Raw genomic sequence first — 225,365 nt, 5'->3', positions numbered from 1 at the left:
TGTCGCGCTCGGCTGGCGCACCGGCATCGTGGTCGCGCTGTCGGTGCCGCTGGTGCTCGGCATCGTCTTCATCGTGATGAACGCAATGTCGCTCGACCTGCACCGTATCACGCTCGGCGCGCTGATCATTGCGCTCGGCCTTTTGGTCGACGACGCCATTATCGCGGTCGAGATGATGGTCGTGAAGATGGAGCAGGGCTGGGACCGCATGAAGGCGGCGTCCTTTGCCTGGGAATCCACCGCGTTTCCGATGCTCACGGGAACGCTGGTCACGGCCGCTGGCTTCCTCCCCATCGGCTTTGCCAATTCTGCGGTCGGCGAATATGCCGGCGGCATCTTCTGGATCGTGGCGATCTCGCTGGTCGCCTCCTGGTTCGTCGCGGTGATCTTCACGCCCTATATCGGCGTCAAGCTGTTGCCCAACATCAAGGTGCACCAGAACCACGATCCGCACGCGATCTACGAGACGCGGATGTATCGCGGCCTGCGCAGCGTCGTGCAGTGGTGCGTCGATCACCGCATCAAGGTGGTGGCGGCGACCGTCGGCGTCTTCGTTGCCTCCATCGTTGCGTTCGGCCACGTCCAGCAGCAGTTCTTCCCGCTGTCGGAGCGGCCCGAGCTGTTCCTGCAGCTGCGTCTGCCCGAGGGCACCGCCTTCAACGTCACCGAGAAGGCGGTGAAGCAGGCCGAAGGGCTGCTGAAGGGCGATGACGACATCCAGACCTACACCGCCTATGTCGGCCAGGGCTCGCCGCGCTTCTGGCTCGGCCTCAACCCGCAGCTGCCGAACGAGGCCTTTGCCGAGATCGTGATCCTCGCCAAGAACGTCGAGGCGCGCGAGCGCGTCAAGGCCAAGATCGAGCAGGCTGCCGCCGACGGCGCTTTGAACGAGGCGCGGGTCCGGGTCGACCGCTTCAATTTCGGTCCGCCGGTCGGCTTCCCGGTCCAGTTCCGCGTGATCGGCCCCGATGCCAACAAGGTGCGCGACATCGCCTACCAGGTGCGCGACGTCATGCGCCAGAACAAGAACGTCAAGGACGTCCAGCTCGACTGGAACGAGCAATCGCCCTACCTGAAGCTCGCCGTCGACCAGGATCGGGCGCGCGCGCTCGGCCTGACCCCGCAGGACGTCTCGCAGGCGCTGGCTATGTTGATCTCGGGCGCGCCGGTCACCACGATCCGCGACGGCATCGAGAAAGTCGGCGTGGTCGCCCGCGCGGTGCCGTCCGAGCGGCTCGATCTCGGCCGCGTCGGCGATCTCACCATCACCACGCGCAACGGCGTCGCCGTCCCGCTGCAGCAGATTGCCAAGATCGAATATGCGCATGAGGAGCCGATCCTGTGGCGGCGCAACCGCGACATGGCGATCACCGTGCGCTCCGACGTCGTCGACGGCGTGCAGGCGCCCGACGTCACCAACCAGATCTCGCCGAAGCTGAAGGACGTCCAGGCCCATCTCGAGCCGGCCTACCGGATCGAGCCGGGCGGGGCGTTCGAGGAATCCGCCAAGGGCAATGCGTCGATCTTCATCCTCTTCCCCGTGATGGTGATGGTGATGCTGACGCTGCTGATGATCCAGCTGCAGAGCTTCTCGCGCCTGTTCCTGGTGTTCCTGACCGCGCCGCTCGGCATCGTCGGCGCCTCGCTGGGGCTCAACGTCGCCAACCAGCCGTTCGGCTTCGTGGCGCTGCTCGGCCTGATCGCGCTCGCCGGCATGATCATGCGCAACGCCGTGATCCTGGTCGACCAGATCGAGAGCGACGTGGCGTCCGGCCTGACCCGGCGCGAGGCGATCGTCGAAGCCACCGTCCGGCGCGCCCGGCCGGTGGTGCTGACGGCCCTGGCCGCCATCCTCGCCATGATCCCCCTGTCGCGCTCGGCGTTCTGGGGCCCGATGGCGATCACCATCATGGGCGGTTTGTTTGTTGCGACTTTCCTGACCTTGCTGTATCTGCCGGGCCTTTACGCCCTCTGGTTCCGCAAGACCCTCGAGGAAAGCGGCTCCGAGCAAACCGATACTGCGCCGCAGCATGCCGGCGATGCGCAACGCGCATTTTCGCTTGCTGAAGCGGCCGAATAATTGAAGATTGAGCAGGCCCAACATGACGCTGATCTCGGAACATAGCGAAACCGACACCCGCGAGCGGATTCTCGTGGTGGCGGAGCGCTTGTTCCGGCAGATCGGGTATCAGAAGACGACGGTCGCCGACATCGCCAAAGAGCTGCGGATGAGCCCCGCCAACGTGTACCGCTTCTTCGATTCGAAGAAGTCGATCCACGAGGGCGTGGCCCGCGGCCTGATGGGCGAGGTCGAGATCGAGGCCCGGCGCATCGCGCGCTCGGAAGGGCCGGCGGCGCCACGATTGCGCCAGATGATGACGACCATCAATCGCATGAACACCGAGCGCTATGTCGGCGATTCCAAGATGCACGAGATGGTCGAGATCGCGATGCAGGAGGACTGGGACGTCTGCGTCGCGCATATGGAGTGTATCGCCTCCATTATCGGCGAGGTGATCGCGCAAGGAGCCGCGTCGGGGGAGTTCGAGATCAAGGACCTGCAGCTCGCCTCGCTGTGCGCCTGCACCGCGATGATGCGGTTCTTCCACCCGCAGATGATCGCCCAATGTGCCACCAAGCCGGGCCCGACCATCGACCAGATGATCGATTTCGTGATCGCCGGCCTGTCGCCGCGCGGCCGCGCCAATTGAGCGCCAGCCCTTGAGCGCCAGCACTGACATTTTCGTCAGTTGACTCCTTTGTCATTCCGGGGCGATGCGTAAGCATCGAACCCCAATGCGCAATCGCGCATTGTGGAATCTCGAGATTCCGGGTCTGGTCCTTACGGACCATCCCGGAATGACGAGGACGCAATCGTGACCGCCAAAGACCTGCATTTCTACGAGCCGAAGAACGGCCACGGCCTGAAGCACGACCCGTTCAACGCCATCGTGGCGCCGCGGCCGATCGGCTGGATCTCCTCGCGCGACAAGGGCGGCAACGTCAACCTCGCGCCCTACAGCTTCTTCAACGCCTTTTGCTACGTGCCGCCGATCATCGGCTTCTCTTCCACCAACTGGAAGGATAGCGTCGCCAACATCCAGGACACCGGCGAGTTCGTCTGGAATCTGGCGACGATGGATCTCGCCAAGCACATGAACGCGACCGCGGCGCATGTCGCGCGTGATGTCGACGAGTTCAGGCTCGCGGGGCTCACGCAGGTCGCCGGCAAGCTTGTCAACGTGCCGCGGGTCGCCGAAAGCCCGGTGTCGTTCGAATGCAAGGTGAGCCAGATCGTCCAGCTCCAGGGCGCTGACGGCAAGAAGGCCGAGGCCTGGCTGACGCTCGGCGAGGTCGTGGCCGTCCACATCGACAAGGCCTTCATCAAGGACGGCGTCTACCAGACCGGCCTCGCGCACCCGATCGTCCGCGCCGGCCGCCGCGGCGACTACTTCGAGATCAAGCCGGAAAACATGTTCGAGATGATCCGGCCGGATTGAGTGCTGCTCTATCCTCCCTCTCCCCGTTCTTCACGGGGTCGAGACGAGCGAAGCTCGCTCTTAGAGGGTAGGGTGAGGGGCTGCTTCCACCAGTTGTGATGGTCGTGAGACCTGTACCCCCTCACCCGAAATTCAAGCTGCGCTTGAATTTCGACCTCTCCCCGCAAGCGGGGCGCGGTAAGAGACGTCGCTCCGCAACGACGGCCCGCACCACAACAATGTGAAATTTCCGCGCGCGGGGATGAAAAACCGTCACTCGCAACCTCTCCGAGAGCAGTCTAACCTCCACTCGCCAGGCCGGATCAACGGCCGGCCAACAGAGTGGGAGGATGCGATGACACGCCACGAGCGGAGCGATCCGAACGAAGAACAACGCGATCCGAATGTTTCACGGCGCACGCTGGTTCAGGGACTGGCGGTTTCCGCCGCCGCCGTCGCGGGCATCGGCAGCGCGCTGGCCCAGAACGCGCCCGCGCCGGTCGGGCCGCCGACGACGATCACCAGCCCGCCGCGCGACTTCAGTCCGCGCGGTGCGCCGACCACCTATTTCTGGGACCCCGACATCATCGCGGTCGATCCGTCCTTCAACGACCTTGCCCAGCCCAACACCTCGATCAAGCGCCTCTATACCGGCCTGTTGTGGGCGGAAGGCCCGGCCTGGAGTTCGCAGGGCCGCTATCTGCTGTGGAGCGACATCCCGAACAACCGGCAGATGCGCTGGTCGGAAGATGACGGCCATGTCAGCGTCTTCCGCACGCCGTCGAACTACTCGAACGGCAATTCGTTCGACTTCCAGGGCCGCCAGCTGTCCTGCGAACATCTCACCCGTCGCGTGACGCGCTACGAGAATGACGGCACCGCGACCGTGCTCGCGGATTCCTATCAAGGCAAGCGGCTGAACTCGCCGAACGACGTCGTCGCGCATCCCGACGGCAGCTACTGGTTCACCGATCCGCCCTATGGCGGCCAGCTCTATGAGGGCGAGCCTGATGCCGCGGGCGGTCCGAGCAATCCGGCCGGCAAGCTCAATCCCCGGATCGGCCAGCCGGCGGGCTTCGTCCCGGCCAAGCGCGAGCTGCCGACCAATTGCTACCGCATCGACCCGTCCGGCCGCGTCGATCTCGTGGTCAGCGAGGACCAGGTGCCGGACCCGAACGGCCTCTGCTTCTCGCCCGACTACAAGAAGCTCTACGTGGTCTCGACCGGCAAGGGACCGGGCGATAGCGGACCCGGCGGCAAGGGCGACGTTTTCGTGTTCGATGTCGGCGCCGACAACAAGCTTTCCAACGGCAAGCGGTTCAGCGATTTCACGATCGACGGCGTGAAGTGCGGACCGGACGGCATCCGCTGCGACGTCAACGGCAATGTCTGGTGCTCGAGCAATGCCGGTCGCGCGGTCGGTTACAGCGGCGTGACGGTGTGGTCGCCGGAAGGCAAGCTGCTCGGCCGCATCCGGCTGCCCGAGGTCTGCGGCAACATCACCTTCGGTGGTCCCAAGCGCAACCGTCTGTTCATGGCCGCAAGCCAGTCGCTCTACGCGGTCTATACCGCAACCCAGGGAGCGGGGCCCGCCTAGCTCGTCCTGCATGGGGATGGCGTCTGCGCCATCCCCGGCTACCTGATTGTCGCAGCTCAGCTTTCGGAACTGAACCCGTGGCCTGCCGTTAACAGAATGGCGCCTGGGCCGCGTCAATTTCGCTTTATCTGCGAAGCGAAGTGTTCACCGGTGAACGGCACTTTCCGATAAGATCACCCATCCGCGCCGCCGTTTCATGAGGGATCCGCCATGAGCTTCCGCCGCGACTATATGACAAAACCGATCTTCTCCTGGGCGCGTGGCGTGCTGCCGACGATGTCGGACACCGAGCGCGAGGCGCTGGAAGCCGGCGACGTCTGGTGGGACGCCGATCTATTCACCGGCAACCCCGACTGGTCGAAATTGCTGGCGTTCGCGCCGGCCAGATTGACCGAGGAAGAGCAAGCCTTCCTGCACGGTCCGGTCGACGAGCTCTGCAGGATGCTCGACGAGTGGAAGATCAACTGGGAATGGCGCGATCTGCCGCCCGAGGTCTGGGCTTTCATCAAGGCCAAAAAATTCTTCGGCATGATCATCCCGAAGGAATTCGGCGGCCTCGGCTTCTCGCCCTACGCGCATTCCGAGGTGGTGCGCAAGATCTCGTCGCGCTCGCTGACCGCGGCCGTCACCGTGATGGTGCCGAACTCGCTCGGGCCCGGAGAGCTCTTGATGCGCTTCGGCACCAAGGAGCAGCAGGACAAATGGCTGCCGCGCCTCGCCTCCGGACAGGACATTCCCTGCTTCGGCCTGACCAGCCCGGAGGCAGGCTCCGACGCCGCCTCGATGATCGACACCGGCATCATCTGCAAGGGCAATTTCGAAGGCCGTGAGGTGCTCGGCTTGAGGCTCAACTGGCACAAGCGCTACATCACGCTCGGCCCGGTCGCGACGCTGCTCGGCCTTGCCTTCAAGGCCTATGATCCCGATCACCTCGTCGGCAGCGAGGAAGAGCTCGGCATCACCGTCGCGCTGATCCCGACCCATCTGCCGGGCGTGTCGATCGGCCACCGCCATCTGCCGGCGATGCAGGTGTTCCAGAACGGCCCGAACTGGGGCAAGGACGTCTTCATCCCGCTCGACTACATCATCGGCGGCGAGGCACGGCTCGGTCAGGGCTGGAAGATGCTGATGACGGCGCTTGCCGCCGGCCGCGGCATCTCGCTGCCGTCGCTGTCGGCGGCCGGCGCTGCCTATGCCGCGCGTACCACCGGCGCCTATGCCCGCGTCCGCGAGCAGTTCGGCATCTCGATCTCGAAATTCGAAGGCATCGAGGAGCCGCTCGCGCGTATCGCCGGCACGGCCTATCTGCTCGACGCCGCACGGCGGCTGACCTGCGCCGCACTGAACGAGGGGCATCATCCCGCCGTCATCTCCGGGATCATGAAGTTGCACGCCACCGAGCGGATGCGGATCGCGATCGATGACGCCATGGACATCCATGGCGGCAAAGCCGTGATCGACGGGCCGCAGAATTATCTCGGCGGGCTCTACCGCTCGGTGCCGGTCGGCATCACGGTCGAGGGCGCCAACATCCTGACCCGCAATCTGATCGTGTTCGGGCAGGGCGCGATCCGCGCGCATCCCTATCTGTTGCTGGAGATGAACGCGCTCGGCGAGACCGACCGCGACAAGGGTCTGACCGCGTTCGACACCGCGTTCTGGAAGCATGTCGGCCACAGCTTTGCAACCATGTTCCGCGCCTGGGGCCGCAGCTGGAGTTTTGGGATGTTCGCACCGGCGCCGGATGCCGGCGATGCGACCGAGTTCTATCGCCAGCTGTCGCGCTATTCGTCGGCGTTCGCGCTGTGCGCCGACATGGCGCTGCTCACCCTCGGCGGCGCGCTGAAGCGCAAGGAGATGCTCTCGGCACGCTTCGGCGACATCCTGTCCGAGCTGTATTTGCTCTCCGCTGCTTTGAAACGCTGGCAGGACGAGGGCCGGCAGAAGGCGGATCTTCCCGCGCTCGAATGGTGCATGGCATCCGGCTTCAAGACCATCGAGAACCGCTTTGCGGAAATCTTCGCCAATCTGCCGAACCGCCCGATGGCTTGGCTGCTGAAATTCCTGATCCAGCCGTTCGGCGCCCGCGTCACGGGCCCGACGGACCGCGTCGTGCAGCAATGCGCGCAGCTCGTGCTATCGCCGTCGGCGGCGCGCGACCGCCTGACGCCGGACCTCGCCTTTGTCGAGGATGACGGCGGCATCGCAAGGCTGGAGAAAGCCTTCCGCCTCGTCACCGAGGCCGAGGATGCCGCTAAGCAGCTGCGCGCGGCGCGTCTGCATGACTGGAAGGAGGCGGTCAAGAAGGGCGTTATCACCGAGGCCGACGGCGAGAAGCTTGCCGCTGCCCACGAGGCCGTCGCCAAAGTCATCGAGGTCGATGATTTTGCGCCGGAGGCGCTGTCCCCGATTTACAAGAAATCCGCCGACGTGCATCAGTTCTTCCAGGAGCTTGGTGAGCAGAGGGCGGCGAGCTGATGGCGCGACCAGTCTTTATCGTCGACGGCAGCCGGACGCCGTTCCTGAAGGCGCGCTCCGGTCCCGGCCCGTTCACCCCGGTCGATCTTGCCGTGCAATGCGGTCGGCCGCTGCTGGCACGGCAGCCTTTCGCGCCCACCGCCTTCGACCAGGTCATCCTCGGCTGCGTCAACGTGATCGCCGACGAGATGAACCCGGCACGGGTTGCGGCGCTCAGGCTCGGCATGGGCGAACAGATGGTCGCCTTCACGGTGCAGATCAATTGCGGCTCCGGCATGCAGTCGATCGACACCGGCTATCGCTACATCCGCGAGGGCATCTCCGACCTGATCCTCGCCGGCGGTGCCGAAGCCTTGAGCCACGCGCCGCTGGTCTGGCCCAATTCCGGCGTGCGCTGGTTTGCCGGCTTCGCCGGCGCGAAGGGGCTCGGCGCCAAGATCGCCGCGGCGCTGAAGGTGAAGCCGAGCTACTTCAAGCCGATCATCGGCCTCGAGCGCGGGCTGACCGACCCGATCACCGAGCTCAACATGGGGCAGACCGCCGAGAAGGTCGGTCATCTCTTCGGCATCACCCGCGCCCAGTCCGATGCATATGCTGCCGAGAGCCATCAGCGGCTGGCCAACGCGCAGAAGCAGGGCTTTCTCAAGGGCGAGGTCGAGATCGCGTTCTCCCGCGACGGCAAGTTCTTCGACCATGACGACGGTGTCCGCCCGGACTCGACCCCCGAGACCCTGGCGAAGCTGAAGCCGGTGTTCGAGCGTCCGTGGGGCCAGGTCACCGCCGGCAATTCCTCGCAGATCACCGACGGCGCCTCCTGGGTGATCCTGGCGTCCGAGAAGGCGGTGGCCAAGCACGGGCTGACGCCGAAGGCCGTCATCCTCGACAGCCAATGGTCGGCGCTCGATCCCTCGATCATGGGCCTCGGCCCGGTGCTCTCGGCGAGCGCGCTGCTCAAGCGCAATAGCCTGACCTTGCAGGATGTCGAGACCTGGGAGCTGAACGAGGCCTTCGCCACCCAGGTGCTGGGCTGCCTCGCGGCATGGAACGACGAAAAATTCTGCCGCGAGATCCTTGGCCTCGATGGCGCGGCCGGCGAGATCGACCGCGCGAAGTTGAACGTCGACGGCGGCGCGATCAGCCTCGGCCATCCGGTCGGCACCAGCGGCAACCGCATCGTGCTGCATCTGGTCAATGCGATGAAGCGGCTCGGCACCAGGCGCGGCGTCGCCACCGAATGCATCGGTGGCGGGCAGGGCGGCGCGATGTTGATAGAGACGGTGTGATCATGGATTCACGGATCATGGACCTTCTCGCCGATCGCGAGCTCGGGCCGGAGCCTGCCGCCGACAGCCCCTACAAGAATTTCAAGCTGACGCGCGATGACGACGGTATCGCCTGGCTGCTGTTCGACCGCGCCGGCGCCAGCGCCAACACGCTGTCCGCCGATCTACTCGAGGAGCTCGATGCCATCGTCGCGGCGCTGGAGAACCAGCGGCCGACGGGTCTCGTGGTGCGCTCGGCCAAGCCAAGCGGCTTCATCGCCGGCGCTGACGTCAATGAGTTTCGCGGCGCCAGCGATTCCAGCGCGGTCGAGACCGCGATCGGCCGCGCCCATGCGGTGATCGACCGGCTCGAGGCGCTGCGCGTGCCCTCGGTCGCCGTCATCCACGGCTTCTGCCTCGGCGGCGGCCTCGAGGTCGCGCTGGCCTGCCAGATGCGGATCGCGATCGACGATGCCAGGTTCGGTTTCCCAGAGGTGATGCTCGGCCTGCATCCAGGTCTTGGCGGCACCGTGCGCTTCACCGAGCTGGTCAACCCGATGCAGGCGATGACCTTGATGCTGACCGGCAAGACCATCGACGCGCGCCGCGCCAAGGCGCTCGGCCTGGTCGACGCCGTCACCCAGGAGCGCCATGTCCGCAACGCGGTGAAGGATGCGGTGTTCGGCCGGCTGAAGCGCGCCAGGCCGGGCGCGCTCAACTCGATTCTCAATCTTGGTCCGGTCAGGGGCTTCCTCGCCTCCCGGATGCGCAGCGAGGCCGAGAAGGCCGCGCCGCGCAAGCATTACCCGGCGCCCTATGCGCTGATCGATCTGTGGGAGAAGCACGCCGGCAACCGCTCGGCGATGCTGAATGCGGAGAAGGCCTCGTTCGCCAATCTGATGGTGACGCCGACCGCGCAGAACCTGATCCGTGTGTTCTTCCTGCGAGAGCAGATGAAGAAGCTCGCCGGCAGCGGCAACAAGGTTGCGCACGTCCATGTCATCGGCGCCGGCGCGATGGGCGGCGATATCGCGACCTGGTGCGCCAACCAGGACATGCTCGTGACCTTGGTCGACATGAAGGCCGAGCCGATCGCGGGCGCCATGAAACGAGCGTCAGAGTTGTTCGGCAAGATTATGCGCAAGCGGATCGACCAGCGCGACGCGCTCGACCGGCTGATCCCCGACATGGACGGCGACGGCGTCCGCAATGCCGATCTGTTCATCGAGGCGGTGCCGGAAAAGCTCGAGCTGAAGCAGAAGGTCTATGCCTCTCTCGAGCCGAAGATGAAGCCCGGCGCGATCCTCGCCACCAACACGTCGAGCATCCCGCTGCAGGATCTGCGCACCACGCTGGCACGGCCGGAGCGGCTGCTCGGCCTGCACTTCTTCAATCCGGTGTCGCGGCTGCAACTCGTCGAGGTCGTCAGCCATGACGGCACCGATGCGGCGATGCTCAAGGAGGCGCTCGCGTTCGTCGGCGCCATCGACCGCCTGCCGCTGCCGGTGAAGAGCTCGCCGGGCTTCCTCGTCAACCGCGCGCTGACGCCCTACATGCTGGAAGCGATGATGATGCTGGACGAGAAGACCGACCAGCGCCTGATCGACGCGGCCGCCGTCGAGTTCGGCATGCCGATGGGGCCGATCGAACTCGCCGACCAGGTCGGCCTCGATATCTGCCTCGATGTCGGCGACATGCTGCGCTCGAAGTTCGGCGACACGCTGCCGCCGACGCCTGCATGGTTGCGTGAAAAAGTCGCCAAAGGCGAGCTCGGCCGCAAGACCGGCAAGGGCTTCTACACCTGGAAGGACGGCAAGGCGGAAAAGGCGCCGCTGCCGGAGACCGGTCCCCGGGTCACCGATGAGATGATCGACCGCCTGGTGCTGCCGATCTCGAATGTCTGCATCGCCGCCTTGCGCGAGGGCATCGTCGACAATCCCGATATGGTCGACGGCGCGATGATCTTCGGCACCGGCTATGCCCCGTTCCGCGGCGGCCCGCTCAACTATGCGCGCAGCCGCGGCGTCGACGATGTGGTGTCGGCCATGCAGGCCTTGATGCGCAAGTTCGGCGGACGATTTGCGCCGGATCCCGGCTGGGAGGCATTCAAGTGAGCGATTCGCAAGTGACCGGCTCGCAAGTGACCGACGCCCACGCTCACGCGCCGCTGAGCAACGACGCCGAGCCGAAGGGCGATCTCTGCATCCGCACGCTGGCGATGCCGGCCGACACCAATGCCAATGGCGACATCTTCGGCGGCTGGCTGCTCAGCCAGATGGATCTCGGTGGCGGCGTGTTCGCCTCCAAGGTGGCGAAGTCGCGCACCGTGACGGTCGCGATCGACGCGATGAACTTCCGCAAGGCGGTCAATGTCGGCGATCTCGTCTCCGTCCACGCCAATCTGGTGCGCATCGGCCGCACCTCGATCACGGTGCATCTCGAGGCCTGGGTGCTGCGCCGCCGCGAGCAGCAGTCGATCCTCGTCACCGACGGCAATTTCACCTATGTCTCGATCGACGAGCAGGGCCATCCGCAACCGATTCAGCGCGACGGCGCGACGATCGAAACCTGACATCCTCCGCGCGCCAGTGCCGCTGATTCGGTGGGAAAGGAAACGCGTCGAAACTGGGTCCGGAGCGTGGTTTGATTGCAAAAACCCGGAGTTTTTGGCGCTTCGCCGCGCAAAATAATCGAGGAACAAACAGCCAGCGACTCCGTTGTCGGGCCGAAGTCAAACCGAGGCTGACAATGTCCGACAGTTACGTGATCGAAGTGAGTTCGCAGACGGCGGGTATCGTGGTGCGCGATACGCGTGGTTATCAGTTCTTTGCTGCATCGCACCTTTTTGACCGCCTTGAAGGCCAGATCTTCCGCAATGCGCGCGAGGCCGAGCGCGCGGCGCGCCGGCTGCTCGCCGGTCAATCCATGCAGATGGCATCGTAGAACGCCTTCGCGTCATTGCGCATGGCCCGGGCGAAGCGTCCACCTTCGCCCAGGCCTTCCCTGACCCGGCACTGCACGTTGACCTCCGTGCCGAACGGTCGCACCATGGGCGACTCGCCGTTTCAAGGGGGCCGCCGTGGCCGGACTCTCCCATCGCCAGACTGAAATCCTCAACATCGCGCGCGCGTTCGGCCGGGTCATGGTCGAAGACCTCGCCAAGCGGTTCGAGGTGTCGGTGCAGACCATCCGCAAGGACCTCAACGATCTCTGCGACCAGCGCTCGCTGACCCGCATCCATGGCGGCGCGATCATCGCCTCGGGCGTCGAGAACCTCGCTTACGAGGCGCGCCGCTTCGTCGCCGCCGAGGAAAAGAAGGCGATCGGCGCGGCCGCGGCGGCACGGATTCCGAACGGCTGCTCGCTGTTCATCAATATCGGCACCACCACGGAAGAGGTCGCGAGCGCGCTGACCTCGCATGAGGACCTGCTGGTCATCACCAACAACCTCAACGTCGCGATGCTGCTCTACCGCCATCCGCGCATCGAGGTGGTGGTGGCCGGCGGCACGGTGCGCCGCGCCGACGGCGCCGTGGTCGGCTCCACCGCGACCCAGCTGATCGGCCAGTTCAAGGTCGACTACGCCATCATCGGCGCATCCGCCATCGACGAGGAGGGCGCGCTGCTCGACTTCGACTATCGCGAGGTGCAGGTCGCGCAGGCGATCATCGCCAATGCGCGCAACGTGATGCTGGTCTCGGACTCGACCAAGCTGCGCCGCAGCGCGCCGGTGCGGATCGCCCATATGAGCCAGATCCAGACCTTCGTGACCGATTCACCGCTTCCTGCGGGCCTCGCCAATATCTGCCACAGCCGCGGTATCGAGGTGGTCGTCGCGATGGACAAGCCGCAAGTCGATCTCGACGACAACGCCGCCGACGCGGCACCCGCGGCGCTGCGCAGCGCGCAAGGCGCTTGATCTCTCAAGTTTTAGCGAACCTGTTTCGGATGCCTTTCGGCCGCTGTTGTAGCCTGCCTGAGGTGGAGCGGTTCATTGGTCAGCACGCAATTCAAGATCGTCACGGCATTGGGCATGGCGGAGATGTTCGGCGTCGTCTCGTTTGTCCTTGGCTTTAACGTCGCATCCGCGTGCGCGACGGCGCTGGCCGGCGCTGTTTCTGCGCTTGTGGTCATGCGTGCGTTCGATGGTGAGACCCAGCCGCCATCGAAGAGCGTCCCTGCCGACATCTTTCGCCTCGGCAGCGAGAGCCGCCAGGCTTGGCTTTCGGAACTGGAACAGCAGAACGGCCGTGGCAGGAAACTGCTTTACGGACTGTCGCGGATCTTCCTTTCGGGATCGCCGTGTCAGCGCATCGCGAGCGGGGGCTTCCTCGCGCAGTCGGTAATCGGCCGGGTGGCGATCGTCCTGTTCTGGCTTGGCCAGGCGATGGGCTTTGACATGCGGCTGTTCGCAATCCCGCCGTTCGGGAGCCCGTTTGCGGATGGCATCCCGATGTCGGCTGAAGCAATCGCGGGGGTGAGGTTCGAGCACCTCTTCCTGCCGCTGGTCGCGCTCTACGCCGTCACGTTTTCCCTGTTCCTGATCGCATTGCTTGGCGATCTCGCGACCATCCTGCGCGACTGGCGAGAGCAGTGGAAGTATCTCACGATGCCGCTGTTCTGCTTTGCATTCTGGGCACTCCTGGCGCACCGAAAATCATCGGGATATAGCGCCCTGCAAGTCGCGCTCGGCGGCGGACACCTCTGGGCCTATGTCGCGATCTTCGTGTTCTTTCCGCTTTTCTTTCTCGTGCTGTCGGCGTCGCTGCCAGGCAATCGGGCGATCCGATGAACAGGGCTCGCTCGATCGGGCGAATCTATCTCCGCTTCGCGCTCAAAGGTATGCGATCCTTTTCGTCGCATCGTTGGTCTTCTACGTCCTGTTCGCCAGCGGTCACACATTCGTCGCGTCGACCGGTGTGCTCTTGCTCGCCGTCTACTTTGTGCGCGACAGCCGAGCTTGCGCCAAGCGGGTAGGCGGTGAAGTTCACCGTACCTACGATCCCGAAAAGGCTCTGCCGGAATTGCGCGTCGGACGATCGCCACAGCGTCCCTGACCGTCCGCCACCGCCTTGCCTGGCGTCACGCCAAGCGTCGCTCGTCCCATCCCTCCAAAAGCCCTGACCACGGGCACTCCGCCCAAAGAATCCCCAGCCCGAGTTCCCCATTTTCACTTTGCTTTCGTTTTTGGTTGTGATTTACTCCAATACGAAAGTAAAACCGTCAAAGCGAAGGCGGTTGCCGGGGGAAGCGTTCTTTGGACCAGATTTACGACCTCGCCATCATTGGAGGCGGCGTTAATGGTTGCGGCATCGCACGCGATGCGGCGGGCCGGGGTAACTCTGTTTTCCTCTGTGAAATGAATGACTTGGCTAGCGGGACGTCGTCCTGGTCGACCAAGCTCGTGCATGGCGGTCTGCGCTATCTCGAATATTACGAGTTTCGTTTGGTGCGCGAGGCGCTGATCGAACGCGAAATCCTCTGGCAGATCGCGCCCCACATCATTCGGCCGCTACGTTTCGTTTTGCCGCACCACGCCGGCCTGCGTCCGGCCTGGCTGCTGCGGCTCGGCCTCTTCCTCTACGACCATATCGGCGGCCGGCATTTGCTGCCGGCGACGCGCTCGGTCGATCTGACGCGCGACGCGGTCGGCAAGCCGCTGATCCCGGGCCGCTACACCAAGGGCTTCGAATATTCCGACTGCTTCGTCGACGATGCCCGGCTGGTTGCGCTGACCGCGCGCGATGCCGCCGATCGCGGCGCCGAGATCCGCACCCGCACCCGCGCGGTCGAGATCAGGCAAGTCGACGGCGTCTGGCACGTCACGGTCGAGGACAGCGTCACGGGTGTCCGCGACACGATCCAGTCACGCGTGCTGGTCAATGCCGGCGGTCCCTGGGTCGAACAGGTCCTGGCCTCGGGCGCCGGCGTCAACGCGCGCGCCAAGGTGCGCCTGGTGCAGGGCTCGCACATCGTGGTGCCGAAGCTCTACGACCACGACCGCGCCTACATCTTCCAGAACGCCGACGGCCGCATCATCTTCGTCATTCCCTATCAGGGCGACTTCTCGCTGATCGGTACCACCGATCGCGACTATGACGGCGATCCGGCCAAGGTGAAGGCGACGCAGGAGGAGATCGAATATCTCTGCGCGTCCGCCAGCGCGTATCTCGCCAAGCCGGTGAAGCCCGAGGACGTGGTCTGGAATTACTCCGGCGTGCGTCCGCTCTATGACGACGGCGCCAGCGAAGCCAAGGCCGCGACTCGCGACTATGTGTTCGAGCTCGATACGCCCGGCGGTGCGCCGCTACTGTCGATCTATGGCGGGAAGATCACGACCTATCGCCGCCTCTCCGAAGAGGCGCTGGAGCGGCTGTCGCCTTATCTCCGCGGCACAAAGGCGCAGGAGGGCTGGACCGGCAAGGCGCCGCTGCCCGGCGGCGACATGGATGTATCCGCGGTCGCGGCGCTGAGCGCCGAATTGATCCGCACCTATTCGTTTCTCGCGCAATCGCACGCCAATCGTCTCGCGCATGCCTATGGCACGCGCGCCAGCAAAGTCTTGGGCAATGCAACATCGACGGCCGATCTCGGCCGCTCCTTCGGCGCCACCTTGACGGAAAGCGAAGTCAGGTACCTGATGGCGAACGAATGGGCTCGGACTGCGGACGATGTCGTCTGGCGACGATCCAAGCTGGGCTTGCGGATGACGGCGGGTGAAATCGCCGCGCTCGACGAGTGGATGCTCGCCAACCGCGTGTCCGGTGAACGTCCCCTCCGCGAAGCGGGAGGACGGGCATGAGCGTCACATTGCAGAATGTCACGCGAACCGTGGATGGCATTCCGACCATCCGCGACGTGTCGCTGACGCTGGAGCGTGGCACGCTCAGCGTGCTGCTCGGGCCGACGCTGTCGGGCAAGACCTCGATCATGCGGCTGCTCGCCGGCCTCGACAAGCCGACCACCGGCCGCGTGTTGGTCGACGGCAAGGACGTCACCGGCGCCGACGTGCGGCAGCGTTCGGTCGCGATGGTCTATCAGCAGTTCATCAACTATCCCTCGCTGACGGTCTACGAGAACATCGCCTCGCCGCTGCGCGTGCAGGGCAAGCCGCGCGCCGAGATCGAGCGGCGGGTGGCGGAAGCGGCCGGCCTGTTGCGGCTCGAGCCGTTCCTGAAGCGCACGCCGCTGCAACTCTCTGGCGGCCAGCAGCAGCGCACCGCGATCGCGCGGGCGCTGGTCAAGGGCGCCGACCTCGTGCTGCTCGACGAGCCGCTCGCCAATCTCGACTACAAGCTGCGCGAGGAGCTGCGCGCCGAGCTGCCGCGCATCTTCGAGGCCTCCGGCGCGATCTTCGTCTATGCCACCACCGAACCGTCGGAAGCGCTGCTGCTCGGCGGCGACACGGTGTGCATGTGGCAAGGCCAGGCGCTGCAAACCGGCGCGACGCCGAAGGTCTACCGCCATCCCGACACGCTGCGCGTTGCCCAGGTGTTTTCCGATCCGCCGCTCAACATCATCGGCATCGAGAAGAAAGGCGCGCAAGTGATCTATGCCGGCGGCGAGCAGGCGCCCGCGGCCGGCCTCTATGCCAATCTGCCCGATGGCCGCTACCGGACCGGCTTCCGCGCGCACCAGCTCGAGGTCGGGAACGTCGCGGCCGGCCGCCACAAATTTTCCGCCGCGGTGACGGTGACCGAAATCACCGGGTCGGAGAGCTTTGTGCACGTCCATGTCCACGGCTCGAACTGGGTCGCGGTTCTCCACGGCGTGCACGAATATGAACCCGGGCAGGTGCTCGATGCCGCGCTCGATCCCGACAACATCTTCGTGTTCGACGCCGCCGACCGCCTCGTCGCATCGCCCGCGACCTCGTTTTCGGGCAACGTGCATCGCAGTGCGCGCGCTGCAAACGCGTCAGCCGGCAACGGCACGTGAGGGAGATGCTTCATGGCCCGCATTGACCTCGTCGATCTCGCGCACTCCTACGGCGGCAACGACGCGCCGCAGGAATCCTTTGCGCTGAAGCCGGTTACCATGACCTGGCGGCAGGGCGGCGCCTATGCGCTGCTCGGGCCGTCCGGCTGCGGCAAGACCACGCTGCTCAACCTGATCTCCGGCATCGTGACGCCGTCGCGCGGAAAGATCCTGTTCGACGGCCGTGACATCACGCCGCTGTCGACGCAGAAGCGCAACATCGCGCAGGTGTTCCAGTTCCCGGTGATCTACGACACCATGACGGTCGGCCAGAACCTGGCCTTCCCGCTGAAGAATCGCGGCGTCGCGAAGGCCGAGGTCGACGCGCGCGTCAGGCAGATCGCCGATCTGCTCGACCTCACGCCCTATCTCAAACGCAAGGCGACACGGCTCACCGCCGACGCCAAGCAGAAGATCTCGCTCGGCCGCGGTCTGGTGCGCTCCGACGTCGCGGCCGTCCTGTTCGACGAACCGCTAACGGTGATCGATCCCGAGCTGAAGTGGCAGCTGCGCTCCAAGCTGAAGGCGCTGCATCGCGAGCTCGACCTCACGATGATCTACGTCACCCACGACCAGACCGAGGCGCTGACCTTCGCCGACACCGTCGTCGTGATGCATGACGGCCGCGTGGTGCAGAGCGGCACGCCGGCCGAATTGTTCGACAAGCCGGCGCATACGTTCGTCGGCTACTTCATCGGCTCGCCCGGCATGAACATCGTGCCCGCCGAAGTCAGTGGTCACGAGGCGCGGGTCGACGGCCATGTCATCGGCCTGCATCGAAACTATGGTGTGCTGCCTGCGGGCAAGAAGATCGAGATCGGCGTGCGGCCGGAATTCGTCGATGTCGCGGCGCCGGCGTCAGGGCTGCTGTCGGCCAGCATCGAGCGGATCGACGATCTCGGCCGCATCCAGTTCGCCCGCGTGCGGGTCGGCGATACCAAATTCGCCGCGCGTGTGCCGCCGGGCTTCTCGGTCTCCGGCAACACCGCCGGGCTGATCTTCAATCCCGCGCACGTCCACGTCTATGCCGACAGCCATTTGGTGGAGGGGGTCGCCTGATGGACAAGACGATCAACCAAAAAGCCTGGTTCCTGGTGCTGCCGGTGTTCCTGGTGGTGGCGTTCTCGGCGGTGCTGCCGCTGATGACCGTCGTGAACTATTCGATGCAGGACACCTTCGGCAACAACCAGTTCTTCTGGAACGGGGTCGGCTGGTTCAAGGAGCTGCTCGATCCATCGACCGATCTCGGCGGGCGCTTCCTGGCCTCGCTCGGCCGCAACCTGTTCTTCTCTGCGGTGATCCTCGCGATCGAGGTGCCGCTCGGCATCATCGTCGCGCTGTCGATGCCGCGCGAAGGCTGGAGCGTCGCGGCCTGCCTCGTCATCCTCGCCTTGCCGCTGCTGATTCCGTGGAACGTGGTCGGCACCATCTGGCAGATCTTCGGCCGGCCCGATATCGGCCTGCTCGGCTATGTGCTGAACCACCTCGGCCTCAACTACAATTACGTGTCCAATGAGGTCGACGCCTGGGTCACGGTCATCGTGATGGACGTCTGGCACTGGACCAGCCTCGTCGCGCTGCTCTGCTACGCCGGGCTGAAGTCGATCCCCGACGCCTATTACCAGGCGGCGCAGATCGACGGCGCCTCGCGCTGGGCGGTGTTCAAGGCGATCCAGCTGCCGAAGATGAACCGCGTGCTGCTGATCGCGGTGCTGCTGCGCTTCATGGACAGTTTCATGATCTACACCGAGCCGTTCGTGGTCACCGGCGGCGGCCCCGGCAATTCGACGACCTTCGTCTCGATCGAGCTCGTCAAGATTGCGCTCGGCCAGTTCGACCTCGGCAAGGCCGCGGCGCTGTCGCTGGTCTACAATCTGATCATCCTGATCGTGTGCTGGGTATTCTACACCGTGATGGTCAATGCCGGCTCCGAGCGTCCGGCCAAGGAAGGAGCGGCGTGATGCATTCGATCCCCGGCCGCCGCCTGATCATGGCGCTGTTTTTGATCTTCCTGCTGTTGCCGATCTACTGGCTCGTCAACATGAGCTTCAAGACCAACGCCGAGATCGTCTCGACGATGACGCTGTGGCCGCACACGCCGACGCTGCAGCACTACAAGCGCATCTTCACCGACGAGAGCTGGTATTCGGGCTACATCAATTCGCTCGAATACGTGGTGCTCAACACAATCATCTCGATCGCGGTGGCGTTGCCGGCGGCCTATGCGTTCTCGCGCTACCGCTTCCTCGGCGACAAGCATCTGTTCTTCTGGCTGCTGTCAAACCGCATGGCGCCGGCGGCGGTCTACGCGCTGCCGTTCTTTAACCTGTATTCGGCGATCGGCCTGTTCGATACGCCGTGGGCGGTCGCGCTCGCGCACTGCATCTTCAACGTGCCGCTGGCGGTGTGGATCCTCGAAGGCTTCGTCTCCGGCGTGCCGCGCGAGATCGACGAGACCGCGTTCCTCGACGGCTATTCGTTCCCGCGCTTCTTCATCAAGATCCTGGTGCCGCTCATCGCAAGCGGCATCGGCGTCGCCGCCTTCTTCTGCTTCATGTTCTCCTGGGTCGAGCTGCTGCTCGCGCGGACGCTGACCTCGGTGCAGGCCAAACCGATCGCGGCGATCATGACGCGCACGGTCTCGGCGGCCGGCATGGACTGGGGCCTGCTCGCCGCCGCCGGCGTGCTCACCATCATTCCGGGCGCGCTGGTGATCTGGTTCGTCCGCAACTACATCGCGCGCGGCTTCGCGCTCGGCCGGGTCTAGGAGGCGATCATGGAATCCATCGCATGGATGGCCTGGACGCTGCCGACCGCGATCTTCTTCGTGCTGCTGGCCTCGACGCTCGGCGTGATGACCTGGCTCGCGGCGGTTTATCCCGAGGCCGAGCGGGTCGGCGTGCTGCGCATCCCGACCACGCGCGGCGATCGTTTGTTCATTTCGCTGGTGCTGGCGGCGGTGATCCACCTGTTGTGGATCGGCCTCGTCGGCACCGATCCGATCCTCACCCTGCCGATCGGCGAGGGCGTGGAAATTTCGAGCCTGTGGCTCGCAACGCTGATTTCGCTTCTTTCAGCCGTGGCGATCTTTCGCACCGTCTGACGAAAGCGAAGAAGAGCAGATCCGGGGTCAACCCGGGCCTGGGGTTTTGTTTGTCGCTGCAACCGGAGGAATCATAATGCGACATTTGAGAACGACAAAGGATAGTCTTTTGACTATGACCAGCGCCGCCGCGCTGATCGCGGCTTCGCTCGCGGTCGCCACGCCGGCCCGCGCCGCCGACGATGCCGTGATCCAGAAGTGGATCGCGGAATTCCAGCCCTCGACGCTGTCGAAGGAAGACCAGAAGAAGGAGCTCGAGTGGTTCGCCAAGGCCGCCGAACCCTTCAAGGGCATGGAGATCAACGTCGTCTCGGAAACGATCACGACGCACGAATATGAATCGCAGACGCTGGCCAAGGCGTTCTCCGAACTGACCGGCATCAAGCTCAAGCACGACATCATCCAGGAAGGTGACGTCGTCGAGAAGCTGCAAACCCAGATGCAGTCGGGCAAGAACGTCTATGACGGCTGGATCAACGATTCCGACCTGATCGGCACCCACTTCCGCTACGGCCAGACCATCATCCTGTCGGACTACATGAAGGGTGAGGGCAAGGAGGTCACCGACCCGATGCTCGACGTCGACGACTTCATCGGCAAGTCGTTCACCACGGCGCCGGACGGCAAGCTGTATCAGCTGCCCGACCAGCAGTTCGCGAACCTCTACTGGTTCCGCTACGACTGGTTCACCAACCCCGAGTACAAGGCCAAGTTCAAGGCCAAGTATGGCTACGAGCTCGGCGTGCCCGTGAACTGGTCGGCCTATGAAGACATCGCCGAGTTCTTCACCAACGACATCAAGGAGATCAACGGCGTCAAGGTCTACGGCCATATGGACTATGGCAAGAAGGATCCCTCGCTCGGCTGGCGGTTCACCGACGCCTGGCTGTCGATGGCCGGCAACGGCGACAAGGGTATCCCGAACGGCCTGCCGGTCGACGAGTGGGGTATCCGCATGGAAGGCTGCCGTCCGGTCGGCTCCTCGGTCGAGCGTGGTGGCGACACCAACGGCCCGGCCGCGGTCTACTCGATCACCAAATATCTCGACTGGCTGAAGAAGTATGCCCCGCCGCAGGCCCAGGGCATGACCTTCTCGGAAGCAGGTCCGGTGCCGGCGCAGGGCAACATCGCCCAGCAGATGTTCTGGTACACCGCCTTCACCGCCGACATGGTGAAGCCGGGCATCGCCGTGATGAACGCGGACGGTACGCCGAAGTGGCGTATGGCTCCGTCGCCGCACGGCGCTTACTGGAAGGAAGGCATGAAGCTCGGCTATCAGGACGCCGGCTCCGTGACGCTTCTGAAGTCGACCCCGCCGGATCGCCGCAAGGCAGCCTGGCTCTATCTGCAGTTCATCATCTCCAAGTCGGTGTCGCTGAAGAAGAGCCATGTCGGTCTCACCTTCATCCGTGAGTCCGATATCTGGGACAAGTCGTTCACCGAGCGTGCGCCGAAGCTCGGCGGCCTGATCGAGTTCTACCGCTCGCCCGCGCGCGTGCAGTGGACCCCGACCGGCAACAACGTGCCCGACTATCCGAAGCTCGCGCAGCTGTGGTGGCAGAACATCGGCGATGCGTCGTCCGGTACCAAGACGCCGCAGCAGGCGATGGACGCGCTGGCTGCGGCCCAGGATTCGGTGATGGAGCGTCTTGAGAAGTCCGGTGTGCAGGGCGCCTGCGGACCGAAGCTGAACAAGAAGGAATCCGCCGAGTTCTGGTACAAGAAGGCCGAGAAGGACGGCACCATCGCTCCGCAGCGCAAGCTCGCGAACGAGAAGCCGAAGGGCGAGACGATCGACTACGACACGCTGATCAAGTCGTGGCCGGCCAACCCGCCGAAGCGCGCCGAAGCGAAGTAAGGCGCAAGCAAAGGCGTACCAGCCCACGCCATCCGAAGACGACGAAAGGCCGGGAGCGATCCCGGCCTTTTTGCTGATTGCCAGGTCATTCCGGGATGGTGCGCAAGCACCAGACCTCAGGTGCGCAACTGCGCACCGGGGAATCTCGAGAATCCGGGTTCGATGCGTCGCATCGCCCCGGAATGACGATGTGGAGAGAGGAGCGCTCCCTACTCCGCCGCCTCGGTCGCCTTCAGCGTCGGATAATCCGTGTAGCCCTTGGCGCCGCCGCCGTAGAAGGTCGCCTTGTCCCACTCGTTGAGCGGCGCGCCGGTCTTGAGCCGCTCGACCAGGTCGGGGTTGGAGATGAATGGCTTGCCGAACGCGATCAGGTCGGCCGCGCCGGCCTCCAGCACTTTCTCCGCTAGCGCGAAATCGTAGCCGTTGTTGGCGACATAGGCCTGCTTGAAGCGCTTGCGCAGCGAGGCGTAGTCGAACGGCGCGATATCGCGTGGGCCGCCGGTTGCGCCCTCGACGACGTGGAGATAGGTCAGCTTCAGCGCACTGAGCTGTTCGACGATGTAGTCGAACAGCGCTTGCGGATTGGAGTCGGTGATGTCGTTGGCCGGCGTCACCGGCGAGATCCGGATGCCGGTGCGATCTGCGCCGGCCTCGGTGGCGACCGCCTTGGACACGTCCAGCATCAGCTGGGCGCGGTTCTCGATTCCGCCGCCATAAGCGTCGGTGCGCTTGTTGGTGCCGTCGCGGGCGAACTGGTCGAGCAGATAGCCGTTGGCGCCATGGATCTCGACGCCGTCGAAGCCGGCCGCCAGCGCATTCGCCGTGCCGCGCTTGAAGTCCTCGATGATCCCGGGAATTTCCGACAATTCGAGCGCGCGTGGCTCGGACACGTCGGCAAACGTGCCGTTCACGAAGGTCTTGGTCTTGGCTTTGATCGCGCTCGGCGCCACCGGTGCGCCGCCGTTCGGCTGCAGTGCGACATGCGAGATGCGGCCGACATGCCAGAGCTGGATGAAGATGCGGCCACCGCGCTCATGCACCCGATCGGTGACCCTGCGCCAGCCCTCGACCTGTTCCTTCGAATAGATGCCGGGCGTGTCCTGATAGCCCTGGCCCTGCTGCGAGACCTGGCTCGCCTCGGTGATCAGAAGGCCGGCGGAGGCGCGCTGGCCGTAATAGTCCACCGCGAGCGGGCTCGGCACCATGCCGGGCGGCACCGCGCGGTTGCGCGTCAGTGGCGCCATCACCAGGCGGTTCGGCAGCGTCAGCGCGCCGAGCTTGTAGGGCTCGAGAAGTTTGGTCGATTGGCTCATGTAAATGTTCCAGAGAATGACTGATGAAGGACAATTGTGCATTGCCGCGACGAGCGCAATGCCCGAGGCATTCGCGCTCCGCAGACTAGCCGCGCACAATTCCGCCCATGTGGCCGGCATCGAGGAACAAGGTGTGCGCGTTGACGTAGGAGGATTCATTCGAAATCAGGAACAGCGCAGTATAGGCGACCTCCCAGCCGGTGCCCTGGCGGCCGAAAGGCACTGTCACGGCGCGGTCCGATCGCCTGCGGCTGGCGTCGCGCCCCATCGGCGTGTCCATGAAGCCGGGCGCGATCACATTGCAGCGAATGCCCTTGTCCTCGCCGGCCCGCGCGATCGCCCGCCCCAGCGCGATCTGCGCCGCCTTGGAGGATTCATAGGCCGGGTTGCGGCCGCCGGCGCGCTGGCTCGCCATTGAGGAGATCAGGATGATCGCGCCGCCCGGCGCCATCACCTCCAGCGCCTTCTGCGCGAACAGCATGTGGCTGCGCACATTGACGGCATAGTCGCGGTCCCAGGATTCGGCCGTCATCTTGGGCAGCGACAGGCCGGAGGAGATGCCGACATTGAGCGCCAGCCCGTCGAGCCCGCCGAGCCGCTGCGCGCAGCGTTCGACCGCGGGCGCGATCGCCGCGACGTCGGCGACATCGACCACGTCGGTGAAGGCCTTGCCGCCTTCGGCTGTGATCTGCGCGACGGTGTCGTCGGCGGCGTCCTTGTTGACGTCGAGGCAGGCGACCGACGCGCCCTCGCGCGCGAACAGCACGCTCATGGCGCGGCCGTTGCCGATCGGCGGGGCTTCATCCACGGTTGTGCGCTGTCCCGCGCCGACCACGATGACGCGCCGCCCGGCGAGGCGGCCGTGGTTCTTCGCCAGTCCGAGCGCTTCGGCATGCAGCGAAGCGGACGGATCGATGGCTTTCGGTGCGTGGGTTGTTGTCGACATGGCGTGCTCCCTGACGTCTTGTTGTTGTCAGGGAGCAGTAGCACGGGCGAGGGCGTGAAGCGAAAATCCCGTCGCGGGGAATATGGATCGCCGAAGCGCGTCAGCTGACGCCGAGGAAATCGCGCTTGCCGATCTCGACGCCGTTGTGGCGCAGGATGTCGTGCGCGGTCACGGCGTGGAAATAGAAGTTCGGGAACGAGAACGCGCTGAGGAATTGCTGGCCCTTAAGGGTCATCGTGCGATCGGGGCCGATCGGGAAGGTGACGTCCCTGACGTCGGCGCCGTCGAACTGCGCCGGCTTGAACGACTTCACATAGTCAATCGTCCTGGCGAGCCGCTGCTTCAGTTCACCGATGCTCTTCTCGGTATCTGGCGTCGACGGCACTTCGCTATGGGTCAGCCGCGCGCAGCCCCGTGCGGCGTGATCGCAGACAAGTTGCACCTGCTTGGTCAGCGGCAGCATGTCGGGATAGAGCCGCGATCCCAGCAGCACCTCGGGCGCGATCTTCTTCGCTTCGCAATGCGCCTCGGCCTTGGTCAGCTCGCCGGTGAGGCTGTTGAGGATCTGCAGGTAGGCGGGGACGACGGCGTCATGAAAGGACATGTGATGCTCCCTGTTCTGATGAAATCCGGATGTTACCGAACGGCGATGCTGCAAGTGGGGCGGCAAGGGGAAGAATACAACTGCGGGGAGCTGTAACACTTGGTCAAATATTTCCCGCGGGCGGCATTCTTGATCCCGTCATCCTGAGGAGCGCGAAGCGCGTCTCGAAGGATGCACGGCCCCAGTGTGGCCGATTCATCCTTCGAGGCTCTCTCCGCTCGCTCAGGATGACGGATCGCCAGAGTCTGCGTAGCCCGGATGGAGCGCAGCGCAATCCGGGGAGGCGCATCGGGGCTTGTCCCGGATTTCGCTGCGCTGCATCCGGGCTACGGAAAATGGGCGTTTGCTCTACCGCGTCCCCGGTGCCGCGGCATCGGCGGCCGGCTGGGTGCGGGGCCCGCCGCGCATCCGCGCCAGGAGCTCCGCGGTCGGCCAGGAATCCGCCGGCAGGCCGTATTTCATCTGCATCGCCTTCACCGCGCTGCGGCTTGCCTGTCCGAGCACGCCGTCGATCTTGCCGACGTCGTAGCCGGCGCGCGCGAGCAGTCCCTGCAGCTCCTTGATCTCATTGAACGGCAATTGCGCGACCGGACCGTGCGGCCGCTGCATCGGCGGTGCGCCCGCGATGCGGCCGGCGAGATAGCCGGCGGTGGTCGAATAGATCAGCGAGTTGTTCCACTCGGTGTAGGCGGCGAAGTTCGCATAGGCGAGGAACGCCGGACCCATCCGGCCCATCGGCAGCAGCAGCGAGGCCGGCATCTCGTCATTCGGCAATGCCTTGCCGTCGGTCAAGCTGACGCCAAGCGATACCCATTTCGATCGCGGCAGCTTGATGGTGAGGTCGGCCTGGTCCCACGGGAAATTTGCCGCCTGCGGCACGCGCACCTCCTGCAGCCACGGCTCGCCGCGCCGCCATTTCAATCCGGTGGCGATGTAGTTCGCGGTCGAGCCGATCACGTCGGGGCCGCTTTGCAGGAGATTGCGATGGCCGTCGCCGTCATAGTCGACCGCGTAGTTGAAATAATGCGTCGGCAAGAATTGCGTCTGACCGAGCTCGCCGGCCCATGAGCCGATCATCTGGTCGGGCGTCAGGTCGCCGCGCTCGATGATCTTCAGCGCGGCGATGGTCTCGCCCTGGAACATCTCGGAGCGGCGGCAATCATAGGCCAGCGACACCAGCGATTTCAGCGTCGGCAAATTGCCCATCTGGACGCCGAAATCGCTCTCCAGTCCCCAGAACGCGGCGATCACCGCCGGCGGCACGCCATACTCCTTCTCGGCGCGCGCGAACGCGGCGGCATAGGTCCGGATGTATTGTTGGCCCTGCTGCATGCGATAGTTCGCGGCCATGCGGCCGGCGAACTGGGTGAAGATCTGCCCGAACACGCGCTGGCCGCGGTCGCGGTTGACGATACCCTGGTCGTAGATCAGGTAGGGCGCGGCCTCCGCGATCGTGCGCTGCGAGACGCCGGCGGCGACCGCCTTCTGCTTCAGCTCGGCGAGGAAGCGATCGAAGTTCTGCCCGTTGTGGCAGGACGCAGCCCGCGGCGAGGCGACGGCGGCAGGGCGCGGCCTGACCGGCGCAGGATTCAAGGGGCTGGGCAGCGGCTGCTGCGCCGAGGCGAGGGTAGAGAGCGCCAGCGCCCCCGCGATCGCTGCGATCATGATCCGGGCGCGGAGGGGAGAGGCTGGCATCGATGTCACCGGCTGGAAAAAAGGGGAATTGAAGCCCAATCTGCATACACCAGGGCGACACCGGGCAACAACGGGGGTAGCGCCGTTAGACCAATTGGGCTGAGGTAGGTTGAGAGGCCGCCGCTATGATCGGCCGGTGATTCGCGGGCGGGGTGTCGGCGGATCGATCACGCCCGGAGGGACCCATGTGGAGTTTTCTCGAGCGTCTCTTGGATTCGTCGACGTTTTCGCCGCACGGCATCTGCCTGTTGTGGGAACCGGAGCTGATCTGGCTCCACGTGATTTCAGACGCGATCATTGCCGCTTCGTATTTCTCGATCCCGTTCGCGCTGGCGATCCTCGTCTCCAAGCGGCGCGATTTCCAGTTCGGCTGGATGGCCTGGCCGTTCGCCACGTTCATCCTCGCCTGCGGCCTCACCCATGTGTTCTCGATCTACACGCTGTGGGTGCCGATCTACGGTCTCGAGGGCCTGCTCAAGGCGCTGACCGCTGTCGCCTCGATCTTCACCGCAGTGCTGCTCTGGCCGCTGATCCCGCGGATCCTCGCGATCCCGACCGAAGAGCAGTTGCGCGAGGCCCATGTCGCGCTCGCCGAGGAGGGACGGCAGCGCCAGTGATCGGAATTCCTGCTCGAGCGCTTTTGCGAGGCCGAGGCCAATGAGAGCAAGATCCGTCAGGCGCAGAAGATGGAAGCGGTCGGCCAGCTCACCGGCGGCATCGCGCACGACTTCAACAACATCCTCACCGTCATCACCGGCACGATCGAGATCCTGGCCGAGGCGGTCACTCACAACCGCCAGCTCACGGAGATCACCGCGCTGATCCGCGACGCCGCCGAGCGCGGCGCATCGCTGACGCGGCATCTGCTCGCCTTCGCGCGCAAGCAGCCGCTGCAGCCGACCACGCTGTCGGCCAATAATGGGAGCGAAGCCCTTGCCGTGCTCGACAGCGGCGCGCCGATCGATCTGTTGTTCACCGACGTCATCATGCCGGGCGCGATGAACGGACGCGACCTCGCCACCGAGGCGCGGAAGCGCCGCCCGGGCCTGCGCGTCCTCTTCACTCGGGCTATACCGATGACGCCATCGATCAGGACGGCAAGCTCGAGCAGGGCATCCTGTTCCTGGCAAAACCCTACAGCCGCGCCGAGCTCGCCCGCATGTTGCGCGTCGCGCTGCGCGAGGAGGGGGCGGTGATTGCACAGGAGCCGGCGGCGTAGCGAGAGATCGTAGCCCGCATGAGCGAAGCGACATGCGGGACCGGTCTTACCCCGCATATCGCTTCGCTCATGCGGGCTACCGATCGCCGCGGCACATAACCGATTATTAACCCGCGCCGCGTCGCTGCGACGCACTGGTTCCCCTTGCGGCTTCAGCGGCAAAATCCCTACCTCAGCGGCGTCAGTTGTGGCAGCATTCCGCTCGCCGTGAGGGAACAACGATGAACTATTTCCGCACCGCGCTCCTGCTTGCCGGCCTCACCGCCCTGTTCATGGGGGTCGGCTATCTGATCGGCGGCGGCACCGGCGCCGTGATCGCGCTGATGGTCGCGGCTGCGACAAATCTGTTCACCTACTGGAATTCCGATCGCATGGTGCTGTCGATGTACGGCGCCCATCAGGTCGATGCGGGCTCGGCGCCCGAACTCTACAATCTCGTCGCCGAGCTGGCACAGCGCGCCGCTCTCCCGATGCCGCGCGTGTTTCTGATGGACGAGGCGCAGCCCAATGCGTTCGCGACCGGCCGCAATCCGGAGAACGCGGCGGTCGCCGTCACCACGGGCCTGATGCAGCAGCTCAGCCGCGAGGAGCTCGCCGGCGTGATCGCGCATGAGCTTGCGCATATCAAGCATCACGACACGCTGACCATGACGATCACAGCGACGATCGCCGGCGCGATCTCGATGCTGGCGCAGTTCGGCATGTTCTTCGGCGGCAACCGCAACAACAACGGCCCCGGCATCGTCGGATCGATCGCGATGATGATCCTGGCGCCGCTCGGCGCCATGCTGGTGCAGATGGCGATCAGCCGCACCCGCGAATACGCCGCCGACAATTATGGCGCACGCATCGTCGGCCAGCCGATGTGGCTTGCCTCCGCGCTCGCGAAGATCGAGAACGCCGCGCATCAGGTGCCGAACATGGAGGCCGAGCGCAATCCGGCCACCGCGCACATGTTCATCATCAACCCGCTGTCGGGCCACGGCGTCGACAATCTGTTCGCGACCCATCCCTCGACCGCGAACCGCATCGCCGCGCTGCAGCAGCTCGCCGCCGAGCTCGGCACCCAGACCGCGCCGCGCCCGGCCGGTGGAAGCTATCCGCCGCGCAGCCCGTGGGGCGGATCCGGCCAGCGTGGCCCGTGGGGGTAGGGTAAGACCAAGCCGTAGCCGCGAAGGCGGTGTGCTCCCTCGCCCCGTTCTTAGCAGGGGTGTCCGGGGAAATTCAGGCATAGCGGAGCTCCATCTGGTCAGGTGAGATGGTTGATTTCCGACGGCTGGGGTTGATGGGCGGAGGTTTGTCGATGGCAGCGAGGGATCGACGCGTGAGCAGGAGCTGGCCGACGAGTTCGGCGAACCTGAGCGGGAGCATTTTGATGCAGTTGGTGTGAGCGGCGATGCGCAGCAGCAGGTAGGCAATCATCGCAGCGAGCACCTGAAGGCGGATCGCGTTGTCGTTGGCGCCGAGGAACTTGCGAATATCGAGATGCTGCTTGATCCAGCGGAACAGCAGCTCGATTTGCCATCGGCTCTTGTAGAGGGCGGCGATCTCGACGGCGCTACGGGCAAGGTCGTTGGTCAGGAGTGTGATCTTGCCGCCTTTCTCGCGTCTGATCTTGATGCGGCGGAGCGGGATTGGAAGGCGCGAATCGCCCTTGCTGGTGAGCTTCACCTCGTCATCGGCAAGGATTTCGAAGCCATCCCCGTTACGCTTGCGGATGGCGCGATGCCTGAGCGAGCGAAGACGGATGCTCGTCTTCGCCCGGGTAACGAAGAAAGCCTTGCTATCATTGATCTTCTGCCACCAGTCGAAACGGCAATAGCCCTTGTCAAACACATAGGTGGTGGCGGGCTGGATTGGGGTCTGTCGGCCGATCTCGATGTCATTGACGTTCGCGGCCGTCATCTCGACGCAGGTCGGGACATCGCTCCTTGGGTCGTAGACGACATGCAGCTTCATGCCGCGGATGCGGCCGTTCCACGTCGCCCAACTGCAGACCTTGCCGAGCGGGATCGGACTGGCGTCGATCAGACGCACCATCTCCATGCCTTCACTCCGCAGCTGGCGACGCGCCATCGCCGACAGCGCCGCAAAGGTTTGCGCGAAAATGCCGATCGGACGGCGGGCATTGGCATCGGACAACGTCGAGCGCGACAGCTTGCCGGTTCCCAAGTGATAGTGATGCTGCGAATTGGCGTTGAAGCCAGTCACCACCCCGCGCAGACTGCTGTTGCCGCTAAGCTGGGCATAGATCAGCGCCACCAGATGATCCCAGCTCCTGAACGACTTGTCGTAGGCATCCCCGTCCAGACGATCCACAACCGTCTGAAACTGCCGTCGATTGATCGGTTCAAGCAGCCTTCCAAAAATGCTACCGCGATATCGCATGCTCGGCCCTCTGTGTCTCGACAACCAGAAAAGACCGATTTGCCTCGGTCCTGCCGAGCATGCACCGCGACACAGTGAATCATTCCCCGGACACCCCTGCGTTCTTAGGGGAGAGGGTTGGGGTGAGGGGCTGTCTCCGCAAATACGGCGATAGCTGCACTCGCGGAAGCTCCCCCTCACCCGGAACGCATCTAGCGATGCGTTCCGACCTCTCCCCGCACGCGGGGCGAGGTGAAGTGAAGGCAGCTGCTACGCGCTCGCGGCGTCCAGCCGTTCGACCTGATCCTTGCTCAGCTCAAGTTCGGTCGCCGCGACCAGCGTTGCGACCTGCTCGGGCCTGGTAGCGCTGGCAATCGGCGCGGTGACGGAGGGTTTTGCCATCAGCCAGGCGAGCGCGACCGCGGCCGGCTCGGCGCGGGTTTCCGCGGCGACCTCGTCAAGACCGGCCAGGATGCGCATGCCGCGCGGGTTCATGTATTTTGGGATGCTGCGTGCACCGCGGGGGCTCTTGGCGAAGTCGCTCTCCGAGCGATATTTGCCGGTCAAAAATCCTGCGGCGAGCGAGAAGAACGTGATCACGCCGACGTCGTTCGCCTCGCAGACGCGTTGCAGCGCGCCTTCGTAGCTCGAGCGCTCGGCGAGGCTGTATTCGGGCTGCATGCTCTCATAGCGCGGCAACCCGTTCGCCTTGGCAATGTCGAGCGCACTCTGGAGCCGCTCCGCCGAGAAGTTCGAGGCGCCGATGGCCCTGACCTTGCCGGCCTTGATCAGCTTGTTGTAGGCCGCGAGCGTCTCTTCCTGCGGTGTCGTCTCATCGTCCTTGTGGGACTGGTAGAGATCGATGAAATCGGTCTGTAGCCGCCGCAGCGAATCCTCGACGGCGCGCGCGATGTAGTCCGGCTTCAGCCCGACATTGCCGCCTCCCATGTCCATGCCGACCTTGGTGGCGAGGATGACGCGGTTGCGGTTGCCGCGCGCCTTCATCCATTTGCCGATGATGGTCTCGGATTCGCCGCCGCTGTGGCCCGGCACCCAGCGTGAATAGACATCCGCCGTATCCAGGAATGTCAGCCCCTGATCGAGCACGGTGTCGAGCAGGCGAAACGACGACGTCTCGTCCACGGTCCAGCCGAATACATTGCAGCCGAAGCACAGGGGAGGGACAGTGAGGCCGGAGCGGCCGAGCGCGCGATGCTTCATGAGTTTTCTTTCGCTTGTTCTTGATGGCGGGCGCCGAACACTGAGGCAGATCGCCCTTGTTTGCAAGGCGTTGTCCCGCCACCGCCTAGCGGGCGCCGACGCGTCACTCGGCGGGCTCGGATGGATCGCGTTCGTCGGTCGGGTCAGGCGCGCTGCCCTTCAGTGCCGCATCGACCAAGGAGAGATTTCGTCGCAGAGCAGAAACGCGATTTTATTTGCCGCGGGTCTGATGTAGATTGCGCGGCGAGCTGCCACCGGTTGCGCCGAAATCCGGAGAATGAGCGGCAGCGCGACTGGCCATCGGCAGGCCATTTCTTCTCATTTTTCAGTACGAAATGCTCTGCCCGGGCCGCGCGCCTGGGTGAATGTTTTTTTCATTCCAACCAAACGGAGCGATTGCCATGCATTTCTGCTTCTCTGGTGAATACACCCCGCGTTCCCTGAACAACATCATGGAAAACCCGACGACGAATCGATACGAGGCCGCGAAGAAGTTGATTGAGGCCGCCGGCGGGAAACTGATTTCGATGTACAGCACGGCGACCGATGGCCCCGGCGTGATGGTGATCTTCGACGTGCCGGATCCGAGCTTCGCGCCTGCGGTCAGCGGCGTGGTGGTTGCGGCCGGCGCCATGCAGAACGTGCGGCTGGTCCGGCTCTTTACCCAGGACGAGATCAAGGTGGTGCGTCAGCACGCGACCAACCTCAAGGCCGCCTACACGCCGCCCGGTGGCTAGCAGGCCGAGCGATCCAAAACGGCGCAGATTGATCTGATGGCCGGTGTCACTCTCGCGCGGCGGCGCTTGCTGGCGTCCCGCGCGGAGGCGAGGGCCGTTGCGCGCCGCTGATCCGGGGCGTCAACGGAATGGGCACTAGCTCAGGCGGATGTCCTGGCTACGTGCATGCCGGCCACAGCCCCGGCCGGTTGTGCCGTCGCATGACGTCCGCCGCCTCGCTCGGCCTCCGCTTCAGCAAGACGAGCGCAGTACGCGCTAAGGCGCGATGAGATCAGGGCGTGTACTCATGAATTCTTCGCGTCCGCTTTGATCTCGGAAGCTGACGTTGAGGCCGACATCGCCGTATGTCGGCCTTGGGCCAATAAGCAACATCCAAAGAAGTTCAGTTGACTAGGGGCGGGCCTCAAAGTTCATGTTGAACGGCGTCTCGGTCGCGCGACCGAACTACTTAGAGCCCGCCCCTATAACGCATGCTCGCATGTCCAGCTCTTCTTAGCGGACGACTAGCAAATGCGACAGGGGATGCGAAGTATCGCCTTGGCCGACCAGCGCCGCTTGGGGATGGAAAAATCACACCCCCCGCTTCTTCAGACCGAGCCCCTCGAACTGCGTCTTCTGCTCGTCACTCAGGTTCCAACGGAAATCGTCGACCGCGTCGTTCACGCTGATGATCGCCTCTCTCATCGCTTCCAACCGCGCCTTCGCGGCCTTAAGGCGGGCCGGTGGGGTGAGCGCGTCCTTTGGCGGGCATGGGTTTAAGGCTTCCATGGTGCCCATCGTGGTATCCTGCACCACTTCGAGCGCGGCGCGTTGCGTATCGTTCAGTTTCAGGCTGGCGACGATGTCGTCGAGGGGCCATTGCTGGGCGACGAGCTGGCGGTATTGCTTTTCGGCCTGTTGCTCGTCTTGCGGTTCACGGCTCGCCTGGCAGGCGGCGTCCTGCATCTCCTTCAGCTTCGCGGCCGCAGCGTTAGCGCGGCGGTCGCGTTCGGGCGTGTTGAGCTGGGCCTTCTGTTCATCGCTTAGGAGATCGTAGAATTCTTGAAATGGCGGCATAACGGTCGCAACTGCGCTCAGCATCGCGTTGACGCGGCTCTGCATGGCCGCGAATCGCTCCAGCGCGGTGGTTGCGGTCTGTGCTGTGCAGGAAGCGCGGATGGTGTTGCCGGCGGAAATCCAGGCGCTCGCGAGCTCGTCGAAGGCTGCGCGCTGCGCCTCGTTCGCCGCGACCGCCAGGCCGATCCGCTCGAGGGGAAGGCCGGTCGTCTCGGCGGTGTCGCCGCTACAGAATTCCTGCACCGAGGGCGCTTTGCGATGCCGCCTCCCGGCGGGGCGCTCGGCCGCAAACGCTGAGAGATCGCTCGCAGCGTAAGGCGAGAAGATCGCGGCGTAGAGATCGCCGTAGCCATAGGCCCAGAAGCCGCTGCCATCATTGAGAAGCGCGTAGTCATAGAGATCGCTGTAGGCAAACGGCCAGAAGAGCGGACCGACCCAGCCGTATGAACCGTCGGAGTGCTGCCACCAGCCTTGCGCAGCTCGGCCGCCCTGCCAGCCGGCCAGCGCGGCGACGGCAGTGAGCTGCGCGCGCTCACTCGGGCCGATCGACTCGGCGGCGGGGCGAAGATCTTGCGGTCTTAGAGCAGCCATGCGGACGCGGCTGTGGCGCGCCGCCATGCGTGCGTGGCGGCGACCTGCGACCGACAGCACGCCGGCCACCGCGAAGCGCGCGACACTCACGGGGCCGCCAACGCGCAGGCGGAAACCCGCCTCGGCCGCGCTCGGCAGCGCTCCCAGAACGCCAATTGCAACGCCGGCCGCAGCCATTCCAAGGCGGGACTTTGACATGATCTCTCCCTCGGTCTCTTCCTTGGCGGTCCAGGCCACATCGCGTCACAAATATGACTCGCAGCGGAACCGAAAGTTCCTCCCGCCGTTTTCATTGGGTGAACCTGCGGTCGACGTCAACGGATTAGTCGCGTCGAGTACACGCGCTGGGTCGAATCGTCATCGCGCTTTAGTTTGGTGTGTGATTCGCGCAAACGCGTTGTCGCGAGGGAAAGCCGCTTCGCACTTTTCCGGATCATGCTTTAGCGCACGTCGTCCTCGGTCGAATCCTCCTCCGTTTTCGGCGGCCAGGCGCCGCGCCGGACCAGCGCCTCGTGCAGGAGATGTGCTCGCTGTTCGTCGCACCCGATGGCTGCAAGGTGGTCGAAGGTGCGATCAGCAAGGACGGCTGGTGCAAGGCCTTTGCCGCGGTGGATTGATCGGTGGATTGATCCTTGGCTCACAACTCCCGCGCATTCGAGAACGCGAACGAGGACACGCGCCGCGTGGTCTCGTCCAGGATCAGGGTGCGCGTGATCGGCGGCTCGGCGCGCTGGCTGCAATTCTCGCGCTCGCAAAGCCGGCAGTTGACGCCGATCGGGGTACCCTCGACCTTTTCCAGATCCATGCCGGTGGCATAGACGAGCTTGGCCGCATGCCGGATCTCGCAGCCGAGCCCGATCGCAAAGCGCGGCTGCGGCTGCGGGTAGGGCGCCACCGGCCGGCGCACCATCTGCGCGATCGAGAAGTAGCGCGTGCCGTCCGGCAATTCGATCACCTGGCTGAGCAGGCGGTCCGGCATGTCGAAGGTCGAGTGCACGTTCCAGAGCGGGCAGGTGCCGCCGAACTTGGAGAACGGAAAGGTGCCCGAGGAGAACCGCTTCGACACGTTGCCGGCATTGTCGACGCGGAGCAGGAAGAACGGCACGCCGCGCGCGTTCGGCCGTTGCAGCGTGGTGAGGCGGTGGCAGACCTGCTCGAAGCCGGCGTTGAAGCGCTGCGCCAGCACATGGACGTCGTAGCTCAAGGCTTCGGCTGCGGAATGAAACGCCTGATAAGGCATCATCGCGGCGGCTGCGAAGTAATTGGCGAGCGTGATGCGGTAGAGCCGGCGCGCGGTGTCGTCGAGCGGGCCGGCGCGGCTGACGATGGCGTCGATCGAAGCGCCGCACTCGACAAAGCCGATCTGCAGTGCAAGCTGGAAGCTGCGGCCGGAGCTGTCGACGAGTTCGGAGATCAAGAGCTGCCGGCGGTGCCGATCGAAACGGCGCAGCGTCTCGCGCATCACGTCGACCGGCATCACGCGGGTCAGAATCGAATGTTTTTCGCGGAGGCGCGTGGTCAGCGCCGTGAACAGGCCTTCGGTCGGCACGTTGAGCTCGTCGCGCAAATTCTCCGCGGCGGTCTCGAGCTCCGGAAAATAGTTGCGGTTGGCCTCGATCAGGTCACGCACCCGCTCGATCGGATTGGCGTCGAATTGCGAGCCTTCGCGGTCGGCCATCTGCGCCGCCACCAGAGTCTCGCCGCGGCGCGCCTCGGTGTAGGCGGCGTAGAGCCGCTGCAGCGCGTGCGTCACGCCGGGGCAGAGCTCGGCGAGGTCGCGCAGCTCCTGCTTCGGCAGGTCGATCTGGCGGAACAGGGGATCGGAGAAGATCTCGTTGAGTTCCGCGAAGAAGCGGTCCTCGTCGGCGGTGGCGAGGTCGCGCAAGTCGAGGTCGTAGGTCTCGGCCAGCCGCAGCAGGATCTGCGCCGTCACCGGGCGCTGGTTGCGCTCGATCAGGTTGATGTAGGAGGGCGAGATGCCGAGCCCCTCGGCGATCTGGGTCTGCGACAGCCCCAATTGCTGGCGGATCCGCCGGAAGCGCGGACCGACGAACAGCTTCTTTCCGGATTCACCGGGCACGGGTTGGTCTCGCTTGCCGCAGCAAATTCTGACCGCCTCGCCCCGCGCGCGGGGAGAGGCCGGATCGCATCGCTAGATGCGATCCGGGTGAGGGGGACCCTCCGCGAGTCTCGCTGCGGAGACAGCCCCTCCCCCCAATCCTCTCCCCGTAAGAACGGGGAGAGGGAGAAGAAAAACCGGCGGGCATGGCAGGCTTCCTGACCTATTTTGTGACAAAATTTACAAGTCGACATTTATTACAAGTTCAGATGTTACATGACATCACCAATAAAAAACAAGGCATCTGTACGAACTTCGCGTTTTCGCGTTTATCTCCTGACACGCAATTCGCAATACTCTGTCAAGAATGTCGATATGAGCAGATTGCGGAGATCAAGGTGCAGGCGGCTGGGCAAAGGCAGCCCGATTTTTTGAAGGAGACTGACGATGAGCAAGGGCAGCAATTTCTGGGTGATCGGCGGAGAGTTCGGGTCGATGAACTTCCACAAGCTCGTCGAAGGCTCGGCCCAGGTCCGCGGTCCGTTCAAGACCCGCAAGGAAGCCGAAGAGTGCTGGAAGGAAGTTTCGGAAGAGAGCCGCCACAAGGCCGGCGTGCGCTTCTCCATCGTCGAGGAGCCGTCGCGGGTTTCGGCCTGAGCGCCAGAATTTTCAGAGCTAAGAAAACGTCCAAGGACGGCGGCCCCATCCGGTTCATCCGGGTGGGGTCGACCGCTTTTGGGACAGCGTCAGGTATCTTTGATCTGGGGATAAGTGGCGGCCTAAGTGCTTGGGAACCAACGCCCTTTGCGGACATCTTGGTTGCTGATAGGTTAATGCGCAGGAAACCCGTCACCACGAGACCGCAAGGCATGTCCGATCCGCAGAACACCGGCAGCGAGGCGCGCGAGATGCGGCCGACGCTGCGAGAGGCGTTGCGACGGGCGCGGATCGAGGCGGCCGATCGCACCGGTGTCGTCGTCGAGTTGCGCGACGCCGAGGTGGCGCGGCTCGAGATCCTCAACGATGCGCTCGATCCGCTGTTCGCGCAGGTGCCGGACAAGGTCGATCTGTTCGACCGCGCCATCAGCCAGGGCGAGACGCCGCGGCTGTGGATCGACGTCGTCGCGCATGTGCTGATGGGGCGCGACAAGCGGATCTACCGCTTCGTGCAGGACACGAGGTTCGGCCGCATCGTGCTCGCCGAATCGCATGACGTGGCCGCGATCGTCGATGCCGTCACCGACTATGTCGCGCGCCGCCTGATCGAGCGCGAGCATGCGATGGTGGCAACGCCGCTTCCGGTTGCCGAGCCGCCGGCGCCGCCGCCCGTCCCGGTGGTGACGCCGAGGCGCCGCGGCGGGATCGGCATGTTCGTGTTCGGCTTCGTCATGGGCGCGCTCGCGCTGTTCGGTCTCGCGCTGTATGCGAGCTTGCAAAACTTCTAGCCGCTCAAGGGGCGGGGCATCGTGGTCATAACACCCGCCTCGGCATTTTTCGGCGTCCTGGCGGCGGCCGCGGTGGTCGGCAGCGCCGTGCTGTTCGGCAAGTGGCAAACGTTGCGGCGTGCCGAATACATCCGCACCTTTCACTGGCCGGCGGGCCTGTTGGCGCGGCTCGAGAAGCGTCACCCCGGCTTCACCCGCAAGGACAGCGCGCTGGTCTCGCGCGGCCTGCGGCAGTTCTTCCTCGCCTATCTGATGAGCGGCAAGCGTTACGTCTCGATGCCCTCGCAAGCGGCCGACGACCTCTGGCACGAATTCATCCTCTACACCCGCGAATACGACGCGTTCTGCCGCCGCGCCTTCGGCGGCTTCCTGCATCACACCCCCGCGGTCGTCCTGGTGAAGGAGCGGCGCAGGAGCAATGAGGGGCTGCGCCGGGTCTGGTGGTACTGCTGCAAATACGAGAACATCGATCCGGTCAGGCCGACCCGGCTGCCGCTGCTGTTCGCGCTCGACGCCAAGCTGAACATCGCGAACGGCTTCATCTATCACACCGACTGCGAGGCGCTGCGCCGCAGCGGCATCGGTGGCAGCAGTCCCTATTGCGGCGGCGATTTCTCCGACTCCTCGATCGACGGATCGTCAGCCGGCTTCGGCGATGCCGGCAGCGACGGGAGTGGCGGCGGCGATGGCGGTGACGGCGGTGGTGGTGGCGGCGACAGCGGAGGCGGCTGCGGCGGTGGGTGTGGCGGCGGCGGGGGCGGCGATTAGGAAAGTCGTGCTTGCTTCAATTCGCGAATGCCGGCGTGCTCGCCGAGCCCGCGCACGGTCTGCTCGCAGCGCCACGCATTGCCGTCACGCTCGATCGTGAACAAATTGTAGGCCGCCGCCGGATAGTGCTTGCGCGCCAGCGCCGATGCCGACGGCACGCCGATCGCCGGGATCTTCCGCTCCGGGCCGTCGAACCACATCGTCGAATGGATGTGGTCGTGGCCATGCAGCACCAGCTCGACGCCGTGGCGCCTGAGCAGCGCCAGCAGCTGATGCGAATCGGTCAGCCGCTTGGCGCGGCCGTCGGAGTGCAGCGGGTGATGCACCAGGAGGACGCGGAAGGCGTCCTCCCGCGACAGCTGCGCGAGAATCGCATCGAGCGCATCGAGCTGAGGATGGCCGAGCCAGCCGGTCGCCATCAGCGGCGGGGTCGGCACCGCCGAGGAGACGCCGATCAGCGCCAGCGGCCCGCGGCGACGCACGAACGGAAAATGCGTTGCCGCGCCGTCGGCGTCGCCGCGCAGATAGTCGCCGAAGTGACTGACGAAGCGATGCCGGGTCGCGCGCACATAGGCGTCGTGGTTGCCGGGGACCACGGTGACGTCGGCAGGCGAACCTACCCCCTCCAGCCATTGCCGGGCCGGATTGAACTCGGCATCCAGTGCCAGATTGACCAGGTCGCCGGTCACGGCAATGTGGTCCGGCTGCTGCGCCTGCATGTCCGACACCAGCGCGTCGAGCACGTCGCGGCGGTGATATTTGTGACGGTTGCGCGTCCAGTTCAGATAGCCGAAGGCGCGCTTGCCGGCGAGATCGCGCAGCCGCGCCGCCGGCAGCGGCGGCAGATGCGGGTCCGACAGATGCGCGAGGCGGAACGCCGCCATCATGCGATTCCCTTCGGATTGTCCGCGAAAAGTGGCCGGCAGCCGGTCATGTCGTGCTATCCCGAACGTCCTGCCCTGTATTGGCAAGAGCTGCGCAGGCGCGCAAGGATCAAAGCACGGATCAAACACCATGATGTCGAGGGTTCAGTGACGGTCCTGCTCGATTTACGCAAGCGCTACGAGCCGCAGATCAGATGGGTGTTTCATTTCTACTGGCGGCTCGTCCGCAGCATGACGCTCGGGGTCCGTGCCGTCGTGCTCGATGCCGACAACAGGGTGTTCCTGGTCAAGCACAGCTACGTCCATGGCTGGTATCTGCCTGGCGGCGGGGTCGAGGTCGGCGAAAGTTTTATCGAGTCGCTGCGGCGCGAATTGGAGGAGGAGGGGCGGATCGAGCTCAAGGGCGAGCCGGTGCTGCACGGCATCTTCCACAACAGCCACGTCTCGCCGCGCGATCATGTCGCGGTCTACGTCGTCAGGAACTACCGGCAGGACCGCCTGCCGGAGCCGAATCGCGAGATCGTGGCCTGCGGCTTCTTCGATCCGGCTGATCTGCCTGACGAGACCACCCCGGGCACGCGGCTGCGGATCGCGGAGGTGCTCGAGGGCAAGCCGCCGACGGCGACATGGCGGTGATGGACCGCGCCCGCGCCAGATGCTATCCCGCGCCCCACAATGACCGAATTGTCCCTGACCATCCTGCCCGAGACCCCGAAAGACGCCCAGGCGATCGAGCGTCTGCACGAGCGCACCTTCGGGCCTGGCCGCTTCGTGCTCAGTGCCTACCGGCTGCGCGAGCATGTCGATCATTTGCTCGATGTCTCCTTCACGGCGCGGATCGGCACGCTGCTGGTCGGCTCGGTGCGCCAGCTGCCGGTCACGATCGGCGATACGCCGGCCCTGATGCTTGGGCCGTTGACGGTCGAGCCGCCGTTCCGCAGCCGCGGCGTCGGCCGTGCGCTGCTCGAGCGTGCGATCAACGACGCCCGCGCCAAGGGCCATCGGCTGATCGTGCTGGTCGGCGACGAGCCGTACTACGCGCGGGTCGGCTTCAAGCCGGTCCCGAAGGGGCGGATGACCATGCCCGGCCCGGTCGATTACAGTCGCCTGCTTGTCATGGAACTGGTCGACGGCGCGGCCGAGGGCGTGTCCGGGCCAATCCTGCCGGACTGGAGCAAGGCGATCTGACATCCGCGCGAGCGGTGCCGGAACGGTTGCGCACCATCGGAAACTGAAGCACAGTTGAGGCAAGCGCCGGGACAAGACCGGCGCATGTCATATCAACAGGGAGAGTGCGCGCCATGATCAAAGTCAGTGTGATGTATCCGAACAATCCAGGCGCACGCTTTGATCACGACTATTATCGCGACAAGCACATGCCGCTGGTGAAGGCGCGCCTTGGCGACGCGTGCAAATACTACACCGTCGACAAGGGTCTCGCCGGCGGCGCACCGGGGCAACCCGCAACCTATGTCGGAATGTGCCACATCTTCTGCGACTCGGTTGAGGCCTTCGCGGCCGGCATGGGCAAGCACGCCCAGGAGATCATGGGCGATATCCCGAACTACACCGATCTGCAGCCGGTGATCCAGATCAGCGAAGTCGTCGTCGGCCACTGATCGTCCAGACCGAGCAGGTTACGCGGCTCCCCTCAGAGACGCTCGTAGCCCGGATGAAGCGAAGCGAAATCCGGGATCAGTCTCACCGCGGGAGCAGTCTCCCGGATTGCGCTGCGCTCCATCCGGGCTACGCGATAAATCCCTCTGCCGCTGGCAGCAGAGGGATGACCTTGGCTCAGAACTTCAGATTGGCGAACGCCCGTATGCCGAGGCCCGGCATCAGCACCTCGTCCTTGGTATAAGAAACGGAGTTGCGGATGTTCTGGTTGAGCAGGTTGTTGCCGACCAGACCAAGCGTCATCTCGCGTGCGCCGATCCATGACGAAGTGAGCTTGGTGTTGTAGGTGATCTCCGCGTTGAGGAGATTGTAGCCCGCGGTCGGGGTCTCGCCGATGACAGCGATGTCGTTCTGCGCGAAGGCGTGCACCAGATTGATGCGGGTCAGCCAGTTGCTGTCGCGCCAATAGAAGCCGCCGCCAAGCCGCACCGGTGGAATCCGCGGCACGTTGGTGCCGTCGGTGAAGGTCGCGCGCACCACGTCGAACTGGTTCTCGATGCCCCAGATGCCGCCGTTGAGCGGGCCGATGTCGAGCTGGCTCTGGAACTCGGCGCCGCGGAAGATCGCGTCGCGCTGCGAGTAGCGCGCCTGGTTCAGTTCGAGGCCGGGGCCGAGCTGGCACGCGCTCTCGTCACACGTGTTGCCCGTCAGCCGGCGGAATATGAAGCCGTCGAACCTGGTGTAGTAGCCGGTGAGTTCGAACCGCAGCGGTCCGGTCGCCCGCCGTAGTCCGATCTCGATCGATTTTGCGGTTTCGATGCCGAGATTGGGATTGCCGATGTCGAACGTGGCGGTCGCATCGTGTGGGCCGCGCGAGAAGAGCTCGGCCGGTTTCGGCGCGCGTTCGACGTATTGGGCGGTCGCGCTTGCTACCAGATCCCACGGCAGATTCTGGATCAAGCCGATGCTGCCGCTCTTGGGTGTGAAACTGGGATTTTGCGGTGTCGCTGGACCGATGCTTGCGGGGTCGGTGGCCACGTCGAACACGGGGGGAATGAAGGCCGGCGTTGTGCCGGAAAGATCGACGTGTTCGATCCGCCCGGCAATCTGTGCTTTGGTGGTGTCGGTGAACTTCAGCTCGTTGAACACGTAACCGGCGACCCTGTTGTTCTTGTTGGGGTCCCATAATCCGTTGAGCGGGCTGGTCGGATCGTCCGGACTCGGGGCGGTCAGCTCCTGGTGCCCACCCTGCAGGCCGAATGCCGTGGTCACGGTGGCGAAGCGCGCGTTGAACGGCATCATCTGCACCTCGACGCGCGCCTCCTGCTCCTTGCTGGTGAAGGTCTGTCTCACGCCGTCGCTCAATGGATCGGCCGGATCGGCAAGGCCAATCTCGTTGTGGCGATAGTCGGTCGCGCCGACCCAGAACCGCACGGCGTCGATCGCCGCGGCATCGGGCCGGTACTCGCCCTTGACCGCGATCTTGGTCTGGTGCGCGTCGATCCGGGTCTGGTGATCGGCGCCGTCGATACCGGGGATGTGGTAGAGCGAGTCGTTCTGGGTGATCGCCGCGCCGATAAAGCCGCCCTGGAAGAAATAGGAGGCGCCGACTGACGCGCCGTCCGACTGCGTCGCGGAGTTCGGCTGGCGTCCATTGAACGGCTGGCCCGGGACGAACAGATAAGGGTAGCTCGGAATGCTGTAGTCGCTGGTGGTGCGGCCATAGACGTCGGCATGCACGGCGACATTGTTGCCGCCGGCGTCCAGCAGCATGCCGCCGTCGACGCCGCGATTGACCGAGCTCGCCGACGTGCGGGTCTCGACATTGAGGCAACCCGGGCCGCCGGCATCGGCCAGCGGCGCCTTCACCGGCAGCCCGTAGGATTGGAACGGCGCCGCCGTGCAGGTCGGCATCGCATCGGGGATGCGGTTGTTGGTGGCGCTCACTACGCCGCCGATCGAGGTCGAGCCGTAACGCAGCGCGGCCGGGCCGCGCACCACCTCGATCTGATTGGTCGAGAGCGGATCGATCGGCACGAAATGGTCTTCGCCAAGATCCGAGGCGCCGCCACCGCCGAGACCATTCTCGACAATGCCGACGCGGTTGACGTCGAGGCCGCGGATAATCGGCCGGCTGGATGCGCCGGGGGCGAAGCTCGAGCCGGTGATGCCGGGCTTCGAGAACAGCAGATCGCCGAGCGTGGCGGCGCCGGAGCGCCGCAGTTCCTCGTTCGGGATCACGGTGACGGTGGCGAACTGATCGGTGACGACGGGCAGCACGCCCTGCTGCGGTGCTGGCGCCGCCGCTGCGGGCGCCGGTTGTACCGCGGCGACGCGTTCGCGGCTGCGGCTCGGCGCAGCCCGAGCAGCACGGGTCGGCGTGCGCGTCGGCGCAGTCCGGTGCCGCTGGATCGGGCTCGGCGCCGTCACGGTGATGTCAGGCAGTTGCGTCGGCGTCTCCTGGGCCAGCGCGCCGCTACTCATTGCGCCCAGCAATAGCCAGCTCGCGCTCCCGATGTGGAATGCTCGTTTCTTCTGAAGTGTCATTGTCCCGATCCAAGTCCCGATCCAGGGCCCGTCGAAATGACGGATCGATCCCGATTTGCCCCGCTGGAGCAGGCCGCATGTGACGCGGCCGTCCGCTCAGGGCGTGCAGCAACCAGTTGATGTCAGGACAGGGGAGGGGCGCGGGAATGAAAGGCCGCAGGCGCCGACTTCAGATGGAGGAATTCGGCATTGGTGGTTCGGAACAGAAGCTCGACGGCTTCCGGCAGCAACAGCACCGGCGGCGCCGTGAACAGCATGCTGCTCGCGAGCGAGATGACGGCGCAGATTGCGCAATTGTCGGCCGGATGCCGGTCGTTGTCGTGCTTGGCGGGCGGCTCGGTCCCGGTCACCTGGACCGCGAGGTCCGGCGTCGCCGAGGTCCCGATATAGGCGAGATCGATCAGCGATAGCCCGGTCTGAACTGCGGGCGCCGCTTGCGCGGCCGCGATCGGATGGAAATGCCCGAACGACAGCATGAACTGGACGGCGAGCGCGAACAGCGCCAGCCGCGAGCCAGTCTTGATGTGTCGCCGGAACCACTGCATGCCGATAACGCCCGCCCAATCGGGAGCGCGTCAACACCCCAGCGCCCCGATGTTACATTATAACATCGGATGGCATCCGCGATGTCAACCGGCGTTCAGACAATCCGTGTCGATGCATTGCCTGTGTGTGCTTGATGCAACGCAGACGTGAGCCCGGCCGGACTCAGCGTCCCTCGCGCAGCCATGTTGCCGCGAATGCGCCGAGCAACAGCAGCAGGCCAACCAGGCCGGCGAACATCGGCAGCACGCCGACACCCTTCACGACGCTGGCGTCGCGCATCTTGACGCCGAGCCAGCCGTCGCCGCGGAAGATCGAGGAGGAGCGTACCGGCACGACGCGCGGCATGTCGACGCTCGAACCGTCGACGATGCGCCGGGCGTCGCCGCCGGTTGCCTGCGCCAGCGGCTTCAGCATGTCGGTGGTCGAGGTGACCTCCGAGAATTCCTTCGGGTTGGTCGGCCCGACATTGATCAGCGCCTTCAGCGTGCCGTCGGTGGCCTGCCACAGGCCGAGCTCGTTGGCGGGCAGCGTCGCGCGCCACTCGCCGGGATCGCCGGCGGTGAGCGTCAGTTCATGCGTGGTGCCGCTCGGCGACGTCACGGTGACCGGCGATACGGTGTCGGCCATGGTCTGGCGCACCACCATGAGATCCTTACCCTGCACCTGCATGCGCAGCGCCTCTTCGTCGAGGTCGGGCTGCTTCATCAGCCAGTGCGACACCCGCCGCAACAAATCGAGATGCGGGCCGCCGCCCTCGTAGCCGCGCGCCCACAGCCAGATGTGGTCCGAGAGCAGCAGCGCGACGCGGCCTTCGCCGAAGCGCGACAGCAGCAGCAGCGGCTTGCCGTCGGCTCCGGTCATGACCGGCGGATTGATCGCGTTGCGGGTATCGACGGTGCGGAAGAACCGGCTCCAATGCGGCGGCTCGGCATTCGAGCCTTCCAGCCCGCGCGTCACCGGATGGCGCTTACCGGCATCGCTCAGATGCGCGTAGAACGGCTTCTCGGTCACGCCGACCGGTTCGGCCGGCAGCACGGAGTCCAGCGGCGTGCGCCAGATGCTGGTGGTCGAGGCGTAGTCGGGGCCGGCGGACACCAGCACCGCGCCGCCGGCGCGGACATAGCGCGCGATGTTGTCGAAATAGGCGATCGGCAGCACGCCCTGGCGGGCGTAGCGGTCGAAGATGATCAGCTGGAATTCGTTGATCTTCTGCTGGAACAGCTCGCGGGTCGGAAACGCGATCAGCGACAGCTCGTTGATCGGCGTGCCGTCCTGCTTCTCCGGCGGACGCAGAATGGTGAAGTGCACGAGATCGACGCTGGGGTCGGACTTCAGGAGGTTGCGCCAGGTGCGTTCACCGGAATGCGGCTCGCCGGAAACCAGCAGCACGCGCAGCTTGTCGCGCACGCCGTCGATCGCGACTACGGCGCGGTTGTTGACCGGCGTCAGCTCGTTCTCGAGCGGCGAGGCCTCGATCTCGACGATGTTGGGCCCGGCGTGCTTGATGTCGATGTCGACGCTCGAGGTCTGGCCGCTGGTCAGCGTGCGCTCGTTGATCACTTCGCCGTCGCGGCGGATCGTGACCTTGGCGCGCTCGCCGGTGACGCCCTGGTCGTCGAGCCGGAAGGTGATGGTCTGGGTCTGGCCGACGATGCCGAAGCGCGGCGCGGCGGTGATCGCGATGCGGCGGTCGCGCTCGTCCTTGCGGCCGGTGATCAGCGCGTGCACCGGCGCCTGGAAGCCGAGCGCCTGGGCGTTGGCGGGAATGTCATGCACGCGGCCATCGGTGATCATGAAGGCGCCCGCGACGCGCTCGACCGGAACGTCCGACAGCGCCGACGTCAGCGCGCCGAACAGTTTTGTGCCATCGGTCTCGCCATCGGCCTGACCGGCCTCGACGATGCGGACCTCGAGGCCCTTGATCTGCTTCAGGCTGTCGACCAGCGCCTGCCGCGCCTTGTCGGTCTCCTGGTTGCGCGTGCCGAAATTCTGGCTCGGGCTCTTGTCGACCACGACGGCAGCGACCGAGGACAGCGGCTCGCGGTCCTCGCGGGTGAAGGAGGGATTGGCCAGTGCCAGCAGGATCAGCGCCAGCGCCGCGACCCGCACCGCGGCGCCACGCGCGCGCGACACCAGGAGCAGCACGGCAATGACGACGATCGCGCCGAGCGCGAGCCACAGCACGAGCGAAGGAACCAGCGGTGTGAACGCGATGCCGTAGTTCATGACGTCACTCCGTCATTCCGGGGCGATGCGAAAGCATCGAACCCGGAATCTCGAGATTCCGGGTCTGGTCCTTCGGACCATCCCGGAATGACGGTGTTGGCAGCTGAAGCACTTGCATCTCTATTGTCCCAGCCGCTCGATCAAGGCAGGCGCGTGCACCTGGTCGGCCTTGTAGTTGCCGGTCAGCGTGTACATCACGATGTTGACGCCGGCGCGGAAGGCAAATTCGCGCTGGCGCGGCTCGCCCGGCGTCAGCGGCAGCATCGGCTGGCCGTCGGGGCGGATCGCCCAGGCGCCGGCGAGGTCGTTCGACGTGATGATGATCGGCGAGACGCCGTCGCCGCCGCGCGCCGGGCGCTGCGCAGCCTCGTCGTCGTCCTCGCGCGGCAGCGCCTCGACCCAGGTCTGACCGGAGTTGAAGCGGCCGGGGAAATCGCGCAGCAGATAGAACGTCTTGGTCAACACGTGCTCGCGCGGCACCGGCTCGAGCTCGGGCACGTCGAGGGTCGACAGCAATTCGCGCAGCGTCTGCATGCCGGGCGTTTGCGATGAGCCGCTGTCCCCCGGCGGCGCTTCGACGGCGTCACGGGTATCGAAGATGACCGTGCCGCCCTGCTTCATGTAGGCGTCGATCTTGTTGATGGCGTCCTGCGGCGGCTTCGGCGCGCCCGGCACGATCGGCCAGTAGATCAGGGGGAAGAACGTCAGCTCGTCGCGCGCGGGATCGATGCCGACGGGATCGCCGGCTTCCAGCGCGGTGCGCTGTCCGAGGAACAGCGTCAGTCCGGACATCCCCGCCTTGACGATGGAATCGACGTCGGCATTGCCGGTCACGACGTAGGCCAGCCGCGTCTGCGACACCGCCTTGATGGCGAAGTCGTCGCTGCTGGCGTTCTGCGCGCGGCTCGGCGAGGGCACCATCGTGGTCGCAAGGATGAAGGCCAACGCGAGCACGGCCGGTGCCGCGCGCCGCCGGATCAGCGCGGCAAGGCCGCCGCCGAGCATGGCCACCACGATCGCATCGAGCAGGAACAGCGCCAGCGCCGTCGACAGCATGATGCCGCGCAAATCGCGCGGCTCGGCGTTGGTGTAGCTCGCACGCGTCGCGCGCAGGGCCGAGGTGTCGAGCGGCGCGATGCGATCGGCGGAGGCGAGCGTGTTGACCGCGATCGGGCTCTCGGCAGTGCCGTAGAAGCCGGGCGGATGGTCGGCCGTGCCGCGATCGCGATAGTCCGCCGACATCGGCTTGGCGCTCGAGGGCGGCGGGCCGAAGACGCCGAAGCCGTCGAGCGTGCGCAGCGGCGCAACCGTCTCGGCATTGGGATCGCTGGCGACGCCCGGGCCGGGCTTCGAGGTATAGCCGGACATGTCGATCAGCCGGCGCAGCATCTCGACGAAGGTGCCGGACATCGGCAGATCCGACCAGCGCATGTCAGCGCCGACATGGAACAGGCTGACAACGCCCTTGCCGCGACGCTCGCCGGTGACCAGCGGCGTGCCGTCCTCCAGCGAGGCCCAGCTCTTGGTCGAGAGCACGGCGTCGGGCTCGGCCAGCACCTGGCGGTTGACGGTGATGTCCTTCGGCACGGTGAGGCCCGAGAACGGGCCATCGGCGGCGAACGAGGCCATGTGCTGCGGCTTCTCCCAGGTCAGGCTGCCGCCGAGCGTGCGTCCGCCGCGGCGGAGCTTGACGGGAACGAGGTCGTCATCGGCCTGGGCGAGGCGCGGACCTGCGAAGCGCACCAGCACGCCGCCTTGCTCGATCCAGGCATTGAGCCGGTCGCGAATCTCTGGCGATAGCGTGCCGACGTCGGCCATCACGATCATCGGCAGCCGCTGGTCGAGGAATTGCCCGATCACCTGCTGCGGCGCGCCGCGATCGCCGAGCCTGACATCGGCGAATGGCGACAACGCCCGGGAGAGATAGAAGGTCGACGCCAACAGCGGCTGCGCGGTGTCGTTGCTCGCACCCGAGACCACGCCGATGGCGCGGCGGCGCCAGCGCCGGTCGAGCAGCTGCACGGCGCCGGCCGAATGCTCGCCGGAGATTTCGAGCCGTGCGATGTCGTTGCGCAATTCGACCGGAAGATCGAAGGCGGCTTCGGTCTCGCGATCCTGCGGTCCGAATGTGTAGCGCGCCTCGCCGATCGGCGATCCCTTGGCGTCGACCGCGCGTACCGTTCCCGCCGCGATGCCGCTCTCGGTGCGCAGCACCTTCACCGTCATCTTGGCGGCGGCGTTCTCGGCCGCGACCAGCGCCTGCGCCGACTGCGCACCGCCCGCATAGATCGTCAGATTGCGGCTCTCGATCACCTTGCCGAGCCCCTCGGTGAATTCGCTGCCGCGTCCGGTGTCGACGCCGTCGGACAGCCAGGCGATGTCGCAGTCGCCGGTCGACTTGAGGAAACGTCCAAGCGCGCCGAGAGTTTCAACCCGATCGACCGAGTAGGGCTTCGGCGCGAGCTGGCGCAGCGCGACGCGCGCGGCGCCGGCCGGCATCAGTGTGATGTCGCGCGCGGGCTCGGACAGCGGCACCAGCGCGACGCCGCGGCGGTCGCTGTCGGCGTTGGCGATCAGTTCGTCCGCGGCCCTGATCCGCGCATCCCAGCTCGAGGCCGCGCTCCAGCCGTCGTCGAGCAGGATCACCAGCGGCAATTTGCCGGCGGCAACGCCGGTCTGTGGATTCCAGATCGGGCCGGCGGCTGCGAAGATGACGAGCGCGGCGGCGGCGAGCCGCAGCAGCGTCAGCCACCATGGCGTGCGCGACGGTGTCTCCTCCCTCGGCGCGATGTCGAACAATAGCCGCGTCGGCGGGAATTCGATCCGGCGCGGCCGCGGCGGCATCACGCGCAACAGCCACCACAGCACCGGCAGGCTGACCAGCCCCAGCAGCAGCAGCGGTTCGGCAAAGGAGAGGGGGAGGCCTGCGATCATGCGCTGCGTCCCGCCTTGACTATTGAGCGGCCGCCGCCCTTGCTCACCATCATGCCGGCATGCAGGAACAACAGCAGCTCGGCAGCGGAGCGGCTGGTGGTATGGGTCGAGAACAGCCAGTCGAGCCGATTGGTCTCGCCGCGGATCTGGTCGCGATGCAGCGCGACCCGGGCGACATAATCGCTCGCCCAGCTCTCGGCGCGGCCCGCGGTGATGACGCTGCCGATCTCCGGTTCGACGAATTCGACGCGCCCGGAATAGGGGAAGGTCTCTTCGGCGGGATCGACGACCTGGATCATGGTGCCGTGCGCGCCGGAGGAGGAAAGCCCGGCCAGCATCGTCGTGATCTCTGTGATTGGCGACCAGAAATCCGACAACACGACGACTTCGGCCAGCGACGACGGCACGAAGGACGGCGGCAGGCTCGCGCGCGTCTTCTCGTCGTGCAACATCGCTTCCGCCATCTTGTCGATCACGTTGAGGCTTGCCGTCGGATTCAGCAGGCCGGGAATGCCGACGCGTTCTCCGCCCGCAACGAGCAACTCGGCGAGCGCGAAGGCTACGATCAGTCCGCGCTCCAGCTTGCTGTCGCGCGCCTCGCGCGAGGCAAAGGCCATCGACGGCGAGCGGTCGGGCCAGATCCACACCGTGTGCGCGGCTTCCCACTCCTGCTCGCGGACATAGAGATGGTCGTCGCGTGCCGAGCGGCGCCAGTCGACGCGCTGCGACGGCTCGCCGGAGACGAAGCGGCGGTATTGCCAGAAATTCTCGCCCGAGCCGGCGCGGCGGCGGCCGTGCAGGCCATGGATGACGTTGGCAGCGACACGGCGGGCCTCAAGCACCAGACGCGGCAGCGATGCGGCGAGCGTTCGGCTTTCGCCATCGGCACGTCGAACCGCAAGGATCTCCTCGTTGTGGTGCCTGTTGTCTGCGGCCATCAACCGATCCGGGTCTTCAGTTGCTTGATCACGTCGGGAATGGTGCGACCCTCGGCGCGCGCCGAGAACGTCAGCGCCATGCGGTGCTTGAGCACGGGCTCGGCGAGATCGAGCACGTCGTCGATCGACGGCGCGAGTCTCCCGTCGAGCAATGCACGGGCGCGCACCGCGAGCATCAAGGCCTGGCTGGCGCGCGGACCCGGGCCCCATGCGATCAGCTTGCCGGCCTCGCCGCCCTCGGTGCCGGGACGCGCGGCGCGGACCAGCGTCAGGATCGCCTCGACCACGGAATCACCGACCGGCAGCCGCCGCACCAGGCGTTGCGCGGTGAGCAACGTCTCGGCGTCCATCGACGGCTTGGCCGCGGCCTCTTCGGCGCCGGTGGTTTCGAACAGGATGCGCCGCTCGGCGTCGCGATCGGGATAGTCGACGTCGATTTCCATCAGGAAGCGGTCGAGCTGCGCCTCGGGCAGCGGATAGGTGCCTTCCTGCTCCAGCGGGTTCTGTGTCGCGAGCACGTGGAACGGTTTTGGCAAATCATGCCGCGCGCCGGCAATGGTGATGTGCTGCTCCTGCATGGCTTGCAGCAGCGCCGACTGGGTGCGCGGGCTGGCGCGGTTGATCTCGTCGGCCATCAGCAGTTGCGCGAACACGGGACCTGCGATGAAGCGGAACGAACGCTTGCCGGCCGAGCTCTCGTCGAGCACTTCGGCGCCGAGAATGTCCGACGGCATCAGGTCGGGGGTGAACTGAATGCGCTTGGCATCGAGGCCGAGCGTGACGCCGAGGGTCTCGACCAGCTTGGTCTTGGCGAGGCCGGGCACGCCGATCAACAGCGCGTGGCCGCCCGACAGAATCGTCACCAGGGTGTTTTCGATCACCTGCTCCTGGCCGAAGATCACGGTGGAGACCGCTTCCTTGGCGGCCTTGATCTGGCCCGCGACCTGCTCGGCCGAACGGACGATCACGTCCTCCAGTTTCTCGACGCTGTCTGCACCAGCCATTCGATCCGCTCCTTCTTGACGATGCGCGCACATCGGCGCGTCGTCATCATCTGTCGTCATCTCGGCCCTCATGCTAAACCTGAGCGAAGGCCATGTATTCGTTGAATTAAACTATCCCCACCTTATCGGTGTTTCAGGGTATGAACGGCATCACGATGTGGCGAGAATGACATCCCGACCACATCTCAGGATATGTGCACCAAACGTGCCAGATTGAAGGTAGGAAACTTTAAGGCAAACAATGGCGAAGCAAGGGCAGAGCGATTCCGGCAGGGAAACCACGGGCCTCGGGAGCAAGGGTCTCGAAGGGCTCACCACGGCCGCCAATCAAGCTGCGACATCGGGTTCGGCCGGACGCAAGGGTCTGCCGCCGGTTCACCTGTGGAATCCGCCATTCTGCGGCGATCTCGACATGCGAATCGCGCCTGACGGCACCTGGTTCTACATGGGAACGCCGATCGGCCGCCCCGCGCTGGTGCGGTTGTTCTCCACGATCCTGAAGCGCGAGGACGGCAAGCACTTTCTCGTGACACCGGTGGAGAAGGTCGGCATCCGCGTCGATGACGCGCCGTTCCTTGCCGTGGAAATGCAGGCCGGGGAAGACGCGCGCGGCCGCCTGCTCAGGTTCCGCACCAATGTCGACGATTGGGTCGATTGCGAGAAAGGCCACGGCCTCAGATTCGAGGCGGCCGAGGACGGCGGATTGACGCCCTATCTGCACGTCCGCGCCGATTTGTGGGCCAAGGTCACCCGCGCGCTCTATTACGATCTGGTTGACATGGGCGAGCAGCGGATGGTCGATGGTCAGGAGATGTTCGGCATCGAGTCCGGCGGCGAGTTCTTCGCGATGGCCGATGCCAGTCAGGTGAGGGACGCACTTTGAACGAGCCGTTGCTGAAGGTGGAGCCGGCGACGATCAGCTCGACGGAATTCTTCGCGCGGGCCCGCACGCGGCTCACTTTCGATGTGCCGCCGGGCCTGGTCGATCCGCATATCATTCCGCGCACCGGAGATTCCGGCAACGACCGCATGCTCGAGATCGTGGCGCAGGAGCAGCCGGTGCGGCCGGCCGCGGTGCTGATCCCGGTGGTCGATCACCCCGAGCCGACCGTGCTGTTGACGCAGCGCTCGCCCAATCTGTCGAGCCATGCCGGCCAGATCTCGTTTCCCGGCGGCAAGATCGACGCCACCGACGCCTCGCCGCTCGATGCCGCGCTGCGCGAGGCCTGCGAGGAAGTCGGACTGAAGCGGGAATTCATCGACCCGGTCGGCTATCTCGACCTTTATGGCACCGCGTTCGGCTTCCGCATCCTGCCGACGGTCGCCAAGGTGAAGCCGGGATTCACGCTTGCGATCAACGAGGCGGAGGTGGTCGATGCGTTCGAGGTGCCGCTCGCCTTCCTGATGAATCCCGAGAATCATCAGATCCACACCAAGGAATTCCGCGGCATGGACCGGTCCTATTACGCGATGCCGTTCGCCGAGCGCTACATCTGGGGCGCGACCGCGGGCATCCTGCGCGTGCTGTATGAGCGGATCTATCTGTCATGATCCGCACGGTATTGACCGAGATCGGAATCTTTCTGGTCCCCTTCGCGGTCTATGCCATCTTCCTCATCGCGACGCGGTCCGGCGTGACGCTGCCGGCGTCATGGCCGCTCGACATGATCGCAAAGCTGACGCTGGTGGCGCTGGTGATGGTCATCGTGAGCTTCGTGCTGCTGGCCGAATTGACTGGCGCGCCGCCGAATTCGATCTACGTTCCAGCCCATATCGAGAACGGCAAGCTGGTGCCGGGAGTTGAGAAATGAGCGAGATGCGCCTGTTGTCCGACGCGCCATGGCTCGCTTCCGGGCCCGCGGCGCGCGTGCTCGACCTGCTCAATGCCGACGGCGAGGAAGCGCGGGTGATCGGCGGGGCCGTGCGCAACGCCTTGATGCAGATTCCACTCGCCGACATCGACATCGCCACCACGGCGCTACCGGAGGAGGTGATCCGCCGCGCCAAGCGGGCGGGCATCAAGAGCGTGCCGGCCGGCATCGAGCACGGCACGGTGACCTTGGTCGTCGACAGCCAGCCCTTCGAGGTGACGACGCTGCGCGAGGATACCGAGACCTATGGCCGCAAGGCCAGGGTGGCGTTCGGTCGCGACTGGGTGCGTGACGCCGAGCGGCGCGACTTCACCATCAACGGCCTGTCGGTCGACGCTTCGGGCGTCGTGCACGATCACGTCGGCGGCCTCGCCGACATCGAGGCGAGGCGCGTGCGCTTCATCGGCGATCCCGCGCAGCGGATTGCCGAGGACTATCTGCGCATCCTGCGCTTCTTCCGTTTCCACGCCGCCTACGGCGCGGGCGAGGTCGATCGCGCCGGCTATCTCGCCTGCATCGGCGGGCGCGCCGGTTTGAGCGGCCTGTCGGCCGAGCGGATCCGCATGGAGATGCTCAAGCTCGTGGTCGCGAACGGCGCCGCAAGTGCAATGGTCGCGATGGGTGACGGTGGTTTGCTGCAGCCGCTGTTCGGCGGCATCGCCTATACTGGACCGTTCGCGGCGATGATCGAGATCGAGCGGCTGATGAAGCTCGCGCCGAGCGCGATGCGAAGGCTCGCCGCGCTGACGGTCGCCGTGACCGAGGACGCGCGGCGTATCGCCAGCCGGCTGCGGCTCTCCAACGCCGAGGCCAAGGCGCTCGATTCGATGGGCCATCGCTGGTGGCGCTTGCCCGGCATGGACGAGGCGCATGCCAGGCGCAGGCTGTACCGGCTCGACGAGGAGCCGTATCGCGACCGGGTGCTATTGGCCTGGGCGCGCACCGGCGCGGGCCAGGATGTCGATCAATGGCGCGCGCTCGCCACGCTGCCGGAGCGCTGGCGCGCGCCGCACTTTCCGTTGCGGGCGTCGGATTTCATCGCGCGCGGCATTGCCGAGGGACCGGCACTCGGACATGTCCTGACCCTGGCGGAGGATGCCTGGTTGGCCGCGGACTTTCCGCTGGAGCCGAAGATACTGTCTGATATCGCCGACCAGACCGCGGCCCGTTTCACCCGCGACCATCGGCTTTGAATTTCCTCTGAGTTTTCTCTGAGTTTTCTTGCCGACGTCTCGATGCCGCCGTGGTCAGCGGCGGCACGATGACGATTGGCTGAACGACGATCGGTCGAACGTCGCATGGAGGCGATGCTGCCGGCATCTGCCAGTCAGCATCGCGCCAATGGATCTCACGCCGCCTTGCGCTTCTTCTTGCGGTCGCCGTCGTCGTCTTCGTCCTCGTCGTCCTCTTCTTCCGCGTCGTCCTCGTCTTCGTCGTCTTCCTCTTCATCGTCCTCCGGATCGAGCTCGGTCGATTCGAGTGCGACAAGCGGCAAGGTTTCGCGAAACAGGTCGCCGTCCGTACCCATCCACAGGCACTCGACCTTGTCCTCGTCGATTTCGACGACCGTGACCGGATGGCCGCCGGACTTCAGCATGACAACATCGCCTGGTTTCAGTTCCATGATTTTCCCTCCGCGCTGGATGACGCGGGCGGCAGGCTAGCGACCGGTGATGACAGCCAAATCACGGCCGGCGCCAGCTTCAATGGAATTGACGTGGAAAACGGCCGCGATGCGCTATTTGCGCGCGGCAGGAACCAGTTCGCTCAGCGAGCGGATGATGCGGTCGGGCTTGATGGTCGATCCCGGCGGCAGCCCGACACCGTGCACGTCCATCCAGATCGCATAGATGCCAAGCCGCTGTGGCGCCACGACTTCCCACTCGAGATTGTCGCCGATCATCCAGGTGTCGGATGCGGTGACGCCGAGCGCTTCCATCGCGTGCAGGTAGGCGCGCTCCTCCGGCTTGCCGAAGCCGTGCTCGCCCTCGATCTGGATGTGATCGAAGCGATGGCCGAGCGCGAAGCGTTCGACCTTGGCGCGCTGCATGTCGGCGGCGCCGTTGGTGACCAGCGCGAGCTTGATGCCGAGCGCCTTCAACGCATCGATCGCTTCATGCGCGCCGGGGAAGACGAACATCTCTTCCTCGCGATAGGCGGTGAAGCGATCGGCGATGCGGTCCGCAAGATCGTCCGGCAGCGCGCGGTGACCGGCTGCCGCGAGCGCCGCGAAGCCGCCCTTCACGGTGAGCCGCCGAGCCTCGCCGAGCTTGATCCGCCAGATCGGCTCGGCGGTCGACCAGAATTGCCGTGCATAGGCCAAGAGCGCGGTCGCGACCTGATCCGGGGGGAGGGGCGCCAGTTCCGCGGCGAACTCCGTGGTGATCGTGGTCCAGGCGATCTCGGGGCGTCCATAGGCCGACAGGATGGTGTCATCCATGTCGATCAACATCGCGCGCGGCAGGTTCATCATGGCCATTTCACCTCCGGCGGCAGCGACGACAGGATCGAATCCACATTGCCGCCGGTCTTCAGGCCGAAGATGGTGCCGCGGTCATAGAGCAGGTTGAACTCGACATAGCGGCCGCGGCGGACCAGCTGCTCGTCGCGATCCTCCGCGCTCCAGGCGGCCGCGAAATTGCGCCGCACCAGGTCGGGATAGATCTTCAGGAAGCTGCGCCCGACGTCCTGGGTGAAGGCGAGATCGGCCTCCCAGTCGCCGCTGTCGTGCCAGTCGTAGAAGATGCCGCCGATGCCGCGGGCCTCCTTGCGGTGCGGCAGGTAGAAATAGTCGTCGCACCATTTCTTGTACTTGTCGTAGTCGGCGACGCCGTTCGGTCCGCTGCACGCCTCCTTCATCGCGGCGTGGAAGGCGACCGTGTCGGGGTCCTCCTGGGTGCGCCGGCGGTTCAGCACCGGCGTCAGGTCGGCGCCGCCGCCGAACCACGCCTTCGTGGTGACGACGAAGCGGGTGTTCATGTGCACGGCGGGCACGTTCGGATTGCGCAAATGCGCGATCAGCGAAATGCCCGACGCCCAAAAGCGTGGATCGTCGGCGGCACCTGGAATCTGCGCGCGGAATTCGGGGGCGAACTCGCCGTGCACGGTCGAGCAGTGCACGCCGACTTTCTCGAACAGCCGGCCCTTCATGATCGACATCACGCCGCCGCCGCCCGGCTTGCCGGTGTGGTCGGTGCGGTCCCAGGGGGTCCGCGCGAACCGGCCGGCGGCGCCGGGATAAAGCGTGGACGGGGCGTCGTCCTCGAGCTTCTCGAAGGCGGCGCAGATGTCGTTGCGTAGCGCCTCGAACCAGCCGCGCGCACGCGCCTTGCGGTCCTCGATGATGGCGGGATCTGTTGGCAGCATGACTAACCTTGCGGGCCGAAATAGGTGCAGCTTTCGTTGCAGCTGTCGCGATGGACGCTGACGCGGGTCAGCTTGCCTGCGTGTTGCAAGCGCTCCCAGATGAAGCGCGACAGATTCTCCAGCGTCGGCACGCCGATCGCCTCAATCTTGTTGAGGAACTTATGGTCGAGCGTCTTCTGCACCTCGGCCATGGCGCGTTCGAGGAGGCCGAGATCGACCACCATACCGGTCGCGGGGTCGGGCGTGCCGCGGACGGTAACTTCGGCTCGAAAGGAGTGGCCGTGAATCTCCTCGCTGGCGGCGCCAAAGGTCGTTCCGGACAGCGCATGCGCAGCCTCGAACCGAAACGCTTTCGTCAATTCCCACATCTCGTTCAACAACCCGATTCTGTTAGTTCATCTAATGCCGAGCGACTTGTGCGTCTGCACGCTAAGGCGCCATTGCGGGTGCTTCAGGCAATAGGCGATCGCCCGCTCGGTATTCTCGATCACGTCGGGGCCGTCCATCGGCTGCAGCGAGAAGCGCTCGAAGGCGAGGCCGGCGAAATCCTCCGGTGCGTTCTCCATTTGCGGATAGACCAGTTTGAGCTCGTGCCCCTTGCGGATCACGAGCTCGGCCGCGGCCTTGGGACTGACGCAGATCCAGTCGAGCCCGTCGGGCGGGACGATGGTGCCGTTGGTCTCGATCGCGATCGCAAAGCCGTGGCCGTGCAGGGCATCGATCAAGGCCGCGTCGACCTGCAGCAGCGGCTCACCGCCGGTCAGGACCACGTAGCGGTCGGCCTCGCCCCCCGTCCACTGCGCGGCAATGGTGCCGGCCAGCTCTTCGGCGGTCGCATAGCGGCCGCCCAGCGTGCCGTCGGTGCCGACGAAATCGGTGTCGCAGAACTTGCAGACCGCGCCGGCGCGGTCCTGCTCGCGGCCGCTCCAGAGGTTGCAGCCGGCGAAGCGGCAGAACACGGAGGCGCGGCCCGCATGGGCGCCTTCGCCCTGCAGGGTGAGAAAGATCTCCTTGACCGCGTAGCTCACCAAAAATCCCTTAAGTTGCCGAACCGGCAATTCCTGTACCGGTTTGCCGCAGCGCCTCGCCGACGGCCATGGCCGCTGTGACGGCCACATTGAGCGAACGCATGGTCGGCCGGATCGGAATCACCAGCCGCGCATCCGCAGCGGCCACCACCACGTCGGTCACCCCTGCCGTCTCGCGCCCGAACAGCAGGACATCGGAGGCCGTATACGCGAAATCAAGATAGGATTTCGCCGCCTTAGTCGTGAACAGCACCAGCCGGCATCCGGTCTCGGCCCGCCATTCCTCGAATTTCGACCATGAGTCGTGACGCTTCAACCGCACATGGTCGAGATAGTCCATACCCGCCCGGCGGAAATTCCGGTCCGAGGTGTCGAATCCCGCCGGTTCGATGATATGGGCTGCCACGTCCAGGCAAGCGCAGAGGCGCAGAATCGTCCCTGTATTCTGGGGGATGTCGGGCTGGAACAGCGCGATCTGCATGGTGCGGGCGGCCTGTGAAATCCGGATGAAATTGTCTCAATAAAACATCGCTCGGCGCGGATTTCGTGCATTGCACGTGTGCGAGCCGATAGCGGGCTTGCGCTCGTCCGGCAAGGGTGCCAATAGAACGATTCTGGACTGCTGTTCCGCCATTTGGGGTGGGGAATAGCGGTTTTCTGCCGCCGCGGGGGCCGCGGGCGCCGGCAGCCTTTCTTGGGGCGCGTCCTGCGTCTCCAGGGCGGTTCCACCGGCTGCAGAAAAGAAAGGGCTAGGAATCGTGACGACAGCGTCTTCGGCGGACCATCCGACACGCCGTGATTTTCTCTTTGTTGCAACCGGAGCTGCCGCCGCGGTCGGCGCAGCCGCCACCGTCTGGCCGCTGGTTGCGCAGATGAACCCGGATGCCGCGACGATCGCGGCCGGCGCGCCGATCGAGGTCGATCTGACGCCGATCGCCGAGGGCCAGGACATCAAGGTCTTCTGGCGCGGCAAGCCGATCTACATCAGCCATCGCACCAAGAAGCAGATCCAGGAGGCCCAGAGCGTGGCGCTCTCGAGCCTGCCCGATCCGCAGCCCGACTCGGCCCGCGTCAAGGCCGGCCACGACCAGTGGCTGGTTGTGATCGGCATCTGCACCCATCTCGGCTGCATCCCGATCGCCCATGAAGGCAATTACGACGGCTTCTTCTGCCCCTGCCACGGCTCGCAGTACGACTCCTCCGGTCGTATCCGCCAGGGGCCGGCGCCCGCCAACCTGGCGGTGCCGCCTTACGCCTTCCTTTCCGACACCAAAATCCAGATCGGCTAAGTCCCGGCCCCTCCGGGATTTCAGCTTCCACTTGGACCCATCGCGTCGTTTTTCTTCTTCAGGATCGCATCAATGAGCGGACCATCTGATTTCCAACCGAGCAACCCCGCCTTGAAGTGGATCGAACGGCGCCTTCCGATCTTCGGCCTGATCCACTCCTCGTTCGTGGCCTATCCGACGCCGCGCAACCTGAACTACTGGTGGACCTTCGGCGCCATCCTTTCGATGATGCTGGCGCTGCAGATCCTGACCGGCGTGATCCTGGCGATGCACTACACGCCGCACGCCGACCTCGCCTTCAAGTCGGTCGAACTGATCGTCCGCGACGTCAATTACGGCTGGCTGCTGCGCAACATGCATGCCTGCGGCGCGTCGATGTTCTTCTTCGCCGTCTACATCCATATGTTCCGCGGCCTCTATTACGGGTCGTACAAGGAGCCGCGCGAGGTGCTGTGGATCCTCGGCGTCATCATCTACCTTCTGATGATGGCGACGGGCTTCATGGGCTACGTGCTGCCGTGGGGCCAGATGAGCTTCTGGGGCGCCACCGTCATCACCAATCTGTTCTCGGCCGTGCCCTATTTCGGCGAGAGCATCGTGACCCTGCTGTGGGGCGGCTATTCGGTCGGCAACCCGACGCTGAACCGCTTCTTCTCGCTGCACTATCTGCTCCCGTTCGTGATCGCCGGCGTGGTCGTGCTGCACGTCTGGGCGCTGCACGTCGCGGGTCAGAACAACCCGGCCGGCGTCGAGGCCAAGACCGAGAAGGACACCGTTGCGTTCACGCCGTATGCGACGATCAAGGACATGTTCGGCGTGTCCTGCTTCCTGATCTTCTTCGCCTGGTTCATCTTCTACATGCCGAACTATCTCGGCGACGCCGACAACTACATCCCGGCGAACCCGGGCGTGACGCCGGCGCACATCGTGCCTGAATGGTACTACCTGCCGTTCTACGCGATCCTGCGTTCGATCCCGAACAAGCTCGCCGGCGTCGTGGCGATGTTCTCGGCGATCATCATCCTGTGCTTCCTGCCCTGGCTCGACAGCGCACGGACCCGTTCGTCGAAGTATCGCCCGCTGGCCAAGCAGTTCTTCTGGATCTTCGTGGTGGTCTGCATCCTGCTCGGTTACCTCGGCTCGCAGCCGCCGGAAGGCATCTATGTGATCGCCGGCCGCATCCTGACGGTCTGCTACTTCGCCTACTTCCTGATTGTGCTGCCGCTGCTCGCCCGCATCGAGACGCCGCGTCCGGTGCCGAACTCGATCGCCGACGACGTGCTGGCGAAGAGCAAGGGCAGGGCCGCGACCGCGGCCTCTGTGATGCTCGCGATGGTCGTGGCCGGCAGCCTGCTCGTCGGCGGCACCCAGAACGCCAAGGCCGAGGAGGGTGGCAACGCGCCGCCGGCCCAGAAGTGGTCGTTCTCCGGTCCTTTCGGCACCTATGACCGTGGCTCGCTGCAGCGCGGCTTGAAGGTCTACAAGGAAGTCTGTGCCGCCTGTCACGGCCTGTCCTATGTCGCGTTCCGCAACCTCGCCGATCCCGGCGGTCCCGGCTATTCGCCGGCGCAGGCGGCGGCCTTCGCGTCCGAGTACAAGATCAAGGACGGTCCGAACGACCAGGGCGAGATGTTCGAGCGTCCGGGCCGCCCGGCGGATTACTTCCCGTCGCCGTTCCCGAACGAGCAGGCCGCGCGCGCGGCCAATGGCGGCGCGGCGCCGCCCGACCTCTCGCTGATCACCAAGGCGCGGTCCTACAAGCGCGGCTTCCCGCAGTTCGCGATCGACTTCTTCACCCAGTACCAGGAGCAGGGACCCGACTACGTCGACGCCATCCTGCAGGGCTTCGAGGACAAGGCTCCGGCGGGCGTCACGATCCCGGAGGGCTCGTACTACAACAAGTACTTCCCCGGCCACGCCATCAAGATGCCGAAGCCGCTGTCCGACGGCCAGGTGACCTTCGACGACGGCTCGCCCGCGACGGTCAAGCAGTACGCGCATGACGTCACCACGTTCCTGATGTGGGCGGCCGAGCCGCACATGGAGGAGCGCAAGCGGATCGGCATGCAGGTGTTCTTCTTCCTGGTCGTCTTCGCCTTCCTGATGTACTTCACCAAGCGCAAGGTCTGGGCCAACGCCCACTGATCTCGGGTACGGTATAGCGAGTTTGAGAAAGCCCCCTTCGGGGGCTTTTTTGTTTGCAATCTCTCCGTCATTCCGGGGTGACGCGGTAGCATCGAACCCGGAATGACAGTGTCGTCAATTGCGTCGGCCGCCGAGTGCGGACAAGATGCCGGCCAATCAGCCGGCAAACATTGCGGAGGAACTCATGGGTACCAGCATCAGCTTCAAGCGTCCGGACGGCAAGGATGCGTCGGGCTATCTCGCCAATGCGGCGCGCGGCAACGCACCCGGCGTCGTCGTGATCCAGGAATGGTGGGGCCTGTCGGACCAGATCAAGGGCCTGTGCGACCGCTTCGCGGTGGCTGGCTTCGATGCGCTGGCGCCCGATCTCTACAAGGGCAAGGTGGTGCCGTATCACGACACCGATGCCGCGGGCAAAGAGATGAACTCGCTCGACTTCATGGACGCCACCACGCAGACGGTGCGCGGCGCCGCGCAGTATCTCGCCAAGAACGGCGCCAAGGTCGGCCTGACCGGCTTCTGTCTCGGCGGCGCGGTGACCATCATCGGCTCGGTGCAAGTGCCGGAACTAACTGCGGGCGTCGTGTTCTACGGCATTCCGCCGGAGCAGGCGGCCAAGCCCGCCGACGTCAGGATTCCGCTGCAGGCGCATTTCGCCAACAAGGACGATTGGTGCACGCCGGAGCTCGTCAGCAATTTCGAGAAGGCGATGAAGGCCGCCGGCAAGTCGCTCGAGCTGTTCCGCTACGACGCCGAGCACGCCTTCGTCAACGAGCAGCGCCAGTCGGTGCACGACCGCGAGGCCGCCGAACTCGCCTGGGGCCGCGCCACGGACTTCTTCAAGAAGCACCTGGGGTAAGGCGATTGCCAAAACCACCGGCGTCGTCCCGGCGAAGGCCGGGACCCATACGCCGTGGCTTTTGCAATGGGCACGCTGGCAGTCATCTCGCCAAATAACTAGGCCCTGTGGTTATGGGTCCCTGCTCCCGTGCGCAATTGCGCACTAGGCAGGGACGACGGCGAGATCTAACTCTCCGCCTTCACCCCGTCCCACCACGGGCAGGTGCCCGACATCAGCTTGAAATTACCTTCCATCACCTGCACCGGTGCGCGCTTGCCCTCGGCGGCGGCGCGCATCCGCATCTCGCGCGCGACGGCGCGGTCCTCCGGCGACAGCCAGACCCGCTCGTGGCCCCACAGGCTCGGGCCGTCATGCATCTCGAACGGTGTCCAGTTCACCGGATCGATCTCGCGGCCGCCCCAGCCGCACTCGACCATGAAGGCGGACGGCGATTTGGCGTAGAACGACGTCATCAGGTCGTTGGTGTGGCGGCCGAGCGTGACGTTGACGCGGTCTTCCTGCTGCGCGACGTCATAGGCTTGGCCGACATCGTCGAGCGAGAACAGCTCGACCATCAGATGATGCATGCCGTTCGTGCCGGTCTCGATCAGCGCCAGCGAGTGGTGGCGGGCATTGACGTGGAAGAAATAGGCGCGGAACGGTTTTTCGATGTAGTCGCTGAGGCCGAAGCCAAGCACGTCGACATAGAAGCTCATCACCGGCGCGATGTGCTCGACCGTCAGCACGGCGTGGCCGAGGCCGAGCGGCCCGGTGCGGAAGCCGGAGATCGAGCGGCCCGGCCTGAACGGCGTGTCGTCGATCTCGGCGCCATGAAACGCCTCGAGGCGGTTGCCGGCGGGATCCCGAAACGAGATCAGGCCGCGCACCCGCCTGCTATCTGCGAGCGCCAGCGGCTCTGATGTCACGGCGACGCCGGCGCGCTCCAGCCGTGCCGCCAGCGCATCGAGGGCCGCACTGTCAGCTACCTCCCAGCCGAAGAACCGGGTGCCTTCGCCCTGCGCGCGGTCGATCACGATGCGTTGCTTGCGGTCGTCCATCCGGAACGCGAGCAGCGAATTGCCGCGTTCGACCGCCTGCAGCCCGACGAGGCCAGTGCCGAACCGCCGCCAGTCGTCGAGCGCGTCGGAGCCGAAGCCGGCATATCCGAGACCCAAAATCGCCATCTGCGCCTCCGCCATCTGTCTGTTTTTTGGGCGGCCGATCAGCTGCCATTTCACCAAATCCTACGCGGATTCCTGCCCCTTCAAACCCGAAAATGCCGCTCAAAAGGGCGTCCAGGATTGGGGCAGGGGTGCCGGGCCATCTCTTGACACGGCCCGCGCCGGGTGGTGAGTAACGGGCATGAGCACCGTTGCCAGTCCATCTCGTCGTTGGTGGCCCACCTTCTCATAGGTGGCCGGTGCGTTTTCTTTTTTCACAAACGTCGAAGGTCGCCATCGCAGTGCGACCGATGGTTAGTTTATTTGCCCTTCGTTTGTCCTGTGTGGCGCTCTCTCGGCAAGTCTCGTAAGAGGATCACATGAACAGGACAGTCTTCTCCCTGCCGGCTCGAAGCGAATACCTGACCAATGGCGGCCTTGCGGTCGCGCGTGTGGTCGAGCAATTCACCGGCGGCGCCAACCGTCTCGACGATTTGATCGCGCTGCTGGACCGCCGCCGCGGCGTGGTGCTGTCCTCGGGCACGACGGTACCGGGCCGCTACGAGAGCTTTGACCTCGGCTTTGCCGATCCGCCGCTGGTGCTGGAGACGTCGGGCACCAACTTCTCGTTGCAGGCGCTGAACCCGCGCGGCGAGGTCCTGATCGCCTTCCTCGGCGACGTGCTGCGCGAGCCCTGCGTCGTGATCTCGGAGCGGACCCCAACGCGGCTCGCCGGCCATATCATCCGCGGCGCCGCGCCGGTCGAGGAAGACCAGCGCACGCGTCGCGCCAGCGTGATGTCGCTGGTGCGCGACATGGTGGCGGCGTTCACCTCCAATGCCGATCCGCTGCTCGGCCTGTTCGGCGCCTTCGCCTACGACCTCGTGTTCCAGATCGAGGACCTCGTGCAGAAGCGCGCCCGCGAGGCCGACCAGCGCGACATCGTGCTCTACGTGCCGGACCGTCTCTTGGCCTATGACCGCGCCACCGGCCGCGGCGTGGCGCTCAGTTACGAGTTCGCGTGGAAGGGCAAATCCACCGCCGGCCTGCCGCAGGAGACCGCTCCGAGCCTCTACGCCAGGAACGGCCGGCAAGGCTTTGCCGATCACGCGCCCGGCGAATATCAGGCGACTGTCGAGGTCGCGCGCGCGGCGTTTGCCCGCGGCGACCTGTTCGAGGCGGTGCCCGGGCAGCTGTTCGCCGAGCCCTGCGAGCGCTCGCCGGCTGAAGTGTTCCAGCGGCTCTGCCGCATCAATCCGTCACCCTATGGTGCGCTGATGAATCTCGGCGACGGTGAATTCCTGGTCTCCGCGTCGCCGGAGATGTTCGTGCGCTCCGACGGCCGCCGGGTCGAGACCTGCCCGATCTCGGGCACCATCGCGCGCGGCTCGGACTCGATCGGCGATGCCGAGCAGATCCGCAAGCTCCTGAACTCGGAGAAGGACGAGTTCGAGCTCAACATGTGCACCGACGTCGATCGCAACGACAAGGCGCGCGTCTGCGTGCCCGGCACCATCAAGGTGCTGGCGCGGCGTCAGATCGAGACCTACTCAAAGCTGTTCCACACCGTCGATCACGTCGAGGGCATGCTGCGGCCGGGCTTCGATTCGCTCGACGCCTTCCTGACCCATGCCTGGGCGGTCACCGTGACCGGCGCGCCGAAACTGTGGGCGATGCAGTTCGTCGAGGATCACGAGCGGTCGCCGCGGCGCTGGTATGCCGGCGCGATCGGCTGCGTGAATTTCGACGGCAGCATCAACACCGGACTCACGATCCGCACCATCCGGATGAAGGACGGCCTCGCCGAGGTGCGAGTCGGCGCGACCTGCCTGTTTGACTCCGATCCGGCCGCCGAGGATCGCGAGTGCCAGGTCAAGGCCGCGGCGCTGTTCCAGGCGCTGCGCGGCGATCCGCCGAAGCCGCTGTCCGATTTCGCGCCCGATGCCACCGGCTCCGGCAAGAACGTGCTCTTGATCGATCACGACGACAGCTTCGTGCACATGCTGGCGGATTACTTCCGCCAGGTCGGCGCCACCGTCACCGTGGTCAGGCACGTGCATGCCCAGGACATGCTCAAGAAAGAGGGCTGGGACCTCCTGGTGCTGTCGCCCGGGCCGGGTCGCCCGGAGGATTTCGGCATCGCGAAGACCATCGACACCGCGCTCGAGAACAAGCTGCCGATCTTCGGCGTCTGCCTCGGCGTGCAGGCGATCGGCGAGTATTTCGGCGGCCAGCTCGGCCAGCTCGGCCAGCCTGCGCACGGCCGTCCCTCGCGCGTCCAGGTGCGCGGTGGCCGGCTGATGCGGAACCTGCCCAATGAGATCGTGATCGGCCGCTACCACTCGCTCTATGTCGAGCGCGACAGCGTGCCCGAGGTGCTGGCGGTGACCGCGACCACCGAAGACGGCGTCGCGATGGTGATCGAGCACAAGACCCTGCCGGTCGGCGGCGTGCAATTCCATCCGGAATCGCTGATGTCGCTCGGCAACGAGGTCGGCCTGCGCATTGTCGAGAATGCATTCCGGCTTAATGTGAGTAGCAAGTGAAGGCTAAGTTTAACCATCGTCATTCCGGGATGGGCGTTAGCACCAGACCCGGAATCTCGAGATTCCAGGTTCGATGCTTCGCATCGCCCCGGAATGACCCTCAGAGCGAGACCAATGACCTTCGACTACGACATCAAGGCGACCGTTCGCACCATCCCGGACTACCCGAAGAAGGGCATCCTGTTTCGCGACATCACGACGCTGCTGGCGGATGCGAGGGCCTTCCGCCGCGCCGTCGACGAGCTGGTGCATCCCTGGGCGGGGGCGAAGGTCGACAAGGTCGCGGGCATCGAGGCCCGCGGCTTCATCCTCGGCGGCGCGGTGGCGCATCAGCTCTCCGCCGGCTTCGTGCCGATCCGCAAGAAGGGCAAGCTGCCGCACACCACGGTGCGGATTGCCTATTCGCTTGAATACGGCATCGACGAGATGGAGATGCATGCCGACGCCGTGCAGCCCGGCGAGCGCGTGATCCTGGTCGACGATCTGATCGCGACCGGCGGCACCGCGGAGGGCGCGGTGAAGCTGCTGCGCCAGATCGGCGCCAATGTGGTCGCCGCCTGCTTCATCGTCGACCTGCCCGACCTCGGCGGCGCGGCCAAGCTGCGCGCGATGGACGTTCCGGTGCGCACGCTGATGGCGTTCGAGGGGCATTGATCTCTTAGCCTCGCCCCGCGTGCGGGGAGAGGCCGGATCGCATCGAAGATGCGATCCGGGTGAGGGGACTCTCCGCGCACTCCAATCTCGGTCGAATTTGCGGAACCAGCCCCTCACCCCGACCCTCTCCCCGCAAGAGCGGGGCGAGGGAGCAGAGTCATCCCCGCTGCAGCAGCATGCTCAATTCGAGATCGCGGAACGTCGTGTAATTCCGCCGGATCCATTGATGCAGCTCGGTCGATGAATCCTTTTCCTGGCGCAGATAGCCGGTGAAGGAAAAGTTCAGCCGGTCGATATAGGTCTTCAGGAACACAGGCAGCGCGCGGAAGCGCAACACCCGGCTGGCGGTCATGACCGGCGGCAGCTCGCCGCGCACCACGAATTCGTTGTCGATGACGATCAGCGCGTTCGGCGGGATCGTGCCGAGCAGCGTCTGGTAGCCACGCACCGAGGCGCGGTCGGTATCGGCGACATACAGGATGACCGGCGCGACGCGACGGCGCAGCGCCTCCTTCATCAGCCCGATCTCGTCGCACATTTTGAAGAATTCGTCGAAGGCGTGGTAGCCGAGGTCGATCACCTTGCCGATGCCGTCATTGACGATGACGCGGTCCATCAGCTGCATCTTGCCGTAGGTGTCGATCACGTCCGCGGTTTCGGTGATTCGCGGCAGGTAGTCGAGCAGCGACGGCTCCTTCAGATTGATGTCGTAGCAGACCACGTCGCCGTTCTTGAGCAGCAGGAATTCGCCGAGCAGCCGCGCGATCAGCGTCTTGCCGACCTGCGGGCGGGGCGAGCAGATGATGTAAACGGGCGTGGACGACATCGCCCGCTATATCAGGCCAAATTTTCGCCTAATCCAGCCCCATCAAGGTCGAAGGTCCGACTATTTTTCGCCTTTGGCCGACTTGGCGCCGACGAGATCGGTCAGCTTGATCCGGTCGTACTCGCTCCAGACATTGGCGAGCCAGTGCCGGACGTAGCCGCGCAGCACGAAGGAGTAGTTGGCGGCGTCGTCGTTGATGCCCTTGTTGGCGACGAATTTCAGGAACGGAACCGAGGAGACCTCGACCTGCTCATAGGCCATTTCGTTGAGCTTCGGGATGGTCAGGTCCACGGCATCCTTGATGCGGTGGAAGTAGGAATTGTAGGTCGCCTGGTCCCACTGGAAGAACTGGGTGTCGTTGATGAAGTTCTTCACCAGGAAATATTTCGCGCCGCTCATGAAGTTGGCGGTTTCGGCGATCTCGTCCAGCGAAGCGATCGACGGGCCGAGGATATGGAACACGGCGAAGGTGATCTGGCCGGAACGCGCCGCGTCGAGGAAGCCGATATCGCGCAGCGAGGCCAGCGCGGGCGACAACAGGCCGGCGCGGACGTCGATCACGGTAACCGAGGGCCCCGAGTTCAGCGTGTCGAAGATCTTCATCTGGTCCGCGGTCGTCGTCATGTCGACGATCTCGGTGATGTCAGGATGGAAGCGCTTCAGCGTGCCGCGCGGCGATTCGGTGTCGAACGCCCGGGTCTGCACGTTATTGGCACTGAAATAGTCCAGGAGCGTCCGCGAGACGGTGGTCTTGCCGACCCCGCCCTTGTCGGCGCCCACCACGATCACAACCGGCTTTGCCATGGAAGTCCCTTAAAGCGCGCTCCCGATCGCGATGGCGATCGGCAAGTCCCCACACTGCTTTGGGCGCGAACATGGCAGAAACGAGGGAGAATTCAATTCCTTAAGGCGGCCACGATGGGTTTGGTGGGAATTTCCTTAATGGACTGAGTAGGCTAGGGCGCGATTAGCGGTGTCGTCCCCAAGGGCCCTGGAGAGGACCCAATGGTCCCTGCGTGGGGTTGTTGCCCGGCAGCGCCGGCGGATTGCTCTTCTGTGTCGGCGGCACATCGCTCCATGGGCCGTGGGTCGCCGGCGGGGGCTGGTCGCCCGCCGCGGACGGCTCATCCTGCGGCTCCGTCTCGTCCGGCAGCGCCAGCGGTCCGGGATCGTGGCCACCGGCATATTTCACCAGGGCATCGACCCGGGACTTGACCGAGGGATGGGTGGCGAACAGGTCGGCAAACCCCTCGCGCGGATTGTCGACGCAGAGTTCCATCACGGCCGAGGTGGCATCCGGCAGCTCGCCGCGGTTCTCGATCTTGCGCAGCGCCGAGATCATCGCATCGGGGTTCTTGGTCAGCTCCACCGATCCGGCATCGGCGAGGAATTCGCGCGAGCGCGACAGCGCGAGCTTGACCACTTGCGACAGCAGCCAGGCCAGCACGATCAGCGCGACCGCGATGATGATCACGATGATCGCGCCGCCGCCGGAGCCCTTGCTGTCGCGGTCCGACGAGGATGACGAGGAGCGAGAGGATGAAGACGACCAGCCGCCTCCGCCGCCGCTCGAGTTCCACGACAGGTTCGTGAACAGGCGGAAGAACAGCTCGCCGAAGAAGCCGACCACGCCGGCGATGATCACCGCGATCACCATCAGCTGCACGTCGCCGTTTTTGATATGGGTGAGCTCGTGGCCGAGCACGGCCTCGATCTCCTTATCGTTCAGCGCCTTCAACAGGCCGGTGGTGACGGTGATGGCGTATTGGCTCCGGTTCAGTCCGGTCGCGAAGGCATTCAGCGCCGGGCTGTCCATCACCTTCAGCTTCGGCATCGGGATGCCGCGCGAGATGCAGAGATTTTCCAGGAGATTGTAGAGCCGCGGCTCTTGCTGCCGCGTCACGCTCTCGCCGCCGGTGACGGCGTCGATCATCTTCTGGTGGAAGAAATAGGCGATCACGATCCAGGCCGCTGCCGCGATCGTCGCCCACGGGAAGGCCGAGATCAGGTCGCGCGAGGCCCGCGTCAGGTAATAGTCGACGGTGCGGCCGCTATCGATCATCACCTCCGCGACCAGCGCGCCGGCATAGACCAGCACGTAGATCAGCAGGAACAGGCCGGCAAGCAGCAGCATCGAACGAAACTTGTTCGATGCGATATGCGTGTAGAGACCATAGGCGGCCATGGTGCGCGTCCGCTCTCACCGTCATTCCGGGGCGCGCGGCACGCGCGAACCCCAATGCGCAATTGCGCTTTGTGGAATCTCGAGATTAGTGAGTGAGATGAGATTCCGGGTTCGATGCGTTGCATCGCCCCGGAATGACCGAAGGGGCGTCATCTCGAAGGAAGTAATCAGAACTTCACGCTCGGCGCCGCCTCGACCTCCGTGCGGCTGGCGCCGAGGTCGAAGAAATCCTTGCGGGTGAAGCCGAACATGCCGGCGAACAGCGCGGCCGGCATCTGCTGGATGCCGGTGTTGTATTCCTGGACCGCGTTGTTGAAGAAGCGGCGGCTGGCGGCGATCTTGTTCTCGAGATCGGAGAGCTCGGAGGCGAGCTGCTGGAAATTGGCGTTGGCCTTGAGGTCCGGATAGGCCTCCGACAGCGCGATCAGCCGGCCGAGCGCGCCGGAGAGCTGGTTTTCCGCCGCCGAGACCTGGGCCGGGCCCTGCGCCGACATCGCCGAATTGCGCGCCTTGATGACGTCGTCGAGCGTGCCGCGCTCATGTGCGGCATAACCCTTCACCGTCTCGACCAGGTTCGGGATCAGGTCGTGACGCTGCTTGAGCTGCACGTCGATGTCGGCAAAGGCCTGTCCGACCCGCTGGCTGAGCGCCACGAGGCGGTTGTAGGCGCCGAATGCAAACAGCACGAGAAGCACGATGACGCCGATAACGATCCAGCTGGTCGACATGACGGGGCAGCTCCTGATGGACGAGACGGCGGCACCGTAGCCCAAGATCGGGGCGCAGGGCAGCCCGCCGCGGAAAGGTGGGCAAGCGTTAGTCGAAGGTTGGCCGACATCGGTTCAACATATTCCGTCGTCCCGGCGAAGGCCGGGACCCATGCGCCGCGGCCCGCGGTAGGGGCACAAGCGGCGACGGCTTCACTCACAACAAACTTCGGTGGTTATGGGTCCCGGCGAAGGCCGGGACGACGAGATACCGCATCGCCCCAGCGCCAGCGCCGGGCGCTTGCGTATTCGGCTCTGGCGCGGCGCGGGATCCGCGCAACCGATACGCCCTCGGGCGTGCACAGTTTCGCCGCGATCTCGACCTTGCCGACGTCCGGCTGCGCCAGCACGCGCGATGGCCTGTTCTCAACGCGCGCGCGGCTCAGCGCGACATAGGCGAAGCGCTCGTCCTCGAACGGGACGTCGGCGCCCTTGAGCTGCTTGTGCGCGCGGGAGCGCTGCAGGCGCTGCGAGAAGTGGCACCAATCGGGCGCGACCAGCGGACAGCCGCCGTCATGCGGGCAGGGGGCCACGACATGCGCGCCGGCAGCGATCAATCGCGCGCGGAGTGCGATGATCCGCGCGTAGCCGGCGGGCGTACCGGGCTCGACGACCAGTAGCGTATCGCTGGTCTTCGACCACAGCGCATCGGCCAGCGCCCCGCGCTCGGCATCGCCGAGTTCGCCGATCATGTAGCTGGCGACGACGAGGTCGGCGGGCTCGGCCTTGTCGAGCAGGGCGCGCGCCTCGCCGAGTTGATAGCTGGCGTCGTGCAGGCGAATGCTGCCGTGAAACAGCTCCTCGGCGAGCGTCCGCAACGCGCCGTTGGCATCAAGTAGGGTGAAGTCCCGCAGCGACGTGAACGCTTCCGCGGCGGCCCAGGTCACGGTCCCCGGACCGGCACCGACATCGAGCAGGCGCGCCGGCGCGAAGTCCGGCCTGATCTCCGTCAGGGCGTTGAGGCTCGCTGCGACGGCGGCATAGGTCGCCGGCATCCGCGCCAGCGCATAGGCCAGCGCATCGGTCTCGGTCCTGATCGTCGAGGAGCCGCCGCCCTCGCGATAGGTCTGCGAGATCACCGCCGCGCGGCCGGCGGCGTCGCTGCGCGACAGGCCTTCGAGCCCGGCGTTGAGGGCTGCGCGCAGTTCGGCGGGGAGATCGGGTGAGGTCATGTGACGGACTATCCCACGTCATTGCGAGCGGAGTGAAGCAATCCATAGCGCCGCGTGCTGAGGCATGGATTGCTTCGTCGCTATCGCTCCTCGCAATGACGATGCGGAGGCGCGGGTATCCAGAAAATGACGTCGACGCGTAGGTGCTACGCCTAAGCCACGTTCTGGTCGAGGATGTCCACCGCGCCCTGCAGGTCGACCGACACCAGCTGCGACACGCCGCGCTCGGCCATGGTGACACCGAACAGCCGGTTCATCCGCGCCATCGTGATCGGATTGTGCGTGATGATGATGAAGCGTGTCTCGGTCGAGCCGGTCATCTCGTTCAGCAGGGTGCAGAACCGTTCGACGTTGTGGTCGTCGAGCGGCGCGTCGACCTCGTCCAGCACGCAGATCGGCGACGGGTTGGTCAGAAACACCGCGAAGATCAGCGCGAGCGCCGTCAGCGCCTGCTCACCGCCCGAGAGCAGCGAGAGCGTCTGCGGCTTCTTGCCGGGCGGCTTGGCGATGATCTCGAGGCCGGCCTCGAGCGGATCGTCGCTCTCGATCAGATGCAGCGCGGCTTCGCCGCCGCCGAACAGCTCGGTGAACAGCCGCTTGAAGTGGTTGTTAACGGTCTCGAACGAGGTCAGCAGGCGCTCGCGCGCCTCGCGGTTGAGGCTCTGGATGCCCTGGCGCAGCCGCTTGATCGCTTCGACCAGATCGTCGCGTTCGGTGGTCAGCGCGGTGTGCTGGGTCTCGACTTCCTTGAGCTCTTCCTCGGCACGCAAATTGACGGCGCCGAGCCGCTCGCGGTCGCGGCGCAGCTTTTCGAGCTCTTCCTCGACCTGCGTGACCGGCGGCAGCTCCTGGCCGGGTTCGATCTCGGCCATGCCGACGACCGCGCTGGGCTCGACCTCGAGCATGTCGTGGATCTCGCGCTCGATGTCGGCGAGGCGGCGGCGGGTGCCTTCCATACGCTCCTCGGCGCGCGCGGTAGCTTCGCGGGATGAGGACAGCGCTTCGAGCGAGGCCTTGGCGAGGCGATCGGTTTCCGCCATCGCGGCTTCCGCGGTCGCCAGCGCGTCAGCGGCGATGCGGCGATCGCCCTCGGCGTGCTCGATCTCCGTGATCAGCGCGCTGCGCTTCTCGGCGAAGATTTCGGGCGCATTGGCGAGCTCCTCGCGCTCGGCCGACACTTCGGCGATGCGCGCCTCGACGGTCTCGACCTGCGAAGCGGCGCTGGTCTTGCGGTTCTGCCACTCGTTGCGCTCGGCAACGATCGCCTGCACGCGGCGGTCGGCGAGCTCGGCCTCGCGGGCCAGCGCCTGCGCCTCGGCGCGGACTTGTGCCGCGGCCCGGCGCTGGTTGTCGATCTCGGCGCGAACCGCGGCGAGCTGGGCCTCGGTCTCGACACCCGGCGGCAGTTCGGCGAGCGCGGCAGCCGCGCTCTCATATGCGGCTTCGGCCTCGGCGCGGTCGGCGGCGACGCGGCTGTGCGCCTCGGTCAGCGCCGATTTGCGTGCGGCGTGGCGGTTGATCTCGCGCTCGGTGGCGGCATGACGTTCGCGCGCGGCGTCGGCCTCGCGGCGGGCGGCGCGGACGGCTTCGCGCGAGGCACCCTCGGCGGCGGACGCCGAGCGCAATTCCTCTTCAGCCGTCTCCAGCGCCTGGCGCTTGGTGGAGGCATCGATGCGGGCCTGTTCCAGCTCGTGCTCGATGTCGACAAGACGGGCGCGCTCGGCAAGACGGCGGGCGGCGCCGGTCGGGGCATGCGCGTCGGCGACGAAGCCGTCCCAGCGCCAGACGTCGCCTTCGAGCGACACCAGCCGCTGGCCGGTCTTCAGCTGCGACACCAGCGCCGCGCCGCGTTCCTTGGCGACGACGCCGATCTGGGCCAGGCGGCGCGCCAGTTCCGGCGGCGCCTGGACATGGTCGGCCAGCCGCTCGACGCCATCCGGCAGCGCCGGATCTTCGCCGGCCACGCCTATATTGGTCCAGCGCATCGGCGCCGAGGAATCCACCGGCGCATCGAGGTCGTCGCCAAGCACGGCGCCGATCGCCTTTTCATAGCCCTTGGCGACGGTGATGCCGTCGATGATCGGCGGCCACAGATTCTTGGTCTCGCTGGTGACGAGCTTGGAGATGGTGCGGGCTTCCGTCTCGAGCCGCTGCACGCGCTTCTCGGCTTCGGTGAGCGGATTGCGCGAGGCTTCCAGCGTCTGCCGCGCGGCGGCGTGATGCGCCTCGCTGGTCTGCACGGCGGCCTCGGACTCGGCAAGGGTCTGCTGCGCCATCTCCATGGCGGCGGCCAGCGCGTCGATGTCGCCGAGATTGCCGGTCTCCTGCGCGAGCCTGGATTCCTCGGCCTGGACGTTGGCGATCTCCTGATCGAGCCGCGCCAAGCGGTCGCGATGCGTGCGCACGCCGGCTTCGAGCTGATTGCGCTTGGCGGTGAGATCGGCGAGCTGCGTGGTCAGCTCGGAGAACTGGCGCTCGGTCGCGGCCAGGATCTCCTCGGCCTCAGCGACGCGCTCGTCGACGCCGGAGCGCTTCTCGACGCGCGACTTGATCTCTTCCTTCAGCTCTGCGTCTTCGGTGTCGAGCCGCTGCAGCGCGATGTCGGCATCGGAGGTCTGCTGCTGCTCGCGCGCGATGTCCTGGGCGAATTGGGTGAGACGGCGATCGAGCTCGCCGACGCGCTCCTTGGCGCGCTGCTCCTCGCGGTCGAGCATCTCGCGCGTGTTGGTCAGGCGCTGCAGGCCGGCGGCGGCGCGCGCTTCGGCATCGCGCAGCGCCGGCAATTCGGCGGCGCGGATCGCCTGGATGCGGGCGGATTCGGCCTGCTCGCGGGTGCGCTCGGCCATCTCGCGCACGGAGATATCATGGGTCTGCGCGGCGTCGTTGACGTCGGCATTGGCCTCGATCCAGCGCAGATGGAACAGCATCGCCTCGGACTTGCGCACCTTGGCCGCGACCTCGCGGTAGCGGATCGCCTGGCGCGCCTGCTTCTTCAGGCCTTCCATCTGACCGGTGAGCTGGCCGATCACGTCCTCGACGCGGGTGAGGTTGGTTTCGGCCGCCTTCAGCCGCAGTTCCGCCTCGTGGCGGCGGGCATGCAGACCCGCAACGCCAGCGGCGTCTTCCAGCACGCGACGGCGCTGCTCGGGCTTGGCCTGGATGATCTCGCCGATCTTGCCCTGGTGGACCAGCGCCGGCGAGCGCGCGCCGGTGGCGGCGTCGGCGAACAGGATCTGCACATCTCTTGCACGGACATCGCGGCCGTTGATGCGGTAGACTGAGCCGGCTTCGCGCTCGATGCGGCGGGAGATTTCCAAGAGCTGGCTGTCGTTCACCGCGGCCGGCGCCGAGCGATCGGAATTGTCGATCGTCATCACGACTTCGGCGTGATTGCGTGCCGGACGGTTGCCGGAACCGGCGAAGATCACCGCGTCCATGTCGGCGGCGCGCAGCGACTTGTGCGAGGTCTCGCCCATCGCCCAGCGCAGCGCTTCGACGAGATTGGATTTGCCGCAGCCGTTCGGTCCGACGACGCCGGTCAGGCCCGGCTCGATCATGAAATCGGTGGGTTCAACGAACGACTTGAAACCGTGCAGGCGGAGGCGCGTGAGCTTCATGTACACAAATCTCGTTTGGCCGGGCGCGAATCTCCCTGCCGTGACAATACCATGGAAGGCAATGTCGGTGTGTGGGTGAGTTGCTGCGTGCAGCTCTCATGAGCGGCGACAATGGCGATGCGAGCGCGTCAGGGCAACCGCTTGAGCAAGCTTTTCCCAAGGGATTTGCAGGGTTTTATGGCCCTTGCATGTCCTCGATGATTCGCATCGCGCGAATCAGGTTTTCAACAACCAAATGATGCGACGGCTGCGTGCCGTGATCGCAAATCATCCACAATTATCGTGCCTCGACTCGAAAGCGAGCCACGAAGACGTCAGGTTCGCGGGCTCCCGATCAGCTCTTCAGCAGCGGATCGATGTGCTTGCTGAATTCCTCGAACGAGGTCTCGCCCTTTAGCATCTCGCCGTTGACGAAGAAGGTCGGCGTCGAGTTCACCTTCAGCACCTCGTTGGCGTATTTCTGGTCGGCCGCGATCTTGTCGAGCAGCTTCTGATCCTTCAGGCAGTCCTCGACCTGCTGCTGGGTGAGGCCGGCCTGCTTGCCGATCCGGGTCAGTGTCTCGGTGGTGTTCTTCACCACCCAGTCGTTCTGCTGGCGGAACAACAGGTCGATCACGGCAAAATACTTCGGCGCGTCGTCCTTGGCGATACAGCGCGCCAGCATCGAGCCGGCGGCGGCCTTGATGTCGAGCGGGAATTCGCGGAACACGTAGCGGACCTTGCCGGGGTCGATGTAGGTCGACTTGATCTTCGGGAACACGGTCTCGTTGAAATTGGCGCAGTGCGGGCAGGTCATCGAGGCGTATTCGATGATGGTTACCTTGGCGTCCTGCGGGCCGAGCCCCATGTCCGGCAGCGACTGCGGCTTGGCGACCTCGGCGGCGGTCTGCGCGAACGCGTCGGTGATCAGGCGCAGCGGCGACAGGCCGGCGAGGGCGGCGAGCCCGGTCAGCGAGAGAGCGGTGGTGAAAGCGCGGCGCGTGATGATCAAGGTCAGCTCCCGGATTGGCGCATTCACGCCACAATGAAGGGGTCCCGAAAAGAAGCCTTCGCTAGCTTGAAACGGCCATTGTGGCAATGCCGCGGTCTCGCGGCTGGCCCGCCGAAAAGCGTCAATTTCGCTTGATCGAGGCACCCAAACGGGCCAGCGCCGCGCGCAGATCGTCGTCCTCGACGGCCGCAAGGTTGGCCGCCTCCCGGGCCACGGTTTTGGCGTCCGGCGGGCGCGGCCGTACCGGGCGGCTGCGGCGCGAGAGCGGCGCCTGTCGGATGGTCAGGCGGCCGACCGCATGCCAGCCGAAGAAGCGGTTCACCCGTTCCAGGATGACGTCGGAGGAGTGCTGGATCTCCAGCGCCATCGGCCCTTCGACCCGCAGCACCAGCGTCGCCGGCTCCTGCGGCTGTCCCTCCACCGGCCGCGGCCACTGCATCTTCAGCGGCTCGCAATAGGCCGCGATCCGCTCGCCCGCGATCTCGGTCCAGCGCGTCACCAATTCGCGCGCGGCAAAGCCCTGCTTGGCATAGGCGTCGGTGAAGACATCGCTGAGCAGGATCGACAGGGGCTTGGCGCTGATCGGGCCGGGTCTGGACATGGGAGGGTTATAGCAGTGGTGGTGATGTGGCTGAAACCGTGTTCATCATTGTGGCGGCGTTTTCCGTGCCGGGCGAAGAAAGACGTGGATGCCCGGGTCAAGCGCGGGCATGACATGGCGAGATGTGGCTTAAGATGCGTTCATGAGTTCTCGCGCTGCCGCCAAAATCAAATCGACCGATCAGCAGGCCGACCGCCCGGCGCGTCTGCTCGCCTGGTATGACCGGCATCGCCGGACGTTGCCGTGGCGCGGGGTGGCGGGGGAGCGGGCCGATCCGTATCGCGTCTGGCTGTCGGAGATCATGCTGCAGCAGACCACGGTACGGGCGGTCGGGCCCTATTTCGAGAAGTTCGTGTCGCGCTGGCCCGACGTGACCGCGCTTGGGCGTGCCTCGCTCGACGACGTCCTGAGGATGTGGGCCGGGCTCGGCTATTATTCGCGGGCGCGCAATTTGCACGCCTGCGCGGTCGCGGTGATGGGCGATCACGGCGGGGTGTTTCCGGACACCGAGGAGGGCCTGCGCGCGCTGCCCGGCATCGGGCCGTACACCGCGGCCGCGATCGCCGCCATCGCCTTCGACCGCCGCACCATGCCGGTGGACGGCAACATCGAGCGCGTGGTCAGTCGGCTCTACGCCATCGAGGAGGCGCTGCCGCAGGCCAAGCCGCTGATCAAGGAGATGGCGGCGACATTGCTCGGCCCGTCCCGCGCCGGCGACAGTGCTCAGGCGCTGATGGATTTGGGCGCGACGATCTGCACGCCGAAGAAGCCGGCCTGCGCATTGTGTCCGCTGAATGACGACTGCGCGGCGCGCACGCGCGGCGATCAGGAAACGTTCCCGCGCAAGGCACCGAAGAAGAGCGGCATCTTGCGCCGCGGCGCGGCCTTCGTGGTGACGCGCGGCGGCGAGCTTCTGGTGCGCTCGCGCGCGGAGAAAGGCCTGCTCGGCGGCATGACCGAGGTGCCGGGATCGCAATGGCTGGCCGAGCAGGAGGACGCGGCGGCGCTGGCGCAGGCGCCGGACCTGAAGGGCGTCACGCGCTGGCACCGCAAGGCGGGCGTTGTCACCCACGTGTTCACGCACTTCCCGCTGGAGCTCGTCGTCTACACTGCCAGCGTGCCGCCGCGGAGCCGCGCGCCGGATGGCATGCGCTGGGTGCCGGTGGCGACGCTGGACGGCGAGGCGTTTCCGAACGTGATGCGCAAGGTCATCGCGCATGGGCTCGATCTCTGACGATGCGATGAATCACATCATCGGCTCATTTTTTTGAGCATGATTTTTTCGGAAAACCGGTTCCCACTTTTCCGGATCATGCTCTGACCTGCTGACACCATGCTGGCAGCAGGGCTTCGCTATCACCTCCGGAAACCGGAGGCCGCCATGATCGTAACCGCACTCGACCGCATTCCGATGCCGCCCGTCGCAAAGCTACTGGGTTGGCACGTGGTCGACGCCCGTCCGCAGGAGGGCTGGATCAGGATCGTGTTCGACGGCAAGCCGGAGTTTTGCAATCCGGCCGGCTTTATCCAGGGCGGCATGCTCTCGGCGATGCTCGACGATACGATGGGGCCGGCGGTGTTCGTGATGACCGAGGGCCGGCTCTTCACCACGACCATCACGATGACCGTGAATTTCCTGGCGCCGGCAAAACCCGGGCCGATCACCGGCGAGGCGACGGTGACGCAACTCGGCAAGACCATCGCCTTCGTCGAGGGAAAGCTGAGCGCCGCCGACGGCGCACTGCTCGCGACCGCGAGCAGCAGCATCCGCCTGGTGGAGGCGGCGCGCGCGCTGCGATGAAGCCGCGCCTGCATTGGTAAGTCCGTCATGCTGAGGTGCGAGCGGAGCGAGTCTCGAAGCATGCACGGCCACCGGCCGGGCCGTGCACCCTTCGAGACGCCGCTTCGCGGCTCCTCAGGGTGACGGTGATACATAGTGCGCCGCGCTACAACTCAGCCTGCCCGCTGCACGATCGGCGGCTTGGCGTTCAGTCCCTCGACCTGGAAACCGGCGACGCGCTTGTAGTTGGCGGCGATGTCTTCCAGCTCCTGCTGCGACAGCACGTCGGTGACGACCTTGAAGCCGTCAGGCGCGCGCTCCTCGACCAGCTGCATCACCTGCTCCGGGCCGTTGCGGCGATTCAGCATCACGAGGTCCGTGGTCGCAGGCCGCCGCTCGGCCTCATAGGCCGCGAGTGCCGCCTGCGTCGGGCCATGCGCCAGAATCTCGCGCGTCAGCACGCGCGCATCCAGGATCGCCTGCGAGGCGCCGTTGGAGCCGATCGGATACATCGGATGCGCGGCATCGCCCATCAGCGTGACGCGGCCAAAGGTCCATTGCGGGATCGGATCGCGATCGACCAGCGGATATTCGTAGGCATGCGGACAGTTCCGGATCAGGCCGGGGACATCGAGCCAGTCGAAATTCCAGCTCTCGAACCACGGCAGGAACTCGTCGAGCTTTGCGGTCCGGTTGTAGTCCTCGCGGCGCCATTGATAGGTCGGCGACATGTGTCGCTCGGCGACCCAGTTGATGTCGAACTTGCCGTCGGGGCCTGCCTCCTTCGAGATCGGGTAGCAGACGAATTTTAGGATCTCGTGGCCGGCCATGATCATGGTGCGGCCGGTCAGGAAGGCATCGCCGCGGGTGATGCCGCGCCACAGGATGCGGCCGTTCCAGATCGGCGGCCCCTCCTGCGGATAGAGCTTCTCGCGCACCGACGAATGGATGCCGTCGGCGGCGATCAGCACCACGCCGTCATAGCTGCCGGCGGGCTTGCCGGTGGCGCGATCGATGAAATCGGCGCGGACGCCGTCGGCGGTCTCGGTCCAGCCGGTGAGGTGATGGCTGGTGAGAATGTTCGCAGCCCCCAGCCGTTCGGTCGCGGCATCGAGCAGCAGCTGTTGCAGCCGGCCGCGATGGATCGAGAATTGCGGCCATTTGTAGCCGGCCTCGAGCCCGCGCGGCTCGCTCCAGATCGGCTTGCCGTGCTTTGAGAAATAGGCGAGCTCGCGGGTGCGCACCGCAGAAGCGTCGAGCACATCGTGCAGGCCGAGCTCGATCAGTTCGCGCACCGCATGCGGCAGCACGTTGATGCCGACGCCGAGCGGCCGCAGCTCGGGCACGCTCTCGAAGACGCGGGCCGGCACGCCGATCTGGTGCAGGCTGAGCGCCAGCGTCAGCCCGCCAATTCCGCCACCTGCAATGAGCACAGTCATGAAAAATCCCCTCGATTGGCCATGGTCATCGCACGACGGCACCGCCGCGGGCAAGGTCCGCCGCGCGCGGGGTGGACGGCAAAGGGGGCTACCGCTAACCTCCGCGCCGTCACAACAAGAACCAGAGCCGCGTTCGCAACGAACCGACAAGGCTCGGAGAGGACAGCAACATGCTCAAGCTCTATTTTGCTCCCGGCACCTGCGCGCTCGCGTCCCACATCGCGCTGGCCGAGGCCGGCGCGCCCTACACGACCGAGAAGATCGACTTCAAGACCAACCAGCAGAACAGCCCGGAATACCTGAAGATCAATCCGAAGGGCCGCGTGCCTACTTTGGTGACCGATCGCGGCGTGCTGACCGAGACGCCGGCGATGCTGGCCTACATCGCGCAGACCTTTCCGCAGGCGAAGCTCGCGCCCGACGACGCCTTCGAATTCGCCAGGCTGCAGGCCTTCAACTCCTATCTGTGCTCGACGGTGCACATCTGCCACGCCCACAAGATGCGCGGTCCGCGCTGGGCGACACAGGAGACGTCGTTCGCCGACATGAAGGCGATGGTGCCGAAGACCATGGGCGCCTGCTTCAACCTGATCGAGCGCGACATGCTGAAGGGCCCGTGGGTGATGGGCGAGAATTACACCGTCAGTGACGCCTATCTCTACACGCTGACCCTGTGGCTCGACGGCGACGGCGTCGACATCGCAACGCTGCCCAAGGTGAAGGCGCATCGCGCGGCGATGGAGAGCCGCCCGGCGGTGCAGAAGGTGCTGGCGGAGCAGAGGGCGTAGGGCCCAAAAATTCGGTGTCGTCCCGGGCAAGCGCAGCGCGACCCGGGACCCATAACCACCAAGGATCGTTGTTACGCGACGTTGGGGCCGCAGCCCGCTCTCACAACGCAACCCTGTGGTTATGGGTCCCGGCCTTCGCCGGGACGACGTGTGGAGAGAGCTGGGCTACACCTTCCCCGTCTCCAGCTCGCGTCCGGTCTCCAGCATCAGCTTGCGCAGCCACAGCGAGCCCGGGTCCAACTGGGCACGGGTCGGATAGAACATGTGCTGCTCGTCGATCCCTGGATCGAGCGGCGGCGTCACCGTCATCAGCGACAATTGCTTCGACAGCGCCGAGATCAGCCGGCGCGGCACAAAGGCGACGAGGTCGGTGCGCGCGGTGACGTGCAGCGCCTCGATATAACCCGGCACCACCAGCGCGATCCGCCGCTCGATGCCCTTGGCGCGCAGCCAGCTGTCGATCAGGTCCTCGTCCTGGCCGCGGATGACCACGGCGACATGGCGCGCTGCGAGGAACGCCTCGCGCTTCTTCAGCTTCGTGCCGACGCCGTGGCCGCGCCGCACCGCGAGCGCGTCGCTGTCGGTGTAGAGCCGCTGGCGGTGAAAGCCCTTGAAGGAGTCGCCGATCGAGATCACGAGATCGATGGTGCGGGCGAATTCGGGCGTGAAGATCGCAGGTCCCCGCCACGGCACCACGTCGATGGTGACGTTCGGCGCGATCTGCGTCACCTTCTCCATCAGCGGCGGCATCAGGAGCTCGACCGCGAGGTCGGGCATCATCAGGCGAAAGTGCCGGTCGCTGCGCGCGGCGTCGAAATCGTCGGAGACGAACAGCGCGCGCACCTGGTCGAGCGCATGGGCCAGCGGCGAGCGCAACGCCTGCGCCCGCGGCGTCAGCTCCATCCGCGCGCCGGTGCGCACCAAAAGCGGATCGCCGATCAGGTCGCGCAGCCGCTGCAGCGCGTGGCTGGTCGCCGGTTGCGACAGATTGAGCCGCATCGCCGCGCGGCTGACATTGGCTTCGCGCAGCAGGGCGTCGAGCGCGACCAGCAGATTGAGGTCAAGCGAATTCAAATTCATCGAGTGAATATATATCATACTACCTATCGATTGGAAGAATGCGCGCAGGCGCCGCAGGATTGCGGGCAAGGCGTTTTTCACGAGAGCCGAAGACCGCATCGCGTGAGGAAACGCCTGAAATCAGGGTCTATCAATCGCAAGGAGACGCGCCATGAGCGCAGCCGACAACAAGAAACTGGTGCAGGAGATGTTCGTGATCGCAGGCAGTCCCGATCCTGCGGTGCGCGAGAACTCGCTGTTCATGGCAACGCTTGCCGACGACGCGATCTGGACCGTGACCGGGCAATATTCCTGGTCGCGTACGTTCACCGGCAAGCAGTCGATCATCAACGATCTGCACGGCCATGTCCGCTCGAAACTGGTCGAGCGCGGCCGCACCGTCGCCCATCGCATCATCGCCGACGGCGACATCGTCGTGATCGAGGCCAAGGGCGACAACCTCACCAAGCAAGGTCAGCGCTACGACAACGACTATTGCCTGGTGTTCCGTTTCGACGGTGGTCGGATCAAGGAGGTGCGGGAATATTGCGACTCGGTCCTGACCGAGAAGGCGCTCGGCGCGTTTCCGGCGTAGCGGTCCGCCGCTAACGGGCGGCACAAACGAAGACGGCGCCCATCCGGGCGCCGTCGTCTTGCCGTCGTGTGGATTGGCTTACGCCACCTTGGACTTGAGGTGGCCGAACATGATGTCGCGCGCCGCGTCGTCCATCTCGGCCTTGAAGGTGTGCTTGTCCTTCAGCGCGATCGCGCGCGCCGCCGCCGGCCGCGCCGAGATCTCGTCGACCAGCCGCTTGACGTTCGGATATTTGGCGTAGCCTTCCTCGCCGAAGATGAACGCCGCCATCCGCGCCCAGCCCCAGAACGCCATGTCGACGATCGTGTAGCTGTCGCCGACCATGTAGCGCTGTTTCGCCAGGTGATCGTCGAGGATCTTGTAATGGCGGTGCGCCTCGTACTGGTAGCGGTTGTTGGCGTAGTCGAGATCCTTCGGCGCGAAGTGCTTGAAGTGCACGGCCTGGCCGGAATAGGGGCCGAGGCCGGTCGCGATGAACATCAGCCAGGACAGCGTGGCGGCGCGGTTGGCCGGCGTATTGGCGGGCAGGAACTTGCCGTGCTCCTCGGCGAGGTAGAGCAGGATCGCGTTCGAATCGAACACCAGCACGCCGTCATCGTCGATCGCCGGCACCTTGCCGTTCGGGTTGACCTTCAGGAATTCCGGCGCGAACTGCTCGCCTTTGCGGGTGTCGACCGGGATCGCCTCGAACGGCAGGCCGGACTCTTCGAGGAACAGCGCGACCTTGTTCGGGTTCGGCGCACCGTTGAAATAGAATTTGATCATGAAGGGACTCCCTTGGTTCTTGTAACCGGCGAGATCGGGACGCGGCGGGGAAGGCCGCAGACCGGCTCTCTTGCGCAAATTTCACGCCGCAGCGCAAGCGACGAGTTTGTGAATCAGGGTCGCGTGGCGCGCTGGTCAGCCGGCCCAGAAGAAGCCCAGGATACCCGCGACGACCAGCACGATGCCCGCGACGTCCAGCGCGGCAGCGGAGCGGGTCGCAGCACGCAAATGGGAGACCTGCGCCGCGCGTTCTGATCCCCGTGCGTAGCCATGGACGATGATCTCTTCATTGAACTCGCCATGCGCCTCGAGGGCGAGCGTCAGGCCGACGCAGATCAGCAGGATGCCGAAAATGATCAGGCCGAAGAATCCGAGCAGGCCGATCAGCAGCATCGGAAACATGCCGAGCAGGAAGACCGGCAGCAGCGGCACCAGCAGCAAGTTCTCGGATTGTCTTCGCATCGGCGACCAATCGAAACGGGCAAGTGGTGGGACCGAATCTAGTCCCGCCGTCGCGGCGCAACAAGGCGGGCCGCATTCAAGACGGCGTCATCTTTCCCAACGTGTCATTCCCCGGTGCGCAATTGCGCATCTGAGGGCGCCGGGAAGCGGCGAGCCCGGAATGACGAGGAAGATTAGTCGGCTTGCCTCAGCCCGCCGCCATCTCGGAGCGGATCTCGGCGCGCAGCTCGTCGATCAGCCGCAGGCCGCTCTTGGTCTCGACGTGCCAGAAGGTCCAGCCGTTGCAGGCGCCGGAGCCCTGCGCGACCGCGCCGATGCGGTGGATCGAGCCGACCTTGTCGCCGAGCATGATGGCGCCGTCGGCGCGCACCAGGGCGCCGTGGCGCTTCTTGGCGTCGACCAGCCTGGCGCCCGGCACGATCATGCCGCGTTCGATCAGTTCGGAGAACGCCACCCGCGGTGCCTCGCGCGCGGTCATGAACGGCGCCAGCGTTGCTTCCGGCAGCGGCTCGATCGCGGCGATGCGCGCCTCGGCGGCGGCGGCATAGGCCTTGTCGCGCTCGAAGCCGATATAGCTGCGGCCGAGGCGCTTGGCGACGGCGCCGGTGGTGCCGGTGCCGTTGAACGGATCGATCACGAGATCGCCGGGCTTCGAGGACGACAGCAACACGCGGGCGAGCAGCTGCTCGGGCTTCTGCGTCGGATGCACCTTCTTGCCGTCGCCGTCCTTGAGGCGCTCCTCGCCGGTGCACAGCGGGATCAGCCAGTCGGAGCGTGCCTGCACGTCCTCATTGGACGCCTTCAGCGCTTCGTAATTGAAGGTGTAGCCCTTGGCCTTCTCGTCGCGCGCGGCCCAGATCATGGTCTCGTGCGCATTGGTGAAGCGGCGGCCGCGGAAGTTCGGCATCGGATTGGACTTGCGCCACACGATGTCGTTCAGGAGCCAGAAGCCGAGGTCCTGCATGATCGCGCCGACGCGGAAGATGTTGTGATAGGAGCCGATCACCCACAGCGTTGCCGACGGCTTCATCACGCGGCGGCAGGCCAGCAGCCAGGCCCGGGTGAAATCGTCGTAGGCAGCGAACGACGAGAACTTGTCCCAGTCGTCGTTGACGGCATCGACATGCGACTCATCGGGGCGCTTGAGGTCGCCCTTGAGCTGCAGATTGTAGGGAGGATCCGCGAAGACCAGGTCGACCGAGCCGGCCTGAAGCTTCGACAATTCGGCCACGCAATCGCCAATGACGATGTGGCTCGATGGGGCACTCTCAAATTTAGTGCGGGGCGCCCTTGCAGACGCCCCGCGACGCGACACTACCATGACTCAAGAACTCTGACTCAGGCGACGCTGTCGGCGACGCGGGACTAAACAACCGACTGGCGTCACATTGACCCGGCAAAGTAAAAATCGACTTAATTGGAAATCTTCATGCAAAAGATTGCAGCATCTTTTGCGCGGCACGTCGCGATGCCACCGGCGTTGTGCTGCAACATCAGCGCGTTCGGCGAAAAAATTTGCGGATCATCAAACCGGCACGATTCGCGCGGTAAATTTGCGCTCATTGGCAACCGTTTGCACCGCAAGGGATGCGCCTCTTCCGGACTAGGCAATTATTGCCGGGCAGGATATTGATTAACAGAATGGAAATTTTAAGTTGGAGTGTCCCGCGTCGGGTCGCCGACTGGAATGAAGGGAAACCACCATGCGCTATGATGATTTCCGCCGCAGCGACGACATCGAAGATCGTCGCGATGAAGGCGGGATGGGCGGAGGGGGCGGTGGCGGCTTCGGCGTTCCGATGGGTGGTGGCGGGCTCGGCATCGGCACCATCATCGTGCTCGGCTTGCTCGGCTATGCCTTCGGCATCGACCCGCGCATCCTGATCGGCGGCGCCGAGATTCTCACCGGCGGCGGCCAGGCGCCGACCTACCAGACCGACCGGCAGTCGTCAGGCGGCCAGGCCAAGCGCGGCGCCCCGACCGACGAGATGGGCAGCATGATCGCCGGCATCCTGGGTGAGATCGACGATCGCTGGAGCGAGATCTTCAAGGCCAGCGGGCAGACCTACACCGGTCCGAAGATCGTGCTGTTCCGCAATGCCACGAATGGCGGCCGCTGCGGCATGGCGCAGTCGGCGATGGGACCGTTCTACTGCCCGCCGGACAAGACCATCTTCCTCGACACCGGCTTCTTCCGCGAGGTCGAGACGCGCTTCCGCGGCTGCTCGGGCAACGCCTGCAAGTTCACCGCGGCCTATATCATCGCGCATGAGGCCGGCCATCACATCCAGAACCTGCTCGGCATCATTCCGCGCGTGAATCGGCTGCAGCAGCAGGCCGGCAGCAAGGCCGAGGCCAACGCGCTGCAGGTCAAGGTCGAGCTGCAGGCCGATTGCCTTTCCGGCGTCTGGGTCAACCGCGAGGAGAAGAAGCGGCCGGGCTTCCTCGAGGCCGGCGACATCGACGCCGCGCTGACCACCGCGAACGCGATCGGCGACGACACGCTGCAGCGGCAGGCGACGGGCAGGGTGGTGCCTGATTCCTTCACCCACGGCTCCGCCGCGCAGCGCAAGGAGTGGTTCATGAGGGGCTACCAGCAGGGCACCGTGCAGGCCTGCAACACGTTCGGCGGTAGCTTGTAGCCGTGTGCCGGTAGCGTCATCCCCGGATGAGCGCGAACGCGCTCACTCGGGATATGTTCGCCTGTTGGCGAGCCTCGAAGGATGACGGAGCCCGTGGCCCATCCTGAGGTGCTCGCCCAGTGATGCAAGTGCACCGCGAGGCGAGCACCTCAGGATGTCGTCAGCGGGATGGAAAGAGGTGCAAATGTCCTCACTCGACGAATCCAAATCATTCATCCCGCTCAATATCGCGGTACTGACGATTTCCGACACCCGCTCGCTGGCGGATGACAAGTCGGGCACCACGCTGGCCGACCGTCTCACCGCGGCCGGCCACAAGCTCGCGGCGCGCGAGATCGTCACCGACGATGTCGAGGCGATCAGAGCCGTGATCCGGCGCTGGATCGCCGATCCCGCTGTCGATGCCGTCATCACCACCGGCGGCACCGGCTTCACCGGCCGCGACGTGACGCCGGAGGCGGTCGAGCCATTGTTCGAGAAGCGGATGGACGGCTTTTCGATCGCCTTCCACATGCTGAGCCACGCCAAGATCGGGGCGTCGACTGTCCAGAGCCGCGCCACCGCTGGCGTTGCGGGCGCGACCTTCATCTTCTGCCTGCCCGGCTCGCCCGGCGCCTGCCGCGACGGCTGGGACGGCATTTTGGCGGCGCAACTCGACTACCGCACGCGCCCCTGCAATTTCGTCGAGATCATGCCGCGGCTGGATGAACATCTGCGCCGCCCGAAGGCGAAAGGCGCGAGCGCTTAGCCTCCCTCATTCCGGGGCGTGCGAAGCGCGAACCCGGAATCCAGAGATTGTGGCGCGAGATGCCGGGTTCGATGCTGCGCATCGCCCCGGAATGACGCCGGAGGGTAAAGAGCCCTACAACTCCAGCTCCCAGGTCTCGCCGACTAGGTCGACGCCAAAGCTGTGGTGCTTTTCTTCCTTGACCCGCTCGAAGCCGGCACGGGCGTAGATGCCGCGCGCGGCGACCAGGATGCTCTGGGTCCACAGCGTCATCTTCTTGTAACCCTTCTCGCGCGCGGCGCGGATGCATTGCTCGACCAGTGCGCGGCCGACGCCGAGCCCGCGCGCCTTTTCTTCCACCAGCAGCAGGCGCAGCTTGGCGACCCCGTCGCCGCCGTCGACCAGGAAGACCGAGCCGACCGGCTCGCCGTCGACCTCCGCGATCCAGCAATGCTCGCGCGCCGGATCGAACGATCGCAGAAACTGCGCGCAGATCTCGGCCACCAACGCCTCGTAGCTAATGTCCCAGCCATACTCCTCCGCGTAGGCTTGTCCCTGCCGCGAGACGACCCAACCCATGTCGCCGACGCGATGGCTGCGCAGCAGGAAGCCGACCGGTTTCTCGGCCGGCGGCTCCAGCGATTGCTCGATCGTGCCCATGGCGCGCACCACCGCGGCGCGACGGTCGCCGTCCATCTGCTTCAATAGCGTCCCGACCTCGCTGCGCGAGCGGCAGTCGAGATCGGCGGCAGCAGTGCGGCCCTTGGCGGTGAGGGCCACCTCGTTGACGCGCTTGTCGGCCTTCGATGGCTTCCGCGTCACGATCTGGCGCCTTTGCAGCGCCGCCAGCGTGCGGCTGACGAAGCCGGCATCGAGGTCGAGATCGCGCACCAGATCGGTTGCGGTGCAATTTTCGCGGTGCGCGAGCTCGTAGATGATCCGCGCTTCCTGCAGCGTGAATGGTGAGTGCAACAGCTTCGGCTCGATGATGCCGAGCTTGCGGGTATAGAACCGGCTGAAGCCGCGGACCGCGGCGACCTGGCTCTCGAGCGTGGTGTCATGGAAGTTTGATTTCATCAAGCATATTATTTGACGGAATCAAATAATCCGCAAGCGCTTTGTTCAGGCCACCATGATCCGGCTCCGCAGCATGGTGCGGGAGGAACGGCCGAGCCGGCGCAGCAGGCGCGCCTCGGAGCGGCGGGCATCGGGCCGGTAGCCGCCGATCCGCTCGTAATGCTCGCGCGCGATCAAAAGGCCCTGTTCGGCCGAGGGCCCGGTGATCATCCGGGCAACGAATTTGAGGCCGTCGCGCAGGCCCGGGTCGGTGTAGGGTGCGCGGGCGTAGCGGAAGATGCCGGCGCGGTCCTTGCCGCTGGCCGCCACCATCTGGATGAACTGGGTGGTTTCCTCGATCCAGCCGGCATCGAGCACTGCGCCCGGATGCAGGAACATCAGCCAGGGCGACCGCGCCTGCCGCGCGCCTGCCGCAAGCGCCGCGGCGCGCGTGCCCTCGAAGCGCATGAAACGGCAGCCGGCAACGTCGGCGACGCGCTCCATCACATCGCTGTTGCTGCGGTCGACCAGCAGCACTTCGCGGATGACGCCGGCGGCCGCGCCCGGCACCAGCGCCGCCAATGTTGCGACCGCGGTGCGCTCGACGCCGTCGGTTGGAATGATCACGCTCAGCATGATTTTGAGGCTTCGATGGCTCAAACGGTGGAGAAACTCCGGCCGTGTTATCACCTTGTCATATTCAAAGCAGCCTGTTCGCCTGCAGAATTTTGTAGCAAGGTTTTGTGGAATTTCTCCGTTCATGTTCTTGATTTGTTCTCGTGCCGTGTTAGCTTCAAAGCATGAGCCGAGCATCCTCTCATGCCCTCAAGCACCCGCCGGTAACGGCGCCCTCCGATAACCCGGCGGGTGCACCTTCCCCTTTTCCCGAGCTTGCGGTCGCGATCGAGCGCGAGCGGCGGCGCGGCCGCGGCGCGCAGTCCAACGCCAGCGGCCGCTACGAGGCCGAGGCGCGCGTTGCCTTCGACGACGGCTGGCAGAGCCTCGAGGACCTGCCGCCATTTGCGACCAGCGTGGCGCTCGACACCTCGCGCAAGGTGATCACCCGCAACGACTCGCCCGACATCGGCTTCGACCGCTCGATCAATCCGTATCGCGGCTGTGAGCACGGCTGCGTCTATTGCTTCGCGCGGCCGACCCACGCCTATCTCGGCCTGTCGCCGGGGCTGGACTTCGAATCGAAGCTGTTCGCCAAGCCGGACGCACCCGCGCTGCTCGAGAAGGAGCTGGCGGCACCGGACTACGAGGCGCGGATGATCGCGATCGGCACCAACACCGATCCCTATCAGCCGATCGAGCGCGACCGGAAGATCATGCGCGGCATCCTCGAGGTGCTGGAGCGCGCCGGCCATCCGGTCGGCATCGTCACCAAGTCGGCGCTGGTCACCCGCGACATCGACATCCTGGTACGTATGGCCAAGCGCAATCTCGCCAAGGTCGCGCTCTCGGTGACGACGCTCGACCCGAAACTCGCCCGCACCATGGAGCCGCGCGCCTCGACCCCGCCGAAGCGGCTCGAGGCGATCAAGCGGCTCACGGATGCCGGCATCCCGACCACGGTGATGGTCGCACCCGTGATCCCGGCGCTGAACGATTCCGAGATCGAGCGCATCCTCGATGCCGCCGCACATGCCGGCGCCAGGGAGGCGAGCTATGTGCTGCTGCGGCTGCCGCTCGAGGTGCGCGATCTGTTCCGCGAATGGCTGATGGCCAACTATCCCGATCGCTACCGTCACGTCTTCACGCTGATCCGCGACATGCGCGGTGGCCGCGACTACGACTCGCAATGGGGCACGCGGATGAAGGGCACCGGCCCGATGGCCTGGATGATCGGCCGCCGCTTCGAGATCGCCTGCGAAAAGCTCGGCCTCAACAAGCGGCGGACCAAGCTGACCACCGATCACTTCGCCAAGCCGAAGCGCAGCGGGCAGCAGCTGAGCTTGTTTTAGGTGCCAGCAAAGTGATGATCGTCATTGCGAGGAGCGAAGCGACGAAGCAATCCATGCATCCGAATATGTGGAACAATGGATTGCGTCGCTTCGCTCGCAACGACGGGAAAGGTAAACATGAGTAACGCCCCGACCGCACGCTTCACCGTCCTCACGCTGGGCGTCAGCGACATGCGCGCCAGCATCGGCTTTTATGAATCGCTCGGCTTCTCCAGGAAGATGCGCGCGACCGGCGAGGAGGTCGCCTTCTTCGAGACCGGCGGCACCGTGCTCGGCCTGTTCCCGTGGCATCTGCTCGCTGCCGATGCCGGGCTGCCGGATCAGCCACGGCCTTCAGCGTTCCGCGGCGTCGCGATCGCTTGGAACTGCAACGACGACGCCGAGGTCGATCGTGTGATGGCGTTCGCGCTGTCGAAAGGCGCCAGGCTGCTGAAACCCGCGCAGCCGACCAGCTATGGCGGCTATTGCGGTTATTTCGGCGATCCCGACGGCCACGCCTGGGAAGTGGTGCGCGCGCCGGGCTTTGAGGTTCGCGACGACCGCCGGGTGTCAATCCCCGATTAGAGCGCCGATCCCGATTAGGGTGGCGGATTGAATAACGGGGAAGGGCGCCAGGTTCCCGGTTGCGCCGCGGGCCGGGCTTGACCACGATCCCCGCATGATTCGGGACAAGTCCAATCGCACGTCAAAGACCGCGTCGAAGAAGAAGCCGGCCGAGCCGGCCAAGCCGGACAAGCGCGTCATCGTGGTGACGCGGCCGAGCTTTCGGCGCGAGCGCGCGCTGATCAAGCGCGGCGTCTGGCCGGTCGCCGGCTGCGACGAGGCCGGGCGCGGGCCGCTGGCGGGCCCGGTGGTCGCCGCCGCCGTGGTGCTGGACCCAAATCGGATACCCAAGGGCCTCGATGATTCGAAGCGGCTGACCGTCGAGCGCCGCGAGGAACTGTTCGAGGAAATCTGCGCGACAGCAGCGTTCTCGGTCGCGGTGGCGTCACGGGCGCGGATCGACCGCGACAACATCCTGCGCGCCTCGCTGTGGGCGCTGGCGCGCGCGGTGCATGCGCTGCCGGAAATGCCGAAGCATGTCTTCGTCGACGGCCGCGACAAGCTCGCCACGCCCTGCGACGGCGACGCCGTGATCGGCGGCGACGGCATCGTGGCCTCGATCGCGGCGGCCTCGATCATCGCCAAGGTGACGCGCGACCGCCTGATGTGCGCGCTGGCGCTGGATTGCCCCGGCTACGGCTTCGAGCAGCACAAGGGCTATGCCGTCCCCGAGCACCTCGAGGCGCTCGACCGGCTCGGCCCCAGCAGCCATCACCGCAGTTTCTTCGCTCCCGTCGTCGCGGCGCGGCTGAAGCATTTCCCGGTCCCGGCGGAGCCCGACCTGTTCACGGTGGACGCCGAAAGCGAAGCCGCGGCATCCGAAGCGGCGTAAAGCGCGGCGGCGCCGCACTCTCGGTGGCATCGCCCGGCTCGCCGCCTCCGCTAAAGCTTCGGCGCGCCAGGGGGCCCTGGCCTCGTCGAAGCCTTGGCGAAGACGGGACCGGGCGATCCAGTATTCCAGAGACCGTTGTGCTCAAGCCTGGCCGCCGCGGCGTACTGGATGCCCGCCTTCGCGGGGCATGACAGCGATGTTTGACTTTGCACCGTGGACACATCCAGCCCGGTTGCCTCCATCGCCGCCGCCGTTTATCAAAAAACCTCGGGATCAGATGGCGCCGCTTGATACGGGTGGCTGGGGCATTTCAGGCGTTTCATGCGGTTTACCTCCCTGGTTGTCGAACTGATCCGCGCCCGGCCGCGCCTCGTGGTCTGGATCGTGGTGCTGGCGCAGGCCGCGATCTGGCTGTTCCTGCCGGCCATCTTCTACGGCAGTCCGCCCGGCAACCTCGCCACCATCCTCGCCTTCGGCCGCGAATATCAGGTCGGCACCGACATGGGGCCGCCGCTCGCGTTCTGGCTCGCCGACATCGCCTTCCGCGCCGTCGGCAATCACGTGTTCGGCGTCTATCTCCTGGCGCAGGTCTGCGAGATCGTCACCTTCATCGCCTTCTACGCCTTGGCGCGCGCCATCGTCGGTGGCCCGCAGGGCGTGCTGGCAGTGCTGCTGTCGATGACGGTCGTGGTGTTCTCCTCGCCAAGCGTCGAGTTCGGCCCGCTGATCCTGGCGCGCCCGCTCTGGGCGCTGCTGTTGCTGCATTCCTGGCAACTGATCGGGCAGAACCGGCGCAACGCCTGGTTCGCCTGGTCGATCGATTGCGGGCTCCTGCTGCTGACGACGCCGGCGGCGATCGGCATGATCCTGCTCGTGACAGGCTTTGCGCTCGCAACCGAGCGCGGGCGGCGCATGCTCAAGTCGGTCGATCCGATCTACGCGCTGCTCGTCATCATCGTGCTGGCGCTGCCCTACCTGATCTGGATGCTCCGCGCCGACGTCCTGGCGCTGCCGGCCTTGCCGGCACTCGCCGATCTCAAGGCGCGCGCGCTGCGCTGGGGCGTGGTGCTCGGCGGGCTGATCGTGGCGACCGCCGCGATCGCGCTGCTGGCGATCCTCAATTCGCGCTGGTTCGCCGGCAAGACCGAGGATGCCCCGATCATCAACCGCCCGCCGGTCAGTCCGCTGGCGCGGCAATTCGTGTATTTCTTCGCGTTCGCGCCGGCGATCGCGAGCAGCTTCGTCTCCGCGCTGTTCAATCTCGATCGCGCCTTCGGCGGCGCCGGAGTGGCGCTGTTGATGTCCGGGCTTGCCGTCGTGGTCGCGACCGGCGAACTGATCCCGCTCAGGCGGCAGCGGCTGCTGCGTTCGGTCTGGGCCTTGGCGGTCGCGGCGCCTGCAGCGCTCGCGCTGGCGGCGGCGCTGTTCCTGCCCTGGACCAGCACCACGGAGGCGTCCACCTCGCTGCCGGCAGCCGCGATGGGCCGCTTCTTCGATGACAGCTATGAGCGCCGCACCAACCAGCGCCTGCGCGCGGTGGCCGGCGATCCCGAACTTGCCAGCCTGATTGCGATGAACCGCCGCCGCCCGCATCTTTTGCTCGACGCCACGCCGCAGCGGACGCCGTGGCTGTCGGTCGCAAAATTCAACGAAACCGGCGGCGTCGTGGTGTGGCGCGCACAGGACACCGCCGGCACGCCGCCGCCCGACATCGCGCAGCGCTTCCCCGGCCTCGTGCCGGAAGTGCCGCGTTCGTTCGACCGGCTGGTCAACGGACGGCAGCCGGTGCTGCGGATCGGCTGGGCGATCGTGCGGCCGAAAGGGACGTGATTTGACGTGACGTGGAGCCGTAGATGGGGTAACGGGCCGGCCGCCCGCTCGCTACGGCGCAATTTGGAAGCGCGCTCGCGAGCGGCCTGTTGGTTGGAAGGCGGTCGTCCCTCAAACTGATGGTGTTCAACGGAGTCGGGCAAGCCCGCTCCAAGCATCATTAAGGGACGACCATGTACCACTATGCAGGAATTGACGTGTCTTTGGAATGCTCGAGCGTTTGCCTTGTCGATGGGACAGGCAAGATTTTGCGCGAGACGAAGGTTGCGAGCGAGCCGGCGGCGCTGATCGCCTGGTTCCGGTCGCTGGGTCTGGTACTGGAACGGATCGGGCTGGAGGCAGGCCCCTTGTCGCAATGGCTGTATGCGGGTCTGCGAGACGCAGGGCTTGCGGTCGAGCTGCTGGAAACGCGGCACGTTCGCGAAGCCTTCAAGTCGATGCCGGTGAAGACGGACCGCAACGATGCCCGCCGGATCGCGCAGTTGATGCGGCTCGGCTGGTTCCGGCCGGTGCACTGCAAGCCGGTCGCGGCGCAGGAGACCCGCGCCATCCTGACGGCGCGCAAGCTGCTGCAATCCAAGCTTCGCGATGTCGAGAACAGCCTGCGCGGCATACTTCGCGGTTTTGGCCTGAAGGTCGGTGCGACCACCGAGCGCACGTTCGCCGGACGCATCCGCGAGCTCGTGACCGGCCATCCCGGACTGGAGTTGGTCGCGGCGGCGCTGCTCCAAGCCCATGCGGTGCTGCTGCGGGAGTTCAAGAGCCTGGACAAGCACACCCAGAAGCTCGCCAGGACGCATCCATCCGCCAAGCTCCTGATGACAACGCCGTCCGTTGGTCCGATCGTGGCGCTCACCTATGCCGCGGCGATCGACGACCCGAAGCGCTTCCGCTCCTCGAAGGCCACGGGAGCCCACTTTGGGCTCACCCCGAAGAAGTACCAGTCCGGTGAGACCGACTACACCGGCCGCATCAGCAAGATCGGGGATGCCTCCGTGCGCGAGGCACTCTACCAGGCAGCTCACGTCATGCTGACCAAGCCGGTCAAGAATTGCTCGGCATTGAAGAGCTGGGCGATGCGGATCGCCCGGCGCGCAGGCATGCGCAAGGCCAAGGTAGCGCTGGCTCGCAAGCTCGCCGTGATCCTGCATCGCATGCTCGCCGACACCAAACCGTTCAACCCGATGACCAAGGCCATCTAGCCAGGAGCAGCAATCGGTTCCGGGCGGGCCACGACACCAGGCTCTCCCCGAGCGAAGTCCCTCCGCTGGGACGATGGATCCGGTCAGGCCGCCATCCGGGAAGTGGCTCACGACCACGCAATCCGTAGATTGGCCGGCCGGCTCCTCAATGCACCCCATCAGGCGACGGCCTTCGCGCCGATCCCGTACAGAAGCAAGTGCCCGGCGAGTGGATGACGCGAAAAGGGATTGACTAACCAAGGCCCGTTACAGAAGCCCGGATGAAGCGCAGCGAAATCCGGGGCCGCTCTTTTACGCCACCTGATCCACCCGGATTGCGCGGAGCCTGTCATCGGGCGCGCGTCCGCGCGACCCGTTGGCTCCATCCGGGCTACGAAGCTACGCGCTCGCCACCTGCAACACCTTCGCGATCGCGCGCAGATCCTGCCAGGACAGCCGCTTGTACGACGGCGAGCGCAGCAGATAGGCGGGATGGAAGGTGGCGACGGCGCGGATCGTGCGGGTGCCGGTGTCGTAGTCGATCCATTTGCCGCGCGTGCGCATGATGCCCTCGCGCGTTCCGAGCAGCGCCTGCGTCGAGGGATTGCCGAGCGTCACCAGCACGTCGGGATTCACGAGTTCGACATGGCGCTGGATGAAGGGCAGGCACACCTGCGTCTCCTGCGGCGTCGGCGTACGGTTGCCGGGCGGCCGCCACGGGATCACGTTGGCGATATAGGCCTTGCTGCGGTCGAGCCCGATCGCCGCGATCATGCGGTCGAGCAGCTTGCCGGAACGGCCCACGAACGGCAGGCCCTCGATGTCCTCGTCGCCGCCCGGCGCCTCGCCGACGAACATCACGCGCGCCTGCGGATTGCCGTCGGCGAACACCAGCCTGGTTGCGGTGTGCTTCAACGCGCAGCCGTCGAAATTCTCCATCAGCGTGCGCAGGGCTGCAAGCGTCGGCGCAGTCCGCGCAGCCTCGCGCGCGGAAGCGATCGCGGCATCCGGCGCCACGGTGATTTCGCTGCGCGGAACTGACGGCATCGGCGGCGGACGCAGCGGATTGAGTGCAACTGATGGGCGCGGCGCGGCTGGGGCGGGAACTGGCTCCGGCTCCTCGAGCCGGTTGATCGGCGCATCGCCAAGCGCGCAATCGACCCCGGCCTCGAGGTAAAAGGCCAGCAATTGCTGCAGTGTAGGGGTGGGCTCGGGCGGCAGGGCCATCATGGGCGCAATCTAGAGCATCGACCAGAAAAGTGGAGGGCGGTTTTCGGAAAAGATTATTCTCTTGCGGTACCCGGGCCGTGCAAACCCATGGAAGCGCAATTCCATGGTTGTCCTTCCGCCAAAAATCGGAAACAACGACCCGTGAAAAGCTTAGAAGCGTTCTCAATGGGCTGAGATCAAAGATCATGAGTGCTGAAGACCTTCCTCCGCGCGAGTCTATGGAATTCGACGTCGTCATCGTCGGCGCCGGCCCGTCGGGCCTGTCGGCCGCGATCCGGCTGAAGCAGCTCAATCCGGAGCTCTCGATCGTCGTGGTGGAGAAGGGCTCCGAGGTCGGCGCGCACATCCTCTCGGGTGCGGTGATCGATCCGGCCGGGCTCGACAAGCTCGTGCCCGACTGGCGCGACGACGCCGATTGTCCGCTGAAGACGCAGGTCAAGGACGACCGCTTCTACTGGACGACGTCGCAAGGCTGGTTCCGCCTGCCGAACTTCATCATGCCGCCGCTGATGAACAATCATCACTGCTACATCGGCTCGCTCGGCAATGTCTGCCGCTGGCTGGCACCGAAGGCGGAAGCGCTCGGCGTCGAGATCTATCCGGGCTTTGCCGCGGCCGAAGTGCTTTATGACGACAAGGGCGCGGTGCGCGGCATCGCCACCGGCGACATGGGCATTGCCAGGGACGGCAGCCACAAGGATTCCTACACCCGCGGCATGGAGCTGCTCGGCAAATATACGCTGTTCGCCGAAGGCGCACGCGGCTCGCTGTCCAAGCAGCTGATCGCGAAGTTCAATCTCGATGCCAACTCCGAGCCGCCGAAGTTCGGCATCGGCCTCAAGGAGGTCTGGCAGATCGACCCGGCGAAGCACAAGAAGGGTCGGGTGCAGCACACGCTCGGCTGGCCGCTGAACGACAGGACCGGCGGCGGCTCGTTCCTCTATCATTACGACGACAACCGCGTCGCGGTCGGCTTCGTCGTGCATCTGAACTACAACGATCCCTATCTGTCGCCGTTCGACGAATTCCAGCGCTTCAAGACCCATCCCGATGTCCGCGAGCTGTTCGAGGGCGGCAAGCGGCTCGCCTATGGCGCGCGCGCCATCACCGAGGGCGGCTACCAGTCGGTGCCCCGGCTCTCGTTCCCGGGCGGCGCGTTGATTGGCTGCGCGGCGGGCTTCGTCAACGTGCCGCGCATCAAGGGCGTCCACAACGCGATGGGCTCCGGCATGCTCGCCGCCGAGCATGTCGCGGCCGCGCTCGGCGCCGGACGCGCCAATGACGAGCTCGTCGAGTACGAGAACGCCTGGCGCTCGTCGGCGATCGGCAAGGACCTGTTCAAGGTCCGCAATGCCAAGCCGTTGCTGTCGAAGTTCGGCAACATGCTCGGAACGGTGCTCTCCGGCTTCGACATGTGGTGCAACACGCTCGGCTTCTCGCTGTTCGGCACCCAGTCGCACGCCAAGCCGGACCGCAAGACGCTCGATCCGTCCAAGCAGCACCAGCCGATCGCCTATCCGAAGCCGGACGGCAAGATCTCGTTCGACAAGCTGTCGTCGGTGTTCCTGTCCAACACCAACCATGAGGAGGACCAGCCGGTCCATCTCAAGGTCGCCGACCTCAATCTGCAGAAGACCTCGGAACACGACGTGTTCGCCGGTCCGTCCAACCGCTATTGCCCGGCCGGCGTTTATGAATGGGTCGAGGAATCGACGGGTCCGCGCTTCCAGATCAACGCCCAGAACTGCGTCCACTGCAAAACCTGCGACGTGAAGGACCCCAACGGCAACATCACCTGGGTTCCGCCGGAGGGCGGCGGCGGTCCGAACTACGAGGCAATGTGAGGCCAGGGTGAGCTCGAGGCGGCCGACCACATTTGCGTGAGGCGGCTGCGCGAGTTGCCGCAACCTCCGCTTGGCCTCTCCGCGCGTGGAGCGGCCGGATTGCACCCCCGGTTACAACAGAAGGCGCGAAAAGGGGTGCCGTGGCACCCTTATCTCGCGCCTTTTTGCGTCCGCGCGCGAATATGCCCGGCCCGGTCACGATACCGCCATAGTGGAAGCGTCTTGCGGGGGCTGGCTGGATCGGCGGGCCTAAAGGCCTAATCTGCCAATTGATTCGTCATGGGTTGCCTTTGGGCGATCCTTGCGGATGAGCGCCAAAAGCGGCATTGTCCCCCGCCGTGATGCCGCCGCTTGGGTTCGCATTTTGAGACTGATCGCAAGATCTTGGCCATAAAATCCATCTTGGCGTAAATCCCTGGAGCAAGGCGACCGTGATGCTGTCCACCCGATTCCACCGCCTGACGATTGCCGTTCTCGCTGCCGCGGCGCTTGCCGTGCCTGCGCAGCTTGCAGCGCAAACGCCGGACCATCCGACCGACAATGCCGCGCAATTCCCGTCCAAGAACGACCTGAAGTCGCTGACCACCGCCGGCAGCTATCTCGCCGCCCGCCACGCCAGCGTCGAGCGCGATGCGACCTCGGCCGCGACGTTCTACCGCTCGGCGCTGCGCACCGACCCGAAGAATTCCGAGCTGCTCGACCGCGCCTTCATCTCCTCGCTCGCCGACGGCGACATCGAGGAGGCGGTCAAGCTCGCCGACCGCATCCTCACCCAGGACAAGGCCAACCGCGTCGCGCGCCTCGTCGTCGGCGTGCGCGATCTCAAGCTGAAGAAATATGCCGCCGCGCAGTCCAACATCAACCAGTCGGTGCGCGGCCCGATCACCGATCTCGTCGCGACGCTGCTGTCGGCCTGGGCCGCCTATGGCGCCGGCGACAGCAAGGCCGCGGTCGCCTCGATCGACAAGCTGACCGGCCCCGAGTGGTACCCGATCTTCAAGGACCTGCATGCCGGCATGATCTATGAGCTGTCCGGCAAGGAGAAGGATGCCGGCGCCCGCTTCGAGCGCGTCTACAAGCTCGACGATTCGATGCTGCGCACGGTCGACGAATATGCGCGCTGGACCTCGCGCAACAAGGACGCGGCCGCCGCGACCGCGATGTACGAGGCCTTCGACAAGAAGCTGCCGCGTCACCCGCTGGTGCTGGAAGGCATCAAGGAGACCAAGGCCGGCAAGAAGCTGCCGCCGCTGGTCGAGTCGCCGCAGGCCGGCGCGGCCGAGGCGCTCTACGGCATCGGCGCGACGCTGACCCGCCGCGGCGGCGAGGACCTCGCGCTGGTCTATCTGCAGCTCGCGCTCTATCTGCAGCCCAACCATCCGCTGGCGCTGCTGTCGCTCGCCGATCTCTATGAATCGGTGAAGAAGCCGCAGATGGCGATCAAGGTCTATGAGCGGATGCCGGCGTCCTCGCCGCTGAAGCGCAACGCGCAGATCCAGCTCGCGACCAATCTCGATGCCGCCGACCGCAGCGACGAGGCGATCAAGATCCTCAAGGAAGTCACATCGGATCAGCCGAAGGACATCGAGGCGATCCTGGCGCTCGGCAATATCGAGCGCGGCCGCAAGAAGTTCGCCGACTGCGCCACCACCTATTCGCAGGCGATCGACGCGCTGCCGGCCGGCGGCGACAAGAACGCCTGGGTCACCTATTACTATCGCGGCATCTGCGAGGAGCGCTCCAAGCAGTGGAACAAGGCCGAGGCCGACATGCGCAAGGCGCTCGAGCTGCAGCCCGAGCAGCCGCATGTGCTGAACTATCTCGGCTATTCCTGGATCGACCAGGGCATCAACCTCGACGAAGGCATGAAGATGATCAAGCGCGCCGTCGATCAGCGCCCTGACGACGGCTACATCGTGGACTCGCTCGGTTGGGCCTATTACCGGATCGGCAATTACGAGGAGGCGGTCAAGAACCTCGAGCGCGCGATCGATCTGAAGCCGGAAGATCCGACCATCAACGACCATCTCGGCGACGCCTACTGGCGCGTCGGCCGCACCCTGGAAGCCAAGTTCCAGTGGGCGCATGCCCGCGACCTCAAGCCCGAGCCGGAAGAGCTGCCGAAGATCCAGGCCAAGATCGACAACGGCCTGCCGGACGACACCTCCAACGCCGCCGCTGCCGAGAAGAAGAAGGACGACGACGGCAAGGGTGGCTGAGCGGCGGTCGTCGCGCTGCATCTTCATAAAATACCGTGATGCCCGGGCGCGCGAAGCGCGTCTTCGCGCAAGATGTCCCGGGCATTGACGTTTGCCCGTCATGGCCGGGCTTGACCCGGCCATCCATCCCTTCGAGAAATTCGTTCTTGGTTGATAGATGCCCGGGTCATAGGCGAGCGGAAGCGACGCCGTCCTTCAGACGGCTATGCCCGGGCATGACGAGTCATGGCGGAATTTCCATCCAAACAAAGGGATAGGATCGTACGGCGATTTACGCTAATCGCATCACGATGTTTGTTTTTTAGGGGTTTATCGCCGTGCCGGCGCTGATTGAAGAAGGGCGTGCCAAGGTCAACCTGACGCTGAAGGTTGTCGGGCGGCGCGTCGACGGGTTTCACGACTTGGAGAGCGTCGTCGCATTTGCCGATTGCGCCGATCGCCTGATGCTCGAGCCGGGACCCGAGCTGTCGCTTTCGATGGCGGGGCCGCTGGCCGATGCCTGCGGCGACACCTCTGACAATCTGGTGCTGAAGGCCGCGCGGCTGCTCGGCGAGCGCGTCGCGGACCTCGAGGTCGGCCACTTCACGCTGGAGAAGGTGCTGCCGGTTGCGGCCGGCATCGGCGGCGGCTCGGCGGATGCCGCGGCGGCGCTGCGGCTGTTGGCGCGGCTCAATGAGCTCTCGCTCGACGATAGCCGGATCATGGAGGTCGCGCTGCAGACCGGCGCCGACGTGCCGGTGTGCGTCGCCTCGCGGGCCTGCGACATGACCGGCGTCGGCGAAGGCCTGCTGCCGCTCGACCTGCCGAAAATGCCGTGCGTGCTGGTCAATCCGCGCGTGCCGGTTGCGACCAGGGACGTCTTCAATGCGCTCGGCCTGCGCAATGGCGAGCTCCTGATCGGCGCCACCGACGTCGTGATGCAGGCGCCGTCATGGCCGGAAGCCGGGCGCGCGATCGACGATTGGATCGCGGCGCTGGAGCGCGGCACCAACGATCTCGAAGCCCCCGCGGCGCGCATCCAGCCCGTCATCAGTGACGTGCTGTCCGCGCTGCGTGAGACCCGGGGCGTTCGTCTGGTGCGCATGTCGGGCTCGGGCGCGACCTGCTTTGCAGTGTTCGGAACCGACGCCGACGCCGAGGCGGCCGGCGAACAACTCCGCGCCGGTCACCCCGGCTGGTGGGTGCATGCGGGCACGCTGAGCTAGTGCGCGCCCATTCTCTCTCCGTCATTCCGAGGCTCGCGCCAGGAGGCGCGCCCTCAGGCGCGCAATTGCGCACTGGGGAATGACGACGGAGAGGGGTGCGACAAAACAACCCGACGGGCAACTCAGCAAAACCTGTCAATCCTCGCGCGCGAAAATATTTCGCTTCATCCGAATCGCGAAGCTCGGACAGTGTCGCGAGAACGCGGAAATTTGACTCACTGACCGTGCCACCTATTCGGTGTCGTCCCTGCCTAGTGCGCAATTGCGCACTAGGCAGGGACGACAGGGGCATTTGCGGCGCGCCCATCCCGCCCCAACGCCGGGCAGCCTTGCGGGGCCATTGCTTGGCAAGCCAAACCCCGTTTGCCATAACAGGATGAAACAACAACGTTGCGCGTGCGGGGCCGTTCGGAATCCGCCTGCAGCCAAAGAGCCGGGAGGATGCCATGGCCAATATCCGAGTTCTCGCCACCGATCTGGAGTTTCCCGAAGGTCCCGTCGTCATGCCCGACGGTTCGGTCGTGCTGGTCGAAATCCGCGGCCAGCGGCTGACGCGGGTCTATCCCGACGGGCGCAAGGAGATCGTCGCCAAGGTGCCGGGCGGCCCGAACGGCGCGGCGCTCGGTCCCGACGGCAAGATGTACATCTGCAACAATGGCGGCTTCTCCTGGATTCCGACCCGCAACATGATCATGCCGGGGCCGCAGCCCGAGGATTATCTCGGCGGCTCGATCCAGCGCGTCGATCTGCAATCCGGCAAGGTCGAGACCGTGGTGACGAAATGCGGCGAGCACGCGCTGCGCGGGCCGAATGACCTGGTGTTCGACAGGCAGGGTGGCCTGTGGTTCTCCGACCTCGGCAAGCGCCGCGCCCGCGACATGGATGTCGGCGCGTTCTATTATCTGAAGCCCGGCATGAACGAGATCGTCGAGGCTGTGCACGGCATCCTGCCAGCCAACGGCATCGGCCTGTCGCCGGACGAGAAGACCGTCTACATCGCGGAGACGCCGACCGCGCGGCTGTGGGCGTATGAAGTTTCCGAGCCCGGCACCGTCAAGCCGCGCGACGTGATCTATCGCGGCGAGCGCGGCAAGCCGATCGCCGGCCTCGGCGGCTACCAGATGTTCGACTCGCTCGCGGTCGAGGCATCGGGCAATGTCTGCGTCGCGACGCTGGTGTCGGGCTGCATCTCGGTGATCGCGCCCGACGGCACCGTGGTCGAGCAGGTGCCGACCGGCGACCGCGTCACCACCAACATCGCCTTCGGCGGCCCCGAGCTGAAGACCGCCTACATCACGCTGTCGGGCAAGGGCGAGCTGATCGCGATGGACTGGCCGCGGCCGGGATTGCCGCTGAATTTTCTGAATAGATGACGATTGCGGTTCGCGAAGCGCAATCGTCATTCCGGGATGGTGCGAAGCGCCAGACCCGGAATCTCGAGATTCCCCGATGCGCAATTGCGCATCTGAGGTTCGATGCTGCGCATCGCCCCGGAATGACAAAGATGGAGAGATCTCGAATGCCCTGGCTTGAACCGGTCACCCTTCGCGGCGCGCATGCGCGGCTGGAGCCGTTGTCCCACGATCATCGCGACGGGCTGGTCGAGGCGGTGAAGGACGGCGAGCTGTCAAAGCTCTGGTACACCGCGATCCCGCAGCCGGAGAACATGGCCAAGGAGATCGACCGCCGGCTCGGCCTGCAAAAGGCCGGATCGATGCTGCCGTTCACGGTGTTCGACGCCGACGGCAAGATTTCCGGCATGACGACCTACATGAACGTCGACACGTCGAACCGTCGCGTTGAGATCGGCTCGACCTGGTACGCCAAGCGTGTGCAGCGCAGCGCGGTCAATACGCAGTGCAAACTGCTACTGCTGATCCATGCCTTCGAGAAGCTTGATTGCATCGCGGTCGAGTTCCGCACGCATTTCTTCAATCACCAGAGCCGGCGTGGCATCGAGCGGCTGGGTGCGAAGCAGGACGGCATTCTGCGCAGCCATCAGATCGCGCCCAACGGCACGTTGCGCGACACCGTGGTTTACAGCATCATCGCCAGCGAATGGCCGACGGTGAAGGCGCATCTGACCTATCAACTCAACGAAAAGCCGCGCTGACACGATAGTCGGCGCCAGAAACGAGACGATGGAAACGTTCGATTATGTGATTATCGGCGCAGGCTCCGCCGGGAGCGTGCTGACCAACCGCTTGAGTGAAGACGCAGGCACCAAGGTGTGCGTGCTCGAGGCGGGGCCGAGCGACTGGCATCCCTACATCCATCTGCCGGCCGGCTTCATCAAGACCTTCCATATGAAGAGCGTGAACTGGGCCTATCAGCAGGAGGTGGGTCCCTACACCGGCGGGCGCAGCATCTATGCGCCGCGCGGCAAGACGCTCGGCGGCTCGTCCTCGATCAACGGCCACATTTATAATCGCGGCCAGCGCCAGGATTTCGACACCTGGGCGCAGCTCGGCAATCGCGGCTGGGGCTATCCTGACGTGCTGCCCTATTTCCGGCGCATGGAGAGGCGGATCGGCGAGGGCGACGACACCTATCGCGGCCGCGACGGCAACCTCACCGTCACCACCATGGACTGGCAGGATCCACTCTGCGAGGCCTTCATGGCAGGCGCGGTCAGCCTCGGCATTCCGCGCAATCCTGATTACAACGGCCAGATACAGGAAGGCGTGTCGTACTGCCAGCGCACCATCCGAAACGGCCGCCGGGTCAGCGCCGCGACCGCGTTCCTGCATCCGGCGCGGCGGCGGCCCAATGTCGATGTGCGCACGCATGCGCATGTCACCGGCATCATCTTCGAGGGCAAGCGCGCGGTCGGCGTGCGCTACAACCGCGGCGGCAAGCACGGCGATCCCCTGGAGATCCGCGTCACCAAGGAGGTCATCCTCTCCGGCGGCGCCTACAACTCGCCGCAGCTGTTGCAGCTCTCCGGCGTCGGCGCGCCTGAGCTGTTGCAGGCGCACGGCATCGAGGTGCGCCACGCGCTGCCGGGCGTCGGCGAAGGTTTGCAGGATCATTACGCGCCGCGCTCGGTGGCGCGGGTCAAGAACATCAGGACCATCAACGAGCTTCGCCGCGGCTTCAGCCTGTGGGGCGAGGCGATCAAATGGGCGACGACGCGGCGCGGCCTGCTGTCGCTGTCGCCTACCATGGTCTACTGTTTCTGGCATTCCGGCGAGACCACCGAGAGCTCCGATCTGCAGCTCACCTTCACGCCGGCGAGCTACAAGGAAGGCGTGCAGGGCCAGCTCGAGGACGAGCCCGGCATGACGGTGGCGTCATGGCAGCAGCGGCCGGAGAGCCGCGGCTATGTCCGGATCCGCTCCGCCGATCCGTTCGCGCCGCCGATCATCCAGACCAACTACCTCGCCGAGGAGATCGACCGCCGCGTCGTCGTCGCCGGCATGAAGCTGGCGCGCCGGCTGCTCGCCTCCGAGCCGCTCAGTCCGTATTACGCCTATGAGGACTTTCCGGGCCCGAAGGTCACGAGCGACGACGAACTGCTCGCGGCCGCGACCGAGCGCGGCACCACCACCTTCCATCCCGGCTGCACCTGCCGGATGGGACCGGCGGACGCGCCGTGGGCGGTGGTCGACGACCAGCTTCGGGTCCATGGCATGGAGGGCCTGCGCGTGATCGACGCCTCGATCATGCCGCGGATGATCTCAGCCAATCTCAACGCCTCGACCTTGATGATCGCCGACAAGGCCTCCGACATGATCCGCGGCAAGGCACCCGAGGCGGCTGCGAAGCTGCCGGAGTATGCGTGACGGAATAGAGGCGTACGCGATGTTGCTTTTTGATCAGCGCGCTGTGTCTAACACCGTCATGCTGAGGAGGCCGCGAAGCGGCCGTCTCGAAGCACGACGGCCCGAGTGGGGCCGTGCATCCTTCGAGACGCGCTACGCGCTCCTCAGGATGACGGGACTAATATCAGGAGCTCAGCCGTAGACGAACGCCTTGTCCTTGAGGTCGATCGCCGGGAATTCGTCCTTCTCGGCCCAGTAATCCTGGTTGTGCTGCCACTCCGGCTTGTCGCCGCGCTTCGGCAAGAGGTGCATGCCGCGCATCATGTAGCCGGGGTTGAAGTTCTCCGGATCGATCCACGGCAGCAGCGGCATGTTGTGGTCTTCGGGGCGCAGTTCCGGCGTCACCTTGTTCGCGCCGGTCGCCTTCATGTGCTGCAGCAGGCGGCAGACGAAGTCGCCGACCAGATCGACGCGCAAGGTCCAGCTGGCGCGGAAATAGCCGAACACCCAGACGAGGTTCGGCACGCCGGTGAACATCATGCCGCGATAGGTCACGGTATCGGCGAAGTCGAGCGGCTTGCCGTCGATCTCGAAGTCGATGCCGCCGTTGGCGGAGAGGTGGAAGCCGGTCGCGGTGATAATGATGTCGGCCTCGAGCTGCTTGCCGGACTTGAGCAGGATGCCCGTCTCGGTGAAGCGGTCGATCTCGTCGGTGACGACCGACGCCTTGCCGCCCTTGATGGCGTGGAACAGGTCGGCATCCGGCACGAAGGCGATGCGCTGCCGCCACGGCCGGTAGCTCGGCGTGAAGTGGGTGGCAATGTCGTAGTCCTTGCCGAGGACGGCTTCGACCGCCGCCAGCAGGTCCTTCTTGGCGCCCTCGGGCTCGGCGAAGGTCCGCCTGGTGAAGGCGTCCTGCTCGAACAGTATCTTGCGGCGGGTGATCTCGTGGATCCAGTGCTCGTCGACCTGCAGCCTGCGCAGCTCCTCGGCGATCTCGATGGCGTTGCGGCCGGTGCGGAAATAGGTCGGCGAACGCTGCAGCATGGTGACATGGCCGGCATCCTTGGCCATCGCCGGGATCAGGGTCGCGGCGGTGGCGCCGGAGCCGATCACGACCACGCGCTTGCCCTTGTAGTCGAGGTCGTCGGGCCAGGTCTGCGGATGCACGACGGTGCCCTTGAACTTCGCCATGTCGGTCCATTCGGGCGTATAGCCCGCGTCGTGGCGATAATAACCCTGGCACATCCAGAAGAAGTTGGTGGTGAAGCGCAGCCGCTCGCCGGTGTCGATGCGCGTCGCATCGATGGTCCAGAGATTGGTTTCGTTCGACCACTTCGCCGCGGTGATGGTGTGGCGATAGCGGATGTGACGGGCGATGTCGTTCTCCTCGATCACCTCGCCCATGTACTTCAGGATCTCGGCCGCGGTCGCGATCGGCGCGCTGGTCCACGGCTTGAAGCGATAGCCGAAGGTGTGCAGGTCGCTGTCGGAGCGGATGCCGGGATAGCGGTGGGTGGACCAGGTACCGCCAAAAGTCTTCTGCGTCTCCAGCACCACGAAGCTGGTGCCGGGGCATTGCGTGGTGAGGTGGTAGGCGGCGCCGACGCCGGAGATGCCGGCGCCTGCGATCAGGACGTCGAAGTGCTCTGTCGTGACGGGCTCGGCGGCCCGGATCTGGGTTTGGACGTTCATCTTCCCTGGTCTTCTTGCTTGTTGGCTTGTTTGTTGAGCTGCAGAAGCAAAACGCCGGAGCCATCGCCCCGGCGTTTGCCGATATCGGAACTAGACTTCGCGGCGGCTGAGGAAAGCCAGCCGCTCGAACAGGTGCACGTCCTGCTCGTTCTTGAGCAGCGCGCCATGCAGCGGCGGGATCAGCTTGCGCGGATCGCGCTCGCGCAGCATCTCGGGGGTGATGTCCTCGTTCAACAGCAGCTTGAGCCAGTCGAGCAGTTCCGAGGTCGAGGGCTTCTTCTTCAGGCCCGGCACCTCGCGGACTTCGAAGAAGATCCGCAGCGCCTCTTCCACCAGGCGCTTCTTGATACCGGGGAAATGCACGTCGACGATCTTGCCCATCGTCTCGTTGTCGGGGAACTTGATGTAGTGGAAGAAGCAGCGGCGCAGGAAGGCGTCCGGCAGTTCCTTCTCGTTGTTCGACGTGATCATCACGATCGGGCGCAGCTTCGCCTTGATGGTCTCGCCGGTCTCGTAGACGTGGAATTCCATGCGGTCGAGTTCGAGCAGCAGATCGTTGGGGAATTCGATGTCGGCCTTGTCGATCTCGTCGATCAGCAGCACCGGGCGCTTCTCGTTGGTGAAGGCCTCCCACAGCTTGCCGCGCTTGATGTAGTTCTTGATGTCGGACACGCGGGCGTCGCCGAGCTGGCTGTCGCGCAGTCGCGAGACGGCATCGTATTCGTAGAGGCCCTGCTGCGCCTTGGTGGTCGACTTGATGTGCCAGGTCAAAAGCGGCGCGTCGATCGCCTTGGCGACTTCCTCGGCCAGTACGGTCTTGCCGGTGCCGGGCTCGCCCTTCACCAGCAGCGGGCGCTCGAGCACGATGGCGGCATTGACAGCGACCTTGAGGTCATCGGTGGCGACGTAGTCCTTGGTACCCGTGAATTTCATCTATCTGTTTGCCTTGCTTCGTTCGTCGGCGGCCCGGGCCCCCACACGAAACGACCGCTCTCGCAGCGGTCGCATGTCCTCTCCGATATCTTGTCCGGTACAATTCTAATTGAAAAAGCCGGGCGGTCTAGCGCGGATTCCGCAGCGCAGCGGTACCGATGTGGGCCTCCGCATGGAATGTCATGCATCATCTTTCCGCTCTGCGGAATGATCGCCGGCGTGGCGCGACCTTGCCGCGATGGCGCGGGCGCCGCCACGGACCGACGGCGGCGGAGGTAACCCGGTGAAAGTGGATGGCTGATCTCGGGATGAAGCACGGCCGGGGGCCCTTGACGCCACCGGCCCAGCGGGCGATCTAGGTGGGTATGTTCCTGCAGTTTTTCACATCGCTGCGCGACGCCCAGGTCCCCGTGACGCTACGGGAATATCTGACCTTGATGGAAGCGCTTGACGCCGATCTCGCCGAGCAGACGGTCGAGAACTTCTACTATTTGTCGCGCGCCGCGCTGGTGAAGGACGAGCGCAATCTCGACAAGTTCGACCGCGTGTTCGGCACCGTGTTCAAGGGGCTCGAGAGCCTGCTCGACGCCATGGGCAAGGCGGAGATCCCCGAGGAGTGGCTGAAGAAGCTCGCCGAGAAATATCTCACCGAGGAAGAGAAGAAGCAGATCGAGGCCATGGGCTGGGACAAGCTCATGGAGACCCTGAAGAAGCGGCTCGAGGAACAGAAGGGCCGCCACCAGGGCGGCAGCAAGTGGATCGGCACCGCCGGCACCTCGCCGTTCGGCGCCCATGGCTATAATCCCGAGGGCGTCCGCATTGGGCAGGAGAAGAACCGCAACAACCGCGCCGTGAAGGTATGGGACAAGCGCGAGTTCAAGGATCTCGACGGTAATGTCGAGCTCGGCATCCGCAACATCAAGGTGGCGCTGCGGCGGCTGCGCAAGTTCGCGCGTACCGGCGCGCCAGATGAGCTCGACCTCGACACCACGATCAAGGAGACCGCCAACCACGGCTATCTCGACGTGCACATGCGCCCCGAGCGGCGCAACGCGGTCAAGGTGCTGGTGTTCTTCGATATCGGCGGCTCGATGGATTCGCATATCGAGCAGGTCGAGGAACTGTTCTCGGCCGCCAAGAGCGAATTCAAGCACATGGAGTATTTCTACTTCCACAACTGCCTCTATGAAGGCGTCTGGAAGCAGAACAAGCGGCGCTTCACCGATCGCACGCCGACCTGGGACGTGCTGCACAAATATCCGCACGACTACAAGGTGGTGTTCGTGGGCGACGCCTCGATGTCGCCTTACGAGATCATGGTTCCCGGCGGCTCGGTCGAGCATGTCAATGAAGAGGCCGGCTCGGTCTGGCTCGATCGCATCATCCGCACCTATCCGCACGCGGTGTGGCTCAATCCGGTGGCGCAGAAGCACTGGGACTATTCGGAATCGACCACCATCATCCGCCGCCTGTTCTCCGAACGCATGTATCCGATCACGATCGAAGGTCTGGAGAACGCGATGCGGGAGTTGGTGCGGTAACCAATCCCGTCATTCCGGACGGTCCATGGGATCGATCCGGAATCTCGAGTTGATGAAATTCGATCGTCATTCCGGGTTCGATGCTGCCGCATCGCCCCAGAATGACGATCAAGAAAAGCCAGGGAGAGCCCCATGCCCCAGAACATCCACCGCGGCATCAAGGTGATGATCGACGAGGCCAATGCCGAGATCGAGACCATCAGCGCGGCCGACGCGATCACGCTGATCGGCAAGAACGACGTCGTCATCGTCGACATCCGCGATCCCCGCGAGATCGAGCGCGACGGCAAGATCCCCGGCGCGTTCTCCTGCACCCGCGGCATGCTGGAGTTCTGGATCGATCCGAACAGCCCCTATGCCAAGCCGATCTTCCAGGAAGACAAGAAGTTCATCTTCCACTGCGCCGGCGGCCTGCGCTCGGCGCTCGCCGCCAAGACCGCAAAGGACATGGGCCTGAAGCCGGTCGCGCATATGGGCGGCGGCTTTGCCGCCTGGCGCGAGGCCGGCGGGCCGATCGAGGCGTGGGAGCCGAAGAAAAAGGGCTAGGCAGGATGTCACACGCGGGCTTGACCCGCGTGTCCATCGCTTCAAGGCAAGATGGATTGCCGGATCAAGTCCGGCAATGACGATGGAGAAACACGCAAGATGACGATGACCGACGATCCGCTCGTTTCGACCGAATGGCTGGCTGCGCATCTCGGCGATGCCAACGTCAAGGTGCTCGACGCGACCTTCAAGCTGCCCGGCGTGCTGCCATTGCCGAAGGACGATTATCTCGCCGCGCATCTGCCGGGTGCTGTGTTCTTCGATGTCGACGCGGTGTCCGACCATGCCAATCCGCTGCCGCACATGTTTCCGAGCGCCGAGCAGTTCGGCCGCGACATCGGCGTGCTTGGCATCGGCAATGCCGACACCGTGGTGATCTACGATTCCGGCGGCTGGGTCGCGGCGCCGCGCGCCTGGTGGATGTTCCTGTCCTATGGCCATCGCAACGTGCGCATTCTCAACGGCGGCCTGAAGAAGTGGCGCGCCGAGGGCAGGGCGGTCGAGAGCGGCGAGGTGAAGCCGAAGCCTGCGACCTTCAAGGCGAGCTACGATCCGCAGCGCGTGCGCAGCATCGAGCAGATGATCGCCAATGTCGAAAGCCGTGCCGAGCAGGTGATCGATGCGCGCGCCGCCGACCGCTTCGAAGGCCGCGCGCCGGAGCCGCGTCCGGGCATCCGCGCCGGCCACATCCCAGGCGCCCGCAACGTGCCCTACAACCAATTGTTCGATGCCGCGACCGGCGAGATGAAGCCGCTCGATGACCTGCGCAAGTCGTTCGCGGGCGCCGGCGTGAAGCTCGATGCGCCCATCGTCACGAGCTGCGGCTCCGGCGTCTCGGCCGGCGTGCTGACGCTTGCGCTCTACCGGCTCGGCGTCACCGAGAGCGCGCTCTATGACGGCTCGTGGTCGGAATGGGGGCAGGCGAGCGGCCCGCCGATCGCGACGGGACCGGCCTGACAGGTCGTTCCTGCTTGCTAGCGCCGGGTGAGCGGCACCAGGGTCGGCTGGCCGAACGGATCGAGCTGCTGCTGCTGAACGACCTGCCGAACCGGCGGCGCGCGGACAATCCGCCGCCGCTCCTTGCGATGTGCCGGCTTGCTGACCGCGCTGCGCTCCGGCTTCTTCGCCTCAGCGGCCTTCGGCGCTACCGGCACTTCGACAACAACTTCGGGCCCACCCAGCGTTGCGATCTTGGTCGCGGCCGCGATCGCCTCGGGTGATGGCGGCGGGGCGGGCTCCGGCGCTGCCATTGCGGGTGCCGGCGGCGGAAGCGCGGGCTCGCTGGGGGCAGGCGGATCGGCGACGGCGGCGACCTTGGCCTCCGTAGCTGCCGGTGCGGCTTCGGCGGCAGCGGGCGTCGGCTCCGATGCCGCCGAGGGATCTGCGGTCGGAGTCTGAGCCGCAGTGTCGGCGGATTGGGCCGGCGCCGGGGTCTCCGTGGCTTGGGCCTCCGGCTTCGGCGGAGCGGGTGGGACCGGATCATCCGCCGTCACGGCGGCGACCTTCTCCGGCTCGGCTGCAGGGGCGGCGATCTCAGCGGGAGCGGCCGGTTGTTCGGACGCGGCCGGCTCGGACGGGGCTGCCGGCGTATCGGTCGTCACCTTGTCGGCGGCGGGCGGATCGACCCGCACCATGGCAAGCACCGGCGGGGTCTCGGGCTGCTGCGCGAATTGCGGCTCGGGCGGCGGCGCCCGGCGGGCCGGAATGCTGGCGAACTCTTCATGCGCCGCGCGAAACAGCGCGGCTGCCCCTAACCCGAACACCAGAAGCGAAGTCGCCAGCACGATCGCGGCGAACAGAAAACGAAGGCCGGGGAGCATGGGCGCGGGTTCCCCCTTCTGCGGGAGGGTCTTCGATGTCGAGGGAACGCGGTGACCACACAAGAAAGCCGGCGTCGCGAGCGCGAATCAGGCCGATTCGAAGATATCGCAACGTCCCGGGACTGTTTGTTACAAAATGCGGGTGATTGATGACTTTGGCCACGTGGACAAACATTCCCGACCCGTGAGACATCTTTGCCGCAGCGTTGACGCGAAATCACAAAAGGCCCGGAATAGCCCGGGTTTCGCGGATTTGTCTTGAATGCGCCGCTATCTTCCTGCATTGGGCCGTTAACAGTCCGGTGTGGCTTGGGGACTATAACAGAGCAATGATGATCAACCGCATTCTGACGATTTGCGCTGCCGCGGCTCTCGGCGTGGCAGGAACCTCGCTTGCGCATGCGCAGCAGGGTTATCCGGCGCCCCAAGGCACCGCCTATTCGACGGCGCCCCAGCCCTACCCCCAGGGCAGCATGCCGGATTTCGACGCACTCAATGACGATGACGGGCAGGATTCGGCTGCATTGCCGCCGCCCGGCCCGGTGCTGTCGCCGAACGACCCGCGCTATGGCCGTCCGGCGAATGCGCCCGCCTATTCCGATCGTGGCGCGCCGACCGGCCCAGTGATGTCGCCGGACGATCCGCGCTATGGCCGCCCGATGAATGCTCCTCCGGTCTATTCCGACCGTGGCGCGCCGACTGGGCCGGTGATGTCGCCCGATGATCCCCGCTATGGCCGTCCGATGGGGCCGCCGCCGGTGATCTACGGCGATCGTCCGGGTGCGCAACAAGCCAATCGCGACAATGGCGTTCCGGCCGCCGGTGTTTCCTACGGCGACGACCGCGGCGGCATGCGTCCGCCCGAGGGCGTTACCGGAGCCGTGCCGCAGCAGCAGGCGCCGGTCGATGCCAACGGCAAGCCGGTGCAGATCGCGGCGCTGCCGCCGGACGAGCAGCCAGAAGACGCCCCGGCGCAACTGCCGCCGAATCTGCGTCGCCAGGAAGTGTCGTTCGCGACCAAGGAGCCGGCAGGCACGATCGTTGTCGATACGTCGAACACCTACCTCTATTACATCCTGGGCAACGGCCGGGCGATCCGTTACGGCGTCCGTGTCGGCCGCGACGGCTTCACCTGGACCGGCGTGCAGAAGATCACCCGTAAGGCCGAGTGGCCGGATTGGCATCCGCCGACCGAGATGATCGAGCGTCAGCCCTATCTGCCGCGCTTCATGGCCGGCGGACCCGGCAACCCGCTCGGCGCCCGCGCGATGTATCTCGGCTCGACCGTGTACCGTATTCACGGCACCAACCAGCCGTCGACCATCGGCAAGTTCGTCTCGTCGGGCTGCATCGGCATGCTGAACGAGGACGTCTCCGACCTGTTCGAGCGTGCCAAGGTCGGCACCCGCGTGGTTGTGCTGCCCGGTGGTCCGCCGCCGGGAACGGCGACGGCTTCTGCCGCGCCCGCGAACCCGATGGCTCCCTCTGCGGCCCAGGCTCAGGCGGCCGCGCCGCTGCCCGGCACGCAGCCGACCACGGTGCAGCCGCTGCCCGCACCGGTGACGGTGCGCTAGGCCAACCGGCAAGTTCATCATTGAAAAAGGCGCGCGAACAGCGCGCCTTTTTTTGTTGCAACAAGCCGCGCATTTCGACGTTGCAGCTTGGGAAGCAATGCGATGCAGGACGTCTGCGAGACCTATCCGCCGCTGAATGCGCCAAAGCCTGTCGCCGATGACGTATGGATGATCGATGGTCCGATCATCCGGTTCGGTCCGCGCTGGTTCAAGATGCCGTTTCCAATGCGCGCGACGATCGTTCGTCTGCCGGGTGGGCGGCTGTTCATTCACTCGCCGACACCATTGCTGGCCGAGCTCAAGGCCGCAATCGTTGAGCTGGGCGTACCGCGCTGGATCATCGGTCCGAACCGTCTGCATTACTGGTGGATTCCGCAATGGAATGCTGCCTATCCCGACGCGCGCATCTTCCTTGCGCCCGGGATCAAGCAACAGGCGGACAATCGGCTGACCTTCGAAGGCGAGCCAATGGAACGATCATCCGGCTATCCCTGGGATGAGTGGATCGCGACGCTGTTGGTGGCAGGCAGCTACATGACGGAGGTCGTGTTCTTCCATCTGCCGTCGCGGACATTGCTGCTGACGGACCTGATCGAGAATTTTGAGGCCGGACGAGTCCGCTCGCCGTTGATGCGGTTCCTGATCTGGCTCGGCGGGTGCGCGATCCCGACGGCAGCACGCCAACCGATCTGCGCTCGACCTTCCTGCAGGACAGGGACGCGATGAAGGCCGCCGTCGCCCGCATGATCGAATGGGATCCGGAACGGATCATTCTCGCCCACGGGCGCTGGTACGACCGGGACGGCCGCGCCGAGCTCGAACGCGCGTTCCGCTGGCTCGGCTAGCCGCAGTGAATGCCGCTGTCAGGCCAGGCGCCGCGGCGGCTCGTTGCCCTTGGTGAAAGCATCGATGCACTGGACCATCTGCTGATAATGCGCCTGCAGGCTCTCGCGCGTCGCGTAGCCGAGATGCGGCGTGATCACGACGTTGTCGAGCTTGCGCAGCGGGTGATCCGACGGCAGCGGCTCGACCGAGAACACGTCGATGCCGGCGCCGGCGATCGTCTTGTCGCGCAGCGCCGCGAACAGGGCGTCCTCATCGACGATCGGCCCGCGCGCGGTGTTGACGAGATAGGCCGACGGCTTCATGCGGGCGAGATCGGCGGCGCCGACCAGTCCGCGCGAGCGCGGGCTCAGCACGACATGGATGGTGATGATGTCTGATGTCGCGAACAGCTCGTCCTTGCTGGCATAGCCGACGCCGGCCTCCTTGCACTTCTCCGGCGTCAGATTGGGACTCCAGGCGATGACGTTCATGCCGAACACTTTGGCCATGCCGGCGACCTTGCTGCCGAGCTTGCCGAGGCCGATGATGCCGAGCGTCTTGCCCTCGATCTCGGTACCGGCAAAGGTCTGCCAGGCCTCGCCGGCGTGCATGCGCGCATTCTCGCGGCCGATGCCGCGCGTCAGTTCCAGGATCAGGCCCATGGTCAGCGGCGCGGTGGGATCGCGGCTATATTGGGTGCCGCACAACACCACCTTGCGGTTCTTGGCGGCCTCCATGTCGATCGCCGCGTTGCGCATGCCTGACGTGATCAGGAACTGCAGCCTGGGCAGCGCGTCGAGCAGGCTCTTCGGGAACGGGGTGCGCTCGCGCATCGCGCAGATGATCTCGAAATCCTTCAGCTTCGTCGCCGCTTCCGCCTCGCTCGCGAACGGCTTGTCGAACACGGTGACGTCGACCCGGTCCTTGACCTTCGGCCAGTCGGCCACCGAAAGCGCGATGTCAAAATAGTCGTCGAGGATTGCACAGCGGAGCCGCGTCATCGGGGAGGTCCATTCAGGGTGAGGACGACGGCGGGAGATCAACCGTCGGGATACCCGTCATGGTCGCGCGCAATCGGCAGGCGCGCAAGCGGCCGCGGTTTCAAAAAGCGGCGATTGTCACACGCGCGGCGACGGCTTCTTCGTGGCGCGGATATCGGCGAGCATCGAGCGGACCGCCGGCGACAGCGCCATCTGCTTGGCACGGCAGGCCGGACCCGGGCCGCGCATATAGTGCAGTTCCGGCCGGTAGGGATTGAAAGCCTTGGCGACGAAGGCGCGCCAAAAGGCGCGGAATTCGGCGAACAGCGTCGCCTCGCCTTTGGTCGTCGGGCGCGGAAGGGGTGCTGAAATGATGGTAGCCATGACGTGGCCTCAACTGTTTTGGCCGCGGTTCTGCCGCGAAAATCGCCGTTTTTCGACGTTGAGAACGAGTTTTGGCCTGATTTATTAAAAGATGGTTTCAATTGTCGTGATTCGGCGCACACATGACGTCGAACCCGTAATCATCCGTGGTGAAGCCGCGAAACGTGGTGAACGGACGGAAAACAGAGGTCCCGCGGTTGCGCTTTCGGGGGCCGGCCGTTACATCGGCGGCAGCAAAATTTCCACAAATCGGATCAATTCCAGGGACAGCGGATGGCTCGCCAGTTCATCTATTTCATGCAGGGTCTGACCAAGGCGTACCCGACCCGCAAGGTGCTCGATAACATCCATCTGAGCTTCTACCCGGACGCCAAGATCGGCGTGCTCGGCGTCAACGGCTCGGGCAAGTCGACGCTGCTCAAGATCATGGCCGGCCTCGACAAGGAGTATAACGGCGAGGCCTGGGTCGCCGAGGGCGCCCGCGTCGGCTATCTCGAGCAGGAGCCGCACCTCGATCCGGCACTCAACGTTCGTGAGAACGTCATGCAGGGCGTCGCCAAGCAGAAGGCGATCCTCGACCGCTACAACGAGCTTGCGGTCAACTATTCGGACGACACCGCCGACGAGATGACCAAGCTGCAGGACGAGATCGAGGCCCAGGGCCTGTGGGATCTCGACAGCAAGGTCGACCAGGCGATGGACGCGCTGCGCTGCCCGCCCGACGATGCCGATGTCACAAAACTGTCCGGCGGTGAACGCCGCCGCGTGGCGCTGTGCCGCCTGCTGCTCGACCAGCCGGAATTGCTGCTGCTGGACGAGCCGACCAACCATCTCGACGCCGAATCGGTGTCGTGGCTGGAAGGTCATCTGCGCAACTATCCCGGCGCGATCCTGATCGTGACCCACGACCGCTACTTCCTCGACAACGTCACGGGCTGGATCCTCGAGCTCGACCGCGGCCGCGGCATCCCGTACGAGGGCAATTACTCGTCCTGGCTGGTGCAGAAGCAGAAGCGACTCGAGCAGGAAGGCCGCGAGGATGCCGCGCATCAGAAGACGCTGGCCCGCGAGCAGGAATGGGTGGCGTCCTCGCCGAAGGCGCGCCAGGCCAAGTCGAAGGCCCGCTACCAGCGCTATGAGGATCTGCTCAAGAAGGCGAGCGAGAAGCAGACCCAGACCGCGCAGATCATCATTCCGGTCGCCGAGCGGCTCGGCGCCAACGTCGTCGACTTCGAAGGTCTCAGCAAGGGATTTGGCGATCGCCTGCTGATCGACGATCTCACCTTCAAGCTGCCGCCCGGCGGCATCGTCGGCGTGATCGGTGCCAACGGCGCCGGCAAGACCACGCTGTTCAAGATGATCACCGAGCAGGAGACGCCGGACAAGGGCACCATCACGGTCGGCGAGACCGTGCATCTCGGCTATGTCGACCAGTCGCGCGACGCGCTCGAGGGCAACAAGACGGTGTGGGAGGAGATCTCCGGGGGCAACGAGCTGATCCTGCTCGGAAAGAAGGAAGTCAATTCGCGCGGCTACTGCTCGGCGTTCAACTTCAAGGGCGCTGACCAACAGAAGAAGGTCGGCGCGTTGTCAGGCGGTGAGCGCAATCGCGTGCATCTCGCCAAGATGCTGAAGTCGGGCGCCAACGTGCTGCTGCTCGACGAACCGACCAACGACCTCGACGTCGACACGCTGCGCGCGCTGGAAGAGGCGCTCGAGGATTTCGCCGGTTGCGCCGTCATCATCAGCCATGACCGCTGGTTCCTCGACCGCATCGCGACCCACATCCTGGCCTTCGAGGGCGACAGCCATGTCGAATGGTTCGAGGGCAACTTCCAGGATTACGAAAAGGACAAAATGCGCCGGCTCGGCCAGGACAGCATCATTCCGCATCGCGTGAAGTACAAGAAGCTGACGCGCTGACCAGTATGAACGGTCGAACGCGGCATCTCGCCGCGCTCGACCGTTCTTCGTTGGCAGGATCGTGACGGCATCGCGGCGCAATGTGCGGCCAGTTGTCGCTTTTCAAGCGCGCGGGATTGCGTAGATAGAGCGCTCCGCAATTTTCAATCCTGCGAGCACTCCACCATGTCCGCACTTTCTGAGGCGCGCGCCCCCGCGAAGGGCCGGTCGCTGCGTCCCGTTCCCATGCTGATCTTCGGATCGCGCTGGCTGCAATTGCCACTCTATGTCGGCCTGATCATCGCCCAGGGCGTCTATGTCGTGCTGTTCCTCAAGGAACTATGGCACCTGTTCGCCCATGCCTTCGATTTCAGCGAGCAGCAGATCATGCTGGCCGTTCTCGGCCTGATCGACGTCGTCATGATCTCGAACCTGTTGGTGATGGTGATCGTTGGCGGCTACGAGACCTTCGTCTCGCGCCTCAATCTGCAGGGCCATCCGGACGAGCCGGAATGGCTGAGCCACGTCAATGCCAGCGTGCTGAAGATCAAGCTGGCGATGGCCATCATCGGCATCTCCTCGATCCATTTGCTGCGCACCTTCATCGAGGCCGGCGCGCTGTCGTCAGGCAAGGGCAACTACACCGAGACCGGCGTGATGTGGCAGACCATCATCCACTGCGTCTTCATCCTGTCGGCGATCGGCATCGCCATCGTCGACAAGCTGTCGAACGACTCGATCGAAGGCGCCAAGCAGGCCGCGCATTGAGCGCGGCCGCCAAGGTTCACAGCAATCCGGTGTCGTGGTAAGGCTCACGACACTGATATCGCGGGCGTTGGCCTGATGCCGCGCCCATTGGACCGCTGCGTGAACAGGTTGTTGGATTTGACATTCCTCCGCGCGCTTGCCCTCGGGCTCCTGCTCGCATCCGTCGTCTCACCCGCGCGCGCCGCCGATGCTGCGTTCACCCAGTTCATCGCCTCGCTGTGGCCGGAGGCCAAGGCCGCCGGCGTGTCGCGCGAGACCTTCGATCGCGAGACGCGCTCGCTCGAGCCCGACTACAAGCTGCCCGACCTGATCCTGCCCGGACGTCCGAAGACCGGCGCACCGGCGCAGGCCGAGTTCGTGCAGGTGCCGGCCGATTACATCAGGGAAGCCTCGATCGCGCGGCTCGCCGCCGAGGGGCAGCGGCTGTTGCAGAAGTATCGCTCCTCGCTTGATGCGATCGAGAAGCGGTTCGGCGTCCCGGCCACCGTCGTGCTGGCGATCTGGGGCCGCGAGACCGATTACGGGCGCTATTCGCTGCCCTACGACACGCTGCGCGTGGTGGCGACGCAGGCCTATGTCGGCCGTCGCAAGGATCAGTACCGCACCGAGTTCATCCTGGCGCTGAAGATCCTCGGCGAGGGCGCGGTGACGCGCAAGGAGATGCGCTCATCGTGGGCGGGAGCGACCGGCTACACCCAGTTTCTGCCGTCGGAATATTACAAGCACGGCGTCGATCTCGACGGCGACGGCCGCGTCGACATCTGGCATTCGGTGCCGGACGCGCTCGCCTCCGCCGCGCAGCAGCTGGTCAACAAGGGTTGGCAGCCCGGCGTGCGCTGGGCCTATGAGGTGCAGGCGCCGGCCAATGCCGACTGCACGATGGGCGTGCCTGAAGTGACGAAGCCGATCAGCCAGTGGCTGCGCGCCGGCTTCGTGCCGGTGCGCGGGCAGAAGCTCAGCGCCGCCGAGCAGGCGCAATCGGCGTCGCTGCTGCAGCCGGAAGGCAGCTACGGTCCGGCCTTCCTGACCACGCCGAACTACTTCGTGATCAAGGAATACAATTTCTCCGATCTCTACGTGCTGTTCGTCGGCCACCTCGCCGACCGCATGACGAGCCCGCAGCCATTCGCGACGCCATGGTCGGCGTCGAAGCAGCTGCGCTCCGCCGATGTCGAGGCGATGCAGCAGCAGCTGACGAAGATCGGTCTCTACAAGGACAAGCTCGACGGCAAGGCCGGGATGCAGACCCGCGCGGCGCTCGGCGCCTATCAGAAGCAGGCCGGGCTGAAGGTCGATTGCTGGCCGAGCGAGGCGGTGCTGCGCGCGATGAACGGGCAGCGCTGATCGGGCCGGCTCGCAGGGCCGCCTGTGGCGAAAGCAAAAACCCGGCCGAGAGGCCGGGTTTTCGAATGTGATGCTGAAAACGTGTCGGTCGATCAGTCGCAAACCTGGATGCGACGGAAGCGCCAGCCGTAGCCGTCCCAGAAGCGCTCACGAACCATGCGGCACGGGGCCTCTTCGACGTAAACCGGCGCCGGTGCGACATAGACCGGGGCGGGGCGAGCGCCTGCGATAGCGCCGCCCAGCAGGGCGCCGCCGATCAGGCCGCCGGCAACGCCGGCCGCGACGGCGCCGCCGTCACCAGCCTTGGCAGCCGGAGCAACGGCCAGCGAACCGGCAATCGTGGTAACGGCGACAAGGGCAGCTAAAGTCTTCTTCATGTCTTTGGCTCTCCTGGAAGGTGGTGGCGTCCTGGTTCGGCGCCGGGTTGAGGTGACTCACACGCTGATCTCGAACTGCTGTCTTGCTAAACAGCGCAGAACAGTCAACCGAAAGTAAACGTCCGCAGGCTGATCGCGCAGAAAAGCGGTTTTTTCTGGCCATCTGCAGCAGATGTCCCGGAGAAACAGTCGGTTTTTCCGGGACATTTGGTTCGATTTAATCGAGATGAACGGCGATCAATCGCAAACGCGGACGCTGCGAACGCGCCAGGTGTAGCCGTCCCAGAACCGCTGGCGCTGCCAGAAGCAATCGGGACCATAGCCGGGCTCGGCGACATAGGCCGGACCGGGCGCATAGTAGCCGTATCCGGGACCGTAATAGCGGTTCTGCGATGCGATCGCGCCACCGACAATGGCGCCACCGATCAATCCCGCAGCGACGCCGGCGGCGACACCGCGTTGTGCCTGGGCGGGGGCGGGCACCGCCACAGTCGAAGCCGCCACAGCGGCAACGGCGCAAAGCGCCAGCAATGTCTTCTTCATGGCCTCACCTTTCTCGCGGCAGCAGGGACAGCGTGCATTGGCGATCTGTCTCGCCGGAGGGTTCCATATTCAGCTTGAATGATCAATGAACGACGCTGCCGCATTCGCGACCAAATGCTTGCAGCTTTTGCAATATCTTGCAACGCACAAGCCCGATAGCGCCGCGGCGAGGCGTGTGCTCATGGGGGCCGGCGGCGAAGGAAGCGGTTATTGGCCCGTCAGCCACCCGGCGGGCGTCGGATTCCTGACCTCCGACCGATTTAGACTCATTCCAATATGAATCCCGCATCAGTTTGGAATTGCTACAAAAACCGCTTTTTCCTTTTGCATCCCGCGGGAGCCGACAATATCCATATTGCCAAGCATCACCGTTGGACCCCGCCTTTCTCCGATGATTGTCTGTTCCTGTAACGTCCTTAGCGACCACGATGTCCGCAATGCCGTCAATGGCGGTGGGTCCGTGACTCGAAATGCCAAGCAGGTGTACGGCTGCCTCGGCTGCAGTGCCGAATGCGGCCGCTGCGCGCGCACCATCAAGGCGATCATCGACGAGGCGCTCGGTCCCTGCGCTAAGGCCTGCTGCTCCGGCTGCCCCCACAGCGGCCATCCGCACGCCGCCAACGAGGACGCCGAGCCGGCCGAATTCGCGCTCGCGGCCTGCTAACGCTTCTCGTTTCGACGCGCTTCCTGACGGCGAACCGGCTTCCGTTTCGCTGGAAGACGCTGCGCTAATCCTTCGAATCCGGTTATCCACGCGCTGCTTCTGCGAAGAGTTGCTCTTGCCGATAATCTGATTTAGAAGCGTTCTAAGTTTAGCGCCGGCCAAGGTTGGCCGCGACAGGTGGAGTGGATCATGCAAGGCGACCCGAAGGTCATCGATTATCTGAACAAGGGGCTGCGCAGCGAACTGACCGCCATCAATCAGTACTGGCTGCACTACCGGATGCTCAACAATTGGGGCCTCCTGGAGATGGCCAAGGTCTGGCGCAAGGAGTCCATCGAGGAGATGGAGCACGCCGACAAATTCGTCGATCGCATCCTGTTCCTCGACGGCTTCCCGAACCTGCAGGTGCTCGATCCCCTGAAGATCGGCCAGGACGTCAAGGAGATCATCGAGTGTGACCTCGCCGCCGAGATCGGCGCGCGCACGCTCTACCAGGAGGCGGCGACCTACTGCCATGGCGTCAAGGACTATGTCAGCCGCGACCTATTCGAGCAGCTGATGAAGGACGAGGAAGAGCACATCGACTTCCTCGAGACCCAGCTCGACCTGATCAAGCGCATCGGCCTTGAGCTCTACACCCAGAAGCACGTCGGTCATCTGAAGGGCGAGGATTCCTGACCGGCTGTCAGCCGCGCGCCGAGCGTCTGCCAAAATACGAGAGGCCGGCCTTGCGGGCGGCCTCTTTTGTTTTTGTGAACGAGCTATTCGTCAGTAGCACCGCGTGATGTTGATGGTGCGGTCGCCGCCGCGGCCGGGCACCGTGACGCTCTCGGTGGGGCAGCTCGACACATAGGGCCGATCCGACGGCACCACGGCCGGCGGATAGCGGTGCGCCCAATCCCACGGCACGTCCTGGGTGTAGGTGTAGCGGACGTCGCTCGAGACCGGCGCCGGGACCTCGGCGGCGAAAGGAACGCTCGCCGCGCCATCATAATATCCGCCCGCGTCCGGCAACACGATGCCGGGCACCCGCACATGATGGCGGAAAGCTGGATGATGCGAGGAGAACGTGCCGCGCGCTGCGGATCCGGATCTCGCATAGGTCTCGGTCGGGGAAGCAAGCAGCAGCGCTGCAACGCCAAGGTAAACACCAAGGGACGCCATCAGCGCCCCAGTTGTTCGATACGCCATTCTTCGAAGAGCCATGGCACGCACCAACTCGCGGTTACGGAGCATTTCTGCAGACGCTAGGCCGCGCCTCATGGCGCCCGCAAACTCATCCTTAATTATTGGTTAAAAAGTAAGGTTAACAGGGAGTAACTGTTTCAAATTGACGCGACCTCGCGCGCAGGCTTCCCGCGCAGGCGGCGGGCGCCGCTCAGACCGCATCCGCCGGAACGAAGCAGCTGATGATGGTGCTGCCGCGGTGGTGCACGTACCACACCACGGCCTCGCCGACCGGGTTGCCGCGATCGCGGATCACGGCGCGCTCCGGCACCATCATCCACTCGCCCTCGATCGGCACCCAATAGGCGCCGCCCCGAACGTCGTAGCTGGTGCGATGGCCGTCGGAGATGTCGCAGCACGGCACGCCATTCGGCGCGATCACGCTCTTGAACCAGGCGCGGATATCGGGCGGCACGTTGTCGTATTGGCCGTTGTCGAACGCCAGTGCAGCGCCCACCATCATGGCGAGCCACGCAAGCACCGCGACATGCGTGAGCCTTCGCATTACCTTCCTCCGGCGAAAACTTCTACGTGACCCGCGCGTAGCGTCACGCGAATCCGGGGTTTGCGCGATTAGGCACGAACCGCGCGCGGGATGCATGCTCAAAGAATCGGCGAAACCGCGCAGTCAGGCGTGATGCAGTGCGGGATGGTTGCGCTCAGGTTGGTTGCTTCGTGCGCGCCTTCTTCGCGGCTTTCACCGCGATATTGTCCCGCGCCATTTCGAGCACGCTGCGCAGCGTGATCTGATCCGCTTTCGCGAGGCGGACATTGGTGCTGCCGCTCTTGCCCCAGCCGCCCGGCACCGGCCGGAAGATCTCGGGCTCGGCCTCGATCACCATCGCCTGCTGCTCAGGTGTCAGCTTCACCATGCCCCAATCCTGGTCGGGATAGCCGAGGGTTGCGAAGATGCGCTTGCCGACGCGGAAGTCGGCGGTGCCGTGATGCGCGCCTTCAACGACCTCGGGCAGGCTCAGCGCAATGCGGCGGAAGCGATCAGCGGACATCGCCCTGGCCTCGATCGCTACATCGTGCGTTGCGGCGCCGTCTGCAACAGTTCCTGCAATTGCCTGGCATAGAACCGCGCGTCGCCGGTGGTGAGATGGCCGCGTGTCTCGCTGCTTGCCGGGATCAGATCAATCCTGCCGTTCTTGATCCGCTTCACTGCAGCTTCGGTGACGCCGGTCTCCGGCGGATTGCGCTCATCGTCGGCCGCATTGATCGCAAGCAGGGTGGCCTCGATCTTCTCCAGTCCCGCCGACGGATCGTAATCGTGCGAGGCCTCCCATTGATAGATGTAGTCGTTGGCATCTGATGTGACCGGCAGGGCCAGCTGGTCGTCGACGAGCTTGTCGGCCTGCGTCGCGGTCGGCGCCAGCATCTGGTAGGCGAGCGTGCCGCCGGCGCTGGCGAAGCGATAGGCGGCGATGGCGTATTTCATCATCCGCGGCTGGCTGGTGTAGTTGCCGCCATTGTAGTCGGGATCGTTGCGGATCGTTTCCAGCATCGTCCGCCGCAGCATCCAGTTGCGTGCCGCCATAGCGGTCGGCTGCGAGGCCATCGGCACCAGCACGTCCATCATCCGCGGATAGCGCACGCCCCAGATCCAGGTGTGCATGCCGCCCATCGAGTTACCGATCACGAGCCGCAGATGCCTGATACCGAGCCCTTCGGTGACCAGCCTATACTGCGCGTCGACCATGTCGTTGTAGTCGTATTTCGGAAAGCTCGTCCGCATCGCGTCCGACGGCTTCGACGATTTGCCGTGCCCGATGCCGTCGGGGATGATGATGTAGTATTTCGCCGCATCGAGCGGCTGGCCGGGGCCGAACAGCTGGCCGGCAAAGCTCGGCGTCAGCATGCTGGCCGCCGAGCCGCCGGAGCCGTGCAGCACCAGCACCGGCTGTCCGGTGGGCGCGCCGACCGTGGTGTAGTGCAGCCGCAGTTCCGGCATCACCTCGCCGCTGTGAAACTTGAAGTCCTTTGCGATCCATTCGCCATCCTGCGGCGTGGGATAGTCTGCAGCCATGGCCGGTACCGACATCGAGACAACAACAGCGGCCACAAAGGCCGCGCACCAACGGATCATTATGCTTCTTCCCACGCGCGGCGCATTTGTCCAGCCGCTTGCGTGCAAGCCTAGCATGACGGAAGGCGTCGTCCGATAGCGGCGCCGCGCCCCTGACGCAGAAGTGTCCGGTTAACTCGCCTTCAGCACGTTCAGCGCATACCATCCCCAATAGACGCGGTGACGCTGGATCAGGCCGTCATCGATCTCCATGACCTCGACCAGATCCATCTGATCGCCGTCCGGAGACTGCCGCGGATACTCCCACGTGAGGACGCGGCCGTCGCTGAAGAAACCCTGCTTGAAGCGCCGCCGTTGCGGCGGGCTGGTGCGGAACACGCGCGTGATGAACTCGCGCAGCGCGTCGCGGCCGCGGACGATCCCGTCTTTGGTCTGCATCAAATGCTGGACCAGCGGGCTCTCGATCGAGGCGTCGGCTGCGTAGAGCGCGAGCGCCGCCTCGAGGTCCTTGTTACCGAGCGCCTCATCCCAGAGCCTGTAGATGCGTTCCGCGTCGTTGCTGCCGGCTGTCATGATCGTTGCCTTGTGTTTGATCGACTGCCGCCCATCTGAACGGAACAGGCCGCCGCGACGTTTCAGGAAAATCTGAAATGAACTGCGCGGCACGGCGTATGCGGGTATGACGTTTCGGCGCGATCTGGAGGACGATGCGGTGGGATCATCCCAGGCTTTGCAGACGGGATTTTCGCGGATCGCCGAGGCCTTGGGAGATCCGGTCCGCGAGGCGATGGTCAGTGCGCTGGCCGACGGCAAGGCGTTGCCGGCGGGCGAGCTTGCTGCGGTCGCCGGCATTTCGCCGCAAGGCGCCAGCGCGCATTTGCAGAAGCTGGTCGACGCCCGCGTGCTTTCCGTGTGGGCACAGGGCAGGTTCAGATATTACCGGATCAGGGACGACGACGCCGCGGCGCTGATCGAGAACCTCGTCGATCTTGCGGCCAAGGCCACCGTGGGGAGGCGTGCGATGCCGGCCGAGCAGCTCAGGCGATCGCGCACCTGCTACCACCACCTTGCGGGTCAGCTCGGCGTGCTGTTGTCGAATGCGCTGATCCGCCGCCGCCTGGTCGTGATCGACGGCCGCGATGGTCGGGTGACCGAGCAGGGGTTGGCCTGGTGCCGGGCCGAGGCAATCGATTTCGATCCGGCGCGGCAGCCGCATCTGCGGCTCTGCAACGACTGGACCGAGCGCGTGCCGCATCTCGCCGGTCCGTTTGCCAATGCCGTGCTGGCGCGGCTGATCGAGATGCGCGGCGTTGCGCCGCATCGGATTCCGCGCGCATTGCGGATCACCGACCGGGGGCGGGCGTTCTTCGACCGGCTTGGCGTCCAGGTTCCGTTCTGAAGGCGACGAGATGATCTAGCGGCCGTCCTCGACCTCGGTCTCCGGGCGGTCGTTGCCGGATGCGGTTTCGGTCAACCATTTGCCGTCCGACGTCTCGTACTGGATCGCCTCGGTGCGGCCGGGGACGCGCTGCTCGTTGGCGGCGCGTCGGGCAGCGGCGAGTGCCGCGGCGTGGGTAGGAAATGGTTCCGAGAACACCCCGTTGACGGTATAGGCCCAGCCGCCGTCGTGCTGGACTACCTTGTAGATCACGTGGCTCATCCGGAACCTCGCTCCACCGTGGACGATGACACTGCCAGAATAGACCACGATGTCGTATTTTGCAGCAGCCGATCGTCCTTGAGAGAGCCGCCCCGTTGCCGCGGGCGAGGGAGACCGACATGTGCCGCAATATCAAGACGCTGTTCAACTTCGAGCCGCCCGCCACCGAGGACGAGATCCACGCCTCGGCGCTGCAGTTCGTGCGCAAACTGTCCGGCTTCAACAAGCCGTCGCAGTCCAATGAGGCCGCCTTCAACCTGGCCGTGACCGAGGTCTCGAATGCCGCGCGCAAGCTCCTGATCTCGTTGCAGACCACGGCACCGGCGCGCGATCGCGAGGTGGAGGCGGAGAAGGCGAGGGAGCGTTCGCGCCTGCGGTTTGGCTGAGGGCGGGGCGTACCGTGACGCAGGTCACGGTGCGGCGCCGCGCGTCCGGGCATCGGTGTCGTTCACCCGATCCCGGAGCGACGCCATGAAGCCTGCCCTGCTCACGTCCTGTTCGATTGCGTTCGCCGTGCTCTGGACCTGCGGCATGCTGTGGTCGAGCGGGACGATCGACCTTGCCAACGTCATCATCCTGTCGGCCTGCGGGGCGCTCGCGGGCGTTGCCTGGTATTACGCCATGCGCTGGGTCTTCCAGCTCATGCACCTCGCTCGCCCCTCCGATCCTCCGGCCAATCCGGGCGCGGAGCAGTAGGCATCGGGGCGACACGGACAGAGCTGGCCGTGTCGCCGCGCGAGGACAGGAAGGATTACTTCTTGTCCTTCTTGCGGTGCTTCTTCTTTTTCTTGTGATCGTCGTCCTCGTCGTCATCTTCCGCAAAGTCGATGGCGTCGACGTCAAGCGCGATCGCCTCCGCTGCCGCGCGCTCGGCGGCATCGCGCTCGGCGAACTCGGCGGCTTCACGCTCCTTGGTGCGCTTGTAGTCTTCCCAGGCGTCGAAGATCATGTGCAGCCACGGCATCACCTGTTCGATCGACGGCAATTGTCCGGGCGGGCCGGCTTCACCGCGCGGGCCGGCCGGTCCCTGCGGTCCCTGTGGGCCAGCTTCGCCGCGCGGACCCTGCACGCCCGCCTTGCCTTGCGCTCCCGGCTTGCCCTGGGGCCCCGCCTTCCCGACCAGTCCGGGCTTGCCCTGCGGACCCGGCTTGCCGCGCGCACCTTCCGGCCCCGGCCGCCCCGGATGTCCTTGCGGACCGGGCCGACCCGGCTCGCCCTGACGGCCCTGCGGCCCCTGCGCCCCTCGTGACCCCTGGCGGGAGATTGTCTCGTCAGCCACTGATATGCTCCGTCGCGATTTCAAGCCGCTTGTAACAGAGGTTGGATGACGGCTTCAATTCTGCCGGGCGCGGCTGATGCAAGCGATCAACAATCATAATTCGATGCGAAGATCGTGACGGGAGGACGCGTTGCGGATTCTGAACGACAGGCGCGGGGCAGTTGCAGGCGACGCAACAGGGACGCTGACGTTCGACATCGTGGTGACGCGGCACGATCTGCGCGACGAAGCGGCGTTTCGCAACACCGGCGTCCTCGATCTGTATGCCGAGCTGTTTCCTCCGAACGAGCGCGACGCCCCCGACGACATTGTGCGTTGGGTGTTGTCAGATGATGTCGGCGAGCGACGAGAGTTCAGCGTCGGTGATCAGCAGCTGTCATATTGCCTCGACTCGCGCTGCTTCATCCTGCGCGCGGAAGGGCGCGCGATCGGCCTCGGCTTCTTCACCTACGATCACGCAAGCGAGCTGATCTACTGCAACTATGTCGGCGTCGCGAAGGCGTGGCGCGGCGGCGGCCTGGCGGGCCGGTTCTATCGCGAGATGATCGAGATGCTCGACGCCTTGTTTCCGCGCAATATCGGCGTGGTGCTCGAGGTCGAGCCGTATGATCGCGATCGCCTGGCGGCGATCATCGGCGATCTCGAACTGACGGGCATGAGGCGGCTCGCAGCGGATCAACAGACCGAGATTCGCAGATTGCTGCGCGTCAACTGGTACGACAAGCTTGGCTATTGCTTCTTCTGCGACGCGCGCGGCATGCAGCCGCTTGAGTGTCGCTCGCCATGCCTCGATCCATCGCTATTGCCATCCGCTTGGGGCGGCGCGGAGGAAAATTATTGGTTGGCCTGGCAGTCGCGGACCGGCGCGTCCTTGGCGGAGGGCGAGCGCGCGGGTGAGCTCTGGCAAAGAGCCGTCGCTGCGATCTATGTCGAGATCCTCGCAAAATCGCTGGTCGACGACGATCCGAAGGGGCGGCGCGACTATTGGGACTATGCGACGGCGCTGGTCGCGCAGACGCTGCAACAGGCCGCGACGACCGAGGTGCGTCTCGCTCGCTGCCTTGATGCCGGCGGCAGCGAGCTGTTGTCGCGCTGGCGGCGGCTTTCGATCGACCTGCCGATCTAGCGTCGACGTGCCGCTCATGCGTGATGCGATCCGGTTGAATCGTCATCACGCTTAGCTCGTTGTCCAAGCACGATCTTCCCGGAAAGCCGCTTCGCGCGTTTCCGGATCTTGCTCTAGGCTGCGGCGTGCTCGCTCAGCGGCACGTCGATGCCGTCGGCCGAATATTCGCGGATCTTGTTCCGCAATGTCCGAACCGACAGCCCGAGCACGCGCGCGGCGCGGGTGCGGTTGCCGTCGCAGCGCGCAAGCGTTTGCAGCACGAGCTCGCGCTCGACTTCATCGACGGTCGCGCCGATCAGCAGTGGGACGATTTCATTTGGAGCCAGCGACGGCAGCAGAGCTTCCGGCGACGGTACGGTGGACGCGTAAGACATGAACTCCTCCCGATCAACGCCCGCTTCGTCGGTGAAGCGAAGACATCGAGAACCAACTACCCCGTAGATCAACGGTGTGCCGGTTTGGTTAACAAGCCCTTAACGCGCCCCTAACTCCCTGCTCTGTAAGCAAAATACCCAGAAATCGCCACGATTGCGGTTCCATCCGTCACAATGTGCGGTAGCCGCCATCGACCATCACGATCGATCCCGAGACATAGGCCGATAGGTCCGAGGCGAGGAAGATGGCGGGGCCGACGATGTCCTCCGGCTTGCCGGCGCGGCCGAGCGGGGTGTGGTCCATGAAGACCTTGACGAGGTCGGGATTGGTGGCGCGCACCTTCTCGTTCAACGGCGTCTCGATGAAGCCCGGCCCGATTGCATTGACGCGCACACCATCCTTGCCGAGTTCGGCGGCCAGCGCCTTGGTGAAGCCGAGCACGCCGTGCTTGGAGGCGGTATAGGCCGGAGAACTCGGCGTGCGCAGATGCACGAAGGACTGGATCGAGCCGATGTTGACGATGCGTCCCTTGTTCTTGCGCAGTGGCGCGAGGAACGAATGCGTCACGTTGAACACGCCGGTGAGATTGATCGAGATGATGTCTTCCCAATCCTTGATCACGGCCTCGTCGGTGCCGAGCATGCCGTTGCGGCGCGCGATGCCGGCATTGTTGACCAGGATCGAGACCGGCCCGGCCTTGTCGGCCACTTGCTTTGCCATCGCGACGCAGGCGTCGCGATTGGTCACGTCGAGCGCAAAGCTCTCCGCCTTGCCGCCGGCATTGCGGATCTCCCTGGCCGCTTCCGCCGCCGCATCGCCGTTCATGTCGAGCAGCACCACGCGCGCGCCCTCGCGGCCGTAGCCCAGTGCGATGGCGCGCCCGATGCCCGAGCCCGCACCGGTGATGACGGCGATGTGATTGTCGAGAAGGGCCATGGCGTTTCCTCGTTCTGATTTGTGAGCGTTGTCGACAACACTATTCAAAACTGCGCCAACCGAAACGCCAAGCCGCGTTTGCGCGTTGCTGTTATCCGGATTCGGATGACGGTTACGGACCGCGGACATGGACCCGCATATCAGACACTGGAAAGTTGCGATCGAGCGCTTTTGCGCGGCGCCGGATCCCGACTACCGCGAGATGGCCAAAATGGTCGCGGAGATCGCCGCGACCGACATCGACGAGACGCTGCGGCGTGCGGCCGCACAGGTGCTGCCGATCCTGCGCCAGGCGGCGATGAAATCGGCCGACCGCCGCACCAAAGCGATGGCGCTGCGCCGTCTCGGCATCGTCAACGACGCACTGCACATGCTGTCGGCACCGCGGTTTGGCCGGCGCGGCCTGGCGCCGAAGGCGCTGACGCAGGAGGAGCAGTACCGGCAATTGCTCGGCCTGCCGTTGGGCCGCCGCCTCGCTGCGACCGAAGTCCAGCAGGCTTTCAAACGCGCCGCCAAGACGGTGCATCCCGACGGCGGCGGCAACGGCGCGGCATTCCTCGAACTCGCCGCCGCGCGCGACGCCCTGATCAAGCATCACTGACGCTGGATCGCGTCATATCTGACAGCACAAGGACGGACGCCGCGCTGTTGCCGCGTGTCCGCCTTTGCGTGATCGAATGGCGTTCGCTCAAAACGCGCAGGTGCCGTTGTTCAGGAGGCCGGTCTTGTAGCTGAACGCAGCGTCGAAGGTCGGCAGCTCCTCGCTGACGATGGAGAAGTTCGCCGGCCACGGCGTGGTCGGGATGCTCTGGTCCCAGATCTGGCAGAAGCCGGTGTCCTGCCAGCGGATCAGATGATAGGGCGTGGCGCTGGCTGGGCTTGCCGCGGCAAGCAAGGACACGGTGGCGGCAATGGCGGCACAGGCAATCGCAAGACGACGCATGGGAAATCTCCGGTTTGAAAAATGAATGCTCCGCGGGGCAATCCTGGAGCTCAGGGGCCGATCGCCCCGGACATGCAGTGAGTATTGCAACCCCGGGAACAGGTTCAACACCGGTCGTGCGAAAGCACCCGTCAACAAATCGGCCATCGCTGTGCCAAATTGCGCCTGTTTACGCGCTTGCTACAGTCGGAGCATCGCGATTCGCAGCCGTGTCACGACGCGAGCAAATCGACGAGAGCAAATCGACGTGAGTAAATCCTGGGGAGACCACACATGAAACCTTCATCCACCCTGCGTGCTGCGCTTGCCGCGCTGCTGGCGTTCATTGGCCTTGCGTTCTCTTCCGCGGCCCGCGCCGACAGCGGCTTCGTGACGCTCACGATCTACAAGGCCGGATGGATCATCGGTGGCTCCGGCGGCAGCGGCGTGTTGACCTTCCGCGGCCGCTCCTACCGGCTCTCCACCGGCGGCCTCGACTACGGACTGGTGTTCGGCGGCTCCAAGACCGTGCTACGCGGCCGGGTCAGCAACATCAACCGTCCGTCCGACGTTGCCGGCGTCTACGGTGCGGCCGGCGCGGGGCTTGCCGTCGGACGCGGCGCGCGTGCGATCGTGCTGACCAATCAGAAGGGCGCGGTGTTGGAGTTGACCGGCCACCAGGTCGGCCTGATGGCCAACGCCGATCTGAGCGGGCTTGCGATCACGATGCGGTAGAGCATTTCGTTCGGTTTATCCCCGTCATCCTGAGGAGCGCGTCTTCGCGCGTCTCGAAGGATGCACGGCCCGGCTGGTGGCCGATTCATCCTTCGAGGCTCGCCGAAGTGGCTCGCACCTCCAGCGACAATGGCATAGCCATTGCGCAGGGATGACGGGGACAGCTAGTCTAAAGCGTTGAGTGCGCGAAGCCGCAAGGCCGTGCCGGCACCGGCCGGGGCGAAGCCGCGTTCACCTGAACAGATGCAGCGCGGCGTATTGCAGCAGCATGATGGTCTTGGCGTCGACGATGCGGCCGTCGCTGATCATGGCGAGCGCGTCGTCGATCGCAAGCTCGAGCACCTCGATGTCCTCGCCCTCGTCGGCGAGCCCGCCGCCGTCACCGATGCGCATCGCGGCGTCGTATTCGGCGACGAAGCAATGCAGCATCTCGGTCACGGCGCCCGGAGACGTGAAAGCCTCGAACACCTTGCGCACATGCACGAGCCGGTAGCCGATCTCTTCCTCCGCTTCGGCGCGGATGCGTGCTTCCGGCTCGGCATCGTCGAGCATGCCGGCGGCAACCTCGATCAGCAGATCGTCATAACCGTTGGCGAAAGCGGGGAAGCGGAACTGGCGCACCAGCACGACGCAGCGGGTCGTCAGATTGTAGGGCAACAGCGCCGCGCCGTTGCCGCGGTCGTAGACCTCGCGCACCTGGGTCTGCCATTCGCCGTTGGCGCGCCGGTAGTCGAACGTCGCGCTCTTCAGCTCGTAGCGGCGCTTCGAAAGCAGCTCGACGTGCTTGACGCGAACGCGGTCGGCGATGCTCATGCGTCGGTCCTCAGCCCTCTCACGGCGTCGCTTCGCGCCCGTCGAGCCATTTGGCCAGCATCACCGAGGTCGACTCGTCATAGCCGAGCGATTGGTAGAACGCGCCGGCCTTGGCGTTCTCCCGCCGCACCAGCAGTTGCAGCTTCGGCACGCCGGCGGCGCGCAGCCAGTCCTCGGCCGCCGCCATGATGGTGCGGCCAAGCCCCTTGCCCTGGCGGTTGGGATCGACCGCGACGTAATAGACCCAGCCGCGATGACCGTCGTGGCCGACCATCGCGGTCGCCACGATCGCATTGGCGTCGCGGCCGACCAGCACGGCTGAATTCGGTCCGCGCCGCGCCAGCGCGATGTCGGCAGCAGGATCGTTCCATGGCCGCGTCAGGCCGCAGGCCTGCCACAGCGCGACGACATCGGCGATGTCGTTATCGGTGATCTCTGCAATGGCGAGGGAGGCAGAGGAGGAGGGCATCGTCGCCTGCGCGGTCACAGCACCTTGCCCGGGTTCATGATGCCGAGCGGATCGAGCATCGCCTTGACCTGCCGCATCAGCTCGATCGCGACCTTATCCTTGACGTCAGGCAATTCGTCGCGCTTGAGCACGCCGATGCCGTGCTCGGCCGAGATCGAGCCGCCCATCCGCAGCACGATCTCGAACACGACGGCATTCACGTCGTGCCAGCGCGCCAGGAAGTCGGCCGCATTGGCGCCGACCGGCTGGCTGACATTGTAGTGGATGTTGCCGTCGCCGAGATGGCCGAACGGCACCGGCCGCGAACCGGGGATCAGCTTCACCACGGCAGCATTGGCTTCCTCGATGAAGGCGGGCACGGCTGCGACGGGCACCGAGATGTCGTGCTTGATCGAGCCGCCTTCCGGCTTTTGCGCCGCCGATATCTCGTCGCGCAGCTTCCAGAACGCCTGGCGCTGGCTCAGATTGGCGGCGATGACAGCGTCATCGACGATGCCGTCCTCCATGCCCTGGGCCAGGATAGCCTCCAGCGTGTCGCGCGCATCGTCGCGCGACGACGACAATTCCATCAGCACGTACCAGGGGTGCTTGCTCTCAAGCGGATCGCGGATATCGATGCCGTGGCGGATCGAGAAGTCGACCGCGACGTCGGCGAGCAGCTCGAAGCTCGTCAGCGCTCCGGCCGCTTGATCGCGCGAGATCGACAGCAGCTTGAGTGCGGCCGCCGGCGAAGCCAAGCCGACATAGGCGGTCTCGACCGCACGCGGCCGCGGAAACAGCTTTAGCGTGGCCGCGGTAATGATGCCGAGCGTGCCTTCGGCGCCGATGAAGAGGTTGCGCAAATCGTAGCCGGTGTTGTCCTTTTTCAGCTTCGACAGCGCGTTCAGCACACGGCCGTCAGCCAGCACGACTTCGACCCCGAGCGCCATTTCGCGCGCCACGCCATAGGCAAGGGCTCCGGTGCCGCCGGCATTGGTCGAGAGGTTGCCGCCGATCGTGCAGCTGCCTTCTGCGCCGAGCGACAGCGGAAACAGCCGGTCGACCTCGACTGCCTTCTGCTGCGCGACCTGCAGCACCACGCCGGCCTCGCAGGTCATGGTGTTGGATTCGACATCGATATCGCGGATCTTGTCGAGACGCCGCAGCGAGACCACGACCTCGCCATTGTGCGGCGTCTGGCCGCCGACCAGGCCGGTATTGCCGCCCTGCGGCACCAGCGCGATCCTGTGCTCGGTCGCAAGCTTGCAGATCGCAGCGACCTCGGCGGTCGAACCCGGGCGCAGCACCAGCGGCGAGCAGCCGTGGAACAGGTCGCGTTCCTCGGTGACGTAAGGCTTGATGTCGGCAGCATCGGTCACCGCATATTTCGCGCCGACGATGGCGCGGAATTTTTCAAGCAATTCGGGCGGAAGCGGCGGCACCGCTGATTGGACGATGTTCATTTTTTCTTGGTCTTTCACTCAGTCGGGGATCTTTGCCTAAGCATGCTCTTCGCGCAAACGCTTCGCGTTTGTCGCGAGGGAAAACCGGTTCCCGCTTGGCGCCAACGCGGCCGTTCCGGTCCGGGTCATGCTTGTTACCGCCCAACGGCTGCGCGGCGCAGCCGGTCATTGATGGCTTCGCCCAATCCGTCCTCGGGAATCGGCGTCACCGCGATCGCATCCGCGTTTCTCTTGTCGAGGGTGCGAAGGTAGCCGAACAGATTGGCGGCGGCCTCGGCAAGATCGCCGCGCTCGGACAGGTTCATCTCCACGGAGGCGCATTCGCGCCGCGCGACCTTCGCCGGCCCGAACGACAGCAATGCTTCGCCGACATGGACGTCGCTGGCATTGAGCCGGACCGGTGTCCGCGGTGCGTAGTGCGAGGCGAGCATGCCGGGGGCAACCGGCTGGGCGTCGCTTTCCGCGTCTTGCGGCGGCGACTGCAAGGGCTGGCCGAGCACGCGCTCGATCTCTGCGCGCCTCAGCCCGCCCGGTCGCAGCAGCACCGGATCGGAGAAGCAGCCGACGATGGTGGATTCGACGCCGACCTCGACCGGCCCGCCGTCGACGATCAGGTCGATGCGGCCCGCCAGATCGCCGTTCACATGCTCGGCGGTGGTCGGCGAGACGTGGCCGGAGAGATTGGCCGACGGCGCTACCACGGCACCGCCGAAAGCCTTGATGATGTCGCGCGCCACCTTGTGGGCCGGGATGCGTATGGCGACCGTGTCGAGCCCGGCGGTCGCGAGTTCCGCAACCGGGCAGGACAGCGCCTTCGGCAGCACCAGGGTCAGGGGACCCGGCCAGAACGCGTCCGCCAATCGCAGGGCCTGCCCATTGAATAGGGCAATCCGGCGGGCGGCGCCCAGATCGGCGACATGGGCAATCAGGGGATTGAAGGCCGGCCGGCCCTTGGCCTCGTAAAGCCGGGCGATCGCTGAGGCGTTGCCGGCATCGGCGCCGAGGCCGTAAACCGTCTCGGTCGGAAACGCCACCAGGCCGCCCTCGGCCAGGACCCCGGCGGCGGTCGCCGTCGCGGCGGCGCCGGCGGACAAAACGTGCGTTTTCAGACCTGTATCCACTGTGACTAGATTCCTCAATTGGGTGGCTCGTGGTCCCTTGCGGTCCCCGAAACCCGACGCTATAAGCCGGCCCTCAGTCGGAGTGTGGCTCAGCCCGGTAGAGCACTGCGTTCGGGACGCAGGGGTCGCAGGTTCGAATCCTGCCACTCCGACCAGATTTCCTTAGGTTTTTTCTTCTCATCGGTGGCTGTTCCCGAGTCAACCACCGATTTGACCACCGAAACATACCGCGTTTTCTGGCCAATGGCTGCTGCCGCCCCGTGCAAATAATCGGGGTGGTGATGGCCATAGGTTTCCTGCAGGACCTCCGGCGACATGCCGAGGAACCCGGCCGCCTCCCAAATCGGCACGCCGCGCTGCATCAACCAGGTCGCTGCCGTGTGGCGCAACGTGTGCGGAGTGACTTTTCCGGGTAGCCTGGCCAGATCCACGGCAGATTTGAAGCCTTTCTTTACGGAAGCGACCGGCTTGCCGTTGAACTCGACGAAGCAGGTGTTGATCAGCTTCCGGTCTTGCCAACGACGCAAATGAGCCAATAGCCGGGGTGGGAGCGGAGCTGGCGTCTGACGCTTCTTGGTGGCTCGCTTCCCGATCGGCCTTCGGTAGAAGATACCACGCTCGAGATCGACGTACGAGTGCCCAAGCTCGGGATAAGGCGATGCCGCCGCGATCGCGCCTGCCCGCGTGCCGGTGTAGAGGCCGATCAGGATAAATCTGGCCACGTGTCGCAGCGGTCGGCGGTCTGTCCATACCGGGTCGCCCTTTGAGCTGCCGGCGTGGATGGTCTGTTTTTCGCGATAGCGCCAACATTGCCAAATCAGGGCCGCCGCCTCGCTGCGTGTCAGCCAACGATCGCGCGCCTCACCTTTTGCCGGGAGGGACACGCGAACCGTGCCCCGGTGAAATCCCTCTTTTGCATGATGGTTGATCGCAGCACGAAAAGTCTCAAGGTCACGACGCGCGCCGCCCCGGCTGCCGCGATGTTTGACGTAACCGGCACAGGTTTGCGCGTTGACTGCCGCCAGCCTCTTGCCACCCCAGAAATCGTTGAGCCGGTCGATCCTCGCTTCGATCTCAAACTGATCACCGGGTTCGCCGATATCGGTCAGATAGATCGACAGCACGTCGGCACAGTCGATGTCGTCGATATCCCGCCGACTGCGCTCCGGTTGGTATTTCTGCGCGATGTAGTTTGCTAGCGCTTGCTCTGCTTCTCGAGGCGGCTTTGTTTCAGACGGGCCCGCAAGGCAGCCTGTGGCGATATGGCGCTCGCCGTCTTTGATGATCCAGACAGCTTGGGCGACGAGCTTTCCGCCGCGATATCGTGCCTTTCGCTTATAGAGACGGGCTCCCTTACTTTGACGCGGCACAGTTCCCTCATCTTCTCGATGTTTTCGAGCGTAGTATAATCTCTGCCGGCAATTCTTTCTATTTCGAGTCGGCCGCGCCGTGCTTCTCGTCGCAGGCCAGAAGCAGTCATCGATCCGTCTGGAAAAGCCAACGATGCGGCAGCAGACAGACGGATAGGCATATCACGCGAAATCAGACCTGGGGGGAGATGCGCTCTGGCCATGCCAAGACCAAGTCATCTAGATCCGAGTGGCATGCAGATGTCGATGGTCCAAGTCCGCGAGCCTTCCGATGGTCTGAGGGCAGCCAATTTTTCTGGTGACGTAACGACCTCAAATTTCGAGCAGTCGAAGCTTTGCGCGGCGATGGCAAAGTTAACCTTGGAGAAGTATACGGACCTTTGTAACAATCGCTTCGTCATCGCTCCATTGAGCGAGGTTCAAACTCTTCCCTTACGCGATCAATGCTGCGTCGCTTCGAGTGTCATAGTCTCGTCCATTCCGTGCTTGCTATTGGTATAAGCGAAGGCTTCTACTGTGAAAGCGGAGCGTGCTCGCTCGTGGCACAATCGGCGGCTTCCGAGTGCAAATCGGAACACTGAGACGAGTTTTGAAATGGTCCAAAGCGAGGCTGCCTCATCGCATATTACCTCATAGTCCCTGGCCTGTGTGTGCATCGCCACACGCAAGCCTGATGCGGTCCCGACGTTCATGTCCGAGCTCATGTCGACCGCGCGAGAGAGCGTCGCCAACCGACTGGGTCGACCTGCACCCCCTTGCCGACGTCCTTTGCCAGCCATTCCGGGTCGACATTGAATGTGGTCGCGTAGGGCCTGAGCATATCTTCGCCTATGAATCCCGTCGCCGTCTCGTGCGCGGTAGGTCGCCTCTGCCCAGCCATGAGCAAGCGCTGCCGCCCGCGCCGACTTTGAAGCCGGCGGCCCGACGCGGCGTGCAGACGGTTGGGGGCGGCGTGTTGCTGGCGATGCTCACGGGGGCCATCGCCTTCACCAGCATTACAAGATTTCCGACCCAGCGGACGTCGGGTTTTGTGCATGATATTGGTTGGCTTTATCGGCGGATTCCTCTGTATTTCGGGGCGGCCTGTTTGTTGAACTTTGGCTCCGCGTTGAGAATGTCGTCGCCGTCGGGGCGCCTACCCCGTCCTTTCGGATGTTCTGCTCGTCGAAACGCTGTTGCCGCTTGGCGCCATCGCCCTATTGCCGACGATCAATCTCTTGGGAATGTTTACAAGGGGTTACATGGAGTGACATCTGCTCCATGCAACAGGCATGCAACACGCAATCCCGCAACCTGTTCAGTGTCTGTCTTCACTGCGTGGCAAACGCACTCCCGGACTCTAGTGCGAGCGGCGAAGCGCACTTAAGGCGATGTGAGTCAAGGCGGCGGTTGGGGGCTTCTAGTCGCGCCGTTCGACCGCGCTGCCGCCGCCGGCAGGACTAAGGGGAAGCGCCAGCTTTCCGATGCCGCGGTCCTTTGAACTATGTCCGCCCTCAATCCTGTGTGCCAGCGCGGTCGTCTGCGCCGGTGCGGCCATCGGTACAAGATAGACGGGGGATACGGGTGCGAGATTGCCGACGTACTCGATGATCCTGCGGAAGAGTGCGCTCGAAAGTTCACACACGCGGATCCGCGTTTCGTTCGTTGTTTGTCGGAGGAGGACCCGCCGACGTCGGCTTTGAACAGTTTCTGTAATGAGGATCCGTCACTCCCTCTGGCCGACCCGATGAAGCCGAAAGAGTTTGTCGAAGAAGTCCGCTATTCTTGCTTCCGCGCCATCGCCAACCACTTCATTTGCCGCGAACCTGTAGATTTCGTATCCTGCAAGCCGCAGCTCTCGGTCGGCGGATACCATGTCGGAATAGACTCTCAGAGAGGGACGATTGTCTTCCGAAAAGTGATGCTTTCCATCGACCTCGATCACGACCCGCTGACGGCCTGGAAGTAGCAGGAGAAAGTCCATGCGTTGGCGCTGGAGAGGAAGACGGTGGCGCAGGGTTTTGACGACTGCAGGGTCGTAGTGAAGATAAACCTGGGGCAGCAGCGCCGGCAGATTGTCACCGAGTGAAGACCGGTATCTTTTGAAATAGGTTCCAAAAAAGTTCTTCTCGCCGTCGGATGAGAGTGATTGCTGAAGACGGGATCCCAAGCCGGCGGCGTTACCTTCGGGCACCAGTTCGCTCCACCAAGCTACCAGGTCAGACCAGAGTAGCCCATTCGATCCGATCTGCCTGTCGTAGATCAGGCAACTCTCTTCGCCGGAGAGGATGACGATGTCATTGTTGATTGCGTCGGCAAAGCCAATCTCGGGCTTCGGTCCCCGAGAGGCGAAAATCAGATTCTTGGGTCGGCCGGAAACACCCCGCGTGACCGGCCGAAACGCAAAGATCGGATACCCCGACGTCTCTCCCTCAGGCACAAGGTTATAGCCGTCTCGTGTGAGAACTTTATTGAGCTCGGTCACAAGGCGGAGTTGTTCGTCACCGGATCGCAATAGCGGATGAACAGTTTCCTCAAGAAGTGCAGCAAAACGAGCGCGGGAGCAGTCGAACGCTCCGATTTCTCCGAACAATACTTCGACCGACCAATCTCCGGGATTGCGATCCATGTATCTGTCGATTTGGTCGCGCAGGCTGCGGCGCCCCGCCATAAACATCTCGATGGGGGAGGAAAGAGCAAAGTACTTTTCGACCAGAGGCAGTGTAGCTTGCTCGCCCGCGAGGTTATCTCCGAAAACCCTCGCGACGTCTCGGCGAGTGATGCGGGTGAGAGGAGGGTCGTCGGCCTCCAGCACCTTCCGAGCAGCTTCGTCAAGGAAGACGTCGCCGCGCTGCAGAGCGAACTTCAATGCCAGAACTGCCAATTGCCTTTCAGTCAAACCATCGAGCGCCAAATCGATGCGTTGACGCTTCGACAGGCCTTCACCGGCAGGGACGACGAGCCCTGCTATCTGCAAGGGCGTCACGTTCAGCTCCGAGTGGGACATCGGATGTAGGACGCCCGCGATTAGATCGTGCAGGTTAGAGCGCATTTTATGACTAGGCATCCGCCGCCGGGCGTCGTACCCGCGAACTATGCCGCGATCGAGCTGCCGATGATATCGTTGCGATCGATATCGCGGTCTGTGGCGAAATCATACAGTCGACTGATGCGCTGGCCATCCCAGCGGAATCGAAAATGGGCGCCTTGCACGCCGCGGTCCACCAGCACCTCGTTGTTGAAGATGCAGATGAACTCGCTCCCGGGAAGCTCGGGCATCTTGAACAGGACGCCGTGAACGCCGTCCTCGTAGAGACGCTGGCCCATCATCCATCGCGCGGTCTGCGAAGCGTCGGGCGGCAGCCCGCGAAGGTCGACGAACTGCCCGACGACCCTGTTGGTAATCATCCTCATGTCGACGCCGCAGGCTGGCTCGTCGGTGCGGGAAAGGAATTCTTCGCGGCGAATGATCGCACGAGCGAGGGCGTCTCGTTCGTTGGCGGCGAGTTCCATGACCGAATAGGGAGGCGGGAGCGAGTACGTGCCTTCCGGCATCGGGTATGCGAAAGGCGCGTGATTCCAATTCTGAAGCCTAGGAGAATTGGCGTCGGCCGAAACGTCACCGCCGGTGATGCGGGCCTTGGCCGCAAGGCGCGGATTGGTGATCGTCTCGAGCTCGGCGGCGAACGCCTGCATCTCGCGAGACCCGAATTTCTCGTAGATGTCGATCGTCGGCCATTTCGAGGGGATCAACCGACGGTATTGGTCGTCGACTGAGATTTGCGGATACTCCAAACTTACCCTCCGCGCTGGGCATCGACATACTGTCGTACCCGAATGATATCGCTCAAATTTCCGCTCAACATGATGTCCAGAGCGGACGCTCCCTCGAAGTACCGGTTTGGCCGGTGGATCCACCGCACAGCGGCTTCAGGCGAATCGAGCAAGATTCCAAGAGCCTTGTACACGGAACCCAAATGGGAAATCCGCTCAAGGGTGTCCCCTGAGACATCGCCCCCTTCCTTACGCCAGCGGAAATAGGTCGAGCGTCCGGGCGATCCGAGCAATTTGATCTGCTGTTCAGTGTTCAAATCCCAGATCTCGGCGAGTTTGAAGAAGAAATCGAGCGGCGACGGGCGTGGTTCCTGTGGCTGCGGGGTAGTCTGTGTCCGGTTGCTGCTTTCCATAGTGCTTCTCAGTTGTACCAAATGGGACTTTATTTACTGAAATAGTCTCATTAGGTATAGTCTCATTGCGGACTGATTCGGAATTGTCGGTCTCTTCTGGGATTTCGTCAAGCCAAACGGGCGTGTCCGCGCCGATGAGATGGAGAACTCGCATGGAAATGGTGTTGACGGGTGTCGATGGCGACCAAACGCGGCGGACCCGCACTTTCGAGGCGCAGATCGGGGATGAAAACTTCGACTTCGCCACGGTCACGTTCGACGACCCCAGCGTGACCGGTGCCCAGGTCTGCATGGCGGTCGGCCGGCATCCTGTTGAGGACTATGTCGTGCTCCGGCATCTGGGAACGGGCGAGCTGGAATCGCTCCGTCCCACCGAGACCTCCGACCTCGACAAGAACAAGGTCGGCCGCTTCTTCGTGGTCAAGGGCGCCGACACGTGCCGCTTCTTCGTCGAGGGTCTGGCGATGGAGTGGCCGAACAAGAAGCTGATCGCCTCCCAGATCAAGTTCCTCGCTGGCGCCGGCGACGACCAGGCTCTGTCGCTCGATTGTCCCGGCGTCGATCAGGTCATCGAAGACGACGACGAGGTCGACATCGGTGCCGGCGGGGTCGAGCACTTCAAGCTTCGGCACCGCAAGAAGACGGTCACGATGATCTACGGTGGCGACGTCCAGTTCGAGCTCGAGCGCCGCATCTACACTACCGAGGAGTTAATGGCGGTCTTTGGCGTTCCCGCCGGCTACAAGCTGGATATCATCGGCGCCGACGGCGACTTCCGCGAGATGGCTCCGGGCGAACGCCTCAAGGTCAAGGAGGGAATGGAGTTTGCCTCCCATCCGCCGGTGGGCCAGTCGTCGTGAGCGCCGACCGCCAACTCGCGGCGCTGCGGCGGATCAACCGCGGTGCCGAACTTTGGGACGAGGGGGGACAGCCCCTCGTCTATCTCCCGGCCATGAAAGTTCAGCACAACGGGGGCACGACGACGGTCGACGGCCTGCTCTGTCCTCGCAGCCACGCCAGCTACACCACACGCCTATTTCTGTCGGAAGCCTTTCCGAACCGGGGTCAGAACTGGACCGTGCATCAGATCATGGGCCGGGCGTGGCACGCGATGTCCTACAACTACGTGCCGGCGTCGTTGCCCTGGACGGAAATCCTCGCCATCCATCTGGGACAGCTCAAATGAACGTAACCCTGAAGATCACCGGCTCGCTGCTGGATTTGGTCCGGCGGGATCTCGCGCGACCTCACTTCTTCGCCCACGAGCGCGTCGGCTTCCTGACCGCGGGTGCCGCCGCGATGCCGGGCGGCTTGCTGCTCCTGGTGCGCGGGTACATGCCGGTCGCCGACGAAGACTATGAGGTCGATCCCAAGGTTGGAGCGCGGATTGGCTCCAACGCGATGCGCAAGGCCGCTCAGTCGGTATATCGACCGGTGTCGGCACTCCTGCATGTCCACACCCACGGTGGCCGCGGCCTGCCCGAGTTCAGCGGAGTGGATCTCAGGAGCGGCAACGAGTTCGTGCCGGGATTCTTTCACTCGTGCCCGAAGATGCCGCACGGCCTCTTGGTGCTGAGCGACAATGGCGCAAGGGGCTTGCTTTGGCTCGAACCCGGCAAACCTTCCGTGTCGATAGACCGCCTTATCCGAGTCGATCAGCCGATCGTCGAGCAATGGGGAGCAAAACATGAGCTGGCTTGATCGTCAGAGCTTTCTCGGTGCCACGAGCGAACAGCGTTTGGCGGAGATGACTGTTGGCCTGGTGGGGCTGGGCGGCGGAAATTCGCATGTCGCTCAGCAGCTCGCACATGTCGGCGTCGGCAATTTCGTTCTGGTGGATGCCGATCATATCTCGCTGACGAATCTCAACAGGTTGATCGGTGGTACCTGGTGGTACGTGCTAAAACGGACCGCCAAGGTCACGATTATGAAGAGAATGATCCGAGCAATCAATCCGAAGGCACGGGTCGAGTTTCATCTCAAGGAATGGCAGCTTGCCGGTGACGCGCTCAAGCGGTGTCATGTTATCGTGGGCGGCCTGGACAATGTGCGTAGCAAGGACGAACTCGACGCCTTCTGTCGCCGCTTCCTCATCCCGTACATCGACCAAGGCATGGACGTGCACAAGTTAGGCAGCGGTCATGGTCACCTGATTGCGGGCCAGGTCATTCTATCCGAGCCCGGCAGCCCGTGCTTACGCTGCTTGGGCGTCGTGACCGACCAGGCGCTGGCCGAAGAATCCCGCAAGTACGGGGCTGCCGGTGGGCGCCCGCAGGTGGTGTGGTCGAACGGTGTACTTGCCTCGCTTGCTGTCGGATTGGTGGTACAGCTGATCACGCCGTGGAGCCGACGTACGAGGCCCGGCGCCTATCTGTCGTATGATGGCAACTCAGGCCGGGTAGGAGAATCCGAGCGTTTTCGTCGTTGGTCAGCTTCCTGCACGCACTATCCGCAGACCGCAGTTGGCGACATGACCTTCGATATCCGCAAAAGGATGGGGGGGCGCGCGAAGACTGACCAGTCGCTCCCGACGTGGCTGGCGCATATCATGCGATCGGTCGGCAAATGGACGAGCGCCGTCATCTGAGTGAAGGCATGGAAATAGAACAGTCTCGCACCCAGGTTTTTCCGGTGGTGGCAAGAATTCCTGAAGCGCCGCGTAAAGTGAGCTCCCTGCGGGCGCCAGCCGGGCGGGCCAGCGGGGGAGCTATGAAAGTTCCAAATCCCGGCCGCCGCTACGACGGCTTCATTTCGTCTTCCTCGTTCGATCGCGAACTGGCTGTATCGAACACTTCGTCGGCGATTGCTGGCCGCGACTATGTAGCTTCGCGCTCGCAGCGCTTCGATGTTTCTCTAGTCGCGGTCATCAGCTTGACCGCAGATTCGTGTTCTTGTTATGTTCATGTCGAACATCTTGCGACGCTCGTTGCAAAAAGATGGCCGAACCGAGCGTTAACCGTCGTGTTGCTATCACTGGGTTCAGCATGCTGCGACGCGGGCGGCGATATGCGGAGACGGTCATGGCCGAGACACAGATCGAATGGACCGATGCTACATGGAATCCTGTGGCGGGCTGCTCGATCGTTAGCGCCGGCTGCACCAACTGCTACGCCATGGAGATGGCGAGACGCCTACATGCTATGAGCGTCCCTAAGTACAAGGGGCTGACTCGCCGGAGTGGCAAGAGAACCATTTGGAATGGCGTCGTCCGCGAGGATGCGAGCGCGCTGGAAATTCCCCTCCGTTGGCGGAAGCCGCGCAAGATATTCGTCAATTCGATGTCGGACCTATTCCACGATCGCGTTTCCGACGACTTTATTCTGAAGGTCTGGGACGTGATGCGACGGCACGCCGCTTCACCATTACCAGATCCTCACGAAACGGCCCGAGCGGATGGGAGGACTGATCGGATCAAAAATCGGCAAGGTGCTACCGAACGTTTGGCTCGGCACCAGCGTAGAGAGTGTCGATGTGGTCGGTCGTATAGACCACCTGCGATCTGCGCCAGCGGCGATCCGATTCATATCTTTCGAACCCCTGATCGGATCCGTCGGCGCCGTAAACCTCAAGGGTATCGATTGGGCTATCGTCGGAGGTGAAAGCGGCAGGTCGGCGCGCCCCATTCGAGAAGAGTGGATTGATGAGATCTTCGATCGTTGTGCGGTGCACAACACGGCGTTCTTTTTCAAGCAGTGGGGGACTTGGGGGAAGGACAATAAGCGCCGTTCGAAGAAGGCCAATGGGCGCATCTACCGCGACCAAGTTTGGGACCAGATGCCCAGGGCGGCTCTTTCGTCCTGACTGTTTTGATGTTCCGATTCGATCGGCGGCGGGCCGAGGATTGGCTTCGGGACTTTTGGCGACCTGCTGAGGTTGTCTGACGGGCACCTGTGGACAGTAGGGATGTGCCGGGTTGCGCTCTGCACGCTAGAAGCGAATCGATTAGGCTGTTCTCCCGAATTTTCCCGAGAAAACGTGAACGGCATGAGCGGAAAGTACGCCTGGAAACTTGGTCAGCGTCCACCCCTTTTGGGAGAGCATAGCCTCGCCAAACACGAGATCTTTGAGCACTACGTAAAGATCTACATCGATCGGGTCACACGAAGCCCTGCCCAGACGATGCTCAATCTGACTATAGTTGATGGCTTCTGCGGTGGGGGGCTGTACCGGTCGGGATCGAGAGAGGTGGACGGATCTCCCCTCCGGCTTCTGAAAGCCGTCGAAGCCGCGGATGACGCACTCGTCGCGGCGCGTTCGAAAGGGTTCGATCTCAGGGTCGACTTCTTCTTCATCGACGAGAATCGTCACCATATCGAATTCCTCAACGACTTGCTTCAAAAGCGCGGATACGGCTCGAGTCTCGGACGAGACATCTTCGTTCGCAAGGCCTCCTTTCAGGAGGCCCTTCCCGATGTCGTCGCTCACATTCGCAAGAAAGGTACCGCGCAACGTTCGTTGTTTTTCCTGGATCAGTACGGTTGGAGCGATGTCGCGCTCGGGACCATGCGCGAGGTCATGAGCTCGATCGAAAAGCCGGAAATCCTGCTGACGTTCGCGGTCGATTCCCTGATCGATTTCCTGTCGGAGAAGACTAGCGAAACGCAGGCGCTTCTCAATGTCGAACTCGACCGGGAAGATGTCCGCGCATTGATGAGCATGCGCGATGACGATGGTTGGCGCTATCTGATTCAAAATGGTCTCTATCGCCACATTCGCGATCGAGCCGGAGCACAATTCTACACCCCCTTCTTCATTCGATCGGTCGAGGCTCACCGGTCGTATTGGCTGCTGCACCTCTCCAATCACCGGCAGGCGAGAGATGAGATGGGAAAGCTGCATTGGCGGCTGAACAACCACTTCCAGCATCACGGCGGGCCTGGCTTCCATGCTCTCGGTTTCGATCCATCCAAGGATCTGCGCCAGGCTATGCTTACGTTCATGTTTGACGACGATGCTCGAAGACGTTCTGAGGCCGCTGTCTTGGAACAGTTGCCCCCCATGATTCACGCAGCGAGTAGGGCGGGTCGCGGTCTCCTTGTGGAGGAGCTATTCGCCGGCAATTGCAACGATACGCCCGTAACTTCGGAAATCCTTCAAAAGCAGCTAGTGTTCCTTCGCGACGAGGGAGAACTGTCGATCATCGCCTCTAACGGCTCGAAGAAGCCCAGAGCGAAAACGGTAGTATGGGGGGATCGCCTGTTCTTGCCAGAAGAGAGATCGTTGTTCACCAAGCTCGGCTTCTAGGCTAAAGAAACAGTCGTAATATCAAGTGGTTGAAATTGGCCCGCTTTCGTGCAATTCCTCCTTCGACATTTTTGCGGATTGCGTGGATCAGGGCTCGCGGCGCGTACAAATCCCGGATAGTAAGCGCAAACGCGAAGGGATTTGGAAGAATCGCATCCGGAGCTTCCGAACGAATCCCAATCTCCTGTGGAGCTTTAGCAGGTTCCGGGAATGTGATCTCGAAAGCGACTTTCGGCAGAGAAGGTTTGGGGATAACTTTGACGAGGTCGCGCTGCGGCGCGCGTGAGGGCGGAGCGACATCTTGTTTTCACTATTCGATGCGGAGGGGGGTAATCCGCCGCCCTTGCGGACGCGAACGGTTCAGTCTGCCCGCAAAAGCGCCCCGCCGGACGTCAATTTGTCGCCGATCCTCTCGCGGGATGCTCGAGTTCTGTTCTTGGACGTCGAAACTACGGGCCTCAGCTGGTTTTACGACGAAATTACGATCATCGGTTGGGCGATCGACGGCACGTACAAGGTTTTGGTTAAGGGTGAGAACCCGGCGCCACTGCTGCAGGATCTTGCCTCTGCTACCGTCCTGGTGACTTTCAACGGCACTCTTTTCGATCTTCGATTCCTTCAGAAGACTTTCGGCGAGCTCGTGCTGCCGGAGATACACGTCGACTTGCGCTATCTTTCTCGCCGGGTGGGGCTCGCTGGTGGGCAGAAGAGCATCGAAAGAGAACTCCTGATCGACTTCCGAAATGATCTCGAAGACGTCGACGGTGCCGCGGCCGTGCTTCTGTGGCACGATTACCTGCGCGGAAGTCTGCCTGCACTGCAGAAGCTCGTGTTGTACAATCGAAGCGACGTCCTTGGGATGGCGGCCATCTTGGACATCGTGATGGCCCGGCTCAATCTGCAGCGCGATTTCTGGCTTCAGCCTCAGGCGTTCGAGGAAATCGCCCGTCATATCTTCGGGCAGCCGGCCCCTGCGGTCGCGGATCGGGCGCTTCCGCCTAGCGTGACGTTCCGTAGCTTCGCGTCGATCTTCTCTGGGACGCCTGCCGGGAAGGCACGGATAGTCGGTATCGATTTGACCGGTTCGGAAAAGCGCGGCTCCGGATGGTGCGTTCTGAACGGCGAGGTCGCGGAAACTCTCACGGTCCACACCGACGACGAAATGGTCGATCGGATCGTCGCTCTCAAACCGGATTTGGTCTCGATCGATTCCCCGCTCTCGCTTCCCTTTGGGCGTACGGTGGTGACGGACGATGATCCGGGCCGCCAACAATATGGCATAATGCGAAAATGCGAGCGCGAGTTGAAGCGACGCGGTGTCAACGTCTATCCGGCGTTGCTGCCGAGCATGCAGGGACTGACGCGCCGCGGCATGTTGCTTGCGACCAGAATCCGCTCTGAGGGGATTGCGGTCATCGAAAGTTATCCGGGCGCTGCTCAAGACATCATGGCTATTCCACGCAAGGGAGCTGGTATCGGATATCTGAAGCGTGGTTTGTCGGATTTCGGCATTGCCGGGCAATACGTCTCGGAAGAGGTCACGCATGACGAGCTCGACGCGATCACGGCAGCGTTGGTCGGCTCGTTCTTCCTCGCCGGCAAGTACGAAGCGCTCAGTGGTCCGACCGAAGGAGCCTTGATCGTGCCGAAGCTAACCGAAAGTACGGACACTCCCATCGTCGTGGGCATAAGCGGGCGCATCTGTTCCGGCAAGACCACGGCGGCCAAGATGCTGGAAGAGCACGGCTTTGCATATACGCGCTTTAGCCTGGTTATCGACGACGAGATCAAGGAGACAGGCGAAACTCCCGATCGTGCGATCCGTCAGTATTTCGGCGAACGTATCCATAGAGAAAAGGGCCAGCGATGGCTCTGCGAGCGTGTCTTGCAGAGGATCGGCGAAAGTTCTCGGATCGTGATCGACGGGCTTCGTTTCCCGGAGGACCGGGCCTATTTCGTCGAGACGTTCGGAGCTAAATTCGTTCATCTTCATATTTCGGCCTCGGAAAGCGTCCGCCGTGCTAGATATTCGGAAGTTGCTGCCGTCTCGTTCGAGGCGGCGGACAGCCAACCGGTGGAGGCCGGCATCGGACCTTTAGCCGAGCTCGCTCAGGTGCATCTGACGAACGAGGGAAGCTTGTCAGAGTTGAAGCAATCACTGGATCAGGTCCTTTCGGATATCTCGAAGGACGGCAAATGCCTGTCTCAGTAGTCGTCGGCGGTCAGTATGGTTCGGAAGGAAAGGGCAAGGTTGCGCTTGCGATCGCGCGCCAGAGGGAAGCTCGCTGCGTTGTCCGGGTCGGTGGAACCAATTCGGGGCACACGATCATTGACGAACGGAGTCGGCCCCGCTCTTTCCGCCAGTTGCCGGCGTCGGTCTTCGCGAAGGGCTCGATAGCTGTTCTCCCACCAGGCGCCCTCATCGACGTCGACATCTTCGAGAAGGAGGTCGCCGAACTGGGCTTGAACCCGGATCGCGTGAAGGTCAGTCCCTTCGCAAGCCTCATCACGCCTGACGATCGCGAGTTGGAACGGTCGGTCGGCCTCGTCGACAGGATCGGGTCTACCGGATCAGGGACCGGTGCTGCGCTCGTCCGTCGCCTTGGTCGCGCCGCGACCGTCCAGCTTGCAAAAGACGAGCCAAGGCTGCAGCCCTATATCGACGACACGACCCAGCGTATGCGTGACTTCTTGGCGAGAGGATATTGGATTGTTCTTGAGGGGTCGCAAGGATTCGGGCTTTCTGTCCTTCACGGGGGATTTTACCCGCACGCGACCAGTCGGGACACGACAGCTGCCGCGTTTGTGTCGGAGGCAGGTCTCAGTCCGCTCGATGTCAAGGAGATCGTTCTCGTCCTGCGTGCTCACCCGATAAGGGTGGCTGGCAGTTCTGGCCCGCTGGAGAATGAGATTTCCTGGAAGGATCTCGCGGCCGAAGCGGGGCTGGCGGAAGACTACCAAGAACTCACGACGGCGACCAAGAAGGTCAGGCGCGTCGGTCGCTTTGAAGTCGATGTCGTACGAAGGGCGGTTGCGGCCAATCAGCCGACGTCTATCGTCATGAATCACCTGGATTACGTTGATCCTAAGCTCGCGCAGCAAGGGAGCGGCGACCTCGCACGAGCTTTTCTGGATCGCGTCGAGGCGAGCATCGGAGCGAAGGTGACGACGATCGGGTTCGGGCCAGACGCGTTGGCGCCGCGCTCCGATCTCGAGAAGAATGGCCGGCCTCATCCCACTTCGAGACATTCCCTCAGGGCGGTCTGAGAGATGCGCTCGATCGAGCCAGCCAACGCTTGCGCGTGTTCATCCCGACCGACTATCCAAAAATGCCTACAAGACCCTCGGCGTGCGAGGAAATGTCGCAAAATCGGAGCGTCCGGAAAACGCTCTCGAAACTTCGCCTTCAACACCTCGGCTTGACGCGCGACTGTCGTCGTTCTGTTGAGGTGGTGGTAGATAACCAGTGAGTGTCCGGCGTTCCAGAACTCGGCGACCTCATTCCAGAAGACATATTTTCCGCTCTTCGGGGAATGCCGTTGGACAGACGCCGTCTCGAGGCCGTTGTCGGGATCGAGAAACACCAGTTGGTGGTCTTTCGCGCGTGCGAGGGCCTTTTTGAGCCATGCGGCCCTGAACAAAGCCCGCTCCGAGCGGCTCAAACGCTTATCGCCGCGGCGGTCAGAGACCGGATTCGTGAAGAACGTAGTGTCCGGGGGCAGAATGCCTGCAGAGGCGACGGAGCGCACGCTTCTCTTTCCCTTGTGAATAAGGCGGGCCAGGGCCGCATGCAGGCTTGGATCGAGCTGTGCAAGAGCCTCATCGCGAAGATAGCTTACGTGTCTCCCGTCTGCGTTGTGGTCTTCGTCTGAATACAAGTACCATATGACTGCGATTCGAAGCTTGGTTTCCCGCGCGACCGCTCGCAGTAGGGCGTACTTCGCAAAGTCCCCGACGTCGCCGACGTACCGGTTCTGCATGTGGTTTCGGGGCCTCTTCTCAAGAAAACAGCGAGTAATGGACTTAGCGAATTTACCAAAGGATGATAACGACGCCAAAGCCCGTGCCGACAGGTTCGAGAACCTAGATCCATTTCCTGGCGTCCCCCGTGCCTTGCTTTCCTCTTTCGAGATAGCGGACTACGCCCGCGTCACGGGAATGATGTGGCCGTTTGTCGAGAAGCAGCTCAAGTCGGCGTCCTACGAGGTGTTCATCGGCGGGGATGTGATCTGGTGGGACGGCAGGGGACGGAGACAAAAAAAGACCGTCAAGAGAGGGGCGCCGCTCGTTCTGGAAGCAAATTCCATCGTGTTCGCTCAAGTCGAGCCAATCTTCAGATTGCCGAATTACATCGCCATTCGTTTCAATTTGAGGATCACGCATGTCCATCGTGGCTTGCTGCTCGGTACCGGCCCCCTGGTGGATCCGGGATTCCATGGAAAGCTTTTAATACCTCTCCACAACCTCACGTCCACCGACTACGCCATCGACACGAACGAAGCTCTGATATGGATTGAGTTCACCAAAACCTCGTACGGTTACCAACCTGAGATCGGAGACAATCTTGCCGCCCAGCGAGACGGGCGCAATTTCAAGGGGTTCCCGCGCGATAAACGATACCAGGATCCCGACAAATACCTACGTAAGGCTAATGCTGGGAATTCGATTCAAAGCTCGATCCCGAATGCGATCGCAACGTCGGCTGAATCGGCGCGTAAGGCCGAACAGAGCGCAAGAAACATTCAGAATATAGGGCTGATCGCGGCGCTTGTCGCCGGCGCGGGTATCGTCTTCGGGCTTTACCAAATCGGCCAGCAGTTCACATCGATGGTGCAGAATTCCCAATCGCTGATCGCGTCGGTTTCGACGGATGCAAAGGGAATGGCGGAAAAAATCACGACGTTGTCGGCAGACAACAAGGGCTTGACGGACAAACTAGTCGAATTGAAAGATGCGAACGAAAAGCTTTCCGCGCGCATGAACGAACAAAATGCGCAGATTGAGAAATTGAACTCCCCACCACGGAAGCGGGTCAAAAAGGGTCTTTCGAAGGGAAAAGGCCGCTGACCGAGGCGGCTCGAATCGACGACTTTCGCCCAGTCTCCGTCTTGGATCCTGCCGCCAAGGCGTTATATTGCACTCATGATCATGCGAAGACTATTGATCGCTTCATTTGGTCAGATGACGGTCGCTATGGATTCGATCGAGGGCGGTGCCTCGTTCGATCAAGGCGTATATCATCAACTGTGGCGGAGAGCTGCTCGACTGATCGAGCGCTTTGGCGCGGACGAAGCTCTGGCGGAACTTGACCGGCGGGCGGAACGTTGCGTGGATCGACGGGACGTGCGTTCGGCGGTGCGCTGGCGTAACGTGATGGCAGCCATTCACGCGATAAGCTCGGGCAAGTGTGGCAAAGGTCAGACGAACTAGCCTAAGCGAGGTCTTACCCACCATTCTGTGGAATATCCGGATCCGGTTTCCTCGAAGATCGGCACTCTAGAGCTTTGCAGATGGCGTGAACGTCCTTATCATACTGCCAAGGCGGATTGACGATGATCATGCCGCTACCAATCAATCCTTCCTCACTCTTGGCGTACGCCAGAAACTCGACGCAAAACGTTGGGACGTCCTCGACAACGAGCTTTTTCACCTTTGCGATCTGACTGCGTCCTTTGATCGGATACCAGAGAGCGAAGATTCCTGTCGGCCATTTACGGATCCCAGAATTTAACGCCTCTGCCGCGAGCGCGAGTTCATTTGGATTTTCGAACGGAGGGTCCAGGAAGACGAGGCCTCGGGCGGAACGAATGCGTGCACCGCAGCGAAACCGTCTCGCTGGTGGACCGCGGTGCGGACGTCGCCTTCCATGACCTCTTGTAGTCGCGAGGCGGGAGCCGCTTCGGACTCGCAGGCTATCAACCGGTCTTCGCCGCGAAGCAAAATGACGGATGATAGCCGGCGAACCCGGGTATAGTTTCAGGCGGTTCGGATTGAAATGTTCGATGATGCCGAGATAGCGTTGTAAGGCTCGCGTACGCTTCGTATAGACGAGCCGGATGCCATGATCGGCCTCGCCTGTCCGTGCAGCCTCTGGCGAATCGAGGTCATAGAGGCCTGATCCGGCATGCGTGTCGATGACGCAGATCGGCTTGGGCTTCAACTGAAGTCGGTCGATCAGCGCGCAGAGCAAGGCGTGTTTGAAGACCTCGGAATGATTGCCTGCGTGAAATTCATGACGATAGTTCATCTGATCTATGCCAACTTCGCTCAAGTCCAGAGACAACGGCCGTGACGGCCAAGCAACACTTCGGGGCAGCTCAGATAGGCATGCTTGCGGGGTTTTTGGCAAGCGAAGTGATCTCAATTACCGAATTCGCTTAGGGGTCTTCAGTTTGTTAGTTCGGTTGATTCTGCGGCGTTCGCTGGCCTGGGTAACTTTAGCCACGATGACGACCAGCAGCCGAAGCTGGTCGAGAAGTTCCAGGCCGTCTTGTTAGGTTGCCCGCAGTGCGGTGGCCGCTATATCGAGCACGCGCGAAGATACTGAGCAGAGGAGAAAAAAGCCAAGGAAAGCGAGTACCGCTCCTGGCGCGCTCCGGACCACGAGCAAGAAAATCAATTCGTTGCGTGCCTTCAACCTGCTGTCTTCCCGCGCTTCGGGCTTTTCTTCGGCGACTCTCGTTGGCAAACTTCGTAGCAGGGCTTCGACGTCATCTCGCACATTGCGCAGCAGGGTGGCGCCGACGTATGACACCACCGTAGCGCCGATGGCACCGATCGACATCGCCAGTAAGAGTGCCGTTTCATGCATGAGGACCTTCAATGTCGCCTCCTAGCGATCTTTCTCCGGGGGCGGACCCCGCCCCGCCGACCTTCTTGGCGGAGGTCGAATTTGCCGATACCGAAGATGTAGCCGAAACTCGCTCGGCTAGATACCGCGGGAAGGATGTCGACATCGATCCATTCCCCTCTATTCCGCGAGCGTTGCTGTCGTCCGAGCACGTCAAGGCGTACGTGAGGCAGACCGGGATGATACATCCGTTTGCCGAAGGACATCTCAAATCCGCGTCCTATGAAGTTAGTGCGGGTGGCCGTTTCATATACTGGGACGAAAACGGGGAAAAGAAATCGAAACCCGTTGCGAGGGATGGTACGATTACTCTGCCGCCCAACTCTATTAGCTTTGTTCAGGTCGGCATCACCTTCCGACTGCCCCAATACATCGCTGTCCGCTTCAATCTACGAATTACCCACGTGCACCGAGGCCTTCTCCTCGGTACCGGACCTCTGGTTGATCCCGGATTCCACGGCAAGCTTCTCATTCCACTCCATAATCTGACGTCGGACGAATATACGATACGTGGTGACGAAGGCCTGATATGGATGGAATTTACCAAGACCTCGCACAAAGCCACGGAGGGAATCGTCGAGCATCCGGTCGTCGAGCAGTTTGAGGCGACCGAGGCGCGAAAGAATGACCAGCCACCTGAGTATTACTTCGATCGCGCGAGCAAGAACCGGCCTATTCGAAGTTCGATCCCAGGAGTCGTGGCCGAAGCCCGCTCTCAAGCAAAGGATGCTGTCGATGCCGCAGCAAGAGCAGAGCGGACGAACAGGATCTTCGTGGGAGGTGGCCTGCTGGCCGTGGCCGGCCTTGTCGTTGGCTTATTTTCGTTCTTTGAGTCCGTGAAGGCGAACGTGATTGCCGCTGTAAATCTCGCTTCCACCGTATCCGTTGCTGCTACCCAAGCGGGGGCCGATGCAAAGAGAGCGCAGGATGACGTGAAGGATCTTCGCACTGCAGTGGATGCGATAAGTGCGAAAGGATCTGCGGAGGAAGTTCAGCGATTACGCACCCAGCTTGAGGAGGCACGAGTCGAACTTCAAGTTCTGCGACGTGAGATCGATCGCGTCATTCAGCGAAGCGGAGCTGAAACAAAGAGTAGTGCGGGAACCAAATAAAGCGATAGTCCGGTAAACCTATGCGCGGTGAGCCGCCCCTGCGGTCAGCGATGGTGGAGGACGACAGACGCCTTCAGATCGTCTGCCCGTTGCTTGTACGTCGCGCTCTGATACACGACGTTTGGTTACCTGTGAAGCTGCATTGAAGTCCCCATTGTTGGAGCCGCCATATGATCCCCCGCTACACTCGTCCCGAAATGGCTTCGATCTGGGAGCCGCAGACCCGGTTCAAGATTTGGTTTGAGATCGAGGCGCATGCGGCGGACGCTCTTGCCGAACTCGGAACGATCTCCAGGGAGGCCGCCAAGACGATCTGGGCCAAGGCTAAGGACGCCACCTTCGACGTCGCGCGTATCGACGAGATCGAACGCGAGACCAAGCACGACGTCATCGCCTTCCTCACCTATCTCGCCGAGATCGTTGGTTCCGAAGCGCGTTTCGTGCACCAAGGCATGACCTCCTCCGACGTGCTCGACACCTGCCTTAACGTCCAGCTTACCCGCGCCGCGGACCTGCTGCTCGCCGATCTCGACAAGCTGCTGGCCGCGCTGAATAAGCGGGCGGTGGAGCACAAGATGACGCCGACCATCGGCCGCAGCCACGGCATTCATGCCGAGCCGGTCACCTTCGGCCTCAAGCTCGCCTATGCCTATGCCGAGTTCTCACGCGCGAAGGAGCGGCTGATCGCGGCACGGAAAGAAGTCGCGACGTGTGCGATCTCCGGCGCCGTCGGCACCTTCGCGCAGATCGATCCGCGCGTCGAAGAGCATGTCGCCAAGGCAATGGGTCTGGTCCCGGAGCCGATTTCGACGCAGGTAATCCCGCGCGACCGCCACGCGACGTATTTTTCGACGCTGGGCGTTATCGCAGCCTCAGTCGAGCGTCTCGCCGTCGAGATCCGCCATCTGCAGCGCACCGAAGTGCTGGAAGCCGAGGAGTTCTTCTCGGAGGGGCAGAAGGGGTCATCCGCGATGCCGCACAAGCGCAATCCGGTGCTGTCTGAAAACCTCACCGGTCTCTCGCGCATGGTGCGCGCCTATGTGACGCCGGCGCTCGAAAACGTCGTGCTCTGGCACGAGCGCGATATCTCGCATTCCTCTGCCGAGCGCATGATGGGGCCGGATGCCACGGTTACGCTCGACTTCGCGCTAGTCCGTCTCGCCGGGCTGATCGACAAGCTGCTGGTTTATCCCGCAAACATGCGGAAGAATCTTGACCGCCTCGGCGGTCTCGTGCATTCGCAACGGGTGCTACTTGCTCTGACCCAGAAGGGGGCAAGCCGCGAAGACGCCTACAAGCTAGTGCAGCGCAACGCCATGCCCGTCTGGCGCGCCGAAGGCGATTTCCTCCAGCTCCTCAAAAGAGACCCCGAGGTTAAACAATATCTCACCGACGCCGAGCTTGAGGAGCAGTTCGACCTCGGCTACCACCTCAGGCACGTCGACACGATCTTCAAGCGCGTCTTCGGGAAAGGGTAGATCACTCGTCTCCCTAATGCGATGTCGTCAAGGCCCGCGTCGAAGCGCGATCGCCGCAAGCATAGTGGGCCTTGGAAAGCTTGGCGCTGCTCGCCTCGCAGAGCTTCTCAACGCGATCTGGCGATGAACCACAGGAGGCTTGGTCGGCTCCTCTCCCGAAAGCGGACGTTGCAGCCTCCCGAACAGAGGTCGGCTACGGGCCCAGGCTGTGTGAGAATCTCTTTTGGGCAGGTGGGAAGTCCGGCATCGGCTCGATTTGGGCGGTCCGATGGGCGACGCAGAGGCTCCTGAACCTGAAGGCCGCCGATCTGGCGTACAAATACGTCTGCATCGCCCCCAGCAGTGTTCGGCAACCCAGAATCGCTATGACACGTTCCATATTGTAGGTGAGCCGTTCTCCAGCAGAGCACCGTCACTTTAGGTGGCAGTTTTCGCGACTGCGGCCCCAGGTCGCCGAGCTGGAGGGGATTTGGTGCCACCAACCTCAACGCGGAGCCGAGCGGGTGGGCAGATCTTCGCGGTGTGCCATCGCGGCGTGGACTACTTTCCAAGCTACGCGGAGGACTATCGCCCGGCGGAGGGGCTCGCGAGAGTGCTGGCCGCGTTTCGCGGGCACAAGAGCGACTTGGGTCTCGCCTACTGGTTCGCGTCGGTCAACAGTTTCCTTCGCGGTAAGCGACCACAGGACTTGTTGATTAGTGATCCCGGGCGCGTGGTCGCCGCGGCGGAACATGACGTCATCGGCCTGCTGCATGGCTAATCCGCGCTGTTCGATTGCGAAGGAGCGCCGAATATTTATTTCCTTTTGCCGCCCAGCCTTGGCCCTGACTCACAAGTAGAACGGCAAGTCATCGTGCTACCTGCTCGAGTGTCGCTCCCATGTTTGAAGTTCACCCAATCGACAGTCATGGAAAAGTAAGCTGGATCTTACGACTCTCGTTCTCCAGTTTGGGCGGTCATTTTGAAACGCCTTGAAAAACAATGAGGCGTGTCTTACCCAAACAATCCCGTAAGGCATTGAATTCGCTTTCTTGTTTCAGTTCCCTAGGGAGCGCCAAATGTTCGCTATTCCACGACATTTTACGATACGGCTCCATTCGCCGGGAGCTTTCCTGCTCGACGACTGATTGATCACGCCGGCCGCCTGAGCAGTTGCCGCCTTGTGCTCATTTGCGTCCCGGTGACGCAGCTTCGAGCCCTCATCGCGCCTTGGCGGGCAATCCCCACCACGAAACAAGCGGCGGGCGTCCCTCGTTTCCGCTATGATGAAGCCATGACGATCGGGATTACCGGACCCGGCCGGAAAGGACCACGGCAAAGTGGCGTGGTCAGGCTGATCGTTGCGGCCATCGTCATCACGATTTGCCTGATCCTGCTCTCGTTCGCGAGCGACTTCCTGGTCGATTGGCTGTGGTTTTCATCGATCGGCTACCTACAGGTTTTCCTGACGGCGATCGGCGCCAAGGCAATCGTCTTTCTCTCCGTCTTCGCGGTGACCACCGTCGTCCTCTCGCTGAACGGAGTCCTGGCGGTGCTGTTTGCCATGCAGCAGCCGCTACAGAACCGAGTTGCCCCGGGGAAGGTCGCCGGTTTTACGGCGCCGCCCGATCCGTTCGTAGAACTGCGCGACCAATTAGCCCGGCCGCGGTTTGTCGCGCTCGGTGCGGGTGTGCTCGCCGTGCTGGTTGCCGCAGGCGAAGTCGGCAATTGGAACATCTTCCTGCAGTTTCTCTACCACGTGCCCTACGGTGCGCAGGATCCGCTCTACAACAAGGACATCGGGTTCTATCTCTTTTCGCTACCCGCCTATATCGCGATCAAGAACTGGATGCTGCTGACAATTATCCTGGGCGCGCTGTTTGCCGGAGCGATCTACTGGGTGCGCGGCGACATCGAATACGATGTTCACAACCGTTCAATTTCGCCGACCGTGATCGCGCATGGCTCGGCGCTGATTGGCCTTCTGTTCGCGGTGAAAGCCTGGTCCTATGGGCTCGACCGCTATCTGCTGCTCTACGGCGACAATGGTGTCGTGGTCGGGGCGAGCTACACCGATGTCCATCTGGGGCTGCCGGCTCTGTGGTTGATGATCGGGCTTTCGATCATCGCGGCGCTCATCGCATGGGCCAATTTGCGGGCGTGCACCTACCGGCTTCTTGCCGCCGCGTTCATCCTCGTCGGCGTCAGCTCTGTCATGCTGTCGAGCCTCGTCCCTTCGCTTTTCCGGCACTTCGTCGTCAAGCCGACGGAGTTGGAACTGGAGAAGCCCTACATCGAACGCAACATTGCGCTCACCAGGCAGGCCTACAATCTCGACCGGATCGCAACCAAGCCGTTTGCCGCTGAACAGAGGCTGACCTTCAAGACGCTGGAAGTGAACAAGGCGACCATCGACAACATCCGGCTGTGGGACTGGCTGCCGCTGTCGAATACCTACGCGCAGCTGCAGGAGATCCGTACCTATTACAAATTCCACGATCTTGACGTCGATCGCTATTGGCTCGACGGCTCCTACCAGAGCGTGATGCTCTCGGCCCGCGAACTCCGGGCCTCCCTGCTGCCGGCGAACGCCCAGACCTGGGTCAACCGCCACGTGCTGTTTACGCACGGCAACGGCGCAGTGATGAGCCCGGTCACCCGCAAGAGCACGGAAGGACTGCCGTTCTTCTATTTGCGCGATATTCCGCCCGTTGCCGACGGTGGCCCCAGGATCGACGAACCGCGCATCTATTTCGGCGAAGAGAGCGACGACTACGTCATCGTCAAGGCCAGCATCCCGGAGTTCGATTATCCGAAGGGGAAGGACAACGTCTATGCGGCCTATGACGGCAGCGGCGGTGTGCCGATCGGAGCATTGGGATGGAGAACGCTGTTCGCCTACTACTTCAACGACGCGAATCTGGTCCTCTCAAGCTATATCACGGCCGACAGCCGGATCATGATCCGGCGCAACATTACGGAACGGGTGCGCACGATCGCCCCATTCCTCAGGCTCGATCATGATCCCTATCTGGTCGTCAGCAACGGTCGGCTGTTCTGGATGCAGGATGCCTACACCACGAGCTCCTATTTCCCCTCAGCGCAGCCCGTGCCGGAGCTCGATCTCAACTACATCAGGAATTCGGTGAAAATTGTCGTCGATGCCTATAACGGGACGGTCGATTTTTACCTGATCGACCCAAGCGACACCATTGCAGCGACCTACCAGCGCATCTTCCCGGACCTGTTCAAGCCGTTCATGGCCATGCCGGCGGATTTGCAGAAGCATATCCGCTATCCGGAGAATCTGTTCCTGATCCAGGCGCGGCTGTATCAGACCTACCACATGGAGCAGGCCGAAATATTCTACAACCGCGAGGACTTCTGGCAGTTTCCGCGACAGCCGGGCGGCGACGGCACTTCGGTGATGACCCCCTATTACATCATCATGCGGCTGCCCGGCGAGCCGCAGGCCGAGTTCTTCCTGATGCTTCCCATGGTACCGAGCCGTCGCGACAATATGATCGCGTGGCTCGCGGCGCGTTGCGACGCCCCCGACTACGGCAAGCTGATTGTCTACGAGTTCCCCAAGGACAAGCTTGTCTACGGGCCGTTTCAGATCGAGGCACGGATCAATCAGAATACCGAGATCTCGCAACAACTCACGCTGTGGAATCAGATGGGCTCGCGGGTGATACGCGGTGCGAACCTGCTGGTGATCCCGATCGAGAACTCGATCCTTTATGTCTCGCCGCTCTATTTGCGCGCCGAGCTTGGACACCTGCCGGAGCTGAAACGCGTGATCGCGGCCTACGGTGAGCACGTCGTGATGAAGGAGACGCTCGCTGACGCCCTGGCCGCGTTGTTCGCGGAGCCCGGTGCGGTGCCGGCGGTTTCAAACGCAACGGAAACGGTGTCCCCTGCGGGCGGGACGGCGAGCCCGGCGCAGCAGGCGCTCGATCACTACAATCAGGCGATGGAGCGATTGAAGGCGGGAGACTGGAAAGGTTTCGGTACCCAGTTCGATGCCCTGCGCGAGCCCCTTGAGGAAATGAACCGACGCTCCGCCGGTCACTAGAGCATGATCCGGAAAAGCGTGTAGCGGTGTCCGAAAAGATCGTGTCAAATCAAAGGGCCAGAGCGGGATGACGATTCGAAGAAAAGTCATCGCGCTCCAATGGGCTCGGGAATTGTGAGTGCGGACGCACGCCTCAATCGGGTATTGTTAAAGGTCGCATTGCAGTTTCAATCACATAAGAGTTCGCAGTTTCGTTCCGATTGGCGCGCCATTGAGCCCTCATCCGCAAACCCGGAACTGACCCGCTTCGGCACGCAAAAGCGGCCATTTCGAGCGCATGGCTGCGGCTCCCGATTCAGATTGCGGTGCCGTTGGCCGCGATCACATTCGTGAACGATTGCGCAGGTCTTTCGGAACGGGCTCGCGCGAGAGCGTGCCCTGGTCGTTCGCCCATCGCGAACTGATCGGCGCAGCATCAGACGCGATACCTAGACTCCGCTGCAAATCCGCTGCTATACTTTCAGTTGCTCGACCGGCGTAAGGCACGCGCCGACATTTCGTTTGATTGCGATATCGCGAAAAGGAGCTCAACGATGGCGATCACGCTGACGGTCTTGGCGAGCCTGCTGCAACTGCACGGGCCGGGTGCGACAATCGAAAGCGATCATCAGGGTATCGACGCATTGCTGAGTGGTGTGCGCGAGCAGAGCCTTCAGGAACAGGGCGCTCAGGAACAGAGCCCTCAAGAACAGAGCTTGCAAGAACAGAGCCCTCAAGACGTACAGGGCTTCCAGCTGGGGTTGATTTCCGAACAGCCTCAGGCAACTCAGGTTTATTTCAGGCGCGGGGCCTTTGCCAGGGGGCCCTATGCGGGCGGCTTTCGCAGGGGCGGCGGCTACTATCCGGGAGCCGGCGCATTTCGCAGGGCCGGCGGATATTATCCCGGAGCAGGCGCGTTCCGACGAGGTGGCTTCGTCAGAGGCTACTAGAGCATGATCCGGAAAAGTGGAAACCGGTTTTCCAAAATGATCATGCTCAAACAAACAGACGAGATCATGATGCGGTTCCGTGGAAACGCATCATGATCTAGGCCGATCGCAGCTTGCCGGTAATCCGCATGTCGGTTGACGCTTCAAATTCCGTCGCGTTCCAGGAGCAGCCGATCACGCAGTTGCTGGTCAAGGTAGCGGCGAGGTGCAACATCGATTGCTCCTATTGCTACTGGTTTCGCGATGCGGCCGTCTATGACAAGCCCAAGCTGATGAGTGCCGAGGTGCTGCAACAGCTGTTGCTGCGCCTCGAACAGCACGTCGCCAGATACTCCCTCGTCGACTTTCCCGTGATCCTGCACGGCGGTGAGCCGCTGCTTTGGGGTGTCGATAATTTTCACCGTTTTGCGGAGGGCTGCGAGGGCATTTCATCCCGGACCGGCTGCGAGATCCCGATCGCGGTGACGACCAACGGCATCCTGATTGACGATGAATGGCTCGACTGCTTCGAGGCCCGCAATATTTCGGTGGCGATCAGCATCGATGGGCCGGCACATATTCACGACGCTCACCGCAAGACGTTTCAAGGGACCGGCACCCATGCCGCCGTGGAACGCGCCGCCCGCATGCTGGTATCGCGCGACATCGGCGTGATCGCCCTCGCGGTTTGCAACCCGGCCTACGCGCCGCAGGAGTACGCGGATTTTTTCGCGGCGTGCGGCATCGCCAACTACGACATCATGATTCCCGACGCGACGGTGGACGAGAAGCCGTCGTCCATTGCCCCGTTCTATAACGGCCTTTTCGACTTGTGGCTGGAAGCCAATCGCACGACGCCGACATCGAATGTCCGCATCATTTCCGACATGGTCGCGGCCCTGATCGGCAACAACGCGCCGACCGAAGGTGTCGGCCACAAGCCGGTCGAGCTTTGCACGGTCATGACCGACGGCACGGTGGAGGCCCACGACGTGTTGCGCATTGCGGGTGACGGTTTCACCAACACGCGGTTCAACATCTTCGATCACGCGATCGACGACGTCAGGACCGAGCCGCGCTGGAAAGCCGCACGCGATGCTTCAGTCAATCTTTGCGAGAAGTGCCGGCAATGCAAGTTCATGAACGCCTGCGGCGGAGGCTACCTTCCGCACCGCTTCTCCACGAAGAACGGTTTCGACAATCCGTCGGTCTATTGCGACGATCTCTATTCGATGTTCGAGAACATGCAATCCGTGCTGGAACGTCATCTCTACGTCCGCAAGCAGGACGGGGAACGGATTGGAGTGCGCTGAGCGCAACGCCCGACCGCCTTAAGACCACCGTCGAAAAACCAGGCTGGCGTTGACGCCGCCAAATCCAAAGCCGTTCGAGATCGCGTGTTCGATGGCCATCGGCCGCGCGACGTTCGCGACGAGGTCAATGCCCTGTGCAGCGGAATCGGCGTTCTCCAGATTGAGCGTCGGCGGCGCGACCTGGTCGCGCAGCGCCAGGATCGTGAAGGTCGCCTCGATGCCACCGGCGGCGCCGAGTAGATGTCCGGTCGCCGACTTGGTGGCGCTGACGGCAATTCCTCCCGCGCGCCCGAACACGCGCTTGATCGCTTCCAGCTCGGAGAGATCGCCGACCGGCGTCGATGTCGAGTGCGCGTTGAGATGCTGGACCTCGCCGGGCCGCAGCCCGGCCTGCTGCAGCGCCGCCTCCATCGCGCGCCGGGCGCCGTCGCCGTCTTCGGGACCAGCGGTGATGTGATAGGCGTCCGCCGTCGTGCCGTAGCCGATGAGCTCGGCGATCGGTTTCGCGCCGCGCCGAAGCGCGTGTTCGAGCCCCTCGATGACGAGGACGCCCGCGCCTTCGCCGATCACGAAGCCGTCGCGGTCGCGGTCGAACGGCCGCGACGCCCGCGCCGGCGTGTCGTTGAACGACGTCGAGAGCGCCCGCGCCGCCGCAAAGCCGCCGAGGCTCACCGGATCGATGCAGGCCTCCGCGCCGCCGCAGATCGCAATGTCGGCTTCGCCCGATCTGATCAGGCGCGCGCCGTCGCCGATCGCCTGAACGCTGGCGGCGCAGGCGGTCACCGGCGCGCCGATCGGCCCCTTGTAGCCGTAGCGGATGCTGATGTGCCCGGCCGCGAGATTGGCCAGGAAGGATGGAATGGTGAACGGCGACAGCCGGCGCAGGCCGCTCTTCTCCGCCGTGCGCACGGCGTCCGCGATCGCGGGAAACCCGCCGATCCCGGATGCGATCACGGTGGCGGTGCGCTGCTGCGCCTGCGCGTCGGCCGGCATCCAGCCGGCTTGCGCCACGGCTTCAGCCGCTGCGAGCAGCGCGAACAGGATGAACCGGTCCATCTTCTTCTGGTCCTTGCGCGGGGCCGCCAGGTCAGGATCGAAGCCGCCCTCGGCATCCCCGGCCTTGTCAGGAACCTGTCCTGCGACGCGCGACGGCAGCGCCGCCGCCCATTCCGGCAATGCCGTTAGCCCGGAATGCCCCGCCAGCAGCCTCGACCACACCAGTTCGGTGCCACAGCCCAGCGGCGACACCGTCCCCAGGCCCGTCACAACAATTCGACGCATGGCTCTCCTGTCGCGCCCTGGTGCGAACCGGCATGGCCGGGATTCGAACCTGCCCGGGCGTCGGGTCGTTATATGATGATTGTCATCTATTGTCTCGACCGGCCGGCCGTCAAGGGATTGACTTCGCTCTCAGCGCTCCGCTGACGAGCGACTGCCGTCAGGCAGCAACGATCACGCCGGGACGACGATATGGTCCGGCGCAATGCCCGCCCGGTGACGCGCATACATCGTGGTGTAGGCGGCCTCGATATGCCGGGTGAAACGTTTGGTATCGAACAACGGCGCCGTCAGCCGGTTGGCCGCCAGCCTGGTGCTGAGCGCCGCGAGCCTCGAAGGATCGGTCGCAAGATCGACCGCCATGCGCTCATAAGCCTCCGGAGATTCCGCAATGAGCTCGGGCAGGCCGACCGCATGGAGCAAGCTCGCCGCGACCCGGCTCGCAAACGTGTCGCCGAGAATGGTCAGCACCGGCAGGCCGGCCCATAGCGCATCGCTGGCGGTGGTGTGGGCGTTGTAGGGCGTGCTGTCGAGGAACAGGCCGGCGAGGCGATGGCGTGCGAGATGGTCGGGTGACGACATACGCGGTGCGAACACAAGGCGCTCCGCAGCGACGCCACGCGCGACCGCCTCCTTTCGCAAATTTGCGGCAGAGTCGGCGTTGGCTTCGAGGAGCCACAACATGCTGCCCTCGACGCGGCCGAGAATCCTCATCCACCGATCGAACATGTCAGGCGTGATCTTGTAGTTGTTGTTGAAGCAGCAGAACACGAAGCCCGTCGGCGCCAGCCCCACGTCGCCGCGCGTGAACACGCGATCGGCAATGACGCGCTTGTCGTCGTTGGCCTGATAGCTGTCGGGCAGGGCGACCACCTTTTCGCTGTAGAATTCGCGATGGTGATCCGGAATCACCGTACGGTCGGCGATGATGTAATCGATGAACGGGGCACCGAGCGTTCCCGGATAGCCCAGATAATTGACCTGGATGGGGGCGGGTCGGCGGCCGAGGACTCTGGTGCGGGATCCCCCGGTAAAGCCTTTCAGATCGACCAGGATGTCGATTTCCAATTGTCTGATCAGGTCGGCGACCTCATCGTCGTTGATGTCCCGGACCTCGACAAATCGATCGAACGACGCCTCCAGCCGTTGACGCATCTCCGAGGGGGCGTTGGGCGACCATGAGATTGCCACCGTCTCGAATTTCGACCGGTCGTGGCACTCGAACATCCCTGCCATCAAGAGCGATGTCGCGTGGTTGCAGAAATCCGACGAGAAATAGCCGATGCGAATTCGATCGTGATGGTAGCGCTCGCCCCGCCAGCGCTGGCTTATGGACGGCGGATGATTCTTCGCGGTCCATCGCGTGGCGCACAGCAGTTGGTCGGCGGTCGATGAAGGAACGCTACAAAACAGAAATGGCGGCGTCGTCGCGTTCCGGGTCCTGATCAACTCGACAAGTCGGTCGCACTCGGCGTCAAAGCCGGCCCAGTCGCAAATGTGGGATTTGGCGTGCAGACGATAGCCTTCGATGTCGGCCTGGTCCGGTTTGAGCGCGACGGCCTTGTCATAGGCGGCGAGTGCCTCGGGGTAGCGCGCCAGAACGGATAGAACCTTGCCGCGGTTGGCGTAAGCAGCCGCATCGTCGCCCTTGTGCCGGATCGACTTGTCGATGCTGGCGAGCGCCGCCTCATGATGCCTGAGCCTGAACAGCGCCGAGCCGCGGTTGTTGTAGGCTTCGGCATAGTCGGGCCGCAGGGCGATCGCCTTGTCGTAACTTGCAACTGCCTCTTCGAGACGATCCAGTTCGACCAGCACGTTGCCGCGATTGTAGCACGCGCCGGGAATTCCCGGCGCCCGGTCGTAGCTCGCGAGCGCATCATCGAACCGTTTGAGGTCGTTGAGCACGTTGCCGCGATCGTTGTGTGCACCGGCGTCGTTGGGCTTGAGCGCAATCGCCCTGTCCAGGCTCGCCAGCGCCTCCTCGGGCCGCTGCAGCTTTCTCAGCGCGGCGCCCCTGTTTCGATGGGCATCCGCATGGTCGGGCACGAGCGCGAGCACGCGATCGTAGCTTGCGAGCGCCTCCTCGTGGCGCCCGAGGTCCGCAAGCGTGATTCCGCGATTATAGAGCGCCGGCGCAAGGTTTTGCCTGAGCGCGACCGCCACATCGAAGCTCGCGAGCGCTTCGTCGAAGCGGCGCAACGCGCGCAGCGCGTTGCCGAGGTTGCTGTGCGCGTCCGCGACGTTGCCGTTGAGCCTGATCGCGCGCCGGATCAGGTCGACGCCGCGCTCGCTGCGGCCGGTCTGCGCCGAAATCAGGCCCAGCAGATGCAGCGCATCGAAGTTGTCCGGCTGCTGTCGGAGCATGTCTTCATAGATCTTCTCTGCTGCCGCGAGCTGCCCTCGCTGATGCAGCGCGACGGCCTGCGCGAAGGCGCGCTGCAAGGCGGCCGAACTGGATTCTTGAAATTCACCTGTTTCGGGCATCAGACGTCTTCACGCGCTCCGTGTCCGGATCCTGGCCTCACGCTGGCAGACCTGTCGCATCCTGTGCCCGCGATAGGGATCGCCCGTTGATCAAAGGTTGAAAACTGGCAGATCGTCCTCGATTGCGCAACGGCCTCCAGGAACAGCTCCAGGAACAGCTCCAGGAACAGCTCCAGGAACAGCTCCACCAATAGTCGGGCTGAAGCGGATGGTCCTCGGTCAGCCCGGCGGCTGTCTCGTCGGCCGCAGCCGAACCGTGTCGCCGGAAGCGGGGGCATCGTCCGGAGCATTAAGGCCGGCGTTCACGATGCGCCTGCCATTCTAGCTCGAACACGCGTCGTTGCTGAGCAGCGGCGTCGGGTTCTCGGTCGAATTTTCCCCGCCGCGATACCATGGCTTGAAGCGAAACCCGGTTCTCGCATACGACCATGGCGCGGTCAGGGATCGGGCGCTGCCCTCCGTCGTATATTCTGAAGCGACGCCAGGATCTGGATTGTAGAGCGAGAAGACGCCGCGCCAGCTGCCGTCCGGCTGCTCCTGGGCGTAGGACAGCTCCACCTTGTTTCGCGAGACCGAAACCAGACGATCCGAAGCGTGATCGAACACGAATGGCCGCTCGAACCAGATCGTGGTCTCATCCTGCTTGATTGCGACGTTGGCCTCCTGTCGTGCCGTGCCGCCACCGACCAGCAGGGGAATCCCCAGCGGCACCGCGACATCAGCGGTGGCGGTTGCATTGAGACGGTGGGCGGAAAGCGTCGACGCAAAACCATCCGGCCGCGCAATGACGGTCTTCTTCGTGAACGGGCCGTGCGGGCCATCTGCCGTGGCAACCAGCGCGACGGCGTTCTGCGTGTTGTTGTAGTAGCCGTGATAGAAGATGACATATTCGCCGTTCGCGCGCCGACAGGCATAGCTGATCGACAGCCCGGACGCTTCCTCGGGCAGTGAGGGCGTGATCACGGCGCCGTGGCGCGTGAACGTCATGCCGTCAACGCTGGTCGCAAGCTTGATCTGCTTCGCCGCGCGGTCGAGGTAATAGATCATGTACGGCTCGGCTGCTCCAGGCTCATACACCACCTGCGCCGGGCCGATCCCGCCGGGCTCGGACGCGTCCGACTGAAGGGCGATTCCCTGCGGAATCCAGGCTCCTTCGTTCGTCGACGTCCAGAGCCGCAGCTGAAACCAGCCCGTCGTATAGGCTGACGCATAAAGACGCCTTGTATGCGCATCCGGCGCGATCGCGGATGGCCACGCCAAATGAAGAACGCCATCGGGCGGCGACAGCGCCGGCGTCAGGCTCGACACCAGGCCGTCGTCGCCGAACTCCCAGATGTGATAAATGCCGCTGCTCCCGACGCCATTGAGAAACCAGCTTCTGGCAATTGCGCCTGCCGGGAAAAGCGTGAGGATGACGAAAACAAGTCCCCGCACAATCATGAAATTTATCCTGGGTCGTGCCGTCTATCGAGCAAACAATTCCGTTGTGATGACACACTCGGGCGCTCGTTTCGCCCGGAGATTTGTTTCTGAAAATGACGCGGGCCTCGGATTGAAACGCGCAGGATGCGTCGGCGGATCAGTTACCGGCGGTGCTCGCAGTCGAGGTTGCGGCCGCTGCAGAGTCTTCTTGAAATCGCTGCCACGGCGGAGATCAGATCGTATTGCACAACGATCGACTCGCTGCCGCCGACTGCAACCAGTACAACGACTGACCGGCCTGATTTCTGTACTCAGGACCGGTTCCGCGCGACCATATCTTGGGAATTTGCAACGACAGGAGAATCCGGCTTTTGTGACCAGCATGGGCTCTAAATCTCGGGAGTACTTGTTCGGAGCGACGGTCAGGCATCTGGCCGAGCGCGCCAAGGAGGCTCGGCTCGAGGCGGATGGTGCGGCCTGCCGGGCATGGAACGCCCGCATGCTCGCTTTTCAGGGGCCCGCCCAGCCGTCGCCCGCGCTCGGCGATGCACTCAACGCCGGTTTCCGCTACCTCGAAGTGAAATGCCTCGGCTGCGAGACGCATCAGACGGTCGCGCTCGATATCGTGAGGCGGCCGAAGTGGACGCCGATCCACGAGCTGGAGCGCTATATGCGCTGCAAGCTGTGCTCGCGACGCTCCGGCTACCCGTTCAAGCGCAGCCATCTTGTGGTACTGCGGACGACTAAGATCTCCGCCATGAACCCGCCCTCAACCTGGTGGCCGGGAGAGCGCTGACACCGTCGCAGAGCATGCTGCGCCCAAAGTCCCACCTCACTATTGGAACATTCCAGGCCTTACCCGCTTGTTCCGAAATCCAGAACGAGTTCACTAACGTGACTGACGAATTTGAATATCTAGCGCACCGATTGGTGATTATCGAGCAACCCGGCGGTGGGTTCTTGGTCGAAGTCACGCCGATCGCCGGCGGCCAAACCATCAGAACAATGACCTACCAACGTACTCAAGAAGCGATCGCTGCAGCGAAGCGGACAATCGACAAGCATCCCGAAGGCAGGCGACCTGCCAATCTGGCCCGGTCTTAAAGTGGCTGACCACCCGCTGCGAAATTCAAGCTGAGACCTGTTCGCTCAAAAAGCACCGGCGCGTCAGTTCCTAACGGATGAAAAAATTTCGAGCGCCTAGATTATCCCAGGACAATGCGAGCCCGTGCGGCTGGTGTTCTGACGGTCGCTAGTTGGAATGTCAGGCGAACTGTCATGGTAAAGAAACGGCGCAAACGGACGATACAAACGTTGTCGCTCACCGCTCGGCTTGACCGGCTTGCTCAGGAATCGAGGGCGAAAGCGGCAGGTCTTCCCCCCGGAGCAGAGCGCGAGCATTTGCTGAAAAAAGCGCGCGAAGCCCGGCGGGCCATTGAGATCGAGGACCTGCTCAAGCTGCGAGGTATCGAGCTGCCGGTTTGATTTTCGGCGGCGGGATAGCACCGTTAGGCTGGCGCCCCAAAGAATGGCTCCAGCGAGGGGGTACACGCTGAGGCCAAGACGGTTGGATCATCCATGAGATGGCAGGCTCATCACATAAACAGGGCGCCGACGCCTACGATGAGCGCTACGAACGATATCGCCACCAACGCCATGAGGCTGTACTCGACGCCGTCGCCGTGACTGAACCTGAACATATGGAGAGCTTGCGCCGCGGCCTTGGTGTTCGCATTTACTTAGGCGTGTCAGGAGCCGTGTCCCATCTAGGTTCCGGCCTTATCTTAAGTGAAGATTCTTCGCGGGAAGAAGCTGTTGAGCGAGCCTAGCTCCCCGCCGCGAGACGCTTCCTCATTATCGTCAGTCGGGCGCTGACTGCGGCCTCTGTGCGGCCGAGTTTCTGGGCGATCTCGCGCTGGGTCAGCTCGGTCTCGCGGATCATCTGTAGCAGGCGCTGCTCTTCCTCTTCGGCCCAAGCTGGCAAGATGTTCTCCGAATTGTTTCGTCCTGAAATGCCAGTACCAATTGCACATCCTGGTCATCTCATCTTCCCGGGATTTGCCGGTCCTTCTCGTTTGTTCGGTCGAGTGTCCTAATTAGGACAGTATCTCCCTTAGCACGGGATGCCCGGCCCAAAGCTCGCCGTCGGTCGTCCCGAAAGGGATGACCGGCGCGGGTGGACAGTAAATCAACTTGCCAGGCTTGCTGCACTGGCTCATTGTCCCGCGATCACCGGCGAAGGCTTTGTCCGTAGGCGTCGGTGGCTGAAGACCGAGCGCGCTCCCGCCTGCAAGGAGGAGCTGCGCCATGAGCCAGCCATTCAGCGAAGAGACGATAGCGTTATTGGATCGCGCTCAGCGAGCCATTGATATGCGATCCTGGTGCGTGAACAGAGGCGACGCCATCTCGCCGAGGCCGGCCTTCGGTCGTTCCGGTTAGAGCTAGCGCTTTTCGAGGCAAACAAAGGCCTTTGGCTGGAACAGCATGCTCCAAGGTGTTCCATGCCTTTTTAGGATTCGCGGCGCAACCCAGGAACAACTGTTCACTTTGTAACTTAAGGAGTCCACTAAGAGCGCATCGAGAACTGAAGTGAACCAGCCCACTCTAGATCAGCGAACGACGCCGCACAAAGCCATGAACTGGCAGCAGTGCCCCAGATGCTCTGACATCCCCGAACTCGTCCGTGCCTTCCTCGATCCTGTCGGCGGGAAAACCGTGCGGCTCATGGAATGCAAATGCGGCGAACGCATCTGGAGCGACCAAATGACGGAATGACCCAATTTGGGCTACGGCCGCCTCCGTTGGCGGCCTCTTTCATTTTCGCATCCGCCCAAGAGAAAGCCGACCACGCTCGCGCCGGGCTTTTTTCTTGGCCCAAGAAAATGCCCTCAGCGAGGGCGATGGCCCGCGCTTGGCTGACGGCGCTCGGCCGTCTGGCTCTGTTGGCGATCACCACGAGCCGGTTATTAGCCCCAGCCTCGGTCCGCGCATCTGGACCGCTATGAGCCGGTGATCCATCTCATGTAGGATAGCACCCGTCGCCGCCGTGAGACGGCTCCGGCGCTTTGCGGGGCTAGCGTGCGCGCCAGAGCCGTCCCCACGCGCGCTCATGTCCGAGAGCGCACTGCATATTACCGGGGAATGCGACAAACGCCGACGGCACCTTGGATTACCCCTTAATTGTAAAAACGGCCCCAGCACCTCTGGGGGCCGGGAGGCCGGTGCTGGAGCCGCTACCTGATTCCGGTCTGTGTTGTTGGAGGCAGGTTCACCGGATCATGCTGGCGACGAAAGTTCCGGCACTTGCATGTGTTAATCTCTTGAAGCCCTTAGCTAGCCGAAGTTCGTGTCAGCTCGTCTGGCGAGATGGCGACTTCCTAGCAATTCGATGGCGCCCCCTTTAGGTAATCGCAAAAAGGCCCCAGCACGCCGAAACGCCGTTGCTGAGGCCCAGTCGTCCGATATTGCCGGGGCGCGACCCGACGGAGCTATTGCTAGCACGCTCCTGTGCGACCGCCAGTTTCTCCCAAAATATGCGCAGTAGGCAAGGAACCATCGAGAGGACAAGAGCGTCTAATTGGCGCTTCTGGTCAGCCAAGGTGCCCCCCGACTGCCTGGAAGAAAACCCGTATCGCTCGGGTTGGCGGCCCCCTCGTTGGGGCCGTTTTCAGTTCGCCGCGGAAAGCGCGAGCGGTGCTTGTCCAAAGTTGATCGCAACGATTCACATAGTTCAATGCGGAGCACACCATCCTGCAAGCTAATCGGTGAACTTGCGTTTCACAGGTGGATGGTTGCAATGGAATTTATTGAACGCCCGATGCGAGGCCGTTTCCTCGTTCGGCAAGGAAGCATTGGCTGGATGGTCTACGACAGCGAACTCAAAGGACCGGCACAGATAAAGAAAAATGGCCCCTTTGCCGAGAAGCTGACCAAGGAAAAAGCCGAGATCATAGCGCAGGCGCTGACGAACCAGATTCGTGCGAGATCGGATGATCCTGCGCAATCGCGGTGCGTCAAGGCCGCTATAAACGCGCGGTGAAAATGATCGTCCGGAGGGGGGACCATTGTTCATCATCGAACTCTTGAACCCTGACGCGTTCTCGGGAACAGGCAGCATCATCCTGCTCGAACTGACGGACGAGGATTCCGCGATGCGAGCCGCCCGAAAGATCGCTGCCGAGACGGGACGCCGCGTAACCGTGCGGAAAGAAGACATGCAAATCATTGGGACTATATCCGCGCCCACGACCCATTAGATCCGAGCCGAGCGGCGAGGCCGGTCATCTAAGCCCTTGCTCCGAGAAATATTCAGGCCTACGCTCAATCCTGTACGAGCAGTCCAGTTATTCGGAGCCGGCAATGCTTGTTTACCGCCCAACGAATTTGCAGATTGAACTCGAACGGCTGCGCAGGTCAGCGGACGATCTCCTCGCCCGAGCCAACGCTGCGCTGGGGTTGCCCAAGCCCGACACGTTTCTGGGACGAAGTCACCATGAGCCGATTCCGCTTCCGAACGAGCGCGCTTTCGGGATCGAATGAGCACCGGTTGATTGCTGCCGACCAGGCCCTAACTCCGACCGGCACCGCAACTCGGCCAACGATCGACGCGCTTGCGGCTGACGGCCACCGAGACAAAGGAGCGGGCTGTTTACTCTCGCGAAACGGCCTCTGGACTCCTGCTTGTTCCCCGAAGCGAAACGGCCCCAGCGAGAGGACATGCCGAGGCCGATTCGGTGCCCCAGCGAGGTGCCAGCCGGGGCCGCTCAAACTGATCGAGAATGTGCCCCGGTCTTCGGGGGCAAGAGCCGGGGCACTTTCATCCATGATGCCGCTCTGCCGCGAGCAGCACATTGCTAACGTCGCTTCGAAGGTGCCGTTCCTAACGACCTTTTCATCGCCGACCCGAGCCGACGCTCAACTCGCTTGCGGCTGGTGCCGACCTTCTTGACGGTCTTCTTCACCGATGCGGCCGACTTGCCGGTCTTCTTCGCCTCATAGCGCACTTCGTAATCCTGCCCGCCGGCGACGCGCGCTCGGTCCTGCTTGCGACCGCGCGCGGTCTGCTTCTTCGCTTTCTTTGCCATTCCGGCCTCCCTGTCGATGAGGGCCAACTCGGTTTATGATCGACCGTTCCATTTGCGGACCCGCGTCGGAACGATTGCGATTGCGCCAGTTTGAATCAGCTTATTGTTTGTGGAGTTGCGTTGTGGCGTTTCAGCGTAGGAAGCCCGAGGCGATCGGGACCAAGGCGCTCTTTCCCGGCTTCATCGCGCCGGCCCTGGCATCGCCGATCGAGAAGGTGCCGAGCGGCACACGCTGGATTCACGAGATCAAGTTCGACGGCTACCGGGTTCAGACTCACATCGCTAATGAAGACGTGAAGATCTACACCCGGCGCGGCAACGACTGGACCAGGCGCTTCAAGAAGGTGGTCCAAGACGCCTGGCACATTTCCGCATCATCAGCCATCATCGACGGCGAGATCGTCGTTCCCTCACCAGACGGCACGACCGACTTCTCCGTGCTGCAGAACGAGCTGCGCGGTAAGTCGACCAGGATCGTGATGGTGGCCTTCGACCTGCTCTATCTCAATGGCCGCGATCTCCGGAAGCTGCCGCTGAAGGAGCGCAAAGCGCTGCTGAAGAAGCTCGTCGCTGGCACCGAGGTCCAGTTCAGCGAAAGCTTCGAGGTGGACGGCCCCAAGATGTTCGCGCATGCCTGTAGGCTCGGCTATGAAGGCGTGGTGTCGAAGGTGGCGGATAGCGCCTATCCGACCGGCACCCGCAGCCGCGACTGGGTCAAGAAAACCTGCGCCCAGCGCGAGACGTTGACCATCGCCGGCTTTGCACTGGACGACAACGAATGGGACGGAATTTACGTCGGCCGGCGCAAGGGCAATGAGCTGATCTACGCCGGCAAGGTCGACCACGGCTTCGACAAGGCCTCGGCCGCCGATCTCCGCAAACGCCTGACGCCGCTGATCCGCAAGACGCAGCCCTACACCAAGCGCATCAAGCACAAGGGCGTATGGGTTGAGCCGAAGGTACTGGCCGAGATCGAGTATCGCGCCAAATCTGCCGAGGGCAAGGTGCGGCATCCGTTCTTTCGTGGGGTGCGAGAAGATCTATGAGCAAGCCTCGCTGTATTTTTTGCGACGACACAAGATGGGTGTGTGAGAACCATCAGGACCAGCCCTGGACCGGTCCGCACGCCTGCGCTTGCGGAGGCGCCGGTGCGCCCTGTCCGGCCTGCAATCGGCCGAATGATGACGGTCCCCCTCGAATGCCGGAGGGCTTCCAACCAGACGAATAAGCGAGGCTTGGCTGTGACGTTGCCGACGATGGCGTTGCCGCCGTCCTCCACCTTAACCTTCTGGACGGTGATAAGCCCGACAGGCCGGCAATTGGAAAGAGAGGGTTACTTCCTCAGTCGGATGCAAGGAGCCCACAGGGTTGGCGCCGGCAGCTTGCAGGGGCTAGCCCGGATGGACGGTCCCGTAGATTTACCATGACCCGGAATTCCAGCTGCCCGGGGCCGGAGCGGGCGCTAAGTTGATCGTGCGGGGGCGGCGCCTTGAGGGCAGGAGGCCGCAATGGAGCGTCTGTATTTGGGCATCACCGTCACCAGCACTTACGCGCTGGTCACCTTTGCGCTGATGCTGGCTTTCGTGCACTGATCGCCGGGAATCCGGATCTTTGCTCGCGGGGCCGCTACGGGGTGCGTTGTCTTCGCGGAACGCGCAATGTCCGGCAACCGGCAAGCTTTTACTGCGTCAGCGGGTTTAAACGTATGCCGAGGCCTGTAGCGATAACCCTGATGAGTTTGGCCGTTGCAACGCTCACGGCGTTCGGCATCGCCGCAGCCCTCATGATCCATTAAAGCGCGATGAGATTAGGTTGAATCGTCATCGCGCTTTAGCTCTTTGTTTGAGCATGATCTCCGCGCAAACGCTTCGCGTTTGTCGCAGGGAAAACCGCCTCGCACTTTTCCGGATCATGCTTTAGCGGGAATGGGCCAGCGGGATTTCGCGCCCGGCGGCCCGTTGGTCGTTGAGGCGTGCGGCCATTTGCGGAACGCAATCACTTCATCCCCTCCAGCATCCTCCGCACGTCTCCCAACAACGCCCGGATCTGCCTTCGCTCGGCGATCGCTTGCCGAGTGAACAGGCCATGCTTGCGCGCATTCCGGTTCGCCCGAGGCGCGCCGGAACCCTTTGCGCCGCCGTGCATGCGGCAGCGCGTCTTGCCGCGCACCGCCGGCGCGCGGCAAGAACTGCCGCAGCGAGTCCTGGCGCCGCAACGCCGGCTGGCCAGCATCGGGCCGGTCGTTTGGATGTGGCCGCTCATGCCTGTGCGTCCCGCGCCGCATCGGTGGAATTCCGCCGTCGCCTCGCGCCCGCGGGCCTCAGTGCCCGCGCCGCGGATGCCGGGCTGTTCTCGGACACGATCACGCTCGCATGCTGCGTGACGGTGCCGACGATGGCGTTGCCGCCGTCCTCGACCTTGACGTTCTGTACGGTGATGGCGGGCTCGCCATGGCTGCGGTGGCGGTTCAGCGCCTCGATCTGGGCGGGAAAGGTGCGGGCGAGCCGGCCCAATGCGCGCGCGGCGCTGTCGTGCTGGGCGAGGTCCTTGGCATGCGCGAGGTGATGGGCGCATCGCATTGCCATCACATGAACCGACACCATCTGCGCCACCAGCATGGCCTCGACGGAATCCCGCGGACCGATGCTTCTCACCATCGAGATCATGAAGGCGAGGTTGACCTCGCAGGGCTTGCCGCCGCTCACGCTGGCCTTGACCAATTGCCGCAGGATGCCGTCCATCGCGTCGCGGTCGGCGACTCCAAGTGCGTTCGCCATCAGCCGTGCGCCGAGCTCCGGATCAGGATGGTCGATGCGGAAGCCATGCGAGGAGAATTTGATCCGCGGGGCTGCGGCAGCCTGGGTCGGGCCGGGTGCGGCGGGCATCGTCGGCACGGTGATGTCGGGTGCAGTATCCATGTCGGGTAGTCCCTGGAATGCGCGTGGCAAGCGCGCAGACGATCGCTCGCTGCGGCAGCCGGTGCGATGTCGATTGTGGGGAGGGGTTTCGGTCTCACGTGCATCCGTCGCGCCTGCTGTTGCGGGCGACGGGGCACTTGCACGATTTCGGAATATTGGAAATGTATCCCTGATTTGCCCGACGCGTCAAGTGGCGTTGTCGGGCGCCGGCGGCCGCCCGGCGCCCTTTGCATGGGGTTGTTTTCGATATTTTGGCGGCACGGCCCCAGTGGGAAGTTCCGCCGCCGTCGCCCGCAGTCATGCCGGCAAGGCACGGTGCGATCCGTGTTAGCGGGTACCGTGCGCCGATTGGATCATTATACTGGCGGGGACGTTGCGACGGCGCGGCGAGGTGCCGGCCTCGGATGAACCGGCCTGGGATGAAGGAGCATCGATGAGCGAGACCATTGGCCACCCCGATCCCGGCCTCGATTTGTCCGACGGTTTCAAGCCGCACACCTCGCATTGGGGCGTGTTCTCGGCGCGGCTCGGCAAGGCGGGTCTCGAAGTCAGGCCCTATGCCGCCGATCCCGATCCGAACCGCATCATCAACAATTTCCCCGGCGCGCTGCGCCACCAGGCGCGCATCGCGCAGCCTGCGATCCGCCGCGGCTGGCTCGAGCGCGGGCCGGGCCCAGACGATCGGCGCGGCCGCGATGACTTCGTCTCGGTGAGCTGGGAGCAGGCGCTCGATCTGCTCGGCGGCGAGCTGACGCGGATCCGCGACACGATCGGCCCCAGCGCGGTATTCGGTGGCTCCTACGGCTGGTCGAGCGCGGGCCGTTTCCATCACGCGCAGAGCCAGGTGCACCGCTTCCTCAACATCGCCATGGGCGGCTATGTCCGCTCGGTGAACACCTATTCCTCGGGCGCGTCATCGGTGCTGCTGCCGCAGATCCTGACCGGCTACGAGGACATCACCAAGCGCAACGTCACCTGGGAGCAGATCGCGGCCGAGACCGACATCGTGCTGGCGTTCGGCGGCATGGCGCTGAAGAACTCGATGGTGGCCGGCGGGTCGATCAGCAAGCATGTCGAGCGCGGCGCGATGGCAGCCGCGCAGCGGCGCGGCTGCCAGTTCGTCCTGGTCAGCCCGCTGCGCGACGATCTCCCCGTCGAGGCCGGCGCCGAATGGCTGACGGCCACGCCCGGCACCGACACCGCGCTGATGCTCGGCATCGTCCATACGCTCGTCGGCGAGGGTCTGCACGATCAGGCCTTCCTCGATCGCTACACCGAGGGCTGGCCAGTGTTTTTGCGCTATCTGACCGGCGAGAGCGACGGTCAGCCCAAGAGTGCCGAATGGGCCGCGGCGATCTGCGGCATCGATGCCGGCACCATCAAGACGCTCGCGCGCCGGCTTGCCGGCCGCAGAGCGCTGATCACCGTGTCGCATTCGTTGCAGCGCGCCGAGCATGGCGAGCAGCCGGTGTGGATGGGCATGGTGCTGGCGGCGGCGCTCGGCCAGATCGGCCTGCCCGGTGGCGGCTACGCCTATTCGCTCGGCGCGATCGGCTATTACGGCCGCCGCGTCAATGCGGTGCCGGGACCGACGCTCGGGCAGGGCCGCAACGGCGTCGCCGACTTCATTCCGGTGGCGCGCATCGCCGACATGCTGCTCAATCCCGGCACCAGCTATCGCTACAATGGCGAGACGCGGACCTATCCGGATATCCGCCTCGTCTATTGGGCCGGCGGCAATCCGTTCCACCATCACCAGGACCTCAACCGCCTGCGCAAGGCGTTTGCGCGGCTCGACACGCTGGTGGTGCATGAGCTGGCCTGGACCGCCACCGCCCGCCACGCCGACATCGTGCTGCCCTCGACCATGACGCTGGAGCGCGAGGACATCGGCTATTCCAGCAACGATCCCTTGATGGTCGCGATGCACCGGATCGCCGAGCCGTTCGGCCTTGCGCGCGACGACTACGAGATCTTCGCCGATCTCGCCGAGCGGTTAGGGGCCCGCGAGCCCTTCACCGAGGGACGCACGTCGCGAGAGTGGCTGGAACATCTCTTTGAGCCGACCCGCAAGGCGCTCGCCGCGCGCGGGCTCGAGGCGCCGAGCTTCGACGAATTCTGGGAGCGCGGCAGCCAGGTGGTGCCGCAGCATCTCGACGACGGCGGCTCGCTGCGCCGTTTTCGCGAGGACCCCCTCGCGCGCCCGCTGCCGACGCCGAGCGGCCGCATCGAGATCTTCTCGCAGAAGATCGCTAGCCACGGCGATGCGGACTGTCCGGGCCATCCGGTCTGGCTCGAGAAATCAGACACGCCGACGCCGGGCGCGCCGTTCTTCCTCGTCGCCAACCAGCCGGTGACGCGCCTGCACAGCCAGCTCGATTTCGGCGGCCATTCGCTTGACGCCAAGTATCGCGGCCGCGAGGTCGCGCGCATGAACCCGCGCGACGCCGAGCCGCGCGGGATCGCCGACGGCGACATCATCCGCATCTTCAACGCGCGCGGCGCCTGCCTTGCCGCGGTGCATGTCACCGACGGCATCGCGCCCGGCGTGGTGCAGCTGCCGACCGGCGCCTGGTACGATCCGATGGACCCCGAGGAGGATGCGCCGCTCTGCGTGCACGGCAATCCGAACGTGCTGACTCGCGACATCGGCACGTCATCCTTCGCGCAGGGCTGCACCGGCCAGCTCACCAGCGTCGAGGTCGAGCGGTTCAACGGCAATCTGCCGCCGATCCGCGCGTTCGATCCGGCGTAATTTTGCGCGGAGATCACGAACAAATCATCGCTGGGCGCTGGATGGCGCCCACGCGTTCGGCTACGGCATCACGAGATCGCCCCTGAGTTCTGGATTTGCCGAGATGCACCTGAAAACCCTGTTTCACATCGCCGTCGCCGCGACCGTCGCGCTCAGTTCGTCCAGCGCATTGGCGCAATCGGCCGCCGAGCCGGCCTATGGACCAGAGCTGCAGGGCTTCGACTATCCCTATCCGGTGGAGCATTATCGCTTCAGCTCGCAGGGGCAGGAGCTCGACATGGCCTATCTCGACGTCAAGCCGGCGACGCCGAACGGCCAGACCGCGGTGCTGCTGCACGGCAAGAATTTTTGTGCCGCGACCTGGGACGGCACCATCAAGGCACTCAGCGGCGCCGGCTATCGCGTGATCGCGATCGACCAGATCGGATTCTGCAAGTCCAGCAAGCCGGAGCGCTATCAGTTCACCTTTCAGCAGCTCGCCGGCAACAGCCGCGCGCTGCTCGCCTCGCTCGGGATCGCGCATTCGATCATGGTCGGCCATTCGACCGGCGGCATGCGGGCGATGCGCTACGCGCTGATGTATCCGGAGGCGACCGACCACCTGGTGCTGGTCGATCCGATCGGGCTGGAGGACTGGAAGGCCAAGGGCGTGCCGTGGCTCAGCCTCGACGGTTGGATGCAGCGCGAGACGCGCGTCACCGCGGACAGCATCCGCGCCTATGAGCGCGCCACCTATTACGCCGACACGTGGGATGCGTCCTACGAGACGTGGGTGCAGATGCTGGCCGGCATGTATCGCGGAGAGGGCCGCGCCGCCGTGGCGTCGAGCTCGGCGCGGCTCTACGACATGATCGCGACCCAGCCGGTGTTCTACGAGTTCGAGCAGATCAAGCCGCCGACGCTGCTGTTTGTCGGCGACAAGGACACCACCGCGATCGGCAAGGACACCGCGCCGCCGGAGATCCGCAAGACGCTCGGCAATTATCCGGTGCTGGGCAAGGAGGCCGTGAAGCGGATCCCGCATGCGCAGCTGATCGAATTCCCCGACCTCGGCCATTCGCCGCAAATCCAGGCGCCGGCGCGCTTCCACGAGGCGCTGCTCGGCTGGCTGCAGCATCCGGAGACCGGCGCGACGCTGGTCAAGTAGGGACGGCGAGACAGGCGGGCGACATCATGACGACAGCCGAACTGGTCAGCGTGTTCACGGTCGATGGGCAGGGCGGCAATCCCTGTCCGATTGTCGTGGATGCAAGCGGCATGAGCGCCTCCGAGATGCAGGATATTGCGCGCCGCCATGGTCGCGAATCCGGCTTCGTGCTGCCGGCGCAGAGCGACGATTTCGACGCCACGTTCCGCTTCTTCGTTCCGAATCACGAGATGGAAATGTGCGGCCACGCGACCATCGGTGCGCTCTGGTTGCTTGCGCGCCATGGAAAGTTGCCGGGCGACACGATGCGGATCTCGACGCGCAGCGGTCCGGTCACCGGCTTCATCAGCCGTGGTCGTCACGGCGAGCCGCGTGTCGAGATCACCCAGCCGGCCGGGAAGACCGTTCCGCTGACCACGGGGCAACGCGACGACGTGCTGCGGGCGCTCGCGGTCGGGCCGGAAGCGATCGATGCGGTGGCACCGTGCAATGCCGTCACATCGCGGATCAAGACCCTCGTTCCGATGCGCTCTCCCGACGCGCTGAATGCGCTCGATCCCGCGGCCGAGCAAGTCGAGGCGGTCTGCGGCCGGATCGGATCGACCGGGCTCTATCCATTCGCCGTGATCGACCGAAAGGCTCGCCTGTTCGAGGCGCGGCAATTCCCGCGCTCCTCAGGTTATCGGGAGGATGCCGCGACCGGCATTGCGGCCGCGGCGCTTGCGTTCGGCCTGCTCGACTACCGCCTGGTCGCTCCTGATGACGACGAGATTCGAATCTTGCAGGGCAGGGCGATGGGGCGGCTGTCCGAGATTCGGGTCCGCATCGGCTTCGCCGGCGGCCGTGCCGTCGGCTGCCTGCTTGGCGGCAATGTTGCGCTGATGGCTGCGCCGTCACACTGAGCAGCCGCCAGCGCAAGGCGAGCCGGCTTCGTAAACAGTACATCCTGGTCTAATCAGCGGCACGCCTGGCCCGCTCCTGCGCCTTGGCGTGCACCGGTGATGATTTCCGCGCACCGGGGCCGGGATGCACGTGGACCGCCTTCGCGCTCAGCGGTTCGCCGCATTCCGAACAGACCATGACGGGATCGAACATCTTCTTGCAGGTCTTGTGTTCGTGCAGCATCGGCCGGCCGCGCGAATCGACCATGTGGACGTTGCCCCAGTGCACGATCGACATGATGATCGGATAGAGGTCGAGCCCCTTCTGCGTCAGGATGTATTCGTAGCGCTTCGGCGCCTCCTGATAGGGGATCTTGCGCAGCACGCCGAACCGCACCAGCTTCTTCAGCCGGTCGGCGAGCAGATGCCGCGTGATCCCGAGCGAGGCCTGGAAGTCATCGAACCTGCGGATGCGCAGGAAACATTCGCGCAGGACCAGCAGGCTCCAGCGGTCGCCGATGACAGCCACCGTGCGGGCCACCGAGCACGGCTCCTCCTCGAGGGCATCCCATTTCATCAGCATCTCCTGCGGTCTGCGTCGACATCGCCTTTTAAATTCTAAAACAGAACTAACGCAATTTCAATAGGATGCCTCGCCTGCAGCCGCGACTTAGTCATTGGATGACAAATATCATATTGACAGTTCTAAAATAGAACTTAAGGTCCCGGCTCGATCAACGCGGCGGCTGAGGGCTGCTGGCACTCAAAGGGAAGGGCGTTCCATGGTTGCTCCGCTCAAGGTCGAATTCCATTTCGATTTTGGAAGTCCGAACGCCTATCTGGCGGAGCAGGCGCTGCCCGAAATCGAGAAGCGTACCGGCGTGAAGTTCGACTACATCCCGGTGCTGCTCGGCGGCGTCTACAAGGCGACCGGCAACATGTCGCCCGGCGAGTCGCTGCGCGGCATCAAGAACAAGCCGGAATACAACGCGCTCGAGACCGAGCGCTTCCTGCGCCGCTACAACATCACGACGTTCAAGACCAACCCGTTCTTTCCGGTCAACACGCTGATGCTGATGCGCGGCGTCGTCGCTGCCGATTTCGAAGGGCTGTTCGAACCGTACTTTCGCGCCGCCTATCACCACATGTGGTCCGAGCCCAAGAAGATGGACGATCCGCAGGTGTTCCGCGAAGCGTTCCTGTCCTCCGGCCTCGATATCGACCGCATCATCGCCCGCGCCCAGCAGGACGAGGTGAAGAAGAAGCTGATCGACAACACCAGCAACGCGGTGGCGCGCGGCTCGTTCGGCTCACCGACCTTCTTCGTCGGCGACGAGATCTTCTTCGGCAAGGACAAGCTGCGCGAGGTCGAGGACGAGATCGTCGCGCAGCTGGCCGCGGGGCGGCGCAAGACCGCCTGAGCGGGAAAATTCCTCAAGACAACAAATCAGGCCCAAAGGGCTGTCACAGGGAGGTTTCAGTGCAGGCGTCGACCCAGTTTGAAGGAAGTGTGGAAGGCTTGCCGAACCGCATCCACGAGGTGATCGATCACCACGTCGGGGCGACGCCGGATCATCCGGCGCTGATCGACGACAAGATGCGGCTGACCTACCGCGAGCTCGATCGGGCGGTCAGTCGCGTCGCCGAGGCGCTGCGGGCGCTCGGCATCCGCGCCGGCGACCGCATGATGATCGTGAGCGAGAATTCGATCCCGCTCGCCTGCCTGCTGCTGGCGGCGAGCCGGCTCGATGCTTGGTCCATCGTGGTCAATCCCCGGCTGTCGCCGCGTGAGCTCGACCAGATCAGGGATCACAGCGGCGCCCGCCGCGTGCTGCTGACCGCCGAGGTCTCGCAGGAGGCGGCTACGCATGCCGCGCGTTACGAGGCCGCCGTGCAGGATGTCGGTCCGCTCCGCGGCATCGCCGTCACCGGTTTGAACCTGGCAACCGTGGCTGAGCCGGTCGAGGCCGACGGCGCCAACCAGGTCGCGGTTCTCATCTACACCTCCGGCACCACGGGCACGCCAAAGGGCGTGATGCTGACCCATCGCAATCTCTTGTTCAGCGCCCGGGCGACGGCAAGCTTCCGAAAGATGGCGGCCGACGACGTGCAGTATTGCGTGCTGCCGATCTCGCATATCGTCGGCATCTCGTTGCTGACCATGACCCTGATGATCGGCGCCACCGTGCGTCTGGTGGCGAAATACGATCCGGCCGCGCTGGTCAAGGCGATGACTGAAGAGGGCATCACGATCCTGAACGGCGTGCCCGCGACCTATCAGCGTCTGCTCGAATACCGGCGCAATGCCGGCCTGCCGAAGCTCGATCGCGGCCGGTTGCGGGTGATCTCGGTGGCCGGCGCGCCGCTCGACCTCGATCTCAAATCACGGGTCGAGCAGGAGCTCGGGCTGCCGCTGCTCAACGGTTACGGCATCACCGAATGCTCGCCGGGCATCTCCGGCGTCCGGCCCGACAATCCGCGGGCTGACCATGCGGTCGGCACCGTCATGCCCGGCCTCGAGGCCAAGCTGATCGGCCGCGACCTCAAGCCGGTTGCGTCAGGCGAAGTCGGCGAGCTGCATGTTCGCGGCCCCAACGTGATGCGCGGCTATTACCGCGCGCCCGACCTGACGGCGAAGGCGATCGACCCCGACGGCTGGTTCAACACCGGCGATCTGGCCCGCTTCGAGAATGATGCGCTCTATATCGTCGGGCGGACCAAGGAGATGATCATCCGCTCCGGGTTCAACGTCTATCCGGCCGAGATCGAGGCGGTGCTGAGCACGCACGACGCCGTGGTGCAATGCGCCGTGGTCGGCCGGCCGGTCGAGGGCAACGAAGAGGTGGTTGCCTTTGTGCAACTGATCAAGGGTTCGACCGCCACGGTACAGGACCTGATGGCCCATATTGCCCCGCAACTCACCTCGTACAAGCGGCCGTCGGAGATTATCCTGATGGACGCGCTGCCCGCGACATCGACGGGCAAGCTGCTGAAGCACAAGCTCGCGGAGTCGCTGCGCGGCTGAGGCTGAGCCATCGCCGCGAGCCAGTTCACTCAAACAAGACCGGAGTACACCATGCAGAAGAGAAACAGGACGGTGGCCGTCATTGGTGCCGGTGATTTCATCGGCGGCGAGATCGCCAAGAAGTTCGCCTCCGAAGGCTTTACGATTTTCGCTGGCCGCCGCAACGGCGACAAGCTGGCGCCGCTGGTCAAGGAGATCGAGGCCGCCGGCGGCGAGATCCATGCGCGCTCGCTCGATGCGCGCAAGGAAGAGGAGATCACGGCCTTCCTCAACGACGCCGACAAGCATGCGCCGCTGGAGGTCTGCATCTTCAATATCGGGGCCAACGTCAATTTCCCGATTCTCGAGACCACCGAGCGCGTGTTCCGCAAGGTCTGGGAGATGGCCTGCTACTCCGGCTTCCTGGCCGGGCGCGAGGCGGCGCGGCTGATGATGCCGCGCGGCGAGGGCAACATTTTCTTCACCGGCGCCACCGCGTCACTCCGCGGCGGCAGCGGCTATGCCGCCTTTGCCAGCGCCAAGTTCGGCTTGCGCGCCGTGGCGCAGGCGATGGCGCGCGAGCTGGGACCGAAGAACATCCATGTCGCGCATCTGATCATCGATTCCGGCGTCGATACTGAATGGGTGCGGCAGCGCCGCATCGAGGCGCTCGGCCCGAACGCGCTCGACGATCCCGATCTCTTGATGCCGCCGGCATCGGTCGCGGGCGCCTATTGGCAGCTCTATCAGCAGCCGAAGAGCGCCTGGACCTTCGAGTTGGAAATCCGGCCCTTCGGCGAGAAGTGGTAGGGAGCCGGTCAGATGGAGCTCGCGCTATCCCCTGAAGATGCGGCGTTCCGCGATGAGGTTCGCGCCTTCATCAAGGACAACTACCCGGCGGAGATGCGCGTCGCCAATCCGGAGACCGATCTCTCCAAGGAGCAGATGCTGCTGTGGCATCGCATCCTGCACAAGAAGGGCTGGATCGCGCCGCTCTGGCCGAAGGAATATGGCGGGCCCGGCTGGTCGATCACCCGCCGCTTCATCTTCGAGCAGGAGACGACGCGCGCTGGCACGATGCCGCCGCTGGCGTTCAGCGTCACCATGGTCGGGCCCGTCATCTACACCTTCGGCAACGATGTGCAGAAGAAGAAATTCCTGCCGCGCATCTTGTCCGGCGAGGATTGGTGGTGCCAGGGCTATTCGGAGCCGGGCTCCGGCTCCGACCTCGCGACCGTCCGCACCAAGGCGGTGCGTGACGGCGACCACTACATCGTCAACGGCCACAAGACCTGGACCACACTGGCGCAGCACGCCGACTGGATCTTCTGCCTGGTGCGCACCGATCCCACGGCCAAGCCGCAGTCCGGCATCTCGTTCCTCTTGATCGACATGAAGTCGCCCGGCGTCACCGTGCGCCCGATCATCACCATCGACGGCTCGCACGAGGTCAACGACGTCTTCCTGGAGAACGTGCGCGTTCCCGCCGAGAACTTGATCGGCGAGGAAAACAAGGGCTGGACCTACGCCAAATTCCTGCTCGGCAATGAGCGCACCAGCATGGCCGGCATCGGCCGCTCGACGCGCTACATCGCGCGGCTGAAGAAGATCGTGAAGGCGGAGATCCCCGAAGACGATCCGGCGCATCTGGAATTCATCCGGGACATCGCCCGCGTCGAGCTCGACGTGCTGGCGCTGGAGGCGACCGAGCTTCGCGTCGTCGGCCAGATGGCGCGCGGCATCGACCCGGGACCGGCCGCCTCGTTGTTCAAGATCCGGGGCACCGAAATCTTCCAGAACATCACTGAGCTGACGCATCGGGCGATCGGCAATTACGGGCTTGCGATCCGCGAGCATCCGGTCAGCGCCAATCACTTCATGCCGGGCCCCGACTACGGCCACACCGCGTCGGAGAAATTCCTCAACTCGCGCAAGCTCTCGATCTACGGCGGGTCGAACGAGATCCAGCGCAACATCATCGCCAAGGCGGTGCTTGGACTCTAGCCACAAGCAACGAGGATCGGATGGATATCCAGTTCACGGAAGAGCAGGAATTGTTGCGGTCCAGCGTCCAGCGGCTGCTGCGCGACCAGTATGACTTTGACGCCCGCCGCAAGATCGTCGCGAGCGAGGAGGGTTTTGGCCGCAAGCAATGGGCTGAATTCGCCGAGCTCGGCCTGCTCGCCGCGCCGTTCTCGGAAGCGGTCGGAGGGCTCGGCGGCGGGCCGTTGTCGACCATGATCATCATGCAGGAGTTCGGCCGCCATCTTGTCGTGGAGCCCTTTGTCGAGACGGTCGTCGTCGCGGGTGGCTTGATCGAGCAGGCAGGTTCCGACGCGCAGAGGCAGGCGTTCATCGCCGACATCATCGCTGGCACGAAACTCTGGGCGCTGGCCTGGACCGAGAAGGGTTCGCGCTTCGATCTCGCCACCGTCACCACCACGGCGCGCCGCGAGGGCAACGATTACGTGCTCACCGGGGAGAAGACGGCGGTGCTGGCCGCGCCGTGGGCGGATTATCTGATCGTCTCCGCGCGCACCGCGGGTCATCGTCACGATCGCGGCGGCGTCAGCCTGTTCGTCGTCGATCGCCGCGCCGCCAATCTCGATCTGCAAAGCTTCAGGACGATCGATGGCCGAACGGCGGCCGAGATCAGCCTGCGCGGCGTGCGCGCGGAATTGCTGGGCAGCGAAGGCGGGGGCGTCGCCGCGCTGGAAGCCTGCCGTAACCGCGCGATCGGCGCGCTCTGCGCCGAGGCGGTCGGCGCGATCGGCGAACTGAACGCCGCGACGCTGGACTATTCCAAGACGCGAAAGCAGTTCGGCGTCACGATCGGCAGCTTCCAGGTGCTGCAGCACCGGATGGTCGACATGTTCATCGCGCATCAGGAGGCGTTGTCGCTGATGCAGCATCTGAGCCTCAGTCTCAGCGACGATGAGGCCGGCGTGTCTCGGCTCGCCTCCGGCGCCAAGTCGAAGATCGGATATGCCGGCAAGTTCGTCGCCGACCAGGCGGTGCAGCTGCATGGCGGCATGGGCATGACCGACGAGCTCAATGTCGGCCATTACTTCAAGCGGATTTCCTCCATCAACATCCAGTTCGGCGATCCCGCCTATCACGTGCTGCGTTATGCGCAGCTCGACGCGGTCGCCTAAGCCAGAGAGGCAACATGTCACAGGATGCAGTCATCGTTTCCACCGCGCGCACCGGCGTCGGCAAGGCCTATCGCGGCGCGCTGAACAACACCGACGGCCCGACTTTGGCCGGCCATGTGATGGCCGAAGCGGTGAAGCGTGCCGGCATCGCGCCCGGCGAGGTCGAGGACGTGGTGATGGGCTGCGCGATGCAGCAGGGTACCATGGTGATGAACGTCGCGCGCAAGGGTGCCATCCGCGCCGGGCTGCCGGTGACGGTCGCCGGCACCACCATCGATCGGCAATGCGCCTCCGGCCTGCAGGCGATCGCGGTCGCCGCCCGCTCTGTCATGCTCGACGGCGTCGAGATCGCGATCGGCGGTGGCATCGAGTCGATCAGCCTGGTGCAGAACGAGCACATGAACAGGTTCCACGCCGTCGACGACGAGCTGATGGCAATGAAGCCCGAGATGTACATGTCGATGCTGGAGACCGCCGAGGTCGTCGCCGAGCGCTACGGGATCGGCCGCGACAAGCAGGACGAGTACAGCCTCGAGTGCCAGCGCCGCGTCGGCGCCGCGTTGCAGGGCGGCCGCTTCAACGACGAGATCGTGCCGATCACGACCAAAATGGCCGTGGCCAACAAGGACACCAAGGAGGTCAGCTATCAGCAGGTGACGCTGGCCAAGGATGAGGGGCCGCGGCCGGATACCACGGCGGATGGGCTCGCCAAGATCAAGCCGGTGTTCGAGGGCAGGACCATCAGCGCCGGCAATGCGAGCCAGCTCTCGGACGGCGCCTCGGCCTGCGTGATCATGAGCGACAAGGTTGCCGCGCAGAAGGGCCTGAAGCCGCTCGGCATCTTCCGCGGCTTCGTCGCCGCCGGCGTCGAGCCGGACGAGATGGGCGTCGGCCCGGTTGCCGCGATCCCGCGGCTCCTCAAGCGGCACAACCTCAAGATCGACGACATCGATCTCTGGGAGCTCAACGAGGCCTATGCGGTGCAGGTGATCTATTGCCGCGACAAGCTCGGCATCGATCCGGACAAGCTGAACGTCAATGGCGGCTCGATCGCGATCGGCCATCCCTACGGCATGACCGGGGCGCGGCTCACCGGTCACCTCTTGATCGAGGGCCGGCGGCGCAAGGCGAAATACGGCGTGGTGACCATGTGCATCGGCGGCGGCATGGGCGCGGCGGGCCTGTTCGAAATCGTCCACTGAGCGGAAACGCGGGAGAGACTTGTGAAGACAGCAATCACTGAACTGTTCGGCATCCAGCATCCGATCATCCAGGGCGGCATGCATTTTGTCGGCTTCGCCGAGATGGCGGCCGCGGTGTCCAATGCCGGCGGTCTCGGCATCATCACCGGCCTGACCCAGAAGACACCGGAGCTGCTGGCGAAGGAGATCGCGCGCTGCCGCGACATGACGGACAAGCCGATCGGCGTGAACCTCACCTTCCTGCCGAGCTTCACCGCGCCGCCCTATCCCGAATACATCGCGGCGATCCGCGAGGGCGGCGTCAAGGCGGTGGAAACCGCGGGCCGCAGCCCGGAGCAGTACATGCCGGCGCTGAAGGCGGCCGGCATCAAGGTCATTCACAAATGCACCTCGGTGCGGCATTCGCTGAAGGCCGAGAAGATCGGCTGCGACGCGGTCAGCGTCGACGGCTTCGAGTGCGGCGGTCACCCCGGCGAGGACGACATCCCGAACATGATCCTGCTGCCGCGCGCGGCGGACGAGTTGAAGATCCCGTTCGTCGCTTCGGGCGGCATGGCGGATGCGCGCAGCCTTGTCGCGGCGCTGTCGATGGGCGCTGCCGGGATGAACATGGGCACGCGCTTCATCGCGACGAAGGAAGCGCCGGTTCATCCCAATGTGAAGCAGGCGCTGCTCGACGCCGACGAGCTCGACACCCGCCTCGTGATGCGCGCGCTACGCAACACCGAGCGGGTGCTGAAGAACAAGGGCGTCGATGAGCTGCTCGAGATCGAGCGCGAGAAGGGCGCCAGGCTGAAGATCGAGGATATCCACGAGCAAGTCGCCGGCGTCTATCCGAAGGTGATGATCGACGGCGAGATGGATGCCGGCGCCTGGAGCTGCGGCATGGTGGTCGGCCTTATCAATGACATCCCGACCGTCAAGGAGCTGATCGACCGCATCATGGCCGAAGCCGAAGCGATCATCCGGCAGCGGTTGACCGGCTTCCTCGACGGTAAGTTCGAAACCATGCCGGCCCGCGCGGTCGCCTGACGGGAGAGTGCCATGACCGAGCACGTCAAGGTTGAGATCGCCGCCGGCGTCATGACGCTGACCTTGCAGCGGCCCGAGAAGAAGAATGCGCTGACCGGCGCCATGTATGACGCGATGTCGCATGCTCTGAAAGAGGCCGAGACCGATCCGGCCGTCCGCGTCATCCTGTTCCAGGGCGACGGCGACAGCTTCACCGCGGGCAACGACCTCGCCGACTTCGCGAGCCAGGCACGCGGCGAAAGCGCAGTCGATAGCCCCGCGCATCGCTTCATCGAGACCATCAGCAAGGTCGGCAAGCCGCTGGTCGCCGCCGTGCAGGGCAATGCGGTCGGCGTCGGCACCACCATGCTGCTGCATTGCGACCTGGTCTATCTTGCCGAGAATGCGCGGCTGATCACGCCGTTCGTCAACCTCGCTCTGGTTCCGGAAGCGGCGTCGAGCTGGCTGCTCCCCTTGAGGATCGGACACGCGCGGGCCTATGCGATGTTCGCGCTCGGCGAGCCGATGGATGCGCAGGGTGCGCTGGCATCTGGTCTCGCCAACGCCGTGGTGCCGCAGGCCGATCTGCGCAAGAGGGCGCATGACGCGGCTGTCGCACTGACCAGGCGGCCGGCGGGGTCGCTCAGCATGACCAAGAAGCTGATGCGCGAGCAGCAGAAGATCGCGGCGCAGATCGCCGAGGAAGGCGTGCTGTTCAAGGAGCGGCTGACGACGCCCGAGGCGCGCGAAGCCTTTGCCGCCTTCGCCGAACGGCGTCAGCCTGATTTCACCAAGCTGTCGGCCTGACCGACAGCGGAACTCACGGACACATCGAGGGAGTGAAAGCATGCGCGTCACCGGCAGCCATCAATACCCGACCATGGAATCCGTGATCTACGGCAAGCCGGCGGCCGAAGCGCTGCGCGAGGAGGCCGAGCGGCTGGATGCCAGGCGCGTCTATCTGATCGCCAGCCGGACGTTGAACACCACGACCGACGAGATCGGGAAAATCCGTCAAGCCCTCGGCGACCGCCACGCCGCGACCTTCGACGGCGTGCCGCAGCACACGACGCGGGACGTGGTGACGCAGATCGCGCGGCAAGCCGGCGAGGCCAAGGCGGACCTCGTCGTCGCGATCGGCGGCGGCTCGGTGGTCGATGCGGCGAAGATCGTGCTGATGTGCATGGAGCACGAGATCTTCGAGCCTGATGGCCTCGACGGCTTCGAGACCACGCCGGACCGCCGCTTCGGGCCGTTCCGCACGCCGAAAGTGCGCATGATCGCGATCCCCAGCACGCTCTCCGGCGGCGAATACAATTCCGGCGCGCTGGTCACCGATACCAGCCGCAAGCTGAAGCAGATCTTCAACCACCCGATGATGATGCCGCGCAGCATCATCCTCGATCCCGCGATCACGAAATATACACCGGAGAAGCTCTGGCTCGGTTCCGGGACGCGGGCGATGGATCACGGCATCGAGGCGATCTGCTCCAGCCGTCCCAACGTGCTGGTCGACGCGGTGTGCCAGCAGGGGCTGCGCTATCTGCACGACGGTCTGCTGCGCACCAAGGCCCACCCCGACGACGAGCCGGCGCGGCTGAGCTGCCAGCTCGGCTCCTGGCTGTCGGCGTTCGGATTGCAGTCGCGAGTGCCGATGGGCGCCAGCCACGCCATCGGCCATGTGCTCGGCGGCACCTGCGACGTGCCGCATTATTTCTGCACGGCGGTGATGATGCCGAGCGTGCTCCGCTATAACCGCCCGGCGACGGAAGCCGCCCAGCGATCGATCGCCGCTGCGCTCGGCGCGCCGGGGCGCGATGCCGGCGAGGCGTTTGCGGCGTTCATCGCGGAGCTCGGCTTGCCGCGGCGGCTTGCCGATGTCGGCGTCGGCGAAGATCGGTTTGAGCTGATCGGCCGGAACGCCATGCTGTCGATCTTCACCCGGGCCAACCCGCAGCCGATCCGCGAGCCCGGCGACGTCGTCAAGATCCTGAAGCTGGCCGCCTGAGGCATCAGCACCGGAGCAGCCGCCATGGCCGCCTTGCGCATCTTCTCCTATCTGCCGAACCCACGGGTCTGGAAGGCGACCATCGCGGCGCGGTTCTGCGGCGTCGACGTCGAGGTCAGGGGCGCGTCCGGCAAGGAGTTGCGGGACTGGTTGTGGGACTATGATGCCCGCCCGCTGGCGGAGCATGAGCGCGCCTCGCTGTCGTCGCTGGCACGGACCGGGCGGGTCGGACTGACCGGGGCGCAACTGTTCAAGACCGATGCGTTCATGGCGGCGCAGCCGTTCGGCAATGTGCCGGCCGCGTTCGGCGCCGACGGCAAGGTCGGAATCTTCGAATCGAACAGCATCATGCGCACGGTGGCGCGGCTCGGCGAGGCGAAGTTCCCGCTCTACGGGCGCGACGCCTTTGAGGCGTCGCGGATCGACAGTTTTCTCGATGTAAGCCTGGTGTTCGCGCGGGACTCGCAAATCTATCTGCTGGCGCTCTCGGGCGGCACCGTCGATGCGGCCATTCATGCGCGCGCCAAGGATGCGTTCGCGATCTATGCGTCCGGCATCGAGCAGGCGCTGTCGCCGCGGCAGGAGGCGCTGGTCGGGAACGGTATCTCGATTGCCGACATCTGCTTTGCCGCCGAACTCGCGCTGTTCATGAATGAACATGCGCGGACCGAGCAGCTGAAAAAGCAAGGATTGGCGAAAATCCTGCATTCGGGCGTGCAGGATGAGTATCCGCTGATGTTCGCGCACTTTGGCCGCCTGATCGCGCATGAGCATGTCGGGCCGGACCTCAAGCCTTACGTCGAGAAGCTGCTGTCGAAGGCGGCCGCCTGACCATGAAGGCCATGAGCCGCAACGCGGAGGGTTGATCGCATGACCGCACCTGTCTCTCTGATATCCGGCGTTGGGCCCGGCACCGGTTCGGCGCTCGCCAGGAGATTCACTGAGGGCGGCTATCGCGTCGCGCTTCTCGCCAGGAACGAGGCGCGCCTCGCCGCGCTCGAAAAGCAGCTGCCGGGCGCAAAGGCCTATCGGTGCGACGTGTCCGATCCCGCGCAGGTCGAGGCGGTGGCCTCCGCCGTGGAGCGCGATCTCGGCAATCCCGCCGTGGTCATTCATAACGCCGTCGGCGGGGCGTTCGGCACCTTCCGCGAGATCGATCCGGAGATTCTCAATCGCAACTTCCAGGTCAACACGATGGGATTGCTGTACCTGGCACGGCGATTTGCCCCGGCGATGATCGCTGCCGGCAAGGGCGCCATCGTCGCGACCGGCAATACGTCGGCGTTGCGCGGCAAGGCCGGCTTCGCGGGGTTCGCGCCGACCAAGGCGGCACAGCGGATTCTCGCCGAGGCGATGGCCCGCGATCTGGGGCCGCAAGGTGTTCACGTCGCCTATCTCGTGATCGATGCCGTGATCGATCTGGAGTGGACGCGCAAGCGCTGGCCGGATCGGCCGGACGACTTCTTCATCAAGCCGAAAGCGATCGCCGACGAGGTCTGGCACGTCGCCCATCAGGATCGCAGCGCGTGGTCGTTCAATGTCGAGATCAGGCCGTTCGGCGAAGCCTGGTAGCGCCGCGCGCCGATCGCAAGAGTTGGTCAATTCATAAAAGCTCAGGAGGAATTTCATGTTGTTGAAGACGCTTGCCGTGTCCGTTGCGATGCTCGCGGCGCTTGCCGCGGCTCCAGTCCGCGCCGAAACGCCGGGGGTATCGGAATCAGAGATCAAGGTCGGGGCGACGTTCCCGTTCAGCGGGCCGGCGTCGCCGCTCAGCAACACCGGCAAGGGCCTGATCGCCTACGTCCATTCCGTCAATGACCGCGGCGGCATCAACGGCCGCAAGATCAACCTCATCACCTATGACGATGCCTACACGCCGCCCAAGGCCGTGGAGCAGACCCGCAAGCTGATCGAGAGCGACGAGGTGGCGTTCCTGTTCAGCCCGCTCGGCACGCCCGGCATCGGCGCGACCATCAAATACGTCACCGCGAAGAAGGTGCCGCATCTGTTCGTCGTCAGCGGCGCGACCAAGTTTACGAATTTCGCGGAATTTCCGCTGACCACCACGGGACTGCCGAGCTACAACACCGAAGGCAAGATCTACGCAAAATACATTACGCAGACGGCGCCCGATGCGAAGATCGCGATCCTCTACCAGAACGACGATCTCGGCCGCGATTTCGTCGCCGCGTTCAAGGAGGTGTTGAAGGCCGATTTCGACAAGAAGGTGGTGACGTCTCCCTATGAGGTCACCGAGCCGACCATCGAATCCCGCGTGGTGACGTTGAAGGCGTCGGGTGCGCAGGCGTTCCTGATCGCCGGCACACCGAAATTCGTGGCCCAGGCGATCAAGAAGGCGAACGAGATCGGCTGGTCGCCGCTGACCATCGTCAACTATGTGTCGAGCTCGGTGTCCGCGACCATCGTGCCGGCGGGCGCGGACAAGGCGGTGGGCGTTGTCGTGGCGACCATCACCAAGGATCCGAACGACAAGAAGTGGGCCGACGATCCCGGCATGAAATGGTATCGCGCCCATTTCGAGAAATATCTCCCAGGCGCCGATATCGGCGACAACAACTATCTGTTCGGCACCCAGCAGGGCCAGATCCTGGAGCAGGTGCTGAAGCAGTGCGGTGACGACCTGTCGCGCGAGAACATCGTGAAGCAGGCGCGCAACATCAGAGGGCTCGTGCTGCCGACGCTGATGCCGGGCATCGCCATCAACACAGGCCCCGACAACAGCATGGCCTATACGCAGCTTCAGCTGCAACGCTGGACCGGAAGCTCATGGGAGCAGTTCGGCGGCGTGCTGAGTGCCGACCTGAACTGAACCGGGTCGACCGAGGCTAGTGGAGCCGTCGCGCGATCGGCTTCGCCAGCGTGCCTTGCCACTCCCGCTGGGCTGGTCGGTCGCTTGACCGCAGGCTGTTCAGCAAGGCGGTGGTCTTCGGCTGGACCCGCGAGCCGTCGATCACCTCGAGCCGGCCGCAGCGGTTGAGCGTGTGCAGCTTGCGTCCGGTCCACAGCGGCCCGGGTTTGAGCAGATGGCGCACGGCCTGCCGGTAGATCGTCGGCGACAGTTCGAGCACTTCCGCAAGTCCGAGCGCCGCGCCGTATCCGTTGGTGCAGTCCTGCACCGGCCGCCACAGCTTGCCGTTGATGGTCACGAAATTGCCGGCGGGTCGGGTCGTCGCGCGATCCATCAGGATCGGATTGCTTGCATGCGGCCGCCAGGGGCCGAACAATTGCTCGGCGTAATAGATCGCCAGCGTGTCGGAATATCCGCCGGTGCCGTCGCGCCAGGCTCCGAACATGTAGTAGAGGCCGTCATGCTGCGTGATGGTCGCGTCGGCGAGTTCGAGCCCGGACAGCAGCGTGCCCTGCCGTTCCCACTTGTCGGGAAAGCGAACGCATTTGTAGATCGGGACATCGCGATGCGCGGTGCTTTCCGGGATCATCCACAGCTCGCAATTGTTCTCGATCAGGAACGGGTAGGACAGGTGCCACGGCTCTTCGAGCACCGGCAGCACCGTGCCGACCGGACCGTTGCCGTCGAATTCGATCGCGGAGATGATGCCCTTGCCGGTTCGGTGGTCGAGGTCCTCGAAGAACACGAACGTCCTGCCCTGCCATTTCACCGGGACGGGATCGGCATAGAAGTGATTGCCGGGATCGCCGAGCACGTTCCAGGCAGGTCCCGACAGGTCACCGGTCCGCCAGATATCCGCGTCGTCGGCGTAGCGCCAGCCGACATGCCAATGCGGCGCGTAGCAGCAAAGACGATAGATCTCCTTCGCGATCGAGGTCGCGACGCCGCGCAGGACAAAGGGCGCGGGATTTCCCGGCGCGCTGCCGGTCGCCGGCACAGCGAGTTGCGGCACCAGCCGCGGAGCCCCCGACAGGATCGGCGGCAGCATGGACAGGGTGCGCGCCATCACCGTTTCGAGCCCGCCGCTCAGGCCGGTGGCGATTTCCGCCGAGGGATGGCCGCGGTCCATGACCGTGCCGTCGAGCTCGTTGACGATTTCAATCACCGGCAGGTCGCCGGCGAGAATGGCGGCCAGTGCGGCGGCTTCGCCCGCCTGTCCGTTGAAGTGTGGACGGAGGTAGAGCCTGGCGGAGCAGTTCGGGTCCCGCTCGGCAGTGGTGAAGTCGACCACCACATCGGGGTTGCCCATGCGCGGCCGTTCCGCAATCGTCTTCAGCCTGTCGACATCACCCGCCTTGCCCTTGCGCAGCACGATGCGTTCGAGCTCGAACAGCATGTCGAGGCCGGCGGGCCCCGGCCCCGGCGTCGTCGTCCAGGCGATCTGAACGGGAATATCCTGATCGCTGACGCGCAGCGTCTCGCGACGCATCCAGAGTCGCGCCTGCGCGCGATCGCAGCGAAACTCGATAATCATGTCCAGCCCAATTTCCTAGTGCGCGTCCACTCCCACGGCATTGCCGAGAATGCGGACGTATTCCTCTATCATGGCATCCAACGAATAACGCGACTTCAGGCCCACGGCACTTTGCCGCAGCTGATCGCTCAACAAACGATCGGTCAGGACTTTCGACACGGCGGCCGAAAACTCGGCCTCGTTAGCCGCGTCAACGAAGACCGCCGCGGGCTGTCCCTGGTAGGACAGCACCTCGCGCAGCACGGGAAGATCGTTGACGACGCAGGGAATGCCGGCGCTCGCGGCTTCAACAGCGGCAAGGCCGAAGGTTTCGGCCTGCGTCGGAAATACAAAGACGTCGAGGCACGCCAGGAATTCGGCCATCTGGCGCGGTGGGATCTCGCCGATGAAGTGCAGTCGATCCGCGACTTTCAGCTCGCTCGCCAGGGCTCGCAGCCGTTCCTCGTCCGCTCCTTGTCCGGCAAGGGCAAGATGCCAGGATTGGTCGGCGGCCAGCAGGCGAATTGCCGCATCGAGCCGCTTGTGCGGATGCAGTCTTGCCGCGCAGCCAAGCAGCGTGCGATCCGGCGGCAGCCTGAACTGCTGCCGCGCTACGTTCTTCGGCAGGCTGTGCGACTTGTCATCGAAGCCGTGCGGGACGTGCGTCATGCGCGCGCGATAGGTCGCGGGGTAGCGGGCGTATTCACGCTCCATGTCCCGCGAATTCAGCGTGATGCACTGGAAGAAGCCGGTCGAGCCCATGAAGATGTCGGCGGCGCGCACCGGCATGCTCATCGACATCGCCGAGGACACCTGATTGGCGATCACCGGAGCGCGGCAGACGAGCCGCGACACGCCTCCGCCGATCACATTGCCGAAGTGCTGGAAGGTCAGCACGACATCGGGCCTGATGGTCCTGAGATGACCGGCGAGCGTCCACAGCATCCGCAGCAGGGCCAGGGGATTTCCCGGGCGGGTCTGCGCGCAATAGAAAGTATTGGGCGGCTCGTCGAAGGAATCCGATTTGCGGAAGAAGAACAGGTTGGCGACGTCATAGCCGCGCGCGGAGAGGCCCGCGCCGAGCAGCCGCGATATCTCCTGCGCGCCGGCGTTCTCGGCCTGGGTCTGTACCAGGACGACACGCAGCTTTGGCTTGCTCTCGTTCGGTCGATCGCGTGATGCGGTCGATGCCTCGCGCAATTCTGTGCTTGGCCTGTAATGAAGCACGGCTTCCTCACCCGTCGAAGGAGTGAAATCGTCTCCCTCGCTATTGCGCGCGTACTTATCACGCGAAGCGCGCTCGTAGATCGAGTAGCGCGTGTTGAGGTTACTGCTCATTTAGTGCGATCAGACATTGCCAGCAATCGAGAGCCATTGTTTCACACACAGGGTACAGCCGGCTCGTTAACTAATTGGTTACGTCCGCATGAGGAGGGGGTAACCGTGGATTAACCATAGATATTTACGTTGGAGCAGCACTGTCAGTTGAATTCGAGTAACAGCCCCATGAAGTTCGGTAGCCGCGTAGGCCCGAGACGTTCCGAAGCCACGGAACCCGCCGCGTCGTGGGAAACTGCCGGCGTGCCGACCAGCCGATCCTCTGCGGAAACCACCAAAGGCGTGCTTAGCATTTCCGGCGTGGTGGCTTTTTTCCGCGAGAACGGTCAACGCATTCTCATGCTCGCCGCGGTGATCTTCGCGGTCGGCGTCATTCTGCTGATGTTGATTCCGGCGCGCTATGCCGCGACCGCGCTCGTCGTGGTCGACCCGCGCGAGCAGCGCGTGACCACCGATCAGGACGTCCTGCCGGGGATCGGTCAGGATGCCGCGGCACTGCAGAGCTATGTCGAGATCGCCAAATCCGACGGATTTCTCGGGCCGCTGATCGAGCAGCTCAAGGTCGCCGAGGACAGCGACATCTCCGGCGGCAGAACCGACCCGACGCGCCTGCTCGACCGGTTTCGCAACCGGCTCGACATCTCCCGGCGCGGATTGACCTATGTCATCGCCATCAAGTTCACGTCCAACAACCCGCAGCGCGCGGCGTATTACGCCAATGCGGTGGCTGAGGCGTTCGTCGCCAGCCAGCGCGGCACGCGCAGCCTGGCGACCGACGAAGCCGCCGACTGGCTGAAGAGCCGGCTCAAGACGTTGAACGACCGCTTGCGGTCTTCGGAAGATGCCGTTGCGAAGTTCAAGCTCGAGCACCGGATCGTCAACGCCGGCAAGGAATCGACGACGCAGCAATTGCGCGTCACCGATCTGACCCAGCAGGTCGCCGCCGCGCGCGCCCGAACCGAGGAGGCCAAGGTCCGCTATGAGCAGCTGCAGCGCGACCTGAAGGCCAATGTCGACGGGCCCGTCAAGCAGGACCTGCTGAGCGCGCTGCGCGCCCAGCGCTCGGCGCTCAACGATCAGATCGCACAGAAGCGCGGGGTGCTGGGCGATCGTCATCCGGACCTCGTGATGGCCCTCAGCCAGCTCAGCGATCTCAACCGCCAGATCGAGATCGAGCGGAAGAAGAACATCGAGACCGCGAAGTCGGAATATGAGGCCCAGCGCGATCAGCAGAAGGCGCTCGAGGATCAGCAGAAGGCGGTCGAACAGCAAATCCTGGTCGACGGTCAGGCTCTCGTCAAGCTGCAGGAATTGCAGCGCGATGCAGATGCCAACAAGAATATCTACGAGCAGTTCCTCTCGCGCTACAAGACCACCGACGAGCAGCGGCTGCTGCAGAGCTCGCAGACCAAGGTCGCATCGCCCGCGACGCCGCCGGTGCGCTCGACGCTGCCGCCGCTTCCGCTGTTGCTGGTCGCGCTCGCGATCGTCTCGCTGCTGACGTCGACGGCGATCGTCGCCGTTCCCGGCCTGAATCTGAAGCAGCTCCCGATCAAGGCCATTCCGCCGCTTCGTCGGGCCGAGGCGCCCGCACCGCCGGCGCCGGCCGCGCCGCAACCTGCGCTGCCGCCGGAATTGCCGGTGCTGGCCCGCATTCCCAACATCGCGTCGCCGGATACCGTCAGGAGCGTCTGGCAGACCCCGATCCCGTCGACGGCCGAGCCCGATCTCGCGCCGCATCTTCAGCTGCTGATCGAGAACATCGAGCAGCTTTCGGGAGAGCACGGCAAGGTGGCGCTGTTGCTTTCGGTCGAGGGCGGTGCGGGCGGCAGCACCGTTGCGCGGTCGCTCAACCGATCCGCCGTCAAGAACGGCATGCTCAGCGTCTTGATCGAGATGGAATCCAGGCGCGCCGAGGCCGCGCCGCCGCAAGGCTCGGGGATCATCAAGGCCGATCTGCCGTCCGTCGTCGAACTGCTGGGCGCCAGCAGCAAGGCGCCGCCCTATCCGCCGGACGATATTCGCGCCGATTTCGGCCTGATCATCGTCGACGCATCGTCGTTTGCGCTGCAGCCTGCCGCGGTGGCGCTGGCTGCCCATGCCGACCTCGTGATCCTCGTGGTTCGCGAAGGGGCTGCCAACTCGGCTGCGATCGGCAAGGCGCGGGCCGATCTATCCGGGTATGGTTCGGTCCCGACCGTGCTGGTCGTCAACCGCGTGGCGGTCAATGCCGCCGTTCGCGATCCTGAGGGAGAGGCGCTGGGCCTGGCGAGCTGAAGGCGGTTCGGCTGAAGCTAGAGCCGTTTCCGTTCCCAGAGTATCGGAACGCGGCTCCGGATTCTTGTTTTGACGCGTTTTCGTCACGCGAACCGGTAATCTACTTCCCTCGAAAAACGCTCTAGTCGTTGCTGTCCGCAACGCGGACCGCGTAGGCGTGACCTTTCGACGGCCACAGATGCGACAGCACCAGAATGGATGGGTCGACGCCGGTCCGCCGCCGGCACAGTACATTGAGCGCGACGGTGGCGAGGACCAGCGAGACCGTCGCCGAGATCGCGGCGCCGAGCACGCCGAGCCAGGGGATCAGCACGACAAATCCCAGCAGCCGTAGTGCCACGTTGGCTGCGACGACGGGAACATAATCACGCTCATGACCTGTCAGCTGCAGAACAGCGGCAGAGGGGCCGCCTGCCGCCTGGAAGGCCGTTCCGATCGCGAGCACGATCAACACCCACTGCTGCGCGGCAAAGTGCGGCCCGAACAGGCCGAGCAGATAGGGGGCGCCCACCCAGACAATGACGAGCCCGCTGAGCACGCAGAGTGCGGTCACCTCGGCCATCAGCTTTAACGTATGTTCGAGCTCGCCGTGGTTCTTGCTGAAATACAGCGAGGGCAGCCGACGCGCCCCGAACGTGTAGAGCGCAGCCGACAGCATCGCGAAGATGTTCGCCAGCCGCGAGGCGGCGAAATAGACGCCGGCGGTGGCCGGATCCAGCATCCAGTAGACCAGAATGACGTCGAAATACTGGTTTGCCGCTTCGAGAATGGAGGCGAGCCAGAACCGGAATGCGCTCTTGTTCCAGCGCGAGGTCTCGAAGCGCGCCGTGACCGACCGCAGGTTCGGCAGCACCCGTACGATCGATACGATCTGCACGACGAGCCCGAGGGCCATGGCGGCCGACATCGCGCTGAACAGCTCGGCGGGGGTGAGCTGCCGGTGGCCGAACAGCACCGCGATCAGGAACAGGACGACGGCGACGCGCCAGAAGAACTCCCGATTGCCTTCGCCCATCAGGATGCTGACCAGCGATCGCGCGATCTGGCTGCCGAGCATCAGCCCTGCATTGATCGCGGTGAACGCCGAGACCGACAGGATCAAGAGCCACCACTCGCCGCGAATGCTTGCCGCCGCGGCGATCGCGGCGATCGAAATCAGCATCCCGATCGCGGAGTTCTTCAGGCTCGACAGCAGCACACCCTTGGTGAACTCGGCCTGGCCGCGCACCTCATACTCGTTGAGAAATCGAACCAGGAGCAGCTCCTGGCCGACCAGGCCCACCACCGAGGCGATCTGGGCGACGGAGAGCAGGGTTGCGAAGTTTCCAAACGCGTCCGGCGTCATCGCCCGCGCGGCGAGCGAGAACAACGCGAATGCGAGCCCGCCGCTACCAACCTTGAGCAGGATGGTCCCGGCAACGCCGCGCGTAACGTCGCGCCGTAACAGTTGGAGCACGGAGGCAATCACCAGAGACGTCTCAATATCCAGTCGGGCTGTTGACCGCAGCAATCGGTGAAGCCTGGAGTGTTAATGTTCTCTTGCTAAGATTCCGTTCCTTTCGAACGGCTGCCGGGCCCAACGCAGTTGTGAACAGGGCCAGGTCGCGTTGCTCCATTCTGGAACGGCGCCGTCTGCCCTGTCTCCAAACGGAGCAGGTTGGATTTGCCTCCAGCGTCCGGTCCAGTGGCGCGGACCTTGCCGGAACAGACCGCGCTTGCGCGTCAACGCCATTTGTCGCTGCTCGATGGCCTGGCAATTGCCTCGCCATCCCGCTGCGGAGCCTGCAAAGGTTCAGTTTCATGGCCGACCGTCGTGCAAGCCATGTGCCGAGAGACCGCAGATCGTGGTCCGGACGTTGTCATTAACATCGATTCTGGAACTCGTCGTGCTCGATCGGCAAGGCGACACCGCAGGCAAGGAAATTGCAGTTCCGCGGCCAACCAGAGCTTTTCCGTTCCGATGGAATCGGAACGGCGCTCTAGATTCTTGTTTTGACGCGTTTTCTTCACGCGAACCGGTATCCACTTCGCTCGAAAACGCTCTAGCCGTCGGAGCGGACGAACATGATTGCCGAGAAAAGTGCGACCAAGCCGATCGTGGCCTGCGAGACCGAGGTCATCGAAGCGGACGTCGCAATTGTCGGAGCCGGTCTGGCAGGCTCGCTTGCAAGGGCTGTGCTCGCCCGAGCCGGATACCGCGTCGTCCTGATCGACAAGCGATCGATCCCGCCGGACGAATTCCGGGTCGAAAAAATCGCCGGACGGCAGATCGATATCCTCCGCCGCCTCGGCTTCATCGACGACATCGAGGCCATTGCCGCGCCCTATGACCGGGTGATCAACATCAGGGGCGGCAAACTGGTCGATATCGGCGTCGGCCGGTCCTACGGGATTTCCTATGCCAACCTCGTCAACATGGCACGCGGCCTGACGCCCGATGCGTCGAGCTTGCTGCTCGACCAGGTGACCAATGTCAGTTGCAGCGAGGAACGTCAGCAGTTGACGCTGGCCTCGGGAAAACGCGTCGTCTCGCGTCTGGTCGTTCTGGCGACCGGCATGGCGAACGTGCTCGGCCACAGTCTCGGAATGCGCCGGCAGATGCTTGCTGCGCGCCACTCGGTCTCGTTCGGCTTCACGATCGCACGGCCGGACAACGCGCCGTTCGATTTCGATGCGCTGACCTGCTATGGCGAGCAGGCGGCTGATGGCGTCGACTATCTCAGCCTGTTTCCGATGTCGGGCGGCATGCGGGCGAACCTGTTCATGTTCCGCGATCCGACCGATCCGATCATGCGTGAGCTGCGCCGCGACACCAGACGGACGCTGCTTCGCCTGATGCCGGGATTGCAGCCCTATCTCGGGGATTTCGAGGTGGTCGGCCAGGTGCAGAACTGGGTCATGGATCTGACCGTGACCGAGGGCCATCTGCAGCCCGGCGTCGTGTTGATCGGCGATGCGTTTCAGACCAATTGTCCCGCAGCCGGAACCGGCGTTGGCCGACTGCTGGTGGACGTCGAACGTCTTTGCACGGACTATGTGCCGCGCTGGCTGAAGACCGCCGGTATGGGCGCGGACAAGATTGCGCAGTTCTATTCCGATCAGGACAAGCTCGCCGCGGATCAGCACTCGCTGCACCTGGCGAGCTTCCGCCAGGCCTTGACGTTGAACACCGGTGTGCGCTGGAACTTGCGGCGGAAGCTGCACTTCCTGCGCCGCACGATCACACACCGGGTGGACCGGATTCATCCGGGATGGGTGATGCGCGTGCGCGGCGCGCTCCGCTGATCGGGTTGCCAGCGCCGGGCGGCGCTAGCGCGTGCCGGTCGAGGTGCGGACCGGCCTGAAATCGGTCACACGCTTGGCGGCCTGCTTGATCCAGGGCGCCTGCTTCAAGGCAAACAGCGCGAGCGAGCCGGCCGCGCTCCCGGCCTGCGTCACGGCCGACATCGGCGTCGGCTGACCGCCGAAGTACGTCTTGTAGGGTTCGTCACCGATGGTGAAGTCCAGCACCCGACCGCCGCGCTCGATGCAATCCTTGGCGACGCTCTCGAATGTCAGCGCGCCGATCGATTGGCTCTTGTATCCCTCGACATCGAACGCCGTCATGACGACAAGGAGGCTGTCACGGTGAACCAGCCCAAGGGCTGCCGCGATGACTTTGCCGTCCATCTTCATGGCGTAGAGCCGGGTAAACGAGCCCATGCCGCGAAGCGCCACGCTCGAGTAGAAATCGAAATACTCCGGTCGCTGCAACAGGTCGCCATCACCCTGTTCGTGAAACCGCGGACCGCGAAACTTTCTCATCGTCTCCATGGCTTCGCCGACGGAAGCGCTATCGGCGCAGCATGAGAAGGTGAGCGTGCCCTTCTTGTGGATCTGGCGCCATTTCTTTGCCAGCTCCTTCTGGTACGACTTTCCCATTGCGTTGATCTGCCACTGCTCGAACGGCGCAACCAGGACCGTCGCGTAGGCATTGGTATCCATCAGGCTGCGATGGGGCGCTCCGAGCAGATTCTCGATCGGCATCCTCGCATCGAGCAGCTTGGGTATGCGCAGCAGGTCGAACGGCCGCAGCACCTGTCGAAGCCGTTCGCAGGCACGCTGGTCTTGCAGCAGGTTGGTGAAGGTCGCGATGCTGCACACCGGCGACAAATAGTCGGACACGCGGAGATCGGCGAATTCGATGGTGCGCATCGGGCCGCGCCGCACGCGCAGCATCGGCAGCACGGCCGCAAGCGACCTGTTCGCACGATGGCGGACGGCGACGACCAGCGGCTTGGCCGACGCAGCGGGAGCGAGCTTGCGATAAAGGCTGTCCAGCCATAGCGGATGCTGGAAGGCGGTCGCGTCCGAGCCTTCAAATAACTTCACGTACTCTTCAGACAGGAAGTCGAATGCGTCGTCGATGCAGACATCGAACGCGTCATCATTCTTGTTCATGTGAGACCAAACAAAACGACAGTTTCAAAGCGCCGACTGAATCCGGCACGCCGCCCTTATAGCAAAGGTCGATCGGCTCGGGCAGCGGCAGAACACGATTTGTATTAATGTAATGCCTCGACCTTTGCACATTGTTGCTGGGGCGAGCCATTGCCTTCATCGCATCGACTGCGATCGGCTGTCATCTCAGTTGGCCGCGTCCGGGGATCAGCATCGTTAACAATCCCTTAAGGATGCGTTCAATCGCGCCGTGGTGAGATATCGCACCCGGTCTGGACCGGATATTGCAGTTAAGGGCTCGCAAGTCCTGGAGTCCCGCCGAAATGCTGAGTCACAGCCAAAAAAACCGCGCTTCCTACGCAATTTCGTTCCCGCAGGCCGACCGCAAGCCGCCTCGGCGTCTCAATTCGGACATCGCTGCTCCGCCTGTCCGGATTTGCGACACGTCGCGGGCCGAGCAGATGTCCCTGGCGTCGGCGCAGATCGGATCATTGCCACACGGTGCGCCGGAGCGGCGTATCAATCCTGTCGGCAGGGCTGCGACTGCCGGTGTTCCCCGGGCGACCATCGGTGGACTGCGGCTCGCCGTGCTCGATCGCGAGCAGACCGCCGAGTTCATGGTCGAGGCGGTGCATCCGAACCGGCGTGTCAATCGTCCGCTGTATCTGACCTCCGCCAACGGCGAGGTGCTGTCGCGCTGCTCGACCGAGCCGATGACGGATCGGCTGTTCCGTACCGCCGACCTGATCAACGCCGACGGGCAACCGCTGGTCATGGTGTCCAAGCTTCGGTCGCCGAATCCGCTTCCCGAGCGCGTCGCGACCACGGACCTGTTTCACGACGTCGCGCGCAAGGCGGAAGAACTCGGGCTGACTTTCTATCTGTTCGGCGCCAACGAGGCCGAGAACAAGGCTGCCATCGCCAATGTCCGCCGGGCCTATCCGGCGCTCAAGATCGTCGGCCATTCGCACGGCTATCTGCGCGGCGACGCGCTGCGGGCCAAGGTCGACGAGATCAACGCCCTGGCGCCGGATTTTCTCTGGGTCGCGCTCGGCGTGCCCTATGAGCAGGCTTTCGTCGACGAATTCATGCCTCGACTCGGCAATGTCGGCGTCATCAAGACCTCGGGCGGGCTGTTCAACTTCCTGTCCGGCTCGCGGCCGCGTGCGCCGAGATGGATGCAGATCGTCGGCCTCGAATGGGCCTGGCGCCTGTGGCTCGAGCCGCGGCGGCTGTTCTGGCGTTACCTGACGACCAACCCGCACGCGCTCTATCTGCTGTTCAACCGGACCCGATCTTCGTCAACGAAAGACTGACGCCTCTCACGAGTGCAATGTGCTGCTCCGATCCACCGGAGCAGCAAGCTCATTCCATGAGCGGAGTACAACCGAATGGACGGACGTGCGATCGACAGTTCGGTCTGGCAGGCACCCGGCGTCGGGGCGGAAAATTTCGCCAAGACCGTCATCGGTTGGTCGATCACCATCAATGTGATCATGTCGATGGGGACCTTCCACGCCGCGCTGCTTCCGACCGAGTTGACCCTGGTGCAGCAAGCCGTCGCCCTGTTGATGTGGGGCGTCCTGATCTACGCAAGCCTGTTCATCCGTCCCTGCCTGCGGCTGGCCCTCAATCTCGACGCGCTCGTGATCGTCGCGTTCTATGCGTTCGCCACTGTTTCCGTGCTGTGGACCAACCTCGGCGTGGCGGCCCTGATGAAGGCCGCGGCGCTCGCAATCACGACGCTTGGCGCGTTCTGCATGATCACTCGCGTCGATATCGACGACATCGTGACATCGGCCACCCGCGGCCTGTTGGTGCTGATCGCGGCCTCTGCGCTCTGTGCTGTGATCCTGCCGGACATCGGGATCGATCAGACCTGGATGCACAAGGGGCAGTGGCAGGGTGTCTTCGAGTCGAAGCAAACCCTCGGCTTCGCCGGCGCCTATCTCATGTTCTTCGCCTGCTATCGAAAGATAGCGGGACAAGGATGGCTGCCGTTCCTCGTGACGTTCGTGCTGGCCTCGACCTGCGTCATGCTTTCGGAGTCGCGCGGCGCCGGCGCCCTGTCGTTGGTTGCCTGCGCGCTGCTGCTCACCTCCCTGTGGTCGGTCCGGTGCATGCAGGTCTACGCGATCCTGCCATGTGTCATGTGCGTCGCGGCAGCGCTATTGATCCTGTATTTCTACACGACCGGATACGATTCGATTCATGCCTTCGACACGACGATCGACTTCACCGAGCGAACCTTCATCTGGCAGTACGCCATCAGCCATTTCGATGACGCGCCGCTGTTCGGATTCGGCATCAACGGTTTCTGGACCAATCCGGCGATCTACGACTATTTCAACCAGAACCACGGCTGGGTGCTCGACAATTATCACAACGGCTATATCGCCATTCTCGTCGAGACCGGATTCCTGGGCTATTTCCTGTTCACGGCGAGCGTCTTCCTGTTTTCCTACAAGGTGCTCTGCCTGATCGCAGGGCGAGCGATCGACCGTCTGCACTGCGCGTTGATCATCGGGTTCGTCTTCCTCAACTGCCAGACCAATTTCACCGAGACGGTCTTCCTTCGTTCGACGATGTTCACGTCGGTGCTGCTGATCGCCTTCTTCCTCGCCATTTGCCGGCCGGTGCCGTCATCGCGCGTAGAGCCGCGCGAGTTGGAGCAGCCATGACCGCGTTCCGATTGCTTCTGCAAAGAGCCTTCGTCATGCTGGCGGCGGCGGCACTTGCTCTCCCGCTGATCGCGCCGGCGAACGCTGCGGGGCAGGGGGCATCGCCGGACGCCGCGCCATTGGGGCGCGGCATCAATATCCTCGGCTATGACGGCATCTGGGAAGGCTACCCGAACGCGCCGTTCCGGCTGGAAAACCTCGCCGCGATTCGCAGGGCCGGATTTTCCCATGTCCGGATCAACTTCTTCGGCTTCAGGCATATGGAGTCCGGCAACATCCTCGATGATGCCGTCCTGCGGCGCCTCGATGCCGTGATCGAGCAGGTGCTGGAGAATAGGCTCGTTCCGATCCTCGATGAGCACGACACCGATCTCTGCCAACGCGACGTGGCCGAATGCGGCGTGAAGCTCAAGGCATTCTGGCGCCAGATCGCATCGCGCTATGCGGGGAAATACCCGGCGCTGGTGTTCGAGATCCTGAACGAGCCCGGCGGCAACATGACCTCGGCCGAATGGAATGCGCTGCTCGGCGATTGTCTTGCCATCATCCGGGATACCAACCCGAAGCGCAATGTCGTGGTCGCGATCCTGAACACCGAGGAGCTGCCGATCGATCAGCTGGTGCTGCCGGCCGGCGACCGAAACCTCATCGTCACATTCCACTATTACCTGCCGCTGCAATTCACCCATCAGGGCGCGCCGTGGTCGCCGACCTTCTCGAAGATCGGTCCGTTGCGCTGGGGCTCTGCGGAAGACTTGGCCACGGCCTCGGCCGATTTCGACAAGATCCGCTCCTGGTCCGAGAAGGAGCAGCGCGCGATCTATCTTGGCGAGTTCGGTGTCTATGAACGCGCGCCCGCGGAGAGCTGCGCGACGTATCTGTCGTTCATGGCGAGACGCGCGGAACGCAATGGCTGGGCGTGGGCTTACTGGCAGTTCGACCACGATTTTGCGGCCTTCGACGGCGTCCGGCAACGCTGGAAGGCGGACATCCTCCGCGCGATCATCCCTCCGGTCCGCTAAGCCGTTCGATTGGACGCAGCGTTCGATTCAGGATTGGCCAGCGGCCTTGACGACGCGATTGTCCCGCGCAACGAGCACGCCACCCTTGTAGACTGAACGCCCGGACGGCCGCGCCACCACGGCCTCCTGGATATGCACGGCGTTCAAGGTCACGAAATCGGCCTTGGCCCCCACATGCAGGCCGTAGTCCTCGAGCCTGAGCGCCTTGGCGCCGGCCGCGGTGATCATGTCGAACGCGATCGCGAGCTCCTCATCGGTGTAGAAGCCCGAGCGGTATCCGATCATCATGGCACGGCCCAGCATGTCGCCGTCGCCATAGGGCCACCAGGAGTCGCGGATGTTGTCGTTGCCGCTGAACACCGTGACGCCGGCTTTCCGCAACAGCGCGACCGGCGGGAACGGCCGGCTGCCCGGGGCATTCGTCATGATCGCCACGCCCGAACGCGCCAGACTGTCGGCGGTCTTCTTCAGCGCATCGGCAGGAATGTCGCCGAGCCCGTAAGCGTGGCTGACGGTGACGCGGCCCGCCATGCCGAGCGCGCGGGTTCGCGCCGCGATCTGCTCGACCTCGAAGGCACCGAGCATGCCGCCGTCATGAAGATGGATATCGACATCGACGCCGTGCTTTTGCGCAACGCCGAACACGACATCGAGATGGCCCTCGACATCCCGGTCGAAGCTAGCGGGATCGAGCCCGCCGACGGCATTGGCCCCGAGCTTGATCGCCTCGTCGAGCAGCTGCGGCGTGCCCGGGCTGGTGAGGATGCCGTTCTGCGGAAACGCCACGAGCTGGATATCGATCAAGTCGCTGTATTCCTCGCGAACCCCGAGGATGGTCTCCAGCGACTTCAGCCCCACCGAGCCGTCGACCATGACGTGGCTGCGCATCTGCGTCGTGCCATGGCCGATGCAGAGGTCGAGCTGGTTCCGCGCGCGCACATCCATCGGCGCGGCGGCGGCAAGGTTCTTGGCCTGAAACGCCACCCGCTCATGGACGTCGAATCCGTCGGTGCAGGGACGGTGTGGCCGCCAGGTATCGCCGTAAAAACTGGTGTCGAGATGGATGTGGCCTTCGACGAAGCCGGGCACGACCAGCGCATTGCCGAGATCGACGATCTCGACCCCGCTGGGGCGTTCGCCCTTCGCCTCAATCGCAACGATGCGGCCGCCACGAACCAGCATATCGCGGCTGGCGCCGTCACCGAACCTGGCATTGATGAAGAGTTTGTCGGCTGGCATCGGATCTGTTCCTCTTCTCGCTTGCGTCGCATGCAGATCGCGCGGCTCTCCATGCCTTGCCTAACATGGTCAGAGGAATAATACTCCGCTCGCACAAGCAGACAAGGAACCGAGAGCGTTGCCGGAGATTGCAAGCGGGGAACAGTTCGATGTCAAGCGCGCAGCCTTTGCCGCGACCATCGGCAACATGCTGGAGTTCTACGACTTCATCACGTACAGCTTCTTTGCGACCGAGATCGGCCGCACCTTCTTCCCCGCGCACAGCGAATACGGCAGCCTCATGCTGTCGCTTGCGACCTTCGGCGCCGGTTTCCTGACGCGGCCGATCGGCGGCATCGTGCTCGGCATCTTCTCCGACCGGGTCGGCCGGCGGCCGGCGATGCTGCTGAGTTTTGCGCTGATGGGCGGCGCAATCCTGACCATCGCGCTGACGCCATCCTATGCCGCGATCGGCATTGTGGCGCCGATCATCGTGATCCTGGCGCGGATGGTGCAAGGATTTGCGCTGGGCGGCGAGGTCGGGCCGACCACGGCCTATCTGATCGAGATCGCTGCACCGAGGAACCGCGGCCTCGTGGTCGCCTGGCAGCCTGCCAGCCAGGAGATCGCGGCGACGGTGGGCGCGCTTGTCGGTGTCATCCTGAGCAGCGCGATGGCGCCCGACATGCTGCAGGCCTATGGATGGCGCATCGCGTTCCTGCTCGGCGCCGTCTGCCTGCCGTTCGGCATCTGGATGCGCCGCACGCTGCCGGAAACCGTCTCGCATGGCGAGCACGTCGCCGGGCAGATCGAACGCTCGAGCCATGTGGCGCTGGCGCGGCGGCATCTTCGCGTCATCGTGCTGGCGGTGATGATCCTGGCCAGCGGCACGATCTCGACCTATGTGACGCAATACATGACGACCTACGCCAAGAATACGCTGCATGTGTCGCCGTCTCTGGCGTTCACGGTATCGCTGGTCAGCAACGGACTGCAGATCATCGGCGCGGTGCTGGGCGGCTGGCTTGCCGACCGGCTCGGACGCAAGCCGATCATGATCTGGCCGCAGCTGGTCGTGCTGGTGCTGACCTATCCGGCCTTCCTGTGGATCGTCCAGGACCCCGGCGCGTGGTCGCTGCTGTTCGGCTTCGGCATCCTGTCGTTCATCGGATCGCTGCCGTTCACCGCGTTCTATGCCGCCTTCACCGAAGCGCTGCCCCAGAGCATTCGCGGCGGCGTGTTCGCCACGATCTACGCGGTCGCCATCGCGACGTTCGGCGGCACCGCGCAACTCGTGGTCACGTGGCTGCTGCACGTGTCAGGCGATCCGCTGGCGCCGTCCTGGTATCTTCTGCTCGCGGCGGCGGTCGGCATCGTGGCCATGAGCCTGATGCCCGAGACCGCCCCGGTGAAGGTCGGCGAGAAGTAACCGCCGCGCTCAATCCATGTCGCGAAAGGCGTGGCCGTTGGCTTCGATTTCCTTCACGAGCTGCGGCGGCAGATTGGCCTGCGCCGAGGTGCCGTCGAACACCCAGTCCTTGGCGTCGGCAAGGTCGGGAAGGCCGGCGCCCTTGCGGACGTAGAGACCGACCGATGCCTTCTTCGGATTGATGTAGAGATCGTAGTCCATTGCGCGCCTCCTCTCCGTTTCACGTTTGGCGGAAGCTCCGGCAACGGCCGGAGACTTCCTGGATAGGTCAACGCCGGCAAGACTAGGCGGGTTTCTTCGCCTCCGGCGCAAGCACCACCGACGCTTCGCTCGTCAGCATCAGGAAGGTGATGGTCTCCTGGAAATACAGCTGAACCGATTTCGCCGAGTGGCTGAGATAGCCGATCGAAAGATCCTGGCCGATCGAGAGCTGGAAATCGCCGCCGCGGGTGGTCACCAGGACGCCACCCTCGATCGCGGGCGCCCAGATGATCTTGCCGTCGATCAGGCGCTGGATGTGCTGCAGCACCGGATAGCCGTCGTCGGTCGCCCCGCCGATCGCGGTATAGGGCTCGGTGCCGAGCAGCAGCGTATAGGGACCGTTGACGCCGGCAAGCCGCAACTGGCTGACCGCCTGCGCGACCACGGCGGGATAGTTCTTGACGCTCGGCGGCAGCGTCAGCACCGGGTTGCTGGTGCCCTGACGGATACCTTCGATGCCGGCGGCCGCGTAGCCGTCGAACACCGTGCGATCCTCGGCGAAGGCAATCTTGCGCGCCGCTTCCTTGAGCGGATCCCAGTCGGAATCATTCGCGCCGCGCTCGACATCGTCGATCGCCTGGCGCGAGAGCTCGAACGGCACGCGCAGTTCGACCAGCGCGCGAACGTCGCGTTGCGTCGCCTCGACCCCGTCGCCGGGCGCCGCAATCTTCTTGAGATGACCGGTGCCGACCGCGGAGAAATCCGTTCCCTTCGGACCGTCGACGTCGACGACACGGCGCGCCGCCAGATGGCGCTTCAACGTGCGCGAGGCCTCCTCTTCGATCTGGGCCCATGCCGCGTCCGAGATAGGGGCGAGTGCCCGATGAAGATTATTCATGTCCAGCCTCTCCTTTCAGTGAGCCGATCCCGAGCGAGCCGTCGGACAGCGGTATTCCTGGTGCAGGTGTGTCGCGAGCCCCGGCGTCATCCGGAGACGGCTCGGCGGGCGAAGGTGCCGGCGCCTCGCTCGCGACATCCTCCAGGAAGGTCGCCGACGGGACGAAGAACAGCATGCCGGTGACGGCGCGGCTGAAGTCGAGCAGGCGGTCGTAATTGCCCGGCGGCTTGCCGACGAACATGTTCTCGAGCATCTGCTCGATCCGCTGCGGGGACTTGGCATAGCCGATGAAATAGGTGCCGAACTCGCCCCTGCTGATATTGCCGAACGGCATGTTGTCGCGGACGATATCGAGCTCCTCGCCATTCTCGACGATCGTGGTCAGCGCGTTATGCGCGTAGCTCGGCTTCAGCGCATCGTCGAGCTCGATGTCGGACAGCTTGGTTCGGCCGATGATCTTTTCCTGCATCTCGACCGGCAGCTCGTTCCACTTCTTCAGATCGTGCAGGTATTTTTGCACGATCACATAGCTGCCGCCGGCGAACGCCGCGTCCTCGTCGCCGATGATGGTGGCGTCGGCGGCCGCCTGGTCCTCCGGATTCTCCGTGCCGTCGACGAAGCCGAGCAGGTCGCGTTCGTCGAAATATTTGAAGCCGTGCACCTCGTCGGAGGTCGCAACCGCATCGCCGAGCCGCGTCACGATCTGGGTCGCCAGCTCGAAGCACAGATCCATCGGCACGGCGCGGATGTGAAACAGCAGGTCACCCGGCGTTGCGACGGCGTGGTGGACGCCGTTGATCTCGCGGAACGGATGCAGGCCTTTCGGCTTCGGCGCACCGAACAGCCGGTCCCATGCGTCGGAGCCGATGCCCATGACGCATGACAGCCGGCCCTCGAGATCGCGGAAGCCCACCGCACGCAGCAGCGCGCCCAGATCGGCGCACAGCGACCGCACCACCGCGTCATATTCCGGATTGGGCTTGATCGTGACCGCAAGGAAGATGGCCGCGCGCGTCAGCTTCGCAGCGACCGGTTGCGGAACGGCTGATGGCACGCATGTCTCCTTGACTAAACGGCACTTCCACGAGGACAAAAGGCAGGCGCTGGACGCCGGATCGGCGTCCAGACAGGGGCAGAGGAGCATGCCACTGGAACCTTTACAAGGGCTCGAATGGCTCACGCTCTTGCAGAGGTGCCTGCCTCAATCGACGGGCTTGCCGGACTTCTCTTCCTCGAGGGTCACCGCGATCGCGGCGTTGGCCGAGAGCCGAACCTTGGAGCCTTCGACACCCGCCACGAAGCCGAGCTCGATGAAGTGGTGATGGCCCTTGTGGAAGCCGTCGCTCTCGCTCTTCTTGAGCTTGATGCGGTTGCCCTCGACGTGATCGACGGTGCCGACATGCACGCCATCGGCGCCGATGACCTCCATGTTGTCCTTGATCTTGTGCTGCGTCATGGCGCTCTCCTGGTTGCAGGTCAGCTTGTATATTCGGCTTGCATATGATGCCGGCAGACGACGCGGCGATGACAGCGCGTCGTTGGCGATCCGGCCTGTCTCACACCGGTTCGAATTCGTCCGCCGCCGCGTTCTCCGGCTTCTTGCCGTTGAAGGTGAGGCCGGCCTTGGTGGCCGAGAGTTTTACCTCTGAGCCGTCGCGCACATCGCCGGAAAGGATCATCTCCGCCAGCGGATCCTGCACGCTGCGCTGGATCACCCGCTTCAGCGGGCGGGCGCCGTAAGCCGGATCCCAACCCTTCTCGGCGAGCCAGTCCCGCGCCTTCGGGTCGAGCTCCAGCTCGATCTTGCGATCCTCGAGCAGCTTGCGCAGCCGCGAGAACTGGATCTCGACGATGCGGCCCATGTCGCTCTTCTGCAGCCGGTGAAACAGGATGATCTCGTCGATCCGGTTGAGGAATTCGGGCCGGAAGTGCGCCCGTACCATGTTCATCACCTGCTCGCGCACCGCGCTCGTGCTCTGGCCTTCCGGCTGGTTGACCAGATACTCGGCGCCGATGTTCGAGGTCATGATGATCAGCGTGTTGCGGAAATCGACGGTGCGGCCCTGGCCGTCGGTGAGACGGCCGTCGTCGAGCACCTGCAGCAGTACGTTGAAGACGTCGGGATGCGCCTTCTCGATCTCGTCGAACAGCACCACCTGATAAGGCCGCCGCCGCACCGCTTCGGTCAGGGCACCGCCCTCATCATAGCCGACATAACCGGGAGGCGCGCCGATCAGCCGCGAGACCGAATGCTTTTCCATGTATTCGGACATGTCGAGGCGGATCATCGCGGTCTCGTCATCGAACAGATATTCGGCAAGCGCTTTCGCAAGCTCGGTCTTGCCGACGCCGGTGGGACCTAAGAACATGAACGAGCCGATCGGCCGGTTGGGGTCCTGCAGGCCGGCGCGGGCGCGGCGCACCGCGGTCGACACCGCGCGGACCGCCTCGGCCTGGCCGACGACGCGCTTGCCGAGCATCTCCTCCATGCGCAGCAGCTTGTCCTTCTCGCCTTCCAGCATCTTGTCGACCGGCACGCCGGTCCAGCGCGACACCACCTGCGCGATGTTGTCGGCGGTCACGGTCTCGCTGGCGGACGAGGTCTCGCTGGCTTCGACCGCCGCGAGCTTCTTCTCGAGCTCGGGAATCCGGCCATAGGCCAGCTCACCGGCCTTCTGGAATTCTCCCTTGCGCTGCGCATTGGCAAGCTCGGTACGCAACTGCTCGAGTTCGCCCTTCATCTTCTGCGCATCGGAGAGCTTGCTCTTTTCCGACCGCCATTTCGAAGTCATATCCGCCGATTTCTTTTCCAGGTCGGTGAGATCCTTCTCGAGCGTCTGCAGGCGGCTCTTGGAGCCGAGATCGGTCTCCTTCTTCAGCGCCTCCTGCTCGATCTTCAGCCGGATGATCTCGCGGTCGAGCGAGTCGAGTTCTTCCGGCTTGGAATCGACCTGCATCTTCAGCCGGGCGGCCGCTTCGTCCATCAGGTCGATGGCCTTGTCGGGCAGGAAGCGGTCGGTGATGTAGCGGTTCGACAGCGTCGCGGCTGCAACCAGCGCCGAATCCGCGATGCGCACGCCGTGATGTTGCTCGTATTTGTCCTTCAAGCCGCGCAGGATCGAGATGGTGTCCTCGACCGTCGGCTCGGAGACGAACACCGGCTGGAAGCGCCGCGCCAGCGCTGCATCCTTCTCGACATGCTTGCGGTATTCGTCGAGCGTGGTGGCGCCGATGCAATGCAGCTCGCCGCGAGCGAGCGCGGGCTTCAACAGGTTGGATGCGTCCATCGCGCCGTCGCCCTTGCCGGCGCCGATCAGCGTGTGCATCTCGTCGATGAACAGGATGATGCCGCCCTCGGCCGAGGTCACTTCCTGCAGCACTGCCTTGAGCCGTTCCTCGAACTCGCCGCGATACTTTGCGCCGGCGATCAGCGCGCCGAGATCGAGCGCGAGCAGCGCCTTGTCCTGCAGGCTTTCCGGCACGTCGCCGTTGACGATGCGCAGCGCGAGGCCCTCGACGATCGCGGTCTTGCCGACACCGGGCTCGCCGATCAGCACAGGATTGTTCTTGGTCCGCCGCGACAGCACCTGGATGGTGCGGCGGATCTCCTCGTCGCGGCCGATCACCGGGTCGAGCTTGCCGTCGCGCGCGGCCTGGGTGAGGTCGCGGGCGTATTTCTTCAGCGCGTCATAGGCGTTCTCGGCCGATGCGCTGTCGGCGGTGCGGCCCTTGCGCAGCGCGTTGATGGCCGCATTCAGGTTCTGCGGATTGACACCGCCCTTGGCGAGCAGTTTGCCGGCCTCGCTGTCCTTGTCGGCTGCGAGCGCCTGCAGCAGGCGCTCGACGGAGACGAAACTGTCGCCGGCCTTGTCGGCGGCCTGTTCCGCCGCCGCGAAGGCGCGCGCGGTCTCGGGCGCCAGATAGATCTGTCCGGAGCCGGCGCCGCTGACCTTCGGTATCTTCGCCAGCGCGTCTTCGGTCGCCTTGAGGATCGCGCGCGAATTGCCGCCGGCGCGGTCGATCAGGCCGGCCGCGAGGCCCTCATTGTCGTCGAGCAGCACCTTCAGGATGTGTAGCGTCGAGAACTGCTGATGCCCCTCGCGCATCGCGAGCGATTGCGCCGACTGAATGAAACCGCGAACGCGATCGGTATATTTTTCTATGTTCATCGTGGCACCACCTCAAGGCAACGCAGGCTCGTCGAGATCCATTATGCCACGCAGTTCCGTCGGCGACAGATGGCGGAACGATGACATCCATCATGCAACAGCCCCGTGCAATTGCGCCGGCGGAAAACCGCGGGCCAAAGGCTGCCGCATCTCGCATCGTGTGGTCCTTTCAGGGGAGTGTCAATCGCGCAGCGCGCTCGCTGGGATGCTTCGGTTAAGCCGTTGTGAGGGCTGATGTTCGTCGCTGGCACTCATCCGGGGGCACTGCTACGGCCGCGCGGGCAAGCCGGGTGCACGCGTCGCGCTGATTGCGGTTCGATGGATCGCCGGGCTCGCGAAGCGAGTGCTGGATGAGCATGGATCGCCGTGATCGTACAAAGGCCAAAGGCATGATCGGGACACGCTATCGGAATCGATCACGTCGCGTTTCGCGTAGCTCGCCCGATGATGCAGAGAAGCAACGCGCGATGTTCCACTGCATCGCGCAACGTTGCATCACGGCGCGCTCTGAACCGACCATGAATAGCCGGATGAGCGCGTTTCCGTTTGCGTCGATGCGTTTCAGCCTGGTGTAAGGTCAAGGCGCTAGCGATGAAGTGTGTCGGTGCATTGCCGATGCACGGAACCTTTGTTCCGTCTCACGTTGAACGTGCTCATCGAAGAGGCTCCCAATGACAACTCGTCTCCTTTCGACCGCGTCGTGTGCAGCGATTGCCACGGCGCTGTTCTATGCGACCGCGGTGCCCGCAATCGCGCAGGATGCGGCATGCGCGCCGGTCTCTGCCGTCGAGACCGCGCCGCCGCCGTTGCCGACCTACGATCAGCCGCCGGTGCCTGGTCCCGGCTATATGTGGTCGCCGGGCAACTGGTCGTGGGACGAGGATCGCGGCGATTACTACTGGGTGCCGGGCACCTGGGTGCAGCCGCCGCGGGTCGGGCTGCTGTGGACACCTGGTTATTGGGGCGCGTTCGGCGGCGGCTTCATCTTCCATCAGGGCTACTGGGGTGATCGCGTCGGCTTCTACGGTGGCATCAATTACGGCTTCGGCTACGGCGGGTCGGGCTATGAAGGCGGCCGCTGGGATCACGGCAACTTCTTCTACAATCGGACCGTGAACAATCTGCAGGGTGCGCGGATCACCAACGTCTACGAGAAGAATGTCACGATCAATCAGACCACCGTCAACAACGTCAGCTACAATGGCGGCCGCGGCGGCATCGAGGTGCGGCCGACGCCGGCCGAGCGCGCGGTCGCCAAGGAGCAGCACTTCGCGGCGACGCCGTTGCAACGCAAGCAGGTCGAGACCGCAAGCCAGGATCCGAGCCTGTTCAAGCGGACCAACAATGGCGTGCCCGCAGTCGCCGCAACGGCGCGTCCCGGCGAATTGAAGGGACCGGGCGTGGTTCGCGCGCGGCCGGCCGGCGAAGCGGTGCCGGCCAACGCCGCACGGCCGGCGGCCGGGGAGCCGGGGCACCCGGGAGCTGCACCTGCACCCGCACCGGCTGATTCCCATGCGCTCCCAGTCCCGGGAAAGGAGCTTCCGGCGGCGCATCCGCCCGCCGAGGCGAACAAGCCCGCGGCCGAGGAGAAGCGCGGAGCACCTGCTCCCGAGACCAAGGCCGAGCCGCACCCTGCTGCGCCGGCACCTGCCCACGCGCTTCCGGTTCCCGAGAAGGGCGTTGCGGCGCATCCGTCCGCCGAAGCGAACAGGCCCGCGGTCGAAGAGAAGCGCGCGGCGCCTGCCGCCGAGCCGAAGCTTGAGCCGCATCCTGCAGAAGCGACGCGGCCTGCCGTGCAGGAGAAGCGGCCCGAAGAGGTGCGCAAGGAAGAGCCGCGTCCCGAGCCTGCCGCGAAGCCCGTCGCGCGGCCCGAGCCAGCGAGGCCCGAAGCGCGACCGGAGCCAGCAGCGAAGCCGCAAGCGCACCCGGAGACGATGGCGCGCCCTGAGCCGCATCCGCAGCCGCAGGCCGCCCATCCCCAGCCGGCGGCACGGCCGGAGCCGCACGCCGCTCCGCATGCCGCTCCGCATGCTGCGCCTGCGGCAGGTCATCCCGCAGAGGAGAAGCGGCAGGAGCAACACTAAGGCACGTCCGCGCTCCGCTGGCTCGTTCCGGCGGAGCGCGGTATTGTTCCGCCTGTGCAAGCGATCATCACGGGAGGTTGGTCATGGAACAGAGTCACGGTGGCGATGGACAGCTCGACGATGGCAAGCCGCGTTTGAGCGAGGACGATATGCAGCGCGCCCTGCTCGGTCCGCGGGGCGTGCCAGGCAAGGCGGATACCGCCAAGATGACGCCGCAGCAGCAAAAGAACATGCCCACTTATCTGGACCCCGGACATACATCCTAACTTGTCATGTCACGTGAGCGCATGCTGCGTCGGCCGCTTCCGGGCGGCGCGCCTGCGCACTTGCAAATCGCCTGCTTTTGCGCCCTCATGATTACAGGTGCACTCACGGTGTTGCGGAGCAGGTTGTGAGAAATCCGTACGAGGTTCTTGGCGTTGCCCCGACGGCGTCTGCGGCCGATATCCAGAAGGCCTATCGCAAGCTGGCGAAGAAGCTGCACCCGGACCTCAATCCGGGTGACAAGGCGGCCGAAGACAAATTCAAGGAAGTCGCTGCTGCGAACGATCTGCTCTCGGATGCCGAGAAGCGCAAGCGCTTCGATGCCGGCGAGATCGATGCTGATGGCGTCGAGCGGCCGCAGCATCGCTACTACAGGGATTTCGCCACCGCGGATGCGGGGCATCCCTATGCCGACAGTTCCGGCTATGCCGACTACATGGACCAGGACGACGCCTTCGCCGAATTGCTCCGGCGCAGCGAGCAGGCGCGCGCCAACCGGCGCGGCCGCGATTTGCATTACGCTCTCGCGATCGACTTCGCGGAATCGATCACCGGTGCGAGCAAGCGGCTGACGCTTCCCGACGGCGGTACGCTCGATGTGACGATCCCACCGGGGCTCGTCGATGGCCAGATCATTCGTCTGCGCGGCAAGGGCATGCCCGGCAGCGGCAAGGGCGGTCCCGGCGATGCGCTGATCGAGGTGGAAGTTCGCCCCGACCCGCGCTTCACCCGCGAGGGTGACGACATTACGCTGGAACTGCCGATCTCGCTGTCCGAGGCGGTGCTCGGCGGAAAAGTCCGCGTTCCGACGCCGACCGGTGCCGTGACCATGACGGTTCCGAAGGGATCGAACACCGGCACGACCATGCGGTTGCGCGGCAAGGGTGCGCCCCGCGTCGGCGGAGGCCATGGCGACGAGCTCGTCAAGCTCAAGGTGGTCCTGCCCAAGGGACCCGATCCCGAGCTCGAGGCGTTTGTGTCGAACTGGGATCGAAAGGCATTCGATCCGCGCGAGGATGGTGCATCATGAATAAGCAGCAGTTCCTCATCGATGCGGGTCTGGAGGTGCAGACCCTGGAGTTCTGGATCGAGCAGCAATGGCTCGTGCCGGACGAGACCGCCAGCGAGATCAGCTTCTCCGACACCGACGTGGCGCGCGCGCATCTGATCCGCGACCTGAAGGGCGACTTCGGCGTCAACGACGAGGGCATCGACGTCATCCTTCATCTGGTCGATCAGCTGCACGGCCTGCGCCGCGCGTTCGAACAATTGCACAAGGACATGGCGTCACCACCGCGCTAGGCGCCTCACTTGCGATGAACCTCAGCCTTGGGACTCAGCCTTGGGATCAACCTGGGAGGCGATCATGACGGACAAGCCGACGCCGCTGGCGCATGGCGAGATCGACGTTCTTATCCTGCAGGCGCTGGTGCGCAAGCTGATCGCGAAAGGCGTGTTGACGCCGGACGACGTCCGGTCGATGCTGTTCGAGGCCGCCAAGAATCTTGACCTGGTCGGCAGCGAACTGACGACGGAAGCCGCCAACGTCATCGTGCAGGAGGATCTGGCGCCGGCATTCCTTGGCAGCTAGTGTCCCGAATCCGAAGTTCGCATCATTTGCCGCACCTTCGGGGCGAACTTCGGATTCGATAAGGACACTAGCGAACTTGTGATTCTAGTGTGCTTTATGAATGCGAAGTTCGTGAAAGTGGCTGCCGCGAAGTTGCACGAACTTCGCATTCAGCACACTAGCGCATGATCCGGAAAAGTGGAAGCCGGTTTTCCCTCGCGACAGACGCAAAGCGTTTGCACGGTGATCACGCTCAAACAAAGAGCTCAAATAATGAGGCTTTAGGTCTGGCCGCCGCGGGTGGAGACCAGTCGGATCCGGGTGACCTGGCCGGCATTGCCGGCGAGATAGGCTTGTGCGTCACGCACCAGCCGCTCCACGGCGGCCGCGTCATAGCTCGGATGACGGGTGTTCAGATGCAAGTCGGTCTCGATCTGCATGACGTTTGTCGTGTCCGCGGCGCCGATCTCGACCGAGAACGACACCAGCGATACGTGCGGGCTCTTGAAGGCCATCGCTCGATCTCCTTCATCGCGTGACGCGCGGCGCGCATCTGTACGGTGGGTGCAGTCTATCTCAAGCTGCCGAATCCTGCTCGGCCGTTCGCATAGCAGCCGGACGCGCCCTGTCGAGCTCCTCGATCATGCCGCGGGCGATCTCGCGCTCGCCCATGATCACGATGTCGGCGCCAAGTGCTTTGAGATGATCGACCTCGGCGTCGGAATGTGCACGGGCGATGATCTGGATATCGGCATTCGCGGCGCGCGCCTGTTCGACGATCTGGCCGGCCTCGAAGGCTTCGGGAATGGCGATGACCAGCGATCGCGCGCCGGCCGGATTGGTCGCGCGCAGCACGCTGGCGCGCGCGGCGTTGCCCATCAGCGCTTCGATGCCGCGCTCCTTGAGCTTGGCGACCATGTCGTCGGATGCCTCGACCGCGAGAAACGGCGCGCTGCGTTGATGCAGCGCATCGCCGACGATGCTGCCGACCCGGCCGTAGCCGACCAGGATGGTGTGATCCTGCAATTCAGTGACCGGGATTGGTTCAGAAGCTGCGGCAGTTGGCGAGGAGGTCTGCGGCTTATCGAGCCGCGACGTCAGCCAGTCGACGACCGCGAACACCAGCGGGTTGAGCATGATCGAGAAGATCGCGCCCGCCAGGATCAGGTCGCGGCCGGCCTTTGGCAGCAGATTGAGCGCAACGCCGATTTCGGCCAGGATGAAGGAGAATTCGCCGATCTGGGCGAGGCTCGCCGAGATCATCAGGGCAGTTGCCATCGGATGACGGAACAGCACGACGATCAGAAGGGCTGCGATCGACTTGCCGACCACGATGACGAACAGCGTCGCGACGAATGGCCAGGGCTCGCGGACCACGCTCATCGGGTCGAACAGCATGCCGACGGAGACGAAGAACAGCACCGCGAACGCATCGCGCAGCGGCAGGGTCTCCTGGGCCGCGCGCTGGCTGAGCGGCGATTCCCGCAGCATCATTCCGGCGAAGAAGGCGCCGAGCGCCAGCGAGACGCCGAACAGCTTGGTCGCGCCGAACGCGATGCAGAGCGCGATCGCGAGCACGGTCAGCCGGAACAGCTCGCGCGAGCCGGTATGCGCGATGTAGTGCAGGACCCACGGGATCAGCCGGCGTCCGACCACCAGCATCAGCGCGATGAACACGGCGATCTTGATCAGCGTCAGCACCAGCACGCCGGTGAGCCCGAGACCGAAACGGGCGGCGAGCGGGTCGGAGGTGAGCGCCGCGCCATCGCCGCCCTGCAAGCTCGCCACCGCCGGGAACAGCACCAGCGCCAGCACCATGGCGAGGTCTTCGACGATCAGCCAGCCGACCGCGATCTTGCCGCGTTCGGTGTCCATCAGGCGGCGCTCCTGCAGCGCGCGCAACAGCACGACGGTACTTGCGACCGACAGCGCGAGGCCGAACACCAGACCCGCGCCGACGGTCCAGCCCATCAATAGCGCGAGGCCGAGGCCCATCAATGTGGCGACCGCAATCTGCGCTATCGCGCCGGGCACCGCGATCGCGCGCACCGACAACAGATCGTTCAGCGAGAAATGCAGGCCGACGCCGAACATCAGGAGAATGATACCGAGCTCCGCCAGCTCGGTTGCCAGCGCCTGATCGGCAACGAAGCCGGGCGTGAAGGGACCGACGGCCACGCCCGCGAGCAGATAACCGACCAGTGGCGGAACCCGAAAGCGCTGGGCGATGGTTCCGAAGACAAAAGCGAGGCCGAGGCCCGCGACGACGGTCGCGATCAGAGGTGTGTCATGCGGCATTTCGCCTTGTCGCACAGCATCCCTGGCGGTGCACCGCGACCATTTGAGGCGCGGCATTCCGCGCGGAAATCGTGATCTATTGCTCATGGTGTGAGCATATGATCTCATGCCGGGATGGATCAGCGGCTTCCCGAGACCGATCTCGTCATCTTTGACTGCGACGGCGTGCTCGTCGACAGCGAGGAATTGAGCTGCCGCTGCCTTGCCGAGGCGATGGTTCGGGCCGGCATCGGGATGAGCACCGAGCGGGCGCTCGAGCTCTTCCTCGGCCGCAGCACCGCGGCCCTGGTCGACTACTGCCGGGGCGTGGGAAAGCCGTTGCCCGAGACGTTTCTGCCTGACCTCGCGCTGCAGGTCCGTGAGACCTTCCGCTCCCGGCTGAAGCCGATCGCCGGCATCGCGGCGGTGCTCGAGGAATTGCGGCTGCCATATTGTGTCGCCTCATCGAGCGATCTCGAGCGGGTGAAGTTCTCGCTGGAGCTGACCGGCCTCGCCGCCAGCTTCGGGCCGCGGCTCTACACCGCGCAGATGGTCAAGCGCGGCAAGCCGGCCCCGGATCTGTTCTTGCATGCGGCAAGCGCCATGAGCGCCGCGCCGCGCCGCACGCTCGTGATCGAAGACAGCGTCAGCGGCGTGATGGCCGCGAAGGCGGCGGGCATGAAAGTGTGGGGATTTGTCGGCGGCGCCCACTATCGGTTGGCGGATGGCAGTGCTCTGCTGCGGCAAGCGGGGGCGGATCGAATCTTCGCCGCGATGACGGATTTCTGGATGGAAGGCTGACGCAAGACGATGGCTGCGCCCGACAACGAAAAGTCTCGCCTCGACGATGCGGCGCGCGCCGGCTGGCTGTATTTCATCGCGGGCCACACCCAGGATGAGATTGCGAAAATGCTGCAGGTGTCGCGCGCCTCGGCGCAGCGTCTGGTGTCGCTGTGCCTCGCGGAGCGGCTGATCACGTTTCGCCTCGAACACCCCATCGCGGCCTGCATGGAGCTGGCCTCCCGGCTGAAGGCGCGGTTCGATCTGGTGCATTGCGACGTCGTGCCGACCGATCCGGCGGCGCCGCTGTCCAATGCAGGGATCGCCGAGCGCAGCGCCAATCTGCTGGAGACGACGCTGCGCTCGGAGACGCCTGTGATCGTGGCGCTCGGCACCGGCCGCGCGGTGCGCGCCGCGGTCGAGCGGGTCTCGCCGATCGAGCGGCCCGATCACCAGATCGTCTCGCTGGTCGGCAACATCTCCGCCGACGGCTCGGCGAGCTTCTACGACACGGTGGGACGGCTCGCCGACCGCACCGGCGCGCGCCATTACCCGATGCCGCTGCCGTTCCTGATGTCGAGCGAGGGCGAGCGCAACCGCATGGTGCGCATCGACCCGATCGCGCGGGTGAGGGCGGTCGCCGCCAAGGCCGATCTGCGGCTGATCGGCATCGGCCAGATGGACCAGAAGGCCCAGGTCCATGTCGACGGCTTCGTCACCCGCGAGGAACTGCTGGAGATGATGCGGCTCGGCGCGGTCGGCGAGGTGACCGGCTGGGCCTATGACGCCAAGGGCCGTCTGATCAAGGGCGGCACCAACAAGCGGCTGACCAGCATTCCGCCGCAGATCCCAGCGGAAGCGACCACGATCGCCGCGGCGGTCGGCGCCGCCAAGGTGCCCTCGATCAAGGCCGCATTGGCGGGCCGGGTGATCAACGGCCTCATCACCGATGAGGCCACCGCGCGCGCGGTGCTGGATCGTTAGGCGCCACGAGTCGTACTTCACCTCGCCCCGCTTGCGGGGAGAGGTCGGATCGCATCGGAGATGCGATCCGGGTGAGGGGGAATCTCCGCGCATTCGTCCGCTTCGTATGCGCGGAAAGAGCCCCTCACCCCAACCCTCTCCCCGTAAGAACGGGGCGAGGGAGCGCTGTCCCGCTGTGGCCGCAAATCGAGTTGCCGTCTGGGTCTCAGCGCCCTTCTTCATCTCCGCAGACACCTCCATTCCAGCGTGCAGTGGAACCCGCGAACGCGCGGGACGGCGCTCCCGCGTGCTTGACAAAGTTTGGCGACGGAGTGAACATACGCTCAACACGTGGGCATATGCTCAACGTGACAAAGGGAGGTCACCTTGAAAAACGTCCTTTGCGCCGTTGCGGGCGCGGCTGCTGTTTTGATCTCTGCCCCCTCGATCGCCCAGACCACGCTGACGGTGGCGACCGTCAACAATGGCGACATGATCCGCATGCAGGGGCTCACCAGCGAATTCACCGCGAAGAATCCCGACATCACCGTCAAATGGGTGACGCTCGAGGAGAACGTGCTGCGCCAGCGCGTGACCACCGACATCGCCACCAAGGGCGGCCAGTTCGACGTGCTCACCATCGGCACCTATGAGGTGCCGATCTGGGCCAAGAAGAACTGGCTGGTGCCGCTCGACAAGCTCGGCGCCGATTACGACGTCGGCGACCTCCTGCCCAAGATCAAGGATGCGGTCTCGGTCGACGGCAAGCTCTATGCCGCGCCGTTCTACGGCGAAAGCTCGATGGTGATGTATCGCACCGACCTGTTCGACAAGGCCGGCCTGAAGATGCCGGAGAGCCCGACCTGGGACTTCGTGGTCGACGCCGCCAAGAAGCTGACCGACAAGTCCGCCGGCGTCTATGGCATCTGCCTGCGCGGCAAGGCCGGCTGGGGCGAGAACATGGCGTTCCTGACCGCGATGGCCAATTCCTACGGTGCGCGCTGGTTCGACGAGAAGTGGGAGCCGCAATTCACCTCGCCGGAATGGAAGAAGACGCTGACGACCTATGTCGATCTGATGAAGCAGGCCGGCCCTCCCGGCGCCTCTTCCAACGGCTTCAACGAGAACCTCGCACTGTTCAACGCCGGCAAATGCGCGATGTGGATCGATGCCACCGTGGCGGCGTCGTTCGTCAGCAATCCGAAGGAATCCACGGTCGCCGACAAGGTCGGCTTTGCGCTGGCGCCGAACACCGGGCTCGGCAAGAACGCCAACTGGCTGTGGGCGTGGAGTCTCGCGGTCCCCGCCGGCTCGAAGAAGGTCGAGGCGGCCGAGAAGTTCATCGCCTGGGCGACCAGCAAGGACTACACCAAGCTCGTCGCCGCGAAGGAAGGCTGGGCCAACGTGCCGCCGGGCACGCGCACCTCGCTGTACAACAACCCCGACTATCTGAAGGTCGCGCCCTTCGCCAAGCTGACCTTGGCCTCGATCGATGCCGCCGATCCAAACAAGCCGACGGTGAAGCCGGTGCCTTACGTCGGCGTGCAGTATGCGGCGATCCCTGAATTCCAGGGTATCGGCACCCAGGTGGGCCAGCAGTTCTCCGCGGCGCTCTCAGGTTCGACCACCGTCGATGCGGCGCTCACCGCTGCGCAGTCCGCGACCGAGCGCGAAATGAAGCGTGCGGGATACATCAAATAAACTCACCGCGACCCGATAGCCAGGGCGTGACGAGCGCCTTGGCCGCCCGACCAGCTTAGACCTCCCGAGCTGGGCCACTTGCGACCATCCTGTCCCGCAGCGGGATGGTCGCTCCTTTCCTTGAGAAGGAGGCGGGGATGGCGACCCAGCAGACCCAACTGCTTGCACGCACGCTGCTCACGCCCGCCGTGGCGCTGCTGTTCATCTGGATGATCGTGCCGCTGGCGCTCACGATCTATTTCGCGACCCTGCATTACAATCTGCTCGATCCCGGCTCTGAATCATTCGTTGGGCTGGAGAATTTCCGCTACTTCCTGACCGATCCGGCCTTCCTCGCCTCGTTGCAGAACACCCTGGTGCTGGTCGGCTCGGTGCTCGCGATCACGATCATCCTCGGCGTGCCGCTGGCGCTGCTGCTCGACCAGCAGGTGGTCGGGCTCTCGATCGTCCGCCTGATGGTGATCGCGCCGTTCTTCGTGATGCCGACGGTGAGCGCGCTGGTCTGGAAGAACCTGTTGATGCATCCGGTGTCGGGCCTGTTCGCCTGGATCGCGCATCTGTTCGGGCTGCCGGCGATCGACTGGTTCAACGACGCGCCGCTGTTCTCGGTGATCCTGATCATCTCCTGGCAATGGCTGCCGTTCGCAACCCTGATCCTGCTCACCGCGCTGCAATCGCTCGACGAGGAGCAGAAGGAGGCGGCCGAGATGGACGGCGCCAGCGCGATCTCGACCTTCATCTACATCACGCTGCCGCATTTGGCGCGCCCGATCACCGTGGTGATCCTGATCGAAACCATCTTCCTGCTCACGGTGTTCGCGGAGATCTTCGTCACCACCGGCGGCGGCCCCGGCCTGCAGACCACCAACATCGCCTTCCTGATCTATTCGCAGGCGCTGATCCAGTACGATGTCGGCAGCGCCTCGGCGGGTGGCCTGGTCGCGGTGGTCCTCGCCAACATCGTCGCCTTCTTCCTCGTTCGTATCGTCGGCCGGAATCTGGAGGCGTAACGTCATGGCGCGGATGGTCACGACACGGCGCAAGGTGATCTCGACGGCGGCGGCCTGGCTGGTCGGCTTCCTGATCTTCTTCCCGATCCTCTGGATGGTGCTGGCGAGCTTCAAGACCGAGCTCGAGGCGTTCGCGATCCCACCCTCGTTCCTGTTCTTTCACTGGACCACCGAGAACTATGCCACGGTGCAGGAGCGCAGCGACTATTTCCACCACGCGCTCAACTCGATCATCATTGCCGGCGGCTCGACCTTGATCGCGATGCTGATCGCGATCCCGGCGGCGTGGTCGATGGCGTTCTCGCCGACCAAGCGGACCAAGGACGTGCTGCTCTGGATGCTGTCTACCAAGATGATGCCGCCGGTCGGCGTGCTGGTGCCGATCTATCTGATCTACCGCACCTTCGGTCTGCTCGACACCCGCTCTGGCCTGATCTTCATCCTGTGCCTCGGCAATCTGCCGATCGTGATCTGGATGCTGTTCACCTATTTCAAGGAGATCCCCAAGGACATCCTCGAGGCGGCGCGGATGGACGGCGCCACGATCGGGCGCGAGCTGATCTATGTGCTGACGCCGATGGCGGTGCCGGGGCTGGCCTCGACGTTGCTGCTCAATCTGATCCTGGCGTGGAACGAGGCGTTCTGGACCCTCAATCTGTCGACGCTCGAGGCGGCGCCGCTCACCGTCTTCATCGCGTCCTATTCCAGCCCGGAAGGATTGTTCTGGGCGAAATTGTCGGCGGCGTCGACGCTCGCGATCGCGCCCATTCTCGTGCTCGGCTGGTTCAGTCAGCGGCAGCTAGTCCGCGGACTGACCTTCGGCGCGGTCAAGTAGCAGAAAGGCTTTTGCCATGGGTCAGATTACGCTGCAGGGTGTGCAAAAATCGTTCGGGCCGGTCCACATCATCAAGGGCGCCGATCTCGACATCGCCGACGGCTCCTTCGTCGTGTTCGTCGGTCCGTCCGGCTGCGGCAAGACCACGCTGCTGCGGCTGATCGCAGGGCTCGAGGATGTCACCGGCGGCGCCATCCTGATCGACGGACGCAATGTGGTCGACGTGCCGCCGGCCAAGCGCGGGCTGTCGATGGTGTTCCAGTCCTACGCGCTCTATCCGCATATGAGCGTGCGCGGCAACATCGCGTTCGGCCTGAAGATGGCCGGGATCGCCAAGGGCGAGATCAACCGCAAGGTCGAGGCGGCCGCGGCGACGCTCAATCTGACGCCCTATCTCGACCGCAAGCCGCGCGAGCTCTCCGGCGGCCAGCGCCAGCGCGTCGCGATCGGGCGCGCCATCGTGCGCGAGCCGAAGGCGTTCCTGTTCGACGAGCCGCTGTCCAATCTCGATGCCGCGCTGCGCGTGCAGATGCGGCTCGAGGTGACGCGGTTGCAGAAGCAGCTCGGCACCACGGCGATCTACGTCACCCACGACCAGGTCGAGGCCATGACCATGGCGGACAAGATCGTGGTGCTGAACGGCGGCAAGATCGAGCAATACGGATCGCCGCTCGAGCTCTACGAAAAGCCGGCCAATCTGTTCGTCGCCGGCTTCATCGGCTCGCCGAAGATGAATTTCGTCACCGGTGAGATCGCCAAGCAGCAGGGCGGCGCGACCATCGGGGTGCGGCCCGAGCATCTGAAGGTCGAGCGCGACGGGCAGGGCGGCTGGCACGGCACCGTCTCGGTCGCCGAGCATCTCGGCAGCGACACCTTCCTCTATGTCGACGCCGGACCGCTGGGAATGCTGACCGCGCGCTATGTCGGCGAGCTCGACTTGCATCCCGGCGACCGAGTGTCGCTGATCCCGGATCCGGCGCGCATCCACCGTTTCGACGACAGCGGAAAATCGATTCACGCGTAGAGCGTGATCCGGACCCGGAGGGGCCGCGTTAGCGCAAAGCGTGAAGCGGCGTTCCGAACAGATCATGCTCAAAGAGAAGCTAAGGAAGAAGAAAATGTATCTCGAAAAATTCAGGCTCGGCGGCAAGACCGCCATCATCACCGGCGCGGGTCAGGGCATCGGGCTCGCCTGCGCCGAGGCGCTCGCCGAAGCCGGCGCCAAGGTCATCATCGGCGATCGCGACGCCAAGGTTGCCAATGACGCGCAGGCGGCGCTGAAGGCCAAGGGCTTTGACGCCGACATCGCGCTGATGGACGTGACGGATTCCGGTCGCGTCGCCGCGGTCGCCGACGAACTGGTCGGCAAGTACGGTAAGGTCGACATTCTCGTCAACAATGCGGGCATCGCCCGCAGCGAGACGCCGGCCG

At 64.2% G+C, this 225,365-nt stretch carries 214 protein-coding genes, 1 tRNA gene and 3 pseudogenes (2 of these 218 cut by a window edge); 131 read left to right on the top strand and 87 right to left on the bottom strand.

What is annotated here, in order from left to right; translation table 11 throughout:
• The 9 genes from ACVMB1_RS25455 to ACVMB1_RS25415 form a co-directional block, all read left to right on the top strand.
• Positions 1-2,080, top strand: the 3' portion of a protein-coding gene (locus tag ACVMB1_RS25455) for an efflux RND transporter permease subunit (protein ID WP_141340506.1). 1,058 nt of this gene lie to the left of the window's left edge; only the last 2,080 of its 3,138 coding nucleotides appear in the window; its start codon lies off the left edge, out of view; it ends in the stop codon at positions 2,078-2,080.
• Positions 2,081-2,102: 22 nt separating this feature from the next.
• Complete coding sequence (locus ACVMB1_RS25450) at positions 2,103-2,711, top strand: TetR/AcrR family transcriptional regulator (RefSeq protein ID WP_141340507.1); 609 nt, start codon at positions 2,103-2,105, stop codon at positions 2,709-2,711.
• Positions 2,712-2,876: 165 nt separating this feature from the next.
• Positions 2,877-3,500, top strand: coding sequence for a flavin reductase family protein (locus tag ACVMB1_RS25445; RefSeq protein ID WP_141340508.1), 624 nt, complete (start codon positions 2,877-2,879; stop codon positions 3,498-3,500).
• A 334-nt stretch (positions 3,501-3,834) separates the two neighbouring features.
• Complete coding sequence (locus ACVMB1_RS25440) at positions 3,835-5,076, top strand: SMP-30/gluconolactonase/LRE family protein (RefSeq protein ID WP_141340509.1); 1,242 nt, start codon at positions 3,835-3,837, stop codon at positions 5,074-5,076.
• Positions 5,077-5,286: 210 nt separating this feature from the next.
• A complete protein-coding gene (locus tag ACVMB1_RS25435) occupies positions 5,287-7,554 on the top strand; it encodes an acyl-CoA dehydrogenase (protein ID WP_253625560.1) in 2,268 nt (755 codons plus the stop codon).
• Positions 7,554-8,837, top strand: coding sequence for an acetyl-CoA C-acetyltransferase (locus ACVMB1_RS25430; RefSeq protein WP_141340511.1), 1,284 nt, complete (start codon positions 7,554-7,556; stop codon positions 8,835-8,837). Before ACVMB1_RS25435 ends, ACVMB1_RS25430 begins: the two co-directional genes overlap by 1 nt.
• Positions 8,838-8,839: 2 nt before the next feature.
• Complete coding sequence (locus ACVMB1_RS25425; protein ID WP_200844446.1) at positions 8,840-10,930, top strand: 3-hydroxyacyl-CoA dehydrogenase NAD-binding domain-containing protein; 2,091 nt, start codon at positions 8,840-8,842, stop codon at positions 10,928-10,930.
• The gene (locus ACVMB1_RS25420) at positions 10,927-11,388 is read left to right on the top strand and encodes an acyl-CoA thioesterase (RefSeq protein ID WP_057016954.1); all 462 of its coding nucleotides are present in this window, start codon (positions 10,927-10,929) and stop codon (positions 11,386-11,388) included. Before ACVMB1_RS25425 ends, ACVMB1_RS25420 begins: the two co-directional genes overlap by 4 nt.
• Positions 11,389-11,564: 176 nt before the next feature.
• Entirely contained in the window at positions 11,565-11,759 is a 195-nt protein-coding gene (locus ACVMB1_RS25415; RefSeq protein ID WP_057016955.1) for a hypothetical protein, read from the top strand.
• On the opposite strand, the gene ACVMB1_RS25410 is transcribed toward ACVMB1_RS25415, so the two are convergent.
• Positions 11,735-11,866: a hypothetical protein gene (locus tag ACVMB1_RS25410; protein WP_256521284.1), complete on the bottom strand. Its 132-nt coding sequence runs from the start codon at positions 11,864-11,866 to the stop codon at positions 11,735-11,737. The two genes, ACVMB1_RS25415 and ACVMB1_RS25410, sit on opposite strands and share 25 nt — an antisense overlap.
• A 29-nt stretch (positions 11,867-11,895) precedes the next feature.
• Here ACVMB1_RS25410 and ACVMB1_RS25405 point away from each other — a divergent pair, with 29 nt between their 5' ends.
• The 9 genes from ACVMB1_RS25405 (at position 11,896) to ACVMB1_RS25365 (ending at position 21,754) form a co-directional block, all read left to right on the top strand.
• Entirely contained in the window at positions 11,896-12,735 is an 840-nt protein-coding gene (locus tag ACVMB1_RS25405; RefSeq protein WP_456849346.1) for a DeoR/GlpR family DNA-binding transcription regulator, read from the top strand.
• Between the two features lie 75 nt (positions 12,736-12,810).
• Positions 12,811-13,608: a hypothetical protein gene (locus tag ACVMB1_RS25400; protein WP_141340513.1), complete on the top strand. Its 798-nt coding sequence runs from the start codon at positions 12,811-12,813 to the stop codon at positions 13,606-13,608.
• 465 nt (positions 13,609-14,073) lie between these two features.
• Positions 14,074-15,618, top strand: coding sequence for a glycerol-3-phosphate dehydrogenase (glpD, locus tag ACVMB1_RS25395; RefSeq protein ID WP_141340514.1), 1,545 nt, complete (start codon positions 14,074-14,076; stop codon positions 15,616-15,618).
• Positions 15,615-16,754 (top strand): ABC transporter ATP-binding protein, encoded by a 1,140-nt coding sequence (locus tag ACVMB1_RS25390; protein ID WP_141340515.1) that lies wholly within the window; start codon positions 15,615-15,617, stop codon positions 16,752-16,754. The genes glpD and ACVMB1_RS25390 overlap by 4 nt, the downstream gene beginning before the upstream one ends.
• Positions 16,755-16,766: 12 nt before the next feature.
• Entirely contained in the window at positions 16,767-17,852 is a 1,086-nt protein-coding gene (locus ACVMB1_RS25385) for an ABC transporter ATP-binding protein (RefSeq protein ID WP_141340516.1), read from the top strand.
• Positions 17,852-18,754 (top strand): carbohydrate ABC transporter permease, encoded by a 903-nt coding sequence (locus ACVMB1_RS25380; RefSeq protein ID WP_028338609.1) that lies wholly within the window; start codon positions 17,852-17,854, stop codon positions 18,752-18,754. The genes ACVMB1_RS25385 and ACVMB1_RS25380 overlap by 1 nt, the downstream gene beginning before the upstream one ends.
• Complete coding sequence (locus ACVMB1_RS25375; RefSeq protein WP_028333212.1) at positions 18,754-19,560, top strand: carbohydrate ABC transporter permease; 807 nt, start codon at positions 18,754-18,756, stop codon at positions 19,558-19,560. Before ACVMB1_RS25380 ends, ACVMB1_RS25375 begins: the two co-directional genes overlap by 1 nt.
• Before the next feature lie 9 nt (positions 19,561-19,569).
• Entirely contained in the window at positions 19,570-19,896 is a 327-nt protein-coding gene (locus tag ACVMB1_RS25370; protein ID WP_057016960.1) for a DUF2160 domain-containing protein, read from the top strand.
• 115 nt (positions 19,897-20,011) lie between these two features.
• Positions 20,012-21,754: an ABC transporter substrate-binding protein gene (locus ACVMB1_RS25365; protein WP_038382516.1), complete on the top strand. Its 1,743-nt coding sequence runs from the start codon at positions 20,012-20,014 to the stop codon at positions 21,752-21,754.
• 209 nt (positions 21,755-21,963) lie between these two features.
• On the opposite strand, the gene ACVMB1_RS25360 is transcribed toward ACVMB1_RS25365, so the two are convergent.
• The 4 genes from ACVMB1_RS25360 to ACVMB1_RS25345 all read right to left on the bottom strand — a co-directional run bounded on the left by ACVMB1_RS25360 (position 21,964) and on the right by ACVMB1_RS25345 (position 26,312).
• A complete protein-coding gene (locus tag ACVMB1_RS25360) occupies positions 21,964-23,067 on the bottom strand; it encodes an alkene reductase (protein WP_141340517.1) in 1,104 nt (367 codons plus the stop codon).
• Between the two features lie 85 nt (positions 23,068-23,152).
• Positions 23,153-24,013, bottom strand: a complete 861-nt coding sequence (locus tag ACVMB1_RS25355; RefSeq protein WP_057016962.1) for an SDR family NAD(P)-dependent oxidoreductase — start codon at positions 24,011-24,013, stop codon at positions 23,153-23,155.
• Between the two features lie 100 nt (positions 24,014-24,113).
• Positions 24,114-24,617, bottom strand: coding sequence for a DUF1993 domain-containing protein (locus tag ACVMB1_RS25350; RefSeq protein ID WP_057016963.1), 504 nt, complete (start codon positions 24,615-24,617; stop codon positions 24,114-24,116).
• A 348-nt stretch (positions 24,618-24,965) separates the two neighbouring features.
• Positions 24,966-26,312 (bottom strand): lytic murein transglycosylase, encoded by a 1,347-nt coding sequence (locus ACVMB1_RS25345; RefSeq protein ID WP_141340518.1) that lies wholly within the window; start codon positions 26,310-26,312, stop codon positions 24,966-24,968.
• Between the two features lie 185 nt (positions 26,313-26,497).
• On the opposite strand from ACVMB1_RS25345, the gene ACVMB1_RS25340 reads away from it, so the two are divergent.
• The 3 genes and pseudogenes from ACVMB1_RS25340 (at position 26,498) to htpX (ending at position 28,682) form a co-directional block, all read left to right on the top strand.
• Entirely contained in the window at positions 26,498-26,929 is a 432-nt protein-coding gene (locus ACVMB1_RS25340) for a hypothetical protein (protein ID WP_057016965.1), read from the top strand.
• A gap of 6 nt (positions 26,930-26,935) precedes the next feature.
• Positions 26,936-27,531, top strand: a pseudogene (locus tag ACVMB1_RS25335) (response regulator); the annotation flags it as partial.
• 221 nt (positions 27,532-27,752) lie between these two features.
• Positions 27,753-28,682: a zinc metalloprotease HtpX gene (htpX, locus tag ACVMB1_RS25330; protein ID WP_141340519.1), complete on the top strand. Its 930-nt coding sequence runs from the start codon at positions 27,753-27,755 to the stop codon at positions 28,680-28,682.
• Between the two features lie 73 nt (positions 28,683-28,755).
• On the opposite strand, the gene ACVMB1_RS25325 is transcribed toward htpX, so the two are convergent.
• Together ACVMB1_RS25325 and ACVMB1_RS25320 are read right to left on the bottom strand one after the other, a co-directional pair.
• Positions 28,756-29,919, bottom strand: coding sequence for an IS4 family transposase (locus ACVMB1_RS25325; RefSeq protein WP_057015126.1), 1,164 nt, complete (start codon positions 29,917-29,919; stop codon positions 28,756-28,758).
• A gap of 249 nt (positions 29,920-30,168) precedes the next feature.
• Positions 30,169-31,119, bottom strand: coding sequence for an aldo/keto reductase (locus ACVMB1_RS25320; protein ID WP_057016967.1), 951 nt, complete (start codon positions 31,117-31,119; stop codon positions 30,169-30,171).
• A 401-nt stretch (positions 31,120-31,520) separates the two neighbouring features.
• Between ACVMB1_RS25320 and ACVMB1_RS25315 the strand changes: the two genes are divergently transcribed.
• Positions 31,521-31,856 carry a GYD domain-containing protein gene (locus ACVMB1_RS25315; protein ID WP_076826139.1) on the top strand — a complete coding sequence of 112 codons (336 nt, stop codon included), beginning with the start codon at positions 31,521-31,523 and terminating at the stop codon, positions 31,854-31,856.
• A 570-nt stretch (positions 31,857-32,426) separates the two neighbouring features.
• Here the strand turns inward: ACVMB1_RS25315 and ACVMB1_RS25310 are convergent.
• Positions 32,427-33,680 carry a Spy/CpxP family protein refolding chaperone gene (locus ACVMB1_RS25310; protein WP_456849930.1) on the bottom strand — a complete coding sequence of 418 codons (1,254 nt, stop codon included), beginning with the start codon at positions 33,678-33,680 and terminating at the stop codon, positions 32,427-32,429.
• A 460-nt stretch (positions 33,681-34,140) separates the two neighbouring features.
• Positions 34,141-35,583 (bottom strand): helix-turn-helix domain-containing protein, encoded by a 1,443-nt coding sequence (locus ACVMB1_RS25305; protein WP_057016971.1) that lies wholly within the window; start codon positions 35,581-35,583, stop codon positions 34,141-34,143.
• 426 nt (positions 35,584-36,009) lie between these two features.
• Here ACVMB1_RS25305 and ACVMB1_RS25300 point away from each other — a divergent pair, with 426 nt between their 5' ends.
• The 3 genes from ACVMB1_RS25300 (at position 36,010) to ACVMB1_RS25290 (ending at position 37,775) form a co-directional block, all read left to right on the top strand.
• The gene (locus ACVMB1_RS25300) at positions 36,010-36,219 is read left to right on the top strand and encodes a DUF4170 domain-containing protein (protein ID WP_016839740.1); all 210 of its coding nucleotides are present in this window, start codon (positions 36,010-36,012) and stop codon (positions 36,217-36,219) included.
• A 212-nt stretch (positions 36,220-36,431) separates the two neighbouring features.
• The gene (locus ACVMB1_RS25295; protein WP_141340521.1) at positions 36,432-37,007 is read left to right on the top strand and encodes a hypothetical protein; all 576 of its coding nucleotides are present in this window, start codon (positions 36,432-36,434) and stop codon (positions 37,005-37,007) included.
• Between the two features lie 21 nt (positions 37,008-37,028).
• A complete protein-coding gene (locus tag ACVMB1_RS25290) occupies positions 37,029-37,775 on the top strand; it encodes a glycine-rich domain-containing protein (RefSeq protein ID WP_141340522.1) in 747 nt (248 codons plus the stop codon).
• Here the strand turns inward: ACVMB1_RS25290 and ACVMB1_RS25285 are convergent.
• On the bottom strand, positions 37,772-38,659 hold the full coding sequence (locus tag ACVMB1_RS25285) for a metallophosphoesterase family protein (RefSeq protein ID WP_076830260.1): 888 nt from the start codon (positions 38,657-38,659) through the stop codon (positions 37,772-37,774). The two genes, ACVMB1_RS25290 and ACVMB1_RS25285, sit on opposite strands and share 4 nt — an antisense overlap.
• 147 nt (positions 38,660-38,806) lie before the next feature.
• Between ACVMB1_RS25285 and ACVMB1_RS25280 the strand changes: the two genes are divergently transcribed.
• The 3 genes from ACVMB1_RS25280 (at position 38,807) to ACVMB1_RS25270 (ending at position 40,278) form a co-directional block, all read left to right on the top strand.
• Positions 38,807-39,295 carry an NUDIX domain-containing protein gene (locus ACVMB1_RS25280; protein WP_016839736.1) on the top strand — a complete coding sequence of 163 codons (489 nt, stop codon included), beginning with the start codon at positions 38,807-38,809 and terminating at the stop codon, positions 39,293-39,295.
• Between the two features lie 39 nt (positions 39,296-39,334).
• Positions 39,335-39,847 (top strand): GNAT family N-acetyltransferase, encoded by a 513-nt coding sequence (locus tag ACVMB1_RS25275; protein WP_057016974.1) that lies wholly within the window; start codon positions 39,335-39,337, stop codon positions 39,845-39,847.
• Positions 39,848-39,960: 113 nt separating this feature from the next.
• A complete protein-coding gene (locus tag ACVMB1_RS25270; protein WP_016839733.1) occupies positions 39,961-40,278 on the top strand; it encodes an EthD family reductase in 318 nt (105 codons plus the stop codon).
• 175 nt (positions 40,279-40,453) lie between these two features.
• Here the strand turns inward: ACVMB1_RS25270 and ACVMB1_RS25265 are convergent, their stop codons facing one another.
• The 6 genes from ACVMB1_RS25265 to ACVMB1_RS25240 form a co-directional block, all read right to left on the bottom strand.
• Positions 40,454-42,823 carry a TonB-dependent receptor gene (locus tag ACVMB1_RS25265; RefSeq protein ID WP_141340523.1) on the bottom strand — a complete coding sequence of 790 codons (2,370 nt, stop codon included), beginning with the start codon at positions 42,821-42,823 and terminating at the stop codon, positions 40,454-40,456.
• 122 nt (positions 42,824-42,945) lie between these two features.
• Entirely contained in the window at positions 42,946-43,368 is a 423-nt protein-coding gene (locus tag ACVMB1_RS25260) for a DUF2946 family protein (RefSeq protein WP_057016976.1), read from the bottom strand.
• 163 nt (positions 43,369-43,531) lie between these two features.
• On the bottom strand, positions 43,532-45,595 hold the full coding sequence (locus ACVMB1_RS25255; protein WP_141340524.1) for a hypothetical protein: 2,064 nt from the start codon (positions 45,593-45,595) through the stop codon (positions 43,532-43,534).
• A gap of 120 nt (positions 45,596-45,715) precedes the next feature.
• The gene (locus ACVMB1_RS25250; RefSeq protein ID WP_076830466.1) at positions 45,716-48,526 is read right to left on the bottom strand and encodes a DUF4159 domain-containing protein; all 2,811 of its coding nucleotides are present in this window, start codon (positions 48,524-48,526) and stop codon (positions 45,716-45,718) included.
• A complete protein-coding gene (locus ACVMB1_RS25245) occupies positions 48,526-49,467 on the bottom strand; it encodes a DUF58 domain-containing protein (RefSeq protein WP_076830268.1) in 942 nt (313 codons plus the stop codon). The genes ACVMB1_RS25250 and ACVMB1_RS25245 overlap by 1 nt, the downstream gene beginning before the upstream one ends.
• Positions 49,467-50,471 carry an AAA family ATPase gene (locus ACVMB1_RS25240; protein WP_038386028.1) on the bottom strand — a complete coding sequence of 335 codons (1,005 nt, stop codon included), beginning with the start codon at positions 50,469-50,471 and terminating at the stop codon, positions 49,467-49,469. Before ACVMB1_RS25240 ends, ACVMB1_RS25245 begins: the two co-directional genes overlap by 1 nt.
• Before the next feature lie 241 nt (positions 50,472-50,712).
• Between ACVMB1_RS25240 and ACVMB1_RS25235 the strand changes: the two genes are divergently transcribed.
• The 4 genes from ACVMB1_RS25235 to ACVMB1_RS25220 are packed head-to-tail and all read left to right on the top strand — an operon-like array spanning position 50,713 to position 53,535.
• Complete coding sequence (locus ACVMB1_RS25235) at positions 50,713-51,354, top strand: DUF1285 domain-containing protein (protein ID WP_057016979.1); 642 nt, start codon at positions 50,713-50,715, stop codon at positions 51,352-51,354.
• A gap of 32 nt (positions 51,355-51,386) precedes the next feature.
• Positions 51,387-52,022 (top strand): CoA pyrophosphatase, encoded by a 636-nt coding sequence (locus tag ACVMB1_RS25230; protein WP_371852161.1) that lies wholly within the window; start codon positions 51,387-51,389, stop codon positions 52,020-52,022.
• Positions 52,019-52,282: a DUF6111 family protein gene (locus ACVMB1_RS25225; RefSeq protein ID WP_057016980.1), complete on the top strand. Its 264-nt coding sequence runs from the start codon at positions 52,019-52,021 to the stop codon at positions 52,280-52,282. The genes ACVMB1_RS25230 and ACVMB1_RS25225 overlap by 4 nt, the downstream gene beginning before the upstream one ends.
• Positions 52,279-53,535: a CCA tRNA nucleotidyltransferase gene (locus tag ACVMB1_RS25220; protein WP_456814838.1), complete on the top strand. Its 1,257-nt coding sequence runs from the start codon at positions 52,279-52,281 to the stop codon at positions 53,533-53,535. Before ACVMB1_RS25225 ends, ACVMB1_RS25220 begins: the two co-directional genes overlap by 4 nt.
• Positions 53,536-53,690: 155 nt before the next feature.
• Here the strand turns inward: ACVMB1_RS25220 and ACVMB1_RS25215 are convergent, their stop codons facing one another.
• From ACVMB1_RS25215 to ACVMB1_RS25190, 6 genes are all read right to left on the bottom strand, one after another.
• Positions 53,691-53,939, bottom strand: a complete 249-nt coding sequence (locus ACVMB1_RS25215; RefSeq protein ID WP_244558905.1) for a DUF2158 domain-containing protein — start codon at positions 53,937-53,939, stop codon at positions 53,691-53,693.
• A gap of 141 nt (positions 53,940-54,080) precedes the next feature.
• Positions 54,081-54,821 (bottom strand): HAD family hydrolase, encoded by a 741-nt coding sequence (locus tag ACVMB1_RS25210; RefSeq protein WP_076830275.1) that lies wholly within the window; start codon positions 54,819-54,821, stop codon positions 54,081-54,083.
• Positions 54,812-55,708: an oxygen-dependent coproporphyrinogen oxidase gene (gene hemF / locus ACVMB1_RS25205; RefSeq protein ID WP_200844447.1), complete on the bottom strand. Its 897-nt coding sequence runs from the start codon at positions 55,706-55,708 to the stop codon at positions 54,812-54,814. The genes ACVMB1_RS25210 and hemF overlap by 10 nt, the downstream gene beginning before the upstream one ends.
• Positions 55,709-55,710: 2 nt before the next feature.
• The gene (locus tag ACVMB1_RS25200; RefSeq protein ID WP_076830472.1) at positions 55,711-56,076 is read right to left on the bottom strand and encodes a 6-pyruvoyl trahydropterin synthase family protein; all 366 of its coding nucleotides are present in this window, start codon (positions 56,074-56,076) and stop codon (positions 55,711-55,713) included.
• 27 nt (positions 56,077-56,103) lie between these two features.
• Positions 56,104-56,736: a 7-carboxy-7-deazaguanine synthase gene (gene queE / locus ACVMB1_RS25195; protein ID WP_076830475.1), complete on the bottom strand. Its 633-nt coding sequence runs from the start codon at positions 56,734-56,736 to the stop codon at positions 56,104-56,106.
• Positions 56,737-56,746: 10 nt separating this feature from the next.
• A complete protein-coding gene (locus ACVMB1_RS25190; protein WP_141340526.1) occupies positions 56,747-57,217 on the bottom strand; it encodes a tRNA (cytidine(34)-2'-O)-methyltransferase in 471 nt (156 codons plus the stop codon).
• Between the two features lie 277 nt (positions 57,218-57,494).
• On the opposite strand from ACVMB1_RS25190, the gene petA reads away from it, so the two are divergent.
• From petA to ACVMB1_RS25175, 3 genes are all read left to right on the top strand, one after another.
• A complete protein-coding gene (petA, locus tag ACVMB1_RS25185; RefSeq protein WP_016839713.1) occupies positions 57,495-58,025 on the top strand; it encodes a ubiquinol-cytochrome c reductase iron-sulfur subunit in 531 nt (176 codons plus the stop codon).
• 72 nt (positions 58,026-58,097) lie between these two features.
• Entirely contained in the window at positions 58,098-60,170 is a 2,073-nt protein-coding gene (locus ACVMB1_RS25180; protein WP_026193258.1) for a cytochrome c1, read from the top strand.
• 184 nt (positions 60,171-60,354) lie between these two features.
• On the top strand, positions 60,355-61,029 hold the full coding sequence (locus tag ACVMB1_RS25175) for a dienelactone hydrolase family protein (RefSeq protein WP_141340527.1): 675 nt from the start codon (positions 60,355-60,357) through the stop codon (positions 61,027-61,029).
• 167 nt (positions 61,030-61,196) lie between these two features.
• Here the strand turns inward: ACVMB1_RS25175 and ACVMB1_RS25170 are convergent, their stop codons facing one another.
• Positions 61,197-62,195 carry a VOC family protein gene (locus ACVMB1_RS25170; protein ID WP_246786591.1) on the bottom strand — a complete coding sequence of 333 codons (999 nt, stop codon included), beginning with the start codon at positions 62,193-62,195 and terminating at the stop codon, positions 61,197-61,199.
• Positions 62,196-62,551: 356 nt separating this feature from the next.
• Between ACVMB1_RS25170 and ACVMB1_RS25165 the strand changes: the two genes are divergently transcribed.
• Together ACVMB1_RS25165 and ACVMB1_RS25160 are read left to right on the top strand one after the other, a co-directional pair.
• Positions 62,552-64,717: an anthranilate synthase component I gene (locus tag ACVMB1_RS25165; RefSeq protein ID WP_141340529.1), complete on the top strand. Its 2,166-nt coding sequence runs from the start codon at positions 62,552-62,554 to the stop codon at positions 64,715-64,717.
• A gap of 114 nt (positions 64,718-64,831) precedes the next feature.
• Positions 64,832-65,371, top strand: coding sequence for an adenine phosphoribosyltransferase (locus tag ACVMB1_RS25160; RefSeq protein ID WP_141340530.1), 540 nt, complete (start codon positions 64,832-64,834; stop codon positions 65,369-65,371).
• A 157-nt stretch (positions 65,372-65,528) separates the two neighbouring features.
• Here ACVMB1_RS25160 and ACVMB1_RS25155 read toward each other — a convergent pair whose 3' ends face one another.
• The 8 genes from ACVMB1_RS25155 to ACVMB1_RS25120 all read right to left on the bottom strand — a co-directional run bounded on the left by ACVMB1_RS25155 (position 65,529) and on the right by ACVMB1_RS25120 (position 75,530).
• Positions 65,529-66,197, bottom strand: a complete 669-nt coding sequence (locus ACVMB1_RS25155) for a P-loop NTPase family protein (protein WP_057016987.1) — start codon at positions 66,195-66,197, stop codon at positions 65,529-65,531.
• A 60-nt stretch (positions 66,198-66,257) separates the two neighbouring features.
• On the bottom strand, positions 66,258-67,001 hold the full coding sequence (locus ACVMB1_RS25150; protein ID WP_016839706.1) for a P-loop NTPase family protein: 744 nt from the start codon (positions 66,999-67,001) through the stop codon (positions 66,258-66,260).
• A gap of 163 nt (positions 67,002-67,164) precedes the next feature.
• The gene (locus ACVMB1_RS25145; protein WP_141340531.1) at positions 67,165-68,382 is read right to left on the bottom strand and encodes a M48 family metallopeptidase; all 1,218 of its coding nucleotides are present in this window, start codon (positions 68,380-68,382) and stop codon (positions 67,165-67,167) included.
• Positions 68,383-68,549: 167 nt separating this feature from the next.
• Positions 68,550-69,110, bottom strand: coding sequence for a LemA family protein (locus ACVMB1_RS25140; RefSeq protein WP_016839704.1), 561 nt, complete (start codon positions 69,108-69,110; stop codon positions 68,550-68,552).
• Between the two features lie 215 nt (positions 69,111-69,325).
• Positions 69,326-70,321: a small ribosomal subunit Rsm22 family protein gene (locus ACVMB1_RS25135; protein ID WP_141343457.1), complete on the bottom strand. Its 996-nt coding sequence runs from the start codon at positions 70,319-70,321 to the stop codon at positions 69,326-69,328.
• Positions 70,322-70,473: 152 nt separating this feature from the next.
• Complete coding sequence (gene smc, locus ACVMB1_RS25130; RefSeq protein WP_253638817.1) at positions 70,474-73,938, bottom strand: chromosome segregation protein SMC; 3,465 nt, start codon at positions 73,936-73,938, stop codon at positions 70,474-70,476.
• A gap of 334 nt (positions 73,939-74,272) precedes the next feature.
• On the bottom strand, positions 74,273-74,929 hold the full coding sequence (locus ACVMB1_RS25125; protein WP_076830481.1) for a DsbA family protein: 657 nt from the start codon (positions 74,927-74,929) through the stop codon (positions 74,273-74,275).
• 121 nt (positions 74,930-75,050) lie between these two features.
• Positions 75,051-75,530 carry a DUF721 domain-containing protein gene (locus ACVMB1_RS25120; RefSeq protein ID WP_028334785.1) on the bottom strand — a complete coding sequence of 160 codons (480 nt, stop codon included), beginning with the start codon at positions 75,528-75,530 and terminating at the stop codon, positions 75,051-75,053.
• Positions 75,531-75,672: 142 nt separating this feature from the next.
• Between ACVMB1_RS25120 and mutY the strand changes: the two genes are divergently transcribed.
• Both mutY and ACVMB1_RS25110 read left to right on the top strand, forming a co-directional pair.
• Positions 75,673-76,764, top strand: coding sequence for an A/G-specific adenine glycosylase (mutY, locus tag ACVMB1_RS25115; RefSeq protein ID WP_456849344.1), 1,092 nt, complete (start codon positions 75,673-75,675; stop codon positions 76,762-76,764).
• 147 nt (positions 76,765-76,911) lie between these two features.
• Complete coding sequence (locus ACVMB1_RS25110; protein ID WP_141342976.1) at positions 76,912-77,331, top strand: PaaI family thioesterase; 420 nt, start codon at positions 76,912-76,914, stop codon at positions 77,329-77,331.
• A gap of 152 nt (positions 77,332-77,483) precedes the next feature.
• Here ACVMB1_RS25110 and ACVMB1_RS25105 read toward each other — a convergent pair whose 3' ends face one another.
• Positions 77,484-78,749, bottom strand: a complete 1,266-nt coding sequence (locus ACVMB1_RS25105) for a flavin-dependent oxidoreductase (RefSeq protein ID WP_141342977.1) — start codon at positions 78,747-78,749, stop codon at positions 77,484-77,486.
• Positions 78,750-78,919: 170 nt separating this feature from the next.
• On the opposite strand from ACVMB1_RS25105, the gene ACVMB1_RS25100 reads away from it, so the two are divergent.
• Positions 78,920-79,537, top strand: a complete 618-nt coding sequence (locus ACVMB1_RS25100) for a glutathione S-transferase family protein (RefSeq protein ID WP_076830302.1) — start codon at positions 78,920-78,922, stop codon at positions 79,535-79,537.
• Positions 79,538-79,702: 165 nt separating this feature from the next.
• Here ACVMB1_RS25100 and ACVMB1_RS25095 read toward each other — a convergent pair whose 3' ends face one another.
• Entirely contained in the window at positions 79,703-80,617 is a 915-nt protein-coding gene (locus ACVMB1_RS25095; RefSeq protein WP_141342979.1) for a LysR family transcriptional regulator, read from the bottom strand.
• A 151-nt stretch (positions 80,618-80,768) separates the two neighbouring features.
• Between ACVMB1_RS25095 and ACVMB1_RS25090 the strand changes: the two genes are divergently transcribed.
• Positions 80,769-81,191 (top strand): nuclear transport factor 2 family protein, encoded by a 423-nt coding sequence (locus ACVMB1_RS25090; RefSeq protein ID WP_057016996.1) that lies wholly within the window; start codon positions 80,769-80,771, stop codon positions 81,189-81,191.
• Between the two features lie 78 nt (positions 81,192-81,269).
• Here the strand turns inward: ACVMB1_RS25090 and ACVMB1_RS25085 are convergent, their stop codons facing one another.
• From ACVMB1_RS25085 to ACVMB1_RS25075, 3 genes are all read right to left on the bottom strand, one after another.
• Positions 81,270-81,956 carry a glutathione S-transferase family protein gene (locus ACVMB1_RS25085; protein ID WP_141342980.1) on the bottom strand — a complete coding sequence of 229 codons (687 nt, stop codon included), beginning with the start codon at positions 81,954-81,956 and terminating at the stop codon, positions 81,270-81,272.
• 135 nt (positions 81,957-82,091) lie between these two features.
• Positions 82,092-82,418, bottom strand: coding sequence for a hypothetical protein (locus tag ACVMB1_RS25080; protein ID WP_141342981.1), 327 nt, complete (start codon positions 82,416-82,418; stop codon positions 82,092-82,094).
• A 187-nt stretch (positions 82,419-82,605) separates the two neighbouring features.
• Positions 82,606-83,739 carry a site-specific DNA-methyltransferase gene (locus ACVMB1_RS25075; RefSeq protein WP_057016998.1) on the bottom strand — a complete coding sequence of 378 codons (1,134 nt, stop codon included), beginning with the start codon at positions 83,737-83,739 and terminating at the stop codon, positions 82,606-82,608.
• Between the two features lie 108 nt (positions 83,740-83,847).
• On the opposite strand from ACVMB1_RS25075, the gene ACVMB1_RS25070 reads away from it, so the two are divergent.
• The 3 genes from ACVMB1_RS25070 to moaB all read left to right on the top strand — a co-directional run bounded on the left by ACVMB1_RS25070 (position 83,848) and on the right by moaB (position 85,808).
• Entirely contained in the window at positions 83,848-84,051 is a 204-nt protein-coding gene (locus tag ACVMB1_RS25070; RefSeq protein ID WP_156436184.1) for a hypothetical protein, read from the top strand.
• A gap of 70 nt (positions 84,052-84,121) precedes the next feature.
• The gene (gene ypfJ, locus ACVMB1_RS25065) at positions 84,122-85,060 is read left to right on the top strand and encodes a KPN_02809 family neutral zinc metallopeptidase (RefSeq protein WP_057016999.1); all 939 of its coding nucleotides are present in this window, start codon (positions 84,122-84,124) and stop codon (positions 85,058-85,060) included.
• Positions 85,061-85,244: 184 nt separating this feature from the next.
• Positions 85,245-85,808, top strand: a complete 564-nt coding sequence (moaB, locus tag ACVMB1_RS25060) for a molybdenum cofactor biosynthesis protein B (protein WP_076830310.1) — start codon at positions 85,245-85,247, stop codon at positions 85,806-85,808.
• A gap of 114 nt (positions 85,809-85,922) precedes the next feature.
• Here the strand turns inward: moaB and ACVMB1_RS25055 are convergent, their stop codons facing one another.
• Positions 85,923-86,864, bottom strand: coding sequence for a bifunctional helix-turn-helix transcriptional regulator/GNAT family N-acetyltransferase (locus ACVMB1_RS25055; protein WP_076830312.1), 942 nt, complete (start codon positions 86,862-86,864; stop codon positions 85,923-85,925).
• Between the two features lie 45 nt (positions 86,865-86,909).
• The gene (locus ACVMB1_RS25050) at positions 86,910-87,479 is read right to left on the bottom strand and encodes a glycosyltransferase family protein (RefSeq protein WP_141342982.1); all 570 of its coding nucleotides are present in this window, start codon (positions 87,477-87,479) and stop codon (positions 86,910-86,912) included.
• A gap of 164 nt (positions 87,480-87,643) precedes the next feature.
• Between ACVMB1_RS25050 and ACVMB1_RS25045 the strand changes: the two genes are divergently transcribed.
• The 5 genes from ACVMB1_RS25045 to ACVMB1_RS25025 all read left to right on the top strand — a co-directional run bounded on the left by ACVMB1_RS25045 (position 87,644) and on the right by ACVMB1_RS25025 (position 93,277).
• The gene (locus ACVMB1_RS25045) at positions 87,644-88,810 is read left to right on the top strand and encodes a PA0069 family radical SAM protein (RefSeq protein WP_141342983.1); all 1,167 of its coding nucleotides are present in this window, start codon (positions 87,644-87,646) and stop codon (positions 88,808-88,810) included.
• Between the two features lie 117 nt (positions 88,811-88,927).
• On the top strand, positions 88,928-89,374 hold the full coding sequence (locus ACVMB1_RS25040) for a VOC family protein (protein WP_057017003.1): 447 nt from the start codon (positions 88,928-88,930) through the stop codon (positions 89,372-89,374).
• 94 nt (positions 89,375-89,468) lie between these two features.
• Positions 89,469-90,245, top strand: coding sequence for a ribonuclease HII (locus tag ACVMB1_RS25035; protein ID WP_456849342.1), 777 nt, complete (start codon positions 89,469-89,471; stop codon positions 90,243-90,245).
• Positions 90,246-90,566: 321 nt separating this feature from the next.
• Positions 90,567-92,075 (top strand): glycosyltransferase family 39 protein, encoded by a 1,509-nt coding sequence (locus tag ACVMB1_RS25030; RefSeq protein ID WP_141343451.1) that lies wholly within the window; start codon positions 90,567-90,569, stop codon positions 92,073-92,075.
• 173 nt (positions 92,076-92,248) lie between these two features.
• Positions 92,249-93,277 carry an IS110 family RNA-guided transposase gene (locus tag ACVMB1_RS25025; protein WP_456814837.1) on the top strand — a complete coding sequence of 343 codons (1,029 nt, stop codon included), beginning with the start codon at positions 92,249-92,251 and terminating at the stop codon, positions 93,275-93,277.
• Positions 93,278-93,655: 378 nt separating this feature from the next.
• On the opposite strand, the gene ACVMB1_RS25020 is transcribed toward ACVMB1_RS25025, so the two are convergent.
• Positions 93,656-94,486, bottom strand: a complete 831-nt coding sequence (locus ACVMB1_RS25020) for a uracil-DNA glycosylase (protein WP_456849339.1) — start codon at positions 94,484-94,486, stop codon at positions 93,656-93,658.
• Between the two features lie 185 nt (positions 94,487-94,671).
• Between ACVMB1_RS25020 and ACVMB1_RS25015 the strand changes: the two genes are divergently transcribed.
• The 6 genes from ACVMB1_RS25015 to ACVMB1_RS24990 all read left to right on the top strand — a co-directional run bounded on the left by ACVMB1_RS25015 (position 94,672) and on the right by ACVMB1_RS24990 (position 103,539).
• Positions 94,672-96,330 (top strand): electron transfer flavoprotein-ubiquinone oxidoreductase, encoded by a 1,659-nt coding sequence (locus ACVMB1_RS25015; protein ID WP_141342589.1) that lies wholly within the window; start codon positions 94,672-94,674, stop codon positions 96,328-96,330.
• Positions 96,331-96,764: 434 nt separating this feature from the next.
• A complete protein-coding gene (locus ACVMB1_RS25010; RefSeq protein WP_076830325.1) occupies positions 96,765-98,549 on the top strand; it encodes a tetratricopeptide repeat protein in 1,785 nt (594 codons plus the stop codon).
• Between the two features lie 317 nt (positions 98,550-98,866).
• Complete coding sequence (locus tag ACVMB1_RS25005) at positions 98,867-99,754, top strand: 4-(cytidine 5'-diphospho)-2-C-methyl-D-erythritol kinase (RefSeq protein ID WP_057019120.1); 888 nt, start codon at positions 98,867-98,869, stop codon at positions 99,752-99,754.
• A gap of 446 nt (positions 99,755-100,200) precedes the next feature.
• A complete protein-coding gene (locus ACVMB1_RS25000) occupies positions 100,201-101,127 on the top strand; it encodes an SMP-30/gluconolactonase/LRE family protein (RefSeq protein WP_057019121.1) in 927 nt (308 codons plus the stop codon).
• Between the two features lie 146 nt (positions 101,128-101,273).
• Complete coding sequence (locus tag ACVMB1_RS24995; protein ID WP_057019122.1) at positions 101,274-101,867, top strand: GNAT family N-acetyltransferase; 594 nt, start codon at positions 101,274-101,276, stop codon at positions 101,865-101,867.
• Between the two features lie 28 nt (positions 101,868-101,895).
• A complete protein-coding gene (locus ACVMB1_RS24990; RefSeq protein WP_057019123.1) occupies positions 101,896-103,539 on the top strand; it encodes a GMC family oxidoreductase in 1,644 nt (547 codons plus the stop codon).
• Positions 103,540-103,710: 171 nt separating this feature from the next.
• On the opposite strand, the gene ACVMB1_RS24985 is transcribed toward ACVMB1_RS24990, so the two are convergent.
• Together ACVMB1_RS24985 and ACVMB1_RS24980 are read right to left on the bottom strand one after the other, a co-directional pair.
• Complete coding sequence (locus ACVMB1_RS24985; protein ID WP_057019124.1) at positions 103,711-105,213, bottom strand: flavin-containing monooxygenase; 1,503 nt, start codon at positions 105,211-105,213, stop codon at positions 103,711-103,713.
• A gap of 90 nt (positions 105,214-105,303) precedes the next feature.
• Positions 105,304-106,146: an AAA family ATPase gene (locus ACVMB1_RS24980; protein ID WP_016847781.1), complete on the bottom strand. Its 843-nt coding sequence runs from the start codon at positions 106,144-106,146 to the stop codon at positions 105,304-105,306.
• 365 nt (positions 106,147-106,511) lie between these two features.
• Between ACVMB1_RS24980 and ACVMB1_RS24975 the strand changes: the two genes are divergently transcribed.
• The 3 genes from ACVMB1_RS24975 (at position 106,512) to sseA (ending at position 109,190) form a co-directional block, all read left to right on the top strand.
• On the top strand, positions 106,512-107,687 hold the full coding sequence (locus tag ACVMB1_RS24975; RefSeq protein ID WP_016847779.1) for a vWA domain-containing protein: 1,176 nt from the start codon (positions 106,512-106,514) through the stop codon (positions 107,685-107,687).
• Between the two features lie 132 nt (positions 107,688-107,819).
• Complete coding sequence (locus tag ACVMB1_RS24970; RefSeq protein ID WP_016847778.1) at positions 107,820-108,233, top strand: rhodanese-like domain-containing protein; 414 nt, start codon at positions 107,820-107,822, stop codon at positions 108,231-108,233.
• A gap of 99 nt (positions 108,234-108,332) precedes the next feature.
• A complete protein-coding gene (sseA, locus tag ACVMB1_RS24965) occupies positions 108,333-109,190 on the top strand; it encodes a 3-mercaptopyruvate sulfurtransferase (RefSeq protein WP_141342587.1) in 858 nt (285 codons plus the stop codon).
• A 17-nt stretch (positions 109,191-109,207) separates the two neighbouring features.
• On the opposite strand, the gene ACVMB1_RS24960 is transcribed toward sseA, so the two are convergent.
• Positions 109,208-110,053: a hypothetical protein gene (locus tag ACVMB1_RS24960; protein WP_141342586.1), complete on the bottom strand. Its 846-nt coding sequence runs from the start codon at positions 110,051-110,053 to the stop codon at positions 109,208-109,210.
• Between the two features lie 329 nt (positions 110,054-110,382).
• Between ACVMB1_RS24960 and ACVMB1_RS24955 the strand changes: the two genes are divergently transcribed.
• The 3 genes from ACVMB1_RS24955 (at position 110,383) to ACVMB1_RS24945 (ending at position 112,472) form a co-directional block, all read left to right on the top strand.
• The gene (locus ACVMB1_RS24955; protein ID WP_076830343.1) at positions 110,383-111,627 is read left to right on the top strand and encodes a L,D-transpeptidase family protein; all 1,245 of its coding nucleotides are present in this window, start codon (positions 110,383-110,385) and stop codon (positions 111,625-111,627) included.
• A 102-nt stretch (positions 111,628-111,729) separates the two neighbouring features.
• Positions 111,730-112,353, top strand: a complete 624-nt coding sequence (locus ACVMB1_RS24950) for a DUF4336 domain-containing protein (protein WP_349629137.1) — start codon at positions 111,730-111,732, stop codon at positions 112,351-112,353.
• Positions 112,350-112,472 (top strand): hypothetical protein, encoded by a 123-nt coding sequence (locus ACVMB1_RS24945; protein WP_349629136.1) that lies wholly within the window; start codon positions 112,350-112,352, stop codon positions 112,470-112,472. The genes ACVMB1_RS24950 and ACVMB1_RS24945 overlap by 4 nt, the downstream gene beginning before the upstream one ends.
• An 18-nt stretch (positions 112,473-112,490) precedes the next feature.
• Here the strand turns inward: ACVMB1_RS24945 and ACVMB1_RS24940 are convergent, their stop codons facing one another.
• Both ACVMB1_RS24940 and ACVMB1_RS24935 read right to left on the bottom strand, forming a co-directional pair.
• Entirely contained in the window at positions 112,491-113,453 is a 963-nt protein-coding gene (locus ACVMB1_RS24940) for a D-2-hydroxyacid dehydrogenase family protein (RefSeq protein WP_141342585.1), read from the bottom strand.
• A gap of 117 nt (positions 113,454-113,570) precedes the next feature.
• Complete coding sequence (locus tag ACVMB1_RS24935) at positions 113,571-113,816, bottom strand: hypothetical protein (protein ID WP_057019128.1); 246 nt, start codon at positions 113,814-113,816, stop codon at positions 113,571-113,573.
• A gap of 273 nt (positions 113,817-114,089) precedes the next feature.
• Between ACVMB1_RS24935 and ettA the strand changes: the two genes are divergently transcribed.
• The 3 genes from ettA to ACVMB1_RS24920 all read left to right on the top strand — a co-directional run bounded on the left by ettA (position 114,090) and on the right by ACVMB1_RS24920 (position 117,830).
• Positions 114,090-115,739, top strand: coding sequence for an energy-dependent translational throttle protein EttA (gene ettA, locus ACVMB1_RS24930; RefSeq protein ID WP_456849337.1), 1,650 nt, complete (start codon positions 114,090-114,092; stop codon positions 115,737-115,739).
• 165 nt (positions 115,740-115,904) lie between these two features.
• On the top strand, positions 115,905-116,486 hold the full coding sequence (locus ACVMB1_RS24925) for a TIGR00645 family protein (protein ID WP_057019130.1): 582 nt from the start codon (positions 115,905-115,907) through the stop codon (positions 116,484-116,486).
• 99 nt (positions 116,487-116,585) lie between these two features.
• Complete coding sequence (locus tag ACVMB1_RS24920; RefSeq protein ID WP_371852160.1) at positions 116,586-117,830, top strand: lytic murein transglycosylase; 1,245 nt, start codon at positions 116,586-116,588, stop codon at positions 117,828-117,830.
• 92 nt (positions 117,831-117,922) lie between these two features.
• Here the strand turns inward: ACVMB1_RS24920 and ACVMB1_RS24915 are convergent, their stop codons facing one another.
• Both ACVMB1_RS24915 and ACVMB1_RS24910 read right to left on the bottom strand, forming a co-directional pair.
• A complete protein-coding gene (locus ACVMB1_RS24915; protein WP_016843728.1) occupies positions 117,923-118,207 on the bottom strand; it encodes a hypothetical protein in 285 nt (94 codons plus the stop codon).
• Positions 118,208-118,444: 237 nt separating this feature from the next.
• Positions 118,445-118,750, bottom strand: a complete 306-nt coding sequence (locus tag ACVMB1_RS24910; RefSeq protein ID WP_016843729.1) for a hypothetical protein — start codon at positions 118,748-118,750, stop codon at positions 118,445-118,447.
• A 391-nt stretch (positions 118,751-119,141) separates the two neighbouring features.
• Here ACVMB1_RS24910 and ACVMB1_RS24905 point away from each other — a divergent pair, with 391 nt between their 5' ends.
• Complete coding sequence (locus ACVMB1_RS24905; RefSeq protein WP_016843730.1) at positions 119,142-119,414, top strand: (2Fe-2S)-binding protein; 273 nt, start codon at positions 119,142-119,144, stop codon at positions 119,412-119,414.
• A gap of 189 nt (positions 119,415-119,603) precedes the next feature.
• Positions 119,604-120,092, top strand: coding sequence for a bacterioferritin (gene bfr, locus ACVMB1_RS24900; protein WP_076830360.1), 489 nt, complete (start codon positions 119,604-119,606; stop codon positions 120,090-120,092).
• Positions 120,093-120,182: 90 nt separating this feature from the next.
• On the opposite strand, the gene ACVMB1_RS24895 is transcribed toward bfr, so the two are convergent.
• The 5 genes from ACVMB1_RS24895 to ACVMB1_RS24875 form a co-directional block, all read right to left on the bottom strand.
• Complete coding sequence (locus ACVMB1_RS24895; protein ID WP_141342584.1) at positions 120,183-120,578, bottom strand: hypothetical protein; 396 nt, start codon at positions 120,576-120,578, stop codon at positions 120,183-120,185.
• Positions 120,579-120,792: 214 nt separating this feature from the next.
• Positions 120,793-121,146, bottom strand: a complete 354-nt coding sequence (locus ACVMB1_RS24890; RefSeq protein ID WP_253638822.1) for a hypothetical protein — start codon at positions 121,144-121,146, stop codon at positions 120,793-120,795.
• A gap of 154 nt (positions 121,147-121,300) precedes the next feature.
• The gene (locus tag ACVMB1_RS24885) at positions 121,301-121,648 is read right to left on the bottom strand and encodes an MmcQ/YjbR family DNA-binding protein (protein WP_141342582.1); all 348 of its coding nucleotides are present in this window, start codon (positions 121,646-121,648) and stop codon (positions 121,301-121,303) included.
• 17 nt (positions 121,649-121,665) lie between these two features.
• Positions 121,666-122,730 carry an alpha/beta fold hydrolase gene (locus ACVMB1_RS24880; RefSeq protein WP_076830371.1) on the bottom strand — a complete coding sequence of 355 codons (1,065 nt, stop codon included), beginning with the start codon at positions 122,728-122,730 and terminating at the stop codon, positions 121,666-121,668.
• Positions 122,731-122,841: 111 nt separating this feature from the next.
• On the bottom strand, positions 122,842-123,243 hold the full coding sequence (locus ACVMB1_RS24875) for a nuclear transport factor 2 family protein (protein WP_246786722.1): 402 nt from the start codon (positions 123,241-123,243) through the stop codon (positions 122,842-122,844).
• Between the two features lie 139 nt (positions 123,244-123,382).
• Between ACVMB1_RS24875 and ACVMB1_RS24870 the strand changes: the two genes are divergently transcribed.
• Positions 123,383-124,069, top strand: coding sequence for an ArsR/SmtB family transcription factor (locus ACVMB1_RS24870; protein ID WP_159109476.1), 687 nt, complete (start codon positions 123,383-123,385; stop codon positions 124,067-124,069).
• 15 nt (positions 124,070-124,084) lie between these two features.
• On the opposite strand, the gene ACVMB1_RS24865 is transcribed toward ACVMB1_RS24870, so the two are convergent.
• The gene (locus ACVMB1_RS24865; protein WP_016840968.1) at positions 124,085-124,330 is read right to left on the bottom strand and encodes a DUF2188 domain-containing protein; all 246 of its coding nucleotides are present in this window, start codon (positions 124,328-124,330) and stop codon (positions 124,085-124,087) included.
• Positions 124,331-124,449: 119 nt separating this feature from the next.
• On the opposite strand from ACVMB1_RS24865, the gene ACVMB1_RS24860 reads away from it, so the two are divergent.
• Together ACVMB1_RS24860 and ACVMB1_RS24855 are read left to right on the top strand one after the other, a co-directional pair.
• The gene (locus tag ACVMB1_RS24860) at positions 124,450-124,716 is read left to right on the top strand and encodes a DUF2277 domain-containing protein (RefSeq protein ID WP_141342579.1); all 267 of its coding nucleotides are present in this window, start codon (positions 124,450-124,452) and stop codon (positions 124,714-124,716) included.
• A gap of 85 nt (positions 124,717-124,801) precedes the next feature.
• Positions 124,802-125,026, top strand: coding sequence for a hypothetical protein (locus ACVMB1_RS24855; protein WP_028334831.1), 225 nt, complete (start codon positions 124,802-124,804; stop codon positions 125,024-125,026).
• Between the two features lie 55 nt (positions 125,027-125,081).
• On the opposite strand, the gene ACVMB1_RS24850 is transcribed toward ACVMB1_RS24855, so the two are convergent.
• Complete coding sequence (locus ACVMB1_RS24850; protein ID WP_057019139.1) at positions 125,082-125,609, bottom strand: collagen-like domain-containing protein; 528 nt, start codon at positions 125,607-125,609, stop codon at positions 125,082-125,084.
• Positions 125,610-125,739: 130 nt separating this feature from the next.
• On the opposite strand from ACVMB1_RS24850, the gene ACVMB1_RS24845 reads away from it, so the two are divergent.
• The gene (locus ACVMB1_RS24845) at positions 125,740-126,735 is read left to right on the top strand and encodes a hypothetical protein (protein WP_141343175.1); all 996 of its coding nucleotides are present in this window, start codon (positions 125,740-125,742) and stop codon (positions 126,733-126,735) included.
• A gap of 113 nt (positions 126,736-126,848) precedes the next feature.
• On the opposite strand, the gene ACVMB1_RS24840 is transcribed toward ACVMB1_RS24845, so the two are convergent.
• Both ACVMB1_RS24840 and ACVMB1_RS24835 read right to left on the bottom strand, forming a co-directional pair.
• Complete coding sequence (locus tag ACVMB1_RS24840) at positions 126,849-127,109, bottom strand: helix-turn-helix domain-containing protein (RefSeq protein ID WP_016840962.1); 261 nt, start codon at positions 127,107-127,109, stop codon at positions 126,849-126,851.
• Between the two features lie 169 nt (positions 127,110-127,278).
• Positions 127,279-128,046 carry an SDR family NAD(P)-dependent oxidoreductase gene (locus ACVMB1_RS24835; RefSeq protein ID WP_057019141.1) on the bottom strand — a complete coding sequence of 256 codons (768 nt, stop codon included), beginning with the start codon at positions 128,044-128,046 and terminating at the stop codon, positions 127,279-127,281.
• 127 nt (positions 128,047-128,173) lie between these two features.
• Between ACVMB1_RS24835 and ACVMB1_RS24830 the strand changes: the two genes are divergently transcribed.
• Positions 128,174-128,647, top strand: coding sequence for a hypothetical protein (locus tag ACVMB1_RS24830; RefSeq protein ID WP_141343176.1), 474 nt, complete (start codon positions 128,174-128,176; stop codon positions 128,645-128,647).
• An 87-nt stretch (positions 128,648-128,734) separates the two neighbouring features.
• Here ACVMB1_RS24830 and ACVMB1_RS24825 read toward each other — a convergent pair whose 3' ends face one another.
• Positions 128,735-128,989 carry a hypothetical protein gene (locus tag ACVMB1_RS24825; RefSeq protein WP_057019143.1) on the bottom strand — a complete coding sequence of 85 codons (255 nt, stop codon included), beginning with the start codon at positions 128,987-128,989 and terminating at the stop codon, positions 128,735-128,737.
• A gap of 273 nt (positions 128,990-129,262) precedes the next feature.
• Here ACVMB1_RS24825 and ACVMB1_RS24820 point away from each other — a divergent pair, with 273 nt between their 5' ends.
• Entirely contained in the window at positions 129,263-129,703 is a 441-nt protein-coding gene (locus ACVMB1_RS24820; protein ID WP_141343177.1) for a hypothetical protein, read from the top strand.
• A gap of 231 nt (positions 129,704-129,934) precedes the next feature.
• On the opposite strand, the gene ACVMB1_RS24815 is transcribed toward ACVMB1_RS24820, so the two are convergent.
• The 4 genes from ACVMB1_RS24815 to ACVMB1_RS24800 form a co-directional block, all read right to left on the bottom strand.
• The gene (locus ACVMB1_RS24815) at positions 129,935-130,516 is read right to left on the bottom strand and encodes an NUDIX domain-containing protein (RefSeq protein ID WP_456814836.1); all 582 of its coding nucleotides are present in this window, start codon (positions 130,514-130,516) and stop codon (positions 129,935-129,937) included.
• Between the two features lie 19 nt (positions 130,517-130,535).
• Complete coding sequence (locus tag ACVMB1_RS24810) at positions 130,536-130,985, bottom strand: GNAT family acetyltransferase (RefSeq protein WP_035632483.1); 450 nt, start codon at positions 130,983-130,985, stop codon at positions 130,536-130,538.
• A gap of 14 nt (positions 130,986-130,999) precedes the next feature.
• Complete coding sequence (locus ACVMB1_RS24805; RefSeq protein ID WP_456849335.1) at positions 131,000-132,427, bottom strand: FAD-binding oxidoreductase; 1,428 nt, start codon at positions 132,425-132,427, stop codon at positions 131,000-131,002.
• 134 nt (positions 132,428-132,561) lie between these two features.
• Positions 132,562-133,548 carry an L-threonylcarbamoyladenylate synthase gene (locus ACVMB1_RS24800; RefSeq protein ID WP_158074217.1) on the bottom strand — a complete coding sequence of 329 codons (987 nt, stop codon included), beginning with the start codon at positions 133,546-133,548 and terminating at the stop codon, positions 132,562-132,564.
• Between the two features lie 78 nt (positions 133,549-133,626).
• Between ACVMB1_RS24800 and ACVMB1_RS24795 the strand changes: the two genes are divergently transcribed.
• A tRNA-Pro gene (locus tag ACVMB1_RS24795) sits at positions 133,627-133,703 on the top strand.
• A 168-nt stretch (positions 133,704-133,871) separates the two neighbouring features.
• Here ACVMB1_RS24795 and ACVMB1_RS24790 read toward each other — a convergent pair.
• Positions 133,872-134,270 (bottom strand): annotated as a pseudogene (locus tag ACVMB1_RS24790) (tyrosine-type recombinase/integrase); the annotation flags it as partial.
• 54 nt (positions 134,271-134,324) lie between these two features.
• Here ACVMB1_RS24790 and ACVMB1_RS24785 point away from each other — a divergent pair.
• Positions 134,325-134,747, top strand: coding sequence for a hypothetical protein (locus ACVMB1_RS24785; RefSeq protein ID WP_456849333.1), 423 nt, complete (start codon positions 134,325-134,327; stop codon positions 134,745-134,747).
• A gap of 1,876 nt (positions 134,748-136,623) precedes the next feature.
• Here ACVMB1_RS24785 and ACVMB1_RS24780 read toward each other — a convergent pair.
• The 3 genes from ACVMB1_RS24780 to ACVMB1_RS24770 all read right to left on the bottom strand — a co-directional run bounded on the left by ACVMB1_RS24780 (position 136,624) and on the right by ACVMB1_RS24770 (position 139,084).
• Complete coding sequence (locus tag ACVMB1_RS24780; RefSeq protein ID WP_456849331.1) at positions 136,624-137,883, bottom strand: AbiJ-related protein; 1,260 nt, start codon at positions 137,881-137,883, stop codon at positions 136,624-136,626.
• Positions 137,884-137,990: 107 nt separating this feature from the next.
• On the bottom strand, positions 137,991-138,593 hold the full coding sequence (locus ACVMB1_RS24775) for an RES family NAD+ phosphorylase (protein ID WP_456849329.1): 603 nt from the start codon (positions 138,591-138,593) through the stop codon (positions 137,991-137,993).
• Between the two features lie 101 nt (positions 138,594-138,694).
• Positions 138,695-139,084, bottom strand: coding sequence for an MbcA/ParS/Xre antitoxin family protein (locus ACVMB1_RS24770; RefSeq protein ID WP_456849326.1), 390 nt, complete (start codon positions 139,082-139,084; stop codon positions 138,695-138,697).
• Between the two features lie 152 nt (positions 139,085-139,236).
• On the opposite strand from ACVMB1_RS24770, the gene ACVMB1_RS24765 reads away from it, so the two are divergent.
• The 8 genes and pseudogenes from ACVMB1_RS24765 (at position 139,237) to ACVMB1_RS24730 (ending at position 147,595) form a co-directional block, all read left to right on the top strand.
• A complete protein-coding gene (locus ACVMB1_RS24765; protein WP_456849324.1) occupies positions 139,237-139,944 on the top strand; it encodes a multiubiquitin domain-containing protein in 708 nt (235 codons plus the stop codon).
• On the top strand, positions 139,941-140,270 hold the full coding sequence (locus ACVMB1_RS24760) for a hypothetical protein (protein WP_456849322.1): 330 nt from the start codon (positions 139,941-139,943) through the stop codon (positions 140,268-140,270). The genes ACVMB1_RS24765 and ACVMB1_RS24760 overlap by 4 nt, the downstream gene beginning before the upstream one ends.
• The gene (locus ACVMB1_RS24755; RefSeq protein ID WP_456849320.1) at positions 140,267-140,785 is read left to right on the top strand and encodes a hypothetical protein; all 519 of its coding nucleotides are present in this window, start codon (positions 140,267-140,269) and stop codon (positions 140,783-140,785) included. Before ACVMB1_RS24760 ends, ACVMB1_RS24755 begins: the two co-directional genes overlap by 4 nt.
• Positions 140,772-141,671 carry a HesA/MoeB/ThiF family protein gene (locus ACVMB1_RS24750; protein WP_456849318.1) on the top strand — a complete coding sequence of 300 codons (900 nt, stop codon included), beginning with the start codon at positions 140,772-140,774 and terminating at the stop codon, positions 141,669-141,671. Before ACVMB1_RS24755 ends, ACVMB1_RS24750 begins: the two co-directional genes overlap by 14 nt.
• A 433-nt stretch (positions 141,672-142,104) precedes the next feature.
• A pseudogene (locus tag ACVMB1_RS24745) lies at positions 142,105-142,885 on the top strand (DUF5131 family protein).
• Between the two features lie 183 nt (positions 142,886-143,068).
• Positions 143,069-144,328 carry a three-Cys-motif partner protein TcmP gene (locus ACVMB1_RS24740; protein ID WP_456849928.1) on the top strand — a complete coding sequence of 420 codons (1,260 nt, stop codon included), beginning with the start codon at positions 143,069-143,071 and terminating at the stop codon, positions 144,326-144,328.
• Positions 144,329-144,629: 301 nt separating this feature from the next.
• Positions 144,630-146,540 carry a ribonuclease H-like domain-containing protein gene (locus tag ACVMB1_RS24735; protein WP_456849316.1) on the top strand — a complete coding sequence of 637 codons (1,911 nt, stop codon included), beginning with the start codon at positions 144,630-144,632 and terminating at the stop codon, positions 146,538-146,540.
• Positions 146,525-147,595, top strand: coding sequence for an adenylosuccinate synthetase (locus ACVMB1_RS24730; RefSeq protein ID WP_456849314.1), 1,071 nt, complete (start codon positions 146,525-146,527; stop codon positions 147,593-147,595). Before ACVMB1_RS24735 ends, ACVMB1_RS24730 begins: the two co-directional genes overlap by 16 nt.
• On the opposite strand, the gene ACVMB1_RS24725 is transcribed toward ACVMB1_RS24730, so the two are convergent.
• Complete coding sequence (locus ACVMB1_RS24725) at positions 147,559-148,308, bottom strand: hypothetical protein (protein WP_456849312.1); 750 nt, start codon at positions 148,306-148,308, stop codon at positions 147,559-147,561. The genes ACVMB1_RS24730 and ACVMB1_RS24725 overlap by 37 nt on opposite strands.
• A gap of 37 nt (positions 148,309-148,345) precedes the next feature.
• On the opposite strand from ACVMB1_RS24725, the gene ACVMB1_RS24720 reads away from it, so the two are divergent.
• Together ACVMB1_RS24720 and ACVMB1_RS24715 are read left to right on the top strand one after the other, a co-directional pair.
• Positions 148,346-149,395, top strand: coding sequence for a dCTP deaminase domain-containing protein (locus tag ACVMB1_RS24720; protein ID WP_456849309.1), 1,050 nt, complete (start codon positions 148,346-148,348; stop codon positions 149,393-149,395).
• A 126-nt stretch (positions 149,396-149,521) separates the two neighbouring features.
• Positions 149,522-149,758 (top strand): hypothetical protein, encoded by a 237-nt coding sequence (locus ACVMB1_RS24715; RefSeq protein WP_456849307.1) that lies wholly within the window; start codon positions 149,522-149,524, stop codon positions 149,756-149,758.
• Positions 149,759-149,771: 13 nt separating this feature from the next.
• Here the strand turns inward: ACVMB1_RS24715 and rlmJ are convergent, their stop codons facing one another.
• Both rlmJ and ACVMB1_RS24705 read right to left on the bottom strand, forming a co-directional pair.
• Entirely contained in the window at positions 149,772-150,575 is an 804-nt protein-coding gene (rlmJ, locus tag ACVMB1_RS24710) for a 23S rRNA (adenine(2030)-N(6))-methyltransferase RlmJ (protein WP_456849305.1), read from the bottom strand.
• A gap of 246 nt (positions 150,576-150,821) precedes the next feature.
• Positions 150,822-151,151, bottom strand: a complete 330-nt coding sequence (locus ACVMB1_RS24705) for a hypothetical protein (RefSeq protein WP_456849303.1) — start codon at positions 151,149-151,151, stop codon at positions 150,822-150,824.
• A gap of 53 nt (positions 151,152-151,204) precedes the next feature.
• Here ACVMB1_RS24705 and ACVMB1_RS24700 point away from each other — a divergent pair, with 53 nt between their 5' ends.
• The 6 genes from ACVMB1_RS24700 to ACVMB1_RS24675 all read left to right on the top strand — a co-directional run bounded on the left by ACVMB1_RS24700 (position 151,205) and on the right by ACVMB1_RS24675 (position 160,046).
• Positions 151,205-152,290, top strand: a complete 1,086-nt coding sequence (locus ACVMB1_RS24700) for a dCTP deaminase domain-containing protein (protein ID WP_456849301.1) — start codon at positions 151,205-151,207, stop codon at positions 152,288-152,290.
• 170 nt (positions 152,291-152,460) lie between these two features.
• On the top strand, positions 152,461-153,768 hold the full coding sequence (purB, locus tag ACVMB1_RS24695; protein WP_456849299.1) for an adenylosuccinate lyase: 1,308 nt from the start codon (positions 152,461-152,463) through the stop codon (positions 153,766-153,768).
• Between the two features lie 592 nt (positions 153,769-154,360).
• Positions 154,361-154,528, top strand: a complete 168-nt coding sequence (locus tag ACVMB1_RS24690) for a hypothetical protein (RefSeq protein WP_456849297.1) — start codon at positions 154,361-154,363, stop codon at positions 154,526-154,528.
• 513 nt (positions 154,529-155,041) lie between these two features.
• Positions 155,042-157,825 carry a UPF0182 family membrane protein gene (locus ACVMB1_RS24685; protein WP_456849295.1) on the top strand — a complete coding sequence of 928 codons (2,784 nt, stop codon included), beginning with the start codon at positions 155,042-155,044 and terminating at the stop codon, positions 157,823-157,825.
• A gap of 533 nt (positions 157,826-158,358) precedes the next feature.
• Positions 158,359-158,754 carry a hypothetical protein gene (locus tag ACVMB1_RS24680; RefSeq protein WP_076830494.1) on the top strand — a complete coding sequence of 132 codons (396 nt, stop codon included), beginning with the start codon at positions 158,359-158,361 and terminating at the stop codon, positions 158,752-158,754.
• A gap of 128 nt (positions 158,755-158,882) precedes the next feature.
• Positions 158,883-160,046, top strand: coding sequence for a radical SAM protein (locus tag ACVMB1_RS24675; RefSeq protein ID WP_076830437.1), 1,164 nt, complete (start codon positions 158,883-158,885; stop codon positions 160,044-160,046).
• 18 nt (positions 160,047-160,064) lie between these two features.
• Here ACVMB1_RS24675 and fabF read toward each other — a convergent pair whose 3' ends face one another.
• The 3 genes from fabF to ACVMB1_RS24660 form a co-directional block, all read right to left on the bottom strand.
• Positions 160,065-161,327, bottom strand: a complete 1,263-nt coding sequence (fabF, locus tag ACVMB1_RS24670) for a beta-ketoacyl-ACP synthase II (RefSeq protein WP_076830440.1) — start codon at positions 161,325-161,327, stop codon at positions 160,065-160,067.
• Between the two features lie 171 nt (positions 161,328-161,498).
• Entirely contained in the window at positions 161,499-163,808 is a 2,310-nt protein-coding gene (locus tag ACVMB1_RS24665) for a tetratricopeptide repeat protein (protein ID WP_076830443.1), read from the bottom strand.
• Positions 163,809-164,129: 321 nt separating this feature from the next.
• Positions 164,130-165,248: a glycoside hydrolase family protein gene (locus tag ACVMB1_RS24660; protein ID WP_076830449.1), complete on the bottom strand. Its 1,119-nt coding sequence runs from the start codon at positions 165,246-165,248 to the stop codon at positions 164,130-164,132.
• Between the two features lie 364 nt (positions 165,249-165,612).
• Between ACVMB1_RS24660 and ACVMB1_RS24655 the strand changes: the two genes are divergently transcribed.
• The 3 genes from ACVMB1_RS24655 (at position 165,613) to ACVMB1_RS24645 (ending at position 166,715) form a co-directional block, all read left to right on the top strand.
• A complete protein-coding gene (locus tag ACVMB1_RS24655; RefSeq protein ID WP_076830452.1) occupies positions 165,613-166,026 on the top strand; it encodes a hypothetical protein in 414 nt (137 codons plus the stop codon).
• Positions 166,027-166,124: 98 nt separating this feature from the next.
• Positions 166,125-166,334: a hypothetical protein gene (locus ACVMB1_RS24650; RefSeq protein ID WP_141340037.1), complete on the top strand. Its 210-nt coding sequence runs from the start codon at positions 166,125-166,127 to the stop codon at positions 166,332-166,334.
• 174 nt (positions 166,335-166,508) lie between these two features.
• A complete protein-coding gene (locus tag ACVMB1_RS24645; protein ID WP_057019187.1) occupies positions 166,509-166,715 on the top strand; it encodes a hypothetical protein in 207 nt (68 codons plus the stop codon).
• Between the two features lie 340 nt (positions 166,716-167,055).
• On the opposite strand, the gene ACVMB1_RS24640 is transcribed toward ACVMB1_RS24645, so the two are convergent.
• Positions 167,056-167,214 carry a sigma factor-like helix-turn-helix DNA-binding protein gene (locus ACVMB1_RS24640; RefSeq protein ID WP_200844582.1) on the bottom strand — a complete coding sequence of 53 codons (159 nt, stop codon included), beginning with the start codon at positions 167,212-167,214 and terminating at the stop codon, positions 167,056-167,058.
• Between the two features lie 1,812 nt (positions 167,215-169,026).
• Between ACVMB1_RS24640 and ACVMB1_RS24635 the strand changes: the two genes are divergently transcribed.
• The 3 genes from ACVMB1_RS24635 to ACVMB1_RS24625 all read left to right on the top strand — a co-directional run bounded on the left by ACVMB1_RS24635 (position 169,027) and on the right by ACVMB1_RS24625 (position 169,769).
• Positions 169,027-169,269, top strand: a complete 243-nt coding sequence (locus ACVMB1_RS24635) for a hypothetical protein (RefSeq protein ID WP_141340038.1) — start codon at positions 169,027-169,029, stop codon at positions 169,267-169,269.
• Positions 169,270-169,294: 25 nt separating this feature from the next.
• On the top strand, positions 169,295-169,486 hold the full coding sequence (locus ACVMB1_RS24630; protein WP_057019190.1) for a hypothetical protein: 192 nt from the start codon (positions 169,295-169,297) through the stop codon (positions 169,484-169,486).
• A 103-nt stretch (positions 169,487-169,589) separates the two neighbouring features.
• Entirely contained in the window at positions 169,590-169,769 is a 180-nt protein-coding gene (locus tag ACVMB1_RS24625; RefSeq protein ID WP_141340039.1) for a hypothetical protein, read from the top strand.
• 314 nt (positions 169,770-170,083) lie between these two features.
• Here the strand turns inward: ACVMB1_RS24625 and ACVMB1_RS24620 are convergent, their stop codons facing one another.
• On the bottom strand, positions 170,084-170,314 hold the full coding sequence (locus tag ACVMB1_RS24620; RefSeq protein ID WP_076830497.1) for a DUF3606 domain-containing protein: 231 nt from the start codon (positions 170,312-170,314) through the stop codon (positions 170,084-170,086).
• Positions 170,315-170,436: 122 nt separating this feature from the next.
• Here ACVMB1_RS24620 and ligD point away from each other — a divergent pair, with 122 nt between their 5' ends.
• On the top strand, positions 170,437-171,360 hold the full coding sequence (gene ligD, locus ACVMB1_RS24615) for a non-homologous end-joining DNA ligase (RefSeq protein ID WP_076830458.1): 924 nt from the start codon (positions 170,437-170,439) through the stop codon (positions 171,358-171,360).
• Between the two features lie 949 nt (positions 171,361-172,309).
• On the opposite strand, the gene ACVMB1_RS24610 is transcribed toward ligD, so the two are convergent.
• Together ACVMB1_RS24610 and ACVMB1_RS24605 are read right to left on the bottom strand one after the other, a co-directional pair.
• Positions 172,310-172,576, bottom strand: a complete 267-nt coding sequence (locus tag ACVMB1_RS24610; RefSeq protein WP_076830537.1) for an HGGxSTG domain-containing protein — start codon at positions 172,574-172,576, stop codon at positions 172,310-172,312.
• The gene (locus tag ACVMB1_RS24605) at positions 172,573-173,232 is read right to left on the bottom strand and encodes a hypothetical protein (RefSeq protein WP_076830540.1); all 660 of its coding nucleotides are present in this window, start codon (positions 173,230-173,232) and stop codon (positions 172,573-172,575) included. The genes ACVMB1_RS24610 and ACVMB1_RS24605 overlap by 4 nt, the downstream gene beginning before the upstream one ends.
• 433 nt (positions 173,233-173,665) lie before the next feature.
• Between ACVMB1_RS24605 and ACVMB1_RS24600 the strand changes: the two genes are divergently transcribed.
• The 3 genes from ACVMB1_RS24600 (at position 173,666) to ACVMB1_RS24590 (ending at position 178,036) form a co-directional block, all read left to right on the top strand.
• A complete protein-coding gene (locus tag ACVMB1_RS24600) occupies positions 173,666-175,987 on the top strand; it encodes a molybdopterin guanine dinucleotide-containing S/N-oxide reductase (protein WP_076830542.1) in 2,322 nt (773 codons plus the stop codon).
• Positions 175,988-176,090: 103 nt separating this feature from the next.
• On the top strand, positions 176,091-177,134 hold the full coding sequence (locus tag ACVMB1_RS24595; protein WP_456849293.1) for an alpha/beta fold hydrolase: 1,044 nt from the start codon (positions 176,091-176,093) through the stop codon (positions 177,132-177,134).
• A gap of 26 nt (positions 177,135-177,160) precedes the next feature.
• Positions 177,161-178,036 (top strand): PhzF family phenazine biosynthesis protein, encoded by an 876-nt coding sequence (locus ACVMB1_RS24590; protein ID WP_076830548.1) that lies wholly within the window; start codon positions 177,161-177,163, stop codon positions 178,034-178,036.
• Between the two features lie 49 nt (positions 178,037-178,085).
• Here the strand turns inward: ACVMB1_RS24590 and ACVMB1_RS24585 are convergent, their stop codons facing one another.
• On the bottom strand, positions 178,086-178,592 hold the full coding sequence (locus ACVMB1_RS24585) for a winged helix-turn-helix transcriptional regulator (RefSeq protein WP_026193238.1): 507 nt from the start codon (positions 178,590-178,592) through the stop codon (positions 178,086-178,088).
• 205 nt (positions 178,593-178,797) lie between these two features.
• Between ACVMB1_RS24585 and ACVMB1_RS24580 the strand changes: the two genes are divergently transcribed.
• The 12 genes from ACVMB1_RS24580 to ACVMB1_RS24525 are packed head-to-tail and all read left to right on the top strand — an operon-like array spanning position 178,798 to position 191,225.
• Positions 178,798-179,436, top strand: a complete 639-nt coding sequence (locus tag ACVMB1_RS24580; protein ID WP_076830551.1) for a 2-hydroxychromene-2-carboxylate isomerase — start codon at positions 178,798-178,800, stop codon at positions 179,434-179,436.
• Positions 179,437-179,495: 59 nt separating this feature from the next.
• Positions 179,496-181,040, top strand: coding sequence for a class I adenylate-forming enzyme family protein (locus tag ACVMB1_RS24575; protein WP_229189138.1), 1,545 nt, complete (start codon positions 179,496-179,498; stop codon positions 181,038-181,040).
• A gap of 51 nt (positions 181,041-181,091) precedes the next feature.
• Positions 181,092-181,829, top strand: coding sequence for an SDR family oxidoreductase (locus ACVMB1_RS24570; protein ID WP_076830559.1), 738 nt, complete (start codon positions 181,092-181,094; stop codon positions 181,827-181,829).
• Between the two features lie 12 nt (positions 181,830-181,841).
• Positions 181,842-183,023 carry an acyl-CoA dehydrogenase family protein gene (locus ACVMB1_RS24565; RefSeq protein WP_076830562.1) on the top strand — a complete coding sequence of 394 codons (1,182 nt, stop codon included), beginning with the start codon at positions 181,842-181,844 and terminating at the stop codon, positions 183,021-183,023.
• A 20-nt stretch (positions 183,024-183,043) separates the two neighbouring features.
• Positions 183,044-184,174: an acyl-CoA dehydrogenase family protein gene (locus ACVMB1_RS24560; RefSeq protein ID WP_076830565.1), complete on the top strand. Its 1,131-nt coding sequence runs from the start codon at positions 183,044-183,046 to the stop codon at positions 184,172-184,174.
• Between the two features lie 14 nt (positions 184,175-184,188).
• A complete protein-coding gene (locus ACVMB1_RS24555) occupies positions 184,189-185,376 on the top strand; it encodes an acetyl-CoA C-acyltransferase (RefSeq protein ID WP_076830568.1) in 1,188 nt (395 codons plus the stop codon).
• A gap of 21 nt (positions 185,377-185,397) precedes the next feature.
• Positions 185,398-186,408, top strand: coding sequence for an NAD(P)H-dependent flavin oxidoreductase (locus tag ACVMB1_RS24550; RefSeq protein WP_057019203.1), 1,011 nt, complete (start codon positions 185,398-185,400; stop codon positions 186,406-186,408).
• 12 nt (positions 186,409-186,420) lie between these two features.
• On the top strand, positions 186,421-187,194 hold the full coding sequence (locus tag ACVMB1_RS24545; protein WP_076830571.1) for an enoyl-CoA hydratase-related protein: 774 nt from the start codon (positions 186,421-186,423) through the stop codon (positions 187,192-187,194).
• A gap of 40 nt (positions 187,195-187,234) precedes the next feature.
• Positions 187,235-188,395: an iron-containing alcohol dehydrogenase gene (locus ACVMB1_RS24540; RefSeq protein WP_076830574.1), complete on the top strand. Its 1,161-nt coding sequence runs from the start codon at positions 187,235-187,237 to the stop codon at positions 188,393-188,395.
• A gap of 24 nt (positions 188,396-188,419) precedes the next feature.
• Positions 188,420-189,226 carry a glutathione S-transferase family protein gene (locus ACVMB1_RS24535; RefSeq protein ID WP_076830576.1) on the top strand — a complete coding sequence of 269 codons (807 nt, stop codon included), beginning with the start codon at positions 188,420-188,422 and terminating at the stop codon, positions 189,224-189,226.
• Positions 189,227-189,265: 39 nt separating this feature from the next.
• Complete coding sequence (locus ACVMB1_RS24530; RefSeq protein WP_057019207.1) at positions 189,266-189,967, top strand: SDR family NAD(P)-dependent oxidoreductase; 702 nt, start codon at positions 189,266-189,268, stop codon at positions 189,965-189,967.
• A gap of 55 nt (positions 189,968-190,022) precedes the next feature.
• On the top strand, positions 190,023-191,225 hold the full coding sequence (locus tag ACVMB1_RS24525; RefSeq protein ID WP_076830579.1) for an ABC transporter substrate-binding protein: 1,203 nt from the start codon (positions 190,023-190,025) through the stop codon (positions 191,223-191,225).
• Between the two features lie 16 nt (positions 191,226-191,241).
• On the opposite strand, the gene ACVMB1_RS24520 is transcribed toward ACVMB1_RS24525, so the two are convergent.
• Positions 191,242-192,798 (bottom strand): glucosamine inositolphosphorylceramide transferase family protein, encoded by a 1,557-nt coding sequence (locus ACVMB1_RS24520; RefSeq protein WP_076830582.1) that lies wholly within the window; start codon positions 192,796-192,798, stop codon positions 191,242-191,244.
• A gap of 15 nt (positions 192,799-192,813) precedes the next feature.
• Entirely contained in the window at positions 192,814-194,004 is a 1,191-nt protein-coding gene (locus ACVMB1_RS24515; RefSeq protein WP_076830674.1) for a glycosyltransferase family 4 protein, read from the bottom strand.
• Positions 194,005-194,283: 279 nt separating this feature from the next.
• Between ACVMB1_RS24515 and ACVMB1_RS24510 the strand changes: the two genes are divergently transcribed.
• A complete protein-coding gene (locus ACVMB1_RS24510; RefSeq protein ID WP_076830585.1) occupies positions 194,284-196,392 on the top strand; it encodes a GumC family protein in 2,109 nt (702 codons plus the stop codon).
• A 121-nt stretch (positions 196,393-196,513) separates the two neighbouring features.
• On the opposite strand, the gene ACVMB1_RS24505 is transcribed toward ACVMB1_RS24510, so the two are convergent.
• Positions 196,514-197,839, bottom strand: coding sequence for a lipopolysaccharide biosynthesis protein (locus ACVMB1_RS24505; protein ID WP_301322461.1), 1,326 nt, complete (start codon positions 197,837-197,839; stop codon positions 196,514-196,516).
• Between the two features lie 617 nt (positions 197,840-198,456).
• Here ACVMB1_RS24505 and ACVMB1_RS24500 point away from each other — a divergent pair.
• The gene (locus tag ACVMB1_RS24500; RefSeq protein ID WP_076830592.1) at positions 198,457-199,677 is read left to right on the top strand and encodes an FAD-dependent oxidoreductase; all 1,221 of its coding nucleotides are present in this window, start codon (positions 198,457-198,459) and stop codon (positions 199,675-199,677) included.
• A gap of 24 nt (positions 199,678-199,701) precedes the next feature.
• Here the strand turns inward: ACVMB1_RS24500 and ACVMB1_RS24495 are convergent, their stop codons facing one another.
• Positions 199,702-200,832: a GNAT family N-acetyltransferase gene (locus ACVMB1_RS24495; protein WP_076830595.1), complete on the bottom strand. Its 1,131-nt coding sequence runs from the start codon at positions 200,830-200,832 to the stop codon at positions 199,702-199,704.
• A 461-nt stretch (positions 200,833-201,293) separates the two neighbouring features.
• Between ACVMB1_RS24495 and ACVMB1_RS24490 the strand changes: the two genes are divergently transcribed.
• From ACVMB1_RS24490 to ACVMB1_RS24480, 3 genes are all read left to right on the top strand, one after another.
• Complete coding sequence (locus ACVMB1_RS24490; RefSeq protein ID WP_057019213.1) at positions 201,294-202,148, top strand: WecB/TagA/CpsF family glycosyltransferase; 855 nt, start codon at positions 201,294-201,296, stop codon at positions 202,146-202,148.
• A 75-nt stretch (positions 202,149-202,223) separates the two neighbouring features.
• Positions 202,224-203,513 carry an O-antigen ligase family protein gene (locus ACVMB1_RS24485; RefSeq protein ID WP_057019214.1) on the top strand — a complete coding sequence of 430 codons (1,290 nt, stop codon included), beginning with the start codon at positions 202,224-202,226 and terminating at the stop codon, positions 203,511-203,513.
• The gene (locus ACVMB1_RS24480; protein WP_456849291.1) at positions 203,510-204,535 is read left to right on the top strand and encodes a glycoside hydrolase family 5 protein; all 1,026 of its coding nucleotides are present in this window, start codon (positions 203,510-203,512) and stop codon (positions 204,533-204,535) included. Before ACVMB1_RS24485 ends, ACVMB1_RS24480 begins: the two co-directional genes overlap by 4 nt.
• 27 nt (positions 204,536-204,562) lie before the next feature.
• On the opposite strand, the gene ACVMB1_RS24475 is transcribed toward ACVMB1_RS24480, so the two are convergent.
• The gene (locus tag ACVMB1_RS24475) at positions 204,563-205,774 is read right to left on the bottom strand and encodes an amidohydrolase family protein (RefSeq protein ID WP_076830600.1); all 1,212 of its coding nucleotides are present in this window, start codon (positions 205,772-205,774) and stop codon (positions 204,563-204,565) included.
• Between the two features lie 118 nt (positions 205,775-205,892).
• Here ACVMB1_RS24475 and ACVMB1_RS24470 point away from each other — a divergent pair, with 118 nt between their 5' ends.
• Complete coding sequence (locus ACVMB1_RS24470; RefSeq protein ID WP_076830603.1) at positions 205,893-207,182, top strand: MFS transporter; 1,290 nt, start codon at positions 205,893-205,895, stop codon at positions 207,180-207,182.
• Between the two features lie 9 nt (positions 207,183-207,191).
• On the opposite strand, the gene ACVMB1_RS24465 is transcribed toward ACVMB1_RS24470, so the two are convergent.
• The 5 genes from ACVMB1_RS24465 to clpB all read right to left on the bottom strand — a co-directional run bounded on the left by ACVMB1_RS24465 (position 207,192) and on the right by clpB (position 212,450).
• Entirely contained in the window at positions 207,192-207,383 is a 192-nt protein-coding gene (locus ACVMB1_RS24465; RefSeq protein WP_057019217.1) for a hypothetical protein, read from the bottom strand.
• 82 nt (positions 207,384-207,465) lie between these two features.
• Positions 207,466-208,281, bottom strand: a complete 816-nt coding sequence (locus tag ACVMB1_RS24460) for a family 1 encapsulin nanocompartment shell protein (protein ID WP_076830606.1) — start codon at positions 208,279-208,281, stop codon at positions 207,466-207,468.
• Entirely contained in the window at positions 208,274-209,335 is a 1,062-nt protein-coding gene (locus tag ACVMB1_RS24455) for a Dyp-type peroxidase (RefSeq protein ID WP_076830609.1), read from the bottom strand. The genes ACVMB1_RS24460 and ACVMB1_RS24455 overlap by 8 nt, the downstream gene beginning before the upstream one ends.
• 147 nt (positions 209,336-209,482) lie before the next feature.
• Positions 209,483-209,737, bottom strand: a complete 255-nt coding sequence (locus ACVMB1_RS24450; RefSeq protein WP_057019219.1) for a DUF2171 domain-containing protein — start codon at positions 209,735-209,737, stop codon at positions 209,483-209,485.
• Positions 209,738-209,837: 100 nt separating this feature from the next.
• Positions 209,838-212,450 (bottom strand): ATP-dependent chaperone ClpB, encoded by a 2,613-nt coding sequence (clpB, locus tag ACVMB1_RS24445; RefSeq protein WP_057019220.1) that lies wholly within the window; start codon positions 212,448-212,450, stop codon positions 209,838-209,840.
• A gap of 350 nt (positions 212,451-212,800) precedes the next feature.
• Here clpB and ACVMB1_RS24440 point away from each other — a divergent pair, with 350 nt between their 5' ends.
• From ACVMB1_RS24440 to ACVMB1_RS24415, 6 genes are all read left to right on the top strand, one after another.
• Positions 212,801-213,025, top strand: coding sequence for a hypothetical protein (locus ACVMB1_RS24440; RefSeq protein WP_141340045.1), 225 nt, complete (start codon positions 212,801-212,803; stop codon positions 213,023-213,025).
• A 96-nt stretch (positions 213,026-213,121) separates the two neighbouring features.
• On the top strand, positions 213,122-214,534 hold the full coding sequence (locus tag ACVMB1_RS24435) for a YXWGXW repeat-containing protein (protein WP_076830612.1): 1,413 nt from the start codon (positions 213,122-213,124) through the stop codon (positions 214,532-214,534).
• Positions 214,535-214,617: 83 nt separating this feature from the next.
• The gene (locus ACVMB1_RS24430) at positions 214,618-214,800 is read left to right on the top strand and encodes a hypothetical protein (RefSeq protein ID WP_456849289.1); all 183 of its coding nucleotides are present in this window, start codon (positions 214,618-214,620) and stop codon (positions 214,798-214,800) included.
• 125 nt (positions 214,801-214,925) lie between these two features.
• Entirely contained in the window at positions 214,926-215,828 is a 903-nt protein-coding gene (locus tag ACVMB1_RS24425; protein WP_057019223.1) for a DnaJ C-terminal domain-containing protein, read from the top strand.
• Positions 215,825-216,100: a chaperone modulator CbpM gene (locus ACVMB1_RS24420; protein ID WP_057019224.1), complete on the top strand. Its 276-nt coding sequence runs from the start codon at positions 215,825-215,827 to the stop codon at positions 216,098-216,100. The genes ACVMB1_RS24425 and ACVMB1_RS24420 overlap by 4 nt, the downstream gene beginning before the upstream one ends.
• Positions 216,101-216,164: 64 nt before the next feature.
• The gene (locus ACVMB1_RS24415) at positions 216,165-216,389 is read left to right on the top strand and encodes a hypothetical protein (RefSeq protein ID WP_076830615.1); all 225 of its coding nucleotides are present in this window, start codon (positions 216,165-216,167) and stop codon (positions 216,387-216,389) included.
• A gap of 260 nt (positions 216,390-216,649) precedes the next feature.
• Here ACVMB1_RS24415 and ACVMB1_RS24410 read toward each other — a convergent pair whose 3' ends face one another.
• Complete coding sequence (locus tag ACVMB1_RS24410; protein ID WP_028343292.1) at positions 216,650-216,883, bottom strand: hypothetical protein; 234 nt, start codon at positions 216,881-216,883, stop codon at positions 216,650-216,652.
• Positions 216,884-216,944: 61 nt separating this feature from the next.
• Positions 216,945-218,666 carry a YbaL family putative K(+) efflux transporter gene (ybaL, locus tag ACVMB1_RS24405; RefSeq protein ID WP_076830617.1) on the bottom strand — a complete coding sequence of 574 codons (1,722 nt, stop codon included), beginning with the start codon at positions 218,664-218,666 and terminating at the stop codon, positions 216,945-216,947.
• A 114-nt stretch (positions 218,667-218,780) separates the two neighbouring features.
• Between ybaL and ACVMB1_RS24400 the strand changes: the two genes are divergently transcribed.
• The 7 genes from ACVMB1_RS24400 to ACVMB1_RS24370 all read left to right on the top strand — a co-directional run.
• On the top strand, positions 218,781-219,446 hold the full coding sequence (locus ACVMB1_RS24400) for an HAD family hydrolase (protein WP_076830620.1): 666 nt from the start codon (positions 218,781-218,783) through the stop codon (positions 219,444-219,446).
• 9 nt (positions 219,447-219,455) lie between these two features.
• Positions 219,456-220,409, top strand: coding sequence for a sugar-binding transcriptional regulator (locus ACVMB1_RS24395; RefSeq protein ID WP_456849287.1), 954 nt, complete (start codon positions 219,456-219,458; stop codon positions 220,407-220,409).
• 366 nt (positions 220,410-220,775) lie between these two features.
• A complete protein-coding gene (locus tag ACVMB1_RS24390) occupies positions 220,776-222,089 on the top strand; it encodes an ABC transporter substrate-binding protein (RefSeq protein WP_076830626.1) in 1,314 nt (437 codons plus the stop codon).
• A 137-nt stretch (positions 222,090-222,226) separates the two neighbouring features.
• Complete coding sequence (locus ACVMB1_RS24385; protein WP_024583852.1) at positions 222,227-223,099, top strand: carbohydrate ABC transporter permease; 873 nt, start codon at positions 222,227-222,229, stop codon at positions 223,097-223,099.
• A gap of 4 nt (positions 223,100-223,103) precedes the next feature.
• Positions 223,104-223,934 carry a carbohydrate ABC transporter permease gene (locus ACVMB1_RS24380; RefSeq protein WP_028334898.1) on the top strand — a complete coding sequence of 277 codons (831 nt, stop codon included), beginning with the start codon at positions 223,104-223,106 and terminating at the stop codon, positions 223,932-223,934.
• Positions 223,935-223,950: 16 nt separating this feature from the next.
• Entirely contained in the window at positions 223,951-224,958 is a 1,008-nt protein-coding gene (locus ACVMB1_RS24375) for an ABC transporter ATP-binding protein (RefSeq protein ID WP_076830629.1), read from the top strand.
• A 94-nt stretch (positions 224,959-225,052) separates the two neighbouring features.
• Positions 225,053-225,365, top strand: partial view of an SDR family NAD(P)-dependent oxidoreductase gene (locus ACVMB1_RS24370; RefSeq protein ID WP_057019317.1) — the 5' end (the start) only. The gene runs 461 nt beyond the window's last position; 313 of the gene's 774 nt are visible here — the first part of the coding sequence; the start codon lies at positions 225,053-225,055; the stop codon falls past the right edge of the window.

It is taken from the genome of Bradyrhizobium sp. USDA 4504 (assembly GCF_054063995.1).
The sequence above is the reverse complement of the archived record's forward strand: the minus strand, read 5'-3'. Positions and strand labels throughout refer to the sequence as shown.

Excerpts from the sequence above, each read along its gene's own strand:
- ACVMB1_RS25450 (WP_141340507.1), top strand. The coding sequence starts at position 2,103 with ATGACGCTGATCTCGGAACATAGCGAAACCGACACCCGCGAGCGGATT.
- ACVMB1_RS25440 (WP_141340509.1), top strand. The coding sequence starts at position 3,835 with ATGACACGCCACGAGCGGAGCGATCCGAACGAAGAACAACGCGATCCG.
- ACVMB1_RS25435 (WP_253625560.1), top strand. The coding sequence starts at position 5,287 with ATGAGCTTCCGCCGCGACTATATGACAAAACCGATCTTCTCCTGGGCG.
- ACVMB1_RS25430 (WP_141340511.1), top strand. The coding sequence starts at position 7,554 with ATGGCGCGACCAGTCTTTATCGTCGACGGCAGCCGGACGCCGTTCCTG.
- ACVMB1_RS25425 (WP_200844446.1), top strand. The coding sequence starts at position 8,840 with ATGGATTCACGGATCATGGACCTTCTCGCCGATCGCGAGCTCGGGCCG.
- ACVMB1_RS25415 (WP_057016955.1), top strand. The coding sequence starts at position 11,565 with ATGTCCGACAGTTACGTGATCGAAGTGAGTTCGCAGACGGCGGGTATC.
- ACVMB1_RS25410 (WP_256521284.1), bottom strand. The coding sequence starts at position 11,866 with ATGGTGCGACCGTTCGGCACGGAGGTCAACGTGCAGTGCCGGGTCAGG.
- ACVMB1_RS25390 (WP_141340515.1), top strand. The coding sequence starts at position 15,615 with ATGAGCGTCACATTGCAGAATGTCACGCGAACCGTGGATGGCATTCCG.
- ACVMB1_RS25385 (WP_141340516.1), top strand. The coding sequence starts at position 16,767 with ATGGCCCGCATTGACCTCGTCGATCTCGCGCACTCCTACGGCGGCAAC.
- ACVMB1_RS25380 (WP_028338609.1), top strand. The coding sequence starts at position 17,852 with ATGGACAAGACGATCAACCAAAAAGCCTGGTTCCTGGTGCTGCCGGTG.
- ACVMB1_RS25375 (WP_028333212.1), top strand. The coding sequence starts at position 18,754 with ATGCATTCGATCCCCGGCCGCCGCCTGATCATGGCGCTGTTTTTGATC.
- ACVMB1_RS25370 (WP_057016960.1), top strand. The coding sequence starts at position 19,570 with ATGGAATCCATCGCATGGATGGCCTGGACGCTGCCGACCGCGATCTTC.
- ACVMB1_RS25365 (WP_038382516.1), top strand. The coding sequence starts at position 20,012 with ATGACCAGCGCCGCCGCGCTGATCGCGGCTTCGCTCGCGGTCGCCACG.
- ACVMB1_RS25360 (WP_141340517.1), bottom strand. The coding sequence starts at position 23,067 with ATGAGCCAATCGACCAAACTTCTCGAGCCCTACAAGCTCGGCGCGCTG.
- ACVMB1_RS25355 (WP_057016962.1), bottom strand. The coding sequence starts at position 24,013 with ATGTCGACAACAACCCACGCACCGAAAGCCATCGATCCGTCCGCTTCG.
- ACVMB1_RS25350 (WP_057016963.1), bottom strand. The coding sequence starts at position 24,617 with ATGTCCTTTCATGACGCCGTCGTCCCCGCCTACCTGCAGATCCTCAAC.
- ACVMB1_RS25345 (WP_141340518.1), bottom strand. The coding sequence starts at position 26,312 with ATGCCAGCCTCTCCCCTCCGCGCCCGGATCATGATCGCAGCGATCGCG.
- ACVMB1_RS25340 (WP_057016965.1), top strand. The coding sequence starts at position 26,498 with ATGTGGAGTTTTCTCGAGCGTCTCTTGGATTCGTCGACGTTTTCGCCG.
- htpX (WP_141340519.1), top strand. The coding sequence starts at position 27,753 with ATGAACTATTTCCGCACCGCGCTCCTGCTTGCCGGCCTCACCGCCCTG.
- ACVMB1_RS25325 (WP_057015126.1), bottom strand. The coding sequence starts at position 29,919 with ATGCGATATCGCGGTAGCATTTTTGGAAGGCTGCTTGAACCGATCAAT.
- ACVMB1_RS25320 (WP_057016967.1), bottom strand. The coding sequence starts at position 31,119 with ATGAAGCATCGCGCGCTCGGCCGCTCCGGCCTCACTGTCCCTCCCCTG.
- ACVMB1_RS25315 (WP_076826139.1), top strand. The coding sequence starts at position 31,521 with ATGCATTTCTGCTTCTCTGGTGAATACACCCCGCGTTCCCTGAACAAC.
- ACVMB1_RS25310 (WP_456849930.1), bottom strand. The coding sequence starts at position 33,680 with ATGGCTGCGGCCGGCGTTGCAATTGGCGTTCTGGGAGCGCTGCCGAGC.
- ACVMB1_RS25300 (WP_016839740.1), top strand. The coding sequence starts at position 36,010 with ATGAGCAAGGGCAGCAATTTCTGGGTGATCGGCGGAGAGTTCGGGTCG.
- ACVMB1_RS25295 (WP_141340521.1), top strand. The coding sequence starts at position 36,432 with ATGTCCGATCCGCAGAACACCGGCAGCGAGGCGCGCGAGATGCGGCCG.
- ACVMB1_RS25285 (WP_076830260.1), bottom strand. The coding sequence starts at position 38,659 with ATGGCGGCGTTCCGCCTCGCGCATCTGTCGGACCCGCATCTGCCGCCG.
- ACVMB1_RS25275 (WP_057016974.1), top strand. The coding sequence starts at position 39,335 with ATGACCGAATTGTCCCTGACCATCCTGCCCGAGACCCCGAAAGACGCC.
- ACVMB1_RS25270 (WP_016839733.1), top strand. The coding sequence starts at position 39,961 with ATGATCAAAGTCAGTGTGATGTATCCGAACAATCCAGGCGCACGCTTT.
- ACVMB1_RS25265 (WP_141340523.1), bottom strand. The coding sequence starts at position 42,823 with ATGACACTTCAGAAGAAACGAGCATTCCACATCGGGAGCGCGAGCTGG.
- ACVMB1_RS25260 (WP_057016976.1), bottom strand. The coding sequence starts at position 43,368 with ATGCAGTGGTTCCGGCGACACATCAAGACTGGCTCGCGGCTGGCGCTG.
- ACVMB1_RS25255 (WP_141340524.1), bottom strand. The coding sequence starts at position 45,595 with ATGAACTACGGCATCGCGTTCACACCGCTGGTTCCTTCGCTCGTGCTG.
- ACVMB1_RS25245 (WP_076830268.1), bottom strand. The coding sequence starts at position 49,467 with ATGGCCGCAGACAACAGGCACCACAACGAGGAGATCCTTGCGGTTCGA.
- ACVMB1_RS25240 (WP_038386028.1), bottom strand. The coding sequence starts at position 50,471 with ATGGCTGGTGCAGACAGCGTCGAGAAACTGGAGGACGTGATCGTCCGT.
- ACVMB1_RS25235 (WP_057016979.1), top strand. The coding sequence starts at position 50,713 with ATGGCGAAGCAAGGGCAGAGCGATTCCGGCAGGGAAACCACGGGCCTC.
- ACVMB1_RS25225 (WP_057016980.1), top strand. The coding sequence starts at position 52,019 with ATGATCCGCACGGTATTGACCGAGATCGGAATCTTTCTGGTCCCCTTC.
- ACVMB1_RS25220 (WP_456814838.1), top strand. The coding sequence starts at position 52,279 with ATGAGCGAGATGCGCCTGTTGTCCGACGCGCCATGGCTCGCTTCCGGG.
- ACVMB1_RS25215 (WP_244558905.1), bottom strand. The coding sequence starts at position 53,939 with ATGCTGAAGTCCGGCGGCCATCCGGTCACGGTCGTCGAAATCGACGAG.
- ACVMB1_RS25210 (WP_076830275.1), bottom strand. The coding sequence starts at position 54,821 with ATGGCCATGATGAACCTGCCGCGCGCGATGTTGATCGACATGGATGAC.
- hemF (WP_200844447.1), bottom strand. The coding sequence starts at position 55,708 with ATGCTGCCAACAGATCCCGCCATCATCGAGGACCGCAAGGCGCGTGCG.
- ACVMB1_RS25200 (WP_076830472.1), bottom strand. The coding sequence starts at position 56,076 with ATGTGGGAATTGACGAAAGCGTTTCGGTTCGAGGCTGCGCATGCGCTG.
- ACVMB1_RS25190 (WP_141340526.1), bottom strand. The coding sequence starts at position 57,217 with ATGCAGATCGCGCTGTTCCAGCCCGACATCCCCCAGAATACAGGGACG.
- ACVMB1_RS25180 (WP_026193258.1), top strand. The coding sequence starts at position 58,098 with ATGAGCGGACCATCTGATTTCCAACCGAGCAACCCCGCCTTGAAGTGG.
- ACVMB1_RS25175 (WP_141340527.1), top strand. The coding sequence starts at position 60,355 with ATGGGTACCAGCATCAGCTTCAAGCGTCCGGACGGCAAGGATGCGTCG.
- ACVMB1_RS25170 (WP_246786591.1), bottom strand. The coding sequence starts at position 62,195 with ATGGCGATTTTGGGTCTCGGATATGCCGGCTTCGGCTCCGACGCGCTC.
- ACVMB1_RS25165 (WP_141340529.1), top strand. The coding sequence starts at position 62,552 with ATGAACAGGACAGTCTTCTCCCTGCCGGCTCGAAGCGAATACCTGACC.
- ACVMB1_RS25160 (WP_141340530.1), top strand. The coding sequence starts at position 64,832 with ATGACCTTCGACTACGACATCAAGGCGACCGTTCGCACCATCCCGGAC.
- ACVMB1_RS25155 (WP_057016987.1), bottom strand. The coding sequence starts at position 66,197 with ATGTCGTCCACGCCCGTTTACATCATCTGCTCGCCCCGCCCGCAGGTC.
- ACVMB1_RS25150 (WP_016839706.1), bottom strand. The coding sequence starts at position 67,001 with ATGGCAAAGCCGGTTGTGATCGTGGTGGGCGCCGACAAGGGCGGGGTC.
- ACVMB1_RS25145 (WP_141340531.1), bottom strand. The coding sequence starts at position 68,382 with ATGGCCGCCTATGGTCTCTACACGCATATCGCATCGAACAAGTTTCGT.
- ACVMB1_RS25140 (WP_016839704.1), bottom strand. The coding sequence starts at position 69,110 with ATGTCGACCAGCTGGATCGTTATCGGCGTCATCGTGCTTCTCGTGCTG.
- ACVMB1_RS25135 (WP_141343457.1), bottom strand. The coding sequence starts at position 70,321 with ATGACCTCACCCGATCTCCCCGCCGAACTGCGCGCAGCCCTCAACGCC.
- smc (WP_253638817.1), bottom strand. The coding sequence starts at position 73,938 with ATGAAGCTCACGCGCCTCCGCCTGCACGGTTTCAAGTCGTTCGTTGAA.
- ACVMB1_RS25120 (WP_028334785.1), bottom strand. The coding sequence starts at position 75,530 with ATGTCCAGACCCGGCCCGATCAGCGCCAAGCCCCTGTCGATCCTGCTC.
- mutY (WP_456849344.1), top strand. The coding sequence starts at position 75,673 with ATGAGTTCTCGCGCTGCCGCCAAAATCAAATCGACCGATCAGCAGGCC.
- ACVMB1_RS25110 (WP_141342976.1), top strand. The coding sequence starts at position 76,912 with ATGATCGTAACCGCACTCGACCGCATTCCGATGCCGCCCGTCGCAAAG.
- ACVMB1_RS25105 (WP_141342977.1), bottom strand. The coding sequence starts at position 78,749 with ATGACTGTGCTCATTGCAGGTGGCGGAATTGGCGGGCTGACGCTGGCG.
- ACVMB1_RS25100 (WP_076830302.1), top strand. The coding sequence starts at position 78,920 with ATGCTCAAGCTCTATTTTGCTCCCGGCACCTGCGCGCTCGCGTCCCAC.
- ACVMB1_RS25095 (WP_141342979.1), bottom strand. The coding sequence starts at position 80,617 with ATGAATTTGAATTCGCTTGACCTCAATCTGCTGGTCGCGCTCGACGCC.
- ACVMB1_RS25090 (WP_057016996.1), top strand. The coding sequence starts at position 80,769 with ATGAGCGCAGCCGACAACAAGAAACTGGTGCAGGAGATGTTCGTGATC.
- ACVMB1_RS25085 (WP_141342980.1), bottom strand. The coding sequence starts at position 81,956 with ATGATCAAATTCTATTTCAACGGTGCGCCGAACCCGAACAAGGTCGCG.
- ACVMB1_RS25080 (WP_141342981.1), bottom strand. The coding sequence starts at position 82,418 with ATGCGAAGACAATCCGAGAACTTGCTGCTGGTGCCGCTGCTGCCGGTC.
- ACVMB1_RS25075 (WP_057016998.1), bottom strand. The coding sequence starts at position 83,739 with ATGGTAGTGTCGCGTCGCGGGGCGTCTGCAAGGGCGCCCCGCACTAAA.
- ACVMB1_RS25070 (WP_156436184.1), top strand. The coding sequence starts at position 83,848 with ATGCAAAAGATTGCAGCATCTTTTGCGCGGCACGTCGCGATGCCACCG.
- ypfJ (WP_057016999.1), top strand. The coding sequence starts at position 84,122 with ATGCGCTATGATGATTTCCGCCGCAGCGACGACATCGAAGATCGTCGC.
- moaB (WP_076830310.1), top strand. The coding sequence starts at position 85,245 with ATGTCCTCACTCGACGAATCCAAATCATTCATCCCGCTCAATATCGCG.
- ACVMB1_RS25055 (WP_076830312.1), bottom strand. The coding sequence starts at position 86,864 with ATGAAATCAAACTTCCATGACACCACGCTCGAGAGCCAGGTCGCCGCG.
- ACVMB1_RS25050 (WP_141342982.1), bottom strand. The coding sequence starts at position 87,479 with ATGCTGAGCGTGATCATTCCAACCGACGGCGTCGAGCGCACCGCGGTC.
- ACVMB1_RS25045 (WP_141342983.1), top strand. The coding sequence starts at position 87,644 with ATGAGCCGAGCATCCTCTCATGCCCTCAAGCACCCGCCGGTAACGGCG.
- ACVMB1_RS25040 (WP_057017003.1), top strand. The coding sequence starts at position 88,928 with ATGAGTAACGCCCCGACCGCACGCTTCACCGTCCTCACGCTGGGCGTC.
- ACVMB1_RS25035 (WP_456849342.1), top strand. The coding sequence starts at position 89,469 with ATGATTCGGGACAAGTCCAATCGCACGTCAAAGACCGCGTCGAAGAAG.
- ACVMB1_RS25030 (WP_141343451.1), top strand. The coding sequence starts at position 90,567 with ATGCGGTTTACCTCCCTGGTTGTCGAACTGATCCGCGCCCGGCCGCGC.
- ACVMB1_RS25025 (WP_456814837.1), top strand. The coding sequence starts at position 92,249 with ATGTACCACTATGCAGGAATTGACGTGTCTTTGGAATGCTCGAGCGTT.
- ACVMB1_RS25020 (WP_456849339.1), bottom strand. The coding sequence starts at position 94,486 with ATGATGGCCCTGCCGCCCGAGCCCACCCCTACACTGCAGCAATTGCTG.
- ACVMB1_RS25015 (WP_141342589.1), top strand. The coding sequence starts at position 94,672 with ATGAGTGCTGAAGACCTTCCTCCGCGCGAGTCTATGGAATTCGACGTC.
- ACVMB1_RS25010 (WP_076830325.1), top strand. The coding sequence starts at position 96,765 with ATGCTGTCCACCCGATTCCACCGCCTGACGATTGCCGTTCTCGCTGCC.
- ACVMB1_RS25000 (WP_057019121.1), top strand. The coding sequence starts at position 100,201 with ATGGCCAATATCCGAGTTCTCGCCACCGATCTGGAGTTTCCCGAAGGT.
- ACVMB1_RS24995 (WP_057019122.1), top strand. The coding sequence starts at position 101,274 with ATGCCCTGGCTTGAACCGGTCACCCTTCGCGGCGCGCATGCGCGGCTG.
- ACVMB1_RS24990 (WP_057019123.1), top strand. The coding sequence starts at position 101,896 with ATGGAAACGTTCGATTATGTGATTATCGGCGCAGGCTCCGCCGGGAGC.
- ACVMB1_RS24985 (WP_057019124.1), bottom strand. The coding sequence starts at position 105,213 with ATGAACGTCCAAACCCAGATCCGGGCCGCCGAGCCCGTCACGACAGAG.
- ACVMB1_RS24980 (WP_016847781.1), bottom strand. The coding sequence starts at position 106,146 with ATGAAATTCACGGGTACCAAGGACTACGTCGCCACCGATGACCTCAAG.
- ACVMB1_RS24975 (WP_016847779.1), top strand. The coding sequence starts at position 106,512 with ATGTTCCTGCAGTTTTTCACATCGCTGCGCGACGCCCAGGTCCCCGTG.
- ACVMB1_RS24970 (WP_016847778.1), top strand. The coding sequence starts at position 107,820 with ATGCCCCAGAACATCCACCGCGGCATCAAGGTGATGATCGACGAGGCC.
- sseA (WP_141342587.1), top strand. The coding sequence starts at position 108,333 with ATGACGATGACCGACGATCCGCTCGTTTCGACCGAATGGCTGGCTGCG.
- ACVMB1_RS24960 (WP_141342586.1), bottom strand. The coding sequence starts at position 110,053 with ATGCTCCCCGGCCTTCGTTTTCTGTTCGCCGCGATCGTGCTGGCGACT.
- ACVMB1_RS24955 (WP_076830343.1), top strand. The coding sequence starts at position 110,383 with ATGATGATCAACCGCATTCTGACGATTTGCGCTGCCGCGGCTCTCGGC.
- ACVMB1_RS24950 (WP_349629137.1), top strand. The coding sequence starts at position 111,730 with ATGCAGGACGTCTGCGAGACCTATCCGCCGCTGAATGCGCCAAAGCCT.
- ACVMB1_RS24945 (WP_349629136.1), top strand. The coding sequence starts at position 112,350 with ATGAAGGCCGCCGTCGCCCGCATGATCGAATGGGATCCGGAACGGATC.
- ACVMB1_RS24940 (WP_141342585.1), bottom strand. The coding sequence starts at position 113,453 with ATGACGCGGCTCCGCTGTGCAATCCTCGACGACTATTTTGACATCGCG.
- ACVMB1_RS24935 (WP_057019128.1), bottom strand. The coding sequence starts at position 113,816 with ATGGCTACCATCATTTCAGCACCCCTTCCGCGCCCGACGACCAAAGGC.
- ettA (WP_456849337.1), top strand. The coding sequence starts at position 114,090 with ATGGCTCGCCAGTTCATCTATTTCATGCAGGGTCTGACCAAGGCGTAC.
- ACVMB1_RS24925 (WP_057019130.1), top strand. The coding sequence starts at position 115,905 with ATGTCCGCACTTTCTGAGGCGCGCGCCCCCGCGAAGGGCCGGTCGCTG.
- ACVMB1_RS24915 (WP_016843728.1), bottom strand. The coding sequence starts at position 118,207 with ATGAAGAAGACTTTAGCTGCCCTTGTCGCCGTTACCACGATTGCCGGT.
- ACVMB1_RS24910 (WP_016843729.1), bottom strand. The coding sequence starts at position 118,750 with ATGAAGAAGACATTGCTGGCGCTTTGCGCCGTTGCCGCTGTGGCGGCT.
- ACVMB1_RS24905 (WP_016843730.1), top strand. The coding sequence starts at position 119,142 with ATGATTGTCTGTTCCTGTAACGTCCTTAGCGACCACGATGTCCGCAAT.
- bfr (WP_076830360.1), top strand. The coding sequence starts at position 119,604 with ATGCAAGGCGACCCGAAGGTCATCGATTATCTGAACAAGGGGCTGCGC.
- ACVMB1_RS24895 (WP_141342584.1), bottom strand. The coding sequence starts at position 120,578 with ATGGCGTCCCTTGGTGTTTACCTTGGCGTTGCAGCGCTGCTGCTTGCT.
- ACVMB1_RS24890 (WP_253638822.1), bottom strand. The coding sequence starts at position 121,146 with ATGCGAAGGCTCACGCATGTCGCGGTGCTTGCGTGGCTCGCCATGATG.
- ACVMB1_RS24885 (WP_141342582.1), bottom strand. The coding sequence starts at position 121,648 with ATGTCCGCTGATCGCTTCCGCCGCATTGCGCTGAGCCTGCCCGAGGTC.
- ACVMB1_RS24880 (WP_076830371.1), bottom strand. The coding sequence starts at position 122,730 with ATGATCCGTTGGTGCGCGGCCTTTGTGGCCGCTGTTGTTGTCTCGATG.
- ACVMB1_RS24875 (WP_246786722.1), bottom strand. The coding sequence starts at position 123,243 with ATGACAGCCGGCAGCAACGACGCGGAACGCATCTACAGGCTCTGGGAT.
- ACVMB1_RS24865 (WP_016840968.1), bottom strand. The coding sequence starts at position 124,330 with ATGAGCCACGTGATCTACAAGGTAGTCCAGCACGACGGCGGCTGGGCC.
- ACVMB1_RS24860 (WP_141342579.1), top strand. The coding sequence starts at position 124,450 with ATGTGCCGCAATATCAAGACGCTGTTCAACTTCGAGCCGCCCGCCACC.
- ACVMB1_RS24855 (WP_028334831.1), top strand. The coding sequence starts at position 124,802 with ATGAAGCCTGCCCTGCTCACGTCCTGTTCGATTGCGTTCGCCGTGCTC.
- ACVMB1_RS24840 (WP_016840962.1), bottom strand. The coding sequence starts at position 127,109 with ATGTCTTACGCGTCCACCGTACCGTCGCCGGAAGCTCTGCTGCCGTCG.
- ACVMB1_RS24835 (WP_057019141.1), bottom strand. The coding sequence starts at position 128,046 with ATGGCCCTTCTCGACAATCACATCGCCGTCATCACCGGTGCGGGCTCG.
- ACVMB1_RS24830 (WP_141343176.1), top strand. The coding sequence starts at position 128,174 with ATGGACCCGCATATCAGACACTGGAAAGTTGCGATCGAGCGCTTTTGC.
- ACVMB1_RS24825 (WP_057019143.1), bottom strand. The coding sequence starts at position 128,989 with ATGCGTCGTCTTGCGATTGCCTGTGCCGCCATTGCCGCCACCGTGTCC.
- ACVMB1_RS24820 (WP_141343177.1), top strand. The coding sequence starts at position 129,263 with ATGAAACCTTCATCCACCCTGCGTGCTGCGCTTGCCGCGCTGCTGGCG.
- ACVMB1_RS24815 (WP_456814836.1), bottom strand. The coding sequence starts at position 130,516 with ATGAGCATCGCCGACCGCGTTCGCGTCAAGCACGTCGAGCTGCTTTCG.
- ACVMB1_RS24810 (WP_035632483.1), bottom strand. The coding sequence starts at position 130,985 with ATGCCCTCCTCCTCTGCCTCCCTCGCCATTGCAGAGATCACCGATAAC.
- ACVMB1_RS24805 (WP_456849335.1), bottom strand. The coding sequence starts at position 132,427 with ATGAACATCGTCCAATCAGCGGTGCCGCCGCTTCCGCCCGAATTGCTT.
- ACVMB1_RS24775 (WP_456849329.1), bottom strand. The coding sequence starts at position 138,593 with ATGCAGGCGTTCGCCGCCGAGCTCGAGACGATCACCAATCCGCGCCTT.
- ACVMB1_RS24770 (WP_456849326.1), bottom strand. The coding sequence starts at position 139,084 with ATGGAAAGCAGCAACCGGACACAGACTACCCCGCAGCCACAGGAACCA.
- ACVMB1_RS24765 (WP_456849324.1), top strand. The coding sequence starts at position 139,237 with ATGGAAATGGTGTTGACGGGTGTCGATGGCGACCAAACGCGGCGGACC.
- ACVMB1_RS24755 (WP_456849320.1), top strand. The coding sequence starts at position 140,267 with ATGAACGTAACCCTGAAGATCACCGGCTCGCTGCTGGATTTGGTCCGG.
- ACVMB1_RS24750 (WP_456849318.1), top strand. The coding sequence starts at position 140,772 with ATGAGCTGGCTTGATCGTCAGAGCTTTCTCGGTGCCACGAGCGAACAG.
- ACVMB1_RS24740 (WP_456849928.1), top strand. The coding sequence starts at position 143,069 with ATGAGCGGAAAGTACGCCTGGAAACTTGGTCAGCGTCCACCCCTTTTG.
- ACVMB1_RS24730 (WP_456849314.1), top strand. The coding sequence starts at position 146,525 with ATGCCTGTCTCAGTAGTCGTCGGCGGTCAGTATGGTTCGGAAGGAAAG.
- ACVMB1_RS24725 (WP_456849312.1), bottom strand. The coding sequence starts at position 148,308 with ATGCAGAACCGGTACGTCGGCGACGTCGGGGACTTTGCGAAGTACGCC.
- ACVMB1_RS24720 (WP_456849309.1), top strand. The coding sequence starts at position 148,346 with ATGGACTTAGCGAATTTACCAAAGGATGATAACGACGCCAAAGCCCGT.
- ACVMB1_RS24715 (WP_456849307.1), top strand. The coding sequence starts at position 149,522 with ATGGATTCGATCGAGGGCGGTGCCTCGTTCGATCAAGGCGTATATCAT.
- rlmJ (WP_456849305.1), bottom strand. The coding sequence starts at position 150,575 with ATGAACTATCGTCATGAATTTCACGCAGGCAATCATTCCGAGGTCTTC.
- purB (WP_456849299.1), top strand. The coding sequence starts at position 152,461 with ATGATCCCCCGCTACACTCGTCCCGAAATGGCTTCGATCTGGGAGCCG.
- ACVMB1_RS24685 (WP_456849295.1), top strand. The coding sequence starts at position 155,042 with ATGACGATCGGGATTACCGGACCCGGCCGGAAAGGACCACGGCAAAGT.
- ACVMB1_RS24680 (WP_076830494.1), top strand. The coding sequence starts at position 158,359 with ATGGCGATCACGCTGACGGTCTTGGCGAGCCTGCTGCAACTGCACGGG.
- ACVMB1_RS24675 (WP_076830437.1), top strand. The coding sequence starts at position 158,883 with ATGTCGGTTGACGCTTCAAATTCCGTCGCGTTCCAGGAGCAGCCGATC.
- fabF (WP_076830440.1), bottom strand. The coding sequence starts at position 161,327 with ATGCGTCGAATTGTTGTGACGGGCCTGGGGACGGTGTCGCCGCTGGGC.
- ACVMB1_RS24665 (WP_076830443.1), bottom strand. The coding sequence starts at position 163,808 with ATGCCCGAAACAGGTGAATTTCAAGAATCCAGTTCGGCCGCCTTGCAG.
- ACVMB1_RS24660 (WP_076830449.1), bottom strand. The coding sequence starts at position 165,248 with ATGATTGTGCGGGGACTTGTTTTCGTCATCCTCACGCTTTTCCCGGCA.
- ACVMB1_RS24655 (WP_076830452.1), top strand. The coding sequence starts at position 165,613 with ATGGGCTCTAAATCTCGGGAGTACTTGTTCGGAGCGACGGTCAGGCAT.
- ACVMB1_RS24645 (WP_057019187.1), top strand. The coding sequence starts at position 166,509 with ATGGTAAAGAAACGGCGCAAACGGACGATACAAACGTTGTCGCTCACC.
- ACVMB1_RS24635 (WP_141340038.1), top strand. The coding sequence starts at position 169,027 with ATGGAATTTATTGAACGCCCGATGCGAGGCCGTTTCCTCGTTCGGCAA.
- ACVMB1_RS24625 (WP_141340039.1), top strand. The coding sequence starts at position 169,590 with ATGCTTGTTTACCGCCCAACGAATTTGCAGATTGAACTCGAACGGCTG.
- ACVMB1_RS24620 (WP_076830497.1), bottom strand. The coding sequence starts at position 170,314 with ATGGCAAAGAAAGCGAAGAAGCAGACCGCGCGCGGTCGCAAGCAGGAC.
- ACVMB1_RS24610 (WP_076830537.1), bottom strand. The coding sequence starts at position 172,576 with ATGAGCGGCCACATCCAAACGACCGGCCCGATGCTGGCCAGCCGGCGT.
- ACVMB1_RS24605 (WP_076830540.1), bottom strand. The coding sequence starts at position 173,232 with ATGGATACTGCACCCGACATCACCGTGCCGACGATGCCCGCCGCACCC.
- ACVMB1_RS24600 (WP_076830542.1), top strand. The coding sequence starts at position 173,666 with ATGAGCGAGACCATTGGCCACCCCGATCCCGGCCTCGATTTGTCCGAC.
- ACVMB1_RS24595 (WP_456849293.1), top strand. The coding sequence starts at position 176,091 with ATGCACCTGAAAACCCTGTTTCACATCGCCGTCGCCGCGACCGTCGCG.
- ACVMB1_RS24590 (WP_076830548.1), top strand. The coding sequence starts at position 177,161 with ATGACGACAGCCGAACTGGTCAGCGTGTTCACGGTCGATGGGCAGGGC.
- ACVMB1_RS24585 (WP_026193238.1), bottom strand. The coding sequence starts at position 178,592 with ATGAAATGGGATGCCCTCGAGGAGGAGCCGTGCTCGGTGGCCCGCACG.
- ACVMB1_RS24580 (WP_076830551.1), top strand. The coding sequence starts at position 178,798 with ATGGTTGCTCCGCTCAAGGTCGAATTCCATTTCGATTTTGGAAGTCCG.
- ACVMB1_RS24570 (WP_076830559.1), top strand. The coding sequence starts at position 181,092 with ATGCAGAAGAGAAACAGGACGGTGGCCGTCATTGGTGCCGGTGATTTC.
- ACVMB1_RS24565 (WP_076830562.1), top strand. The coding sequence starts at position 181,842 with ATGGAGCTCGCGCTATCCCCTGAAGATGCGGCGTTCCGCGATGAGGTT.
- ACVMB1_RS24560 (WP_076830565.1), top strand. The coding sequence starts at position 183,044 with ATGGATATCCAGTTCACGGAAGAGCAGGAATTGTTGCGGTCCAGCGTC.
- ACVMB1_RS24555 (WP_076830568.1), top strand. The coding sequence starts at position 184,189 with ATGTCACAGGATGCAGTCATCGTTTCCACCGCGCGCACCGGCGTCGGC.
- ACVMB1_RS24545 (WP_076830571.1), top strand. The coding sequence starts at position 186,421 with ATGACCGAGCACGTCAAGGTTGAGATCGCCGCCGGCGTCATGACGCTG.
- ACVMB1_RS24540 (WP_076830574.1), top strand. The coding sequence starts at position 187,235 with ATGCGCGTCACCGGCAGCCATCAATACCCGACCATGGAATCCGTGATC.
- ACVMB1_RS24535 (WP_076830576.1), top strand. The coding sequence starts at position 188,420 with ATGGCCGCCTTGCGCATCTTCTCCTATCTGCCGAACCCACGGGTCTGG.
- ACVMB1_RS24530 (WP_057019207.1), top strand. The coding sequence starts at position 189,266 with ATGACCGCACCTGTCTCTCTGATATCCGGCGTTGGGCCCGGCACCGGT.
- ACVMB1_RS24525 (WP_076830579.1), top strand. The coding sequence starts at position 190,023 with ATGTTGTTGAAGACGCTTGCCGTGTCCGTTGCGATGCTCGCGGCGCTT.
- ACVMB1_RS24520 (WP_076830582.1), bottom strand. The coding sequence starts at position 192,798 with ATGATTATCGAGTTTCGCTGCGATCGCGCGCAGGCGCGACTCTGGATG.
- ACVMB1_RS24510 (WP_076830585.1), top strand. The coding sequence starts at position 194,284 with ATGAAGTTCGGTAGCCGCGTAGGCCCGAGACGTTCCGAAGCCACGGAA.
- ACVMB1_RS24500 (WP_076830592.1), top strand. The coding sequence starts at position 198,457 with ATGATTGCCGAGAAAAGTGCGACCAAGCCGATCGTGGCCTGCGAGACC.
- ACVMB1_RS24495 (WP_076830595.1), bottom strand. The coding sequence starts at position 200,832 with ATGAACAAGAATGATGACGCGTTCGATGTCTGCATCGACGACGCATTC.
- ACVMB1_RS24490 (WP_057019213.1), top strand. The coding sequence starts at position 201,294 with ATGTCCCTGGCGTCGGCGCAGATCGGATCATTGCCACACGGTGCGCCG.
- ACVMB1_RS24485 (WP_057019214.1), top strand. The coding sequence starts at position 202,224 with ATGGACGGACGTGCGATCGACAGTTCGGTCTGGCAGGCACCCGGCGTC.
- ACVMB1_RS24480 (WP_456849291.1), top strand. The coding sequence starts at position 203,510 with ATGACCGCGTTCCGATTGCTTCTGCAAAGAGCCTTCGTCATGCTGGCG.
- ACVMB1_RS24475 (WP_076830600.1), bottom strand. The coding sequence starts at position 205,774 with ATGCCAGCCGACAAACTCTTCATCAATGCCAGGTTCGGTGACGGCGCC.
- ACVMB1_RS24465 (WP_057019217.1), bottom strand. The coding sequence starts at position 207,383 with ATGGACTACGATCTCTACATCAATCCGAAGAAGGCATCGGTCGGTCTC.
- ACVMB1_RS24460 (WP_076830606.1), bottom strand. The coding sequence starts at position 208,281 with ATGAATAATCTTCATCGGGCACTCGCCCCTATCTCGGACGCGGCATGG.
- ACVMB1_RS24450 (WP_057019219.1), bottom strand. The coding sequence starts at position 209,737 with ATGACGCAGCACAAGATCAAGGACAACATGGAGGTCATCGGCGCCGAT.
- clpB (WP_057019220.1), bottom strand. The coding sequence starts at position 212,450 with ATGAACATAGAAAAATATACCGATCGCGTTCGCGGTTTCATTCAGTCG.
- ACVMB1_RS24440 (WP_141340045.1), top strand. The coding sequence starts at position 212,801 with ATGAGCATGGATCGCCGTGATCGTACAAAGGCCAAAGGCATGATCGGG.
- ACVMB1_RS24435 (WP_076830612.1), top strand. The coding sequence starts at position 213,122 with ATGACAACTCGTCTCCTTTCGACCGCGTCGTGTGCAGCGATTGCCACG.
- ACVMB1_RS24430 (WP_456849289.1), top strand. The coding sequence starts at position 214,618 with ATGGAACAGAGTCACGGTGGCGATGGACAGCTCGACGATGGCAAGCCG.
- ACVMB1_RS24420 (WP_057019224.1), top strand. The coding sequence starts at position 215,825 with ATGAATAAGCAGCAGTTCCTCATCGATGCGGGTCTGGAGGTGCAGACC.
- ACVMB1_RS24415 (WP_076830615.1), top strand. The coding sequence starts at position 216,165 with ATGACGGACAAGCCGACGCCGCTGGCGCATGGCGAGATCGACGTTCTT.
- ACVMB1_RS24410 (WP_028343292.1), bottom strand. The coding sequence starts at position 216,883 with ATGGCCTTCAAGAGCCCGCACGTATCGCTGGTGTCGTTCTCGGTCGAG.
- ybaL (WP_076830617.1), bottom strand. The coding sequence starts at position 218,666 with ATGCCGCATGACACACCTCTGATCGCGACCGTCGTCGCGGGCCTCGGC.
- ACVMB1_RS24400 (WP_076830620.1), top strand. The coding sequence starts at position 218,781 with ATGGATCAGCGGCTTCCCGAGACCGATCTCGTCATCTTTGACTGCGAC.
- ACVMB1_RS24395 (WP_456849287.1), top strand. The coding sequence starts at position 219,456 with ATGGCTGCGCCCGACAACGAAAAGTCTCGCCTCGACGATGCGGCGCGC.
- ACVMB1_RS24385 (WP_024583852.1), top strand. The coding sequence starts at position 222,227 with ATGGCGACCCAGCAGACCCAACTGCTTGCACGCACGCTGCTCACGCCC.
- ACVMB1_RS24380 (WP_028334898.1), top strand. The coding sequence starts at position 223,104 with ATGGCGCGGATGGTCACGACACGGCGCAAGGTGATCTCGACGGCGGCG.
- ACVMB1_RS24375 (WP_076830629.1), top strand. The coding sequence starts at position 223,951 with ATGGGTCAGATTACGCTGCAGGGTGTGCAAAAATCGTTCGGGCCGGTC.